The 224170-nt window shown below is 59.7% G+C and carries 202 protein-coding genes and 11 pseudogenes (1 of these 213 cut by a window edge); 121 read left to right on the top strand and 92 right to left on the bottom strand.

The window, feature by feature from the left end; translation table 11 throughout:
* On the bottom strand, positions 1-1056 hold the 5' portion of the coding sequence (xseA, locus tag ACEPAJ_RS16795) for an exodeoxyribonuclease VII large subunit (protein WP_425918072.1). 324 nt of this gene lie to the left of the window's left edge; only the first 1056 of its 1380 coding nucleotides appear in the window; it begins with the start codon at positions 1054-1056; its stop codon lies off the left edge, out of view.
* Between the two features lie 115 nt (positions 1057-1171).
* Here xseA and ACEPAJ_RS16790 point away from each other — a divergent pair, with 115 nt between their 5' ends.
* The 6 genes from ACEPAJ_RS16790 to ACEPAJ_RS16765 all read left to right on the top strand — a co-directional run bounded on the left by ACEPAJ_RS16790 (position 1172) and on the right by ACEPAJ_RS16765 (position 7403).
* Positions 1172-1723: a sugar ABC transporter ATPase gene (locus ACEPAJ_RS16790; RefSeq protein ID WP_425916349.1), complete on the top strand. Its 552-nt coding sequence runs from the start codon at positions 1172-1174 to the stop codon at positions 1721-1723.
* 117 nt (positions 1724-1840) lie between these two features.
* Entirely contained in the window at positions 1841-3310 is a 1470-nt protein-coding gene (gene guaB, locus ACEPAJ_RS16785; protein WP_425916347.1) for an IMP dehydrogenase, read from the top strand.
* Between the two features lie 92 nt (positions 3311-3402).
* The gene (guaA, locus tag ACEPAJ_RS16780; RefSeq protein WP_425916345.1) at positions 3403-4983 is read left to right on the top strand and encodes a glutamine-hydrolyzing GMP synthase; all 1581 of its coding nucleotides are present in this window, start codon (positions 3403-3405) and stop codon (positions 4981-4983) included.
* Between the two features lie 299 nt (positions 4984-5282).
* On the top strand, positions 5283-6539 hold the full coding sequence (locus ACEPAJ_RS16775) for a tyrosine-type recombinase/integrase (protein WP_425916343.1): 1257 nt from the start codon (positions 5283-5285) through the stop codon (positions 6537-6539).
* 59 nt (positions 6540-6598) lie between these two features.
* Positions 6599-6874, top strand: a complete 276-nt coding sequence (locus ACEPAJ_RS16770; protein WP_425916341.1) for a hypothetical protein — start codon at positions 6599-6601, stop codon at positions 6872-6874.
* A 4-nt stretch (positions 6875-6878) separates the two neighbouring features.
* Positions 6879-7403 (top strand): helix-turn-helix transcriptional regulator, encoded by a 525-nt coding sequence (locus ACEPAJ_RS16765; RefSeq protein ID WP_425916339.1) that lies wholly within the window; start codon positions 6879-6881, stop codon positions 7401-7403.
* A 14-nt stretch (positions 7404-7417) separates the two neighbouring features.
* On the opposite strand, the gene ACEPAJ_RS16760 is transcribed toward ACEPAJ_RS16765, so the two are convergent.
* Positions 7418-7789: a helix-turn-helix transcriptional regulator gene (locus ACEPAJ_RS16760; RefSeq protein WP_425916337.1), complete on the bottom strand. Its 372-nt coding sequence runs from the start codon at positions 7787-7789 to the stop codon at positions 7418-7420.
* Between the two features lie 517 nt (positions 7790-8306).
* Here ACEPAJ_RS16760 and ACEPAJ_RS16755 point away from each other — a divergent pair.
* The gene (locus ACEPAJ_RS16755; protein WP_153376404.1) at positions 8307-9335 is read left to right on the top strand and encodes an IS30-like element ISPa59 family transposase; all 1029 of its coding nucleotides are present in this window, start codon (positions 8307-8309) and stop codon (positions 9333-9335) included.
* 102 nt (positions 9336-9437) lie between these two features.
* Here the strand turns inward: ACEPAJ_RS16755 and ACEPAJ_RS16750 are convergent, their stop codons facing one another.
* From ACEPAJ_RS16750 to ACEPAJ_RS16740, 3 genes are all read right to left on the bottom strand, one after another.
* On the bottom strand, positions 9438-11969 hold the full coding sequence (locus tag ACEPAJ_RS16750; protein ID WP_425916335.1) for a DEAD/DEAH box helicase: 2532 nt from the start codon (positions 11967-11969) through the stop codon (positions 9438-9440).
* Between the two features lies 1 nt (position 11970).
* The gene (locus tag ACEPAJ_RS16745) at positions 11971-12861 is read right to left on the bottom strand and encodes a HamA C-terminal domain-containing protein (RefSeq protein ID WP_425916333.1); all 891 of its coding nucleotides are present in this window, start codon (positions 12859-12861) and stop codon (positions 11971-11973) included.
* A gap of 71 nt (positions 12862-12932) precedes the next feature.
* Positions 12933-14020, bottom strand: a protein-coding gene (locus tag ACEPAJ_RS16740) for an IS3 family transposase (RefSeq protein ID WP_425916331.1) whose coding sequence is annotated in 2 segments (ribosomal slippage) — positions 12933-13768 and positions 13768-14020 — 1089 coding nt in all. Because the reading frame shifts where the segments join, the coding sequence is not laid out codon by codon here.
* 657 nt (positions 14021-14677) lie between these two features.
* Here ACEPAJ_RS16740 and ACEPAJ_RS16735 point away from each other — a divergent pair.
* Positions 14678-16273 carry a DUF6119 family protein gene (locus ACEPAJ_RS16735; RefSeq protein ID WP_425916329.1) on the top strand — a complete coding sequence of 532 codons (1596 nt, stop codon included), beginning with the start codon at positions 14678-14680 and terminating at the stop codon, positions 16271-16273.
* Positions 16274-16615: 342 nt separating this feature from the next.
* On the opposite strand, the gene ACEPAJ_RS16730 is transcribed toward ACEPAJ_RS16735, so the two are convergent.
* Positions 16616-17212, bottom strand: coding sequence for a hypothetical protein (locus ACEPAJ_RS16730; protein ID WP_425916327.1), 597 nt, complete (start codon positions 17210-17212; stop codon positions 16616-16618).
* 618 nt (positions 17213-17830) lie between these two features.
* Between ACEPAJ_RS16730 and radC the strand changes: the two genes are divergently transcribed.
* Together radC and ACEPAJ_RS16720 are read left to right on the top strand one after the other, a co-directional pair.
* Positions 17831-18340, top strand: coding sequence for a RadC family protein (radC, locus tag ACEPAJ_RS16725; RefSeq protein ID WP_425916325.1), 510 nt, complete (start codon positions 17831-17833; stop codon positions 18338-18340).
* 436 nt (positions 18341-18776) lie between these two features.
* A complete protein-coding gene (locus ACEPAJ_RS16720; protein ID WP_425916323.1) occupies positions 18777-19001 on the top strand; it encodes a hypothetical protein in 225 nt (74 codons plus the stop codon).
* 56 nt (positions 19002-19057) lie between these two features.
* Here the strand turns inward: ACEPAJ_RS16720 and ACEPAJ_RS16715 are convergent, their stop codons facing one another.
* On the bottom strand, positions 19058-20335 hold the full coding sequence (locus tag ACEPAJ_RS16715; protein ID WP_425916321.1) for a DUF5623 domain-containing protein: 1278 nt from the start codon (positions 20333-20335) through the stop codon (positions 19058-19060).
* A 658-nt stretch (positions 20336-20993) separates the two neighbouring features.
* On the opposite strand from ACEPAJ_RS16715, the gene ACEPAJ_RS16710 reads away from it, so the two are divergent.
* The gene (locus ACEPAJ_RS16710; protein WP_425916319.1) at positions 20994-21296 is read left to right on the top strand and encodes a DUF736 domain-containing protein; all 303 of its coding nucleotides are present in this window, start codon (positions 20994-20996) and stop codon (positions 21294-21296) included.
* Positions 21297-21341: 45 nt separating this feature from the next.
* Here ACEPAJ_RS16710 and ACEPAJ_RS16705 read toward each other — a convergent pair whose 3' ends face one another.
* Positions 21342-21632: a helix-turn-helix domain-containing protein gene (locus ACEPAJ_RS16705; RefSeq protein ID WP_425916317.1), complete on the bottom strand. Its 291-nt coding sequence runs from the start codon at positions 21630-21632 to the stop codon at positions 21342-21344.
* A 317-nt stretch (positions 21633-21949) separates the two neighbouring features.
* On the opposite strand from ACEPAJ_RS16705, the gene ACEPAJ_RS16700 reads away from it, so the two are divergent.
* From ACEPAJ_RS16700 to ACEPAJ_RS16655, 10 genes are all read left to right on the top strand, one after another.
* Positions 21950-22300, top strand: coding sequence for a DUF2958 domain-containing protein (locus ACEPAJ_RS16700; RefSeq protein WP_425916315.1), 351 nt, complete (start codon positions 21950-21952; stop codon positions 22298-22300).
* Between the two features lie 340 nt (positions 22301-22640).
* Positions 22641-23426 carry a DUF2285 domain-containing protein gene (locus tag ACEPAJ_RS16695; protein WP_425916313.1) on the top strand — a complete coding sequence of 262 codons (786 nt, stop codon included), beginning with the start codon at positions 22641-22643 and terminating at the stop codon, positions 23424-23426.
* 99 nt (positions 23427-23525) lie between these two features.
* Positions 23526-23807 carry a helix-turn-helix transcriptional regulator gene (locus tag ACEPAJ_RS16690; RefSeq protein ID WP_425918070.1) on the top strand — a complete coding sequence of 94 codons (282 nt, stop codon included), beginning with the start codon at positions 23526-23528 and terminating at the stop codon, positions 23805-23807.
* A 26-nt stretch (positions 23808-23833) separates the two neighbouring features.
* A complete protein-coding gene (locus ACEPAJ_RS16685; RefSeq protein WP_425916311.1) occupies positions 23834-24667 on the top strand; it encodes a replication initiator protein A in 834 nt (277 codons plus the stop codon).
* A gap of 241 nt (positions 24668-24908) precedes the next feature.
* The gene (gene parA, locus ACEPAJ_RS16680) at positions 24909-25547 is read left to right on the top strand and encodes a ParA family partition ATPase (protein WP_425916309.1); all 639 of its coding nucleotides are present in this window, start codon (positions 24909-24911) and stop codon (positions 25545-25547) included.
* A complete protein-coding gene (locus ACEPAJ_RS16675; protein WP_425916307.1) occupies positions 25544-25795 on the top strand; it encodes a chromosome partitioning protein ParB in 252 nt (83 codons plus the stop codon). Before parA ends, ACEPAJ_RS16675 begins: the two co-directional genes overlap by 4 nt.
* Positions 25792-26325, top strand: a complete 534-nt coding sequence (locus ACEPAJ_RS16670) for a DUF2840 domain-containing protein (RefSeq protein ID WP_425916305.1) — start codon at positions 25792-25794, stop codon at positions 26323-26325. The genes ACEPAJ_RS16675 and ACEPAJ_RS16670 overlap by 4 nt, the downstream gene beginning before the upstream one ends.
* Positions 26322-26885, top strand: coding sequence for a S26 family signal peptidase (locus ACEPAJ_RS16665; RefSeq protein ID WP_425916303.1), 564 nt, complete (start codon positions 26322-26324; stop codon positions 26883-26885). Before ACEPAJ_RS16670 ends, ACEPAJ_RS16665 begins: the two co-directional genes overlap by 4 nt.
* A gap of 417 nt (positions 26886-27302) precedes the next feature.
* The gene (locus tag ACEPAJ_RS16660; RefSeq protein WP_425916301.1) at positions 27303-29273 is read left to right on the top strand and encodes a DUF3363 domain-containing protein; all 1971 of its coding nucleotides are present in this window, start codon (positions 27303-27305) and stop codon (positions 29271-29273) included.
* A gap of 225 nt (positions 29274-29498) precedes the next feature.
* On the top strand, positions 29499-30506 hold the full coding sequence (locus ACEPAJ_RS16655) for an AraC family transcriptional regulator (RefSeq protein ID WP_425916299.1): 1008 nt from the start codon (positions 29499-29501) through the stop codon (positions 30504-30506).
* Between the two features lie 44 nt (positions 30507-30550).
* Here the strand turns inward: ACEPAJ_RS16655 and ACEPAJ_RS16650 are convergent, their stop codons facing one another.
* The 6 genes and pseudogenes from ACEPAJ_RS16650 to ACEPAJ_RS16625 all read right to left on the bottom strand — a co-directional run bounded on the left by ACEPAJ_RS16650 (position 30551) and on the right by ACEPAJ_RS16625 (position 39692).
* A complete protein-coding gene (locus ACEPAJ_RS16650) occupies positions 30551-32131 on the bottom strand; it encodes a GMC family oxidoreductase (protein ID WP_425916297.1) in 1581 nt (526 codons plus the stop codon).
* A gap of 180 nt (positions 32132-32311) precedes the next feature.
* Positions 32312-32500 (bottom strand): annotated as a pseudogene (locus ACEPAJ_RS16645) (response regulator transcription factor); the annotation flags it as partial.
* 111 nt (positions 32501-32611) lie between these two features.
* A pseudogene (locus ACEPAJ_RS16640) lies at positions 32612-33622 on the bottom strand (helix-turn-helix transcriptional regulator); the annotation flags it as partial.
* A 1342-nt stretch (positions 33623-34964) separates the two neighbouring features.
* Entirely contained in the window at positions 34965-36338 is a 1374-nt protein-coding gene (locus ACEPAJ_RS16635) for a DUF1329 domain-containing protein (RefSeq protein ID WP_425916295.1), read from the bottom strand.
* 30 nt (positions 36339-36368) lie between these two features.
* Positions 36369-38273: a DUF1302 domain-containing protein gene (locus ACEPAJ_RS16630; protein ID WP_425916293.1), complete on the bottom strand. Its 1905-nt coding sequence runs from the start codon at positions 38271-38273 to the stop codon at positions 36369-36371.
* Positions 38274-38657: 384 nt separating this feature from the next.
* Positions 38658-39692, bottom strand: a complete 1035-nt coding sequence (locus tag ACEPAJ_RS16625) for an AraC family transcriptional regulator (protein ID WP_425916291.1) — start codon at positions 39690-39692, stop codon at positions 38658-38660.
* Between the two features lie 149 nt (positions 39693-39841).
* Here ACEPAJ_RS16625 and ACEPAJ_RS16620 point away from each other — a divergent pair, with 149 nt between their 5' ends.
* The 19 genes and pseudogenes from ACEPAJ_RS16620 to ACEPAJ_RS16530 all read left to right on the top strand — a co-directional run bounded on the left by ACEPAJ_RS16620 (position 39842) and on the right by ACEPAJ_RS16530 (position 57106).
* Positions 39842-40876 (top strand): 2Fe-2S iron-sulfur cluster-binding protein, encoded by a 1035-nt coding sequence (locus tag ACEPAJ_RS16620; protein ID WP_425916289.1) that lies wholly within the window; start codon positions 39842-39844, stop codon positions 40874-40876.
* Positions 40827-42071 (top strand): alkane 1-monooxygenase, encoded by a 1245-nt coding sequence (locus ACEPAJ_RS16615; protein WP_425916287.1) that lies wholly within the window; start codon positions 40827-40829, stop codon positions 42069-42071. The genes ACEPAJ_RS16620 and ACEPAJ_RS16615 overlap by 50 nt, the downstream gene beginning before the upstream one ends.
* 157 nt (positions 42072-42228) lie before the next feature.
* Positions 42229-42417, top strand: coding sequence for a hypothetical protein (locus ACEPAJ_RS16610; protein WP_425916286.1), 189 nt, complete (start codon positions 42229-42231; stop codon positions 42415-42417).
* 34 nt (positions 42418-42451) lie between these two features.
* Positions 42452-43377 (top strand): annotated as a pseudogene (locus ACEPAJ_RS16605) (IS5 family transposase).
* Between the two features lie 196 nt (positions 43378-43573).
* A complete protein-coding gene (locus tag ACEPAJ_RS16600) occupies positions 43574-44470 on the top strand; it encodes a LysR family transcriptional regulator (protein ID WP_425916284.1) in 897 nt (298 codons plus the stop codon).
* Positions 44471-44513: 43 nt separating this feature from the next.
* Entirely contained in the window at positions 44514-44777 is a 264-nt protein-coding gene (locus tag ACEPAJ_RS16595) for an EexN family lipoprotein (protein ID WP_425916282.1), read from the top strand.
* A 218-nt stretch (positions 44778-44995) separates the two neighbouring features.
* Positions 44996-46993, top strand: coding sequence for a conjugal transfer protein TraG (locus ACEPAJ_RS16590; RefSeq protein WP_425916280.1), 1998 nt, complete (start codon positions 44996-44998; stop codon positions 46991-46993).
* On the top strand, positions 46990-47451 hold the full coding sequence (locus tag ACEPAJ_RS16585) for a CopG family transcriptional regulator (protein ID WP_425916278.1): 462 nt from the start codon (positions 46990-46992) through the stop codon (positions 47449-47451). Before ACEPAJ_RS16590 ends, ACEPAJ_RS16585 begins: the two co-directional genes overlap by 4 nt.
* On the top strand, positions 47448-48476 hold the full coding sequence (trbB, locus tag ACEPAJ_RS16580; RefSeq protein ID WP_425916276.1) for a P-type conjugative transfer ATPase TrbB: 1029 nt from the start codon (positions 47448-47450) through the stop codon (positions 48474-48476). The genes ACEPAJ_RS16585 and trbB overlap by 4 nt, the downstream gene beginning before the upstream one ends.
* On the top strand, positions 48473-48856 hold the full coding sequence (locus ACEPAJ_RS16575; RefSeq protein ID WP_425916274.1) for a TrbC/VirB2 family protein: 384 nt from the start codon (positions 48473-48475) through the stop codon (positions 48854-48856). The genes trbB and ACEPAJ_RS16575 overlap by 4 nt, the downstream gene beginning before the upstream one ends.
* Positions 48853-49122 carry a VirB3 family type IV secretion system protein gene (locus tag ACEPAJ_RS16570; protein WP_425916272.1) on the top strand — a complete coding sequence of 90 codons (270 nt, stop codon included), beginning with the start codon at positions 48853-48855 and terminating at the stop codon, positions 49120-49122. Before ACEPAJ_RS16575 ends, ACEPAJ_RS16570 begins: the two co-directional genes overlap by 4 nt.
* 15 nt (positions 49123-49137) lie before the next feature.
* On the top strand, positions 49138-51588 hold the full coding sequence (gene trbE, locus ACEPAJ_RS16565; RefSeq protein WP_425916270.1) for a conjugal transfer protein TrbE: 2451 nt from the start codon (positions 49138-49140) through the stop codon (positions 51586-51588).
* Entirely contained in the window at positions 51585-52322 is a 738-nt protein-coding gene (gene trbJ / locus ACEPAJ_RS16560) for a P-type conjugative transfer protein TrbJ (RefSeq protein WP_425916268.1), read from the top strand. Before trbE ends, trbJ begins: the two co-directional genes overlap by 4 nt.
* A gap of 11 nt (positions 52323-52333) precedes the next feature.
* Positions 52334-52651, top strand: a complete 318-nt coding sequence (locus tag ACEPAJ_RS16555; protein WP_425916266.1) for a hypothetical protein — start codon at positions 52334-52336, stop codon at positions 52649-52651.
* Entirely contained in the window at positions 52648-53883 is a 1236-nt protein-coding gene (trbL, locus tag ACEPAJ_RS16550) for a P-type conjugative transfer protein TrbL (protein ID WP_425916264.1), read from the top strand. The genes ACEPAJ_RS16555 and trbL overlap by 4 nt, the downstream gene beginning before the upstream one ends.
* A 13-nt stretch (positions 53884-53896) precedes the next feature.
* Entirely contained in the window at positions 53897-54601 is a 705-nt protein-coding gene (gene trbF / locus ACEPAJ_RS16545; protein WP_425916262.1) for a conjugal transfer protein TrbF, read from the top strand.
* Complete coding sequence (trbG, locus tag ACEPAJ_RS16540; RefSeq protein WP_425916260.1) at positions 54598-55584, top strand: P-type conjugative transfer protein TrbG; 987 nt, start codon at positions 54598-54600, stop codon at positions 55582-55584. The genes trbF and trbG overlap by 4 nt, the downstream gene beginning before the upstream one ends.
* A 2-nt stretch (positions 55585-55586) precedes the next feature.
* A complete protein-coding gene (locus ACEPAJ_RS16535; RefSeq protein ID WP_425916258.1) occupies positions 55587-56864 on the top strand; it encodes a TrbI/VirB10 family protein in 1278 nt (425 codons plus the stop codon).
* Entirely contained in the window at positions 56861-57106 is a 246-nt protein-coding gene (locus ACEPAJ_RS16530) for a DUF2274 domain-containing protein (protein ID WP_425916256.1), read from the top strand. The genes ACEPAJ_RS16535 and ACEPAJ_RS16530 overlap by 4 nt, the downstream gene beginning before the upstream one ends.
* Before the next feature lie 268 nt (positions 57107-57374).
* Here the strand turns inward: ACEPAJ_RS16530 and ACEPAJ_RS16525 are convergent, their stop codons facing one another.
* Positions 57375-58235, bottom strand: coding sequence for a hypothetical protein (locus ACEPAJ_RS16525; RefSeq protein WP_425916254.1), 861 nt, complete (start codon positions 58233-58235; stop codon positions 57375-57377).
* A gap of 10 nt (positions 58236-58245) precedes the next feature.
* Entirely contained in the window at positions 58246-58656 is a 411-nt protein-coding gene (locus ACEPAJ_RS16520) for a hypothetical protein (protein ID WP_425916252.1), read from the bottom strand.
* A gap of 662 nt (positions 58657-59318) precedes the next feature.
* Between ACEPAJ_RS16520 and ACEPAJ_RS16515 the strand changes: the two genes are divergently transcribed.
* Positions 59319-60686 (top strand): multicopper oxidase family protein, encoded by a 1368-nt coding sequence (locus tag ACEPAJ_RS16515; protein ID WP_425916250.1) that lies wholly within the window; start codon positions 59319-59321, stop codon positions 60684-60686.
* A complete protein-coding gene (gene tadA, locus ACEPAJ_RS16510; RefSeq protein ID WP_425916248.1) occupies positions 60686-61168 on the top strand; it encodes a tRNA adenosine(34) deaminase TadA in 483 nt (160 codons plus the stop codon). Before ACEPAJ_RS16515 ends, tadA begins: the two co-directional genes overlap by 1 nt.
* Here the strand turns inward: tadA and mltF are convergent.
* A complete protein-coding gene (mltF, locus tag ACEPAJ_RS16505) occupies positions 61165-62625 on the bottom strand; it encodes a membrane-bound lytic murein transglycosylase MltF (RefSeq protein ID WP_425916246.1) in 1461 nt (486 codons plus the stop codon). The two genes, tadA and mltF, sit on opposite strands and share 4 nt — an antisense overlap.
* 223 nt (positions 62626-62848) lie before the next feature.
* Here mltF and purL point away from each other — a divergent pair, with 223 nt between their 5' ends.
* From purL to ACEPAJ_RS16490, 3 genes are all read left to right on the top strand, one after another.
* Positions 62849-66745, top strand: a complete 3897-nt coding sequence (gene purL / locus ACEPAJ_RS16500) for a phosphoribosylformylglycinamidine synthase (RefSeq protein WP_425916244.1) — start codon at positions 62849-62851, stop codon at positions 66743-66745.
* An 18-nt stretch (positions 66746-66763) separates the two neighbouring features.
* Entirely contained in the window at positions 66764-67060 is a 297-nt protein-coding gene (locus ACEPAJ_RS16495; RefSeq protein ID WP_425916243.1) for a CDGSH iron-sulfur domain-containing protein, read from the top strand.
* Positions 67061-67176: 116 nt separating this feature from the next.
* Positions 67177-67494: an NGG1p interacting factor NIF3 gene (locus ACEPAJ_RS16490; protein ID WP_425916241.1), complete on the top strand. Its 318-nt coding sequence runs from the start codon at positions 67177-67179 to the stop codon at positions 67492-67494.
* A 43-nt stretch (positions 67495-67537) separates the two neighbouring features.
* On the opposite strand, the gene ACEPAJ_RS16485 is transcribed toward ACEPAJ_RS16490, so the two are convergent.
* On the bottom strand, positions 67538-68041 hold the full coding sequence (locus ACEPAJ_RS16485) for a L,D-transpeptidase family protein (RefSeq protein ID WP_425916239.1): 504 nt from the start codon (positions 68039-68041) through the stop codon (positions 67538-67540).
* A gap of 15 nt (positions 68042-68056) precedes the next feature.
* On the bottom strand, positions 68057-68614 hold the full coding sequence (locus ACEPAJ_RS16480) for an NUDIX hydrolase (protein WP_425916237.1): 558 nt from the start codon (positions 68612-68614) through the stop codon (positions 68057-68059).
* A gap of 171 nt (positions 68615-68785) precedes the next feature.
* Here ACEPAJ_RS16480 and ACEPAJ_RS16475 point away from each other — a divergent pair, with 171 nt between their 5' ends.
* The 5 genes from ACEPAJ_RS16475 to ACEPAJ_RS16455 are packed head-to-tail and all read left to right on the top strand — an operon-like array spanning position 68786 to position 72078.
* Positions 68786-69391, top strand: a complete 606-nt coding sequence (locus ACEPAJ_RS16475) for a CoA pyrophosphatase (protein WP_322950580.1) — start codon at positions 68786-68788, stop codon at positions 69389-69391.
* Positions 69392-69412: 21 nt separating this feature from the next.
* Entirely contained in the window at positions 69413-69937 is a 525-nt protein-coding gene (locus ACEPAJ_RS16470; RefSeq protein ID WP_425916235.1) for a gamma carbonic anhydrase family protein, read from the top strand.
* Positions 69937-70125 carry a DUF1289 domain-containing protein gene (locus ACEPAJ_RS16465; protein ID WP_425916233.1) on the top strand — a complete coding sequence of 63 codons (189 nt, stop codon included), beginning with the start codon at positions 69937-69939 and terminating at the stop codon, positions 70123-70125. Before ACEPAJ_RS16470 ends, ACEPAJ_RS16465 begins: the two co-directional genes overlap by 1 nt.
* Positions 70126-70159: 34 nt before the next feature.
* The gene (gene purT, locus ACEPAJ_RS16460) at positions 70160-71341 is read left to right on the top strand and encodes a formate-dependent phosphoribosylglycinamide formyltransferase (RefSeq protein WP_425916231.1); all 1182 of its coding nucleotides are present in this window, start codon (positions 70160-70162) and stop codon (positions 71339-71341) included.
* Positions 71338-72078 (top strand): SGNH/GDSL hydrolase family protein, encoded by a 741-nt coding sequence (locus tag ACEPAJ_RS16455; protein ID WP_425916229.1) that lies wholly within the window; start codon positions 71338-71340, stop codon positions 72076-72078. Before purT ends, ACEPAJ_RS16455 begins: the two co-directional genes overlap by 4 nt.
* Here the strand turns inward: ACEPAJ_RS16455 and ACEPAJ_RS16450 are convergent.
* Both ACEPAJ_RS16450 and ACEPAJ_RS16445 read right to left on the bottom strand, forming a co-directional pair.
* Positions 72044-73333 (bottom strand): HlyC/CorC family transporter, encoded by a 1290-nt coding sequence (locus ACEPAJ_RS16450; protein ID WP_425916227.1) that lies wholly within the window; start codon positions 73331-73333, stop codon positions 72044-72046. The genes ACEPAJ_RS16455 and ACEPAJ_RS16450 overlap by 35 nt on opposite strands.
* Before the next feature lie 10 nt (positions 73334-73343).
* Complete coding sequence (locus ACEPAJ_RS16445; RefSeq protein ID WP_425916225.1) at positions 73344-74144, bottom strand: cytochrome C assembly family protein; 801 nt, start codon at positions 74142-74144, stop codon at positions 73344-73346.
* Positions 74145-74300: 156 nt separating this feature from the next.
* On the opposite strand from ACEPAJ_RS16445, the gene ffh reads away from it, so the two are divergent.
* The 6 genes from ffh to ACEPAJ_RS16415 all read left to right on the top strand — a co-directional run bounded on the left by ffh (position 74301) and on the right by ACEPAJ_RS16415 (position 78441).
* Entirely contained in the window at positions 74301-75674 is a 1374-nt protein-coding gene (gene ffh, locus ACEPAJ_RS16440; RefSeq protein ID WP_425916223.1) for a signal recognition particle protein, read from the top strand.
* Positions 75675-75924: 250 nt separating this feature from the next.
* Positions 75925-76176, top strand: a complete 252-nt coding sequence (gene rpsP, locus ACEPAJ_RS16435) for a 30S ribosomal protein S16 (protein ID WP_425916221.1) — start codon at positions 75925-75927, stop codon at positions 76174-76176.
* A gap of 5 nt (positions 76177-76181) precedes the next feature.
* Positions 76182-76718 carry a ribosome maturation factor RimM gene (rimM, locus tag ACEPAJ_RS16430; RefSeq protein WP_425916219.1) on the top strand — a complete coding sequence of 179 codons (537 nt, stop codon included), beginning with the start codon at positions 76182-76184 and terminating at the stop codon, positions 76716-76718.
* A 5-nt stretch (positions 76719-76723) separates the two neighbouring features.
* The gene (gene trmD, locus ACEPAJ_RS16425) at positions 76724-77476 is read left to right on the top strand and encodes a tRNA (guanosine(37)-N1)-methyltransferase TrmD (RefSeq protein ID WP_322950587.1); all 753 of its coding nucleotides are present in this window, start codon (positions 76724-76726) and stop codon (positions 77474-77476) included.
* 40 nt (positions 77477-77516) lie between these two features.
* Positions 77517-77867, top strand: a complete 351-nt coding sequence (gene rplS, locus ACEPAJ_RS16420) for a 50S ribosomal protein L19 (protein WP_090239267.1) — start codon at positions 77517-77519, stop codon at positions 77865-77867.
* Positions 77868-78036: 169 nt separating this feature from the next.
* Entirely contained in the window at positions 78037-78441 is a 405-nt protein-coding gene (locus ACEPAJ_RS16415) for an acyl-CoA thioesterase (RefSeq protein ID WP_339906705.1), read from the top strand.
* Positions 78442-78557: 116 nt separating this feature from the next.
* Here the strand turns inward: ACEPAJ_RS16415 and ACEPAJ_RS16410 are convergent, their stop codons facing one another.
* Entirely contained in the window at positions 78558-80369 is a 1812-nt protein-coding gene (locus tag ACEPAJ_RS16410; protein ID WP_425916216.1) for a cation:proton antiporter, read from the bottom strand.
* A gap of 82 nt (positions 80370-80451) precedes the next feature.
* Between ACEPAJ_RS16410 and xerD the strand changes: the two genes are divergently transcribed.
* The 4 genes from xerD (at position 80452) to thrC (ending at position 85060) form a co-directional block, all read left to right on the top strand.
* Positions 80452-81348: a site-specific tyrosine recombinase XerD gene (xerD, locus tag ACEPAJ_RS16405; RefSeq protein ID WP_425916214.1), complete on the top strand. Its 897-nt coding sequence runs from the start codon at positions 80452-80454 to the stop codon at positions 81346-81348.
* 93 nt (positions 81349-81441) lie between these two features.
* A complete protein-coding gene (gene dsbC / locus ACEPAJ_RS16400; protein ID WP_425916212.1) occupies positions 81442-82167 on the top strand; it encodes a bifunctional protein-disulfide isomerase/oxidoreductase DsbC in 726 nt (241 codons plus the stop codon).
* 111 nt (positions 82168-82278) lie between these two features.
* On the top strand, positions 82279-83583 hold the full coding sequence (locus ACEPAJ_RS16395) for a homoserine dehydrogenase (protein ID WP_425916210.1): 1305 nt from the start codon (positions 82279-82281) through the stop codon (positions 83581-83583).
* Positions 83584-83650: 67 nt separating this feature from the next.
* A complete protein-coding gene (gene thrC / locus ACEPAJ_RS16390; protein WP_425916208.1) occupies positions 83651-85060 on the top strand; it encodes a threonine synthase in 1410 nt (469 codons plus the stop codon).
* A gap of 67 nt (positions 85061-85127) precedes the next feature.
* Here thrC and ACEPAJ_RS16385 read toward each other — a convergent pair whose 3' ends face one another.
* Together ACEPAJ_RS16385 and ACEPAJ_RS16380 are read right to left on the bottom strand one after the other, a co-directional pair.
* The gene (locus ACEPAJ_RS16385; RefSeq protein WP_425916206.1) at positions 85128-85766 is read right to left on the bottom strand and encodes a 2'-5' RNA ligase family protein; all 639 of its coding nucleotides are present in this window, start codon (positions 85764-85766) and stop codon (positions 85128-85130) included.
* Positions 85767-85770: 4 nt separating this feature from the next.
* Positions 85771-86967 carry a CaiB/BaiF CoA transferase family protein gene (locus tag ACEPAJ_RS16380; RefSeq protein ID WP_425916204.1) on the bottom strand — a complete coding sequence of 399 codons (1197 nt, stop codon included), beginning with the start codon at positions 86965-86967 and terminating at the stop codon, positions 85771-85773.
* Between the two features lie 178 nt (positions 86968-87145).
* On the opposite strand from ACEPAJ_RS16380, the gene gtfA reads away from it, so the two are divergent.
* The 3 genes from gtfA to recJ all read left to right on the top strand — a co-directional run bounded on the left by gtfA (position 87146) and on the right by recJ (position 91036).
* Positions 87146-88588: a sucrose phosphorylase gene (gtfA, locus tag ACEPAJ_RS16375; protein ID WP_425916202.1), complete on the top strand. Its 1443-nt coding sequence runs from the start codon at positions 87146-87148 to the stop codon at positions 88586-88588.
* Positions 88589-88661: 73 nt separating this feature from the next.
* Complete coding sequence (locus tag ACEPAJ_RS16370) at positions 88662-89201, top strand: YaeQ family protein (protein WP_274086921.1); 540 nt, start codon at positions 88662-88664, stop codon at positions 89199-89201.
* A gap of 122 nt (positions 89202-89323) precedes the next feature.
* A complete protein-coding gene (gene recJ, locus ACEPAJ_RS16365) occupies positions 89324-91036 on the top strand; it encodes a single-stranded-DNA-specific exonuclease RecJ (protein WP_425916199.1) in 1713 nt (570 codons plus the stop codon).
* 6 nt (positions 91037-91042) lie between these two features.
* Here recJ and ACEPAJ_RS16360 read toward each other — a convergent pair whose 3' ends face one another.
* Positions 91043-91714: a transglutaminase-like cysteine peptidase gene (locus ACEPAJ_RS16360; RefSeq protein WP_425916197.1), complete on the bottom strand. Its 672-nt coding sequence runs from the start codon at positions 91712-91714 to the stop codon at positions 91043-91045.
* 278 nt (positions 91715-91992) lie between these two features.
* On the opposite strand from ACEPAJ_RS16360, the gene ACEPAJ_RS16355 reads away from it, so the two are divergent.
* Complete coding sequence (locus ACEPAJ_RS16355) at positions 91993-92742, top strand: tellurite resistance TerB family protein (protein ID WP_425916195.1); 750 nt, start codon at positions 91993-91995, stop codon at positions 92740-92742.
* 41 nt (positions 92743-92783) lie between these two features.
* Here ACEPAJ_RS16355 and ACEPAJ_RS16350 read toward each other — a convergent pair whose 3' ends face one another.
* From ACEPAJ_RS16350 to ACEPAJ_RS16315, 8 genes are all read right to left on the bottom strand, one after another.
* Positions 92784-93260, bottom strand: a complete 477-nt coding sequence (locus tag ACEPAJ_RS16350; protein ID WP_425916193.1) for an ester cyclase — start codon at positions 93258-93260, stop codon at positions 92784-92786.
* A gap of 114 nt (positions 93261-93374) precedes the next feature.
* Positions 93375-94799, bottom strand: coding sequence for a gamma-aminobutyraldehyde dehydrogenase (locus tag ACEPAJ_RS16345; RefSeq protein WP_425916191.1), 1425 nt, complete (start codon positions 94797-94799; stop codon positions 93375-93377).
* 148 nt (positions 94800-94947) lie between these two features.
* On the bottom strand, positions 94948-95772 hold the full coding sequence (locus ACEPAJ_RS16340; RefSeq protein WP_425916189.1) for an ABC transporter permease: 825 nt from the start codon (positions 95770-95772) through the stop codon (positions 94948-94950).
* Positions 95762-96706, bottom strand: coding sequence for an ABC transporter permease (locus ACEPAJ_RS16335; protein ID WP_425916187.1), 945 nt, complete (start codon positions 96704-96706; stop codon positions 95762-95764). Before ACEPAJ_RS16335 ends, ACEPAJ_RS16340 begins: the two co-directional genes overlap by 11 nt.
* 1 nt (position 96707) lies before the next feature.
* Entirely contained in the window at positions 96708-97736 is a 1029-nt protein-coding gene (locus ACEPAJ_RS16330) for an ABC transporter ATP-binding protein (protein WP_425916185.1), read from the bottom strand.
* A 354-nt stretch (positions 97737-98090) separates the two neighbouring features.
* Positions 98091-99242 (bottom strand): putative ABC transporter substrate-binding protein YdcS, encoded by a 1152-nt coding sequence (gene ydcS / locus ACEPAJ_RS16325; RefSeq protein ID WP_425916183.1) that lies wholly within the window; start codon positions 99240-99242, stop codon positions 98091-98093.
* A 77-nt stretch (positions 99243-99319) separates the two neighbouring features.
* Entirely contained in the window at positions 99320-100774 is a 1455-nt protein-coding gene (locus ACEPAJ_RS16320; RefSeq protein ID WP_425916182.1) for a gamma-aminobutyraldehyde dehydrogenase, read from the bottom strand.
* A gap of 135 nt (positions 100775-100909) precedes the next feature.
* A complete protein-coding gene (locus ACEPAJ_RS16315) occupies positions 100910-101821 on the bottom strand; it encodes a LysR family transcriptional regulator (protein WP_425916180.1) in 912 nt (303 codons plus the stop codon).
* A gap of 164 nt (positions 101822-101985) precedes the next feature.
* On the opposite strand from ACEPAJ_RS16315, the gene ACEPAJ_RS16310 reads away from it, so the two are divergent.
* The 15 genes and pseudogenes from ACEPAJ_RS16310 (at position 101986) to ACEPAJ_RS16240 (ending at position 118452) form a co-directional block, all read left to right on the top strand.
* Positions 101986-102780 (top strand): hypothetical protein, encoded by a 795-nt coding sequence (locus tag ACEPAJ_RS16310; protein ID WP_425916178.1) that lies wholly within the window; start codon positions 101986-101988, stop codon positions 102778-102780.
* Positions 102781-103068: 288 nt separating this feature from the next.
* On the top strand, positions 103069-104703 hold the full coding sequence (locus tag ACEPAJ_RS16305) for a methyl-accepting chemotaxis protein (RefSeq protein WP_425916176.1): 1635 nt from the start codon (positions 103069-103071) through the stop codon (positions 104701-104703).
* A 2-nt stretch (positions 104704-104705) separates the two neighbouring features.
* Complete coding sequence (locus tag ACEPAJ_RS16300) at positions 104706-105209, top strand: chemotaxis protein CheW (RefSeq protein ID WP_425916174.1); 504 nt, start codon at positions 104706-104708, stop codon at positions 105207-105209.
* Positions 105206-106447 carry a CheR family methyltransferase gene (locus ACEPAJ_RS16295; RefSeq protein ID WP_425916172.1) on the top strand — a complete coding sequence of 414 codons (1242 nt, stop codon included), beginning with the start codon at positions 105206-105208 and terminating at the stop codon, positions 106445-106447. Before ACEPAJ_RS16300 ends, ACEPAJ_RS16295 begins: the two co-directional genes overlap by 4 nt.
* Positions 106437-107105 (top strand): chemotaxis protein CheW, encoded by a 669-nt coding sequence (locus tag ACEPAJ_RS16290; protein ID WP_425916170.1) that lies wholly within the window; start codon positions 106437-106439, stop codon positions 107103-107105. Before ACEPAJ_RS16295 ends, ACEPAJ_RS16290 begins: the two co-directional genes overlap by 11 nt.
* Positions 107102-109353, top strand: a pseudogene (locus ACEPAJ_RS16285) (hybrid sensor histidine kinase/response regulator). Before ACEPAJ_RS16290 ends, ACEPAJ_RS16285 begins: the two are co-directional and overlap by 4 nt.
* Complete coding sequence (locus tag ACEPAJ_RS16280; protein ID WP_425916168.1) at positions 109350-110354, top strand: chemotaxis response regulator protein-glutamate methylesterase; 1005 nt, start codon at positions 109350-109352, stop codon at positions 110352-110354. The pseudogene ACEPAJ_RS16285 and the gene ACEPAJ_RS16280 overlap by 4 nt, the downstream one beginning before the upstream one ends.
* 77 nt (positions 110355-110431) lie before the next feature.
* Positions 110432-111453, top strand: a pseudogene (locus ACEPAJ_RS16275) (diguanylate cyclase domain-containing protein).
* Between the two features lie 211 nt (positions 111454-111664).
* Positions 111665-112760 (top strand): peptide chain release factor 2 gene (gene prfB / locus ACEPAJ_RS16270; protein WP_322949510.1). Its coding sequence is split into 2 segments (ribosomal slippage): positions 111665-111736 and positions 111738-112760, totalling 1095 coding nucleotides; the frame shifts between segments, so codons are not numbered across the junction.
* Between the two features lie 102 nt (positions 112761-112862).
* Entirely contained in the window at positions 112863-114380 is a 1518-nt protein-coding gene (gene lysS, locus ACEPAJ_RS16265) for a lysine--tRNA ligase (protein ID WP_425916166.1), read from the top strand.
* A gap of 113 nt (positions 114381-114493) precedes the next feature.
* Complete coding sequence (locus tag ACEPAJ_RS16260; protein WP_425916164.1) at positions 114494-115207, top strand: TetR/AcrR family transcriptional regulator; 714 nt, start codon at positions 114494-114496, stop codon at positions 115205-115207.
* Positions 115208-115238: 31 nt separating this feature from the next.
* Positions 115239-115790, top strand: a complete 552-nt coding sequence (locus tag ACEPAJ_RS16255; protein ID WP_425916162.1) for a hypothetical protein — start codon at positions 115239-115241, stop codon at positions 115788-115790.
* A 92-nt stretch (positions 115791-115882) separates the two neighbouring features.
* Entirely contained in the window at positions 115883-117178 is a 1296-nt protein-coding gene (locus ACEPAJ_RS16250) for a flavohemoglobin expression-modulating QEGLA motif protein (RefSeq protein WP_425916160.1), read from the top strand.
* A gap of 128 nt (positions 117179-117306) precedes the next feature.
* Complete coding sequence (locus tag ACEPAJ_RS16245; RefSeq protein WP_425916158.1) at positions 117307-118053, top strand: TIGR00266 family protein; 747 nt, start codon at positions 117307-117309, stop codon at positions 118051-118053.
* A 93-nt stretch (positions 118054-118146) separates the two neighbouring features.
* Positions 118147-118452 (top strand): hypothetical protein, encoded by a 306-nt coding sequence (locus ACEPAJ_RS16240; RefSeq protein WP_274086896.1) that lies wholly within the window; start codon positions 118147-118149, stop codon positions 118450-118452.
* Between the two features lie 3 nt (positions 118453-118455).
* On the opposite strand, the gene ACEPAJ_RS16235 is transcribed toward ACEPAJ_RS16240, so the two are convergent.
* Positions 118456-118797, bottom strand: coding sequence for a pilin assembly protein (locus tag ACEPAJ_RS16235; RefSeq protein WP_425916156.1), 342 nt, complete (start codon positions 118795-118797; stop codon positions 118456-118458).
* Positions 118798-118954: 157 nt separating this feature from the next.
* Between ACEPAJ_RS16235 and ppc the strand changes: the two genes are divergently transcribed.
* The 6 genes from ppc to ACEPAJ_RS16205 all read left to right on the top strand — a co-directional run bounded on the left by ppc (position 118955) and on the right by ACEPAJ_RS16205 (position 125523).
* The gene (gene ppc / locus ACEPAJ_RS16230; RefSeq protein WP_425916154.1) at positions 118955-121591 is read left to right on the top strand and encodes a phosphoenolpyruvate carboxylase; all 2637 of its coding nucleotides are present in this window, start codon (positions 118955-118957) and stop codon (positions 121589-121591) included.
* Positions 121592-121837: 246 nt separating this feature from the next.
* The gene (gene adk / locus ACEPAJ_RS16225; RefSeq protein ID WP_274086893.1) at positions 121838-122485 is read left to right on the top strand and encodes an adenylate kinase; all 648 of its coding nucleotides are present in this window, start codon (positions 121838-121840) and stop codon (positions 122483-122485) included.
* Positions 122486-122681: 196 nt separating this feature from the next.
* The gene (gene tsaB / locus ACEPAJ_RS16220; protein ID WP_425916152.1) at positions 122682-123362 is read left to right on the top strand and encodes a tRNA (adenosine(37)-N6)-threonylcarbamoyltransferase complex dimerization subunit type 1 TsaB; all 681 of its coding nucleotides are present in this window, start codon (positions 122682-122684) and stop codon (positions 123360-123362) included.
* A gap of 143 nt (positions 123363-123505) precedes the next feature.
* Positions 123506-123847: a hypothetical protein gene (locus ACEPAJ_RS16215; protein WP_425916150.1), complete on the top strand. Its 342-nt coding sequence runs from the start codon at positions 123506-123508 to the stop codon at positions 123845-123847.
* A gap of 1 nt (position 123848) precedes the next feature.
* Positions 123849-124709: a DUF72 domain-containing protein gene (locus ACEPAJ_RS16210; protein ID WP_425918068.1), complete on the top strand. Its 861-nt coding sequence runs from the start codon at positions 123849-123851 to the stop codon at positions 124707-124709.
* A 121-nt stretch (positions 124710-124830) separates the two neighbouring features.
* Entirely contained in the window at positions 124831-125523 is a 693-nt protein-coding gene (locus tag ACEPAJ_RS16205) for an extensin family protein (RefSeq protein ID WP_425916148.1), read from the top strand.
* Positions 125524-125833: 310 nt separating this feature from the next.
* Here ACEPAJ_RS16205 and ACEPAJ_RS16200 read toward each other — a convergent pair whose 3' ends face one another.
* Entirely contained in the window at positions 125834-126598 is a 765-nt protein-coding gene (locus tag ACEPAJ_RS16200) for a hypothetical protein (RefSeq protein WP_425916146.1), read from the bottom strand.
* Positions 126599-126704: 106 nt separating this feature from the next.
* On the opposite strand from ACEPAJ_RS16200, the gene ACEPAJ_RS16195 reads away from it, so the two are divergent.
* Positions 126705-127493, top strand: coding sequence for a class I SAM-dependent methyltransferase (locus ACEPAJ_RS16195; protein WP_425916144.1), 789 nt, complete (start codon positions 126705-126707; stop codon positions 127491-127493).
* Positions 127494-127517: 24 nt separating this feature from the next.
* Here the strand turns inward: ACEPAJ_RS16195 and ACEPAJ_RS16190 are convergent, their stop codons facing one another.
* The gene (locus ACEPAJ_RS16190) at positions 127518-128156 is read right to left on the bottom strand and encodes a TetR/AcrR family transcriptional regulator (RefSeq protein WP_425916142.1); all 639 of its coding nucleotides are present in this window, start codon (positions 128154-128156) and stop codon (positions 127518-127520) included.
* A gap of 90 nt (positions 128157-128246) precedes the next feature.
* Here ACEPAJ_RS16190 and ACEPAJ_RS16185 point away from each other — a divergent pair, with 90 nt between their 5' ends.
* The 3 genes from ACEPAJ_RS16185 (at position 128247) to ACEPAJ_RS16175 (ending at position 134248) form a co-directional block, all read left to right on the top strand.
* Positions 128247-129350 carry an efflux RND transporter periplasmic adaptor subunit gene (locus ACEPAJ_RS16185; RefSeq protein WP_425916140.1) on the top strand — a complete coding sequence of 368 codons (1104 nt, stop codon included), beginning with the start codon at positions 128247-128249 and terminating at the stop codon, positions 129348-129350.
* Positions 129351-129355: 5 nt separating this feature from the next.
* The gene (locus tag ACEPAJ_RS16180; protein ID WP_425916138.1) at positions 129356-132436 is read left to right on the top strand and encodes an efflux RND transporter permease subunit; all 3081 of its coding nucleotides are present in this window, start codon (positions 129356-129358) and stop codon (positions 132434-132436) included.
* Between the two features lie 372 nt (positions 132437-132808).
* Positions 132809-134248, top strand: a complete 1440-nt coding sequence (locus tag ACEPAJ_RS16175) for a sodium:solute symporter family protein (RefSeq protein WP_425916136.1) — start codon at positions 132809-132811, stop codon at positions 134246-134248.
* 323 nt (positions 134249-134571) lie between these two features.
* Here the strand turns inward: ACEPAJ_RS16175 and ACEPAJ_RS16170 are convergent, their stop codons facing one another.
* A complete protein-coding gene (locus tag ACEPAJ_RS16170) occupies positions 134572-135249 on the bottom strand; it encodes a DUF4197 domain-containing protein (RefSeq protein WP_425916134.1) in 678 nt (225 codons plus the stop codon).
* A gap of 347 nt (positions 135250-135596) precedes the next feature.
* Between ACEPAJ_RS16170 and ACEPAJ_RS16165 the strand changes: the two are divergent.
* Together ACEPAJ_RS16165 and ACEPAJ_RS16160 are read left to right on the top strand one after the other, a co-directional pair.
* Positions 135597-136487, top strand: a pseudogene (locus tag ACEPAJ_RS16165) (cache domain-containing protein); the annotation flags it as partial.
* Complete coding sequence (locus tag ACEPAJ_RS16160) at positions 136473-137603, top strand: methyl-accepting chemotaxis protein (RefSeq protein ID WP_425918066.1); 1131 nt, start codon at positions 136473-136475, stop codon at positions 137601-137603. The pseudogene ACEPAJ_RS16165 and the gene ACEPAJ_RS16160, both read left to right, overlap by 15 nt.
* Before the next feature lie 90 nt (positions 137604-137693).
* On the opposite strand, the gene ACEPAJ_RS16155 is transcribed toward ACEPAJ_RS16160, so the two are convergent.
* Both ACEPAJ_RS16155 and plsB read right to left on the bottom strand, forming a co-directional pair.
* A complete protein-coding gene (locus ACEPAJ_RS16155) occupies positions 137694-137909 on the bottom strand; it encodes a hypothetical protein (RefSeq protein ID WP_425916132.1) in 216 nt (71 codons plus the stop codon).
* A gap of 147 nt (positions 137910-138056) precedes the next feature.
* Entirely contained in the window at positions 138057-140540 is a 2484-nt protein-coding gene (gene plsB / locus ACEPAJ_RS16150) for a glycerol-3-phosphate 1-O-acyltransferase PlsB (protein WP_425916130.1), read from the bottom strand.
* A gap of 283 nt (positions 140541-140823) precedes the next feature.
* Here plsB and ACEPAJ_RS16145 point away from each other — a divergent pair, with 283 nt between their 5' ends.
* On the top strand, positions 140824-142140 hold the full coding sequence (locus ACEPAJ_RS16145) for an OprO/OprP family phosphate-selective porin (protein ID WP_274086879.1): 1317 nt from the start codon (positions 140824-140826) through the stop codon (positions 142138-142140).
* 561 nt (positions 142141-142701) lie between these two features.
* Positions 142702-143829: a GNAT family N-acetyltransferase gene (locus tag ACEPAJ_RS16140; RefSeq protein WP_425916128.1), complete on the top strand. Its 1128-nt coding sequence runs from the start codon at positions 142702-142704 to the stop codon at positions 143827-143829.
* 24 nt (positions 143830-143853) lie between these two features.
* On the opposite strand, the gene ACEPAJ_RS16135 is transcribed toward ACEPAJ_RS16140, so the two are convergent.
* Genes ACEPAJ_RS16135 through ACEPAJ_RS16125 form a run of 3 tightly spaced genes read right to left on the bottom strand, consistent with a single transcriptional unit; the run spans position 143854 to position 146166 of the window.
* On the bottom strand, positions 143854-144408 hold the full coding sequence (locus ACEPAJ_RS16135; protein ID WP_425916126.1) for a peptidylprolyl isomerase: 555 nt from the start codon (positions 144406-144408) through the stop codon (positions 143854-143856).
* Positions 144402-145226 (bottom strand): alpha/beta fold hydrolase, encoded by an 825-nt coding sequence (locus tag ACEPAJ_RS16130; protein WP_425916124.1) that lies wholly within the window; start codon positions 145224-145226, stop codon positions 144402-144404. Before ACEPAJ_RS16130 ends, ACEPAJ_RS16135 begins: the two co-directional genes overlap by 7 nt.
* 13 nt (positions 145227-145239) lie before the next feature.
* On the bottom strand, positions 145240-146166 hold the full coding sequence (locus tag ACEPAJ_RS16125) for a LysR family transcriptional regulator (RefSeq protein WP_425916122.1): 927 nt from the start codon (positions 146164-146166) through the stop codon (positions 145240-145242).
* An 89-nt stretch (positions 146167-146255) separates the two neighbouring features.
* Here ACEPAJ_RS16125 and ACEPAJ_RS16120 point away from each other — a divergent pair, with 89 nt between their 5' ends.
* The 3 genes from ACEPAJ_RS16120 to rarD all read left to right on the top strand — a co-directional run bounded on the left by ACEPAJ_RS16120 (position 146256) and on the right by rarD (position 148513).
* The gene (locus ACEPAJ_RS16120) at positions 146256-146570 is read left to right on the top strand and encodes a 3-phosphoglycerate kinase (RefSeq protein WP_274086874.1); all 315 of its coding nucleotides are present in this window, start codon (positions 146256-146258) and stop codon (positions 146568-146570) included.
* A gap of 187 nt (positions 146571-146757) precedes the next feature.
* A complete protein-coding gene (locus tag ACEPAJ_RS16115) occupies positions 146758-147357 on the top strand; it encodes an FMN-dependent NADH-azoreductase (RefSeq protein WP_274086873.1) in 600 nt (199 codons plus the stop codon).
* 247 nt (positions 147358-147604) lie between these two features.
* Positions 147605-148513: an EamA family transporter RarD gene (gene rarD, locus ACEPAJ_RS16110; protein ID WP_274086872.1), complete on the top strand. Its 909-nt coding sequence runs from the start codon at positions 147605-147607 to the stop codon at positions 148511-148513.
* A gap of 6 nt (positions 148514-148519) precedes the next feature.
* Here the strand turns inward: rarD and ACEPAJ_RS16105 are convergent.
* Positions 148520-148866, bottom strand: a pseudogene (locus ACEPAJ_RS16105) (anti-virulence regulator CigR family protein).
* Between the two features lie 245 nt (positions 148867-149111).
* On the opposite strand from ACEPAJ_RS16105, the gene ACEPAJ_RS16100 reads away from it, so the two are divergent.
* The 3 genes and pseudogenes from ACEPAJ_RS16100 to ACEPAJ_RS16090 all read left to right on the top strand — a co-directional run.
* Positions 149112-150464 carry a DEAD/DEAH box helicase gene (locus ACEPAJ_RS16100; protein ID WP_425916119.1) on the top strand — a complete coding sequence of 451 codons (1353 nt, stop codon included), beginning with the start codon at positions 149112-149114 and terminating at the stop codon, positions 150462-150464.
* A gap of 4 nt (positions 150465-150468) precedes the next feature.
* A pseudogene (locus tag ACEPAJ_RS16095) lies at positions 150469-150573 on the top strand (hypothetical protein); the annotation flags it as partial.
* A gap of 120 nt (positions 150574-150693) precedes the next feature.
* Positions 150694-150936, top strand: a pseudogene (locus ACEPAJ_RS16090) (DUF1294 domain-containing protein); the annotation flags it as partial.
* Between the two features lie 90 nt (positions 150937-151026).
* Here the strand turns inward: ACEPAJ_RS16090 and ACEPAJ_RS16085 are convergent.
* The gene (locus tag ACEPAJ_RS16085; RefSeq protein WP_425916117.1) at positions 151027-152007 is read right to left on the bottom strand and encodes a zinc-dependent alcohol dehydrogenase family protein; all 981 of its coding nucleotides are present in this window, start codon (positions 152005-152007) and stop codon (positions 151027-151029) included.
* 159 nt (positions 152008-152166) lie between these two features.
* On the opposite strand from ACEPAJ_RS16085, the gene ACEPAJ_RS16080 reads away from it, so the two are divergent.
* Positions 152167-152889, top strand: a complete 723-nt coding sequence (locus ACEPAJ_RS16080) for a substrate-binding periplasmic protein (RefSeq protein ID WP_425916115.1) — start codon at positions 152167-152169, stop codon at positions 152887-152889.
* Positions 152890-152922: 33 nt separating this feature from the next.
* Here the strand turns inward: ACEPAJ_RS16080 and ACEPAJ_RS16075 are convergent, their stop codons facing one another.
* Both ACEPAJ_RS16075 and ACEPAJ_RS16070 read right to left on the bottom strand, forming a co-directional pair.
* On the bottom strand, positions 152923-155145 hold the full coding sequence (locus tag ACEPAJ_RS16075) for an LTA synthase family protein (RefSeq protein ID WP_425916113.1): 2223 nt from the start codon (positions 155143-155145) through the stop codon (positions 152923-152925).
* Positions 155146-155363: 218 nt separating this feature from the next.
* Positions 155364-155552 (bottom strand): hypothetical protein, encoded by a 189-nt coding sequence (locus ACEPAJ_RS16070; protein WP_274086866.1) that lies wholly within the window; start codon positions 155550-155552, stop codon positions 155364-155366.
* A 334-nt stretch (positions 155553-155886) separates the two neighbouring features.
* On the opposite strand from ACEPAJ_RS16070, the gene ACEPAJ_RS16065 reads away from it, so the two are divergent.
* Together ACEPAJ_RS16065 and cynR are read left to right on the top strand one after the other, a co-directional pair.
* Entirely contained in the window at positions 155887-156729 is an 843-nt protein-coding gene (locus ACEPAJ_RS16065; protein WP_425916111.1) for a CvfB family protein, read from the top strand.
* Between the two features lie 279 nt (positions 156730-157008).
* Positions 157009-157920, top strand: a complete 912-nt coding sequence (gene cynR, locus ACEPAJ_RS16060) for a transcriptional regulator CynR (RefSeq protein WP_425916109.1) — start codon at positions 157009-157011, stop codon at positions 157918-157920.
* Positions 157921-158012: 92 nt separating this feature from the next.
* On the opposite strand, the gene ACEPAJ_RS16055 is transcribed toward cynR, so the two are convergent.
* The 4 genes and pseudogenes from ACEPAJ_RS16055 to ACEPAJ_RS16040 form a co-directional block, all read right to left on the bottom strand.
* Positions 158013-158672: a carbonic anhydrase gene (locus tag ACEPAJ_RS16055; RefSeq protein WP_425916107.1), complete on the bottom strand. Its 660-nt coding sequence runs from the start codon at positions 158670-158672 to the stop codon at positions 158013-158015.
* Between the two features lie 35 nt (positions 158673-158707).
* Positions 158708-158959 (bottom strand): DUF2790 domain-containing protein, encoded by a 252-nt coding sequence (locus tag ACEPAJ_RS16050; RefSeq protein WP_425916105.1) that lies wholly within the window; start codon positions 158957-158959, stop codon positions 158708-158710.
* A gap of 94 nt (positions 158960-159053) precedes the next feature.
* Positions 159054-159520, bottom strand: a pseudogene (gene cynS, locus ACEPAJ_RS16045) (cyanase).
* Positions 159521-159748: 228 nt separating this feature from the next.
* Positions 159749-160303 (bottom strand): thermonuclease family protein, encoded by a 555-nt coding sequence (locus ACEPAJ_RS16040; protein WP_425916103.1) that lies wholly within the window; start codon positions 160301-160303, stop codon positions 159749-159751.
* A 267-nt stretch (positions 160304-160570) separates the two neighbouring features.
* On the opposite strand from ACEPAJ_RS16040, the gene ACEPAJ_RS16035 reads away from it, so the two are divergent.
* Entirely contained in the window at positions 160571-160906 is a 336-nt protein-coding gene (locus ACEPAJ_RS16035; protein WP_425916101.1) for a hypothetical protein, read from the top strand.
* Positions 160907-160978: 72 nt separating this feature from the next.
* Here ACEPAJ_RS16035 and ACEPAJ_RS16030 read toward each other — a convergent pair whose 3' ends face one another.
* The 6 genes from ACEPAJ_RS16030 to ACEPAJ_RS16005 all read right to left on the bottom strand — a co-directional run bounded on the left by ACEPAJ_RS16030 (position 160979) and on the right by ACEPAJ_RS16005 (position 164575).
* Complete coding sequence (locus ACEPAJ_RS16030; protein ID WP_425916099.1) at positions 160979-161344, bottom strand: abscisic acid-deficient protein Aba4 family protein; 366 nt, start codon at positions 161342-161344, stop codon at positions 160979-160981.
* A 122-nt stretch (positions 161345-161466) separates the two neighbouring features.
* Complete coding sequence (msrA, locus tag ACEPAJ_RS16025) at positions 161467-162135, bottom strand: peptide-methionine (S)-S-oxide reductase MsrA (RefSeq protein WP_425916097.1); 669 nt, start codon at positions 162133-162135, stop codon at positions 161467-161469.
* Positions 162136-162137: 2 nt separating this feature from the next.
* The gene (msrB, locus tag ACEPAJ_RS16020) at positions 162138-162653 is read right to left on the bottom strand and encodes a peptide-methionine (R)-S-oxide reductase MsrB (RefSeq protein ID WP_425916095.1); all 516 of its coding nucleotides are present in this window, start codon (positions 162651-162653) and stop codon (positions 162138-162140) included.
* A 119-nt stretch (positions 162654-162772) separates the two neighbouring features.
* The gene (locus ACEPAJ_RS16015) at positions 162773-163810 is read right to left on the bottom strand and encodes a GGDEF domain-containing protein (RefSeq protein ID WP_425916093.1); all 1038 of its coding nucleotides are present in this window, start codon (positions 163808-163810) and stop codon (positions 162773-162775) included.
* Between the two features lie 136 nt (positions 163811-163946).
* Positions 163947-164372, bottom strand: coding sequence for a GNAT family N-acetyltransferase (locus tag ACEPAJ_RS16010; protein WP_425916091.1), 426 nt, complete (start codon positions 164370-164372; stop codon positions 163947-163949).
* Positions 164373-164443: 71 nt separating this feature from the next.
* Positions 164444-164575, bottom strand: a complete 132-nt coding sequence (locus ACEPAJ_RS16005) for a hypothetical protein (RefSeq protein WP_425918153.1) — start codon at positions 164573-164575, stop codon at positions 164444-164446.
* Positions 164576-164883: 308 nt separating this feature from the next.
* Here ACEPAJ_RS16005 and ACEPAJ_RS16000 point away from each other — a divergent pair, with 308 nt between their 5' ends.
* Positions 164884-166200, top strand: a complete 1317-nt coding sequence (locus ACEPAJ_RS16000) for a phospholipase (RefSeq protein ID WP_425916089.1) — start codon at positions 164884-164886, stop codon at positions 166198-166200.
* Here the strand turns inward: ACEPAJ_RS16000 and ACEPAJ_RS15995 are convergent.
* From ACEPAJ_RS15995 to ACEPAJ_RS15965, 7 genes are all read right to left on the bottom strand, one after another.
* Positions 166175-167062, bottom strand: coding sequence for a hypothetical protein (locus ACEPAJ_RS15995; protein ID WP_425916087.1), 888 nt, complete (start codon positions 167060-167062; stop codon positions 166175-166177). The two genes, ACEPAJ_RS16000 and ACEPAJ_RS15995, sit on opposite strands and share 26 nt — an antisense overlap.
* A gap of 103 nt (positions 167063-167165) precedes the next feature.
* Positions 167166-168905, bottom strand: coding sequence for an N-acyl-D-amino-acid deacylase family protein (locus ACEPAJ_RS15990; RefSeq protein WP_425916085.1), 1740 nt, complete (start codon positions 168903-168905; stop codon positions 167166-167168).
* Positions 168906-169033: 128 nt separating this feature from the next.
* Entirely contained in the window at positions 169034-169360 is a 327-nt protein-coding gene (locus ACEPAJ_RS15985) for a DUF2025 family protein (RefSeq protein WP_274086847.1), read from the bottom strand.
* Positions 169361-169524: 164 nt separating this feature from the next.
* Positions 169525-170145, bottom strand: coding sequence for a hypothetical protein (locus tag ACEPAJ_RS15980; protein ID WP_425916083.1), 621 nt, complete (start codon positions 170143-170145; stop codon positions 169525-169527).
* Between the two features lie 190 nt (positions 170146-170335).
* On the bottom strand, positions 170336-171037 hold the full coding sequence (locus ACEPAJ_RS15975; protein WP_425916081.1) for a YebC/PmpR family DNA-binding transcriptional regulator: 702 nt from the start codon (positions 171035-171037) through the stop codon (positions 170336-170338).
* Positions 171038-171235: 198 nt separating this feature from the next.
* The gene (locus ACEPAJ_RS15970; protein WP_425916080.1) at positions 171236-172537 is read right to left on the bottom strand and encodes a Glu/Leu/Phe/Val family dehydrogenase; all 1302 of its coding nucleotides are present in this window, start codon (positions 172535-172537) and stop codon (positions 171236-171238) included.
* 100 nt (positions 172538-172637) lie between these two features.
* Positions 172638-173948, bottom strand: coding sequence for an MFS transporter (locus ACEPAJ_RS15965; protein WP_425916079.1), 1311 nt, complete (start codon positions 173946-173948; stop codon positions 172638-172640).
* Positions 173949-174237: 289 nt separating this feature from the next.
* On the opposite strand from ACEPAJ_RS15965, the gene ACEPAJ_RS15960 reads away from it, so the two are divergent.
* Entirely contained in the window at positions 174238-175122 is an 885-nt protein-coding gene (locus ACEPAJ_RS15960) for an EamA family transporter (RefSeq protein WP_425916078.1), read from the top strand.
* A gap of 5 nt (positions 175123-175127) precedes the next feature.
* On the opposite strand, the gene ACEPAJ_RS15955 is transcribed toward ACEPAJ_RS15960, so the two are convergent.
* The 3 genes from ACEPAJ_RS15955 to sstT form a co-directional block, all read right to left on the bottom strand.
* A complete protein-coding gene (locus tag ACEPAJ_RS15955; protein ID WP_425916076.1) occupies positions 175128-175373 on the bottom strand; it encodes a hypothetical protein in 246 nt (81 codons plus the stop codon).
* Between the two features lie 153 nt (positions 175374-175526).
* Positions 175527-175808 (bottom strand): peptidylprolyl isomerase, encoded by a 282-nt coding sequence (locus ACEPAJ_RS15950; protein WP_274086841.1) that lies wholly within the window; start codon positions 175806-175808, stop codon positions 175527-175529.
* 147 nt (positions 175809-175955) lie between these two features.
* Entirely contained in the window at positions 175956-177176 is a 1221-nt protein-coding gene (gene sstT, locus ACEPAJ_RS15945; protein WP_425916073.1) for a serine/threonine transporter SstT, read from the bottom strand.
* Between the two features lie 272 nt (positions 177177-177448).
* Between sstT and ACEPAJ_RS15940 the strand changes: the two genes are divergently transcribed.
* A complete protein-coding gene (locus ACEPAJ_RS15940; protein WP_425916071.1) occupies positions 177449-178111 on the top strand; it encodes a YceH family protein in 663 nt (220 codons plus the stop codon).
* Positions 178112-178157: 46 nt separating this feature from the next.
* On the opposite strand, the gene ACEPAJ_RS15935 is transcribed toward ACEPAJ_RS15940, so the two are convergent.
* Positions 178158-178688: a phage infection protein gene (locus tag ACEPAJ_RS15935; protein WP_425916069.1), complete on the bottom strand. Its 531-nt coding sequence runs from the start codon at positions 178686-178688 to the stop codon at positions 178158-178160.
* 448 nt (positions 178689-179136) lie between these two features.
* On the opposite strand from ACEPAJ_RS15935, the gene ACEPAJ_RS15930 reads away from it, so the two are divergent.
* The 4 genes from ACEPAJ_RS15930 to ACEPAJ_RS15915 are packed head-to-tail and all read left to right on the top strand — an operon-like array spanning position 179137 to position 183040.
* Positions 179137-180378 (top strand): glutamine synthetase family protein, encoded by a 1242-nt coding sequence (locus tag ACEPAJ_RS15930; protein WP_425918064.1) that lies wholly within the window; start codon positions 179137-179139, stop codon positions 180376-180378.
* 54 nt (positions 180379-180432) lie between these two features.
* Positions 180433-181743 (top strand): MFS transporter, encoded by a 1311-nt coding sequence (locus ACEPAJ_RS15925; RefSeq protein ID WP_425916067.1) that lies wholly within the window; start codon positions 180433-180435, stop codon positions 181741-181743.
* Positions 181740-182432: a TIGR04283 family arsenosugar biosynthesis glycosyltransferase gene (locus tag ACEPAJ_RS15920; protein WP_425916065.1), complete on the top strand. Its 693-nt coding sequence runs from the start codon at positions 181740-181742 to the stop codon at positions 182430-182432. The genes ACEPAJ_RS15925 and ACEPAJ_RS15920 overlap by 4 nt, the downstream gene beginning before the upstream one ends.
* Positions 182429-183040, top strand: a complete 612-nt coding sequence (locus tag ACEPAJ_RS15915; protein ID WP_425916063.1) for a TIGR04282 family arsenosugar biosynthesis glycosyltransferase — start codon at positions 182429-182431, stop codon at positions 183038-183040. The genes ACEPAJ_RS15920 and ACEPAJ_RS15915 overlap by 4 nt, the downstream gene beginning before the upstream one ends.
* A gap of 5 nt (positions 183041-183045) precedes the next feature.
* Here ACEPAJ_RS15915 and ACEPAJ_RS15910 read toward each other — a convergent pair whose 3' ends face one another.
* From ACEPAJ_RS15910 to flgA, 4 genes are all read right to left on the bottom strand, one after another.
* Positions 183046-183795 carry a flagellar brake protein gene (locus ACEPAJ_RS15910; protein ID WP_425916061.1) on the bottom strand — a complete coding sequence of 250 codons (750 nt, stop codon included), beginning with the start codon at positions 183793-183795 and terminating at the stop codon, positions 183046-183048.
* Between the two features lie 81 nt (positions 183796-183876).
* Entirely contained in the window at positions 183877-184344 is a 468-nt protein-coding gene (locus ACEPAJ_RS15905; RefSeq protein ID WP_425916059.1) for a flagella synthesis protein FlgN, read from the bottom strand.
* Positions 184345-184429: 85 nt separating this feature from the next.
* Entirely contained in the window at positions 184430-184771 is a 342-nt protein-coding gene (flgM, locus tag ACEPAJ_RS15900; protein WP_425916057.1) for a flagellar biosynthesis anti-sigma factor FlgM, read from the bottom strand.
* 156 nt (positions 184772-184927) lie between these two features.
* Positions 184928-185686, bottom strand: a complete 759-nt coding sequence (gene flgA / locus ACEPAJ_RS15895) for a flagellar basal body P-ring formation chaperone FlgA (RefSeq protein WP_425916055.1) — start codon at positions 185684-185686, stop codon at positions 184928-184930.
* A gap of 72 nt (positions 185687-185758) precedes the next feature.
* On the opposite strand from flgA, the gene ACEPAJ_RS15890 reads away from it, so the two are divergent.
* Both ACEPAJ_RS15890 and cheR read left to right on the top strand, forming a co-directional pair.
* Entirely contained in the window at positions 185759-186691 is a 933-nt protein-coding gene (locus tag ACEPAJ_RS15890) for a chemotaxis protein CheV (RefSeq protein WP_274086830.1), read from the top strand.
* A gap of 44 nt (positions 186692-186735) precedes the next feature.
* The gene (gene cheR / locus ACEPAJ_RS15885) at positions 186736-187563 is read left to right on the top strand and encodes a protein-glutamate O-methyltransferase CheR (RefSeq protein WP_425916053.1); all 828 of its coding nucleotides are present in this window, start codon (positions 186736-186738) and stop codon (positions 187561-187563) included.
* Between the two features lie 254 nt (positions 187564-187817).
* Here cheR and ACEPAJ_RS15880 read toward each other — a convergent pair whose 3' ends face one another.
* Entirely contained in the window at positions 187818-190901 is a 3084-nt protein-coding gene (locus ACEPAJ_RS15880; protein WP_425916051.1) for a transglycosylase domain-containing protein, read from the bottom strand.
* A gap of 302 nt (positions 190902-191203) precedes the next feature.
* Between ACEPAJ_RS15880 and ACEPAJ_RS15875 the strand changes: the two genes are divergently transcribed.
* Positions 191204-191890: a class I SAM-dependent methyltransferase gene (locus ACEPAJ_RS15875; RefSeq protein WP_425916049.1), complete on the top strand. Its 687-nt coding sequence runs from the start codon at positions 191204-191206 to the stop codon at positions 191888-191890.
* 30 nt (positions 191891-191920) lie between these two features.
* Here the strand turns inward: ACEPAJ_RS15875 and ACEPAJ_RS15870 are convergent, their stop codons facing one another.
* The 6 genes from ACEPAJ_RS15870 to metR all read right to left on the bottom strand — a co-directional run bounded on the left by ACEPAJ_RS15870 (position 191921) and on the right by metR (position 199404).
* On the bottom strand, positions 191921-192250 hold the full coding sequence (locus ACEPAJ_RS15870) for a DHCW motif cupin fold protein (RefSeq protein ID WP_425916047.1): 330 nt from the start codon (positions 192248-192250) through the stop codon (positions 191921-191923).
* Positions 192251-192328: 78 nt separating this feature from the next.
* The gene (locus tag ACEPAJ_RS15865; RefSeq protein WP_425916045.1) at positions 192329-195475 is read right to left on the bottom strand and encodes an efflux RND transporter permease subunit; all 3147 of its coding nucleotides are present in this window, start codon (positions 195473-195475) and stop codon (positions 192329-192331) included.
* Between the two features lies 1 nt (position 195476).
* Entirely contained in the window at positions 195477-196559 is a 1083-nt protein-coding gene (locus tag ACEPAJ_RS15860; protein WP_425916043.1) for an efflux RND transporter periplasmic adaptor subunit, read from the bottom strand.
* A 6-nt stretch (positions 196560-196565) separates the two neighbouring features.
* Positions 196566-197222: a TetR/AcrR family transcriptional regulator gene (locus ACEPAJ_RS15855; RefSeq protein ID WP_425916041.1), complete on the bottom strand. Its 657-nt coding sequence runs from the start codon at positions 197220-197222 to the stop codon at positions 196566-196568.
* A gap of 96 nt (positions 197223-197318) precedes the next feature.
* Positions 197319-198239: a bestrophin family protein gene (locus tag ACEPAJ_RS15850; RefSeq protein ID WP_425916039.1), complete on the bottom strand. Its 921-nt coding sequence runs from the start codon at positions 198237-198239 to the stop codon at positions 197319-197321.
* A 247-nt stretch (positions 198240-198486) separates the two neighbouring features.
* A complete protein-coding gene (gene metR / locus ACEPAJ_RS15845) occupies positions 198487-199404 on the bottom strand; it encodes a transcriptional regulator MetR (RefSeq protein WP_425916037.1) in 918 nt (305 codons plus the stop codon).
* Between the two features lie 193 nt (positions 199405-199597).
* Between metR and metE the strand changes: the two genes are divergently transcribed.
* Positions 199598-201901: a 5-methyltetrahydropteroyltriglutamate--homocysteine S-methyltransferase gene (metE, locus tag ACEPAJ_RS15840; protein ID WP_425916035.1), complete on the top strand. Its 2304-nt coding sequence runs from the start codon at positions 199598-199600 to the stop codon at positions 201899-201901.
* Positions 201902-202046: 145 nt separating this feature from the next.
* Positions 202047-203036 (top strand): alpha/beta fold hydrolase, encoded by a 990-nt coding sequence (locus ACEPAJ_RS15835; protein WP_425916033.1) that lies wholly within the window; start codon positions 202047-202049, stop codon positions 203034-203036.
* Positions 203037-203049: 13 nt separating this feature from the next.
* On the opposite strand, the gene ACEPAJ_RS15830 is transcribed toward ACEPAJ_RS15835, so the two are convergent.
* The 4 genes from ACEPAJ_RS15830 to ACEPAJ_RS15815 all read right to left on the bottom strand — a co-directional run bounded on the left by ACEPAJ_RS15830 (position 203050) and on the right by ACEPAJ_RS15815 (position 205945).
* The gene (locus ACEPAJ_RS15830; protein ID WP_425916031.1) at positions 203050-203556 is read right to left on the bottom strand and encodes a DUF1993 domain-containing protein; all 507 of its coding nucleotides are present in this window, start codon (positions 203554-203556) and stop codon (positions 203050-203052) included.
* Positions 203557-203714: 158 nt separating this feature from the next.
* Complete coding sequence (locus tag ACEPAJ_RS15825; protein WP_425916029.1) at positions 203715-204185, bottom strand: MaoC family dehydratase; 471 nt, start codon at positions 204183-204185, stop codon at positions 203715-203717.
* Positions 204182-205144, bottom strand: a complete 963-nt coding sequence (locus tag ACEPAJ_RS15820; RefSeq protein WP_425916027.1) for a lysophospholipase — start codon at positions 205142-205144, stop codon at positions 204182-204184. Before ACEPAJ_RS15820 ends, ACEPAJ_RS15825 begins: the two co-directional genes overlap by 4 nt.
* A gap of 72 nt (positions 205145-205216) precedes the next feature.
* Positions 205217-205945, bottom strand: coding sequence for a substrate-binding periplasmic protein (locus tag ACEPAJ_RS15815; protein ID WP_274086816.1), 729 nt, complete (start codon positions 205943-205945; stop codon positions 205217-205219).
* 185 nt (positions 205946-206130) lie between these two features.
* Here ACEPAJ_RS15815 and fadD2 point away from each other — a divergent pair, with 185 nt between their 5' ends.
* From fadD2 to ACEPAJ_RS15795, 4 genes and pseudogenes are all read left to right on the top strand, one after another.
* On the top strand, positions 206131-207819 hold the full coding sequence (gene fadD2, locus ACEPAJ_RS15810; RefSeq protein ID WP_425916025.1) for a long-chain-fatty-acid--CoA ligase FadD2: 1689 nt from the start codon (positions 206131-206133) through the stop codon (positions 207817-207819).
* 382 nt (positions 207820-208201) lie between these two features.
* Entirely contained in the window at positions 208202-209884 is a 1683-nt protein-coding gene (gene fadD1 / locus ACEPAJ_RS15805; protein ID WP_425916023.1) for a long-chain-fatty-acid--CoA ligase FadD1, read from the top strand.
* Between the two features lie 171 nt (positions 209885-210055).
* Positions 210056-210883, top strand: a pseudogene (locus ACEPAJ_RS15800) (cache domain-containing protein); the annotation flags it as partial.
* 102 nt (positions 210884-210985) lie between these two features.
* Entirely contained in the window at positions 210986-211741 is a 756-nt protein-coding gene (locus ACEPAJ_RS15795) for a methyl-accepting chemotaxis protein (protein WP_411912032.1), read from the top strand.
* Between the two features lie 111 nt (positions 211742-211852).
* Here ACEPAJ_RS15795 and ACEPAJ_RS15790 read toward each other — a convergent pair whose 3' ends face one another.
* The 4 genes from ACEPAJ_RS15790 to ACEPAJ_RS15775 form a co-directional block, all read right to left on the bottom strand.
* On the bottom strand, positions 211853-212227 hold the full coding sequence (locus tag ACEPAJ_RS15790) for a hypothetical protein (protein ID WP_274086994.1): 375 nt from the start codon (positions 212225-212227) through the stop codon (positions 211853-211855).
* Positions 212228-212229: 2 nt separating this feature from the next.
* Positions 212230-213036, bottom strand: a complete 807-nt coding sequence (locus ACEPAJ_RS15785) for a putative RNA methyltransferase (protein ID WP_425916021.1) — start codon at positions 213034-213036, stop codon at positions 212230-212232.
* Complete coding sequence (dapE, locus tag ACEPAJ_RS15780) at positions 213033-214187, bottom strand: succinyl-diaminopimelate desuccinylase (protein ID WP_425916019.1); 1155 nt, start codon at positions 214185-214187, stop codon at positions 213033-213035. The genes ACEPAJ_RS15785 and dapE overlap by 4 nt, the downstream gene beginning before the upstream one ends.
* A 167-nt stretch (positions 214188-214354) precedes the next feature.
* The gene (locus tag ACEPAJ_RS15775; RefSeq protein ID WP_425916017.1) at positions 214355-216955 is read right to left on the bottom strand and encodes a glycosyltransferase; all 2601 of its coding nucleotides are present in this window, start codon (positions 216953-216955) and stop codon (positions 214355-214357) included.
* Positions 216956-217206: 251 nt separating this feature from the next.
* Between ACEPAJ_RS15775 and tcdA the strand changes: the two genes are divergently transcribed.
* Both tcdA and ACEPAJ_RS15765 read left to right on the top strand, forming a co-directional pair.
* Positions 217207-218016, top strand: coding sequence for a tRNA cyclic N6-threonylcarbamoyladenosine(37) synthase TcdA (gene tcdA / locus ACEPAJ_RS15770; protein ID WP_425916015.1), 810 nt, complete (start codon positions 217207-217209; stop codon positions 218014-218016).
* A gap of 85 nt (positions 218017-218101) precedes the next feature.
* Positions 218102-218905 carry a substrate-binding periplasmic protein gene (locus tag ACEPAJ_RS15765; RefSeq protein WP_425916013.1) on the top strand — a complete coding sequence of 268 codons (804 nt, stop codon included), beginning with the start codon at positions 218102-218104 and terminating at the stop codon, positions 218903-218905.
* Here ACEPAJ_RS15765 and ACEPAJ_RS15760 read toward each other — a convergent pair.
* The 6 genes from ACEPAJ_RS15760 to ACEPAJ_RS15735 form a co-directional block, all read right to left on the bottom strand.
* Positions 218902-219315, bottom strand: a complete 414-nt coding sequence (locus ACEPAJ_RS15760) for a SufE family protein (protein WP_425916011.1) — start codon at positions 219313-219315, stop codon at positions 218902-218904. The two genes, ACEPAJ_RS15765 and ACEPAJ_RS15760, sit on opposite strands and share 4 nt — an antisense overlap.
* A complete protein-coding gene (locus tag ACEPAJ_RS15755) occupies positions 219312-220517 on the bottom strand; it encodes an aminotransferase class V-fold PLP-dependent enzyme (RefSeq protein ID WP_425916009.1) in 1206 nt (401 codons plus the stop codon). Before ACEPAJ_RS15755 ends, ACEPAJ_RS15760 begins: the two co-directional genes overlap by 4 nt.
* Before the next feature lie 82 nt (positions 220518-220599).
* Complete coding sequence (gene dapD / locus ACEPAJ_RS15750) at positions 220600-221634, bottom strand: 2,3,4,5-tetrahydropyridine-2,6-dicarboxylate N-succinyltransferase (protein WP_425916007.1); 1035 nt, start codon at positions 221632-221634, stop codon at positions 220600-220602.
* A 38-nt stretch (positions 221635-221672) separates the two neighbouring features.
* Entirely contained in the window at positions 221673-222020 is a 348-nt protein-coding gene (locus ACEPAJ_RS15745; protein ID WP_425916005.1) for an ArsC family reductase, read from the bottom strand.
* A gap of 67 nt (positions 222021-222087) precedes the next feature.
* Entirely contained in the window at positions 222088-223197 is a 1110-nt protein-coding gene (locus ACEPAJ_RS15740) for a phage integrase Arm DNA-binding domain-containing protein (RefSeq protein WP_425916003.1), read from the bottom strand.
* Positions 223178-223420, bottom strand: a complete 243-nt coding sequence (locus ACEPAJ_RS15735) for an excisionase (protein ID WP_425916001.1) — start codon at positions 223418-223420, stop codon at positions 223178-223180. The genes ACEPAJ_RS15740 and ACEPAJ_RS15735 overlap by 20 nt, the downstream gene beginning before the upstream one ends.
* Positions 223421-224170 lie beyond the last annotated feature (750 nt).

Genomic DNA, 224170 nt, shown 5'->3' with positions numbered 1-224170 from the left:
GAGTAGCCGGGTTTGCACATGGCTCAGGCGCTCACGCCGGCTCTTCAATTGCCGCTCAAAGGCTCGGCTGAGGCGCATCTCCAGGTCATCCACGCGCTGGGCGTGCTGACGCAGGCGCTCACCGGGATGGCGCAGGCGCCGCTGCAAACCGTCTAGGCGCATGCGTTCGCGCTCCAGTCGGTGTTGCATGCGCAGGATGAGGCGGCGCTTGAGATTATGCAGGCGCTGCACCAGTTCGCTGCTGTCGGGGGCCAGTAACTCGGCGGCGGCCGAGGGCGTTGGTGCGCGCACGTCGGCGACAAAATCCGCGATAGACACATCAGTCTCGTGGCCCACGGCGCTGACGATGGGCGTGACGCAGGCAGCAATGGCGCGGGCAACCGGCTCTTCGTTAAAGCACCAGAGGTCTTCCAGCGAGCCGCCACCACGGGCCAGGATCAGTGCATCAAAGCCTTTTTTATCGGCGATGCCGAGGGCGCGAACAATCTGCGCGGTGGCTTCACGGCCTTGCACAGCAGTCGGGATCAGGGTCAGTTCGACCTGCGGTGCGCGGCGGCGGAATACGCTGATGATGTCGCGGATCACTGCGCCGGTCGGCGAGCTGATAATGCCGATGCGTTTCGGGTGGGCTGGCAGGGCGACTTTATGCTCGGCTGCGAACAAGCCTTCGGCGCTGAGTTTTTCCTTCAGCGCCTCGAACGCCAGGCGCAGTGCACCGTCGCCGGCAGGCTCTACGGCGTCGAGAATCAGTTGGTAGTCGCCACGGCCTTCAAACAGCGAGACCTTGCCGCGTACTTTAACGGCCAAACCGTCACGCAGCGCCTGGCGCACTTTGGCGGCGTTCTGTCGAAACAGCGCACAGCGCACCTGGGCCTGGCTATCTTTAAGGGTGAAGTAGATATGCCCGGACGCCGGCTTGGCCAGGTTGGAGATTTCACCTTCCACCCAGATACCGCCGAATACATCTTCCAGCAGCAGGCGTGCACGGTTGTTCAGTTGGCTGACGCTGAGCACCTCGCGGTCGAGGTTCAGGCGTTGGAAGGGGTCTTTGATCATGGCCGGCATGATAAAGGCTTTGCCCTGGCTGGCCATAGCGGATTGACCTTGACCGTTACGGTCAGCCGATTAAGCTGCGCGCCCTAAGTCTTCTTACAGGTTAAACGAGCCTTTTATGAGTGAGCAGCAAGCCATTATCGTGCCGCAGATTTCCAGCTTTCCCGGCCATGAGGCGCGGGCGCGGTTGATTGTGCGTTGGCTGGTCAAGCAGAACATCATCGAAGAGCAGCTAAGCACCTGCGGGCGCACCTTCAAGCATATGGGCTACGGCATTGCCGAGGGCGCGCGGCGTGTCGTCGAGCGTCCCGAGTTGTTGCCGTTCGGCCAGGCCGTGCATGGCCTGGAGATCATCTACAAGCGCTGCATCTATACGCCGACGGCGGGCTTTCTTGAAGAGGCGGGCTGTGCGCAGTGCCGCAAGGAAGTGGGCGAGGCGTTGTTCGATAGCCTGGATGAGTGGATGCCGGGGCATACGGATAACTTCAGCTGCCCGCGCTGTGGTCATGAAGATGACATCAACGGCTTTTTATTCCTGCAGCCCTGCGGCTTTTCCAATCTCGGCTTTATTTTTAACAACTGGGCGGATGCCGGCTTTAAAGCCAGTTTTCTCGACGAGTTCGCTGCGCGGCTGGGCTATCCGGTGTCGTTGGTGCGGGTTGATTTGTAGGGTGCGGCCCTCCGTGCTCGAAGATTCGAGTGGGTTTACTAATACTTTGCGTTGAGTGCAGGGGGGCGTCTGAGTATAATGGCGCGCTTCCAATTTTCCCGTCCGGGAGCCCCCGCCATGCTGCGTATCAGTCAAGAAGCTCTTACCTTCGACGACGTTCTACTTATTCCAGGTTATTCCGAAGTTCTGCCGAAGGATGTCAGCCTTAAAACGCGCCTGACCCGTGGAATTGAACTGAATATTCCCTTGCTCTCTGCTGCTATGGATACCGTCACTGAAGCCCGTCTGGCGATTGCCATGGCTCAGGAAGGCGGCATCGGCATCATTCACAAGAACATGACCCCCGAGCAGCAGGCGTTCGAAGTGCGCAAGGTCAAGCGTTACGAGTCCGGTGTGGTCAAGGACCCGATCACCATCGAGGCCGACGCGACTGTGGGTGATCTGTTCGACCTGACTCGGCAGAACAACATCTCCGGCGTACCGGTGCTGCACCACGGTGATCTGGTCGGCATCGTCACCAGCCGTGATGTGCGCTTCGAAACCAACATGACCGCCAAAGTGCGCGATGTAATGACCTCGAAAGAGCGTCTGGTGACGGTGAAAGAGGGTGAAGACACTCAGACCGTACGCAAGCTGCTGCACAAACACCGCATTGAGCGCGTGCTGATTGTCGATGACCAATTCCGCCTCAAGGGCATGATGACCGTCAACGACATCGAGAAAGCCAAGGCTTACCCGCTGGCCAGCAAGGACGACCAAGGCCGTCTGCGCGTTGGCGCGGCGGTCGGCACTGGCGCCGATACCGAAGATCGCGTCACTGCGCTGGTGCATGCCGGTGTTGACGTGATCATCGTTGATACGGCCCATGGCCACTCCAAAGGCGTTATCGATCGTGTGCGTTGGGTCAAGCAGACCTTCCCTGAAGTCCAGGTGATCGGTGGCAACATTGCCACGGGTGATGCGGCCAAGGCGCTGGCCGAAGCCGGCGCGGATGCAGTCAAGGTCGGTATCGGCCCGGGCTCGATCTGCACCACGCGGATTGTCGCAGGTGTCGGTGTGCCGCAAATCTCCGCCGTTGCCAACGTCGCTGCCGCATTGGCTGGTACCGGTGTACCGCTGATTGCCGATGGTGGCATTCGCTTCTCCGGTGACCTGTCGAAAGCCATCGTTGCCGGTGCATCCTGCGTGATGATTGGTTCGATGCTCGCCGGCACTGAAGAAGCGCCTGGTGAAATCGAACTGTTCCAGGGGCGCTCCTACAAGGCCTATCGCGGCATGGGTTCGCTGGGCGCAATGGCGCAGGCACAGGGCTCCTCGGATCGTTACTTCCAGGACTCATCTGCGGGTGCCGAGAAGCTGGTGCCGGAAGGTATCGAAGGTCGCGTGGCTTACAAGGGCGCCATGGGCGCTATCGTCCATCAGTTGATGGGCGGCCTGCGTGCCTCGATGGGCTATACCGGTTGCGCGACCATCGAAGAGATGCGCAGCAAACCTGAGTTCGTGCGCATCACCGGCGCCGGCATGGCCGAGTCCCATGTACACGATGTGCAGATCACCAAAGAAGCCCCGAACTATCGCGTGGGCTGATTACTGATCAGTTGATTTAAAGCACGGGGCTGTCGCTGTTGTTTTACAGGGCAGCCCCGAGTCATTTGTGAATTCCGCTACGAGAGACGGCCATGGCTCATCAAGATATCCACGCGCACCGCATCCTGATTCTGGATTTCGGCTCCCAGTACACCCAGCTGATCGCCCGTCGCGTACGCGAGATCGGCGTGTATTGCGAGTTGCACCCGTTCGACATGAGCGACGATGACATCCGCGCCTTCGCTCCGCGCGGGGTCATCCTCGCCGGTGGTCCGGAGTCGGTGCATGAGGCCAACAGCCCGCGCTGCCCTCAGGCCGTGTTTGACCTCGGCGTACCGGTCTTCGGTATCTGCTACGGCATGCAGACCATGGCCGAGCAGCTGGGTGGCAAGGTTGAAGGTTCCGAGTTGCGCGAATTCGGTTACGCCCGCGTTGACGTGGTCGGCAAGAGCCGCCTGCTCGATGGCATCGAAGACCATGTCGACGCTGACGGCTTGTTCGGCCTCGACGTGTGGATGAGCCACGGTGACAAAGTTACCAAGCTGCCAAAGGATTTCCACATCCTGGCCAGCACCCCGAGCTGCCCGATTGCTGGCATGTTCAACGATGCCCTTGGCTATTACGGCGTGCAGTTCCACCCGGAAGTGACCCATACCAAGCAGGGCGGTCGCATCCTCTCGCGCTTTATCCTCGACATCTGCCAGTGCGAAGCGCTGTGGACCCCGTCGAAGATCGCTGAAGACGCCATCGCTAACGTGCGTGCGCAGGTTGGCAGTGCCAACGTACTGCTCGGTTTGTCCGGTGGTGTCGATTCGTCGGTGGTGGCGGCATTGCTGCACAAGGCGATTGGCGATCAGCTGACCTGTGTATTTGTCGACAACGGCCTGCTGCGTCTGCACGAAGGTGAGCAAGTGATGGCCATGTTCGCTGAGAACATGGGCGTCAAGGTGATCCGTGCCAACGCTGAAGAGCAGTTCTTGAACAACCTGGCCGGCGAGTCCGACCCGGAGAAGAAGCGCAAGATCATTGGTCGTACCTTTATTGATGTTTTCGATGCCCAGTCCAACAAACTGGACAACATCAAGTTCCTCGCCCAGGGCACCATCTACCCGGACGTGATCGAGTCGGCTGGCGCGAAGAGCGGCAAGGCTCACGTGATCAAGTCGCACCACAACGTCGGTGGCCTGCCAGAGGAAATGAACCTCAAGCTGGTCGAGCCGCTGCGCGAACTGTTCAAGGATGAAGTGCGTCGTCTGGGTCTTGAGCTCGGCCTGCCGTACGACATGGTTTACCGTCACCCATTCCCCGGCCCAGGCCTGGGCGTGCGCATCCTGGGTGAAGTGAAGAAGGAATACGCCGACCTGCTGCGTCGCGCCGACCACATCTTTATCGAAGAGCTGCGCAAGGCCGACTGGTATCACAAGGTCAGCCAAGCGTTCGTGGTGTTCCAGCCGGTTAAGTCGGTTGGTGTGGTCGGTGATGGCCGTCGTTACGCCTGGGTCGTGGCCCTGCGTGCGGTGGAAACCATCGACTTTATGACCGCGCGTTGGGCGCACCTGCCTTACGAGCTGCTGGAAACCGTGAGCGGGCGCATCATCAACGAGATCGAAGGCATCTCCCGCGTCACCTATGACGTGTCGAGCAAACCGCCAGCGACTATCGAGTGGGAGTGAAATCAAGTCCTTCGGGACTATCGGTACCTATCGATAAATTGTCGCAACGTATTGATTTAAAATGAAATACGTCGCGGCACCTATCGATGACTATCGCCGGGCAGCAGAACGGATTGGCGGTAGCGGTGACGGTAGGAGCTGGAGGTCGGATTAAGACCCTCCCGTTTACTATCGAGACTAAATCGGTCTTTGACGGTAAATCTCTCCTTAGGAAAGCATGCGCCATGCGGCTTTCCCGGCATCAGCAGGTCTCCTGACCCTTGACGGTAAAAGCCGTCATGAACAGGAGGAAAACCTCGATGCTAACTGACACCGCACTGCGCAGCCTCAAGCCCAAAGCCAAGCCCTACAAGGCTTCCGACCGCGATGGCATGTACGTGACGGTATCGCCTACCGGTACCGTCACCTTTCGCTACGATTACCGTCTCAATGGACGCCGGGAAACGCTAACCATTGGGCGGTATGGCCCTGCGGGCATTTCGTTGGCCATGGCTCGCGAAAAACTGCTCGATGCCAAGCGCATGGTTGCCCTGGGGAGCTCACCTTCCCTGGAGAAGCAGAGGGCCAAGCGACGGCTGACGGCCGCCAAGACGTTCGGCGAGGTGCTGAAGAGCTGGCTAGCCGATGCACGTATGGCCGACAGTACGCGGGCAATGCGCAAAAGCATCATCGATCGCGACATCCTGCCGCTCTTCGAGAACCGTCTTCTGACCGAAATCACCCCTGACGATCTGCGGGCACTCTGTACCAAGGTGAAGGCGCGCGGTGCACCGGCCACGGCTGTCCACATTCGAGACATCGTGAAGCAGGTGTATGCGTTCGCGATCCTGCATGGGGAGAAAGTCGACAATCCGGCCAACGATGTAAAGGCTGCTTCGATTGCCACCTTTGTGCCGAAGGATCGAGCGCTTACCCCGACTGAGATACGGCTGGCCTTCCACCAGTTAGAGTCCATCGCGGCTTACCCCACTATCCGGCTGGCCTTGCGACTGGTGCTGCTGACCCTGGTGCGCAAGAGCGAACTGATTGAGGCGACCTGGGATGAGGTGGACTTTGAGAACGCCACCTGGACGATCTCGAAGCAGCGGATGAAGGGGCGAAACCCGCACGTGGTTTACCTATCACGCCAGTCACTGGACATCTTTGTGGCGCTGCACACGTGTGCAGCGGGCTCCAAATTCGTGCTGCCATCGCGCTATGAAATTTACCGTTGTATGTCGCACGCAACGTTGAACCGGATTACTCAGCTCATCGCTTCGCGCGCAAAGGCGGCTGGGCTGCCGCTGGAGCCGTTCACGGTTCACGATCTGCGTCGGACAGGCTCCACGCTGCTTAATGAAGTGGGTTTCAATGGTGATTGGATAGAGAAGTGCCTGGCGCACGAGGATGGGCGTTCCTCGCGCTCGGTCTACAACAAGGCTGAGTATTCCGAGCAGCGGCGCCACATGCTGCAGGAGTGGGCGGACATGATTGACGCCTGGATCGATGGTCGGAGCCATGTACCAAAACTGCAGCCGGACAATGTGACCGTACCGGTGTTAAGTGCCGCAGTTTAAGGAAGTGCATGGTTGTCAGTTGACAACCATGCTGGTCATGTCAATACTGGAGATCACTGATGGCCCGTCCCTCTCATCCGAAGAAAGAAGTCGAGGAAGCACTGAGGCACGCAGAAGAGCAGGGCTGGCGCGTAGAAGTAGGTGGCAGCCATGCCTGGGGGCGGATCTACTGCCCGTATAACGATGAGGAATGTCGCTGCGGCGAGTTCTGCATCACCAGCGTATGGAGCACGCCGAAGAGCCCTGTCAATCACGCACGCGCCTTGGGGCGTGTCGTGGACAACTGCACCACGCACCGTAAGCAGCAAGAAGCCGCTGGCGGGGCCGAGGAGTAACACGATGGAATATACCTTTACTCTGAAGTACCAACTTGCCGACGATGAACGTGATTCTGATGCGCTGGTCGAGCGCCTAGGCGAGGCCGGTTGCGATGATGCTTTGGTCGGCATCGGCCAGCCGGGGAGGTTGGCGCTGGAGTTCACCCGCGAAGCGGAGAGCGCAGATGCGGCTGTGCGCAGTGCACTGGCCGACGTGCGCAGTGCGGTACCGTCGGCCAAGCTGATCGAGGTGGCTCCGGATTTGGTCGGTCTGACCGACGTGGCCGAAATGGTCGGCGTGTCGCGGCAAAACATGCGCAAGCTAATGCTGGCCCACCCAAGTAGCTTCCCGGCACCAGTGCATGAGGGCAGTGCGTCGATTTGGCACCTGGCGGACGTATTGGTCTGGCTGCAGGCCAAGGGCAGCTACTCGTTGGCTAGGGACGTTCTGGAGGTGGCGGGTGTGGCCTTGCAGGTCAACCTGGCCAAGGAAAGTCGGCGTCTATCGCGCTCGACTTCCGATGAGCTGGAAGCTCTTGTTGGATGAGGTCGTTGCTGGCCTCATTCCTGCTCTGAACCCGTCCGAACAGGGCGGGTTTTTCGTAGGTGGACATCTGGCTTGCTGGCATTGATGCGAGGGGCCTGCTTGCGCTCCTCAATCCAGGTCTCTATCTCAGCCAGGTCCCATACCACGCAACGCGGCGTCAGGTTGAAGCGCCGGGGGAATTCGCCACGACGCTCCATCTCGTAGATGGTTGTCTCGGACAGGGGGACGATCTGCTGCAGCTCATGCCGCCGAATGGTGCGCCGGAAGGGTAGGGAGCTGCACTTCGGAAACTGCGGCAGTGCCTCGTAGGCTTCTGTGCCAGGCATCGGCAGAGGCTGGCTGGTCTCGGAGATTGAAGCGCTGGATGTGGGCGATGGATGTTCCATCTTGGACTCCATGAGTCTGGCTGGATGGAAACACTGTGAGGTTCAGTGGCTATCGAGACAACTTGCTGCAGCGTAGTGGAGCGAAAGTGCGCAATTGCACCTATTTGGCCATCCAATCGCATTGGTGTTGATCGGTTCAGTAGGCGGTAGAGATGCACTGGTAGATATCGGCGCTCCCAATGGACGTCGGCTCGTTTGTTCAAGATGAGCCTGAACTCGCTTTAGTGAAAGGCTGCTTCCGCCCCCATAGGTTCTATAATGGGGGCGACCAATACGACCAGCCAGTTCGATGACCGATAGACGACCGTTATTTTGAAACTAAGCAAGATTTGTTCGGTCAATCCGGTATCATAGATATATCTTCCTACATGGTTCCCTATCATAACTGATATCTGTTTGATGGCTGGATACTTGAAAGTGCGTGAAAGCTTTCCCGATATCAGATCGTTTATTTTAAGTGATGGCGGCGGCAAAAACTGAGTGCAACACCTGACCTTTCCGGTACGGTGCTGCCCCTATGTCTTATTCCGAACTCAGCGTTGAAGAACGCGCCACCATTCAAATCAGCCGTGCCCAAGGGTTCAGCCTGCGCAAGATTGCTTGCTTGATCACCCGATCCCCTTCGACCATCAGCCGGGAGCTGCGCCGCAATCGAGATGTCTGTGGTGGCTACTCGGCCCGCATGGCCCAGCAGCAGATGCAGGCCCGCCGCCAAGGCTGTCGACCGAAACGAAAGCTGTTGCCGGGTGGTGAGCGCTTTCAGTTGGTGGCCCATATGCTGCGCGAGCGTTTGTCTCCCGAGCAGATTGCCGGCAAGCTGCGCAGCATGAACATTCCCAGCCTCAGAGATGCATACGTCTGTCGCGAGACGATCTATAACGCCATCTATGCCTTGCCGGTCGGCGAGCTGCGTAAGGAGCTGATCATCTGCCTGCGCCAAAGTAAGACGACGCGCCGGCCGCGCTCTGGCGGCGTGGATCGGCGTGGCCAGATCCCCGAGATGGTCAGCATCCATGTGCGCCCACCGGAGATCGAAGACCGACTGATGCCAGGGCATTGGGAAGGCGATCTGATCAAGGGCAAGGCCAACGCCTCGTCTGTAGGCACGCTGGTAGAGCGCACCAGTGGCTACCTGATGCTGGTAAAGATGAACGACGCGACGGCGACCTCGGCGATGGAAGGCTTCAGTGCAGCGCTCAATGGCATGCCGCTGGCGATGCGCAAGAGCATGACCTACGACCAGGGCCGAGAAATGGCGCGGCATGCTGAAATCACCCAGCAGACCGGGGTGGCGATTTACTTCTGCGATCCGCATAGCCCTTGGCAACGCGGCAGCAACGAAAACATCAATGGCCTGATCCGCCAGTACCTGCCCAAGGGCACGGACTTGTCGGTACACAGCCAAGAAGAACTCGACGCTATTGCACTGCAACTGAACATGCGACCGCGTAAGCGCTTCGACTTCAAGTGCCCCATCGAAGTTATGGGTGAGGTGATGCAGAAGGCCATGGCTATGCGGCATGATGCTCCAGCTTCAATTCAATGACCGTGTTGCACTCAGCTCCTGCAACCGCCGATTGTATTGTTAGATATTTAATTTAGAAGCGCATGGTGCTATTTGTTGTGCTACGCCATAGAAAATATAAAATCATCCTGATGCCATTGAGCGGATATCGGTGTAGTAGATACTTGAGCGGGAAATAGTTTCAAGTAGCTTATGAAAATTGACACCCTGTATTTTCCCTCCGGAAACAGAAAGGACAGAGCTATAGCGCCTTTTTAGGAAAACCGCGGTATGTCTTGAAAGTCCCATGACTTGCATGGCAGCAATATCTTTATCGTTTGTTCCGAATTCTATGAACTGAGCCCAGTTTGCACCCGCATCGTCCCCGTATATTTCTTGCAGACACTGGTAGTAATGGCCGAAATAGTTTTCAAAAACAAATCTGAGATCGTGTTCTATATTGGAGATGAGATTGTTGACGACAGCGCTTATGTGTTCTGGTTTTTTTACGTCGAGTTGAATCGTTTCCCGTTTATACCAAATGGTCTGTTGGGTGGCGAGTGTGTTAGAGATTAGGGTGCTGAGTGACTCGCCCATTATCCAGCGGTGAATCAGTCGTCTGAAGTATACGATGCTGCCGCGCTTAAACTTTTTCTCGTTAACCTCGAAGTCATAAATATCGAAGATAAGGTGGAGCTTCTTACCTATTTCATCCATTGTCGGCCATTGAGATAGCTTCAGCGATCCCCTGATTGCTTTGAGCTTTTTGAAAGCGGAATTCTGGGTGTCGAGATCAATGTATTGATTGCTCCTCGCAATATGGATTGGTATTTTTATATCTGCAACAGATTCGGCTGCTAATTTAGCTGATCGGCCATCAGTTTCGTCTTTGTAGAGATTGTACAGGGAAGTCTCGTAGCCAGAATTACTTCGAATGCTGTCGATTCTAAGGATGTCGGAAATTTTAAATGATAAAGAGGAGCTGGGGGTGCTTCCGTCGATGGAGGCAAGTACATTATCGATTTCTTTTTTGTTTTTTGGCAATACAGTTGGGGTTAGTGTGATTTCTCTACTTTTTTCATTAAGTATGTTTAGAGTGTTCCACTGGTCATCTTCATCTTTGATGCAAACAATATTTCCCGAAAATTCTTTAGCCAAGCGCCCCGCTCGCCCTGCAAGGTTCCAGAAATCAATGGGTTCAAGATTTGGAGTGCCTTTTTTGCTAGACATAACAAATATGGTTTTAGCAGGTAAATTTACACCTTCCAGTAATGTTGGCGTGCAAAATAAGTAGCGGATTTCTCCGTCCCTGAAGAGCGATTCGATAAGGCTTCTGATTGCTTGAGGCAACCCTCCAAAATGGAATGCAATTCCCAACTCCAGCATGCTTGCTAACTCATAGTCAGGGTGAATGTATTCCCTGACTTGTTGGGCAGCCTCTTTGATTACTTGTGAAACGGCTGGGCTCTTTTCTTTCGTAAGAAATTTATTAAAGGATCTTGCACGAGCCAGTGTCTTTTCTACAGAACCGCCGTAGATTATTTTAGGCGAGTTTCCGCCTACTCGGAAAAACAAATCATTGGCGGTTCGATACCGGTTAAGCAAAATAGCAGGAAGGGAAGACTTTATGCCTTGATGGTATTGAAAGATGTTACGGTCGAGCAGGTTGACGAAATATAGATGCTGACTGGTAGCACCTTCCTTTGTCTTGAATACATTTTTCTTATTCCGCCCAAATAGCTCTAAAAAACTTTCAGGGTTAGATACGTTTGGGGATGAGAAATAAATGTGCAGGCCTTTGTTTCTTTCAATTGCCTGTTCTATTGCTTGATAAGTTATGATGCTTCTGTGGTCTTTTTTAGACGACAGCTTTTGTGCTTCATCAACAAATAGGTATCCGAAAGCATAACTTTGTGAGCTGTTAATCAGGCTTAATAGACGCTCGGGTGTAAGGATGAAGACAAAATTTTGATCGGGATCGCTATTGAGTTCTGACAGTGCATAGGAACTTGTGGCTACTTGAAAGTCGTTGTTTTTTAGGTCGCTGCCTAGTTTTTCTTTTATGTCGCTAAAGACTTGAGCGATGAGCGCGCGGGTGGGTACTAAGACGACAATATCTGATTTTGGGGTGTTCGCAATCATCTTTCTTATCATTTCTAGAATGACAAAAGATTTACCCATTGACGTCGGTGCTGCGAAACTAAAATTTTTGCTTTCGGTTAATTTGGAGAAAAGCTCAAACTGCTTGTCGGTAAAGAATGTCTCGGTCCCCTGGACTTTTTGAGCCGATTTCTTTACGTGCAACTCAATTCGTCTATCTATGGGAAGGGCACTATCAAGCTCTTTTTGCTTTCGTAGAAGACCTAAACTTGGCCACAACCCAAGCTTGTTGACTATCGCATTCGCATAGGCCTTGCTACGAGCGCCGCGAGTGTTCACCTCGTAAACATTCCCAACGATTCTATAGGCTAAATTTCGATCAGACTCGCCTTTTGATGATGACAATATGTCAGCGAAGCGTAGCAGGTGGGTGAGTTCCTTTGCCGCCAGCGGTGTAGCATCTTGGTCAAAGGTGAAGGTGTCTTTCGCGAGCTGAGCTTTATAAAAAAGTCTCTGGAAATAGCTGCTCTCATGTACGTCAGCTACAAGTCTATCTATTAGAGGTTCTGCTTCCATACTAGGCCTCGACTATCCGCTTGAGCAACAGCTTTCTGGTTTCGTCTATTTCTGTGAAGGGAACTATATAAATGTAAAAGTTATAGCCATGCAGTTCATGCCGGTCGATTGCATTGAGCACATTTTCAAAGACATCCAGCGCTTGTTGTTTTACCCGTTCGTACAGCAATTCTCTGTACTCTCGGTTAGGTAATTTTTTTTCCTCGTTGCTGACGGCCACTTCATACCCAATGAATGCACCAAATGAGTAGTCGGTGCTCATATCATCATCCGCCTCAGTGGGGAGGAGGATTTTTTTGAGAACCAAGTACTCGTCCTGAGTAACGGAGGTCTTGATCAGTTGGGAGTCGATTAGAGTGGTTTCGAAGGCAAGCTTGCCCTCTGCAAATTTTTTGATCGACCGGAACGCATCGGATACGCCGTCGAGGAGATGCTTGCGCATCTTAGATTCGCCGAAAACGATTTTATGTTCGTTGTCGGAAAGGCTTAGAAGATGTACTCCATCGGCACCTTTGACGTAGTCGTTGGCCGAGGTTTTTATCTCCAATTTGGACAGGAGTTTCGGCGCCTGTAAATGTGACTCTAGAAATGAGTAAAGTAGTATTTCTCCTAACTCACCATCATTTTGTACGTAATCACGCAACTTACTCTTTGCTTCCACAAACGCTTTGCCACCATAGCTCCCTTCGTACTCGCTAAGTCGTGAGTTTGATAGAGCGTAGGTGATAATAATGTCGTAGAGTTCATTGACTAAATTTTCATAGACAAAATTATTGCTTCTGATGTCTAAGATGAATACGTCTAAGACGCTGATACCTTGGCTACATTGCTTTTTCCCCAAATGTTTAAACATTTTGAGAAATTTTGGACTTACTTTTACGCCCAAAGTCATGCCTAAATCCTTTTTACACCCTGCCGCGATGTGGTAATCCCCCCATTTTTAGTACTTGCCAGAAGTAGAGGTCAGGCCACGAGAGCCAACTTCTGTTTGGGGGTGATGCCTCCCAGGGCCATATTTGGCCGTTCGTGATTGTATGTCCAGACCCATCGAGTGGCGTGCTCTTGCACCTCGGCGATGGATTCGAACAGGTAATGCCCAAGCCAGTCGTAACGCACCGTGCGGTTGTAGCGCTCGACGTAGGCATTCTGCTGGGGATTCCCGGGCTGGATATGTTCCAGACGGATGCCATGCTTTTCTGCCCACAGCACGAGCTTGCTGCTGATGTATTCCGGCCCGTTGTCGCTGCGAATGGCCCGTGGTTTGCCACGCCACTCGATGACCTGATCCAGTGCGCGCACCACACGTTCCGCCGGCAGAGACAAGTCGATATCCATGGCCAGGGCTTCACGGTTGAAGTCGTCGATCAGGTTGAACAGGCGGAAGCTGCGACCATCGGCCAACTGATCATGCATGAAGTCCATCGACCAGCAGTGATTGATCGCTTCCGGCACCGCCAGTGGCTCGGGCTTCTCACGCACGATGCGCTTGCGCGGCTTGATTCGTAGGTTCAGCTCCAGCTCCCGATAGATCCGGTACACCCGCTTGTGATTCCAGCGGTGACCTTTCACGTTGCGCAGGTACAGGAAGCACAGACCGAAACCCCAGTTGCGCTGGCTGTGCGTAAGCCGGATCAGATGATCGGCGATCTCGGCATTCTCCGAGGACAACCGCGGTTGGTAGCGATAGCAGGTGACGCTGACCTCGAAGGCCAGACACGCCTGCTTGATACTGATCCGGCCCGAGCGAACTGCACGCTGCGCCATCTCTCGCCGCCGAGATGGCTTCACCACTTTTTTGCCATCGCCTCCTGAATGATCTCGGCCTTCAGGCGCTCTTCGGCATACATCTTCTTGAGACGGCGGTTCTCCTCCTCCAGCTCACGCAGCCGGGCCATTAACGAGGCGTCCATGCCGCCGAACTTGGCGCGCCACTTGTAAAAGGTCGCCGAGCTGATGCCATGCTCGCGGCACAGCTCCGGAACTGGGCTGCCGGCTTCGGCCTGCTTGAGGATGGCGATGATCTGGCTGTCCGAAAAACGCGATGTCTTCACGCAAAATTTCCTTGATCCGATTAGGAGAAAATTCTACTTCTGACGAGCACTGATTTCAGGGGGATTACCATGTGGTTGAGGAGGGGGATGCCACATCTGCATTCTCAAGGTTTCCAGCGCGTCCTGGGAGGCAGCCGACCAGGGAGTGGGCCAGAACTCCTTTAGACCTCCATGCCTTTGTGATGAGGGTACCTGAATGGTGTTGCTTTGCCACTACTCAGTCAGCACGCTTTTGGCAGATCGTTGTCGGCACTGACAGTCTGCAATAGGGCGATTCTGTTGAAAAAGTCGCTTCGCGATTTCTGCCCACAAATGAGCGTTGCCGACGTTGAAATCTGAATCGTTTGGAAGGCGGAGTTACCTTGGTTTTTACGCAGTGGCGCCCAAGCGCGCGCTTCTTGAGCTCTGAAAAGGCGACGGCCACCGAGACCGACTTTTTCAACAGAATCGGGCAGCCGCGGATGGTCACGAAGGACTGCAATCAATCCGTAGTGGACATTCTTAGGACAAAAATAGGCCCAGCCACGCTTGTTGAAGCTGGTGGGATTCAGTAATCGATCGCCGAAACCGACTAAACCTCGTTCCAATCGGGTTGCGCTCGCCGTTGTTGAGTGGCACTTTGATGCCATTCACCCTCGGAGCCCAAATGGATTGGCCATGCATAACACTTACAACATATATAAGGTCAAGCACACCAAGCTCGCTCAACTAAAAGAAAAACTGAATGCTGTTGGACTCCGGGAGCAGAAAACTCGCAGCTCGAATGACTATTCGATGACCTTTTATTTTTCCGATAAGGTAAAGGGGAATGACATTTGGTGGTGGGAAACTTACCGAGACTTCTTTAACGACGATGTTGTCAAGCCTACCAATACCTTCCATTTCGGGATGCTGCTGTGTCACCACACTGACAAGCCTGAACATATCTATGCTGTCAGCCTCGGAAAGGCTCATTTCTATCTTTCCAAGTTCATTCAGCATGATTTCGGTATAGACCTGGCTGTGCGTATGGCGGATGAGAACACTATTCTGCTCAAGAAAAGCCGATATTTTACGGGTACCAAGAGGCAGGACGTATCCTCCTACCAGCGATTCCAACCCAATGGGTACGAGCCTGGTGAGTCGGTCGATCACCTCAAGCTCAGAGCATCGGACAGGGATTTGTGGGGTGAACGGAATATAATTTTTGCTGACTCGATTCAGATGGATATGGATCGAAATCCACTTGACCTCGCCGAGATTTTCGATCGCCTAGAGGCAAGCATGGGGGGCGAGGAAATCATTCGGCTTCCGAAGCTGGAACCTGTCACTGATGAACTGCGTGTGGAGCTTGATAAGCTACTATTAACGTTTATCAAAACCCGGCAAGGCAACGTTAAAGTCGAAGAGTTCCATGTGTATGGTGTAGCAATTTGCTTCAGTTTTCACGATTACGACTATCGCCTCTCTGCCAAGAAATCCGGCAAAACCGGTGCGTATCGCAAGAATATTGGCAACTCTCTGACCGTCGATGAGGTCAGCGATTTCCTCATTGAACACAATGATATTGACGACATCAATGCCGTAAGTGTGCAGTTCAAGAGCGGTGATCATGGCGTGTTCACTCAGGCGCTCAAAGAGATTCTAGATCTGCCCATCGCCTATGACGGTTACCATTACTTCTTGAGGAATGGTGACTGGTATAAATTCAACCAGACCTTCATGGACTACCTAAAACATTCACTTGATACGATTGATACCGTCCTGAAGGAGCCGCTCGATGAGGCAGATTACATCCGCTGGCGCGATGAGAAGCAACTTAAGATCGATGCCAACGAGCCTGTTGATGACAAGCTTACCTACCGCGAAAGCTACTTCAATAAAAAACAGTGCACTGACCATGGTTATGTTTTGCTTGATCGACAACTCACGCAGCTACAGTCAATGGAAAGGGGCAAGAGGCAGTATCGCGTTGAGGTGGCAGATCTCTTCAAAGATAAGGAAATAATCTCGGTCAAGATCTCGGAGACCAGCTCAGAGTTGATCTACAACATAGAGCAGTCACGAGATGCAGTTGAACTCATCAGGCGAGATGAGATTGAGTTTGATCAAGAGTTCACTGCGGCAGCCTTGTGGTTTGTGTTTGAAGACGAGATTCAGAGGATTACCGAGTTCAACTCGATTCAATTTCTTCTCGCCATCGAGTCTTGGCAAAAATTGGTAAGAAGTTTGGGGCTCACGCCAAGAATCTACATCTCCAAACACAATAAGTGAGTTTGCATTTGTCGGCCTTCAGCGGATGACTGCACCTGCCAGAAGGCCAGCTGCGTCGGAGCCGGCCCCACCGTATGTTATCGCTAGCTGTCTAAGTGCTCACCACTACTGACTCGATGATTTCCTGTCGCATTTCATTTCAGGCAAGGACCACTTTTGGCCGGAAGCATTACGGCAGTTCATCTGCTGTAGCTGAACCGGCATCTTTAGTCGGCTTAGGGCTGCTTACGGCTATAGATGTCTTCGGGTTATTACAAAATTAAGGGCGACTCAGAAGGCTATGGCTCGCTAGCCTTGGGTGAGGGGTTTCAGCGGCTCCGAAGAGAGCCGCTGAAGTTTTATTTAATTTTCTTCGAGGTTGTTTGCATAGATATCACCCATTGCCTCGTACTTTTCTTTGATGACATCAATGGGTGGATTTTTTGCCACAAGGTGCTTCTTGTTGAACAACGCCGGGAAAAACTCTCTGGCTAAGTCTGGTGGCACTATTGCGGTCGAAACCCAAAAATGCTGCCAGGCTATAAGCTCTCTTTCTGTTTCGATAGCAAAAACGGGAGAGGGCTGAAGCTTGCGGAGTTTTCGTGCTTGCTCCCGGCCGTCAATTGGGCGAGGCACGCGAACCTCATTGCCTTTCTTATCCCAGCCTATCCAATAGCTGTAATGACCAACTCCGCCACCAGGCAGGATAGTCAGTTTCACGTAAGCTTTGTTGCGGAGCGGCAAGCGCACTTGGCAAACCCGCTGTATCAGACGCATTGTACTTTTTTGAAGGCGGTCTTTTGCGGGCTCGTTCTTCAAAGTGTCGAGCAGATGGTTCCAGTTTTGGTAGCCCAAGTGCTTTGCTTTGAGCTCCAGCTGACGACAGCGGGAAAGGTCGTCGGGCACGCTGTCCAGCTCCATGGCTCGAACCGCGTTAGTTACACATTCGAAATCGAACATCACAAATTTCCTCGACAAAATGCAGCCATTAAAGCTTTCGCTTTGCTGAGCATGCTGCTTGCCGGGCGGGCCACGAGGGAAATATATGGGCTTCGATTTGAGCTGGTTTTCCTCGAGGCAGCAAGGCGGAGACCAGAACCGTTTACGATCCTAGCAGTGGCTTTATAACGGATCAATATCTCCGTGCTGTCTGTACTTCAGATAGACCTTGCCAATTGGACGAGTGTTCATCCTTCGTCGATGAGCTTTATTCCTTCATTCTGTTTGACTTGAAGTTGCGAGTTTGTGTGCTCGCTATTCGCTAGTGTTTCCCGGCGTTCCGCCGTCGGGCTCGCGGGCTGCGCCCCACGCCTCGTGCCGAGTCGTGGCCATTCGGCTTTGATCCCTGACCCCTCTGGCCCTTGAGGGCCTGCGCGCTCCGCTTGCCAATCCGTGCCTTGAGAAGGGGGATGGGCGGTTTTGCTGTTCCCTTCACCGTATCACGGCGTTCTCGCTGTCAAGGGCTGCCCGCGCGTTGCGCGCTGGCGTCCTGCGGCCGTCGTGGACCCCTGACAGCTTGCGCTGCGCCGTGCTGGTGCCGGTTCCGGGCAATTCCGCCCGAGCAACCGGAGCACGACCATGTCGCAACTTTCCTTTTCCTCGTTCGATTCCATGCTGTTGGTGCGTGACGCGCAGGGGCGCTACCTGCCCGCGTCCGTGGACCAGATCCTGGCGGTGGCACGCCAAGTTATCGACCAGAAATACCAACGCGGGGCGTTGTTCACCGCGCCGGAGCTGGTCAAGGACTTCCTGCGTAACAAGCTGGTTGGATTCGAGCACGAAGTGTTCGCAGCACTGTTCCTCGACAGCCAGCATCGGCTGCTCGAATACGTGGAGTTGTTCCGCGGCACCATCGACCAGGCATCGGTGTATCCGCGAGAAGTGGTGAAAGAGGCGTTGCGGCTCAACGCGGCAGCGGTGATCTTCTCGCACAACCATCCGAGCGGAAATCCAGAGCCAAGCCAGGCAGATAAGGTGCTGACCCAGCGCCTCAAGGAGGCTTTGGCGCTGGTGGAGGTGCGCACGCTGGATCACATCATTGTGGGCGGCGAGGCCACTACGTCATTCGCTGAACAGGGGCTGCTCTGAGCCTCAGGGGGCTTCGGCCCCTTTTTTGCATGCTGCCGAGGTGGGGCTCTGGTCTGGGCATCCCCGGCCAGCGGCCGGTCGCGCTGTCGTGCTGCGCATCGAGCCTCGCTGCGCGAGGCTCGCACCCCTTGGACTTTCATCGTTCCCTCACTGCGTTCCCTCACTGCGTTCGGCGGACGCCTTCGGCCCGGATTCTCGGTCCGGGCCTGCGCGCTTCGCTTGCGTGGGGTCTGCGCCAACGTTGCGGCCGTTGCCTCTCGATCCGCCTTTCCTTGACTTCATCATCTTGTCGCGACTGTAGCGCGCGGCCATGCGCCATCAAGGCGCGCCGGCCGTGTCCTCGGCTGCGCGCCCCCCTGTAGGGTTTCTACTTGACTGGCACTTTGCAATAGCTTTGCTAACGCGCCGATTGGGCGCGTTGACTGGAGCTTGAAGCATGAAAATTCGTATCCGCTGGACCGCGGGGTACCTCGCCGAGTGGGAGCCTGAATACCCAATGAGTAGCCCCCTTCAGCTGATCCACTTCACGGTTCAGTTTGGTCAGGGGCTGTCTTCTGGACAGCCAAGGGGGTGTGAGGTCTGGGAGTACCGGTTGGCAGGTTGCCTGGAGGATGAACCGGCTGTGCCGTGCTATCGGTTCAGCCGGGTGCTGCCGGAGTAGACCGACATAGATGTACCTGGTCAGGGGCTCCCGACCAGGTAGGTCAACGGTGTAGGTTAGGCGACCTGTTTCTGAGCGCGCTTGATTGCATCACGCTCCACAAGATCGAGCACCTTCATAAGATTCCGGCGTGGCCGGCACTCCAAGTAGCCCGAGAGGATCAGCGCACGTGCGTCATTCACACCCTTCAGCAAGTCGTCCAACGTCGCATACTTGGCCCGGTCGGCTCCGTAGTACAGCCTGTCGATCTGATCACTGGCCTTGTTGGAGTGCTCATAGTTCGCCCAGTCATCCAGCGTAGATATCGTGCTGCTGAGCTTATCTAGCACGCGACTTGAGAGATTGGACCAAGAAAAGCCACGGAGAATAAATCCCAGATCCCGGTGTTGCTGAAGCGACATGGCAGTTGCTGGGCGCCACTCAGACGTTTCTCCTGGCCGGCCGCCATAAGGCAGTGCACCTGCGCGCTTTCCGTACGAAGGCTGGGGGCGGGGGCGGTAAGGCTTTCCGCTGGCAATTCGCAGCGGGCTGTGAAAATCAGACCAGTAACTACTGGAGTGGGTGTCCCAGTCGATTTGAGGAAGTGGAGGCAAGCCCTCAACGATCATGGTGACCCGCTGCAGCAGCTCAGGAGAGTCAGAGATCAAGTAAGGGATCGATTCTCCAGGGACGTATAGCCCACCCCAGGCAGGTGCAGTCATTCCAAGCCCGTGTTTGGCGAGCCAGTCACCGCGTTTAGTGCCTTTCTCGCTTGAGCGAGGGTGGTAGGGCTCATCCAGGGCCAACCAGCTTCCTGATGGGGAGATCCAGTTAGACCGGTGATCCTGACCAGGTAGATCCTGCAGGAATTCGATTCGGCGTTTATCAGCGATGTTCCGGATTGGCTTTAGACCGGTTGCTGTGCAGAACTGCAAATCACGCACTGCGTCAGTGATCCGTTTCTGCGCGTGCATATAAGAATGGCCATCCATCATGGCTTGCAGATGGTCCGCACTCTCCAACTGGAAGCCACCAAGCATCCAGTAGCCTCGGGCCTTTAATGTAGGAAGAGTGGCGAGGTTTTCCTCGGGTAGCCTGACAACCGCGGTACAACGCCCGGAGGCCTTTCTATCGTTCTGGTCATGCCAGTAGACAGTCAAGTAGAGCGGCACCAGCTTCAAGGGCGAGGCTCGGTCAGCAAGTTGGCGTTTTGCGTGTGCGTGGTTTTCGAAGCCGGCAATGCGCGCGACAACCTCAAGCGCTTCTTTGTACGCGATGCCACGTTCATTGCGGAGTTTTTTGGCGAAGCGGGAAATGCCGGAGAGGGTGCTCGGCGGGGTGTAGGACTGACTCATTACGACAATCTCCGTCCCTATGGCAGCGTCACCCGTCTCCACTCATAAGGACCGAAGGAAGTCGAATCGGTCAGTTTCTGCAATCGAGACAGTGCCGTTTCCAGCTTGTATTGACGGGTGTCATGCGCCTGTCGAGCACAGAGCTAAGCTATCAGAGTCCTAATCGTGAGCGCAAGCATTGAGAGGTGCTCGCACTGTGCCACATCTCGAAGGATGGGCCACGGACATGCCGATCGGCTTGCTAAGGCGCTTCCAGTCCACGCCTCAAGCTGGTTGCCGCAGGCTGCGGCAAGGGCGTTCTCGCCCGTCGTCGAGGCGCTGACCTTGCTCGCGTCAGGGCGCAAGCCGGTGAAGCCGTCACGCGGGGATGCCGAGTCGGCCCTGTCTCCTTCCGAGGGAGTTCGGCCCGGTGCGTCCTTGGCTTGTCGTGAATCCTGACGGTGGCCCGGCTACGCCTCGGGCTTCATGGTCGCAACCGTTCGGCGCAAACAATTTCCCCTCCGCAGCGCGGATTCCTCGCCTGCAAATTCTGTGCGCCTTCTGGTCCTCCACGCTGTTGCGGCCGTTGCGCGGTGCGGCTAGCCCGTCCCCAGCCGGACGGATCACAACAAGGACGCGATGGGCGCGACCTTGGTTACCCCCGCAAGGAGAAATCATCATGGCCAACATCGGAACCTTCACCGCTCAGAACGACGGCTTCACCGGCACCGTCCGCACACTGACGCTCAAGGTCAAGTTCATCCCCAACGGCAGGAGCAGCGAGAATGCTCCCGACTACCGCATTCAGGCGGCCGGCGGCTACGACATCGGTGCGGCCTGGAAGAGAGTCAGTCAGGCCGAGCGGCCTTACCTGTCCGTGACCCTCGACGATCCTTCGTTCCCTGCGACGATCTACGCCCGGCTGATTGAGGAGGAAGGTACGCATAACCTGATCTGGTCGCGTAGCAAGTCGGTGGCCTGACGGCCACCTCGGTGCCGCCCGTTGCGGTGGGGCACTGTCGCAGGGCTAGGCCCTAGAAGTTGCGAGCTGGCATTCCGCCGCAGCCATCAGCACTGCCGTACTGCAATTGAGCGCGCCGGCGATCTTGAAGATGATCGCCAACGTGGGCATGTGCTCGCCACGCTCGACCTTGCCCATGTGCGAGCGCTCAATGCCGGCCAAGTTCGCCAACGATTCCTGCGCGATGCTACGTTCCATGCGTAGCGCGCGCACCGCCGCGCCGAAGGCTTGCGCCAGCTCGGCATCGAAGGTGGTGGTTCCGGCCGGTCGGCCGGGTTGAACGGATCGCTTCTGCATGGACAGAAGCGTCGGGTCGAGGGAGAATCAAAACCACGTTATCTTTAACTCATTGGTAAGGGTTTCTGTTGCTTTCGTGCTTTTACGGAAACCCGTACTGGCATATTTCATCAGAAGCGCAGAGGCGCCTCCGTGTCTTCCCAGACTTATGTAATACCGATTACACATCTTGGTGTTTTTACGGATTTGCCAGCATGCATCTTCGTGCATTTAAACGAATGCACGAAGACGCATCAGCAGATTGGTGATTCTGTGTGGAAGCACATCCGTGTATCGACGTTTACGCGCAAGGCACGCCCACCTTCTGGCGTGCTGCCATGACCTTGTCGCTTATCACCGAAGTGGAACGCGAGCAGTTGTTGGCGAACGGTCGCGCACGGGCAGCGGGCCAAGCCCTCGATCCGTTACCGGTGGTTCGTCTGTTTACCCCCGACGCACATGCGGTCTGGCTTCTGACTGAACTTGATCCAACCGACGAGGACACGGCTTATGGCCTCTGCGACGTGGGTATCGGCATGCCCGCGCTTGGTGCCGTGAGGCTGTCTGAACTGGCCTCCATCGTCGGGCCCCTCAAGCGCCCGGTCACGCGCGATCTGTACTTCCGAGCGGCACGCACGCTGTCTGAATACATGCGGCTGGCGTACCTCAATGGATCGATCATGGACTGAACGAGCCGCCCATCCGGCACCTGTCATTGAGGGGCGCATTGTGATCGGCTCGATCCGAGTTCAGACCTAACCTGTCTCAATCGGTACTGTTGCAATCAGACGGTGTAAGCCTGACCCAATCGGTCATGATGGCCAGCGCTCAAGGCTGCACGATATGCCTGGCACCACAGCATTGAAGGACGGTGGCGCTGTCGCACTCGGACGATCCGCGCAACGCTTCGGAGTCAATCGGTGTTGATTCTGTCGTTTGACGCCTTTCCATATGATGTCGTGCCGAGGAGACCTTGACCTCGCGTTGCGAGCCCGTGGCGACGAACCCTGTGCAAAGGGAGGTTGCCTCATGGCTGATCGCGACGCCGAGCATTGGTATCCCACCGCGGCCTATCTGTACGTCCTGCACCTGGATGACCTTGCCTTAGCCTGGGAGTACCTGCGCAGGAACCCGGAGTACTGTTGCGACTGGCAGCATCGCCGGTGCCGGCCTGAGGTTGCGCGTCGTTGGGGACTGCGCCTGTTGGAAGACCCAAATCTGGATGCGCGGGATGCAGATCCTGTTTGGTTCCCCGACCCTCTGGAGCTGATACAGCTTTATCCCGATATCGATCCCATGCCCGATGCCGTGGCATTTGATTTCTGGCGCATCCCAGGCAGCAAGTGCCTGATCCATGACGGCAGGCGCCTGCTGCTGACGACGCGCTGGCCGGGTTGCTGCCTTCGGCTGGCCGTTGCTCCCGACCTAGAGGACGGCATGGCTTATGTGCATGCCGTTCGGGCCTGCGCACGCTACTGCGCAATCGCGGCCGGGCTGAACAAGCTGACTGTCGCGGCCGATGCCACGCCGCTTGCGGCGACCCGGTGTCGGCCCGGTCCCGCCGCGCTGCTGGAGCTGCATACCCTTCAGGCGCTCGACGCTACCCTGGCGGGGGCGTCCTTGCGCCGGGTGGCCGAGGGGCTGTTTGGTCGGGCTGCGGTGGAAGGAGGCTGGCACGCCGACGGCGGCCTGCGCTCAAAGGTGCGCCGCTTGGTAGGGCGCGGCCGGACGCTGATGCACGGAGGCTATCGACGCCTGGCAAAGCTCGACGGGCGTGAGGAGGGTCGTTCCGCGCCGCCTGCAAAACGACCCTGAACAGGCCGCCTACCATTTCTGAGACTGCCTCCAACCGGCCGCGCTGATGCGGACGCGCTGTTCTGACTGATGGAGGCTCACCCCATGCGACCCGCTCCCGTGCGACCTGCTGCTGCCCACTTCACGCCCCTACAACCCGCTGCCACTGTCCAGCCGCAGCGCTACTTGACCAATGACGAGGCGGCCGAATACCTGCGCCTGTCGCCGCGTACGCTGGAGAAGCAGCGCGTAATCGGTGGCGGCCCGCGCTTTCGCAAGTTCGGTCGGCGCGTCATGTATGCCGTTGCCGATCTCGATAGTTGGGCCGATCAGCGCAGCTTCGAGGCCACGTCTGATCCCGAATATGCCGAGCAGCACTCGGCCGACAGCCGTGCGCGCTGATCGACGGCTCGCGGGTGGCCATCGCCATGTCCCGCTCTTCGTCGGAGCGCGAACAGCTCGACCTGTTCCGCGCCTTGCCGGGCGACATAGCGCCGCGCGACAGTCAGGACCTAATGGCCTATCCGTTCTTCTCGCTGGCCAAGTCGCGGCGCACGACGCCGATCGACTTCCGCGCCAGCGGCGTCACCGTGCGTGTGGAGGGAGCGCAGGAGTATGGCATCGCCACGATCTGGGATGCCGACATACTGATCTGGGCGGCCAGTCAGATCGTCGAGGCGCGCGACGCGGATTTGCACCCGTCGCGCCTGATGCGCGCCACGCCCTACGAGATCCTGCGCTTCATCGGTCGCGGGGTATCGCTGCGCGACTACCAGCGCCTCAAGGCCGCCCTGGATCGCCTACAGTCGACCACTGTGGCTACCTCCATTCGCGAAGCCACTGGGAGGCGATTGCATCGCTTTTCCTGGATCAACGAATGGAAGGAGCTGGCCGACGCCTGCGGCACGCCGCTGGGCATCGAGCTGATCCTGCCGGACTGGTTCTACGCGGGCGTGATGGACGCCGCCCTGGTGCTGACCATCGACCCTGCGTATTTCCGGCTCACCGGCGGCATCGAGCGCTGGCTGTACCGCTTGGTGCGCAAGCATGGCGGCAAGCAGCCGGACGGCTGGCAGTTCGACTTCCGGCACCTGCATCGCAAGTCAGGCAGCACGGCGAGGCTCGGCGACTTCGCCTGCGATTTGCGCGCCCTAGTAGTGCGACAGTCGCTGCCTGGCTACGTGCTCGGCATCGAGCGGATACCGGAGAGCAGCACGGAGCTGCTGACATTCCGACCCGTGTCGCCCACGGCACGGGGGTAACTGCGGGAAAACCTGTGGACGGGCTCGTGCTATCAGGCGTGCGGGGTATCGTGCTATCGGGCGTGTCCCTATCGTGCTATCAGGCGTACGAAGTCGTCTACAGGGCAGAGACTGCGGGGGTTGCAGCCTCCCTTAACTTCTCTAACTTGAAAGCTCTAACTTTTTGTAGAGGCGCGCCATTCCGGTGGGCAACCGCGAAACGGCACGTCCAGGCCGGCTTTCCAGCAGGGAGCGCCGCGCCATGATCATCGCCTTGCTCAACCAGAAAGGTGGTGTCGGCAAGACCACGCTCGCCACACATATCGCTGGCGAATTAGCGATGCGTGGCCAGCATGTCGTGCTGCTGGACGCCGACCCGCAGGGCTCGGCGCAGGACTGGACGCAGCGGCGCGCCCAGCAGGGCTTGCCACGCTTGTTCGGCACCGTGGGTCTGGCCCGCGAGACGCTGCACCTGGAGGCACCCGATCTGGCGCGTCGCGCCGATCACATGGTCATCGACGGCCCGCCGCGCATCGCTGCCTTGGCGCGCTCCGCACTGTTGGCGACCGATTGCGTGCTGATCCCCGTGCAGCCCAGCCCCTATGACCTGTGGGCCAGCGCCGAAATGATCGCGCTGATTCGTGAGGCGCAGGTGTTTCGGCCGCAGCTAGCGGCGGCCTTCGTCATCAACCGGCGGGTCAGTACCACCATCATTGGTCGCGAGGCGCGCCTGGCATTGGCCGACCAACCGCTGCCGGCACTTCGCACAGAAGTGCGCCAGCGCATCGTCTTCGCCGACAGCGCTGCCTCCGGCCGCCTCGCCCGTGAGACAGCACCGGATAGCGCCGCCGCGCGTGAGATCGCCGTGTTGGTCGACGAACTGCTGCGGTGGACGACATGACCACCGAACGCAGTAAACGTATCGCCATCGGTGCGCGTCCGCCGGCGAACCCACACGCCGAGGCGTGGGTTCGTCAGGGCGACACCTGCGACCTGCAGAAAGGTGATCTTTACACCGCGCGCCTGACCCTCGATATCACGCCCGCCATGCGCGCCCGCATCAAGGTATCGGCGTTCACTCAGTGCGTGACGGTCGCCGATCTGCTGCGTGCGCTACTAGACCGTGAATTCCCGGAGAAAACCCCATGAACGCACAGCCCTCGGCGGCCACGCCTGTACTGCCGCCATTGCTCGCGCTGATGACCGGCCAGACCGACGCAGCACAGCTGACTCGCGTCTCGCTCGCCTACGTGGAACAGCGCATCAAGCTCTACCTACGCTTCGGCGAGCCGGCGCGCACCGACCGGCTGGACCACTGGCGACGTATCGCGGTCTTCCTGCCGGGTGACGTTTTCTGCCGCATCCGCTGGCAGGCCAACGACTACGGCACAATCCGCTGGCAGCTCATGGTGATGCAGGCTTGCACGTCGCTGGACGTGGCGCAGCGCATACCCGGCGTGCAGCCTGGTGCACGGCTACTGCTGCACGTCGAAAGTGAGCCTACCGTGCACGCTGTGCTTACGCAGATCGACGCCATCGAGGCGTTGGGCATCGCGCCGGGTGCCGTTGCGCCCGCGTACTGGCGCACGCTGGGCAACCGACTCGCTGCGCGACTGCCGCTGCCGGCGTACACGGCGGAGCGGCATACCGCCTGGCTGGCGGGGAGGCGGCTGTCATGACCATCAACGACGTCTCGCGTCCTCGCTTGCGCCTGCGCACTGGCCTCGTGATAGCGGGCCTGTCCGCCAGCGGCCTCGCCGCGCTCGCCTGGGCGTCATTCGTGCAGCCCGATGTCCGCGTCGTCTACAACGCTTCGGACAGCGTGCCTATCGGTTGGTACCGCGTCGATCCACCCGGACGCCGAACCGACTCGCTGTTAGTCGGCAGCATCGTGTTAATCCGGCTGCCAGACGCCATCGCCGCGTTTGCCGCGCAGCGTGGCTACCTACCGAGGGGTATCCCGCTGCTCAAACGCGTGGGCGCGGTATCGCCGCAGGAGGTGTGTGTTACTGGCGGGATTGTGCGCATCGACGGTGCGCCTGCGTCCGCCGCGCTGCGCACAGATCGGCTGGGCCGACCATTGCAGAGCTGGCTGGGTTGTCGCCGGCTTCTGCCCGGTGAGTTGTTCCTATTGAGCACGACCAATCAGATGTCGTTCGATAGTCGGTATTTTGGGTCAATTGGCGCATCCGCTGTGGTCGGTGTCGCGCATCCGATCTGGCTGGAGACCGGCCGATGATGAGTGCCGACTTGTTGCACATCACGCCATCCTATGTGTCGTCCTGCTGGCTGTCGCTGTGCCGTTGTGCGTGCAGCGCGGGTGCCTTCGCACCGCGCTTCGCGCAACCTCCGGCGCAGCCGTCTTGCCTCGAATGCGAGCGGCCCGAAGCCGTCACCGCGCTCGCCGGCAGGCGGGTTGCAAATAGTGCAGCGCCGCCGGCCGTCGATACATGCAGCGCACGCGGGAGGCAAAGGCGGAAGGCAAGACAAAAGGGGGCGGCACTTGGCCTTCCCCAACTTCAGTCTGCACGTGGGGTGGGAGCGGCACGGCGCGGCTTCGTCGCCGTGCCGTGTATTGCGCGTAGCGCTCGCTGCTGCAGGCATGCCTGCGTGCTTCGCACGCCAGAACACGCCCTGGCTTACCGAGGGAGCAGCCATGACCGACCGACGCGATGACGATTTCCGCGTGCGCCCCAGCGCGCCGAAGAACCGCGATCAGGGCTTCGTGTCCAAGGTGCTCAAGCAGGTCGGCAAGGCCGGCGGCAAGTCGGCTGTGCGGCGGCCGGCACTGTCCGGTGGCAAGGGGCAACATGCCGGTCAGCGGCCTGGCTCGCGCCTGGGGCGCGGGCATACGGCGGCGCGTTTCGCGGGCACCTCGCTTACGCCACTCTCGCGTCGGGTGACCATCAAGACGCTGCTGGTCAACCAGCGCCAGGCCAGCCCGCAGTCGTTGACCAAACACCTGCGCTACATCGAGCGCGATGGTGCCGGCCGCGATGGGGAGCCGGGTAGGGCTTACGGGCCACAGGCGGACGATGCCGACCTCGGTGCCTTCAGGGAACGCTGCACTGACGATCGACATCATTTCCGCTTCATCGTCGCACCTGAGGACGGTGCCGAGCTGGACGACTTGCGCACCTACGCCCGGCACCTGATGAGCCGCATGGAGGCTGACCTGGGTACGCGGCTGGATTGGGTGGCGGTGGATCACTGGAATACCGACAACCCGCATACCCACATTGTCCTGCGTGGGCGCGACGACACCGGCAAAGACCTCATCATCGCCAGCGACTACATCGCCCATGGCTTCCGTCACCGGGCCGCGGAGCTCGCCACCGAATGGTTGGGGCCGCACACTGAACTGGAGATCCAGCAGACCCTCCAGCGCGAGGTGGAGCAGGAGCGCTGGACGAGCCTGGACCGCACCCTGCGGTGCGAAGCTGGGCGTGATGGACTGCTGCAGATCGAACGCCTCAACGAACCGCGGCTGCAGCGCCAACGCCTGTTGCTGATTGGCCGTCTGCAATGCTTGCAGCGTATGGGCTTGGCCGCCGAGGTCCGGCCCGGCACCTGGAGCGTTCAGGGCGATGCGGAGAAGACCTTGCGTGCGCTGGGCGAGCGGGGTGACATCGTCCGCACCCTGCAGCGCGCTATGAGTGGCCGGTCGCGTGAGCTGGCCGTGTTCGAGCCGGGGGAGGCGGGGCGCGCTGTGATCGGACGGGTGGCCGCCAAGGGACTGGCCGACGAGCTGCGTGACCGGGCTTACCTGGTCATTGATGGGGTCGACGGCAAGGCTCATTACGTTTCACTCAATTCCCGCGATGAACTGGCGAACTACCCCGCAGGATCGGTGGTGGAGGTGCGCGGCTCGGCCGAGATACGCGCGGCCGACCGCAACATCACCGAGCTGGCAAGCGATGGCCTGTACCGCGTCGACCATCATCTGGCAATCGCCCAAGGACAGAAGAACAGTCGAGATCCACAGGACGTCGTTGCGGCCCATGTCCGCCGGCTGGAGGCCCTGCGTCGGGCCGGCATCGTGGAGCGTGTAGCCGACGGGCTATGGAAAGTGCCCGATGACTTGCCCGAGCGCGGTCGCCAGTACGACGCGCAGCGCCTGGGTGGCGTGGCCGTAGAGCTGAAGTCTCATCTGCCCATCGAACGGCAGGCTTGTGTGATCGGCGCTACCTGGCTCGACCAGCAATTGATAGGCGGTGGGCGAGGGTTGGGTGACCTAGGATTCGCTGGCGAGGTGAGGCAGGCCATACAGCAGCGTGCCGATTTCCTAGTCGAACAAGGGCTGGCGGAGAAGCAAGGCCAGCGTGTGATCCTGGCGCGTAACCTTCTAGTGACGCTACGCAGCCGGGAGCTGGCCCAGGCTGCTCGGGACATCGCCACTGAAACGGGATTGGAGCATCTGCTTGTACATGACGGACAGCGGGTGGCCGGCACCTATCGGCGTAGCGTCATGCTCGCCAGTGGACGTTACGCAGTGCTAGATGACGGCAAAGGGTTCAGTCTGGTTCCGTGGAAGCCGGTGATCGAGCAGCGCCTAGGGCAGCAGATTGCCGCAACCGTGGACGGTGGCGGCGTGTCGTGGGAGATCAGTCGGTCGCGGGGTGTCTAGCTAGATATAGAGCTGATTGGTTGAGGGTGTGGATATTTACCGCAGTGGGGGTATTCCATGCATAGGCCGGTGATGTCTATCGAAGCGTGAGCAGTTCATACTCAATGGTGGCGGGTATGCTAGGCGGCTTCTACAAATCTCGTCTCGTAGCCATGACCATTCAGCCAGGTGCATATTTGATGAAAGGGCTGAGGCCGCTTTGATAGTGATTGGACTCCAGTCAACATGACTACTCTTATTCGTACCACTTCATTTTGGGGCTTCAACGAACTGGTGAGCCAGTTGGGCGGCCAGCCCGAGTCCCTGTTGCGGCAGTACCACATTGACCCTCGGCTGCTTGGAGATGAGGAGGCGCGCGTTCCGCTCCGCTCATTCATTGAGGTGCTGGAGCACGCAGCGTCGGTTCTGGACTGCCCCGACTTCGGTTTACGTATGGCCCAGTATCAGGACGTGCATGTACTTGGCCCGATCGCCCTGATCGCGCGCAGTGCTGCAACTGTGGGCCAGGCTCTGGAGGAAATAGTCCGCTTCATCGGTTACCACAGTCCAGGGATTTGTCTTGAGCTAGAAAGCGGCGAGTCACAGACGTCGCGATTGCGCATCGATATCCGTTTTCCGGGTGCTTTACAGCAGCGGCAGCTACAGGAACTGGCCCTCGGGGTTGCCCATAACACTATGAAGCTGCTTTGTGGCTCAAGCTTCAGATCTCTGGCCGTTCTATTCAGCGGCATCAGCCCACTACCCGCTGCCCGTTATCGCCGTTATTTCAACACTAGCGTCTGCAATGGACAGGATTGCAATGCTCTGGTTCTTCACCGTGATCAACTGGAACAGGCCATCGAGCTTCAGGATCCGTTGCTGTACCGCACCTTGGTCCAGTACCTCAGTGCTTATGCGGCGCGACCTCAAGATCTGCGCTCTCAGGTGGAGTTTCTCATCCTGCGCATGCTGCCGACCCAGCGCTGCCGCCTGCCACTGGTGGCCGAACAGCTGGGGTTGCACGAGAGGGTGTTGCAGCGGCGCCTGGCTGAGCAGGGCAGTGGATTCGAGGAGCTGCTGGAGGCAGTGCGCCGGGAGCGTGCCGACTGTTATCTGGCCGAGCGGAACATGCCGATGTCACAGGTCGCCGGCTTGCTCGGTTATAGCGAGCAGAGTGTGTTCAATCGTGCTTGCCGACGTTGGTTCAGCATGGCGCCACGGGCGCGGCGCCGTCAGTTGCTGGAAAGAGAGTAGGCCCAACCCCCGTGCATCGGGGCCTTTCTGTGTTGTCATGCGCCTCAGGCAGACGCTACCCATTCGGCACCGCGCTCTGCGATCATGATTGAGGCTGCGTTGGTGTTGCCACCTACCAAGGTCGGCATGATGGAGGCGTCTATCACTCGCAGGCCCTCAATGCCGTGCACTCGCAGTTGGCTGTCAACGACGGCCAACTCGTCCTGACCCATCTTGCAGGTGCCGATCGGGTGATAGATGGAGTCGGTGCGGCGACGCAGCAATTCAATCAGCTGTTCGTCACTGTGCAGGTGCTGGCTGTACATGTCCTTGAGGCCGAAGCGCGCCATGGGGGCCTGAGCTACTATCTCGCGAGCCATGCGATAGCCCTTGAGCAGCGTCTGCACATCGTCGTCGTGTCCGAGGAAGTTGGGGTCGATGCGCGGTGCTGCGCCTGGGTCCGCGGATGTCAGGCCGACGCTGCCGATGCTTTTGGGCCGCAGCACGCAGACATGACAGCTGAAACCGTGGCCCCAGTGAAGCTTGCGGTTGTGGTCATCGACTGTGCCGATCACCGAGTGCAGCTGGATATCTGGGCGCGCTAAGTCTGGGGCTGTTTTGAGGAAGCCACCCCCTTCGGCACAATTGCTCCCAAATGGGCCTTTTTGGTTGCGCAGATAGTCGATCAGTGCCTTGCCCATCTTCAGACTACCGCTGAGAGATATACCCAGCAGCGAGGTGTCGCGGCTTTTGTAGCAGAGCACGATGTCCGGATGATCCTGCAGGTTCTGGCCGACGCCCGGCAGCTCGTGTTGCACATCGATGCCCAGTGGTTTGAGCTCGGACTCCGGTCCTATGCCAGATAGCATTAACAGATGCGGGCTGCCGAAAGCGCCAGCGGCCAGCAGTACTTCCTTGCGCGCCTTCAGTTGCAGGCGCCGGCCCTTGATCAGAGCTTGCACGCCAACGGCCTGTTTGCCTTGCAGCAGTACGCGCTCGACGTGGGCGCCAGTGAGTACGGTGAGGTTTTCGCGGTGGCGGATCGGTTTGAGGAAGGCTGTGGCAGTGCTCCAGCGGCGACCGTCGCGGATGGTTACGTCGTAGTAGCCGACGCCTTCCTGCTGTGCACCATTGAAGTCTGAGGTGTAGGGGTGGCCAGCCTGAATGGCGGATTCGACGAAAGCTTCGGTAGCGGCATGGCGGTGGGCTCGACCGACGTAAAGCTCGCCTTCGCCGCCATGGAATTCGCTGCTATCGCTGTGGTGCATCTCGCTTTTGCGAAAGTATGGAAGCACATCGGCGAAGGACCAGCCGGGGTTGCCCAGCGCTTGCCAGTCGTCGAAGTCACTGTGGTGGCCGCGGATGTAGATCATTCCGTTAATTGAGCTGCTGCCCCCCAACACCTTGCCGCGTGGCTGATAACCGACGCGGCCGCCCAGGCCAGGCTGCGCCACAGTATCGAAGGCCCAGTTGACGTGACGGGTTGGCAGGATCGCGGCGACGCCCAACGGTGTGTGGATCAGTGGAGAGGTATCTTTCGGCCCTGCCTCCAGCAGGCAAACGTGCGTGTCCGGGTTGGCGCTCAGTCGGTTGGCCAAGACGCAGCCGGCGGAGCCGGCGCCGACGATAATGTAGTCGAATTCCATCTGTGCAAGTCTCGATTGGTGGCGAGGAGAACAGTGGAATTCTTGGTGGTTTTGGGTTGGGGGTTATTGGCTTTTTACGACTATTTTTTGACTTTTTATGACTGTGGTGGCGAGATGATACATCGATCATCGCTTGGGCGCGCTAGGTAATGAGTAGCTCTGGAGATACCAAATCCTGGTTCAGCCCGTCAGGCCAAGCTCTTTGGCGCGTGCCACTGCCTGGGTTCGGCGCGCCACGCCGAGTTTGAAATTTATGTTCTGGGCGTGAGTCTTCACTGTGTGCAGAGAGATGAACAGACTCTCGGCGATCTGCTGGTTGGAACAGCCCTGGGCGATCAGTTTGAGCACGTCCAGCTCGCGTCGGCTTAGTAGGGCGGCGGGGCTGCCGTTACCAGTCCCGTTGCTCTCGGTGGCCCAGCGCATCATCGCCGGATTGCGTTGGGCAAAGGCTCGCTCGACGCTGGCCAACCCCATCTGCCGGGCCAGTGCTAGGGCATCGAGCAGAGCCTGCTTGGCTTGCGCTTGCCTGTTGCTGGCGTGGAGACCCTCGGCCAGGCTGAAGCCGATCTCGCAGGCCAGTGGTCGGCGGCCTTCGTCCATTGCCTGGTTGAGCAGCGCGTGCAGGTTGCTCAGGGCCAGCTCCGGTTGCTCGCCGGCGAGCTGCGCCTGGGTGAGTGCCAAGCGCAGGCGCAGGTTAAGTTCGGGGGCGCCGAATGGTGGCAGTTGGGCTCCCTCTTCCAGCAGGGCGCGCAGGGCCTTTTCGGCCTGGGCATAGCGGCCCTGGCCGAGCCACAGTCGGGCCTTGGTTAGCAGCAGTAAGCCTTGATACAGTTGCACGTTGATGTGGCTGTACTGCATCAGACGCTCGGCATCGGCGATACGGGCGAAGGCGTCGGCAAGATCGCCGTGCAGGGCGCTCAGCTCCGCCAAACCCAGGTGGCCCCAGACGGCGGCCGGGTCTGCACAAGACTGACATTCCCGCAGGCCTGAAGTAAAGGCAGCCTCGGCTTCTTGGTAGCAGCCTCGTTGCAATAGCAGGCCCGCGCGCAGCAGTTGGGTACGGCCGCGCATCGGGCTGATCTCAGTGTCGCCCCTGGCGTCAGACAGCTCGGTATACAAGCGGCTGAGCAAGGTTTCTGCGCGTAGCAGCTCGCCGCGGATTTCCAGCAGCTTGGCGTGCTCCAGTGCCACTAGACTTTCGAAGGCCAAGCTGGCGTGCTCACGGGCCTGCTTGATGGACACGCGGTTGAGCTCTTGGGCCACGTTGAAGCGACCCTCAATAAGTGCTTGATCGATCTGTGCCAGATGGCAAAGAAGGCGCTGCCCCCAAGATCTTTCAGGCAGTTCGGCGACAGCCTCAGCCAGCAGAATGCGAGCTCGCTTGGCATCACCTCTGTGAAATGCCAGTTTGCCGGCCAGAGCCTTCCACTCAGCGATCAGTTCCTGTTGGTGTCGCGCGTCGGGCTGTGGCAGGAATCGCTCTAGCGCCATCAGGTAGTCCGGGACTTCGTCGAGCCGGCCGCTGAGTAGCAGGACCCAGGCGTTGAGCAGGGCCAGGCGCGGGGTGCTGCTGAGCAGGGAGACCGGCAGTTCACTGCGCCACTCCAGCAGCAGGGCAAGGCCGCGGCCTTGGAGCAAGCGATCCTGGGTGTAGCGTTGCATCAGGCTGGCAGCCACTTCTGGCTGATCAGCTTTAAGCGCGTACTCCAGCGCAGGGCGGATTTCCTCGCGGCTGATGTACCACTGGCACGCCTTGCGAAATAAAGCCTTGGTCATACTGCCTGGCAACTGGCTTGCCAGGAAAGAGGCCACCGCTGGCTGTACGCGTAGCCGTCTGCCGCCTTGGTCTGCAGCCTCGATGAAAAGACCCGCTTCGCGCAGTTGCTCCAGCAGTTGGATTCCTTCACCCGCGCCGAGCAGGTGATCGCACATCTCGCGCTCAAAGGTGGGGAACTGGGCCAGAGCGTAGAGGGCTTGCTGCAAATCATCGGGCAGCTCATTCAGCACTTCATGTTTGAGGTAGTCCAGGAGCAACTCGTCGCTACCGTCGGGCGCCAAGGGCTGACCAGGTTTGATGCCATGTAGGCGCACGCGTAGGCCGGCGCACCAGCCTTGGGTTTGCTCCAGTAGCTTCAACTGGGTTGAGCGCGGCCATTGATGGCCTGCGAGCTGCAGTAGCTCGCCTAGTTCGTTTTCGCTGAATGCTAGCTCCTGGCTGCCCAGCTCAAATAGCTCTCCATCCAGTAGCAGTCTGGCTAGCTGCAGTTGCGGTCGGCGCCGGCTGGTGATCCACCATTTCACTTGGGGTGGGGTATTCAGTAGCAGGGTGTTGAGGGTTTGGTCTAGCTCGGAGTCCGGGCTACGCGGATAATCGTCGAGCATCAGCCAGAGTGGCTGCGCCTGCTCTTGGAGGAGGCGCTCAATGGCGGCCTGGGAGACCTCTCCTAAGCCCAGAGCAACCCCCAGACGTTGCACAAAAGACTCGGCACCCAGTGGCTGGCCGCGCAGGTCGAAATGGACTGCGCGAATGTTTTCTGGCTTCAGTCGCACACATTCGCCGAGTAATACGCTCTTACCGCTGCCGGCTGGGGCGCAGAGAAGGCGCAGGTGGCAGTTAGCCTGCAGGAGGGCATCACGCAAGCGTGGACGGGGCAGGTTGATGGAAGGCAACCGGGGTGCGCTAGAAAGAGGTGGCGAGGCCATGAGTTCGCTCGAAAGCCAGTATGAAGTCATTCCATCCTTACAGAGGCTGATGGCAGTGCGCAAATACGTTAGCAATAAAAACGGCCCAAGAGGGCCGTATGAAGTAATGGAACAGCGTTGCGGGGTAACGTCAGCGTACACCTGCCTGGCGTAGCGCTGCTGGGGTATATCTGGAGGCAGTGGCCTTAGCACCGAATTCGAAGCTCTGTTTCGCTTCGTTCTTCAGGCCTAGCACCGAGTATCGACCAGAGGTCAGGTCATACAGTGTTTCGGCGGTATAGCCAGGCACTTGCTTATGGTAGTACTGCTGCATATGCCCCTCTCCTACGCGCCATAGGCTGCCTCGGCCATCGTAGTGATCTACTAACGCCAGCTGCCAGCTATCTTCATCGAAGTACATGTGACGGGTTGCATAAATATGGCGCTCGCCTGGTTTGACCTTGGCTACGACTTCCCACACCCGATGCAACTCGTAGCGAGTGAGATCCTGGTTAATATGTCCTGCCTGGAGGATGTCTTTGTACTTCAGGCTCGGCGAATCCAGTTTGTAGCTGTTGTAGGGGATGTACATCTCCTTCTTGCCGACGAGCTCCCAGCTATAGCGATCCGGAGCACCATTGAACATGTCGTAGTTGTCCGTAGTGGACAAACCATCGGAAGCAGTTTGAGGGCTGTCGTAGGCCACTTGAGGTGCGCGCCGCACGCGCCGCTGGCCGGAGTTGTATAGCCAGGCCATACGAGGCTCTTTGACTTGGTCGATGGTCTCATGCACCAGAAGCACATTGCCGGCCTGACGTGCCGGGGCGGTCACAACCTGGATGAAGTAGAACAGGATGTTTTCGGCCTTCTGTTTGTCCAGATCTGGCAGGTTGCTGGGGTAAGACACTTCGTCGGCGAAGTGAACCATGTCGAAGGTGCCGTTGACTTGTGGCTGTACAAGCGTCATGTAACGCTTGATGTTACCGCCGCGGTAACGGGTGGTATGGTTCCAGATCACCTCAACACCGCTTTGTGGGATTGGGAAGGCGTAATAGCGACTGTCACTGAAACCCTTGAGGCCGTTGCCGCCATCGATGCCTTCGGTATTCAGCGCGCTGGTCTTGATCGCCGCGTAGATGCTGTCTGGCAGGGCCGCGCTACGGTGGCTCGGGTATACCGGGATCTTGTAGGTGTCGGGGTAGCGCTTGAACATCGCTAACTGTCCGGCGGACAGTTTGTCTTTGTACTGGTCGGCGTTGGCCGCGGTTATGGTGAACAGCGGTCGCTCGCTGGCGAAGGGATCGGAGAGGAAGCCTTTGGCGTCTACCGTGCCGGCGTTGGTCGGCAGGCCGCCGGTCCAATGGGGAATACTGCCGTCGGCGTTCCCGGCCTTCTCTGCGCCGATTGGGGTCAGGCTGGTGCCCAGTTTGGCCGCTTCGTCCGGGGACACCTTCGCCATCACGCTGGTGGCAAAGAGAGATAGCGCCAGGACACCGGTTTGCATAAGGGATTTGGTTGTGATCATCGTTTTATCCATTGTTATTCCGCTCTGTGCTTAGAAGCTCATGCCGAAGCTGAGCGCCAGGAAATCGCGGTCAACCGAGGTGTTGTAGTCACCGCCGAAGAAATCCGTATAGGACAGGCTGGCGCTGTAGGTGCTCCGGTAGTCAGCATCCAGAGCCAGACTGATGGCTTTGGCCCCCTCAGTGAACAGGCCGTTGGGGCCATTGCCGTCGACGTCATGCGAGAAGGCCACGCTCGGCTTGAGGTTCACTCCGGCGAACACGTCGTTGTAGTCCCAGATGGCGCGAGTGCGGTAACCCCAAGCCGTGCTGGTGACGAAGCCGTCATCGTTGCAATGCGTGCTGGCATTGGCCAAAGCCGGTGTGCCGGCGAAGGTTCCTGCGTTGATCGCAGTGCAACTCGGCAGCCCCCCGGTCAAGTAACCCGGCAATTCGCCTGGACCAAACACCGCGTCGCGGCCATACCGCGCCTCGGAGGTTTTTTCCAGACCGCCGACATGTACCACACCGACTTCGCCGATTAGGGTCACGCGCGCGGCTCCCATCACCTGATCGAGGAAGTGGACAAAGGTGGTTTGGAACTGGGTGATTTCCTTGCGGTTGTAACCATGAATGGTACTGCCGGGAATCGAGGTAGGGTCGCCGCCCAGTAGTGAGTACTGACTGAACGAGGGATCGAATTGCGCCAGGCCGCGAACCGGTGCGAAGGTCACATCGGTGGAGTTGAGCTGTACCGGAGCATTTGGTCGGTAGCTGATCTCGCCAGACCATGCGGTGCCGGTAGGCAGACTGGTGGCGAAGCTCAGGCCATACAGGCGGATGTCTTCTGGATACTCCATGAAGTACTGGCTGCCGCCGGCCACATTGGCGATGGCTATTCCTGGCACGCCACCTGGAACCCCGGGGACATTGCCCAGCACCGCGTTGAGGGACTCCAGATACTCAGCCTGACCTGCTGCTTTGGTACTGTAGAACGGCGTGCGGCTGTGATAGTTCATGGCATAAGCGCCGAACTCGGTATCCAGCGGCTCGAAGGTATAACGCAGCGCCAGACCCCATTGCCCATCGTCGCGTGCGTCGCGATCACCGGCGCGTGGCACGATTACGCCTTCCGATGTTGCTTGGTAACCGAGCGCATTGCCGAAGGGGGCCAATGCTGGTGTCAGAACATTCAGATTGCCGTCGCAACCATCGGCCACATTGTCGAACTGAGCGAAGAAGGTTCCGCAGTTGTCGACGACAGTCTGATCCCACTCCAACTGGTAGAAGACCTCGGCGGACAGGTTCTCGGTCAGGCTCTGCGAGACATAGAACATGTTTACCGGAATCAGGCCTTCCTTGATCTCCGCACCCGGTCGGCGGAAGGCCGCCGCGTCGATTGGGTTGATCGAGTTGATCGAGTTGAGGATGAAGGTGCTCTCGCCCCAGCTCACAACCTGCTTACCTAAGCGTACGGAACCAGGTTGCTCGCCGATGAAGTAATTGTGGTAGACGAAGGCGTCGAGAAACTGTGCGCCGGACGCCTGAGCGGCCTCCTTGCGGTTGTGGTCGTCGATATCCTTGAATAGGCGCTGCTCATCCTTCAGTTCGAAGTCGTACCAATACTTGCCACGGATGAAGACACCGCTATCACCGTATCTCAGTTCGAGATCGTGGATGCCCTTGAAGATTTTGGAGAAGGTTTCGCCCTTTTTGAAGTTCAGACGGCCGTCGTCGGATGCCTGCAACAATCCCTTGCCGCCGTTGTGGCCGCCGATCAGCTCTGGATCGGCACCGCGCATCGACCAACTGGCTCCGACGGAAAGCGAGGAATCGAACTGGCCCTCAATCTCGCCAATGTTGAAGGTTACTGCTTGTACTCCGCTTGAGAGACCCAGTGCGATTGCTGCCGCTAGTGCATGCGGTCGAAAACACGCGCGCCTTGTTATTGTAATCATGCGCTACCCCTGTGTGTGGTGGTTGATCGCCGGCAAAGGTAATCAATCGTCACGGGGCGGGTAACGGATGAAAGAGTGATCCTTAGGCTCATACTTTGTAATGAGTCTGTGGGCTTGTTGCGGTTTTTAAGGGTCCAGAACTACAGGCGGCCATAGGCTCTGTAGCTTGTCACGCGCGCGCGCGTGTGGATTGGTAGCAGTGGGTAGGTGCTGCTGGATTAGCTTCTCTCGGAGTATGAGAGTCCAGCGTTAGCTGCTGTGCGGGTGGCTGACTTGAGGGGCTTGTGGGCCTGGGTTGGCCTCTGATGGGCTCAGGATAATGGGGTGTCGTCCATGTTTTAGCATAGGTTGCGAGTGTCTGCCGGGGTGGGTGTAGTCCGTCGTTTATTCTGTTGCTTTACCTGCTGTGCTGGGTAGGTGCCTGAGATAATGAGAGGGAGGCGTGCCTGTCCACCGTTTGAAGGCTCTACGGAAGTTTGCGAGATCTGTGTAGCCCAATGTATAGGCGATCTCCCCCATCGTTAAATGGCCAGCTTTGAGATGTTCAACCGCCAGTGTATGGCGTACCTCCTCGAGGATCTCTTTGAAGGACGTGCCCTCTTCAAGTAGTCGGCGATGGAGGGTGCGTGGAGTTAGGTGGAACAGCCGTGCGGTCACGTTCAGGCTTGGGAAGCCGTGTTGTTTCTCCAGCATTATCCTTCGCACGCCTGCGCTTGTTGATGTTTTGGCTGCCAGTTTTCCCAGTTCTTGCTGACAGATTTTTTCGGCCTCTCGGAAGGCTGCCGGGTCGGCCATTTTGAGAGGTTGTTCAAGTAACTCGGTGTCCAGAATGAAGCCAGCCCAGCTCTGTCCATAGGCTACTTCGCAACCGAACATGTCGATTGCCAGGTTGGCGTAAGTTGGCTCTGGGAAGGGAAAACTGGCCAGTCGAGGCCGAGCGCAACCCAAGGTGATTGCGTCGAAAATGTTCTTTACCGCCAGCATGACTGCTTCAAGCAGCATTCGCTCGCAGGCACCCAGAGTGAAGTTTGCACGGAAGCGGAGGTGCTCTAGCTGGGTTGCCTCGTCGTGCTCGTGTTCAAGGTCAAACAGGGTGGTGCGTAACGCTAGATAGCGCTGTACCAATTGAATGGCCTGGCTAAGCGATTCGCTCTGCTGCGCAGCGAAACCGAGAATTCCATGGGTGTTGATAACCAGCCGCTCGCCCAGTAACAAACCGAGCGCGGGTTCGTCGGTCAGTATCAAGGCATCTTCAGTTAGTTGGCGGAACACGTCGAAGCTGGGTTGGAAGCTAGCTTCGTTTATCTGGCTCAGGGTCAGTTGGCTGCGTGCTAGCCAATCTTCTGGATTTACGCCAAAGACCCGAACCAGCTCGGCGATTTGCCGTAAGTACTGCACAGGCAAGACGAAGTTGAGCATAGCTATCCCTCCTCGCGATAATTCAGTACTGCGTAAATTGTCAATAAATGACCCGTCTTTGTCAATGCGGAACCTCTTGCTCGCCCCAGGTCGTCGCTAGGATGTAAGCGTCCGCAGTTCCTACTCCAACAATGATTCCCGGAGGGCACATGTTTTCATTTTTCGCCAAGCGCAAGGCTTCAGCAGCGCTTATCAATGGTATCGGGGTAGATGTAAGGCCAGGTGAAACCCTGCTGCATGCAGCTCTGCGCCAAGGCATTGATTTCCCCCATAGCTGCCGTGTGGGCGGTTGCGCCAGTTGCAAGTGCAAGCTGATAGCGGGTCAGGTGAAGGAATTGACTGAAACCGGCTACATCCTCAGTGACGAGGAGCTGGATGCCGGCTACATCCTGGCCTGCCAGAGCGTTCCCAAGGGTGAGGTGAGCATTGAGGTGGATCTTACGGCCTCTCAAGCCCGGCGACGTGTCTGGGGTAAGGTGGTGGCGCAAGACAGGCTCACGCACGACATCACTCGGCTGGTTATTCAGCTAGAGGAGAGCCTGCCTTACAAGGCGGGGCAGTACGCGGATCTATGTCTCGACGCTCTGCCGCAGTATGCCCGTAGTTTTTCTTTTGCGAGTAGGCCGCAGCCTGATGGCAAGGTGTCCTTCTTCATCCGCAGGGTGCAAGGCGGCCGTGTAACAAGCGTAATCAACGATCAGTTGCTGCTTGGGCAGGGTGCGATGGTTGAGGGGCCTGTGGGTGACTTCTATTTGCGCCCGAGCACTGCACCTCTGCTGTTGGTGGCAGGTGGTAGTGGGCTGGCGCCAATCCTGGCTCTTCTCGAAGAGGCTCTTGCCTTAGGGGCTCAGCGCTCGGTCACTTTGCTGTTCGGTGCTCGCGAAGAGCGTGACCTATATGCGCTTGAGGAAATTAGTGCTCTGGCTGCCCAGTGGCATGCTTCGTTCCGCTTCGTACCGGTTCTCTCTGGCGAAACAAGTGACTCCAGCTGGCAAGGTGCCAGAGGGCTCGTCACTGAACTCATCCCCACGTTTCTGGAGGTTGGTGCTCACGCCTACTTATGTGGCCCTCCCGTGATGATCGATAGCGCGGTGTTGATGTTGCGTGGTTCTGCGGTGGCCCATGAGCACATCCATGCCGATCGCTTCACCACTCATCATGACCCGCTGGCGGCTACTGCCTGATATTCCTTTAACAACAAGAGAGACGACTATGAACGCGCTGCATTACCTGAAGTACTTTCTCTTTCATATGGTTGGCTTAGTGTCTGCCGCCGCTATCTTGGCCGGTGGTGCTTGGATAACAATCGGTCTGATGGCCGTGGTGTTCTTTTACGTCATTGGCGATGCCATTGCAGGGGATGACACCAGCACGCCTAATTTCAAACACCCCGTAATCCTGACTGTTCAGTTGTGGCTGGCTCTACCGTTATTGGCGCTTATTATTTTTTCGGCGGTATGGAGCGTTAGCAGTGGCGACTTCATGGGCTTCGGTGCGGCCCTAAGTCGCTTAACCGGCTACGACCTTATCGCTGCCCGTGACGCCACCTTCGCCGGCCATTACGTGTCTACGTGGGCTCTGGCGTGGCTGATGATCGGTATGACCGGCACTATTCCTGCGCATGAATTAACTCATCGCACTTGGGATCCTGTCTCGATGCTGATTGGTCGCTGGTTGCTGGCGTTTAGCTTCGACACAGTGTTTTCGATTGAGCACGTTTACGGCCATCACCGCTACGTCTCGACCATCGAGGACCCGGCTACAGCCCCGCGTGGTCGTAATGTTTACTGGCATGTTGTGACTTCGACTATTAAGGGCAATATCAGCGCTTGGGCAATCGAGAGCAAACGCTTAATGCGTAAAGGGCAGAGTCGCTTCGGTTGGCACAATGCGGTTATTCGTGGTCACTTGATGAGTATTGTTTTGGTCGCTATTGCCTATGCCATTGGGGGTGTGGGCGCAGCACTATTCTTTATCGCCTGTGCGCTCGCGGGTAAAGCGTTGCTGGAGATTGTCAACTATATGGAGCACTACGGCATGGTGCGCAACCCGGCCACACCTGTGCAGCCGCGCCATTCTTGGAATACAAACAAACGCATCAGCTCTTGGGCCATGTTTAACTTGACCCGCCATTCCCATCACCATGCTCAAGGCGAAGTTCCTTATCAAGATCTCAGGCCGTTTCCGGATGCGCCGATGATGGTGGGTGGCTATCTAACCACTATCATCGCTGCCATGATTCCGCCGCTGTGGCATAAACTGATGACTCCGAAGGTTTTGGCTTGGGATCGAGACTATGCAAGTGCAGAAGAACGTGTGCTGGCTCGTGAGGCAAATAAGCGAAGTGGCGTTCAAGAGCTAATGGCGGCAAATAAATAGAGCCATATATCTAGAATAAGCATAGTTGTAAGGTATGAGTGAGTCCCGAAGCCTTTGGGACTCACTCCTTACATTCTCCAGTCTGGATTTAAAGCTACACAGATTTGATGGTTTTCTAGTGCTGCTCAGGATGCTCGTCTGAGGCTGTCGGTTTCTCATGGAAATATACCGTTTGATGATTCATATCAGAACGAAAATAAATGAAGGGCTAATGGGGGTTGTTGGTAAGGCTCCATTTGGTTTGCTTGCGGTATTTATTGGGTTTTCCTTTGCCAATATTGCAATGGCAAAGGTTTCTGTAGATGAGGCTGCTAAGGAAACCCTGAAGAAGACTTTCCGTTTCTGATGAAATAAGCCGCACCAGTTGCCCGAGTTTCCCGATGAAGCAGATGACCTTCGCCGACGCCGAGTACGCCGGCAAGCGCAAGCAGACCCGCAAGGAGCTGTTCCTGATCGAGATGGATCAGGTGGTGCCGTGGTAAGGCTTGATCACTTTGATTGAGCCTTACTACCCCAAGGATGAAGGCACCCGTTCGGCCTATCCGTTGATGGTCATACGGCTTGTGCATCTGTTGCAGAACTGGTTCGGCTACAGCGATCCGGCGATGTAGGACGTGCTGTACGAGACCACCATCCTTAACTTCCGTCGCCTGCTGGAGAAGCACGAGTTGGCGGCTGGGATTCTGGGCGTGATCAATGGTTACCTATGTGACCGTGGTCTGTCATTGCGCCAGGGCACCATCGTCGATGCACGCTGATCCACGCGCCGAGTTCGACCAAGAGCCAGGACGGTAAGCGTGACCCGGAAATGCATCAGACGAAGAAGGGTAACGAGTATTACTGCGGAGCCAAAGTGCACATTGGTGCCGACGATGAATCGGGCCTAGTGCACAGCGTAGTGGTCACAGCGGCCGATGTCGAGGATATCACCCAGGTCGACAAGCTACTGCATGGTGAGGAAAACGTGATGTGTGCCGATGCCTGTTATACCGGGGTCGGAAAACGCCTCGAGCATGCAGGCCGCCAGGTCATCTGGCAGGTTGCAGCCCGCCGCAGTAGCTACAAGAAACATGGCAAGCGCAGCGCCTTGTACAAAGCGATCCGCAAGATCGAGAAAGCCAAGGCGCAGATGCGCGCCAAGGTCGAACATCCATTTCGAGTAATCAAGCGTCAGTTCGGTTACACCAAGGTGCGCTTCCGCGGCCTGGCCAAGAATACGGCGCAGATGGTCACATTATTCGCCCTGTCGAACCTGTGGATGGCGCGCCGACATTTGCTGACGAATTCAGGAGAGGTGCGCCTGTAATGCGGGAAATGGCTGCTGCGAGGTGCTGCGGCAGCCGTAAAGCATGAAGTAAGCGACGAGTCTGATCATATTTTGACCAGCCTTCGTTTTTGAAATCGCTGATGGCGAAGTGGCCCGGAAGTGTCGGGCTACTTTAGACCATCCCTAGCCGTATGGATACACGGCCTGATTACGCGCCGAAAGAGAGGATGGTTCAATGGAACTTCGACATCTTCGCTGCTTCCTTGCTGTTGCTGAGGAGCTGCACTTCGCACGTGCTGCTGAGCGGTTGCATATCGAACAATCGCCTCTATCTCGTGCAATCAAGGAGCTTGAAGAGGAGTTGGGCACACAGCTTTTCCTGCGAACTACGCGCAGTACAAGGCTCACGCATGCTGGGCGACAGTTTCTGGAGCATGTGCCGCGCGTATTCACTTCACTTCAACAGGCGAGGGACAGTGTGAAGGCGGCTGCCAATGGGTTTCGCGGTCAGCTCCGGATGGCTCTCTCGGACGGGATCTCGCCGTCGCGCTTCTCCTCTTTCCTTGCGCTCTGCCGGCAAGAAGAGCCGGAAGTCGAGATTCGGCTGTTTGAAGTGTCGTTGGCTCAGCAGATCAAGGGGCTGCACGACGATCTGTATGACGCCGGGTTTGCTCAGTCGGATGAGGTCGGGGATGGCATCGTTGCTACTCCGGCTTGGAGTGATCCTTTGATAGTGGCAGTGCCGGAGCGCCATCCCATCCTGTCCTACAAGCGAATTCCGTTGGAAGAGCTGCTGCGTTATCCGCTGGTGCTGTGTGATCCACAGGCCTGCGAGGGGCATGCGCGCCAAGTCGAGCGTTTCTTGCGCCAAGCCGGAACGGAACCGCTGGTCGCGGAACAGGTGGCTTCCTGCGACCTGATGATGGCGCTCGTGGCTGCGGGGTTCGCCCTAGGATTGGCGGGAGAGTCGAATATCGCAGCTTGCCGAGAATCGGGGGTGGTCGGTCGACCTCTGGCGGGGTGTTGTCCGGTACTTACCACTTATTTGTTGCGCTCGACACGCGAACCATCGGTGACGTTGGCTCGTTTTATCGAACGGGTACAAACCATCGAGTCATCGGAGAACGTCTAGTCCATACCACCCAGTCAGACCGGTAACGTGGAGGAGTCGAGCTATGAAGAAGGTCATACCGTTTCTATGTGTACTGGCACTCACAGCCTGCGACCAGCCCGGACCACCGGCACCGTCGGGGTTGCACTCGGTTGACGAACTCGCGGCCGATCCAGAGCGGCTGAAAGAGCTCCGCCAGCAGTGCAAGCTCGATCGCGCCAGGCTGGGTGACGAGCTGTGCAATCGTGTCGCCGAAGCTACGCGAAAACGCTTCTATGGCGATGGGGAAGTGCCCTATACGCCACCTCAAGAACCGCCTAAGTTCTGATCTTGGGCGATCCGCGAGAACCGTCCACTTGTTCGCCCGGCACGACGAAATACGCTCGTTCGTGCTGTGGTTTCTCGCCATTCGCTCTTGTATGAATTGATGCGCTCCAGTCCAACTTTGTCCCGATAAAGGTCTTTGACCGGCACTGCCCCGGCACCGAATCTCGACCACGCAGCCAGCTTTTTGCTGCTTTCACGGGAGAAATCGGGAGCCGGGCAATGCAAGGGACGAACGTGCTGTTCGGGCAGATCGCCGCCGTATTCGGCATCGTGATTGCCGGCGTGTGGAGCGCCACACAATGGACAGCCGCTGCCCTGGGCTATCAGGCACGCCTGGGCTCGCAGTGGTTTGACTGCTTTGGCATGCCGGTTTATCACCCCTGGCGGTTGTTCGAGTGGTGGTTCTTCTTCGGCGCTTATGCACCGCAGGTTTTCGATATTGGCGGGGCCATTGCTGGCGCAAGCGGCATGGTCGCCGTGGGCGTTGCCATAACCATGTCGGTCTGGCGCGCACGCCAATCGCGTCTGGTCACGACCTATGGCTCGGCGCGCTGGGCCGAGGCCGACGATATCCACAAGGCGGGACTGGACCGGCCCGCGGGTGTCTTCCTCGGGCTGCATGACGACCAGTACCTGCGCCACGAAGGGCCGGAGCATGTACTAGCCTTCGCGCCGACTCGTTCCGGCAAGGGCGTCGGCCTGGTGGTCCCCACGCTGCTGAGCTGGCCAGCCTCGGCGGTCATCCACGACATCAAGGGCGAGAACTGGAACCTAACTGCCGGTTGGCGCTCGCGTTTTTCCCACTGCCTGCTGTTCAATCCCACCGATCCGCATTCGGCTGCCTATAACCCGCTGCTGGAGGTACGCCGTGGGGCGCATGAGGTGCGCGATGTGCAGAATATCGCGGACATCCTGGTGGACCCGGAAGGCGCGCTGGAGCGCCGCAACCATTGGGAGAAGACCTCGCACGCGCTGCTGGTCGGCGCCATCCTGCACGTGCTCTACGCGGGCGAGGACAAGACGTTACGCGGCGTCGCCAACTTTCTGAGCGACCCTGAGTGTCCATTCGAGGTGGCGCTGCACCGAATGATGACGACGCGGCATCTCGGTGACGGGACGCATCCGGTGGTCGCGTCCGCCGCCCGCGAAGTGCTCAACAAGAGCGACAACGAGCGCTCGGGGGTGTTGAGCACCGCCATGTCGTTCTTAGGCTTGTACCGCGACCCGACGGTGGCCGAGGTCACCTCGCGCTGCGACTGGCGCATCGCCGACCTGATCGCCGCCGCGCATCCAGTGTCGCTGTACCTGGTGGTGCCGCCTTCGGACATCAGCCGCACCAAGCCACTGATCCGCCTGATTCTTAACCAGATCGGCCGGCGCCTGACCGAATCGCTCGACGGCAGCGACGGCGTGGAGCGCCGCCACAAACTGCTGTTGATGCTCGACGAATTCCCCGCGTTGGGGCGGCTGGACTTCTTCGAGTCGGCCCTGGCGTTCATGGCGGGCTACGGCCTGCGTGCGTTCTTGATCTCGCAGTCGCTTAATCAGATCGACAAGGCCTACGGGCAGAACCATTCCATCCTCGACAACTGCCATGTGCGAGTGACCTTCGCCACCAACGACGAGCGCACGGCCAAGCGTATTTCCGAGACGCTGGGTACCGCGACGGAACTGCGTGCGCAGCGCAACTACGCGGGTCATCGGCTCGCGCCGTGGCTGGGGCATCTGATGGTGTCGCGTCAGGAAACCGCTCGGCCGCTACTGACGCCAGGGGAGGTGATGCAGCTACCACCCGACGAGGCCGTGGTGATGGTGTCGAGCGTTGCGCCGATCAGGGCCCGAAAGCTGCGCTACTACAGCGATGCCAACTTCAAGCGGCGCGTGCTGCCGCCGCCGACTCTCGCAGCCGGACGTTACGCCGATGCACCGCCGGTGCGTGCAGATGATTGGAGCGGTCTGGCTGTTCTCGTAGCGCCGATGACTGCGGGGCTCAGCTTTGACTCGGCGGCCATCTCCGCTGACGAAGGCGGCCCGCGCCGCCAGCCCGAATTATCCGAGACCGTCACCTACAGCCCCGAGCAAGAGTGGGCATACAGCGACTTGGCGTTGCTCGATGACGATGACCTGCAGCCCGTTCTCCCTCGCCAGTTCGACCCTGCCATGCAGCGTGTCGCCCGGCAGGCTGCTCTCGACCCCGACGACGGAATCCAGTTATGAGCCAGTACCGCCTCAATCTGTTCATCCAGCCCGAACATGCCCGCCGCTTGGACGAGCTGGCCGCCAAGAAGGGCGTATCCAAGTCCTCTATCGTCGCGGCGGCCCTGGCTTCCTGGCTGTCGGCGGATGCAGGCGACCAGCGCGAGGCGGCCATTGGCAAGCGACTGGATCGCCTGTCGCGGCAGTTCGAGCGTCTGGAGCGCGACCAGGCCATCGAGATCGAGACGTTGGCGCTGTTCGTCCGCTACTTCCTGACCGTCAGCCCCCCGGTGCCTGAGGCACATCAAGAAGCGGCCAAGGCCCAAGGCAAGGCGCGCTTCGAACAGTTCGTCGAGCAGCTCGGTCGCCACTTGCTGCGCGGGCGCAGCCTGGTACGCGACGTAGTGGAGGAACTGCATCCGGACAATCTGCGCATGGATGAAACCGCGTTGGGCGAAGCGCGGGAGCGTGTTTCATGAGCTCCGTGCCGCAGCCTTTCAGTGCGACCTCGTTGGATCGGCGCATCCGCATGCTGCGCACGGCGATGGGGCCGATTATCGCTGCCGCGCTCGAAGATCCGGACGTGGTGGAGATCATGCTTAACCCCGACCGCACGCTGTGGGTGGATCGCCTGTCGTCGGGGCGTGCGCCGCTGGGTGCGGAGCTGTCCGAGGCGGACGGAGAACGCATCATTCGTCTAGTCGCCGCACATGTTGGCGCGGAGGTGCATCGTGGCCAGCCGCTGCTGAGTGCCGAGCTGCCGGAAACCGGTGAGCGCTTCGAGGGCATTCTGCCGCCGGCGGCACCTGGCCCGGCCTTCGCCTTGCGCAAGCGCGCCGTGGGTGTCATTCCATTGGAGCGTTACGTGGCCGACGGGATGATGACCGCTATGCAGGCTGGGTTCTTGCGCGGCGCAGTGCGCGAGCGGCAGAACATTCTGATTGCCGGCGGCACTAGCACCGGCAAGACCACGCTTGCCAATGCCTTGCTCGCCGAGATCGCGGTGACCGGCGACCGCGTGCTGGTACTCGAAGACACCATCGAACTGCAATGCGCCGCACGCGACCACGTGCCGCTGCGCACTCGCGCGGGCGTGGTCACCATGCGTGAGCTAGTGCGCGCCACGATGCGGCTGCGCCCTGACCGCGTGGTTGTTGGCGAAGTGCGCGGTGGCGAGGCACTGGATCTCATCAAGGTGTGGGGCACCGGCCATCCGGGCGGGATCGCCACCATCCATGCCGGCTCAGCCTTAGGCGCGCTGTTGCGCCTAGAGCAGTTGGTGCTCGAAGTGGCCGTGAATCCGCCGCGCGCGTTGATCGCCGAGGCGGTCAACGTGGTGATCTTCATCGCCGGCCGCGGCCGCCTGCGCCGTATCGAGAGCATCGCCCGCGTTGTCGGCTTCGACGACGCGGGCTATCGCCTGGCGGATGTGTTGGGAGAGCCGCTTGCCGATCAACTCACGCCATTTTTCCTGTCCTCGACCACGCCTGGAGAACTGCCATGACGCCAACACGCGCCCCTGTTTCCCGCTTTTACGCAATTCCGGCTTCGTGCCGCGTGCGCCTGTGCCATCTGGCTGGGGCTGTGCGGCGAGACCTGTTGCTGGCCTTCGTCATGCTGATGACAGCAGGCACGGCGAGGGCGGCCGGTTCCTCGATGCCCTGGGAGGGTCCGCTCGAATCCATTCTCGAGTCGATCCAGGGGCCAGTCGCGCGCATCGTGGCCGTCATTATCATCATCTCCACGGGCCTTACGCTGGCGTTCGGCGACACGTCAGGCGGCTTTCGCAAGCTGATCCAGATTGTCTTCGGGCTGAGCATCGCCTTCGCGGCCTCCTCATTCTTCCTGTCGTTCTTCAGTTTTTCTGGAGGGGCGGTCGTATGAGCGCGGGAATCGACCTGCCGGGCTTTGAGGTGCCGCTGCACCGCTCGCTGACCGAGCCGATTCTGCTCGGTGGTGCGCCGCGCACCGTGGCCATCGCCAACGGCACGTTGGCCGCCGCTGTTGGGCTTGGCCTGCAACTCTGGCTTCCGGGCCTGGTGCTGTGGCTGGTCGGCCATGCGCTGGCGGTATGGGGCGCGCGCCTCGATCCGCAATTCATGCAGGTATTTGCCAGACACCTCAAACACAAACCGCTGCTGGACGTGTGAAAGGAGATTGCTGCGATGTTGCATCTTGCCGAATACCGCCAGCGACCGGCCTTACTCGCCGACTGGCTACCGTGGGCCGGTTTGGTCGCGCCCGGTGTCGTATTGAACAAGGACGGTTCGTTCCAGCGCACGGTGCGCTTCCGTGGTCCCGACCTCGATAGCGCGACGCAAGGCGAGTTGGTGGCCATCACTGCACGGCTGAACAACGCGTTGCGTCGACTCGGCGCTGGCTGGGCGTTGTTCATTGAGGCTGAGCGTCGGGCGGCGGCGGGTTATCCGCACTCGGACTTTCCCGAGCCGCTGTCCTGGTTGGTGGACGAGGAACGGCGTGCGGCATTCGAGGAGTCCGGCAACCACTTCGAGAGTGGCTACCACCTCACGCTGCAATACCTGCCGCCAGAAGAGTCACACGCTCGCGCGGCGAAGCTGCTCTATGAGAATGCTTCGACGGTCGGTGTGGACTGGCGCGAGCGCCTCACGGCCTTCACCGCCGAGAGCGAGCGAATTTTCGATCTGCTCGATGGCGTGCTGCCGGAGATCGATTGGCTCGGCGACGGCGAAACGCTGAGCTACCTGCATGCGACCGTTTCGACTAGGCACTATGGCATTGAGGTTCCAGAAGTGCCGTTCCACCTCGACACGCTGCTGGCTGACATGCCACTGCTCGGTGGTCTGGCACCGATGTTGGGCAATGCGCACTTGCGCGTAGTCACGGTGCGCGGTTTCCCGACCTCAACCTGGCCGGGAATTCTGGACGACCTCAACCGGTTGGGCTTCGCCTACCGCTGGAGCACGCGTTTCCTGTGCCTGGACAAGGCCGAGGCGGAAAAGGAGCTCGGTCGCCTGCGCCGCCAGTGGTTCGCCAAGCGCAAGAGCGTCCTGGCGTTGCTGCGTGAAACTCTGTTCCAGCAGGAAAGCCCGCTGGTTGATACCGATGCCAGCAACAAGGCGGCCGATGCGGATGCCGCTCTGCAGGCGCTGGGCAGTGACCAGGTCGCCTTCGGCTTCGTTACGGCGACCGTAACGGTGCTTGATGTCGACGCCGACAGAGCTGACGAGAAGTTGCGCGGGGTGGAGCGCGTTATTCAGGGCCGGGGTTTCGTGACTATTCCGGAAACCCTCAATTCGGTGGAAGCGTGGCTGTCCTCGGTGCCGGGCAACACCTACGCCAACGTGCGCCAGCCCATCGTCTCGACGCTGAACCTCGCGCACTTGATGCCTGTGTCGGCTGTATGGGCCGGGCCGGAGAAAAATGCCCATCTCGACGGGCCGCCACTGATCGTCACCCGTACCGAGGGTGCAACGCCGTTCCGGCTGGTGACGCACCTCGGCGACGTTGGCCATACCCTGGTCGTCGGCCCGACTGGTATGGGCAAGTCCGTCCTGCTCGCCACACTGGTGCTGCAGTTTCGTCGCTACCCCGGCTCTCGGATCTTCGCCTTCGACATGGGCGGCTCGATGCGGGCGACGGTGCTCGGCTTGGGCGGTGAACATTACGACCTAGGCGCCGATGGCGCGATTGCCTTCCAGCCGCTCGCGCTCATCGACCAGGAGGGCTATCGCAGCTGGGCGGCCGAGTGGGTCGAAGGGCGCCTGTTGCACGAGGGCTTGGCCGTTGGCCCCGACGAGAGGGCCGCGATCTGGTCCGCGCTCGGCAGCCTCGCTGGCGCACCGGCCGAGCAGCGCACACTCACCGGCCTATCGGTGTTGCTGCAATCGAACGTGCTGCGCCAGGCGCTGGCACCCTATGTGCTTGGCGGGGCGCACGGCAAGTTGCTCGACTCTGACCTCGACTATCTGGGCCTGGCCGATGTGCAGTGCTTCGAGATGGAGGAGCTGATGCACAGCAAGGCGGCGGTGCTGGCCGTGCTGGGCTACCTGTTCGCGCGCTTGGAGGAGCGCTTCGACGGCGCGCCGACGCTGTTGATCCTCGACGAGTCCTGGCTGTTCCTCGACGACCCGGCGTTCGCCGCGCGCATTCGCCAGTGGCTCAAGACGCTGCGCAAGAAGAATGTCAGCGTGATCTTCGCCACGCAGTCGCTCGCCGACATCAAGGATTCGACCATCGCCCCGGCGATCATCGAAAGCTGCGCGAGCCGCATCTTCCTGCCCAACCCGCAGGCCAGCGAGCCGCAAATCCGCGCGATCTACGAGAGCTTTGGGCTCAGCGGGCGGCAGATTGAGATCGTTACCACCGCGCAGCCCAAGCGCGATTACTACTACCAGTCCCGTGCGGGCAACCGCCTGTTCGATCTCGACTTGGGCCCCATCGCGCTCGCGTTCACGGGTGTCTCGACGCCCCAAGATCAGCGCGCCATCGACGGCGTGTTGGGCGATGCCGGTGTGCCGGGCTTCGCCGCTGCCTGGCTGCGCCATCGCGGCCTCGACTGGGCGGCCGAGCTGCTGCCGTCTTCGCCCTGTGTCGTGTCGTCCCGCGCGGTTCAACTTCAGGAGGTTTCGCCATGAAAGCCCATGCGCTGTCCTTATTCCTCGCCATCCAGATGTCCGCAGCGTTACTGGTGGTGCAGCCTGCGGCTGCATTAACCGTGATCGATCCGGCGAACCTCGTGCAGAACACCCTGACGGCGATCCGCACGCTGGAGCAGATCAACAACCAGGTGCAGCAACTGCAGAACGAGGCGCAGATGCTCAGCAACCAGGCGCGCAACCTGGCTAGCCTCGACTTCAGTGTCGTCAACCAGCTTCGCGCGTCGCTGGCCAGGAGCGAGCAACTGATCGCCGAGGCGCAAGGGCTTGCCTATGACGTGCAGAACCTCGACAGCGAGTTTGCACGCCTGTACCCGGCGGAGTACGCCGCCACCGTCAGCGGCGACCAGATGTACCGCGATGCCCGCGAGCGCTGGGCGCACACACTCGATGGCCTGCACACCGCGATGCGCATGCAGGCGCAGGTGTCGCGAAACCTGAGCGAGGATGAAAGTGCGCTGACTGACCTGGTGGGCCAGAGTCAGTCGGCCACCGGCGCGCTGCAGGCCATGCAGGCGACCAACCAGTTGCTGGCCCTGCAGGCCAAGCAGTCCATCCAGGCGCAGCAGCTCCAGCTCACCCAGGACCGTGCGGCGTCGCTGGAGCTGGCGCGACAGGCGGCGGCCAGCGAGCGCGCCCGCGAAGTACGGCGGCGCTTCTTGGGCGAGGGCACGCCGTATACGCCGCAGTCTGTCCAGTTCTACGGGAACTGACGGAGGCCGCCATGCGCTATGTCCTCGTGTTGTCGGTTGTGCTGCTGGCGGGCTGCGACCAGCCGTCCAGCGAAGGCCTGGCCGCAGATCCTGTGCGGCTCAAGGCGCTGCGCAGCCAGTGCGCGGCGGATTGGAAGGGCATGGGCGAGGGTGACTGCAGGGCGGCCGCCGAGGCGTACCGGCGCCGTTTCTTCGACGGTCAGAGCGGCCCGGATGAATACCTCACTGCTGAGGAACTGCCGTCGATTCCACCGACTTTCGACAGCCCCGTCCACGATGAGGCCGGGCGCGCTACGTCGGCTGCCTTTGCCTCGGAGACCACGCCATGAATGACGTAACGATCATCGACCGGTTCCTCGACACGTTTTCGCGCTACATCGACTCAGGTTTCGGGCTGCTGCAAGGCGAGGTCGCTTTCCTCACCGCCACGCTGATCGCCATCGACATGACGTTCGCCGGGCTCTACTGGGCGCTTGGCCATGCCACCGGCCAGGGTGAAGACGTGATGGCGAAGCTTATCCGCAAGGTGCTCTACGTCGGTGCTTTCGCTTACATCATCGGTAACTTTAATTGGCTGGCCAGCATCGTCTTTCGCTCCTTTGCTGGGCTAGGTCTGACGGCGACCGGTGCGCTCAGCATGCAGACGTTTCTGCAGCCGGGACGGTTGGCGAAAACCGGCATCGACGCCGGCGCACCGATCTTGGCGCAGATCGGCGAGATGACCGGCTTCCCCGAGGTGTTCGTCAACCTCGATCCCATCGTTATTTTGTTCCTGGCCTACCTGGTGGTCATCGTCTGCTTCTTCGTGCTGGCGATACAGCTGTTCATCACCCTGATCGAGTTCAAGCTGACCACGCTCGCGGGGTTCGTACTGGTGCCATTCGCGTTGTGGAACAAGACCGCGTTCCTTGCCGAAAAGGTGTTGGGCAACGTGGTGTCCTCCGGCGTCAAGGTGCTGGTGCTAGCGGTGATCGTGGGCATCGGCACGGGGTTGTTTGCCGAATTTCAGGTACACCCCAACGAGCCGTCTATCGACCACGCGCTAGTGCTCATGCTGGCGTCGCTGGCGTTGCTTGCTCTGGGCATCTTCGGGCCGGGCATTGCCACAGGGCTGATTTCCGGTGGCCCTCAGCTGGGGGCGGGGGCGATGGCCGGTGCCGCGCTCGGTGCTGCGGGCATGGCGGTCGCCGCTGGCGCTGCCGCAACCGGCGTGGGTGCTGCGGTCGCCGCTGGAGCACGCATGGCGCCGGCCGCGAAACTAGCTGCCGGGGTGCGCTCGCTCAAGGGCCAGTTTGCCGGAGGAGGAGGAGGAGGAGGAGGAGGAGGAGGAGGAGGAGGAGGAGGAGGAGGAGGAGGAGGAGCTTCCTCAGGAGGCGGCGAGGCCGCCTCAGGCAACGCGTCCCCCGTTGCCGCGGATGTCAAGGCACAACCTGCATGGGCCAAGCGCCTGCAGCGACGCCAGCAGATCAGCCATGCCGCCACCACTGTCGCGCACACGTTGCGCGGTGGCGATGGCGGCGGTTCGGGCAGTGGCCCGAACTTGCGGGATTCGGACTCATAAAGGAGGACTAGTCATGCGTTTCAACCGTTCACGGGTGCGCTACGCCGAGACGCCACAACCCGCCACCCCTTACCAGGCCGCTGCGCAGGCGTGGGACGAGCGCATCGGCTCGGCCCGCGTGCAGGCGAGAAACTGGCGCCTTATGGCCTTTGGCTGCCTGGCGCTTGCATTACTGATGGCGGGAGGCCTGGTCTGGCGTTCGGCGCAGTCCATCGTCACGCCCTATGTGGTGGAGGTGGACAGATCTGGCCAGGTACGCGCGGTCGGCGAGGCAGCCATACCTTACCGGCCGGCTGATGCGCAGGTTGCCTATCACCTGGCGCGCTTCGTCACGCTAGTGCGTTCGCTGTCCATCGACCCGATCGTGGTGCGGCAGAACTGGTTTGATGCCTACGACTACACCACTGATCGCGGTGCGGTCGTGCTCAACGACTACGCACGTATCAACGACCCGTTCGCCCGCGTCGGCAAGGAATCGGTGACGGTGCAGGTCAGCAGCGTCGTACGAGCCAGCGAAGCCTCTTTCAACGTGCGTTGGACGGAGCAGCGCTTCGTCAACGGCTCGCCCGCTGGCACCGAGCGCTGGAACGCGGTGATTTCCACTGTCTTGCAAACCCCGCGTACCGAACAGCGTCTGCGTAAGAACCCCTTAGGCATCTACGTCAACGGGCTGTCGTGGAGTCGCGAGCTCGATGCGTCCGAAGGAGCTAGGCCATGAACCTGTCTTTTCGCATATCCGCGCTTCCCCTGGTCTTGCTGGCCTTGGCCGGCTGTAGCAGCCAGGGCAAGCCACCACCGCGTATTTCGCTCGACGAGCCGGTGCAGGCGCAGCCGCTGCCCGAGCAACCTAAGCCGGTGGAAGTGGTGGAGGTGCCCAAGGTGCTGCCGATGCCGGCACAGATGAAGCCGCTGCCAGATGTAGTCGGTCCTGCGCCGGAGCCGGCTGACGAGAAAGTGAGGGTGTCGCGCGCCAACCAGGAGGCGAGGGTGGTGCCTACGCGCGAGGGCTACATCAATGCAATCCAAGTCTGGCCCTACAGTGACGGCGCGCTTTACCAAGTCTATGCCGCGCCTGAGCGAGTGACCGTGATCGCGCTGCAGGCCGGTGAAGAACTGGTGACGGTGGCCGCTGGCGACACGGTGCGCTGGATCGTCGGCGACACCTCCAGTGGTTCTGGCGACGCGCTACGCGTCAACGTGCTGGTCAAACCGATTCGCTCAGATATGAAGACTAACTTGGTCATCACCACCAGTCGGCGCACTTATCTCATTGAGCTGACCTCGACGGAGAAAGCCTGGATGGCCTCGGTGTCCTGGGATTATCCGAAGGATCGTATGTTGGCCTTGCAGCGCCAGGCACAGGCCGCGCAGGCGAGCGCGCCGATCGATAGCGGCCTGTCGCTGGAGAAGATCCGCTTTCGCTACGCGATCAGCGGTAGCAATCCATCGTGGCAGCCATTACGCGCCTTCGATGATGGCGAGAAGGTCTACATCCAGTTTCCCGCCGGCATCGCACAGGGCGAGCTACCACCGATGTTCGTGATCGGTGCGCAAGGCGATGGGCAGTTGGTCAACTACCGCTTCCGTTCGCCGTACTACATCGTGGATCGGCTATTCGGTGCGGCCGAGTTGCGCCTGGGCGGCGACAAGGGCGATGTTGTGCGTATCGAACGCACGGACGGCGTGGCGCGAGGGCACTGAGCATGAGCCAGGACGATACCCCCGATCTTGTCGCGCCGCAGGCGGACAAAGTCCCGCCCGAAACGGTAGCGCTGCGCGCCCAGCCACACCCTGTCACGCGATTGAACCGGCGCACCCTGGCAGCGCTTGCCGGTGGGCTCTCCGTCGCGGTGTTGGGTGCCACCATCTGGTCCTTGCAGCCACCGAAGCCTCGAGGAGGGAGCGATTCGACGGAGCTATATAATGTCGACCGTGTTTCTCGCTCCGAAGGGCTCGACCGGTTGCCCTCTGACTACTCCAAGCTGCCGCCGCCTCCACCTGAGCTGGGACCGCCGCTGCCGGGCGATCTTGGCCCGGCCATCGTGCAGTCGCAGCGATCGGCGGCCCCCAACTACACGGCACCTGGTCACGACCCGGCCGAGGCCGAGCGTCTGGCGCGGCTGAAGGAAGCCGAAGAAGCGGCCGCTTCATCGGTGTTTTTTCGCACGGGCAGCCAGCGCCCGGCCGTGGCTGCACCTGCACAGCCTGCCGCGGATGCAGCAACACTGGGGGGCTTCGATCCGCTGGCCGCCGGTCCTGCGTCGACGGCCGCACAGCCTGCTGACCCGACCGCCGTGCAGAATCGGCAGGAGCAGAAAGAGGTGTTCCTGCAAACAGGCTCCTCGGAAACCCGAAATTCCGGGAGCCTGCAGTTGCCGGCGTCGCCGTACCAGGTCATGGCTGGCACGGTGATCGCCGGCGCGCTGGTAACGGGTATCAAGTCGGATCTTCCGGGCGACGTGATTGGCACGGTGACGGAGCCGGTCTACGACACTGCGACCGGCAAGCACCTTTTGATTCCGCAGAGCTCGCGCATTCTCGGTCGCTACAACAGCCAGGTCAGCTACGGGCAGAGCCGTGTGCAGGTGGTGTGGAACCGCATCATATTGCCGGACACATCCTCACTGAAGCTGGACAACCTCGTGGGCACCGACCCAGCCGGTTACTCCGGCCTGGAGGACGGCGTCGATTGGCATTGGGATCGCGTCTTCGCTGGCGCGGCTCTGACAACGTTGCTGGGTATCGGCGCCGAGCTGGCCGCGCCGGAGAACCGCCAGGATGGCGATCGCATCATCATCGCCGGCCGTGATGGCCTGCAGGACAGCGTGAACCAGGTTGGACAGGAGATGACCCGGCGCAACATGAATATCCAGCCCACCTTGACCGGGCGACCCGGTCTGCCGGTACGCATCATCGTCAACCGGGATCTGGTACTCCGGTCCTACCAACCGCTGTTCTTCAATCAGGGAACTTCACGATGAGCACTACGCGTAAGCTGCGGCTGGGGCCGTTGCCCAAGACGGAGAGCATCAAACTAACCTTTGCGTGCCCGGCCAATCTGAAGGCTGACCTCGACCGCTATGCCGCGGCGCATGCGCAGACCTATGGTGAGACAGTCGATGCCATGACACTGATCCCACATATGTTGGAGGCGTTTATGGCTGGAGATCGTGGCTTTAAACGAGGCTCATCTGCCCTAGATGGGCGGATTCTGGAGGGGTAGGCAGGGGGCACACATGCGTTGAATCTGTGTTAAGCTTGCTCAAAGCCTTCGTTCCGGGCCGTTCTGCTTCGCTTCCAACTGAATTGTTTGGGGCGAATTCAGAGGTAACTGATGGATGGTATAGCGGGAAATATCCGGAAACTTCGGTTTCCAGTGAGTACTCCCTTATACTGCCGCAGCGGGTGGGAATTAGCGAAAGGCACGTAAATAGCGGGAACGCGTAGTGCGTATCCCGCTTTTATTTTGTCTGCTGTTTAGGTGGGCTTGTTCAAGCATGGAAGTCATTGCTAAACATATTGATATGGCTTTTGTTGCGAGTGTGGACAATCTCATTGTGGCAGTTAGGTAACTGGCAGGTAATCTGCTCTTTCGTGTCGGAATCTCCTACCGTCACGTTGAAATGCCTGTCTTGTTCCAGAGGCCAGCCTAACCGGAAACTCCCATTCATACGGCAGGCTCCGGTGTGAGGAACTCTCGTCTCATAACGAGAATGTCGCTCATGTCCATATTTGAAGTAGCGTTCCGCGTCATCTTTGAAGTACACGTGTGGGTAGTTTGAGCGTCGTTTAGGACCTCGGCGCTGCAATAGATCGTTTAGGCGTGGAATGATTTCGTTCTGAAATGTCTTGTCTAGCGAGCGTGCGCGACATACCTCAATAAATGCTCTTAACTCCTGAGCATTGAAGTTTCTGATCGGAAGGCTAGCTGCCTGATACTTTGTTGCATTGCTCGTCAATTCAACCAGCAGTCCATAGTTTCCTATTAGTAATCTGAAATGTCCAATTAGAAAGTTCTGAACATTCTCCACATAGGGTATGGCAGGAATTGATGCGGAAAATACTGCGTTCTGTATTCCGCTAAGTAAGTAGCTTAGTGGTTCTTCATGTAGCACGATTATGCCATCGACGTTTGGGGGGGCGGGCTCAAGCTCGTAGGTGCCGCCGTACTCAATAAAATCATTGAGTGTCGTAGTGCCCGCGCGGTCTGGATCATACGTGCGCGGTAGCAGCACGGTCCGATCTGCTATCGCCGGAGGCATGCGGTCTTTGTTCAGAAGTTGCGGGCCCTGATCCTCAAATAATTTTAATGCTCGCTTGTGTCGGGCGATCAGAATAACCAGTACCGCCATCCGAAGCCTCTCACTTTGTTTCCAGAAGTTTTATCACTAGGGTTGCAGGGAGCGAAACGTGGCGGAGTTCGTCCGGCGTCAGTGCACCTAGTACGCGTGCGAATCCTTCGATGTCCTGTCGTGAAAGAGTGCTTATTGTCTTTTCATCAGTTGTAACGGGAAATTCGAAATCGACCCCGGGTGGAACGATGCCTAGCTTGGCGCGCTGGGTAGGGTGTTCCACCAAACGGTAGCCTCCCAATCCTTGGCTCGTTTTGATAAAGCTTTTTAGGCTTACCGTTCCGAGAATGGGTTTGTAGTCTGCCTGTAGATGCGTTGAAAGCAATTTAGGTAGCTGACTCAGTAATGTTGGGGCCTTGTGAGTGTCCCAATGCTTCTGAGCAATGCCTTGTAGGGCAGCGATTAAGTCTTCGTTCGTCATGGTAGTTCCAGTGCATCCGGGCACCGTACTCACTGCGGTGGTTCGGCCTTTCGGATAGTTCATATGACTTGGCGAGAGGGATGATCTAAACGTTGAGATGATACGGTAGTGCTGGCTTTCCAACCAGAAGAAGAGCTTCGTTGCTGGTGCCGCAAAAGGTATGGCTGCTCATTCATGAGGGGGTTTTGCTGTGGCTGCCTACCCTATATTAGGAGGTCTCGGCGTGTTGGCTGCTGTCGTCAAGTCGGTGTCGAGCCGTCAGGCCTCGCGTCGGGGGCTGCGGAGGGATAAAGTGATAGCTGATTAATCATGGTGTCGCTAACGTCGTCGCCCCGCAAATCGTTCCATCTCCCGCGTCAGCAAAAGCTCTGCGCGGGCGACGGTAAAAACGACGGTAAAGCCCCGTGTTGATCAGCGCTAATCCCTTTAACCATGCGGGTCTGTGCGACCTGTTGATGATCGAGTGGGAATGATCCTGCGAGTGAGTTGAAACGCCACAAAGGCAGCGCGAGCTGCCTTTGTTGTTTCTGTGGGTGTGGCAATCGCGCGCGACGCGAGGCTCGCCTTGCTGTGGGTGTAAATGAGAAGATATTGCAACTAGCTGCCTGAAATGCATCGGGCGGCCTACTGCTCCGGAGTGGATCCGGATCACGGGAGCGAATATGGCGTTTACTCGCAGGCAGGTTCTGGCCGGCCTCAGTGCGTTGGGCGTCGCCGGATTTGGCGTCGGTGGCGTGCGTTACTGGCTGGGGCGTGCAGAAAACCAGGCGAGCCATGATTACGAGCTGATCGCTGCGCCGCTGGATGTTGAGCTAGTGCCTGGGCACATCACCCCGGCCTGGGGCTATGCCGGGCAAGTGCCGGGGCTGGAGATCCGCGCCCGCCAGGGTGACTGGTTGCGGGTACGGTTTATCAATCATCTGGACGAGCCGACCACCATTCACTGGCATGGCATTCGTCTGCCGCTGGAAATGGATGGTGTGCCCTATGTCTCGCAATTACCGGTGCTGCCGGGCGAGTATTTTGATTACCGCTTCAAGACCGAAGATGCCGGCAATTTCTGGTACCACCCGCACCTGAGCAGCGCCGAGCAGCTTGGTCGCGGCTTGGTCGGCCCGTTGATTGTCGAGGAGCGCGAGCCCACCGGCTTTGCCCATGAGCGCACCCTGAGCCTGAAAACCTGGCATGTCGATGAGCAGGGCGCCTTCACTGCATTCAGCGTGCCGCGCGAGGCAGCGCGTGAGGGGACGCGTGGTCGGCTCACCACAATCAATGGCAAACCCGTTCCCGTGCTTGAGTTGCCTGCTGGGCAGGTGGTGCGGCTGCGGGTGTTGAATCTGGACAGCACGGTGACGTACCGGCTCAACCTGCCGGGCGCCGAGGCGCGCTTGTATGCGTTGGATGGCCACCCGATTGAACCGCGGCCTTTGGGTAAGGAATATTGGTTAGGGCCGGGTATGCGTATTGACCTGGCGGTGCGTGTGCCAGAGGCGGGTGTGGAGTTGTCGCTGCGCAATGGTCCGCTGCGCTTGGCGACGCTGAAAAGCGTGGTCAGTGTTGAGGCTGTCGGCGCGTGGCCAGCGCCGCTGCCGGCTAATCCGGTGGCTGAGCCGGACCTTGAGCGCGCTGAGGTGCTGCGGTTTAACTTTGAGTGGTCGGCGCGCTTGGTCAGTGAGGGTGACAAGGGTCCGGCCAAGTACTGGCAGATCAACGGTCAGGCCTGGGATATCAACGACAAGACTTGTGCCGATCGACCGATAGCCAGCCTGAAGAAAGATGGCCACTACATCTTCGAGCTGCGCAATATGGCGCAGTACCTGCACCCCATTCACTTGCACGGGCTGGCATTCAAGGTGATCTCGTCCAACCGCAAGAAGATCATTCCGTATTTCACCGACACCTATCTGCTGGGCAAGAATGAAGTGGCGCGTATCGCATTTGTCGCTGATAACCCGGGAATCTGGATGTTCCATTGCCATGTGATTGACCACATGGAAACCGGCCTGATGGCCGCGATTGAGGTGGCCTGATGCGCCGTCCGTTGATTGTTGACCGCAGCCAGGACGCGCACTTTATGCGTGAGGCGCTGGCGCTGGCCGCCGAAGGTGCTGCGTTGGGCGAGGTGCCGGTCGGTGCGGTGCTGGTGCAGGGCGGGGTGATTGTCGGGCGCGGTTTTAATTGCCCGATTTCCACCCATGACCCGAGTGCGCATGCCGAAATGGTGGCGGTTCGCGCTGCCGCGCAGGCCGTGGATAACTACCGGCTGCCGGGCAGTACGCTGTATGTGACGCTGGAGCCGTGCAGCATGTGCGCAGGCTTGATTGTGCATGCGCGGGTGCAGCGTGTGGTGTTTGGCGCAACTGAGCCCAAGGCGGGTGTGGCGTTGAGCCGGGGCGAGTTCTTTAATCAGGCGTTTCTCAACCACCGGGTGTTGGTTGAAGGTGGGGTGTTGGCGGAGGAGTGCGGGGCGGTGCTCAGTACCTTCTTCAAGGCGCGGCGCGAGCAGCGTTAGAGCGGCGGCGTCTGCTGAATGGGCTGGCTTTTATCGATGCCGGGTACGTGTTGGTTGCTTTCGGCGATTTGCGAGCCTTCCAGCTGTGGCTGGGTTACCCAGGTGAGGATGTCGTAGTAACGGCGAATGTTGCGCACAAAATGCACCGGCTCGCCGCCGCGGGCATAGCCGTAGCGAGTCTTGCTGTACCACTGCTTCTGCGCCAGGCGCGGCAGAATTTTCTGCACATCCAGCCACTTATTCGGGTCGAGGCCTTCGGCTTCGGTGAGCTTGCGGGCGTCTTCCAGGTGCCCGCCGCCGACGTTGTACGAGGCCAGGGCAAACCAGGTGCGGTCGGGTTCTAGAATGCTTTCGGGCAGCTGGTTCTTCACGTGCACAATATATTTGGCGCCGCCTTGAATGCTTTGCTTGGGGTCCAGGCGATCCGAAACGCCCATGGCCTGGGCGGTGCGCAACGTCAGCATCATCAGTCCGCGTACGCCGGTTTTCGAGGTTGCGGTAGGTTGCCAGAGTGATTCCTGATAACCCATGGCAGCGAGCAAGCGCCAGTCCACTTGATTGGTCTTGGCGGCTTCGCGAAAGTATTTTTCGTAACGAGGCAGGCGCTGCTGCAGGTGTTTGGCGAAGGTGTAGGCGCCGACATAGCCGAGTACATCAACGTGGCCGTAGTAGCGGTCCTTCAGGCGCTTTAGGCTGCCATTCTTGTGCGAGCGCATGATGAAGACATTGATTTCATCGAGCAGGCTATTGTCCAGGCCGGGTGCAGTGGCCCATGCCAGGTTCTGCGAGTCTCCAAAGTCAAAGGCCACGCGCACGTTGGAGAAGTAGACCTGGTTCATGGCCAGCTCATTGGAGTCGACCAGGGTCAGATCGATTTGCCCCTCATCAACCATACGCAGTAGGTCGACGACTTCAATGGCGGCGGATTCTTCGTAGGTCAGCTCAGGCAGTTGCAGTTTGAGCGCTGCTAGCTGTTCGGCATGGCTACTGCCTTTAAGTACCAGGATGCGCTTGCCGACTAAGTCGCTGGGGCGAGTCGGGCGTTGCTCGCCGTTACGGTAGATCACCTGCGGCGTGACTTCGAGGTAGGGCAAGGAGAAACGTGCATGCTGTTGCCGTCCGTCGCTTTCTACCAAGCCAGCGGCGGCCAGAACCGGGCCATTAGGTTTGTTCAGGCTGGCAAACAGGTCATCAAGGTTGTCGGCGGTTTCGATTTTTAGCTCAACGCCCAGGTCGTCGGCAAAGCGTTTTACCAGCTCGTATTCAAAGCCGGTTTCGCCGTTACGGTCCTGGAAGTAGGTGGCCGGGCTGTTACGGGTGATCACCCGCAGTACACCCTCCGCCTGAACGCGCTCGAGTGTGCTGGGTTCTTCAGCACAGCCGCCGAGCAGCAGGAGGATTCCGATCACCGACAGCCAGCAGGCGCGGCGCACACGGAACGCAGAATGGGCAAACATTGGCGCAGTATACGCAAAGCATGGGTCGCGCCATATATCGACAGCAGAAGGCTTCTCTGCTAGCAAAATTGTGCGTGTGGTGAGTTGCCAGTCGGGCATTTCAGCGGGTGCCTGGCTTTGTCATGCGGCGCTAACAGAGGCCGGCCTTCGCGGGTGCCGTTGGCGACGCTTTAGGCTAGAATGCACGGCCTCAAAGTACACCCCTTCCCAGAGGCTGTCCCCGATGTTGATCCTGCGCGGCGCTCCCGCCCTTTCTGCTTTCCGTCACGGCAAATTGCTTGAACAACTGACCAGTAAGGTTCCTGCGGTCACCGGTCTGTATGCCGAGTTCGCGCACTTCGCCGAAGTGTCCGGTGTTCTGAGTGCCGACGAAGAGCAGGTATTGGCCCGTTTGCTGAAATATGGCCCGAGTGTGCCGGTGCAGGAGCCAACTGGCCGCCTGTTCCTGGCCATTCCGCGCTTTGGCACCATTTCGCCCTGGTCGAGCAAGGCCAGCGACATCGCTCGCAACTGTGGTCTGGCGAAGATCCAGCGCATTGAGCGCGGCCTGGCGTACTACGTCAGCGGCGAGCTGAATGCCGCCGAGGCGCAGCTGGTGGCTGATCTGCTGCATGACCGCATGACTCAGTTGGTGCTGGATAACCTCGAAGGTGCTAGCGCACTGTTCAGTCATGCTCAGCCCAAGCCGCTGACAGCGGTGGACATTCTCGGTGGCGGTCGCGCTGCGCTGGAGCTGGCCAACGTCGAGCTGGGCCTGGCCCTGGCCGAAGACGAAATTGATTACCTGGTGACTAGCTTCAACGGGCTGGGGCGCAACCCGCACGACATCGAACTGATGATGTTCGCCCAGGCTAACTCTGAGCATTGCCGCCACAAAATCTTCAACGCCAGCTGGGATATTGATGGCCAGAGCCAGGAAAAATCCCTGTTCGGCATGATCAAGAACACCTACCAGATGCACAGCGAAGGTGTGTTGTCGGCTTATAAAGACAACGCCTCGGTGATCGTCGGCAACGTTGCCGGGCGCTTCTATCCGGACCCAGAAACCCGTCAGTACGGCGCGGTGCAGGAGCCGGTGCATATTCTGATGAAGGTGGAAACTCACAACCACCCGACGGCGATTGCGCCGTTCCCAGGGGCTGCCACTGGTTCCGGTGGCGAGATCCGTGACGAAGGTGCCACCGGCCGCGGCGCCAAGCCGAAGGCGGGGCTCACCGGCTTCACCGTGTCCAACCTGCAAATTCCGGGTTTCGAGCAGCCGTGGGAAGTGCCGTACGGCAAGCCTGAGCGCATCGTTACCGCGCTGGACATCATGATTGAAGGCCCGCTGGGGGGCGCGGCGTTCAACAACGAATTTGGTCGTCCGGCGCTGACCGGCTACTTCCGCACTTTCGAGCAGGCGATCCAGACCCCGCGCGGTGAAGAAGTACGCGGTTACCACAAGCCAATCATGCTCGCGGGCGGCATGGGTAACATCCGCGCCGAACACGTGCAGAAAGGCGAGATCACCGTTGGCGCCAAGCTGATCGTGCTCGGTGGCCCAGCCATGTTGATCGGCCTGGGCGGCGGCGCGGCCTCGTCGATGGCCACCGGCACCAGTTCGGCCGACCTGGATTTCGCCTCGGTGCAGCGCGAAAACCCGGAAATGGAGCGTCGCTGTCAGGAAGTCATCGACCGTTGCTGGCAGTTGGGCGAGAACAACCCGATTGCCTTTATCCACGACGTTGGTGCGGGCGGTTTGTCCAACGCCTTCCCTGAATTGGTTAACGATGGCGGGCGTGGCGGCCGTTTCGAACTGCGCAACGTACCGAATGATGAGCCGGGCATGGCGCCGCATGAGATTTGGAGTAACGAATCTCAGGAACGCTACGTGATGGCGGTGGATGCTGCCAATTTCGAGCGCTTCAAAGCCATCTGTGAGCGTGAGCGCTGCCCGTTTGCCGTAGTCGGGGAGGCCACTGAAGAAGCTCACCTGACCGTGACTGACAGCCACTTTGGCAACAATGCCGTGGACATGCCGCTTAACGTGCTGCTGGGCAAAGCCCCGCGTATGCACCGCTCGGCCACGCGTGAAAATGAGCTGGGTGATGACTTTGATGCCAGCACCCTGGCGATTGATGAAGCGGTCACCCGCGTTCTGCATCACCCGGCTGTGGCCAGCAAGAGCTTCCTGATCACCATCGGCGACCGCACCATTACCGGTCTGGTGGCGCGTGATCAGATGGTTGGCCCTTGGCAGGTACCGGTGGCTGACTGCGCCGTTACTGCCACCAGCTTTGATGTGTACACCGGTGAGGCCATGGCCATGGGTGAACGCACCCCGCTGGCGCTGCTGGATGCGGCTGCATCCGGGCGTATGGCGATTGGTGAAACCCTGACCAACCTGGCGGCTTCGCGCATTAATGCCATCAGCGACATCAAATTGTCTGCCAACTGGATGTCAGCCGCGGGCCATCCGGGTGAAGACGCGCGCCTGTACGACACCGTTAAAGCGGTGGGTATGGAGCTGTGCCCGGAGCTGGGTATCACCATTCCGGTGGGCAAAGACTCGATGTCGATGAAGACCCAGTGGACGGACGCGGGTGCTGATAAGAGCGTGACCTCGCCGCTGTCCTTGGTGGTGACCGGCTTTGCGCCGGTCAGCGATATTCGCAAAACCCTGACTCCGCAACTGCGTATGGATAAGGGCGAAACTGATCTGATCCTGATCGACCTCGGTCGTGGGCAGAACCGTCTGGGCGCGTCGATCCTCACCCAGGTCTACAGCAAGCTCGGCAGCCAGGCCCCGGATGTCGACGACGCCGAAGACCTCAAGGCTTTCTTTGCAGTGATCCAGGGCTTGAACGCCGACGGTCACATCCTGGCTTACCACGACCGTTCTGACGGTGGTTTGCTGGTTACTGCCCTGGAAATGGCGTTTGCCGGTCATTGCGGCCTCAACCTGTACCTCGATGCATTGGCTGCCGAAAGTGCTGAGCTGGCGGCTGTGCTGTTCAACGAAGAGTTGGGCGCAGTGATTCAGGTGCACCAGGACGCTACGCCGGAGGTGCTGGCACAGTTCAGTGCGGCGGGGTTGGGTGACTGCGTGGCGGTGATCGGTCAGCCGGTCAACAGTGATGACGTGGCGATCAACTTTAGTGGTCAGCCGGTCTTCGCTGGCCAGCGCCATCTGCTGCAGCGTCAGTGGGCGCAGACCAGCTATCAGATCCAGCGTTTGCGCGATAACGTTGAGTGCGCTGACCAAGAGTTTGATGGCTTGCTGGAGGAAGATAACCCCGGTCTGTCGGTCAAGCTTGGCTTTGATGTCAATCAGGACATCAGCGCGCCGTATATCCGCAAGGGTGTGCGTCCGCAGATCGCTGTACTGCGTGAGCAGGGCGTTAACGGTCAGGTGGAAATGGCGGCCGCCTTCGATCGCGCCGGCTTCAATGCGATTGATGTGCACATGAGCGACATCCTCAGCGGTCGCGTTAGCCTGGACGCCTTCAAGGGCCTGGTTGCCTGCGGTGGCTTCTCCTACGGCGACGTACTCGGCGCCGGCGAAGGCTGGGCTAAGTCAGTATTGTTCAATAGCCGGGCGCGTGATGGCTTCCAGGCCTTCTTCGAGCGCAAGGACAGCTTCGCCTTGGGCGTGTGTAACGGTTGCCAGATGATGAGCAACTTGCACGAGCTGATCCCGGGCAGCGAGTTCTGGCCGCACTTCGTGCGCAACCGTTCGGAGCAGTTCGAAGCGCGTGTGGCGATGGTGCAGGTGCAAGAGTCAGCATCGATCTTCTTGCAGGGCATGGCCGGTTCGCGCATGCCAATCGCCATTGCTCACGGTGAAGGCCATGCCGAGTTTGAAAGCGAGGAAGCCCTGCTCGAAGCCGACCTGTCCGGCTGTGTGGCCATGCGCTTTATCGACAACCACGGCAAGGTCACTGAAACCTACCCGGCCAACCCTAACGGTTCGCCGCGCGGGATTACCGGCCTGACCAGTCGCGACGGTCGTGTGACCATCATGATGCCGCACCCGGAGCGCGTCTTCCGCGCCGTACAGAACTCCTGGAAACCGGATGACTGGCAGGAAGATGCGGGCTGGCTGCGCATGTTCCGCAACGCGCGTGTGTGGGTGGATTGATCCACATGGCGCAGGCTTATGTTGAGTAAGCCTGCGCCCGTTTTACCTGAGGTGCGCCAGGTTAAACCTGGCGATACCTTGCAGCTGTGCCGCTGTGGGCGTTCGTCCCAGCTTCCTGATTGTGTTTGCGCCTGCTCTGAAAGGCTTGAACTGCTGCCTGAGCGCGAGCAGTTCCTGCTGCTTTGCCGTTGCGGTTTGTCGCACCGTCTACCCTATTGTGATGGCAGTCATCATCCGCCGGTAAGGGTCTTAAAGACCGTTGGTGGCGATTTTGGCGTGGGGTTTAGCTGCGTGGCGCCTTGCTGTTTGCGCTGATGTGTTGAGGCGCAGCTGCTTTTACGGCCGTAGGCTACGCCTACTTAGTCAGTAAAAAGCTCATGCGCAGTGGCCTTGTTGTCACGCTGTTATAAGCCTTTGCGGGGGAGCCGCTAATGTACAAGCTGTGCTTTTATGTGCCTGAAACGCACCTGGAATACGTTAAAAATGCGGTGTTTAGCGCCGGTGGCGGACGTATTGGTCATTATGATCAATGCTGCTGGCAAATCTTGGGGCAGGGCCAGTTTCGTGCGCTGGAAGGTAGTCAGCCGTTTCTCGGCCAGTTGGGACGGGTCGAGCAGGTCATGGAGTGGAAGGTCGAGATGGTGGTGGCTGACGAGCTGATCCATGCGGCGGTCAAGGCCATGAAGCAGCAGCATCCTTACGAAACTCCGGCCTTTGAGGTGTGGCGGCTGTCTGATATTCAGTTCTAAGGCGTAAAAAAGGCACCGCGAAGGGGCCTTTTTTATCTGGTGATCAGGGCCTGATTTCGATCAGTGTGCCGTCCTTAACCAGGCTCCAGATTTCGCGCATATCGGTGTTCTTCATGGCAATGCAGCCTTCGGTCCAGTCCAGGGTGTGGAAGAACCATTCGGGGTATTCCTCATCCAGCGGCGTGCCGTGGATCATGATCATGCCGCCGGCCGATATGCCCTTGGCGCGGGCTTGCGCCTGGTCGCGCGCGTTAGGGTAGGAGATGTGCATGGAGAGGTTGTATTTGTCGCTGGTCTTACGCCAGTCGATCCAATAAAAACCCTCTGGAGTGCGCATGTCGCCTTCGTATTGTTTGGCGCCTTCAGGCTTTTTGCCCAATGACATGCGGTAGGACTTGAGGGTGTCGCCACGGCTGATCAGGTGCAGCGTGCGTTCGGATTTAACCACCAAGACCTTGTCGATGATCTTGCCGTTAAGTGTCGGGGTGGTGCTGGCTTGGCCAGTCAGGGCAGCGGTCAGGCAGAGTAGGGCGAACAACCAGCGCATCGTATTTTCCATGGATCAAAGGGCTTTCTTGTAATGTGCGCGCAAGGCTTCAAGCGGCTCGTTGCGGACCGGGTAGTGCTGCGCAAGACGGTCAGCGAAGTAGCATTCTAAGGTACGCCCGATGGTCGGGAAAGCCAGCTCTGACCAGGGGATGTCCTGCTCATGGAAAAGCTCAACTTCAAGGCTTTCTTCGCCGGGGGCAAAGTCCAGGTCGACCAACTCTGCGCGAAACAACATATACACCTGGTTGATGTGCGGCAGGTCAAACAGGGTGTAAAGGCTGAGGCTGCGCACCCGGGCGCAGGCTTCTTCATGGGTTTCGCGTGCGGCGGCTTGCTCGAGGGTTTCGCCGTTTTCCATAAAGCCGGCCGGCAGGGTCCAGTAGCCCCGTCGTGGTTCGATCGCGCGCCGGCACAGCAGCACTTGTTCGCCCCATACCGGCAGGCACCCGGCGATGATTCGCGGGTTTTGATAGTGCACCATCTGGCATTGCGCGCAGACGTGGCGCAAGCGGTTGTCACCCTGCGGGATGTGGTAACTGATCGACCCGCCACAGTTGCTACAGAACTTCATGCCAGATCCTCGTTGCGTATGGGCTATCTTGGCGTGCGCAGCGGGTGCTCGGCAAGCGTTTGAAGGCAGGCTTATCGAGCGCCTGAATGATGGCAGTCGGCGGCGTGGGGCTTGGGCCATGCGCTGCTTTCGTGCCATCATCGGCGGCAGAATAAAACACCGAGAATCCCCATGCTGGAAGAGTTGCTCCTTCGCATGCGTGGCTATAGCCCGCAGGATATGCCGATCGACACACGCTACCCTGAGGCTGCAGTGCTGGTGCCCATCACCCGCAGTGACGAGCCGGAAGTGGTGCTGACGTTGCGCGCCAGCGGCCTGTCCACCCACGGTGGCGAAGTGGCCTTTCCTGGCGGGCGGCGTGATCCGGAAGATGCGGATTTGGTGCAGACTGCTTTGCGCGAAGCTGAGGAAGAAATTGGCCTGCCGCCAGGGCTGGTCGAGATCATTGGGCCGCTCAGTACCTTGGTCTCGCGTCATGGCATTCAGGTCACGCCTTATGTCGGCCTGGTGCCGGATTTTGTCGAGTACAAGCCCAATGATGGCGAGATTGCCGCCGTGTTTGCCGTGCCGCTGGCATTCTTTCGTGATGACCCACGGGAAACCACTCACCGTATCGATTACCTCGGGCGCAGTTGGTATGTGCCAAGTTACCGCTACGGCGAATATAAAATCTGGGGGCTTACGGCGATCATGTTGATCGAGTTGGTCAACCTGGTGTTCGACGATGTGCATATCGATATGCGCCAGCCGCCTGAGCACTTCATCAAGCTCACATGACTGTGGGATGAGGAATAACGCATGAAATACCGTTTGGGCCAGTCCCATGTAGACACCCATGCCGACAGCTGGGTTGCGCCTAATGCCACCCTGGTCGGCAAGGTCAAACTTGAGCCGGGCGCAAGCGTGTGGTTCAACGCCGTGTTACGCGGTGACAACGAGCTGATTCATATCGGTGAGAACAGCAACGTGCAAGATGGCACGGTGATGCACACCGATATGGGCTTCCCGCTGAATATTGGCACTGGCGTGACCATTGGCCATAACGCCATGTTGCATGGCTGCACAGTGGGCGATTACAGCCTGGTCGGCATCAATGCTGTGGTGCTCAATGGCGCGAAAATCGGTAAGTACTGCATCATCGGCGCCAACAGCCTGATCGGTGAGGGCAAGGAAATTCCTGATGGTTCGCTGGTCATGGGGTCGCCGGGCAAAGTGGTGCGTGAGCTGACCGAGGCGCAAAAGAAAATGCTTGAAGCCAGCGCCGCCCATTACGTGCACAACGCTCAGCGTTACGCCCGCGACTTGTCAGAGCAGGACGACTGATGGAGCAGGAACGTCCGGTTGCTTCACCCTGCGTGCATGTCTGTGCGCTGGATGACCAAGACTTATGTATCGGCTGTCAGCGCTCAGTCGCCGAAATTACCCGCTGGGGCCTAATGGATAATGCTGAGCGCCGCCAAGTGCTGCTGCATTGCCATGAGCGCGCCCAGGCCCAGGGCATCTTGTTGTAATACCGCCTTCTATTTGTTTGTTTGAGGAATTTCCATGCCCCGTATCGGAACCCCTTTGTCGCCGAGTGCGACCCGTGTGCTGTTGTGCGGCTCTGGTGAGCTGGGTAAGGAAGTGGCGATTGAGCTGCAGCGCTTGGGCGTTGAAGTGATTGCCGTGGATCGTTACGCCAATGCGCCAGCTATGCAGGTAGCGCACCGCAGCCATGTGATCGACATGCTCGACGGTAACGCGTTGCGTGCGGTTATCGAATTGGAGCAGCCGCACTACATCGTGCCGGAAATTGAAGCCATTGCCACCGCAACGCTGGTTGAGCTGGAGAACGAAGGCTTCACCGTGATTCCGAGTGCCCGCGCCGCCCAGCTGACCATGAATCGCGAAGGCATTCGCCGTCTGGCCGCCGAAGAGCTGGGCTTGCCGACCTCGCCTTATCAGTTTGCCGACTCTTTCGAGCAGTGCCAGGCAGCGGTTGCGGCTATTGGCTTTCCCTGCCTGATCAAGCCGATCATGAGTTCCTCCGGCAAGGGTCAGTCGGTACTGAAGAGTATTGATGACCTGCAGTCGGCCTGGGATTACGCCCAGGCGGGTGGGCGCGCTGGTAAGGGGCGGGTGATTGTCGAAGGCTTTATCGATTTTGATTATGAAATCGCGCTACTCACTGTGCGCCACAGTGGCGGCACCACGTTCTGCGCGCCTGTCGGCCACCGTCAGGTCAAGGGTGATTACCAGGAATCCTGGCAGCCACAACCGATGAGCGCCAAGGCGCAGGCTGAGGCCGAGCGCATTGCTCTGGCGGTCACCGGCTCACTGGGTGGTCGCGGGTTGTTCGGTGTTGAATTGTTCGTCAAAGGTGATCAGGTGTGGTTCTGCGAAATTTCGCCGCGCCCGCACGACACCGGTTTGGTTACGCTGATTTCTCAGGACCTGTCCGAGTTCGCCCTGCATGCGCGGGCCATTCTCGGCTTGCCAATCCCAGCGATTCGCCAGTTTGGCCCGTCGGCGTCTGCGGTGGTCTTGGTTGAGGGTGAGTCGCAGCAGGTCAGTTTCGGTAATTTGGCAGCCGCTCTTGCTGAGCCAGATACCGCCCTGCGCTTGTTCGGCAAGCCAGAAGTCAGCGGTCAGCGGCGCATGGGTGTGGCGTTGGCGCGTGATGAGTCATTGTCGGCGGCGCGGGCCAAGGCCACGCGTGCGGCGCAGGCGGTTCAGGTCGAGCTGTGAGCGCTTGGCGCGCCGGTGCATGGTGGCTAGGTTTTACGCTGCTGGCACCGGTGGCGCTGCCGTTGGCGGTGTATACGCGGCGTAAAGCGCTGCGTTTACCGCCGGCTGCCGGGTTGTTGTGCGGTGTGGCGGGCCAGGCGTTGCCGGGCGAGCCGTTGCGCCTGCTGGTGCTGGGCGAGTCGACTGTTGTCGGCGTAGGGGTTGATCAGCTGCAGGCGGCGTTAGTCGGGCAGCTGGCTGCAGCGTTGGCGGCGCGTGAAGGCCGGCCGGTGGCCTGGCGGGCTTGTGGCGAGAACGGTATTACTGCCGCGCAAGCGCGTGAGTGCTTATTGCCGCAAGTGCTGGATCAGCCCTTTGATCTGGCACTGTTGGTGTTCGGCGTTAACGACACCACGCATTTGACCTCGTTGGCGCGTTGGGCGGCGGCGCTCGGCAGCATGGCTGAGGCGTTGGCTGCGCGCGGAGCCGCGGTGGCGTTTAGTAGCGTGCCGCCGCTGCAGCATTTTACTGCGTTGCCCTGGCTGTTGCGGCGCTTGCTTGGTCTGCGCGCAGGCTTGCTGGATACGCGCTTACGTCAGTTGGCGGTGAGCGTGGGCGCGGGCCATCACACGGTTGACCTGGAATTTTCGGCCGAGTACCTGGCGCGTGATGGTTATCACCCGTCAGGCCTGGGCTATCGCGTGTGGGCGCAGGGGTTGGCCGTCAGTCTTGCGCCGGCGGCTCGCTGTGCACCTTAGGCTTGGCCTGCCAGGCGCGTACACTTTTTACCCGGTTGTCTGAGGACTGCAGGATCTCCAGGCGGTACGGGCCAATCTTCAGGCATACGGCGCTGTCGGGGATGCTTTCCAGGGCTTCGGTTACTAGGCCGTTGAGGGTCTTGGGGCCGTCGCAAGGGAGGTGCCAGTCCAACGCCTTGTTGATTTCGCGGATATAGGCGGCGCCATCAATCACCTGAGTGCCGTCTTCCTGGGGGTGAATATCCGGGCTGCGCAGGGTGTCTTGATTGCTGAAGTCGCCAACGATTTCTTCGAGGATGTCTTCCAGGGTGACAATGCCGATCACGTCGCCATATTCATCGACGACGATGCCAATCCGACGTTTCTGCTTCTGGAAGTTGATTAGCTGAGTCGACAGTGGTGTGCCTTCCGGCACGAAATACGGTTCGTTGCAGGCTGCCAGTAGCGCCTCTTTGCTCAGCTCATTGTGCGACAGTAGGCGGGCAATCTGGCGCATGTGCACGATGCCTTCGATCTGATTGATGTCTGTACGAAACACCGGCAGGCGCGTGTGCGTGGTGTTGGTCAGCAGGCTGATGATGCTTTCGAGGTCGTCATCAAGGTTGATGCCGGTGACTTCGTTGCGCGGGATCATGATGTCATCCACCGTCACCCGCTCAAGGTCAAGGATGCCGAGCAGCATGTTCTGGCGGTTTTTCGGCATGCCTACGGCGGATTCGCGCACCACGCTGCGCAGCTCCTCGGTAGACAGGCTGTCACTGGCGCGCAGTGAAGGGTCGACGCCAAGCAGACGCAGCAGGCCGTTACTGATTGTGCTGGTTGTCCAGACCACCGGGTAAAGCAGGCGTTGCAGCAGCTGCAGCACGCGGCTGGCGGGAAAAGCCACCAGCTCTGGGCGCAGTGCGGCCAATGTTTTGGGGGTGATTTCACCAAAAATCAGCACCACGATGGTCAGGCCGGCAGTGGCAATCGCGATCCCGGCTTCGCCCCACATGTCGACGGCCAATACCGTGGCGATGGAGGCGGCGAGAATATTGACCACATTGTTGCCAACCAGAATGGTGCCGAGTAGGCGATCTGGGCGGCTGAGTAGGGCAGTCACGCGCTTGGCACCTTTATGCCCTTCCTTGGCCATGTGCTTGAGGCGATAGCGATTGAGGCTGAGCATGCCGGTCTCCGAACTGGAGAAGAATGCCGAGCAAAGAATCAAAAAAATCAGCAGCCCAAGCAGGTAGCTGGATTGTAGGTCGTCCACGGAAGGGGTCTCAGATGTGCAGGATAAATTCGCGAACCAGCTTGCTGCCAAAATAGGCCAGCATCAGCAGGCAGAAGCCCGCCAGGGTCCAGCGAATGGCTTTATGGCCACGCCAGCCGAGTTGGTGGCGGCCCCACAGGAGTACGGCAAAGACCACCCAGGCAAAGCACGAGAGGATGGTTTTGTGTACCAGGTGCTGAGCAAACAGGTCGCTGATAAACAGTGCGCCAGACAGCAGCGAGAGTGACAGTAACGCCCAGCCAGCCCAGAGGAAGCTGAACAGCAGGCTTTCCATGGTTTGCAGCGGAGGGAAGTTCTTGATCAGCCCGGAGGGGTGTTTGTGCTTGAGTTGGTGGTCCTGCAAGAGCAGCAGCAGAGACTGGAATACCGCAATGGTGAGCATGCCGTAAGCAGTAATCGACAAGAGGATGTGGGCGATTATGCCCGGCGCTTCATTGATGGACTGGGTGGTGCCGGTGGGCATGAACTGGGCGAGCAAGACGGTGACCACTCCCAGTGGGAATAGCAGCAGTAGCAGGTTTTCCACCGGTATACGCGCGCAGGCCAACAGGGTCAGCAGAATAACGGCGGCGGCAATCAGGCTGGCGGCCTTAAAGAAGTCCAGCGACAAGCCGCTGGTATCGAACATCTGCAGGAACAGGCTGCTGCCGTGCAGAAGCAACGCCAACGTACCGAGTGCAATCAGCAGGCGCTTGTTGGATGTGCTGCGCTGTTGCAGGCGCAGGCCTTGGTAGAGTGCGGCGCCTGCGTAGAGGCAGGCAGCAGCGAGGCTGGGTAGCAGTGGGTGCATAAATCCTTGTCAAGCAAACCCGAAAGGCGGCCAGTGTGGCATACATCCTGTGCGCCACGAAAGCGTCTGGCGGTGTCGGTGCTCTGCAGTCTTCGCTATAATCCGCGACCTGTTGCAAGCCCACCCTCGGCTCGCTTGAGCCTGAAAGGAACGCGCATGTTCGAAAATCTGACTGACCGCCTCTCGCAGACCCTGCGAAATGTCACTGGCAAAGCCAAGCTGAGCGAAGACAACATCAAGGACACCCTGCGTGAAGTGCGCATGGCTTTGCTTGAGGCTGACGTTGCCTTGCCAGTGGTTAAGGACTTCGTCAATAAGGTCAAAGATCGCGCGGTCGGCACCGAAGTGTCGAAAAGCCTGACCCCAGGTCAAGCGTTCGTGAAGATCGTGCGTGCGGAGCTCGAAGAGCTGATGGGCGCCGCCAACGAAGACCTAGCGCTCAATGCGGTGCCGCCTGCTGTCGTGCTGATGGCGGGTCTGCAGGGTGCGGGTAAGACCACCACGGTCGGTAAGTTGGCGCGCTTCCTTAAAGAGCGCAAGAAAAAGACCGTGCTGGTGGTGTCGGCGGACGTGTATCGCCCGGCGGCGATCAAACAGCTCGAAACCCTGGCTCACGATGTTGGCGTAACGTTCTTCCCTTCCGATCTCAGCCAGAAGCCGGTGGATATCGCCGAAGCGGCGATCAAAGAAGCCAAGCTCAAGTTTATTGATGTGGTGATCGTCGATACCGCCGGTCGTCTGGCCATTGATGCCGAGATGATGGCGGAGATCCAGGCGCTGCACGCGGCGATTAATCCGGTCGAAACCCTGTTCGTGGTCGATGCCATGACCGGTCAGGACGCCGCCAATACCGCCAAAGCCTTCAACGATGCGCTGCCGTTAACCGGTGTGGTACTGACCAAGGTCGACGGTGACGCCCGTGGCGGTGCCGCGTTGTCCGTGCGGCACATCACCGGTAAGCCGATCAAGTTTATCGGTATGGGTGAGAAAACCGAGGCGCTAGAGCCTTTCCATCCGGACCGTATCGCTTCGCGCATTCTCGGTATGGGCGATGTGCTCAGTTTGATCGAGCAGGCTGAGCAGACCCTGGATCGCGAAAAAGCCGACAAGCTCACCAAGAAGCTGAAGAAGGGTAAGGGCTTCGATCTTGAAGACTTCCGTGATCAGCTGCAGCAAATGAAGAATATGGGCGGCCTGGGTGGCTTGATGGACAAGCTGCCACAGATGGGCGGCGTCAATCTGGCGCAAATGGGTAATGCCCAGGGCGCGGCTGAGAAACAGTTCAAGCAAATGGAGGCGATCATCAACTCGATGACGCCTCAAGAGCGCCGTGATCCTGATGTGATCAGTGGTTCGCGCAAGCGCCGCATTGCCATGGGCTCTGGTACGCAGGTGCAGGACATCGGCCGCTTGATCAAGCAGCACAAGCAAATGCAGAAGATGATGAAGAAATTCACTGCCAAAGGCGGTATGGCCAAGATGATGCGTGGCATGGGCGGGATGATGCCAGGCGGCATGCCGAAAATGTAACGAATCCGCGTCGGCAGCGATGTCGGCGCAGTCCCTGCTGAAGGCGGGGATTTACAGTAAACCCGCCTTTTGCGGGAGCTGGCTGGCCGGTTTGGATAGCGGCCTCTGGCAAATCTTGATTACACAAGCCTATGCGCCTGAAAAAGCCATTTGCAAAAGTCCGGATATTCCTTAGAATATGCGGCCTTTCGGGCACCTATGCCCGCTGTGCATTTAGATTTGCAGCACCGACTACAGGAACTATGTTCACATGCTAACAATTCGTCTTGCCCTTGGCGGCTCCAAAAAGCGCCCGTTCTACAAGATTAACGTTACCGATAGCCGTAACCCACGTGACGGCGCACACAAAGAAGAGATCGGTTTCTTCAACCCTATCGCTCGTGGTCAGGAAGTTCGCCTGTCCGTGAAGCAAGATCGCCTGGCCCATTGGTTGAGCGTTGGTGCGCAACCTTCTGAGCGTGTTGCCCAGTTGTTGAAGGACGCTGCTAAGGCTGCGGCCTGAGCAATATGAGCGCGACGCCTGCTTCTACCGATGATTTGATTGTTATCGGCAAGATTTACTCTGTACATGGCGTTCGCGGTGAAGTGAAGGTGTATTCCTTTACGGATCCTGTTGCAAACCTGTTGGAGTACAAGTCCTGGACGCTTAGGCGCGAAGGCAGTGTCAAACAGGTCGAGCTGGTCAGCGGACGCGGGAATGATAAATTCCTGGTCGCGAAGCTCAAGGGTCTTGATGATCGTGAAGAAGCGCGTCTTCTCTCCGGTTATGAGATCTGTGTGCCGCGCAACCTGTTCCCTGAGTTAACGGCCGGTGAGTACTACTGGTACCAGTTGGAAGGTCTCAAGGTTATCGATCAGGCAGGGCAATTGCTCGGCAAGGTGGATCACTTGTTAGAAACCGGTGCCAACGATGTGATGGTGGTTAAACCCTGCACCGACAGCCTGGATGGTCGCGAGCGCCTGTTGCCCTATACCGAGCAATGCGTGCTGTCGATTGACTTGAGCGCTGGCGAAATGCGGGTCGACTGGGATGCGGACTTTTAAGCCTGATGCCTAATCTGCGCGTTGAAGTCATTACGCTGTTCCCGGAAATGTTTACCGCTATCAGCGATTACGGCATTACCAGCCGCGCGGTGAAACAGGGGTTGTTGCAACTGACCTGTTGGAACCCGCGAAGCTACACCACTGACCGTCACCACACTGTGGATGATCGGCCCTTTGGCGGTGGCCCTGGCATGGTGATGAAGATCAAGCCGCTTGAGGATGCTTTGCTCGATGCCAAGCACGCCGCAGGTGAAAAAGCGAAGGTGATTTATCTCTCGCCGCAAGGTCGCCAGCTGACGCAGTCAGCAGTACGCGAACTGGCAAACGTTGAGGCGTTAATCCTCATCGCAGGTCGCTACGAAGGCATTGATGAGCGCTTTATTGAGGCGCATGTCGATGAAGAATGGTCGATTGGGGACTACGTCCTATCCGGCGGTGAGCTGCCGGCCATGGTGCTGATCGATGCGGTAACGCGCCTTTTGCCTGGTGCACTGGGTCATGCAAGTTCGGCCGAGGAGGACTCCTTTACGGATGGTCTACTCGACTGCCCGCACTACACTCGCCCGGAGGTGTATGCGGATAAACGTGTTCCTGATGTATTGCTGAGTGGCAATCATGAGCACATCCGGCGTTGGCGTTTGCAGCAGTCCCTTGGTCGGACGCACGAACGCCGCGCTGATCTTCTGGAAAGCCGCTCGCTTTCTGGAGAAGAGAAGAAGCTGCTGGAGGAATACGTCCGCCAGCGGGACGATAGTTAATGTATCGATGACCGGCCAAGGCCAGTCTTAGGAGCGCAGCATGACCAACAAGATTATTCAGCAGATCGAAGCTGAGCAGATGGGCAAAGTAATCCCTCCTTTTGCGCCGGGCGACACCATTGTCGTTCAGGTAAAAGTAAAGGAAGGCGATCGTCAGCGTCTGCAGGCGTTTGAAGGCGTTGTTATCGCCAAGCGTAACCGTGGTCTGAACAGTGCTTTCACTGTTCGTAAGATCTCTAACGGTGTTGGTGTAGAGCGTACTTTCCAGACTTACAGCCCACTGGTTGAAAGCCTGGCTGTTAAGCGTCGCGGTGACGTGCGTAAAGCCAAGCTTTACTACCTCCGTGACCTGTCCGGTAAAGCAGCGCGCATCAAGGAAAAACTGGGCTAAGTCTCAGCTTTCCAAAAAAAGCAGCCTTCGGGCTGCTTTTTTCGTTTATTGCGCTGCTGTGCGGTGAGTCGTACAGGCGGGGTGTCCGCTGTTGCGTGATACCCGCGCAATGCCTGAGCGGTCTCGCCGTGCAGTGGCGGCGCATTGGGTTTGATCAGGTAGTCGTGGCATGAGTCCAAGAGAGCAAGAAATACAGCGGCGTACAGCGCTGTCGGAAACACGCGTAACCAAGGCGGTGTTTCCGCCGACGACTAATCATCACAACACCCTGTTTGGCGGTACGGCATTGGCCTGGATGGATGAGGTGTCGTTTATCGCAGCTACGCGTTTTTGCCGCTTGCCGTTGGTGACGGTTTCGTCAGATCGGATCGACTTTAAACATGCGATTCCAGCGGGCTCAATAGTCGAGCTGATTGGCCGGGTCATTGCGGTGGGTAACACCAGCCTGAAGGTTGAGGTTGAGGTGTTTGTCGAGAGCATGAGCAGCGATGCCCGCGAGCGAGCAATCACCGGTGTGTTCAGTTTTGTGGCAATTGACGAGCAGAAGAAGCCCGTGCCGGTATTGGTGCTTTAGCACCTTAGGCCGCTCACTCGCGCTATGCCGATTGGCTTTCCAGCGCGCTTAGCGGTGGCGGTGTTTAGGCGCTGAGGTTCTCGCAAGCCTCAGCGTCTACCTGAGTGGCGACTCGCCTACCGGGAAGCCTCTTGTTCCTCATTAATCAGTGCAACCAGAGTCCAATCCGGCCCGGGCACGATCTCAAGGGGATGGGTGGCGACATGTATCCAACCGCTGGGGTCGCAAGCAAGCAGGATTACGGCTCGCTCGCCATGCAGGTTTTGGTAGGCCGGCCAATCAAAGGTGCTGGTAAGGGTCGTGGTGCGCACCTCGGCGCCTTTGCTCAGGCGGCTGGCGAACTGCGGAAAGCTCAGTGCCTGGCTGCCAAGTGGGCGGCCGCGCACAGCATCGCGGCTGCGGTGTTTATCGCTGCGCCGACTTTCTGTGCCGCTGGGCAATGTAAAGCGGCGATTCGCGGCAAAGTCGTGGCGAAAGTGCATGCAAGCCAGCGCGTTTAGTTCGCTGGAGGGCGACAGTGCCAGCAGGTGGCCGAGGCCGACTAAATCCAGGTGGGCTTCGGCATGCTGCGAGGTGGGGTTGCCAAAGTAAGTGGGGAGCTTCTTCATGCGCGCCGTACTGATGTTCTCCCAGCTGGAGTCGCACAGCAGCACGCGGTTGCCGAGGGTTTGAAGCGCTGTGGCGATTGCGCGGGCTACCGGGTTGGCGCCAACGATCAGAAAACCGCTTGGCGCCGGTTCTGCGACTTTTAGCAGCTTGGCCAGCGGCCGTGCCGTGGCGCTTTGCAGCACAACCGTACCGATGATCACCGCAAAGGTCAGTGGCACCAGCAGTTCTGCGCCTTCGTAGCCCAGCTCGCCGAGGCGGATGGCGAAGATGGCCGAGACAGCTGCGGCGACAATACCGCGTGGCGAAATCCAGGCCAGCAGTGCGCGCTCGCGCCAGTTAAGGCTGGAACCGAAGGTCGACAGCGCGACATTCAGCGGTCGCGCGACAAATTGAATGATCAGCAGCAATACCAATACCGCGGGGCCGAGGGCGAGCAGGGCGTTCAGGTCGAGTCGTGCGGCCAGTAGAATGAATAAGCCGGAAATCAGCAGGACGCTGAGGTTCTCCTTGAAGTGCAGGATATGCCGCACGTCGACGCCCTTCATATTGGCCAGCCACATGCCCATCAGGGTCACCGCGAGCAGGCCAGACTCATGCATGACTTCGTTGGCGGCGATGAATGCACCGAGTACCGTGGCTAAAACCGCCAGGTTATGCAGGTAGTTCGGCAGCCACTGGCGCTTTAAGACGGTGCCGAGCGCCCAGCCGGCAGCAATCCCGAACAGGCTGCCGCAGGCGATAACGCCGGCGAAGGTGCCCAAGCCGCTGTGCCAGCCATTGCCTTCGCTGCTGGTGATAATAAAGCTGTAGACCACAACGGCGAGCAGTGCGCCAATTGGGTCGATCACGATGCCTTCCCAGCGCAGGATGTTGGCAATCGAGGCTTTGGGGCGCACGACGCGCAGCATCGGTACGATCACGGTTGGCCCCGTAACCAGGGTCAGGGTGCCGAACAGCAGGGCCATCTCCCAGCTAAAGCCAAGCAGGTAATGTGTGCTGGTGGCGATCACGGCCCAGGTGGCCAGTGCGCCGATCGTCACCATGCGCCGGACCACGCTGCCAATCTCGCGCCACTCCGATAAATGCAGGGTCAGGCTACCCTCGAACAAAATCAGCGCGACTGCCATCGATACCAGTGGGAACAGCAAGTCGCCGAACAGGGCTTGTGGGTCAAGCCAGCCGAATATCGGGCCGGCCAGGATGCCGGCGATCAGCAGAAATAAAATGGCGGGTAGGCGTAAACGCCATGCCAGCCATTGGCAGGCGAGGGCGCTGGCGCCGATGGCGGCGAAGGCCATGAGCATATGTTGTTCGTTCATCAAGGATCCTTACGAATGGATACCTGGCCCTGCGTGGCCAAGCTGTGAAAGACTAACTCTCTTTCTGTCGTAATAGTTCTACATGCCAGCCATCGACCACCCGCTGATTGACCGTTTTGTAGAGTCCCTATGGCTGGAAAAGGGGCTGTCGGCGCATACCCGCTCGGCTTACCGCAGTGATCTGGCGCTGTTTCATGGCTGGTTACAGGCGCGTGACGTGCTGCTGGCGGATGTCGGGCGTGAGCTGATTCTCGATCACCTGGCCTGGCGCTTAAATGAAGGTTACAAAGCGCGCTCTACCGCTCGGCTGTTATCGGGGTTGCGCGGCTTCTACCGGTTCCTTGTCCGTGAGCAGTTGATCGGGCGCGATCCGACCCTGCAGGTGGATATGCCGCAGCTGGGGCGGCCGCTGCCCAAGTCGTTGTCCGAGGCAGATGTTGAGGCTTTATTGGCGGCGCCAGAGCTGGACGACCCCATCGGTCTGCGTGATCGCGCCATGCTGGAAGTGCTGTACGCCTGCGGCCTGCGCGTCAGTGAGTTGATTGGCTTGAGTCTGGAGCAGGTCAATCTGCGCCAGGGCGTGCTGCGGGTGTTTGGTAAGGGCAGTAAGGAGCGCCTGGTGCCGCTGGGTGAAGAGGCGATTGTCTGGATTGAGCGGTATAGCAAGGAGGCGCGGCCGTTTCTGCTGGATGGCAAGCCCAGTGATGTGCTGTTTCCCAGCTTGCGTGGCGAGCAAATGACGCGGCAAACCTTCTGGCACCGCATCAAGCACCAGGCCAAAGTGGCTGGGATTGCCAAGAGCCTGTCGCCTCATACCCTGCGCCATGCATTTGCCACGCATTTACTCAACCATGGCGCGGATCTGCGCGTGGTGCAGATGCTCTTGGGGCATAGCGATTTGTCGACCACACAGATTTACACCCACGTCGCCCGTGCGCGCTTGCAGGAGTTGCATGCGCAGCACCATCCGCGTGGCTGAACGCGCCGTCTGGCCTGCTGTGGTCGGTCTGTGTGGGCTTCTATGGTAGGCTGCGCGCATCCCTCGTTAGATGGTTTTTTGCCAGGAGTTTGTATGCGTTTTAACCGCATTGTTGTGGCGTTGGCTCTGGGGCTGATCAGCGGCGTGGGCGTTGCTGCCGACGCCGATCAGGCCATCCGCAATAGCCTCAAGGCTATCGATCCGGCCCTGCCAATTGAAGCCATTGCCGAAAGCCCTATGCCTGGTGTTTATCAGGTCGAGCTGGCCGGTGGTCGGCAGTTGTACACCAGTGCAGACGGCCAGTTCCTGCTGCAGGGGTATCTGTTTCAGGTCAAAGACGGCAAGCCGGTGAACCTGACTGAAGCAGCCGAGAGCCGTGGTGTGGTCAAGCTGATGGAGGCCATTCCCGCGTCAGAAATGGTGGTGTTCGCGCCCAAGCAGCCGAAAACCCATATCACCGTATTCACCGATACCGATTGTGGCTATTGCCAGAAACTGCACAGCGAAGTGCCTGAGCTGAATCGTTTGGGTATTGAGGTGCGTTACCTGGCCTTCCCGCGCCAGGGGCTGCAAAGCGCAGCGGCCAAAGAGTTGTCGAATGTCTGGTGTGCCAAAGACCGCCAGGCGGCCATGAACCGAGCGAAAAACCGTCAGGGCGTGGATGATGCGCAATGCGACAGCCCGATTGCCAAGCAATACGCGCTGGGGCAAATGATCGGGGTCAGTGGTACGCCGGCCATCGTCTTGGCCAATGGCAAGATCATTCCCGGCTACCAGCCAGCGCCGCAGTTGGCGAAAATCGCCCTCGAGTCCAAGTGATCTGAGCCTTGTCGCGGATTGACTAATAAACAGCCGCTTCGTATGGTGCGGCTCTTTTTCTAAGACCGGGCTTGCTCCGGTCGTTTTACGCATGCAGATGGGGAGTTCAGTGTGAAACCGGTGAAAGTAGGCATCTGTGGGCTAGGTACCGTCGGTGGCGGTACCTTGAATGTACTCAAGCGTAATGCCGAGGAAATTACCCGGCGCGCAGGGCGCGGTATCGAAGTCGCCCAGATCGCCATTCGTTCACCCAAGCCGCAGTACGATACGACCGGTATTAGCATGACCAGCGATGTATTCGAGCTGGTGAACAACCCCGAGATTGATATCGTTATCGAGCTGATTGGCGGTTACACGCTGGCCAAGGAGCTGGTGCTCAAGGCCATCGATAACGGCAAGCATGTGGTCACCGCCAACAAGGCGCTGATCGCCGTGCATGGCAATGAGATCTTCGCCCGGGCCCGCGAGAAGGGCGTAATCGTCGCCTTCGAAGCGGCTGTGGCTGGCGGTATTCCGGTGATCAAAGCGATCCGCGAAGGCCTGGCGGCTAACCGCATTAACTGGGTTGCCGGGATCATCAACGGCACCGGTAACTTTATCCTCAGCGAAATGCGTGAAAAGGGCCGTACCTTCCCGGACGTGCTGGCTGAAGCACAGGCTTTGGGTTACGCCGAAGCTGATCCAACCTTCGATGTTGAAGGCATCGATGCGGCGCATAAGCTGACCATTCTCGCCTCGATTGCCTTTGGTATACCGCTGCAGTTCGATAAAGCCTACACCGAAGGCATCACCCAACTGACCACTGCGGACGTGAACTACGCCGAGGCGCTGGGCTACCGCATCAAGCACCTGGGTATGGCGCGCCGTACCGAGGCTGGTATCGAGTTGCGCGTGCACCCGACACTGATTCCGGCTGACCGCCTGATTGCCAACGTCAATGGCGTGATGAATGCCGTGATGGTCAATGGCGATGCGGTAGGCAGCACCCTGTATTACGGTGCTGGCGCCGGCATGGAGCCGACGGCTTCATCGGTCATCGCCGATCTGGTTGATGTGGTTCGCGCGCTGACAGCTGATCCGACCAACCGCGTACCGCACTTGGCGTTCCAGCCCGACTCGCTGTCCGATCACCCGATTCTGCCGATCGAAGCAAGTGAAAGCGCCTATTACCTGCGCATTCAGGCCAAGGATCATCCGGGCGTATTGGCCCAGGTGGCGAGCATCCTGTCGGCACGCGGGATCAATATCGAGTCGATCATGCAGAAGGAAGCCGAGGAGCAGGACGGCCTGGTACCGATGATTCTGGTCACCCATCGTGTGGTCGAAGCACAAATCAACGAGGCGATCAGTGCCCTTGAGGCGCTTGAAGATGTGGTCGGCAGTGTTGTGCGTATCCGCGTCGAGCAGTTGAACTAATCCGCCTCTGGCCGCAGGTGCAGCAGGCAGCTGCGGCTCTTAAAGATTCAACCGAAGGTTTGTCCCTATGCGCTATATCAGTACCCGTGGCCAGGCACCGGCCCTGAATTTCGAAGACGTGCTGCTGGCTGGTCTGGCCAGCGACGGCGGCCTCTATGTGCCGGAAAACCTGCCGCGCTTCACTCAGGAAGAAATCGCTTCCTGGGCTGGCCTGCCTTATCACGAGCTGGCCTTCCGGGTGATGCGCCCGTTCGTCACCGGCAGCATTCCGGATGCCGATTTCAAGAAAATTCTCGAAGAGACCTACGGCGTGTTCGCGCATGCCTCAGTGGCGCCGCTGCGTCAGCTGAACGGCAACGAGTGGGTGCTGGAGTTGTTCCACGGCCCAACGCTGGCCTTTAAGGACTTCGCCCTGCAGCTGCTCGGTCGCTTGCTCGACTACGTACTGGCCAAGCGCAACGAGCGCGTTGTGATCATGGGCGCTACGTCGGGGGATACCGGCTCGGCGGCGATCGAAGGCTGCAAGGCCTGCGATAACGTCGACATCTTCATCATGCACCCGCACAACCGTGTGTCCGAGGTGCAGCGCCGGCAGATGACGACCATCTTCGGTGAAAACATCCATAACATCGCCATCGAAGGCAACTTCGATGACTGCCAGGAAATGGTCAAGGACAGCTTCGCCGACCAGAGCTTCCTCAAGGGCACCCGCTTGGTTGCGGTCAACTCGATCAACTGGGCGCGGATCATGGCCCAGATCGTTTACTACTTCCACGCGGCCCTGCAGTTGGGTGGCCCGGCGCGTTCTATCGCGTTCTCGGTGCCGACCGGCAACTTCGGCGACATCTTCGCCGGTTACCTGGCGCGCAACATGGGCCTGCCAATCAGCCAGCTGATTGTCGCCACCAACCGCAACGACATCCTGCACCGCTTTATGAGCGGCAATCAGTATGTGAAGGACACCCTGCACCCGACGCTGTCGCCGTCCATGGACATCATGGTGTCGTCGAACTTCGAACGCTTGCTGTTCGACCTGCACGGCCGTAACGGTGCGGCGATTGCTGAGTTGATGGCTAACTTCAAGAAGGGCGGTGGCTTCAGCGTCGATCAAGACCGTTGGACCGAAGCGCGCAAACTGTTTGACTCCCTGGCCGTGGATGACGCACAGACGTGCGAGACCATCACCGAGGTGTTTAACCAGTGCGGCGAACTGCTTGATCCACACACCGCGATTGGCGTGCGTGCGGCCCGTGAGTGCCGCCGCAGCTTGGCCACGCCGATGGTGATCCTGGGTACGGCGCATCCGGTCAAATTCCCCGAAGCCGTGGAAAAAGCCGGCGTCGGCCAGGCGCCTGAGCTACCTGCGCATTTGGCCGATCTGTTCGAGCGCGATGAGCGCTGCACGGTACTGGCCAATGACCTGAAGACGGTGCAGAACTTCGTGGCGCAGCACGGCAATCGCGGCAAGCCGTTGTAAGCCTGTAGTGAGTTGAAAAGCCGGCCCCCGCCAAGGGGCCGGCTTTTTTATGCCGCTAGGTTTAGCCTCAGCCGCCAAGGCGAAGGCTGTGCTGGATGCGCAGCGGGCTGAATAGCTCGCGCGCACGGTAGTGGCCGTACTGCACAGTATTAACCTTGAGCGGGCGTAGGCTGGGTTCGCTCAGCGCATCTAGGCGTTGACGAATCAATGCGGCATCAGCGCTGCGCCGATACAGGCCCAGGGTGATATGGGCGTGGTAGGGGCTTTGGCGAACTTCACAGGCGTGCTCGCCGAGGCATTCGCGCCATGCCAGTAATTGCCCTGTTGGGTCGTCGACCGGGAGAAAGGCCGCGCTGGCAAAACTGTCGGGTTGGCCAATCGACACGTTCAAGGCGTGCCGAGGGTGCCGGCCCAGTGCTTTGAGTTGTCGCTGTAACTGCGACTTGCTGAAGTCGTCGGCACGCCGCTGCACACCACTGGCAAAGCCGCAGACAAACAGGGTGATATGCGCCTGACGCCGGCCTGGCGGGTGTAGCAAGTCGGCCAGCTGCTGCTGGAGCATGGCGATACGTGCGAGCAGTGCGGGGCACTGCACCGGCACTGTCCACACGCCATAGCGGCTGCGGCCTTGATGCCACTCGGGGTAGTCACGCAGCTCGGTAACCACGCTCCGCGGTGGGCTGTTGATCGGGTCAGAGAACAGCACGGGGTTAAATGGCCCCGAGGGTTTTCAGCTCGGCGATCTGCGCATTGCTGTAGCCGAGGGCGTTGAGCACGGCCTGGTTATGTTCGCCCAGCTCTGGGCCGACCCATTCGACGCCGCCAGGCGTTTCAGATAGTTTGGGCACGATACCTGGCATCTTGAAGGGCTTGCCGTCGGGCAGCTTGGCCGACAGGAGCATCTCGCGGGCGAGAAATTGCGGGTCGTGGAACATGTCTTCGGCGCTGAAGATGCGGCTGGCCGGCACCTCGGCCTCCTTCAGGGTCGCCAGCACCTGCTCCAGCGGCAGTGAGCCGACCCAGCGGTCGATCACGCCATACAGCTCATCGCGGCGCGCATCACGGCCGTCATTGCTGGCCAGGTCTGGCGCTGCGACGAGATCGTCGCGACCGATGGCCTGCATAAAGCGCTTGAAGATCGCATCACCGTTGGCGCCAATCTGGATGTGTTTGCCGTCGCTGCTGGTGTGGATCGAGGAGGGCGTAATGCCGGGCATGATGTTGCCCGTGCGTTCGCGGATAAAACCGAACACATCGAACTCAGGAATCATCGACTCCATCATGGCGAAGATCGCCTCATACAGCGCCACGTCCACCACTTGGCCGCCGCCGCCGTTGACCTCGCGGTGGCGCAGCGCCATCAACGCACCGATTACACCCCACAGCGCGGCAATCGAGTCACCAATTGAAATGCCGGTGCGCACGGGCGGGCGATCCTCAAAGCCGGTGATGTAACGCAGGCCGCCCATGGATTCACCCACCGCGCCGAAACCCGGCTGATCCTTCATTGGGCCTGTTTGACCAAAGCCAGAGAGGCGCACCATCACCAGTCTGGGGTTGAGGGCGTGCAGCACCTTCCAGCCCAGGCCGAGTTTTTCCAGCACGCCGGGGCGGAAGTTTTCGATCAGAATATCGGCTTCGCTGAGCAGCTTCTTCAACACGTCACGCCCTGCCTCGTGCTTGAGGTTAAGGGTGATCGATTGCTTGTTACGCGCCTGCACAAACCACCACAAGGAGGTGCCCTCATACAGCTTGCGCCACTTGCGCAGCGGGTCGCCGCCATCGGGTGATTCGACCTTAATCACGTCGGCACCGAATTCGGCGCAGATGCGTGAGGCAAACGGGCCGGCGATCAGGGTGCCAAGCTCAATGACTTTCAGGCCAGCTAAGGGTTTGTTCGGGCTCATGGTGGTTCCAGGGCAAAAAAGCAGGGCTAAGCCTATGCGATTGTGTGGCTACAGGGAAAATATGCACAGGGTATGTCGAGGGCGGCTTCGCACTGGCCATGACCGCGATGTCTCGCTAAGGTCAGTCACAGCCCTGCTGCAAGCCGCAGGCAGTTGTTCTGGCAAATGAGGAGCGAGCATGGCATTGCGCAACGCGATTCAGTTGATCACCTATCCAGATCGCTTGGGTGGCAATCTTGGCAGTCTCTACACGCTGCTCGACCGACACCTGGCTGATGCCGTCGCTGGCGTGCATTTGCTGCCGATGTATCCGTCCAATGCGGACGGTGGTTTTTCACCGTTGACCCATATGGAAGTCGACCCAAGCTACGGCGACTGGGCGGATGTCGAGCGTATCTCGGCGCGTTTTGATCTGTGTGTTGACCTGGTGATCAGCCATATTTCCGATGAGTCACCCGAGTTTCTCGATTTTGTTGCCCATGGCCAGGACTCGCCCTACGCCGACTTGTTTGTGCAGGTCGATAAGCTGGGCGAGATCAGCCTGGAAGACCTGGCCAAGATTCATATCCGTAAAGAGAAAGAGCCGTTTCGTGATGTGCGCCTGGCCAATGGTGAGGCGTGTCGGGTGTGGTGCACCTTCACCGAGCGGCAGATCGACCTCAACTACGAATCCCCGCTGACCTACCAACTGATGGAGCAGTACATGGCCTTTCTCGCCGCGCGCGGGGTCAAACTGTTCCGCCTGGATGCGTTCGGTTACACCACCAAGAAGATTGGCAGCAGCTGTTTTTTGGTCGAGCCGGATGTCTATCGCATCCTCGACTGGTTCCGTGAAACCGGCGAGAAGTACGGCGCGGAGATGCTGCCCGAGGTGCATGACCACATCAGCTACCAGTACGCCATCTCGCGTCGGCATATGCGCCCCTATGCATTTGCCTTGCCGCCGCTGGTGCTGCATGCCTTTCTCAGCGGCCAAAGCCGGTACCTGAAACAGTGGCTGCGCATGTGTCCGCGCAATCAGATCACCGTGCTCGATACCCATGACGGCATCTGCATCCCGGATGTGGAAAGCATGCTGCCGGAGCCGGAAATTCGTTTTCTGGTTGATGAAGTATCGACCCGTAGCGCTGACCCGATCATGCGTCGCTCGGCGGTCAGCGTGCACAGTGTGGGGGCGATTTATCAGCTGACCTGCACCTTCTATGAGGCCCTGCTGCGCAATGACGATGCCTACATTGCCGCGCGAGCGATTCAGTTCTTCACCCCGGGTATTCCGCAGGTTTACTACGTCGGCTTGCTGGCCGGCTGTAATGATTTTGAACTGTGTACCGCAACCGGCGAGGCGCGTGACGTCAATCGGCACTATTACAGCTTGGCGGAGGCCGAAGAGGCGCTACAGCAGCCGCTGGTAGAGCGCTTGTTGCCGCTGATGCGCCTGCGCAATAGTCATCCTGCCTTTGATGGGCGGTTTGAGTTGAACCAGTCCGGTGAAAGCAGCGTGGCCATGGCCTGGCGCCATGGCGAGCATTACTGCCGCTTGTATGTCGACCTGAGCACGTGCCAGGCGATTATTGATTACCGTGATCCTGAGGGCGGCAGCGAGCGGCAAATGCGCTGTTGAGTCGGTGTGCTCTGCGGGCGAGGGGCGTTTCGGGTTAGACTTGCGCTCTTTTCGCCCAGTAAGAAGCCCCACCATGGCCCTGCCGTCTACCACCTACAAAATCGAGCTGAACCTCACCGACATGGACCGCAGCGTCTATGAAAACCTGCGTTTCACTGTGGCCAAGCATCCTTCGGAAACCGAAGAACGCCTGGCCGCGCGCCTGGTTGCGTATGCCTTGTTCTATCACGAGCATTTGGCGTTCGGTCGCGGCCTGTCGGATGTCGATGAGCCGGCGCTGTGGGAAAAGAGCCTGGATGATCGCGTGCTGCACTGGATCGAAGTCGGCCAGCCGGACAGCGAGCGCATGACGTGGTGCTCGCGGCGTACCGAGAAATTCAGCCTGGTGGCCTACGGCAACCTGCGCGTCTGGCAGACCAAAGAACTCGATCCAGTGCGTACCCTGAAGAACATCAACGTGGTGGCACTGGACCAGGAAGCCTTGGCCAAGCTGGCGCTGGATATGCCGCGTTCGCTGAACTGGAGCGTGATGATCAGCGACGGCGAGCTATTCGTTACCGATGAGCGCGGCCAGCATGAGCTGCCCATTGAGTGGTTGATCGGCGAGCGCTAAATCTTGCCTTTGTAGGATGGGTATCGTTGCGCGCAACCTGCGCGGCCGGCCCATCCTACGGCTCTAGGCGTGCCACTTAAACGCTTGTGTATGCCCTGCTTTTTGTTTGTACCGGAATCCTGATGCGTATCGAAGCCCGCCCGCTACCCGCCGTATTGCCTGACCTGGGCGCCTTGCCGCCACTGCTGACCCGCCTGTATGCCGCCCGTGGCGTGCAATCGGCTGCCGAGCTGGATAAGGGCCTGGCGCGGCTGATTCCTTATCAGCAGCTCAAGGGCATGGACGCGGCAGTCGATTTGTTGGTGCAGGGCCTGCAACAAGGTCAACGCATGCTGATCGTCGGTGACTTCGATGCCGATGGTGCCACCGCCAGCACAGTCGGCGTGCTCGGTTTGCGCATGCTCGGCGCGGCGCATGTCGATTATCTGGTGCCTAATCGCTTTGAATACGGCTATGGCCTGACCCCGGAAATTGTTGCGGTGGCGCTTGAGCGCCAGCCGCAGTTACTGATCACCGTGGATAACGGTATTTCCAGCGTTGAGGGTGTAGCGGCGGCCAAGGCTGCTGGCTTGACCGTGCTGGTAACCGATCACCACTTGCCCGGTGCCGAGTTGCCGGCAGCGGATGCCATCGTCAATCCCAACCAGCCGGGCTGTGAGTTCCCCAGCAAGGCGTTGGCTGGGGTTGGGGTGATGTTCTATGTGTTGCTGGCGCTGCGCGCGCGCTTGCGCGAGATGGGTTGGTTTACCGTGCAGCGGCCTGAGCCGAATCTCGGTGAGTTACTGGACCTGGTTTCCCTCGGGAGCGTTGCTGACGTGGTGCCGCTGGATGCCAACAACCGCATTCTGGTGCATCAGGGCTTGGCGCGGATTCGCGCCGGTCGGGCGCGGCCGGGCTTGCGCGCCATTCTTGAAGTGGCCGGTCGTGATCATCGGCGCATCACCTCCACCGATCTCGGCTTTATCCTTGGGCCACGGCTGAATGCGGCGGGGCGGCTGGATGACATGGCGCTGGGCATCGAGTGCCTGCTCTGCGAAGACGAAGCCCTGGCCCGCGATATGGCGGTGCAGCTGGATCAGCTTAATCAGGATCGTAAGGCGATTGAGCAGGGCATGCAGCGCGAGGCCTTGGCCCAGCTCAAGGACCTGCCGCTAGAAGATATGCCGTTCGGCCTGTGCCTGTTCGAGGCCGATTGGCACCAAGGTGTAATCGGTATCCTCGCCTCGCGGATGAAAGAGCGTTATCACCGTCCTACCATCGCCTTTGCCGATGCTGGCGACGGTGTACTGAAAGGCTCGGCGCGGTCGGTGCCGGGGTTTCATATCCGTGATGCGCTGGATGCGGTGGCCGCTAAGCATCCGCAGCTGATCAGTAAGTTCGGTGGGCATGCCATGGCGGCGGGGCTGTCACTGCCCGAAGCCAATTTCGCAGCTTTTGCCGCGGCTTTCGATGCGGAGGTGCGTCGCCAGCTCTGTGAAGACGATCTGACCGGTCGCCTGTTGTCTGACGGTGCGCTGTCTATCGAAGAGTTTCATCTGCCGCTGGCCAAAGAGCTGCGCAATGCCGGGCCTTGGGGGCAGCATTTTCCTGAACCGCTGTTTCATGGCGTGTTTCAGCTGGTGCAGCAGCGCGTTGTTGGCGAGCGGCACCTCAAAGTGGTGCTGAAAAGCGAATGCGGCAGTGTGCAGCTCGACGGTATCGCCTTTGGTGTGGACCGCGAAATCTGGCCGAATCCGACCGTGCGCTGGGTCGAGTTGGCCTACAAGCTGGATGTAAATGAGTTCCGTGGGCAGGAATCGGTGCAACTGCTGATCGCCCATATCAGCCCGCGTTAATTGGCTCTAGCTCTGCGGTGAGCGTGCGGCCGAACCATCGGCCAGCGCACGCTCACTCAGCTCATTCCAACGCGCAAGAAACTCCGATGGCTGGCTGGCGCGCTGCGGCGACTTGGCCAGAAAAACGCCGTGGTTATTGAAGGAATACACCGGCAGCAGATCGTCACGCTCACTGGCCGGGCGAATGCGTGGGTCAAGGTTGTCGAGAATCAGCGGTTGTTCGCTGGCGCTGGGGTAATAGGCCAGCACCATATGCGCCTGGTTCTGCTTGAGCGCTTTGACGAACGTCAGGCGAAGCTTCTCGCTGGGTACGCCCATGCGCACCAGGCTGAAGTATTTGGCGATGGCGAAATCTTCGCAGTCACCTTTGCCTAGGCTCAGTGTCTGCGCTGGCGTGGCCCAGTAGTCCTCGGTTCCCCACGCCTGCTGATCACTGACAAAGCTCACTGAGCGATTGATGAAGTGATTGACCCGCTCCAACTGGGCGCGTTCGTCATCGCCGGCGGAGTTATCGAGCAGGTTGAGCCAGCTGGCCAGGCGCGCATCGCTGAGCGCCGCCGCCAGGGCACTGTGCTGAGTGTTCGGTGCATCGGCGACCAGCACTGGGCTGAATAGCCAGCAACTGGCGAGCAGGCTGCGGAGTAAACGGTGGGTATAGCGGTTGACGCATGGCTGCATGGAGCAGTTCTCCGGCGTCGGCTCTTGATAGCCTTTTGCCGTTGCGGGTCTTTGTGTTCGCCATCCTATCGGCGCCAAATATAGATCGACCATCCGCATAGTGTGATGGTGACCACTATTTGACATATTTTGTGCCGGCTAACCGACGAATAGCCGTTTTTCCTGAGGCTTAAACCCGCTGGCAATCTTTCGAAGCACTCTGGTGTTAGGTGGTGGTAAACCTGCCTCACTAGAATCTGTCTGTGTGCTTGCACAACCATTTTTAGGGAGAGCGCTTGATGATTACCCGTGGCTTGCTTGATCAGTTGTTGAAGTCCGGCCAGGACCTGATGCAGCAGAAATCCGCTGGCAGCTCCGCAGGTGGATCGGCCGGTGGCTTGGGGGGCGCGCTGGGCGGTTTGCTTGGCGGCGCCGGTAAAGGCGGCCAGGGCGGTGATCTGGGAACTCTGCTCAAAGGGGCGGGTGGTGGTGCGTTGGCGGCAGGTGCGCTGGGCTTGCTGCTGGGCAACAAGAGTGCGCGCAAGATGGGCGGCAAAGCGCTGACCTATGGCGGCCTGGCCGCATTGGGCGTCGTCGCCTACAAGGCTTACAACAACTGGCAGGCACAGCAGGCCAATGCGCCGCAGGTCGAACCGCAAACCCTCGACCGTCTGCCCGCGCCGCAGGCTGAATTGCACAGCCAGGCCATCCTCAAGGCGCTGGTGGGGGCGGCCAAAGCCGATGGCCATGTCGACGCCCGCGAGCGGCAGTTGATCGAGGGCGAGTTGGTCAAACTCACCAGTGATGCCGAGCTGCAACACTGGTTGCAGGCCGAACTGAACAAGCCGCTGGACCCCGCCGAAATCGCCCGTGCGGCCAGTACCCCGGAAATGGCCGCAGAAATGTATGTCGCCAGCGTGCTAATGGTCGATGAAGAGCACTTTATGGAGCGTGCTTATCTGGAAGAGCTGGCCCGTCAACTCAAGCTGGATCCGGCGCTCAAAACCGAGCTTGAGGCGCAGGTGCGTCAGGAGCTGCACGCGGGTTAGAGCACTGCAGCGTTTCTAGCCTGCAGTGCACGCGCCCGGGTTTACCAGCCGAGTTGTTTATTGAAACCCAGCGCGTCGTAGTAATCGCCCTGATAGGCAATCTTGCCGCCTTTGATGCGGATAAAGCTTACGCCTTCAAATGAAAGTGGCTTGCCGGTGGCTGGGGTTTCCGCACTCCAGGCACCGCTGTTGGTGCCGCTGAATTTCCACTGGAAGGCAATGCCATCAGCACTGACGATGGGCGCACTGGTCATCTGCCATTGCAGATCTGGCACGGCGCCGACGAACACCTTGATCACGTTGTCGCGGGCGGCGGCTTTGCCGTTCTGCGGCGTGCCGACGGTGGCGTCGAAATACACCGCGTCTTCAGCGAGAAAGGTCGCAGCCTTGTCGGCATCGTGGGCGTTCCAGGCAGCCATATAGCCATCGACGATAGCCTTGGCATCATCTGCCGCCTGGGCCAGACCGGCGCAGGCGAACAGGGCGAGGAAGCTGATAGTGCGGAGTGCGATTTTCATTGTTGTTGCTCCAGCTCGTTGTGGGAATTCGTAGGGTGGATGTCGTTTTTTACATCCACCCTGAGCGCGGCGTGGTGGATCGGTGAAGCGCGATCCACCCTACGAAGAGCTACGTCAGTGCTTGAACATGACGTGACGGATCGCGGTGTAATCCTCTAGCCCATACATGGACATGTCCTTGCCGTACCCGGACAGTTTCACCCCGCCATGGGGCATTTCGCTGACCAGCATGAAGTGCGTATTAACCCAGGTGCAGCCGTACTGCAGGCGCGCGGACATGCGGTGCGCGCGGCCCACGTCGCTGGTCCACAACGAGGAGGCCAGGCCGTAGTCTGAGTCGTTGGCCCAGGCCAGCACCTGCGCTTCATCGTCGAACTGGGTGACCGAAACCACCGGGCCGAATACTTCGCGGCGGACGATTTCGTCGTCCTGTAGAGCACCCGCCAGTACCGTCGGCTCGAAGAAGAAACCAGGGCCCTCGACCGTGTTGCCGCCCGTCACCACCTTGATGTGCGGGACCGCCTTGGCGCGATCGACGAAGCCGATGACGCGGTCGCGGTGAGCGGAAGTGATCAGCGGGCCTAGTTCGGTGCTTTCGTCGTCCTGTAGGCCGTACTTGATACTGCTCACGGCTTCACCGAGCTTGGCCACGAACTGCTCGTAGATGCCTTTTTGCGCATAGATACGGCAGGCAGCGGTGCAGTCCTGGCCGGCGTTGTAGAAACCGAAGGTGCGAATACCTTCCACCGCAGCATCGATATCAGCGTCATCGAAGATGATTACTGGCGCTTTACCGCCCAGCTCCATGTGCATGCGCTTCACGCTGTCGGCGGTGCTGCTGATGATGGCTGAGCCAGTAGGGATTGAGCCCGTCAACGAGACCATGCGCACTTTCGGGTGGGCTGTCAGTGGTGCGCCGACGCTTGGGCCGCGACCGAAAACGATGTTGACGACCCCAGCCGGGAAGATATCAGCGAGGAATTCAGCCAGTTTCAGCGCAGTCATTGGTGTCTGCTCGGATGGCTTGAGTACCACGGTGTTGCCGGCCGCCAAGGCTGGGCCGAGTTTCCAGGCGGCCATCATCAGCGGGTAGTTCCATGGCGCGATGGAGGCGATTACACCAATCGGATCACGGCGGATCATCGAGGTGTGGCCCGGCAGGTACTCACCGGCAGCGGAGCCACTCATGCAACGGCTGGCACCGGCGAAGAAACGGAATACGTCAGCGACGGCAGGCAGCTCGTCATTCAATGCAGCGCTGTAGGGTTTGCCGCAGTTGTTGGATTCCAGGCGGGCGAGTTCTGCGGCGTGGGCGTCGATCTTGTCGGCCAGTTGCAGCAGCAGGCTCGAACGATCTTTGGGGGCGGTTTGTGACCAGCTGTCGAAGGCCGCATCGGCAGCGCGAACGGCGGCATCGACCTGGGCCGGACTGGCTTCAGCGATTTCCACCAGGGTGGTGCCGAGGGACGGGTTGAGCACGGCCTGGGCAGGGCCTTCGCCAGCGACCAGTTGGCCATTGATCAGCAGTTTGGTTTGCATCGCTTAAACCTCGCTATCGGGTTCTTATGAATGTTCTTGTCGGGTGGATCGGGGCGCGCAGCTGTCGCTTTTTACATCCACCATGGGTATCTCTGCGGGCAGTGGTGGATCGATAAAGCGCGATCCACCCTGCGGTCTACCTCCATCTCTACTTGCCGCTGCCGGCTACGCCTTCACCGCCTTTGGTCAGGTAGTAGGCGCCGAGGATTGGCAGCATGGTGGCCAGCATCACTAGCATCGCCACCACGTTGGTTACCGGCACATCGCGCGGGCGAGCCAACTGGTTGAGCAGCCATAGCGGCAGGGTGCGTTCATGGCCTGCGGTAAAGGTGGTGACGATGATTTCGTCAAACGACAGGGCAAACGCCAGCATGCCGCCCGCCAGTAAGGCTGAACCGAGGTTGGGCAGGACGATGTAGCGGAAGGTCTGCCAGCCGTCGGCGCCCAGGTCCATGCTTGCCTCGATCAGGCTGTGGCTGGTGCGGCGGAAACGGGCGATGACGTTGTTGTAGACGATCACTACGCAGAAGGTGGCATGGCCAATCACAATGGTCAGGAAGCCTGGCTCGATGCCGAAGCGCTTGAACGCCGCCAGCAGCGCCAGGCCAGTGATGATGCCGGGCAGGGCGATGGGCAGGATCAGCAGCATGGAGATGCTTTCTTTGCCGAAGAAGTCGCGGCGGTACAGTGCGGCGGCGGCCAGAGTGCCGAGGATCATGGCGACCACGGTCGCCAGGGCGGCGATCTGCGCGGACAGTTTGATCGCTTCCAACACGTCTGGGCGCGCCAGGGCCACGCTGAACCAGTGCAAGGTGAAACCCTGCGGCGGAAAGCTGAAGCCCGAGCTTTCGGTGTTAAAGGCATACATGAAGATGATCAGAATCGGGAAGTGGAGAAATACCAGCCCGCCCCAGGCAGCCAGTTTCAGCCCCCAGGAAGCCTGCTCCCCGTGTTTTTCGGCGTTAGAGCGCATCGAAGGCCCCCAGACGTTTGACGATGGACAGGTAGACAGCGATCAGCACGATCGGCACCAAAGTAAATGCGGCGGCCATCGGCATGTTGCCGATCGAGCCCTGTTGCGCATACACCATGTTGCCGATGAAGAAGCCGGGTGGGCCCACCAGCTGCGGCACGATGAAGTCACCTAGGGTCAGGCTGAAGGTGAAGATCGAACCGGCGGCGATACCTGGGATCGACAGCGGCAGAATCACCTGCATAAAGGTCTGCCGAGGTTTGGCACCAAGGTCGGCCGAGGCTTGCAGCAAGGAGGGCGGCAGACGCTCCAGGGAGGCCTGGATGGGCAGGATCATAAATGGCAGCCAGATATAGACAAACACCAGGAAACGCCCCAGGTGTGACGTGGATAGGGTATTGCCACCCACCCCGGGGATGCCGAGGATCAGCTCCAGCAGTGGTTGCAGATGCAGCGCCTGGATAAACCACATGGCCACGCCGCCTTTGGCCAGCAGCAGGGTCCAGGCATAGGCCTTGATGATGTAGCTGGCCCACATCGGCAGCATCACGGCGATGTAGAAAAACGCCTTGGTCTTACCTGTGGTGTAGCGCGCCATGTAGTAGGCAATAGGGAAGGCCACCAGGCCGCTGGCAATCGACACCGCCACCGCCATGCTGACGGTGCGCAGGATGATGTCGAAGTTGGCCGCCTGGAACAGGGCGGCGAAGTTGGCCAGCGTGAGGTCCGGGGTGACCGTCATGCTGAAATCGTCGAAGGTGTAGAAGCCTTGCCACAGCAGGGTCAGCAGCGAGCCCAGGTAAACGGCGCCGAACCACAGCAGCGGCGGAATCAGCAGCAGCGACAGGTACAGCGTTGGCTTGCGGTAGAGCAGGTCAGACAGGCGCCGCAGCGGGCCGCCTGGGTTATCGAGGTCAAGGCTCTGGCTGCTCATGTCACATCTCCTCGCGCAGGCCGACCATGGCTCCACGCGCCCAGCGCGCACTCACCCGCTGGCCCTGCTGTACCGGAGCGTCGCCAAGTTGCCATTGATTGTTGGCCTGGCTGACGGAGAAGTTCTGACCGTTCTCCAGCTGGATCTCGAAGCGCGTTGAGGCCCCCTGGTACTGGATGTCGTGCAGCTGGCCGCTGACCTCGACCTCGTCGCTGCCCAGTGCTTCGCCGTTTGCCAGGCGGGTGTGTTCCGGACGAATCGATACGGGCAGCGGCGAGCCGTTTAGTTGCATGGCCAACTCGCCTTTGAGTACGTTGGAGGTGCCGACAAACTCGGCTACGAACGGCGTGGCCGGTTTCATGTAGAGGTTGCGCGGCGTGTCGACCTGCTCGATACGCCCCTTGTTGAATACTGCCACGCGGTCCGACATGGACAGCGCTTCACTCTGGTCGTGGGTGACGAAGATGAAGGTGATGCCCAGTTGCCGCTGCAGCTTTTTCAGCTCGCTCTGCATTTGCTCGCGTAGTTTGAGGTCCAGCGCGCCCAGCGGCTCGTCGAGCAGCAGCACCCTCGGGCGGTTGACCAGGGCGCGGGCCAGGGCCACACGCTGACGTTGGCCGCCGGACAGCTGTACCGGTTTACGCCCGCCAAAGCTGCCGAGGGCAACCATGCCAAGGGCTTCTTCGGCGCGGGCCAGGCGCTCGGATTTGCCGACGCCTTTGACCTTGAGGCCGTAGGCGACGTTTTCCAGCACGTTCATGTGCGGAAAAAGGGCGTAATCCTGGAACACCGTGTTGACGTCACGGCGGTAGGGCGCAAGGCCCACTGCCTCAACGCCGTGAATACGAATGGAGCCAGCGCTGGGCTGCTCAAAGCCGGCGATCAGGCGCAGGCAGGTGGTTTTGCCCGAACCGGAAGGGCCGAGCATGGAGAAGAATTCGCCATCCTGGATGTCGATGGACACCCGGTCGACGGCTTTGACGTCGCCGAACGCGCGGGACACATCTGTAAATTGCACTGCAAGGGTCATTTCACTAACTCCAGGATAAAAGCCACCCACCACCGTCTCTCCCGTTTGGGTTTGCCGACACAAGACGGGCTAGTCGGTGGTGGATGTACAACGGTTAACCGCTGCGGACTTGCCGCAGCGTAGGGTGGATGGCGTTCTATCCATCCACCAGCGGTGTTGGTTGGTGGACGAAAAGAGCGTCGTCCACCTCGTAAGTGTCTCGCTCGGTGCCACAGAGCAGCGCCGAGCGAGCGGTTCTTGGGCTAGGCGTCCCGCAGCCGTAGGGTGGATGGCGCTGTATCCATCCACCGTGGTGCCGGTTGGCGGACGAAAAAGGCGTCGTCCACCCTACGAATCCACCGAACCGAGAGCCACTTAGCGGCCACCCATGATGGCGATGTAGTCCTGGGTCCAGCGGCTATAGGGCACGTACTTGCCGCCCTCGGACTGCGGAGTTTTCCAGAAGGCAATCTTCTCGAAGTTGTCGAAGCCGTTGACCTTGCAGCCTTCGGCGCCGAGCAGTTCGTTGTCCTTGCAGGCAGCGGGTACCGCTGGCAATGAGCCGAACCAGGACGCAACGTCCCCCTGGACCTTGGGCTGTAGCGACCAGTCCATCCATTTGTAGGCACAGACGGGGTGCTTAGCCTCAGCGTGCAGCATGGTGGTATCGGCCCAGCCGGTGGCGCCTTCAACGGGCACGGTGGAGGCAATCGGCTGTGTTTCCAGTTGCAGGGCGTTGACTTGATACGGCCATGAACCAGAGGCCATGACGCCTTCGTTCTTGAAGTCGCTCATTTGCACAGTCGCATCGTGCCAGTAGCGGTGAATCAGCGGTTGCTGGGCGCGCAGTACATCCAGCACGGCGGCGTACTGGGCTTCGGTGAGCTGATACGGATCGTTGATGCCTAACTCGGGTTTGCTGGCCTTCAGATACAGCGCGGCATCGGCGATATAGATCGGGCCGTCATAAGCCTGTACACGGCCTTTGTTACTTTTCCCGTCTGGCAGGTTCTGTTCCTTGAACACCACAGACCAGCTGGTTGGTGCGGTCTTGAATACGTCGCTGTTGTACATCAGCACATTCGGGCCCCACTGGTAGGGGGTGCCGTAGTGCTGACCGGCCACGGTATGCCAAGGTGCATCCTTGAGGCGTTCGTCAACGTTGACCCAGCTCGGGATCAGGGCGGTGTTGATCGGTTGTACCCGTTTACCTGCGACCAGGCGCAGCGAAGCATCGCCGGAAGCTGTGACCAGGTCATAGCCACCCTTGGCCATCAGGCTGACCATCTCGTCGGAGGTGGCGGCGGTTTTAACGTTGACCTTGCAGCCACTGTCGGCCTCGAACTGGGTGACCCAGTCATAGCCTTTGTCGGTTTCACCGCGTTCGATATAGCCGGGCCAGGCAATGATGTCGACTTGGCCTTCGGCTGCGCCGAGGACTTTCAATGGTTCGGCGGCCTGTGCGGCACTGATGGCCAATAGGGCGGTTGTAAGTGCGCTAAGCACTGCGGTTTTGTGCGCGGACATCGGAATTCCCTCTTCTTTTGGGCTGTTATTAGGGCAGTGAATGTCTGTCGGCAAGACCGCTGCCGAACGGGTGAAAGTCAGTCTAGTTGTTGTCCGTGGCGTGCCATGATGTGGCGCACCACGCTGTAATCCTGCAGTGAGTCGCTGGATAGATCCTTGCCATAGCCGGAGCGCTTAAGCCCGCCGTGCGGCATCTCGCTGGCCAGCATGAAGTGCGTGTTGATCCAGGTGCAGCCGTATTGCAGGCGTGCGGCAACCTGCATGGCCTTGTCCAGGTTCTGCGTCCATACCGAGCTGGCCAGGCCGTATTCGGAGTCGTTGGCCCAGTCCACTGCTTGGCTCAACTGATCGAAGCGGGTAACGGTGACCACCGGGCCGAATACCTCGCGTTGAACAATCTCGTCGCCCTGCTTGCAGCCGGCGAGCAAGGTTGGCTGATAGTAGAAACCGGGGCCGGAGTGCACGGCTGCGCCGGTAACGCGCTCGATATGTGGTTGGCCGAGCGCTCGCTCAACAAAGCTGGCCACACGATCGCGCTGGCGTGCACTGATCAGCGGGCCGATCTCGTTGTCGCTGTCTTTCTTGCGGGCGAAGCCGATGCTCGCCACCGCGTCACCCAGTTCGGCCACCAAGCGGTCATGAATGCCTGCCTGGGCGTAGATGCGGCAGGCCGCGGTGCAGTCTTGGCCGGCGTTGTAGTAGCCATGGGTACGGATACCCTCAACCACTTCCTCTATATCAGCGTCATTGCAGACGATCACCGGTGCCTTGCCGCCCAACTCCAAGTGTGTGCGCTTTAGCGTACGTGCGGCGCTCTGCAGGATCTTCTGTCCGGTGACGATATCGCCGGTCAGCGACACCATGCGCACCCGTGGGTGGCCGACCAGCTGACTGCCGACGCCTTCGCCACCACCGCAAATAATGTTCAGCACCCCCGGCGGGAGGATCTGTGCGAGTGCCGGGGCCAAGGCCAGAATCGACAGCGGGGTGTGTTCGGACGGTTTGAAAATCAGCGTATTGCCGGCCGCCAAGGCTGGGGCGATCTTCCAGGCGGCCATCATCAGCGGGTAGTTCCACGGTGCGATGGAGGCGACCACGCCAACCGGATCACGGCGCACCATGCTGGTGTGGCCGGGCACGTACTCACCCGCCAGCTGCCCTTGCTGGCAGCGCACGGCACCTGCGAAGAAGCGGAATACGTCGGCGGTTGCGGGAATATCGTCTTGGCGAGCTAGGTGTAGCGGTTTGCCGCAGTTCAGCGACTCCAGACGAGCAAGCTGTTCTGCGTTCTGTTCGATGGCGTCGGCGATGGCCAGCAAGACGGTGGCGCGTTGTGCTGGCGTGGTGCGTGACCAGCTCGCAAAGGCACTATGGGCGGCCTGTACGGCGGCTTCCACCTGCTCCAGCGAGGCCTCAGTTATAGAGGTGAGTACGTCGCCGCTGGCGGGGTTGATGATGGCTTCGGCCAAACCTTCCCCAGCGACCAACTGGCCGTCGATCAGCAATGCGCTGTACAGGGTTGGCTCGGACATTTTCGGATTTCTTTTTTTAGTTTCTACCTGCATAACGGCTCCAGTTCTTGCCCGGAGCGCCTGCGTCCATATGCAGCTGAGACTAGAGTCCGGTACAGAGGTCGACAAATTCTTAATATTGAAAGCAGCGTTCGATTAAATCGAAACCTTGCGGCTGTGCGGTTGTTCACGTGCCACGGAGAGAAATGGGTCAACTAGCGCGGGCCGCGCGGTACCTCGGCGCCAAGCCAGGCCAACGTCCATTGGCTCGCTCAGGTCAGCCAGCGGCAAGGCCTCGATGATGTCGCCTTCCAGTGACCAGGGACGGTAGGTCATGTCCGGCTGAATCGACAGGCCAAGGCCGGCCGCCACCAGGCTGCGCACCGCTTCCACTGAGGCGGTGCGCAGGGTGACGTTCGGCGTCATGCCGGCGCGGCTCCACAGGCGTTGGGTGTGCAGCCCCATTTCATCGGCGTTGAGCTGAATCAGTGGTTCGCTGGCCACATCCGCCAGGCTGATGCTGTCACGCTCCAGTAACGGATGACGTGCCGGCAGCCATAGCCGATGCGGCGAGTGGGTCAGTACCTCCGTCTGCAGCGCGTGGCGGTCCTCCAGGTTGGAGAGGATCAGTACGCCAACATCGATCTCGCCGCTGACCAACAGGTGCTCGATATACGGACGCTCGTCCTCGACCACGCGGGTTTGCACGTTGGGAAAGGCGCGCTGAAAACGGGTGATCAGGTCGGCCAGGTAGTACCCGGCCACCAGGCTGGTTACGCCAATGGTCAGGCTGCCCGCGACCTGATCGGTACTCTGTTGCAAGCTGCGCTTGGCGTTGTCCACGGTGGCCAGAATCAAGTGTGCCTGGCGTAGGAATTGGTGGCCCTGGTGGGTCAGGCTCATGCCTTTGGCGTGGCGGTTGAACAGACTGACGCCTATTTCTTCCTCCAGCTGCTGGATCGCTAAGGTCAGGGTCGATTGTGAAATGAACACCGCCTGGGCGGCGGCGGAGATCGAGCCGGTCTCGGCGACGGCAATGAAATGGCGGATCTGGCGTAGGGTCATCATGCGGCGGTGGCTCGCGGCGAGAGGTGTGTCTGGGGTTGTGATTTATCGAACGAAGACTGGTGTATTCTTTTATAACGAATGCGTGTGGTTGCCTAGGGGAGTGTTGGCCGTGTTGAGGCCACGTCCCTATACTCGACGCCCTCCATGTTGTGGATGAGTAATCAATGCGTCGTTTGTATAAGAGCTGCCTGCTTTTGTTGGGTTTGCTGGGTATCAGTCAGTTATTGCAGGCTGCACCTGATGCGGCGCTGACGCAGGTGCAGCTGGCGCAGGTGCAGGTGTTTCGCGCTAGCACTGATCTGTTTGTGCATCGTGGTGAAGGTGGCCATGCCGGGCTGGAGACTAAGGTGCAGGCTGACCTGGGTAGATTGCGTGCAAGCCTGGATACTCTGCAGGCGCAGCCCTTGACCGACTCCGCGCGTTTGGCGGTGGAGCAACTGCAGTCGCCATTGGCCGCCTTTATTGCGCTGGTCGAGCAAACGCTGGCGTATAGCCCTGGTGAACCTGATCTGCCGTGGGCGTTCAACTTCCAGTACAGCAAGGCCCAGCGTGAGTTGCTGGTGGCGCTTGAGGCACTCGAGCAACAGCTGCTCAAAGGTCTGGCGCAGCCACTACCGCCGGCGGATCTGCGTTTGCAAAGCCTGCCAGCCAAGGTGCAATACCTGGCGGCGCGCTACACCGCGCGTGCCTATGTGGGCGGTATCGAGACCTTGCCCGAACAACAGCAGCATTATCTGAATCAGGATATCGATGTGCTGGCCAAGCAGGTCGATGGCGAGCTCACCAGCCTGGCCCCTGAACTGACGGAGGCGCAGCAGCAGCGTTTACAGCGTGCGTTGACGCGCTGGAAGTTTATCTACGCACGCCTGGTTGGCTACAGCGACAATCTGGTACCGCTGGTCGTCGAGCGGCATGCCGCCGAGCTGGCTGACCAGTTGCTGCGTCTGCGGGCTCAATAATTATTAGCCTGGATCTACGCGCTGTTCGTGCTGAGGTCACGCCGTTGGCTTGAGCCCGGCGCATCAGCTGTTTTAGTAACCCATCAAGCCAGGCAGCGTCGGTGCCAGGCTCTTTGCTCTGGCGGCAGCGCGGCTCAGTTGTTTGCAGGGCGCGGGCTGATGGGCATTGCCTCTGTCTGTCCTGCTGTTTCAGCGCTTGCCGCTGGCAATGGCAGTCTCTAGAGTCCTTGTATCTTTGCGCGATCAGCCTATGGCTGGCCGCGTGCGTTTAACCGAGTGGGGAATATTGTGAAGAACTGGACTGTCCGGCAACGCATCATCGCGAGCTTTTCTGTGGTGGTCGTTATCCTTCTGCTGCTGTCTGCCACAGCCTATTACCGCTTGGCGACAGTCGAGCAGGCCGCGATCAAGGTGAGTACATCGGCTGCGCCGGGTATGCAGTTGGTCGGCTTGGCGCGGCTGGCCTGGGCTGATCATCTGTTGGAAAGCCAGCGCCTGCTGATCGTTGGTCAGGAGGGGGCGGCTGATCTGAGTCTGAGTGCCGCCGAGCGTAAAACCTTCGAAGAGCTGTTGCAGCGCCTGGAGACAACCTGGGGGGATTACCAGAACACCATCAGCAGTGAGGCGGAACGTGTTGAAGCGCAGCATTTCGTGCTCAAACGTGATCAGTACCTGACGCTGCACGCTCAATTCCTTGAGCTGATTGCTGCCGGGCGTGCCGCGGAGGCTTCGCAGTTGGGTCGTGAGCAGCTGTTGCCGGCCTGGTCAGAGGCTCGCGCGGTATTGAGCCAATTATTCGAATTGAACCGGCAATATGCAGAGCAGGCGGTGCAGCAGATTGTTACGGATATTGGCGTGACCAAATTGAGTCTGGTGCTGGCCATTCTGATTGCTCTCGGCGTGGCGGCCATCAGTTCAGTGAGCCTGCAGCGGGCGATTAGCCGGCCCATCATTGCCGTGGTGGACACCTTCAAGAAGCTCGGTTCCGGTGATCTTTCGGCGCGTTTGGATATGGGCCGGCGAGATGAGTTCAATGCCATTGAGGAGGGTTTCAACAGCATGGCCCATGAGCTCAACAGCTTGGTGGCCCAGGCGCAGCGCTCGGCGGTGCAGATGACCACGTCAATCACCGAGATCGCGGCTACGTCCAGGCAGCAGCAAGCCACTGCCACTGAAACCGCAGCCACCACCACGGAAATCGGCGCCACCTCGCGGGAAATTGCCGCGACCTCGCGCGATCTGGTGCGCACCATGAGTGAGGTGTCCGGTACTGCCGAACACACCTCGGTGCTGGCCGGTTCGGGTCAGTTAGGCCTGGCCCGCATGGAAGATGTGATGCGCCATGTGGTGGGGGCTGCTGAGGTGGTGAATGCCAAGCTGGCGATCCTCAACGAGAAGGCGGGCAACATCAATCATGTGGTGACCACCATCGTCAAAGTGGCTGATCAGACCAATCTACTGTCCTTGAACGCCGCGATCGAAGCCGAGAAAGCGGGCGAATACGGCCGTGGATTTGCCGTGGTGGCCACGCAGGTTCGTCGCCTGGCCGATCAAACGGCAGTTGCTACCTATGACATTGAACAAATGGTGCGTGAGATCCAGTCAGCGGTGTCGGCGGGTGTCATGGGCATGGATAAGTTCTCCGAAGAGGTGCGCCGAGGTAATAGCGAAATGGCCCAGGTCGGTGATCAGCTGACGCAGATTATTCATCAGGTGCAGGCGTTAGCACCGCGGGTGCAGATGGTTGACGAGGGCATGCAGGCCCAGGCGACGGGGGCCGAGCAGATTAATCAGGCGCTGGTGCAGTTGAGCGAAGCCAGTGGCCAGACGGTTGATTCGCTGCGCCAGGCCGGTGCCGCGATTGATGAGCTGAACCAGGTAGCCGGTAGCCTGCGTAGCGGCGTCAGCCGATTCAAGGTCTGAGTATGCCGAGCCCGAATGCCGGCCAGGCGTCTTCCACGCGTGAGGCGGGCGAGCTTTATCTGTTGTTCAGCCTGGATCAGGACCGCTATGCGCTCAATGTGCACGAGGTGGTTGAAGTGTTGCCTTTGCGTCGCTTGAAGGCTTTTCCGCAGGCACCTGCCTGGGTTGCGGGTGGCTTTGAATACCGTGGCGTGTTGGTGCCGGTGATCGACTTGCTGGTGCGTGCCTGTGGGCGGCCTGCCGCGGCACTGGCCAGTACTCGGTTGGTGTTGGTGCATTACCGTCCAGCCAATCGCGTGCTGGGGCTGATTCTGGAGAAAGCCACCGATACCTTACGCTTACCCAACAGCGCTTTCCGTGACGCCGGCCTGGGCCCTGGTGACGCGCACTATCTGGGCGCCGTGCAGGCGTCTGCACAAGGACTGGTGCAGCGCATCGAGGTCGCTGGGCTGCTGCCGGCGGATGTCTGTGCCTTGCTGTTCCCCGGTGGGGGCGCGGCATCATGATTGCTCAGGTGGAGCACCTGCTGAAGCGGCTGATCGGCCTGGAGGCTGAGTCGGTTGGGCGGTTGGTGATCGAGCGTGCGATTCGCCAGCGTATGCAGGCGCAGGGTATTTCTGCGCAGGCTGATTATTGGCTGCACGTGAATCGCTCAACGACCGAGCAGCAGGCGCTGGTTGAGGCCGTGGTCGTGCCGGAAACCTGGTTTTTTCGCTACCCAGAGTCTTTTGCCGCATTGGTGGAACTGGCGCTCAAGCGTAAGGCAGCGCTATGTGGCAGTCGCCCGCTGCGCCTGCTCAGCCTGCCGTGCTCCAGTGGCGAGGAACCCTACTCGATTGTGATGGCGCTGCTGGATGCAGGCTTCGCCCCCGCTTCGTTTCAGGTCGAAGCGCTGGATGTCAGTGCCCGGGTACTGGAGCTGGCGCGACTGGGGCACTACGGTCGCAATTCGTTTCGTGGCCAGGATTTGAGTTTTTGTGAGCGTTATTTCGACGCCACTGACAGCGGTTTTCAGTTGCAGGCGCGTGTGCGCGACAGGGTCAAACTGCGCTGTGGCAACTTGATGGATAGCCACGTGCTGGGCGGCGAAGCGCCTTTCGACTTTATCTTCTGCCGCAACCTGCTGATTTATTTTGATCGCCCTACGCAGCATGCGGTGCTCGATGGGTTGCAGCGCTTATTGCACGACGGTGGCACCTTCTTTGTCGGTCCTGCGGAGGCCAGCTTGCTCACCCAGCGCGGGATGCAGGCGTTGAAAGTGCCGCTGACCTTTGCCTTTCAGCGTGTGGTGGAGGCACCTGCATTCAGGGCGCCGAAGCAATGGGTCGCGCCAGCCCCTGTTCGCCCTGTACGGCCTATGCCGGCTTCTCGTGTGCGTGTTGAGCGGCCCGCGGTGCCTACTGCGCCGCTCGATGAGGCGTCCAGTGCGTTGGCCCGAATTGTGGCACTGGCCGATGCTGGGCGCGGTGCTGAGGCCCTTCAGGGCTGTGAGCGTTATCTACTTGAGCATGGCCCCAGTGCCGATACGTTCTACTGGATGGGCCTGCTCAATGACATGGCCGACCAGGGCGATGTTGCCCAAGGTTACTACCGCAAAGCGCTTTACCTGGAGCCTGAACATGTGGAGAGCCTGGTGCACTTGGCGGCGCTGTTGGCGGCGCGAGGTGACCATGGCGGTGCTAAGCGGTTGCAGCAGCGGGTCAACCGAGCGAGCCTATCTGGAGTGAAGCGCGATGAGCGATAACCTGATACTGGCGCAGAGCGCCGCACGTATCGATGACTGCTGGAACCGCATTGGCATTCGGGGCGATAAAAGCTGTGAGCGCTTGGATGAACACGTGCACTGCCGCAATTGTGAGGTGCACGCTGCCGCTGCGATCCACCTGCTTGAGCGCTACGCGTCCATGCAAGACGATGTTGAGCCGGAGGTCGATGAGCCGCTGGTCGAGCGTTGTTCGCTGCTGCTGTTCCGGGTTGCCGAGGAATGGCTGGCGATCGCCACGCGTAGTTTGGTCGAGGTGGTGGCGCAGCTGCCGGTTCATTCATTACCCCATCAGCGTTCACGCAGCTTGCTGGGGGTCGCCAATGTGCGCGGTACGTTGGTGGCCTGCCTGTCGCTGGCTGAGCTATTGGGTATCCCTGCGGGTACTAGTCAGGCTTCTGGCCAGCGCGTCATTGCCCGCATGCTGATCCTGACCGGGCAGGGCGGGCCCGTGGTGGTGCCGGTGGACGAAGTGGACGGGATTCATGCGATTGCGCGGCACACGGTGCAGCCTGCTGTGCGTGATGGTGGGCTGGCGGTCAGTCAGTTTTCCAGCGGGGTGTTTCAGTGGCAGGGGCGCAGTATTACCCAGCTTGATGATGAGTTGCTGCGTCAGGCCATGAGCAGGAGTTTCGCATGACGCCCGATCAGATGAGGGATGCTTCGCTGCTTGAACTCTACCGCATGGAGGCGGACGCCCAAGCGCAGGTGCTGGATGCCGGTTTGTTGGTGCTTGAGCGTGAGCCTAATCATGCCGGGCAACTGGAAGCCTGTATGCGTGCAGCGCATTCGCTCAAGGGCGCGGCGCGAATCGTTGGGTTGGATGACGGCGTTAAAGTGGCTCACGCCATGGAGGACTTGCTGGTGGCCGCTCAGGAAGGCCTGTTGCGGTTGCTGCCCGAGCAGATCGACGGGCTGCTGCAGGGCACCGATCTATTGCGCCGGGTCGGTGCACAGGATGCGGCTGATGCCCCCTCGACCGAACGGATTGAGCAACTGGTGACCTTGCTCGAGCGTCAGCTGGCGACGGCGGTGCCGGCTCTGGGGCGCACAACTGCAGCAGAGCCAGTGTTGCAGCAAGCCACTGTGGCCTCGCAGGTGACGGCGCATGAACCTGCAGATGAGTTGCCTGATGAAGGGCGCGGACGAGTTTTACGGGTCTCGGCCGAGCGTCTCGATCACTTGTTGGACATGTCGGGTAAAGCCCTGGTCGAGTTTCAGCGGATTCAACCGCTGGCGGACTCCTTGCAACGGCTTAAGCGCCAGCAATCAGCGGTTCGGCGTGCCCTGGACGGATTGCGAGACTTAACCCTGAACAGTTCTCTAGAACCGCAGGCACAGGCCTTGCTGGATGATTCCAGGGCGCAATTGGCTGAATGCCAGCAATTACTGCAGACGCATTTCGAGGCTTTTGATGAGTTTGCCTGGGAGGGTGGCCTGCGCAGCCGCTCACTCTACGATGCCGCACTGTCCTCACGCATGCGCCCGCTGGCCGATGTGCTGGTCGGGCGCGCGCGGATGGTACGTGACCTCGGGCGTTCACTCGGTAAGCAGGTGCGCCTGGACATTGAAGGGGACGCCACGCAAGTTGATCGCGACGTACTTGAACGATTGGATGCACCCTTAACCCACCTGCTGCGTAACGCCCTTGACCATGGCATCGAACTCCCCGAGTTGCGTGTACGCAAGGGTAAAGCCGAGGAAGGGCGACTGCTGCTTCGGGCCCGTCACCGTGCCGGCATGCTGGTGCTGGAACTCAGTGATGACGGCGCTGGCGTCGATGTGGAGCGCCTGCGTGAGGTGGTCGTCACGCGTAAATTTGCCAGTGCCGAGACCGCCGCCAAGCTGAGCGAGGACGAGCTGCTGGCGTTTCTGTTCTTGCCGGGTTCAGCCTGCGTGAGCAGGTCAGTGAAATGTCTGGCCGAGGTGTGGGGCTGGACGCGGTGCAACACGCGTTGCGTCAACTGCGTGGCAGTGTGCGCCTCGAGGCTCGCCGTGGTGAGGGCAGTACCTTCATCCTGCAGGTGCCGCTGGCGCTGTCTGTGGTGCGCAGTCTGGTGGTGGACATTGCCGGTGAAGCCTATGCCTTCCCCTTGGCGCACATCGAACACATGCTGCGGGTGAACGTCGAGGATGTCGTGCAGCTGGAGGGGCGTCAGCACTTTTGGCACGGCGATCGCCATGTCAGCCTGATCGCGGCCAGCCAGTTATTGCAACGCCCGGAGGGGCGCTGCGAAGAGGCGGGTATTGCGCTGGTGCTGATACGTGAGCGTGACAACCTTTACGGCATTGCCGTGGATCGTTTTATTGGCGAGCGCACCCTGGTGGTCATGCCACTTGATGCGCGGCTGGGCAAGGTTCGCGATGTGTCGGCCGGCGCCTTGCTGGATGACGGCACGCCGGTGCTGATTCTCGACGTTGAAGACTTATTCAGCTCAATTGGCAAGCTCCTGGGTAGCGGTCATCTGGAACGGGTCGATCGGCGCAGCCAGGGTGTTCAGGAAGCCGCCCGCAAACGTGTACTGGTGGTCGACGACTCACTGACGGTGCGCGAGCTTGAGCGCAAGCTGTTGCTCAGTCGAGGCTACGACGTGGCGGTTGCCGTGGACGGCATGGATGGTTGGAATGCGCTGCGCGACGAACGCTTTGATTTGTTGATTACCGATATCGACATGCCGCGCATGGACGGTATCGAGCTGGTGACCTTGTTGCGTCGCGATAGCCGCCTGCGCACGTTGCCAGTGATGGTGGTGTCTTATAAGGATCGTGAGGAGGATCGTCGCCGAGGGTTGGATGCCGGCGCGGATTACTACCTGGCCAAAGCCAGTTTTCATGATGAGGCGCTACTTGATGCGGTGCAGGTACTGATAGGTGAGGCGCAGGGATGAGAATCGGAATAGTCAACGATATGCCGCTGGCCGTGGAGGCGTTGCGTCGCGCGCTGGTGCGGGCTCCGGAGCATCAGGTGGTCTGGGTGGCGGGCAGTGGTGCAGAGGCTGTGCAGCGCTGTCGTGAAGACACCCCGGACTTGCTGTTGATGGACTTGCTGATGCCTGAAATGGATGGCGTTGAAGCCACCCGGCAGATCATGGCCGAAACGCCCTGCGCCATCTTGATCGTCACCTCAGATGTCGAGCGTCATGTCAGCCGGGTGTTCGAGGCGATGGGCTATGGCGCGCTGGATGTGGTGGCCACGCCCGTGTTGGGTGAGGCTGCGTTGCCGGATGCCGCCATGCTGCTGCGCAAAATCCACAATCTGGGGTTGCTCTTGGGGCAAAAAAATGTGCGCAAAGCAGTTCCGCTGGCCCCGCGTGAGAGCAGCAGTTGTCGTCAGCGCTTGGTGGTTATTGGGGCGTCGGCTGGCGGGCCGGCCTCCTTGGTTGAGTTGCTCAAGCAACTGCCCGCAGGGTTTCCCGCTGCCATCGTGCTGGTGCAGCACGTGGACGAGACCTTCGCTGCCGGTATGGCGCAATGGCTGGCCAGTGAGTCGCCGCTGCCGGTCCGTTTAGCCCGCGCAGGCGACGTACCGCAGCCTGGGACAGTGTTGCTGGCGGGCAGTAATGATCATCTGGTGTTGCAGCGTAATGGCGAGTTGACCTACAGCGCCGAGCCCAGCGCGCATATTTATCGGCCGTCGATCGATGTGTTTTTTGACAGTGTGGTCGCCAACTGGAAGGGCGACTCCGTCGGCGTGCTGCTCACCGGTATGGGCCGCGATGGTGCCCAGGGGTTGCTGAATATGCGCCAGCGCGGGTTTCTGACCATTGCGCAGGACCAGGCCAGTTGTGCGGTGTACGGCATGCCCAAAGCAGCGGCGCAGCTTGATGCCGCATCAGAAATATTACCGCTGACCGAGATTGGTCGGCGTCTCGTGGCGCTGTTTGATTAACGGCTGGAGAAGCTTAAGTGTTGTTGGATGTTGCAGGGTCTATAACGATAGAGGGCATTGAGCCTGGGGAACGTGGTATGCAGGATTTTACTCAGTTTAACGGTGCTCAGGAGGATGCGCCGATATCGACTCCGTTGATGGTCTTACTGGTTGATGATCAGGCGATGATTGGTGAGGCTGTGCGCAGAGCGTTAGCGAATGAGGCGAATATTGCATTCCACTTTTGTTCGGATCCTTTGCTGGCCGTCAGTTTGGCGGAGCAGATAAAACCAACGGTTATCTTGCAAGATCTGGTCATGCCCGGGGTCGATGGTCTCGAGTTGCTGGCCCAGTACCGTAGCCGCCGGGCACTGCAGGATGTGCCGATTATCGTGCTGTCGACCAAGGAAGATCCCAAGATCAAGAGCCTGGCATTTTCTCGCGGGGCCAATGATTACCTGGTCAAACTGCCTGACGTGATTGAGTTGGTGGCGCGTATTCGTTACCACTCACGCTCCTACTTAGCCTTGCAGCAGCGTGATGAGGCCTTTCGTGCGTTGCGTGAAAGCCAGCAGCAATTGCTCGAAGCCAATCTGGTGCTGCAGCGCTTGATGAGGTCAGACGGGTTGACCGGCCTGGCCAACCGTCGGCATTTTGATGATTGCCTGAGCAGTGAGTGGTCACGTGCGTTGCGTGAGCAAAGCGAGGTGTCGCTGCTGATGATCGATGTCGACTACTTCAAAGCCTTTAATGACCGCTTTGGTCATGTGGAAGGTGATGAAGCCTTGCGTAAAGTCGCGACCTGCATGAGTGAGATGTGCAGCCGCTCTTCAGACCTGGCGGCGCGTTATGGGGGGAAGAGTTCGCCATGATCCTGCCGGGTACCTCGCGTGGCGGCGCACGCTTGCTGGCCGAGAAGGTCCGCCTTTGCGTGCAGGCCTTGGCGATTCCCCATGAACAGCCTGGCCAAGACTCCATTGTCAGCATCAGCCTGGGCGTTGCCACACTCACCCCGCAGATGGGCATGGCCGCGACCGATTTGGTCGAGTTGGCCGACCGTGGGTTGTACCTGGCCAAGCAGAATGGGCGTAACCAAGTCGGCGTGGCCGAGCGAGATTGAGCTATAACGCGCAGGGGCGGCGTGACGGCCAGCCTCCCTGGCGTGTTACGCGCAGGCTGCAAGCTGGCTATTGACTGCGCTATACTCGCCGGCTTTTCTAAAACTTCGGGGCCACGGTCAGGTCGCCGCGTCCGCTGAGCAGCCGTGATGCTTGCTCGTCGGGCCGCACAAGGCCGCTGTACACCTCAATCGCCTGCGAGTGCTGAACGCCATGGAAATTAACCCGATCCTCAACAGTATCAAAGACTTGTCCGAGCGCACCCAAACCATTCGGGGGTATCTTTGACTACGATCACAAACATGATCGCCTGGTCGAAGTAAACCGCGAGCTCGAAGACCCCAACGTCTGGAACAACCCTGAGTACGCGCAAAATCTAGGCCGCGAGCGTGCCTCGCTGGCATTGATCGTCGACACCTTGGATGACCTCAACAGCAGCCTGGCTGATTCGCGCGACCTGCTGGAAATGGCCGCCGAAGAAGACGACCAAGCGGCCGCCGATGATGTCGCAGCCGAGGTCGAGCGCCTGCGCGATATCCTCGAAAAGCTTGAGTTCCGCCGCATGTTCAGTGGCGAGATGGACGCTAACAACGCCTACCTGGACATCCAGGCCGGTTCCGGCGGTACTGAGGCTCAGGACTGGGCCAACATGCTGCTGCGCATGTACCTGCGCTGGGCCGACAAGCGCGGTTTCGAAGCCATCATCATGGAACTGTCTGCCGGCGAAGTCGCCGGGATCAAAGGTGCGACCCTGCACATCAAGGGCGAGTACGCCTATGGTTGGCTACGCACTGAGATCGGCGTGCACCGCTTGGTACGCAAGAGTCCATTTGACTCGGGTAACCGCCGCCACACCTCGTTTACCGCGGTGTTCGTCTCGCCGGAAATCGATGACAACATTGAAATCGATATCAACCCGGCAGATCTGCGCACCGACACCTACCGCTCCTCGGGCGCGGGCGGTCAGCACGTTAACACCACTGATTCGGCGGTGCGTATCACCCACGTACCGACCAACACCGTGGTCAGCTGCCAGAACGAGCGCTCCCAGCACGCCAACCGTGACACGGCGATGAAAATGCTGCGGGCTAAGCTCTACGAGCTGGAGATGCAGAAACGCCGCGAAGCCTCCCAGGCGCTGGAAGACACCAAGTCGGATATCGGCTGGGGTCATCAGATTCGCTCTTATGTGCTCGATGCCTCGCGGATCAAGGATCTGCGCACCAACGTCGAGCGCAGCGACTGCGACAAAGTGCTCGACGGCGACATCGATGAATACCTGGTGGCGAGCCTGAAACAAGGGCTCTAACCGCCGACTGATGGTTTTAGGCAGGTTGGGTTGTGTTACGCGCAGCCCAATCACCCGCCGGGCCCGTGCCCAACCAACGATTTACAGGACAGACGAACGACCATGAGCGACCAACAACTCGACCCCCAAGGCCTTTCTCACGAAGACCAGCAACAGGAAGAAAACAAGCTGATTGCCCTGCGCAAAGAAAAGCTTGCTGCCATCCGTGCGCAGGGCAACGCCTTCCCGAATGACTTCCGCCGCGAGAACTACTGCGCCGACCTGCAGAAACAGTACGCAGAGAAGACCAAGGAAGAGCTGGCCGAGGCCGCGATTCCAGTCAAGGTTGCCGGGCGCATCATGCTCAATCGTGGCTCGTTTATGGTGCTGCAGGACATGACCGGGCGCATTCAGGTCTACGTCAACCGCAAGACCCTGTCCGAAGAAACCCTGGCCGCAGTGAAAACCTGGGACATGGGCGACATCATTTCTGCCGTGGGCACCCTGGCCCGTTCCGGCAAGGGCGACCTGTATGTCGAAATGACGGAGGTGCGCCTGCTGACCAAGTCACTGCGCCCGCTGCCCGATAAGCACCATGGTCTCACCGACACCGAGCAGCGCTATCGCCAGCGCTATGTTGACCTGATCGTCAACGAAGACGTACGCCAAACCTTCCGCGTGCGTTCGCAAGTGATTGCGCACATCCGCAGCTTCCTGATGCAGCGCGATTTCCTCGAAGTGGAAACGCCAATGCTGCAGACCATCCCAGGCGGCGCCGCGGCCAAGCCGTTTGAGACGCACCACAATGCGCTGGACATGGAAATGTTCCTGCGTATCGCGCCTGAGCTGTACCTCAAGCGTCTGGTGGTCGGTGGTTTTGAGAAGGTCTTCGAGATCAACCGTAACTTCCGTAACGAAGGCGTCTCGACCCGGCATAACCCCGAGTTCACCATGCTCGAGTTCTACCAGGCTTACGCCGACTACGAAGACAACATGGATTTGACCGAGGAGTTGTTCCGCGAACTGGCGCAACTGGTCCTCGGCAGCACCGACGTGCCCTACGGCGACAAGGTGTTCCACTTCGGTGAGCCGTTTGTGCGCCTGTCGGTGTTCGACTCCATCCTTAAGTACAACCCTGAGCTGACTGCTGATGATCTCAACAACCTCGACAAGGCGCGTGAGATTGCTAAAAAAGCCGGCGCCAAGGTGCTGGGTTTTGAAGGCCTGGGCAAACTGCAGGTGATGATTTTCGAAGAGCTGGTCGAGCACAAGCTGGAGCAGCCGCACTTCATTACCCAGTACCCGTTCGAAGTGTCGCCGCTGGCGCGTCGTAACGATGACAACCCCAACGTCACCGACCGCTTCGAGTTGTTTATCGGCGGCCGTGAAATCGCCAACGCCTACTCCGAGCTCAACGATGCGGAAGACCAGGCCGAGCGCTTTATGGCGCAGGTGGCGGACAAAGACGCCGGCGACGATGAAGCGATGCATTACGATGCCGACTTCGTCCGCGCCCTGGAATACGGCATGCCGCCGACCGCCGGTGAAGGTATCGGGATCGACCGCCTGGTGATGTTGTTAACCAACTCACCGTCGATTCGCGACGTGATCCTCTTCCCGCATATGCGTCCGCAAGCCTGATGTTTAAAAAGCCGCCCACGGGCGGCTTTTTATTGTCTGCCAGTGGACTATCTTTGCGATTAGCTGACTAAGTTAAACGTCGCTTTGAATAACTGACAGAGGATTGTCCCGCTGTGACAGCCACCCCCACCCAAGAAAACGCCACGCTGGTGGCCAACGCCGTCGCTGACAGCGTCCAATACCAAGGACGTAAAGCCAGTCGCCAGGGCAGTGAGCAGCGCCGCCAGGCGATTCTCGACGCTGCCATGCGCATTATCGTGCGTGATGGCGTGCGCGCTGTGCGTCATCGCGCGGTGGCCGCCGAGGCGGGGGTGCCGCTCTCAGCGACCACCTATTACTTCAAAGACATCAACGACCTGATCAGCGATACCTTTACCCAGTTTGTCGAGCGCAGCGCGGCGCATATGGGGCAGTTTTGGCAGAGTACCGAGGGCTTGTTGCGTGAGCAGGTCAGCCGCCTGGACGGCAGCGCCGAGGCGCGTCGACGGTTGGCCAATGAAATCGCCCGGTTGGCTGTGGAATATGTACGTCAACAGTTGCTCACGCGCCGTGAACACCTGCTAGCCGAGCAGGCTTTTCAGCAGGAGGCCTTGCTCAACCCGCGCTTACACGGGCTGATGCGTGCCCACCGGCAGATTTTGCTTCAGGGCGTGACGCATTTCTTCGAGGTGCTGGGCTCGGAGCAGGCGGAGCAGGATGCCAAGCTGTTGACGGCGATTATCGTCCGCATGGAATATCAGGGCCTGCTCGATGGTGCCGCGCATCTAGACAGTGAAGAGATGTTGGCCATGCTTAAGCGTTATATGCATTTGGTGCTGGGCCTCTAAATCCTGCCAATCCGTTCACAAGGAGAGTTCAATGATCGCCTGGCGCGCGCTGCTTGCCGTGTCCTTCCTATTACTGGGTGGGTGCCTGGTTACCTTTAAAGACCCCATTCCCGCCCATGAAGCCGCCCCAATACCCCTGCTTGGCGAGTGGTCGCGCAAGAATGAATGGGGCGAGCAACAGTATTTGCAGATCACCCGCGCCGGCTCCAATGTTTACAAGGCGCGGACCTATGTCGACAGCCTGGATAACCTTGAAAGCACTGAGGAATATGGCTTTACCGTGGCTCATCACGGGCGGCGTTGGTACCTGTCGGCGGGGTTGCCAAAAAGTTTGGGGGCGAATTTCGCCATCGCCGGTTTTGAGCTGACCGGCGACAACGAGCTGGTGATCTACAACCTCGATGTGGACCGCATTCTTCAGGAGCTGGAGCTGGGCGTTTTACAGGGCGAAGTGGTGGAGGCCGCTGAAAGCGACGGTGTGCTTATCAGCAGCCCGCTGGAGCAGGTATTCGGCTACCTCGATGATCAGGCTAACTCGGATGTATTTGTCGAAGTCGCGCGCTATCAGCGTGCAGGTGATTAGCGCCGCGACATGAGTAATCGGTCGCTGCCACAGAGACTGGCATTGCCCGATATCTCATGGTTGAAGTGACATTAGTGAGTAATAGGGAACGCATGAACAGTCATACCGGGTTGGACGATTATCAGTTGATTGTGCGCGCACTGTCCGACCGTTTGGTCGAGGCGCAAACGCCAATTCGAGTGCTGGACGCGGTGAAATGGGACGACTCGATTCGCAGTGAATTTCTCAAGCACAAGGGCAAGAAGCTGCCCGTTATCGACCGTGCTTATTACGCGAATCGGCCGTTGCCCTTTGATGCAGCCGCGAAGAAGCTGGAGTTTCAGAATATCGAGCGCGACATCACTCGCCAGCTCGGCCAGTTCAATCCGGTGGGCAAAATCATGCGGCGCATGTGCCGCGAGTACCGCATGGTCATCCGCATGCTCGAAGCGCGGGGTACCGAAGATTTTGGCCTGATCAGCCAGGAACTCTACGGCGCTGCCTCGGACGCCTTTCATGCTGGCGACCCAACCCTGGCCGATCTTGGTCTGATGTTTTCCGACTTTCTCAACAACATCGACAAGCGCGGCGACCTTAAGGACGAGGCCAAGACGCTGACGGCCAAAGAGGCCGTCAACCTGCTGCAACAGCGCCTGAATAAGGTGTTTGGTGAGGCCGAAGATACCATTCGGGTCTTCGAGTCTGACGGTATTCTTGCCGATGCCGCGGCGGGTGCGGACTACATCAAGATCCGCGCCGACGCGATGTTCAACGAGCGTGACGTTAAGGCCCTGGAAGTGCACGAAGGCCTGGTACATGTGGCGACCACCCTGAATGGCTTGAGCCAGCCGGTGTGCACCTTTTTGGCTAAGGGTCCGCCATCATCGACCGTGACTCAGGAAGGCTTGGCGATCCTTATGGAGGTGATTGCCTTTGCCTCTTACCCAACCCGTTTGCGCAAACTGACCAACCGCACCCGCGCCATTCATATGGCCGAAGAGGGCGCGGACTTTCTGCAGGTTTTCGACTTTTACCGCGAGCAGGGTTTCAGCCAGGAGGAAAGCTACAGCAATGCCAGTCGGGTGTTTCGTGGCTCAACGCCAACAGGGCTGCCGTTCACCAAGGACCTGTCCTACCTGAAGGGCTTTATCATGGTTTACAACTACATCCAGTTGGCCGTGCGTAAAGGCAAGTTGGAGCAGATTCCGCTGCTGTTTTGCGGCAAAACCACCCTGGAAGACATGCGCTCTTTGCGTCAGTTGGTCGATGAAGGGCTGGTTGTCGCGCCCAAGTACCTGCCGCCGCAGTTCAGCGACCTCAACTCGCTATCAGCCTGGATGTGCTTCTCCAACTTCCTCAACCACCTAAGTTTGGATCGGATCGAAGCCGACTACGCCAACATTCTCTAGGCGCTACTGCACTCGGTTATGCGGCGTTGCGCCTGACCCTTCGCTCGTGAAGCTCCTAGCCCTCTAATAGACGATCCGTAGCCCGGATGAAATCCGGGTTGCTCTTCTCGCATTAACAGGAGCTGCGCATGCCCAGCCATCAACTTGACTACGAAATCCTCGGTGCCTCCGCGCAGAGTGTGGAGATCATTCTTGATCCCGGTGAAACGGTGATCGCCGAAGCCGGTGTGATGAATTACATGACCGACGGCGTGCGTTTTGAAACGCGCATGGGCGATGGTTCAACCAGCGGTGTGCTGGGCAAGCTGTGGGGCATGGGCAAGCGCATGCTGACGGGCGAATCGCTGTTTATGACGCACTTTTCCAATGCCGGTAAAGCGCCCGCGCGGGTGGCGTTTGCCGCACCGTATCCAGGCACCGTGGTGCCGATTCAGTTGGCCGAGCATGGCGGCACGCTGATCTGCCAGAAAGACGCTTTTCTCTGTGCGGCCTACGGTACGGCGGTTGGTATCAGCTTTAACAAACGCCTGGGGGCCGGTTTCTTCGGCGGTGAGGGGTTTATTCTGCAGAAGCTTGAGGGTGACGGCCTGGCCTTTGTCCACGCCGGCGGCACGGTGATCCGCAAGCAGCTGAACAACGAGACGTTACGCCTGGACACCGGTTGCCTGGTGGCCTTTACCGCCGGTATCGATTACGACATCGCCCTGGCCGGTGGGCTGAAAAGCATGCTGTTTGGCGGAGAAGGCATTCTCCTGGCCACGCTCAAAGGCACGGGAACGGTGTGGGTGCAGAGCCTGCCGTTCTCGCGGTTAGCCGAGCGCATTTATGAAGCGACCTTCAAGGCCCGCGAGGAAGTCCGGGCGGGCGGCAAGTAATGCGGCAATCTGGGGCTTTGCAGGCGGGTGGCTTTGTTGCAAGCTGCGCCGCCTGATGCATCGCCCGCCCAATTGTTAATCCGAGAGCCTGTTATGAGTGAAGTCAATCCCATCCCGCTTATCCTTACCGCTATCGGCAGCATCTGCGCCACTGTGGCTGTGCTCGGTTTTTACGGCTATTTGCACGTTGCCAAGCCGGAAGATGCGCTGCTGCTGTCTGAGTTCACCATGCTCAAGACCGTGCCGGGTGAGGATTATAAAGTCTCGCTCAAGCCCGCCAGCCAGGTTGCCCAGTGCATCGACGGCGTGCTGGTAATGTTTGACCTTGAGCAGAAAGGCCTGAGCGGTGTGCTGGTTGATCAGCGCAAGCAGGCCGTGCGTTGCACTGACGGCCAGTAACGCCTAATCCGCAGGTTTTTTCTGTTCGCTAAGGCGCTGCAGATGGCGGCGTGACAGAGCGAGGAAGCGCGGCGTGAGGCCGATGTCTTCATACAGCGGGTCGCCCAGCTCGTCGGTGGCCACCACCTTGCTGCCCTTGACGTAGGGCAGACTGGCCTCCAGTTCGTCCAGCGCTGCGCCAAGCAGCTCCCCCAGCAGTTCTTCTACGTGGTGTTTGGGGTACATCTCTTGCAGCGCCGCCAGGCGCGCAGCGGCTTCCAGGTCGAGATGGATTTGATAGGGGGTGGCGCTCAGTCGACCCTGGGCGTTTTCCTGCCAGTGCTGCACCAGCTCGCGAATCTTCATGATGGCCTCGTGTCCGTTCGGTGCCCGGCGTGTGTTGCCCAGGCTTGCCCTGTTAAGACTAGTGCGTGCGCTGATAAGTGCGCTCAGGCGCGTCGCGCACTTGTAAGAAGTTGGCGCGCTGGGCACTCTGCAAGGAGGATCAGCGGAGGCAATAGTCATGGCAGAAATCGATGCGCGTTTGCGCGAAGACGTCCACCAGCTCGGCGAACTGCTGGGTGACACCATCCGGGTGCAGCATGGGGCGGCTTTTCTCGACAAAATTGAACGTATCCGCAAAGGCGCTAAAGCCTCTCGTCGAGGCTCTAAGGACGGTGCGGAGCAACTCAGTGCAACCCTGAATCAGCTGGCGGACGACGAGTTGCTACCGGTGGCGCGGGCGTTTAACCAGTTCCTCAATCTGGCCAATATTGCTGAGCAGTACCACCGTGTGCGCCGCCGTGCGCCGGGTGAAACGCAGCCCTTTGAAGACAATATTCTCGCCGAGCTGCTGCAGCGTCTGGCCAGCCATGGCCATAAGGGCGAGGCGCTGGCGCGCCAATTCGGTCGGCTGGATATCGAGCTGGTACTGACCGCGCACCCCACTGAAGTGGCGCGCCGTACGCTGATTCAAAAGTACGACGCCATGGCCGAACAGCTGGCGGCTGGCGACCATAGCGACCTCTCGGCGGCCGAACGCGAGCAGGTCAAGCAACGCCTGCAACGGCTGATTGCCGAGGCCTGGCACACCGAGGAAATCCGCCGCAGCCGGCCAAGTCCGGTGGACGAGGCCAAGTGGGGCTTTGCGGTGATTGAGCACTCGCTCTGGCATGCCATCCCCAATGTGCTGCGCAAGGCGGATAAGGTGCTGCACGGTGCGACTGGGTTGCACCTGGCGTTGGATGCAGCGCCTATTCGCTTCGCCTCCTGGATGGGCGGTGATCGCGATGGCAACCCCAATGTCACCGCCAGCGTGACCCGTGAGGTCTTGCTGTTGGCGCGCTGGATGGCCGCCGATTTGTACCTGCGTGATATCGATCAACTGGCCGCCGAGCTGTCCATGCAACAGGCCAGTCCGGCTTTGCTGGCGCAGGTGGGGGAGAGCGCCGAGCCTTATCGCAGCCTGCTCAAGCAGCTGCGCGAGCGTCTGCGTGCCACCCGCAGTTGGGCGCAGGCGGCGTTGCATGAAGACTTGCCAGCACCCAGTGCCGTGCTGCAGAACAACCGCGAACTGTTCGAGCCTTTACAGTGCTGTTACCAGTCTCTGCATGACTGCGGCATGGGTGTGATTGCCGATGGTCCGCTGCTCGACTGCCTGCGCCGTGCGGCCACCTTTGGCTTGTTTTTAGGGCGTTTGGACGTGCGTCAGGATGCCAGTCGACACGCTGCCGCCATGACTGAAATTACCGACTACCTGGGCTTGGGGCGATACGCTGAGTGGGATGAAGAGGCGCGCCTAGAGTTTCTGCAACAAGAGCTGGATAACCGTCGGCCGCTGCTGCCGGGGCACTTCAAACCGAGTGGCGAAACCGCGGAAGTGCTGGCCACCTGCCGCGAAGTGGCTCGCGCGCCCGCAGCTTCTCTGGGTTCCTACGTGATCTCCATGGCTGGCGCAGCCTCCGATGTATTGGCGGTGCAACTGCTGCTTAAAGAGGCCGGGTTGCAGCGGCCTATGCGCGTGGTGCCCCTGTTTGAAACCCTGGCCGATTTGGACAACGCCGGTCCGGTGATCAGCCGTCTGCTGGCCTTGCAGGGCTATCGCGCGCGTTTGCACGGGCCACAAGAAGTGATGATTGGTTATTCCGATTCGGCCAAGGATGCAGGGACGACCGCCGCCGCCTGGGCGCAGTACCGTGCCCAGGAAACCCTGGTGCAGGTGTGCCGCGAGCAGGACGTCGAGTTGCTGTTATTCCATGGTCGCGGTGGCACGGTGGGGCGTGGCGGTGGCCCGGCCCATGCGGCGATTTTGTCGCAACCACCGGGATCGGTGGCGGGCCGCCTCCGCACCACCGAGCAGGGGGAAATGATTCGTTTCAAATTTGGCCTGCCGGATATCGCCGAGCAGAACCTCAACCTGTACCTGGCGGCGGTATTGGAAGCCACCTTGCTACCACCACCCAGCCCAGAGCCAGCGTGGCGTGAGCTGATGGACAAGCTGGCCAGCGATGGCGTCAGTGCGTACCGCGCAGTCGTGCGCGAGGACCCGCAATTCGTCGATTACTTTCGTCAGGCCACACCGGAGCAGGAACTCGGTCGTTTGCCCTTGGGCAGCCGCCCGGCCAAGCGGCGCGAGGGCGGGGTGGAAAGTCTGCGGGCGATTCCGTGGATTTTCGCCTGGACGCAAACACGTCTGATGTTGCCCGCCTGGTTGGGTTGGGAAGCGGCTCTGGACAACGCTTTACAGCGCGGTGAAGGCGAACTGCTGGGGCAGATGCGTGCGGGCTGGCCATTCTTCCGCACCCGTATCGATATGCTGGAGATGGTGCTGGCCAAAGCTGATGAATCCATCGCCCAGCTGTATGACGAGCGTTTAGTCGAGCCCGCCTTGCAACCTTTGGGCGCACATTTACGCGGCCTATTGTCGCAGGCGGTGGCCGCCGTGCTCGGGCTTACGGGGCAGTCCCAGCTCTTGGCGCACAGTCCGGAAACCCTGGAGTCGATCAGTGTGCGCAATACCTATCTGGACCCGCTGCATCTACTCCAAGCGGAGCTGTTGGCCCGCGCGCGGCAGCGTGATAATCAGGCTGGCAGCCCTCTGGAGCAGGCATTATTGGTCAGCGTGGCGGGGATTGCAGCAGGTTTGCGTAACACCGGTTAGCGCATTCCAAGGGGGTATTGGGGTGTTCGGTGGCGTGCCTCTGGCGCGTTGCCGGCAGCGTTAACTGGCTGAGGCGGTCGCAGGCGTATCCGACTTTCGGCGGCTTGTGCGCTACCGGTGCGCTGTGTATCTTGAGCGGCCTTTTGGCACTATGGCCCTTGTTGGCAGCGCTGCCTGAACCATTCTGAGATTGGCCCCACGAGGCGAGTCCGAGCGATTTCTACTTAAATTTTGAGGAGCACATCGATGCGCGTAATTTTGCTGGGTGCGCCCGGTGCCGGTAAAGGCACCCAAGCGGGTTTCATCACCAAGAAATTTGGTATTCCGCAAATTTCCACCGGTGACATGTTGCGTGCAGCGGTCAAGGCTGGCACTGAGCTGGGCCTAGTTGCCAAGAGCGTAATGGACAGCGGTGGTCTGGTTTCCGATGACTTGATCATCAACTTGGTCAAAGAACGTATCGCTCAAGCCGACTGTGCCAATGGTTTCCTCTTCGATGGCTTCCCGCGCACCATTCCCCAGGCTGAAGCCTTGAAGGAAGCGGGCGTGGTTATCGACAACGTGCTCGAAATTGCTGTCGATGATGAAGAAATCGTCGGTCGTATCGCCGGTCGTCGCGTGCACCCCGCATCGGGCCGCGTATACCACACCGAGCACAATCCGCCCAAAGTCGCCGGTATTGACGACGAAACGGGTGACGAGCTAATCCAGCGCGAAGATGACAAGGAAGAAACCGTGCGTCATCGCTTGTCGATCTATCACTCGCAGACCAAGCCGTTGGTGGACTTCTACCAAAAGCTGGCCGCCGTTGACGGCACACCGAAGTACAGTGCCATTGCTGGCGTTGGTTCGGTTGACGAGATCACCGCGAAGGTACTTGCTGCACTTAGCTAAGTATGTGCCGTAAGCAGAAAACGCCCCGCCTTTGCGGGGCGTTTTCGTTTGTGGATATAAAGCCGGTGGGCGTCGGTGGCGGGGCGCAGGGCTGGGTGAGTGAGTGCCAGTCTGTCGCCCGGCAGGTCGAGGTGCTGGCAAAAAACACGCTAAACCGTTTTAATGCCCGCCCATTTGTTGACCTGCCTGAATCACGATGACCACTCTGCTGGCCCTGGATACTGCCACCGAAGCCTGCTCCGTTGCTTTACTGCATAACGGTGAGGTGCTCAGCCACTATGAAGTGATTCCGCGCATGCATGCCCAATGCTTGTTGCCGATGATCAAGCAGCTATTGGCCGATGCTGGCGTGTCACTGTCGGCACTGGATGCGATTGCCTTCGGCCGCGGCCCGGGTGCGTTTACCGGCGTGCGGATTGCCGTTGGGGTGGTGCAGGGGTTGGCCTTCGCCCTGGATCGCCCGGTATTGCCAGTGTCCAACCTGGCCGTGCTGGCCCAGCGCAGCCTGCGTGAGCATGGCGCACAGCAGGTCGCTGCTGCCATTGATGCACGCATGGATGAGGTTTACTGGGGCTGCTATCGCGCGGAGCAGGGCGAGATGCGCTTGCTCGGTGTTGAGGCGGTATTGCCGCCAGAGCGTGCCAGCCTACCCGCAGATGTTTCGGGTGACTGGTTTGCCGCCGGCACGGGCTGGGGCACCTTTGCTGCGCGTATTCCGGTGGCGGTCAGCGGGCAGGACGCCAGCATGCTGCCGCATGCCTTAGACCTGCTTAGCCTGGCGCGCTTTGCTTGGGCGCGTGGTGAAGCGGTTATCGCCGACCTGGCGCAGCCGGTTTACCTGCGCGATAAGGTGGCCACGCCCAAGGCGCCGGTCTGAACGGCCATAAATTGAGGGCATTGGTGCACCTGCCGTCGCTTACCTGTGAGCATTCACCGCGGCTAATTGCCAAACGCCCACGTGGGGGGCTAGATTGCTCTCACCTGTATCCATTGTTAGCTAGGCAGTCCGAGCAGTAATCAATGCGTATCGACGGTTTTACCTCCTCTTATTCGCCAGACCGCAGTTCCCGCCCGGGCTCTGCGGTTACGCCGTTTCGCGAAGCGCAGCGCGAAATCGAGGCCCGTCGTGAGCAACCGGCATCGCCGGCGAGCACCCAGGGTTTTGAACAAGTCGCTCAGGCACGCAAGGTCGAAGCGAGCAACTCCAGCAGCAGCAACCTTCCGGCTCGCCTGCAAGACCAGCTGTATCAGCCCCCACTGAACAATCGCGCGGCCCAGGCTCTGGCCAGCTATAGCTCAACCGCCAGCTTTGTCGGCGAGGCGGATGCTCAGCAGGTTATGGGGCTCGACCTCTACGCTTAATATGTTGCCTTACTACCTCGGTTGTCCGTCATGGAGCGAACCCGCCTGGCGCGGTTCTTTGTACCCGGACGGCAGTCGCAGCGCTGACTTCTTGCCCTTGTATGCCCAGGTATTCAATGCGGTTGAAGGCAACACCACCTTCTATGCATCACCTTCTGTAGAAACAGTGGCTCGCTGGGCTGAGCGGATGCCCGCGCACCTGCGCTTTTGCGCCAAGTTGCCGCGAGATATCAGCCATGCTGGCGATTTGCGCGAACAGCTGAGTACAGCCGAGGATTTTCGTCGGCTGCTGGCGCCGCTGGGTCAGCGGGTTGCGCCATTCTGGCTGCAGTTGCCGGCGAGTTTCGGTCCGCAGCGCTTGGCGGAACTGGTCGGCTTTATCGACCCCTGGCTGGGCGGGGAGCTGGCTGTTGAGGTGCGTCATCCGGCCTTCTTTGCCAAGGGTGAAGAGGAACGCAGCCTTAACCGCCTGCTGCATGAGCGCGGCATCGAGCGTGTGTGTTTGGATTCGCGTGCGCTGTTCAGTTGTGTCTCCAGCGCGCCGGCGGTGCTGCATGCGCAAGCCAAAAAGCCGCGCCTGCCGCTGCGGCCTACCGCCTTCAGTCAGTCACCTCAGTTGCGCTTTATTGGTCATCCTGAATTGTCGGCCAACGATCCGTTTATGGCGCCTTGGCTGGATAAAGTGGCGGACTGGATCAACGAGGGCCGCACGCCCTATGTCTTCCTGCACACCTCGGACAATCGCCTGGCCCCGCAGCTGGCGCAGCGTTTTCATCAACAGTTGATGCAGCGCCTGCCGGGTTTGCCGGCCTTGCCACAGGTGCAGGTCGAGGGGCAGGTCGAGCAGTTAGGCCTGATCTGAGGGCCTATTCACGCTCCGTTGTCCGTCCCCGGTGCTTTGATCCTCCGGAGGCTGTTCTGCGTAGCACCTTGTATGGCTCTCGCTGGCGAGGTCGTGAGCAGGTTCTGCTAGGCTGCGTGGCATGAGTTTCTTTCGCGTATTTCTGCTGTTCTGTGTATTGCTTGCCGGCCTGCTGCTGGCTATCTGGCGTGGCTGGCTGGATGTGCCGCCGCGGTGGAACCCTTGGGCGGTACTGGATATCCGCGATACACCAAATTTGCTGACCAGCTTCAAACTCTGGCGGCTGCAGGATGATCCCGCGCTGTGTCTACAAGCCTTAAGCAGCTCATCGATGCGCTTCACCCCGCAGGCCGATAGCATCCCGGATGCGGCCTGCCGGCTGACTAATACCTTGCGTGTACACAGCTCTGGGGTGAATTTCAGCAGCAGTTTTATCGCCAGTTGCCCGCTGGCGGCGGCCTTTGCCTTGTTCGAGCAGCATGACCTGCAGCCCGCTGCTCAAGCGGTGTTTGGCCAGCGGGTGGCGCATGTTGAGCATGTGGGCAGCTTCGCCTGCCGCACCATTGCCGGTAGTCAGCGACGCAGCCAGCATGCCTCGGCCAATGCGCTGGATATCATCGGCTTTCGTTTGGCCGATGGTCGGCGCATCAGTGTTTTGCAGGACTGGCCCAAGCAGGGCCAAAACGCCGAGTTTCTGCGTCAGGTGCAGCGGGCCGCTTGTACACGCTTCAACACCACCCTGGGACCTGAGTACAACGCCGCTCACCGTGATCACTTTCATGTGGATATGGGGCTGTGGCGAATGTGCCGCTGAGAATCAGGTTCGGATCTCCTGCGCGTCGGCAATCCTGCGTTAAAAACAGGCTCCAGCTAGCGACATCTGCACCTGGGTTTTGCAAGGCTATGTACCCACTATCTGTTGCAGGCCGATTTTGTAGGGTGGGTTAGCGGCGCTGGGAACGGTTATGGGCTGCCACGAAACGTAACCCACCATTGCAGTTTGTCGGCAGACTGCAATGGTGGGTTACGGCGCGTTGAGAATCGATGATATTTGTCTGAGACACGCTCGCGCCTAACCCACCCTACGTATTACTACAGCTGCTCCTCATGGCTGCCGCGTTGACTTAACGCTGCGCCAACAACAGATCGGCGGCCTGACCACTGCGCCCGTCAGCGAATTCGAAACGCCCGAGCTGGGCAATTTCGTCGTAGGCGCCGAGGGCGATCTTCACGTCGCGTGCTTGCAGGTCGATGGTGCTGACGCCTGCTTGGCTGAGCGATTGGCTGGATTGTCGGCCCTGACTATCAAAACGCAGCAGGCTCAGGCGTTCGAAGATCGCATCTTGGGCGTCGATGCGGCCGTCGCCGTTGTCATCGTATTTGCGCAGTTCGGCAAAGCCGTTAGCAGCGCCATTCTGGTCGCCAAACAGCTCGCGGCCATCGTCAATGCGGCCATTGCCATTGCGGTCGAGTGCCAGTAGCGCGTCATCACCTGTAGGCACGCTGATTTGTTCAAGCTGGCCATCGGCATCCAGGTCGAAGCTGACTGTGCGGCTCAGGCCGCTGGTGCTAAAGCCATTGCCAGCCAGGTCCAGGGCCAATGGGTCGGTTCGCTGTGGCTCGGCGTTGATGCTGACGTTCAATTCCAGCTCGCGCTGGCTGGCCAATGCCTGAAAATCACTGGCCTGGACCGTTACGCTCGGTGGCGCTTCGGGTGGTTCGGGCGAGCTCGGCGGTAGTTCATCGGTCACTTCGTCCGGCAGCAGGGTGCGCCGCAGAATCTGGTAATTCAGCGAGGCGCGCTTGCCATCCTCCAGCGTTTCGCTGATCGAGCTGGTGTTGGCGGCCGACGGTGCGGCGCTGCGTGGGGCAGAAATCACATCGAACATGGCGAACTCGGTGCGGCTGGATGCTGCCGGGTCTGGCAAAATGCCGCTTAGGCATGTTGTCGGCCGCTGCGGCGGTCAATTGAGTGATTTTTGAGCACATTTTCTGATGAGTGATGAGCGGCTAATAGCCAGAATTCGTATGCAGGCCCTGGCGCCCCATTTGCAGGCCGCGGCCGAACAGTGGGCGCAGCGCCTGGGCTTGCCGCTGGAGGGCGACAGTGAGTTTGCCCTGCAGCTGGGCGACGGCGGCTTGCAACTGGTGGAGCTGGGGCCGCAGGCGCCAGGCCCGGTCAAGGTGGACTTTGTCGAGGGCGCGGTGGCGCACCGGCGATTATTCGGGGGTGGCAGTGGGCAGATGATTGCCAAGGCTGTCGGTGTGCAGGCCGGCGTGCGTCCGCGGGTGCTAGATGCCACGGCAGGCCTGGGGCGTGATGCCTTTGTGCTGGCCAGCTTAGGCTGTGAGATGACCTTGATCGAACGTCAGCCGTTGATCGCCGCGTTGCTGGAAGATGGCTTGGCGCGGGCGGCGTTGGACCGTGAGGTCGCGCCGATTGCCGCGCAGATGCGCCTCCTCAATGGTAATGCCATCGAGCTGATGCGTGCCTGGCAAGGCGAGCCGCCACAGGTGATCTACCTCGATCCGATGTTCCCGCACCGCGACAAGAGCGCGCTGGTGAAAAAAGAGATGCGCCTGTTCCGCCCCTTTGTCGGTGATGACCTGGATGCGCCGGCGTTGCTGGACGCAGCGCTGAGCCTGGCCAGTCACCGGGTGGTGGTCAAACGCCCGCGCAAGGCGCCGCTGATTGAGGGGGCCAAGCCCGGTTATGCCCTGGAAGGTAAATCCAGCCGCTATGACATCTACCCGAAGAAGAAGCTGCAAGCGGCTAGCGAGTAAGCGGACCGCCGTGCGCGTTTTTCGCTACTCGACGCGGAACGCGCGCAGGAATACTTCGACCGCATCGCGCACATAGGCTTCGGCTTCGGCGCCTTGTAGAGCTTCGCCGCAGCCGATCAGCAGGCGGAAGTTGGCGCCGCCCTTGATCAGGCAGAAGAACTGATCGGCTGCGCTCAACGGATCAGCCACCCGCAGCTTGCCGCTCTGGTCGGCCTGGCGCAGCAGTTCTGCCATGCCGTGCAGCACCCGTTGGGGGCCGGCCTCATAAAACATCTTCGAGAGTTTTGAGTCCTGCGCGGCACGGCTCACCATTACCCGGTGCAGTTCCAGCGACTCACGGCTGTTGATCAGCTCACTAAAACCACGAGCGATGTTCAGCAGTAGCTGCTCCACGGGCACGTCATCGCTGAGTTCGAACAGCAGCGTTGGCAACTGCTCCTCGCATTTGGACTTCACCGCCTCGGCAAACAACTTCTCCTTATCGGTGAAGTGGCTGTAAACCGTGAGCTTGGAAACGCCGGCTTCGGCGGCAATCGCATCCATGCTGCTGCCGTCATAGCCATTGCTCAGAAAGAGGGTCTTCGCCGCTTCCAGAATGGCTTTGCGTTTGGCCAAATCTTTCGGTCGGCCAGGGCCGCTGTAGGGCAACATTTTGTTTGGCATAGGTCGGTTTTAATACTGGACTAGTGAGTTTGCTATTTTTACTATACCCGCCAGTATAAATATTCAAAAGCCTCTGAAAGGTTAATCATCATGTTTCGTCATGCCCTGTCTGTTGCTGTGCCTGCCAGTCTTATCGTGTTGCTTGCTGCCTGCGGCAATGGTGAACCTGCGGCGGTCGCCATCCGCCCGGCCATGGTGGTGCAGCCACAGTTGGCCGGTGAGCTGATGGATGCCTACCCCGGTGAGGTGCGCGCACGTTTGGAGCCTGAGCTGGCCTTTCGCATTGGCGGTAAGGTGAGCAAGCGGCTGGTCGATGTCGGCGCGCAGGTTAAGAAGGACCAGGCGCTGGCCGAGCTGGACCCACAGGATGTGCGCCTGCAGTTGGAGGCGAGCCGTGCTCAGTTGGCGGCGGCCGAGGCTAATCTGCAGTTGGTGCGGGCCGAGCGTGATCGTTACAAAACCCTGTTGGCGCGTAACCTGGTCAGCCGCTCGCAATATGACAATGCGGAAAACACCTACCGTGCTGGCGAAGCACGGTTGAAGCAGGTGCGTGCCGAGTTCAACGTGGCCAACAACCAGGCCGGCTATGCCGTGCTGCGCGCGCCCCTGGATGGCGTGATCGCGCGGCGTATGGTTGAGGTCGGGCAGGTGGTCGCCGCCGGGCAAACGGTGCTCACCTTGGCGGCTGACGGCGAGCGTGAAGTATTGATCAACCTGCCGGAGCAAGCCTTCGAGCGCTTTAAGGTCGGCCAGGTGGTGGCGGTCGAATTGTGGTCGCAGCCAGACCAACGCTTCCCTGGGCGTATCCGTGAAATGTCGCCCTCGGCTGACCCGCAGTCGCGCACCTTCGCCGCCCGTGTGGCCTTTACCGAGGGCAAGGTGCCGGCCGAGTTAGGCCAGAGCGCCCGCGTGTTTATCGCCCACAACGGTGAAGTGCCGCTGGCTGTGCCGCTGTCGGCGCTGACCGCCGAGAAAGGTCAGCCCTACGTCTGGGTGGTCGACCCCAAGGACTCCACCCTCAAACGCACCAACGTGCGCATCGGTGCTTATGGTGAGAAAACCGTGCCGATCCTCGAAGGGTTGCAGGCCAGCGACTGGGTCGTGGCGGCCGGTGGCCAGGTGTTGCGCGAAGGTCAGCAGGTGCGCCCGGTTGACCGTGATAACCGTATTGTTCAACTGACGGCCAAGGAGTAATCCCGATGGATTTCAACCTGTCCGCCTGGGCGCTGCGTAACCGCCAGATCGTGCTGTATCTCATGCTGCTGTTGGCTGTGGTCGGCGCGCTTTCCTACACCAAGCTCGGTCAGAGTGAAGACCCGCCCTTTACCTTCAAGGCCATGGTAGTGCGCACCAACTGGCCAGGGGCGAGCGCCGAAGAGGTGGCCCAACAGGTCACCGAGCGCATTGAAAAGAAGCTGATGGAGACCGGCGAGTACGACAAGATCATCTCGTTCTCGCGTCCCGGCGAGTCCCAGGTGACCTTCGTGGCCCGTGATTCCATGCACTCGGTGGATATTCCCGATCTGTTCTATCAGGTGCGCAAGAAGGTTGGTGATATCCGCCATACCCTGCCGCAAGGCATTCAAGGGCCGTTCTACAACGACGAATTCGGCACCACCTTTGGCAATATCTATGCGCTGACCGGTGAAGGCTTCGACTACGCCGTGCTCAAGGACTATGCCGACCGCATCCAGCTGCAATTGCAGCGGGTCAAGGATGTCGGCAAGGTCGACCTGCTCGGGTTGCAGGATGAGAAGGTGTGGATCGAGCTGTCCAACACCAAGCTGGCGACCCTCGGCTTGCCGCTGGCTGCCGTGCAGCAGGCGCTGGAAGAGCAGAACACCGTGGCGGCGGCTGGCTTCTTTGAAACCAGCACCGACCGCGTGCAATTACGCGTTACCGGGCGTTTCGAGTCGGTTGATGAAATTCGCAACTTCCCCATCCGCGTGGCCGATCGCACCTTCCGTATCTCCGATGTCGCCGAGGTCAAGCGCGGTTTCAATGATCCCCCCGCGCCGCGTATGCGCTTTATGGGTGAGGACGCCATTGGTCTGGCAGTTTCGATGAAAGCCGGCGGCGACATTCTGGTTCTCGGTGAAGCGCTGGAGGGTGAGTTCGCCCGCCTGCAGGAAACCCTGCCGGCCGGCATGCAACTGAGCAAGGTGTCGGACCAGCCGGCGGCGGTAAAAACCGGGGTGGGTGAGTTTGTTCGGGTACTCACCGAAGCGGTGATCATCGTGCTGCTGGTGAGCTTCTTCTCCCTCGGCCTGCGCACCGGCCTGGTAGTGGCGTTGTCGATTCCGCTGGTGCTGGCGATGACCTTTGCCGCCATGTACTACCTCGGCATTGGCCTGCACAAGATTTCCCTCGGCGCGCTGGTGCTGGCGCTGGGCCTGATGGTGGATGACGCGATCATTGCCGTGGAGATGATGGCGATCAAAATGGAGCAGGGCTTTGATCGCATCAAAGCGGCCAGTTTTGCCTGGACCAGCACCGCCTTCCCAATGCTCACCGGCACATTGATCACCGCCGCGGGCTTCCTGCCGATTGCCACCGCGCAGTCCGGCACTGGCGAGTACACCCGCTCGATTTTCCAGGTGGTGACCATTGCCCTATTGGTGTCGTGGGTCGCCGCCGTGGTGTTTGTGCCGTACCTGGGCGCCAAGCTGTTGCCCGATTTGGCCAAGCTGCACGCTGCCAAGCACGGCGGCAGCGCAGAGGGTCACGACCCTTACGGCACGCCGTTCTACCAGCGCGTACGTAAGGCGGTGGAGTGGTGCGTACGCCGGCGTAAAACGGTGATCATGCTGACTATTGCGCTGTTCGTTGGCTCGATCCTGCTGTTCCGTTTTGTGCCACAGCAGTTCTTCCCGGCGTCCGGTCGTCTGGAGTTGATGGTTGACCTCAAACTCAGCGAAGGCTCGTCCCTGGCGGCGACCGAAGAGCAGGCCAAGCGGTTCGAAGCGCTGCTCAAAGGGCATGAAGGTATTGATAACTACGTGGCCTATGTCGGCACTGGCTCACCGCGCTTCTACCTGCCGCTGGATCAACAACTGCCTGCGGCCAGCTTTGCCCAGTTCGTCGTGTTGGCCAAAAGCATCGAAGACCGTGAGGCCATTCGTAGCTGGCTGATTGATGTGCTACACGAGCAGTTCCCGACCCTGCGCACGCGTATCTCGCGCCTGGAAAACGGCCCCCCCGTGGGCTATCCGGTGCAGTTCCGGGTATCCGGCGAGCATATTGATGAGGTGCGCCAGCTGGCGCGTCAGGTGGCCGGTAAAGTGCGTGAGAACCCCCATGTGGCCAACGTGCACCTGGATTGGGAAGAGCCGAGCAAGGTGGTGCGCCTGAATATCGACCAAGAGCGTGCCCGCGCCCTTGGAGTGAGCACAGCCGACCTGTCGCGCTTCCTGCAAAGCTCGCTCACAGGCTCGCCTGTCAGCCAATACCGTGAAGGTAATGAGCTGATCGAAATCCTCCTGCGTGGCACTCCGAGCGAACGCCAGGAGCTGAGCCTGCTGCCGAGCCTGGCCGTGCCGACCGACAATGGCCGCAGCGTGCCACTGTCGCAGGTCGCCACCCTGGAATATGGCTTTGAAGAGGGCATAATCTGGCACCGCAACCGCTTGCCGACGGTCACCGTACGGGCCGACGTGTATGGCAAGGAACAGCCGGCCAGCCTGGTTAAGCAGATCCTGCCGACCCTCGAACCGGTACGCGCGCAATTGCCCGACGGCTACGGGCTGGATGTGGGCGGCACGGTGGAGGACTCCAGCCGTGGGCAGAAGTCGGTTAACGCCGGCGTACCGCTGTTTATCGTGGTGGTGGTGACCCTGCTGATGCTGCAGCTGAAGAGCTTCTCGCGTTCGGCCATGGTCTTTCTCACCGCACCCCTGGGCTTGATTGGCGTGACGTTATTCCTGCTGATCTTCCGTCAGCCGTTCGGCTTCGTCGCCATGCTCGGCACCATCGCCCTGTCGGGGATGATCATGCGTAACTCGGTGATTTTGGTCGACCAGATCGAGCAGGATATCGCCGCCGGCATGGACCGCTGGCACGCGATTATCGAAGCCACCGTGCGGCGTTTCCGGCCTATCGTGCTGACTGCCCTGGCAGCGGTGCTGGCGATGATTCCGCTGTCGCGCAGCGTGTTCTTCGGGCCGATGGCCGTGGCCATCATGGGCGGCCTGATCGTTGCGACGGCGCTGACCTTGTTGTTCCTGCCAGCGTTGTATGCCGCCTGGTTCCGGGTTAAGGAAGTGGAGCGTCAGCCAGGCTGAGCCGGCGTTTGAGCATAAAAAAGCCAGGCCTCAGTGCCTGGTTTTTTTATGCCTGCTTAACTGAACCCTGGAGGCGATGCTGCTCGGTGGCTGTTAAAAATATGCAACTGTTGCTCGCCAGAGCCATGCATTTTCTGTAGCGATTACAGTCTTTTATCCCGTCTTCGCTTCACTGGCTTGGGCTTTTTTTCTTACGCTTTGTCGTTTTTATTTGACATATTTTGTGTTTTTGCCAGACTGCGCGACCTCGGTGGGTGCGTGCAATTACCCATCGGCAGTGGTCATAACAAAAACCTGTAGCTCACCGTTCTGACCTGCGCAGCTTGCGCGGGCTATGCATGCGGTGGACTGACGTCTGTGGAACGGGAAAACATGCTGATTTGGTTCGTTGCACTCTATCTACTGGTGACTGTCGCCATCGGTTTCTACGCTTCCACTCGGGTACACAACACCCGCGATTTCGCCTCCGGTGGTCGTAGCATGGGCTTCCCCATCGTCGCCGCCATGGTGTTCGCCACCTGGTTTGGCTCCGAGGCCGTGCTGGGCATCCCCGCCACCTTCCTCGAAGAAGGCTTTGCCGGCATCGTCGAAGACCCATTCGGCTCCTTTGGTTGCCTGTTCCTGGTCGGCCTGATCATCGCCCGGCCGTTGTACCGGATGAACCTGCTGACCATCGGCGATTACTTCAAGAAGCGCTTCGGCCCGCAGGTCGAGCTGATCATCAGCCTGGTCATCGTCATGTCCTACCTGGGCTGGATCGCCGCGCAACTGATCGCCCTCGGCCTGGTGTTCAACGTCATCTCCGACGGCAGCATCAGCACCACTCAGGGCATGTTCCTCGGCACCTTTATCGTGCTGCTGTACACCCTGTTCGGCGGCATGTGGTCGATTGCCCTGACCGACTTCTTCCAGATGATCATCATCGTCGTCGGCCTGATTTACCTGGTCTGGCTGTTCAGCGATATGGCTGGTGGTGCCGATCTGGTGATCAGCAAAGCCGCCAGCGAAGGCAAATTCACCTTTATGCACGCCTTCGAGCCCAAGGATATCGTCGCCTTTATCGGCGCCGCGGTGACCATGATGCTCGGCTCCATCCCCCAGCAGGACGTGTACCAGCGGGTGATGTCGGCCAAGAGCGAGAACATTGCCGCGCGCGCCTCGATGACCGGCGCGGTGTTCTACCTGGGCTTCTGCATGCTGCCGATCTTCCTGGTGTACGCCGCCTCGATGATCGACCCAGCGCTGGTCGAGAAGTGGCTGGCCGAAGATTCGCAGATGATTCTGCCGCTGCTGATCCTCGACAAAACGCCGCTGTTCGCCCAGATCATGTTCTTCGGCGCGCTGCTCTCGGCAATCATGTCCACCGCCTCCGGCACCCTGTTGGCACCGTCGGTGACCCTGACTGAGAACGTGCTCAAGCGCTTCTTGCCGGTGCTTACCGACAAGCAGTTCTTGCTGCTCATGCGCTGCACCATCTTTGTGTGCGCGGTGGCGACCCTGAGCTTTGCCCTGTACTCGGATGCGAGCATCTACGAGATGGTCGGCAACGCCTACAAGGTGACCTTGGTGGCGGCTGTGGTGCCATTGTTCGCCGGGTTGTTCTGGAAGCGCGCCACCACCCAAGGCGCGCTGGTGGCCATTGCCTTTGGTTTGGTGTCGTGGATCTACCTGGAGCTGACCTGGAGCGAAGCCGCGTTCTGGCCACCGCAGCTGGCGGGCCTGCTGTTTAGCCTGGCCGGTATGCTGATCGGGACGCTGCTGCCGCAGTGGAGTCGTGATCAGAATGACGTGCTGGTGGCACAGGCCGAATAAGCATGCCACTTGGCCGACAAAGCCCCGCTGATTGGCGGGGTTTTGTTTTTGCGCCTGGCAACGGTTGTGAGCACTGCCTGTCTGTAGGAGGGGCTTTAGCCGCGAGTTTTACTGTTGCGGATTGAGTATGGCTAGCTGCCTAGGATGGGTGGTGTGCAGCGATCTCCAACTATTCATTAACCGCATGGATATCGCGCTGCTCAATCCATCCTACGGGGCTTCCTCAATCCTGTAGGAGCGGCCTTGGCCGCGATGCTTGTGCGTTGCCATGACGAAAAAGCCAGACCCTAAGGCCTGACTTTTTCACATCCATCCAATCCGTTTTACAACGCCCCAAACACCTTCTTCGCCAGGCTGGTCGCTGCGCCCGCCGGGTTTTGGCGGATGCTGGCTTCCTGCTCGGCGATCATCGCAAACAGGCCGTCCAGCGCCTGCTCGGTTACGTAGTTCTCGATATTCGCGCTTTTCGCGTCGATCACGCCGAAGCTCGCGGCTTGGCCGGCGAAGCTGTTGTATTGCTTGGCCAGGCCGACCTGGTCGGTGGCTTGCTTGACTATGGGCAGGAACTTGGCGCGGATCTGCTCGCGGCTGGTTTTGTTCAGGTACTGGGTGGCCGAGTCTTCCGGGCCGCTAAGGATGCTTTTGGCGTCCTGCACGGTCATCTTCTTCACCGAGTCCACCAGCAGCGCCTGAGCTTGCGGCACTGCAGCCTCAGCGGCTTTGTTCATGCTCGCTTCAAGCTGATCAACCTGCGCGCCCATGCCCATCATTTTCATGGTTTTTGCGGCTTTGCCGAGGTTGCCCGGCAGTTCGATGCGCACGTCTGGGTTGTTGCTGAAACCGCCCGGTTTGCCCAGTTGCTGTACGGCTACTTTGGCGCCTTGGGTGAGGGCGTCTTTAAGGCCGCCGCTGGCGTCGCTTTGCGTGAGATCGGCGAGGGAAATGGCGAAGACGCTGCTGGATAGGGCGAGGCCGGCGGCCAGGGAAATCAAACGAAGCATGGTGGGCATCCTTGTGCGAGGGGGAAGGCAGTAGCTGGAGCTTAACGGACTGGCGCGCGCAGGCAAATCGGCGTCTGTGCACGCCTGGCGGCAGGCGCAGAGCCTGACCAGTCTTTAGTCACGGCGATAGGCAACGACTTAAGCGCAGAACGTTCATGTACGGTTAACCGCCACGACCCTGGGCTTATTCATCTATAACTCATTGCACACGTCTGAGGTATTCAGCGTCTGCGCATGCACGCAAATTGCATATGTGCAGTACCTGATCTTGCTGGTGGAACTAGGAGCGGTTCGTAAGCAGTTCTGGTAGTCCCTCTTGAGCGTCCTTTCCAAGCAGGAGTAATGGTATGGCTTTTGTCCCCGTTCGGTTGTCGCAGCGTTTGACCCTGGGTTGCATCGTTCTTTTGATTCTTACCGCCCTGGCGGTGTTTGCCGTGATGGCCCTGCGTGGTCAGCCGCGCGTGGTGGCGGCCAGTGGTGAACTGATCGAGCAGACCGGTAGCGCCATCGTGCGTCAGCTGGCGTTGCAGTTAGCGCGCATTGAAGGTGTAACGACTAGCCTGGCGCACTTGGCCGAAGTGCTGCCGCGTGAAGAGCCGCTGTACCTCAATAGCTTGCCCAACCTGATCGACAGCCAGGGTGACCGAGCGATCGCCGGTGGCGGTGTGTGGCCGGAGCCGAATGCATTTGCCGTTGGCGTGGAGCGTCGTAGTTTTTTCTGGGCGCGCAGCGCGGATGGTCGCCTGGCCTATTCAGATGATTACAACGCCGCCGATGGCCCCGGTTACCACAACGATGCCTGGTATACCGGTGCGCGCAGCAGCAAGGCTGGCCAGTGCTTGTGGTCGGAGGCCTATCAGGATGCTGTAACCGGCGTGCCAATGGTCACCTGCAGCGTGCCCTATCAGCTGGCGGGACGCTTCGCTGGAGTTGCTACCCTCGACCTGCTGCTGGACGATCTGGCGCGTTTTCTCACCGAGCAGGGTAAGGTCACCGATGGTTATGCTTTTGCCCTCGATCAGGCGGGCAATGTGCTGCATTTTCCAGGTATGACTGGGGCGAAGGGCAGTGCGATGGTTAAATTTACCGACCTGGCGCAGCAGCACGGTTGGCTCAAACCGGTGCAGGAGGCGCTGGCTGGCAGCAGTTCAGGGGCGATTCGTAACCTTGATTTGGACGACGATGAACAGCTCAAACAGGCCAGCCGCGTCAGCCTGTTTGTGATGCCTGACACCGGCTGGGTAATTGGCCTGGTCACCCCACAGGAACGGGTTACCGGCTTGGCGCGGGCGCTGACCTGGGAGATTCTGCTGTTCCTTTTGCCGCTGCTGGCGGTGTTGCTTGCGCTGGCTTGGTTGGCTGGGCGCAAGCTGATCGGCCAACTGGAAGAAACCACTGCGCAGATCGACTCCCTGGGCCGTGGCTCGGCCAGCCGTGATGTCGAGTTGAGTGTGGAACGCGAGGATGAAATCGGCGCGCTGCGCCATGCGGTCAATCGCTATGCCGGGCAGTTGCGCACCATGCTCCAGCGGATCGCCGAAGAAGCCGACCATTTGCAAGCCGAGGCCGCGCAGTTGGGTGGGCTGAGCAGCACCCTGGCCGGGCGCGCCGAGCAGCAGCGACAGGAGAACACCCAGTTGGCAGCAGCGATCACAGAGATGTCGTCGAGTGCCCAGGAAGTGGCGCAGAACACCAACGACTGCGCCAATACTGCGCAAAGTTCACTGCTGGTGGTGCAGCAGGGGCAGCAGAAAGTCGCCTCCAATAGCTCGGCAATTCAAGCGCTGTCGGCGGAAATGGCCGATGCAGCGATGGTGATCAGCCGGCTGGAGAAAGACAGCCAGCAGGTCGGTGCGGTGTTGGATGTGATCAAGGCGATATCCGAACAGACCAACCTGCTAGCGCTGAATGCCGCCATCGAAGCCGCACGAGCCGGTGAGCAGGGCCGTGGCTTTGCTGTGGTGGCCGATGAGGTGCGCACCTTGGCAGGCAGAACTCAGGCTTCGGCGAATGAGATCAGTACCATGATCAGTGCTTTGCAGCAGGCTTCACGTCAGGCAGTGCAGGCCATGCAAGCGGGCGAGGCGCGTACTGAGCATGCGGTAGTGGAGGCTGAAGGCGCAGCGTCGGCGCTGTCTAGCTCGGTGCAGAGTTTCGATGACATCTCTCAACGCGCTCAGCAGATCGCCGTGGCGGCGCAGCAGCAAAGCCATGTGACTCAGGAGATCAATGAGCTGGCGGTGCGCATTCACAGCATCAGCGAAGAAAACGCCCGTGATGCCCAGGCCCTGGATGAAGTCAGCAGTGCCATGCAGGCGCTGTCGTCGCGGTTGACCGGTTTAAGTCGGGGGTAGGACTTTGCTATTCAGCATATAGCCCAAATGCAACCCACGCATGGACGTTCAGGAGCAAGGTGCCCCAGATTTTATCCGGGGCTCACATTGCTAAGTGTTTAACCGCTGCAACTCACGGCGCACCATCTGTGCATAAGCGGCGGGTTTGAGGGTATAGAGTTCGGCGGCTACCCAGCTGAGCCAGCGTGCGCCGAGTTCGGCCTTGGCGGCCAACAGGCGCTGGGCTTCGGCTTCGGCGCGCGATTGATTGGCTTGGTGAAACGCCGCGCGCGACGGCTTGCTGGTTTTATCGTTGTCTGGGTTCATGGGTACGGCCGGCTGCGGTCGATCTTGGAGTATCTACAAGGCCTGTGACCTCGCAGGGTGGATGGATAAAACGTCATCCACCCTGCGTCATTTCGTTAGGTCACAGGCAGGACAAGTCTGCCGCGTGTCCTGCGTGCGAAAGTGGCTTTACACCGGCTCGGCCACATCCTCGTTGCGATCCATGGCCACCTGACGAATCGACAAGCGAATCTCTGCTGGCAGCACGCGCTTGGCCGCGCCTTCGGCCAGTTCGCTGAGCAGCGGGTGATGGCTGAGTTTGCCGGCTTCGTCTTGGCGCAGCACACCTTGGTCGAGCAGGCTCTGGATAAAGTGGCGGAACAGGCTCTTGTCGAAGAACTCCGGAGCGTTGAGGCCGTGTAGGATCGACAGGCGTTGGGCCATGACAGTGCAGAGGTCTTCCAGCTCTTCGGCGCTAATGACGTTCTGCCCGGCATTCAGCAGCAGGGCGGTGGCCATATAGAAGCGCTGCAGGGTCTGCACGATGGCGCGGGCCAGCAGGGTCAGCAGCACGAACTCACGCGAGCTGGGCGCTGGGCGCACATAGGTGTCGCCATCCAGGGTCAGCAGCCCTTGTTCGACAAAGGCGGCCAGCCATTGGTCGACCACGGCGTCCAGCTCATCCAGCTCCCAGCGGATAAACAGTTCCGATTGCAGATAAGGGTAGAGCGCCTTGGTAAATCGCAGGATCTGCTCGCGGCTCATCCGCGCACTGCTCTGGAAGAAGCTCGCCAGCAACGCCGGCAGGGCGAAGATGTGCAGCACGTTGTTGCGGTAGTAGGTCATCAGAACGGCGTTGTGCTCGTCCAGATAGAGGATCTTGCCCAGGGGGTCGGTTTGCTCAGCCAGCAGGTCCATGCCCTGTACGTATTCGATCAACGCTTGGCCGTTGCCGTCGGGCAGGGTGGTGTGCGGCGAGTAGGGCACTGTGCGCAGCAGGGCTAAATACAGGTCGAGCACCCGCGCCAGGGCACGCTCGTCCAGCGCCAGCTTGCTGGTAGACAGTAACGCCAGGGCGACCAGGTTGACCGGGTTGATCGCGGCGGCCTCGTTGAGGTGCTGGGCCACACGTTCGCCGAGGCTGTTGGTGGCCTCATTGAGCCAGGCCGGGCGGTATTGGGTGCCGTAATCCTGCTCGCGCCAGTCGGGCTGCTCACTGTCGAGGAATTCGGCCAGTTTGATTGGCTCGCCAAAGTTGACCCAAACATGGCCAAAGCGCTGCTTGAGCGCGCCGATGACCTTGAAGATGTCAAAGATCGACTCCTTCTTCTTGCTCGCGCCGCGCAGCTCACCCAGGTAGGTGCGGCCTTCCAGCACGCGCTCGTAGCCGATATACACCGGCACAAACACCACTGGCAGGCGGTTGCTGCGCAGGAAGCTGCGCATGGTGATGGCCAGCATGCCGGTTTTGGGTTGCAGCATGCGCCCGGTACGTGAACGCCCGCCTTCAACGAAGTACTCCACCGGGAAGCCCTTGCTGAACAGGGTGTGCAGGTATTCGTTGAACACTGCGGTGTACAGCGGGTTGCCCTTGAACGTGCGGCGCATAAAGAACGCGCCACCACGGCGTAGCAGGCTACCGATCACGGGCATATTGAGGTTGATGCCAGCAGCGATGTGCGGCGGGGTCAGGCCGTTTTTAAACAACAGATAAGACAGCAGCAGGTAGTCGATGTGGCTGCGGTGGCAGGGCACATAGATCACTTCATGGCCCTGGGCGACGTCTTGCACCCCTTCAATGTGGTTGACCTTGATGCCGTCATAGATCTTGTTCCAGAACCAGCTCAGCACCACTTCGAGAAAGCGAATGGCGGTGTAGGTGTAATCCGAGGCGATCTCGTTGCCATAGCGCAGGGCCTGGCTTTCAGCCTTCTCCAGGCTGATGCCTTCACGCTCGGCTTCTTCGATGATTGCCTGGCGTACCTGGGGGCCATGCACCAGGCCTTTAACTAGATTGCGCCGGTGTGAAACGTCCGGGCCGATCACGGCGGCCTTCTGGTTTCGGAAGTGCACCCGCAGGATGCGTTGCACCATGCGCAGGGTGCGCTCGTGGCCTTTGTCCTGCTCGACCAGCTCACGCATATGGATCGGCGTGGAGAACTGCACGCGAGTCTTGCGGCCGAGAATCAGGATGCTGACCAGGCGGCGCAGACGACCGGTGACGGCCCAGCTGTCAGCGAACAGCAGCTTCCACGGGCTAGTTTCACGGTCGGGCGACTGACCCCAGAACACGCTTACGGGAATGATCTGCGCATCGTCCACCGCATGCTGGCTCAGCGCGCTGACCAGGCGTTGTAGGGTCGGTGAGATACCGCGCTTGTCCTGACGGCCGAGCCAGTCGGGCTCCGGCGTTAGATAGAAGAACGCTGCTGGCTCTTCCAGATTCCCCACCGTGACCGGCAGGATTGGGCGCGGCAGGCCAGCCTTGCGGCACTCCGTATCGACCACGGCCAGATCACTCAGCGACGGCTGCTGCAGCACGTAGAACACCGGCTTACTGCGGTCGAGCTTAAGGGTAAAGGCCGACTGGTTGATGGTTTCCGAGCGCACCCAGAGGTACAGCACACGGCGCAAGGTGCCAAAAACGAGACGGCGGAACGGGGATCGGGTCATACGGAGTCTGCAGGCTTTGGAAAACGAGCATTTGCTCGGGGCACGTAGTGTGACGGATCAGTTGGCCGGCGGCAAAAGTCTTCTACGGCTGTGGTGCTTGCTGCGGCCAACCTGGGAGTGAATCAGCTTATTTACAAACGAAGTAAAAAGTTCCGCTGTAATCAAATATTTATATATCAGCAACGGCCCTGAAATATCCCGCCGCCAAGATTCCCTCCAGCACGAACGAGCCCCCAGCGCTCGGGTGTTTTCAACACTTAAAATCCATTTAGAGGAATCTTCGATGATCCGTAAGCACAGCTTTCGTGGAGTCATGGCCGGCTTCGCAACCAGCGCTCTGGCCCTGGCCGTTTCCGCCCAGGCTTTCGCTGGCACCGTCACCACTGACGGCGCCGACATCGTGGTCAAGACCAAGGGTGGTCTGGAAGTAGGCACCACCGACAAGGCATTTTCCTTCAAAATCGGCGGCCGTATCCAGGCGGATGCGGACAGCTTCGATGGTTTTTACACCAAGAATGGCAACCGTGCCGATGAGTCTTATCTGCGTCGTGCACGCCTTGAAATCTCCGGTGTGGCATACACCGACTGGAGTTATACCTTCGCCCGTAACTTTGGTGACACTGGCACCAAAGACAACTGGAATGAAGCGTCCATCTCCTATGATGGCTGGAAGCCTGTTCAAATTTCGGTCGGTCGCATCAATCCAACTTTCGGTTTGGAAGAGGCTGTCAGCTCCAAGTGGATCACTGCCATCGAGCGTTCGGCCATCTACGACCTCGCGCCTTGGCTGAACAGCCATGAAGATGGCGAAGGCATTCGACTGCGTAGCACTTTCGCCGATATGTTCCATGCCGAGGTCGGAGGTTATCGTCAAGACGGCAACCAGGACGAAGATGGCCAGAACAACACCACTTTCGTCGCGCGCGGTGTATTTGCCCCGATCGTCCAGGATAAGCAGGTTCTGCACTTCGGCCTGAACTACGCGACCCGTGAAGTAGAAGCGGGTTTCAGTGACTCGATCAAGTCGCGGTTATCGGTTCGCGGCACTAGCGAAGATACCATTAACGGCAACCGTGGCACCTTCGGTGGCGCTAAGCTGGATGGCACCGATCAGGCATGGGGCGCGGAAGCGGCCTATATGATGGGGCCGTTCTCCATCCAGGGTGAGTACCTGACTCGCACCGCCGATGGCGATGCGGTGGCCAATGGCAACGACAACGATCTGGAAGCCAGTGGCTACAACGTGCAAGTGGCCTACACCCTGACTGGCGAATCGCGCAGTTACAAGCTTGATGGTGGCAAGTTCGACAAAATCAAACCCAGCGACAAGAAGCTGGGTGCCTGGGAAGTGTTCTACCGCTACGACGACATCACGGTTGATGAGAGTGCTATTGCGCCCTCCAACGCCGGCTTGCTTGGCCTGACTTTCGACACCGCTGAAGCCAGCGCCCAGACTCACACTGTCGGTGTGAACTGGTATGTCAACGAAGCGGTGAAGATCTCCGCCAACTACCTGAATACCAGCGTCGACGATATTGTAAACGCCAATGGCGATGATGACGGCGATGCCATCAGCCTCCGCGCGCAATACGTGTTCTAAGGCAATAGCGTTTAACCGCTGCTCCTATCCTTGAGCCCCGCCTAGTGCGGGGTTTTTTTGGCTATGTACCAGTGATGTGTTGAATCGCCCCGGATGGCGCAGCGGTGCAAGGCAGCGCGGTATTATGTAGGGTGGGTTAGGCGCAAACCGGGATCAGGCAAACTGCATCAACTCCCAACGGGCCGTAACCCACCATGGCGGTCTACCGACAAACCGCAATGGTGGGTTACGCGGCGCTTGGGTCGTGTGGATATACCCATAAGCAGTCTCAGCGCCGCTAACCCACCCTACAAAAGCGGTCTGCAACACGGCTTTGGGACAGAGCCTTTTTTTTCGTCTGCGCTTTTGTGTCGGGAAGCATCTGCTGGGCATCTGCGCTCAGTTGTCACCGAGGGCATGGTTGAGCGGTACAACCGGACGGAGGATTGCCGGGCGTCCGGGCCGGCGGAGTAACTGCAGGTGAGTCGCCCCAGGTTTTCAACGGCCCGTCAGTAAAACCATGGCAGCGCCAAGGCAAACGGCTATATATAGTGCAGCCTTGCCTGACGCGCCGAGCTGCTGATGTTGCTGAACCAACTGAACTCCATCCATGAAATTGCCGCCAGCCAGTGGGATGCTCTGCTCACTGACGCGCAGCCATTCTTGCGTCATGCCTTTCTCTCTGCACTGGAAGACAGTGGCAGTGTGGGCGGGCGTACCGGCTGGCAACCTGCCCATGCCGTGTTGCTCGATGCGCAAGGCGGGCTGCAGGCGGCCATGCCGGGTTATGTGAAGAGCCATTCCTATGGTGAGTACGTGTTCGATCATGGCTGGGCCGATGCCTGCCACCGTGCGGGTATCGACTATTACCCCAAGCTGCTCGGCGCGATTCCCTTCTCGCCAGTGACCGGTCAGCGCCTGCTGGGCGCGCCGTTAGCTGCAGGGCTATTGCTCGACGAGCTAAGCGCCAGCCTGGAACAGCAGGGCCTGTCGAGTCTGCATATCAACTTCACCAGCGCGGCCGAAAATGCCCTGCTGCAGGGCCGTGACGGCTGGTTGCAGCGCTTGGGTTGTCAGTTCCACTGGCGTAATCGGGATTATCGGGATTTTCAGGACTTTCTCGACGCGCTCAGCTCGCGCAAGCGTAAGCAGATGCGTAAGGAACGTGAGCAGGTGGCGGGGCAGGGTATTGAGTTTGACTGGCGCGAGGGCCATCAGCTCAGTGAGCTGGAGTGGGATTTTGTCTACCTGTGCTACGCCAATACTTACCGCGTGCGCGGCCAGTCGCCTTACCTGACGCGCGCGTTCTTTAGCCTAGTGGCCGAGCGCATGCCCGCGATGATCCGTGTGGTGCTCGCACACCAAGCCGGCAGGCCGGTGGCCATGGCCTTTAGTCTGGTCGGCGGCGATAGCCTATATGGGCGTTACTGGGGCTGTTTGGCCGAGTTTGACCGGCTGCATTTCGAGACTTGTTTCTACCAGGGGATGGACTACGCCATTGGCAATGGTCTGCAGCGTTTCGATGCCGGCGCCCAGGGTGAGCACAAGCTTATTCGCGGTTTCGAACCGCAGATTACCCATTCCTGGCATTACCTTTGTCACTCCGGCTTGCGCACGGCCGTGGCGAACTTCCTTACTGAAGAACAACTGGGCGTGCGCGACTATGCCGAACAGGCGCGCACGCTGTTGCCGTATCGCACGGCTGAGTAGCGCACTACCCAGCCGACGGCGCTGTTAGAGGCGCTTGGCTTCAGTGATCAGCACCGGCTCGCGCGGCACATTCTGATGGCCGCCACGGTTGGCGGTCGGTACCTGGGCGATCTTGTCGACCACATCCATGCCACGGGTCACTTTGCCGAACACCGCGTAACCGAAATCACGCGAGCCGTTATCGAGGAAGGCGTTGTCCTTGTGGTTGATAAAGAACTGGCTGGTGGCGGAGTCACGTACCTGAGTACGGGCCATGGCCAGGGTGCCGCGCACGTTGTGCAGGCCGTTGTCGGCTTCGTTCTTGATCGGTGCCTGGGTGTCTTTCTGCTGCATGCTGGCATCGAAGCCGCCGCCCTGCACCATAAAGCCAGGGATTACCCGGTGGAACTGGGTGCCGGCGTAGTAACCGCTGTCGACATAGCTGAGGAAGTTGGCGGTGCTGACTGGCGCCTTCTCAGCGTTCAGTTCGATTTCGATCTCGCCGAGGCTGGTGGTTAACAGCACCTTGGGGTTTTCCGCAGCCAGCAGGCTGCCGGCAAACAACACAGAGCAGGCGGCGAGGGTGAGTTTTTTCAACATGCGTTTGAGTCCTTATTGGCAGTGGGTGCAGCCTGTTCGACTTCAGCAAGGAAGGCTAACAAACTGCTGTTGAAGTGTTCGGGTTGGTCCAGCGGTGTGGCGTGACGTGAATCTTCGATCACCAGCAGGCGCGCATTGGGCAGCTCGTCGACGTAAGCCTGCTTCTGCGCCACCGGTGTGTAATCGCGGTCAGCCGTAATCACCAGGGTCGGACAGCTGATCCGGCTCAGGCGTTCCCGCACGCCCCAGCCGATGATCGCATCGAGGCTGGCCAGGTAGGCGCGCTTGTCGTTCTGCGGCCAGCGCTGGAGGATTTTCTGCCGCAGCTCGGCTTGCTCGGGTTTGGGGAACAGCAGTTTGCCCAGGGCTTTGGCGATGGTGTCGAGGCTGAGCAGGCGCGACAGGCTCCAGCGCTTGGCGATCTCGATGTAGTCGCGTGGGCGTTTCGCCTTCACTTCCGGGCCGCTGTTGACGATGCACAGGCTCTTGAGTAATTCGGGGTGATCCACGCCGAGCTGAAAACCGATCATGCCGCCCATGGAGATGCCCACCAGATGCACCTGCGGCAATTGCAGGTGCTCGATTAGCGCAGCCACATCCTCGGCAAAACCTTGGATGCTGTAGCGCTCGCGGGGTTTGTCCGAGCGGCCATGGCCACGCACATCGAGGGCGATGACCCGGTAGTGACGGGCCAGTTCGGGGATCTGGTATTCCCAATCGCGGGTGCTCGAACCGAGGCCGTGGACCAGCAGCACCGGTGCACCGCGGCCGTATTCCTCGTAATGCAGTTGGCAACCGTCGTTATCGAAATAAGACATCTACAGGTTCCTCTCAAGCAGAGGGCAGGGGCGCCGCAAAGGCGGCGCTCAACGGTATGGCATCGAAGCGCTGGATCAGCTCGACAAGAATTTGCGAAGCCGGGCCCAGGGTGTTGTCTTTATTTGAGTAGAGATAGAAGTGTGGGTTGCGGCTACCGCCCTGGTCCAGCGGCAGGGGTTTGAGTTGGCCGTCCTTGAGCTCGCGTTCGATCAGGTGACGCGGCAGCCAGGCAAAGCCCAGACCGTTGCTGACAAAGGTGGCAGCGGTGGCCAGGCTGCCGACTGTCCAGCGCTGCTCGGCGCCAAGCCAGCCTACATCGCGCGGTTGCTGCCGCCCGGAGTCGCGGATCACCACCTGCATTTGGGTTTCCAGGTCCTGGAAGGTCAGCTTGCGCTGTAGGCGATGCAGCGCGTGGTCAGGGTGGGCGACGGCGACAAATTCCACCGTGCTCATCTCGGCCCCGAGGAAGCCGGGAATGCTCAGTGCACTGATGGCCAGGTCGGCCGTGCCTTCCTTGATCACCTCTTCGACGCCGGACAGCACTTCCTCGCGCAGGCGCACGCGGCAACCCCGGCTTTGCGGCATAAAAGCGGTCAGCGCTCGCACTAGGCGCGCACTGGGGTAGGCGGCATCAACCACCAGGCGCACTTCCGCTTCCCAGCCCTGCTCCATATGGTGGGCCAGGTCTTCCAGCTGGCTGGCCTGTTTAACCAGTTGCCGCGAGCGGCGCAGCAGCACATCGCCGGCCTCGGTGAGTACAGCCTTGCGCCCGTCTATGCGTAGCAGGGGCACCCCGAGCTGTTCTTGCATCCGCGCCACGGTGTAGCTGACTGAGGATTGTGAGCGGTGTAATACATCGGCCGCCTGGGCAAAACCGCCATGGTCAACCACGGCCTGCAAAGTGCGCCACTGGTCGAGGGTTACGCGGGGGGCTTTCATATTCAGTTCCTGTACGCGCTCAAGTTCTAGGGTGCAAATACTGACTCAATCAACCTAAACTGACAGTCTTTTGCCGGAGGACTGCCCTGATGAAAAAGCTCTGTTGCGCGCTGCTGGCCTGCTTGCCGCTGACTGTGATGGCCTACCCGATCGAGGTGGAGAAGCAGCTCAACGGTGCCGAAATATCGGTCAGCACCCAGGAAATCGATCACAACATGGGGGCCTTGCAGCTGTACAACTACGGCCGTAGCGACGCCAAGTGCACGGCGGTATTTCGCAGCGGTCCTGAGGCGCCGCGTACCCGTAAGGTCAACCTGTCCGCCGGTGAAAGCAGCAACCTAACGGTGAAGTCCACCCGCAGCATCATCAAACTACGCGTCAAACTGACCTGCGAGTTGTCTTAAAGCCCTTACGCAGCCGGCAGCGCTTATAGCCGGCGCAGGCCAATAGTCAGCCCAGAGACTAAGCGTGGGTCGGCTATAAATCAAATTATTAGATTGGTTGGTGCAGGTTTTTGCGCTTTTTAATCGGTTCCTATGTCCATATTCTTTGCCCATCGACGTTCAATAACCCTTCGGTGGAGCACACTACATGGCAACTATTCAGGTAATCGAAAGCAGCGCCCGTCAACAAGGCTCGGTTTCGCGTCAGCTGACTGAGCAATTTATCGCCACTTGGCAAGCCGCTCACCCCGCAGACCAGATCAAGGTGCGTGACCTTGCTGTGGATCAGGTGCCGCACCTGGATGCCAACCTACTGGGCGGCTGGATGACCCCGGTAGAGCAACAAAGCGAAGCCGAACAGGCCGCTCTGGCACTGTCCAATCAGCTGACCGACGAAGTGCTGGCCGCTGATGTGCTGGTGCTGGCCGCGCCGATGTACAACTTCGCCATTCCCAGCACCCTGAAAGCTTGGCTCGACCACGTGCTGCGCGCCGGGGTTACCTTCAAATACACGGAAACCGGCCCGCAGGGCTTGCTGAGCGGCAAGCGCGCCTTTGTCCTGACCGCGCGTGGCGGCATCTACGCCGGTAGCACCCAGGATCATCAAGAGCCGTACTTGCGCCAGGCACTGGCTTTTATCGGTATCCACGATGTCACTTTTATCAACGCCGAAGGCCTCAACCTGGGCGGCGACTTTTTGGAAAAAGGCGTGAGCCAGGCCAAGGCACAACTGGCTCAGGCCATCTGACACTTCCCGCTGCATTCAGCTCTCCTGGCGTCTGGTGCTCCTAGACGTCTCTCTCCCCGCGCGGCGAATGCTGTGCGGGGTTTTTTATGGCCCGCGTTTCACCCGCGAGCCGTGATGGCATGAGGCGCAACCGGCTTGCCGAGCTTTTTTAGGCGCGAGCGGGTAAGGTCGCGGCCGTGCTGCTTGGCCGCTGTGGTCTTAACTTCAGCTAGGCAAGCGTTTGGATCTGAATGAGTAGGGTGATGTGATGCAACTGTCTGGGCGCGGTGTGGCGCTGTCGATTATCGCCTCGGTGTTGTTTGCCTTGGTGCCTGGCTATGTGCAGCTGTTGGCTCCGCTTGATGGCTTGCAAGTGTTTGCCCAGCGGGTGCTCTGGTCGTTACCGGCAGTGTTGCTGCTGGTGACCGTGTCGCGGCAATGGCCGCTGCTGCTGGCGGCCTTCGCTCGCCTGCGGCGTGAACCGTTGCTGTTGGCCAGCCTGCCTGTGGCTGCACTGCTGATGGGGATCCAGTGGGCGCTGTTTGTCTGGGCGCCGCTGTCCGGGCGCATGCTGGAGGTGTCGCTGGGGTACTTCCTCCTACCGCTGGCCATGGTGCTGGCCGGCCGGGTGTTCTACGGCGAGCGGCTGCGGCCGTTGCAGCGCTTGGCGGTGTTCTGCGCGTTGCTTGGCGTCGCCCATGAGCTGTGGCTGACCCAGGCGTTTTCCTGGGTGGTGATGGTTACGGTGCTGGGCTATCCGCCGTATTTCATGCTGCGCCGCTGGATGCGCCTGGATGCCTTGTCCGGGTTCGTGCTGGAAATGCTGTTTATGGCCCCGGTGGCGATCTACATGGTTGTGCAGTGGGGGCCACCACTGCTGTTTAGCCAAGCCCCGCAGCTGTGGTGGCTGCTGCCTGGCCTGGGGTTGCTCAGCGCGCTGGCGTTTGCCGCGATGATGGCGGCCAGTCGGCTGCTACCGATGGGGCTATTCGGCATCCTCAGCTATGTCGAACCGGTACTGCTGTTTCTGGTGGCGTTGCTGTTTCTCGGTGAGCAATTTGATGCGGCCCAATGGCTCACTTATTTGCCGATCTGGTTGGCGGTGTTGCTGGTGGGTTGGGATAGCGCGCGCCTGTTGATCAAACAACGGCGCAGCGCATCGTTTGCCGAGCAGTAATGTGGCTCAGTCCAGCACGTTGCGCAGCACTTCGTAAATGATGCCCGTAGCAATGGCTACCAGCACCACGTCAGTGCCGGTTTGCTTCCACTCATAGCCGTCATAGCGCGGCAGTTGGCCAAGTAGCCGGCTGTCGAAGTTTTTCGCAATGCCAGGTGGCAGTGGTTTGCCCCGTGCGAGGTTCTTGGCGATGCCTGGCGGTAAGGCGCGGGTTGCGCCGATCAGGTTGCGGTTCTCGCCCAGCACGATGCGTACCCGGCCGATATCAATCGACGGGCCGTTGAGGTCAACGCGGATGTCGCTGTTCTGGCCGCCCCCTGTTTGCCAGGGTGATCATGTTTGGGCGCCGCCATAGCGCTTTGCGCAGTGAGTGTGAATGCCAGGGTTGCGCTGATTAACAAGGCTTGTCGCAGGTTACGCATGATGAACTCCAAGGCCCACGAAGGCGGGTTTTATGGTCAATTTGAACAGCTGGTTTAGGCTTGGTTCAGGGGCAACGGTCGCTTTATTGCACTGAATATGCAAAGTCACTCGGCCGCAAGGCCGGAAAGCGGTAGGCTATGCGGCTGATTTTTTGTTTTTCGTCGAGGTTACCCCCGTGTTTTCCCAATTCGCCCTGCATGAACGCCTGCTTAAAGCCGTGGCTGCGCTGAACTTTGTCGAGCCCACCCCGGTGCAGCTGGCGGCCATTCCGCTGGCGCTACAAGGAAAAGACCTGCGGGTAATCGCGCAAACCGGCAGCGGCAAGACCGCCGCCTTCGTTTTGCCGATGCTTAATCGCCTGCTCGGCGATGGCGCCTCTTCGCCGCGTATGAGTGTACGCGCGATGATCCTGCTGCCGACCCGCGAGTTGGCCCAGCAGACGCTCAAAGAAGTTGAGCGCTTTGCGCAGTTCACCTTCCTCAAAGCCGGCCTGATTACCGGGGGGGAAGACTTCAAGGTACAGGCCGCGATGTTGCGCCGTGTGGATATCCTGATCGGTACGCCGGGTCGTCTGATTGAACACGCCAACGCCGGCAACTTGCTGCTTGATGAAGTTGAAGTGCTGGTGCTCGACGAAGCTGATCGCATGCTCGACATGGGCTTCAGCGAAGACGTGCAGCGCTTGTCTGAGCTGTGCAATGCCGAACGCCAGACCCTGCTGTTCTCTGCCACCAGTGGCGGTGCCGGGTTGCGTGAGGTGGTTGGCAAGGTGCTGAAAGAGCCTGAGCATTTGCAGGTCAACAAGGTTAACCAGCTCAATGAAGGCACCCGTCAGCAGATCATCACCGCCGACCACAACCATCATAAAGAGCGTTTGGTCGACTGGTTGCTGGCCAACGAGACCTACGAGAAGGCGATCATCTTCACCAATACCCGGGTTCAGGCTGACCGTTTGTACGGCAAGCTGGTGGCCAAGGATTACAAGGCATTTGTGCTTCACGGCGAGAAAGACCAGAAGGATCGCAAGCTGGCCATCGACCGTCTCAAGCAAGGCGCGGTGAAGATTCTGGTGGCCACCGATGTGGCGGCGCGCGGCCTGGATGTTGACGGCCTGGACCTGGTGATCAACTTCGATATGCCGCGCTCCGGCGACGAGTACGTGCACCGCATCGGTCGTACCGGCCGCGCGGGCGCTGAAGGTCTGGCGATCTCGCTGATCTGCCACAACGACTGGGCGCTGATGTCGAGCATCGAGCGCTACCTCAAGCAGCGCTTCGAACGCCGTAACATCAAAGACATCAAGGGCATCTACCAGGGGCCGAAAAACCTCAAGGCATCTGGCAAGGCTGTTGGCCCGAAGAAGAAAAAGATCGACCCGAAAACCGGCAAGAAGATTGTTGCGAAAAAGCCTGCCGCCAAGGCGCCGAGCAAGCGCAACACCATCAATAAACCCAAGGCCGATGCGCCCGTGCTGGTTAGCCAGGACGGTTTGGCGCCGCTGAAGCGCCGTACGCCAACGGCTGAGTAACGCCGTGGCGCGCTGGCTGTGTTGGCTTGCTGCGCTGTTTATTACCGCGCAGGCGCAGGGTGCGGTGCACAAATGTTTGCAGGCTGATGGTGTGGTGCTTTACACCGACCAGCCCTGCAGCATTGCGCAGAGCAACCTGGCCCTGAGCGTCAGCGACTACGCCAGCTATCCACCTTGGCTGCAGGCGGTTGCACCGCTCTGGCATGAGCGGCTGCAGCCGCTGTTGCTGGGGGGCGATCTGTTGCCGCTGCTGGCGGCGGTCTACGGGCTGATGAGCCTGATCTGCTTTTTTGCCTACTACCGCGACAAACAGTTCGCTATCAAGGGCCAGCAGCGCACGCCCGAGGCGCGTCTGCACCTGTATGAAGTGCTGGGTGGCTGGCCTGGCGGGTTGTTGGCGCAGCGCCTGATTCGTCACAAGAACCCCAAGACGAGTTATCAGCTGGTGTTCTGGCTGATCGTCGCGCTGCACCTGGCCCTTGCTGGGCTGGTGCTGTGGCTGATCAATGGGGCGGCCATAGGCTAAGCGACGGCGGATTGCCCGCCGTCGTTTGGCTGAGGCTTACTTCGGTACGATCAGCACCTTGCCCTCGCGCTCACCGCTGGCAGCCGCTGCCACGGCTTGTTTGATCTCACTGACGTCATAGGTCGCGGCAACGCGGGTGTGCAGTTTGCCGCTGGCAATCAGCTGCACCAGTTCGCCAAACACCTTCATCTGCTCGGCCTGGCTGGCATTCTGGAACCATTTAGCCAGCCAGAAGCCGCGCAGGCTGACATCCCGGAATACAAAGGACGACGGCGACACCTGGCACGGCTGGCGGCTCATCATGCCGTAGTTAACCAGTACGCCGCCGTCACACAGGCTGGCCGCTAAATGGTCAGTGGCCTCACCGCCTACCGCATCGATACCCAGACCGATGGCTGCGCCGTCGGTGGCCGCGCGTACGCGCTTGGCCAGGTCCGGCCCATCGACCAGCACCACGTCACCGCCTTCGGCTTCAACGCCTGCGACTGCGGATTCGCGGCGCACCACGTTGACGGTCTTGAACCCGCGCAACTTGGCCAGTTGAATCAGGTAACTGCCGACGCCCGAGTTGGCAGCGTTCTGGATCACCCAATCGCCGGGCTTGAGATCGACGAACTGGCTGAGTAGCAAAGAGGCGGTGGGCGGATTGACCGTGAGCATCGCCAGTTGCTGTGGGTCGGCCTCCGGTAAGGGAATGAGTTTGTTGGCGGGGGCATTCAAATGGCTGACCCACGTGCCGCATCCCACTGGGAGCAGGACCATCTGGCCGACTTTCAGGTTGCTGACCTCAGCGCCCAGCGTCTCGACCCGCCCGACACCCTCATTGCCACCGATTGCCGGTAGCGGCGGCAACATGCCGTATTCGCCAGTAAGGGTGAGGACGTCGGAAGGGTTGATTGGGGCGGCCAGTACTTTGATCCGCACCTGGCCTGCGCCGGGCTCTGGCAGTTGCAGCTCAACGGCGGCGATCACCTCGTGAGGTTGCGGGCCGCGTTGTTGATATTCGGCTTTTAGCATAAAGGCTCTCCAGTGTGGATGGGCTGACGTGGGTGGCAAGAGTCTAGCCCTGTAAGGGCTCCTGGCGACTAATCCGGATTAATCGATTTCAGTGATAGAAAGGTGCAGCGCCAGGACATAGCCAGCTATGCTGGGGGCTGGTTTAGGTTGGGTATCGCCATGAAGTGGATGTGGTTATTTTGTTTGCTGGCATACAACCTGCCGGCTTCGGCGCAAAGCCTGCGTATAGGGTTTGGGACGCATAAACCGCCCTATATCTTCGAGAACCAACCCCGCGGCCTGGAATACGACATTGTCATGGCTGCCGTGCAACGCGGCGGCTTGGAGCCTGAGGCGCACTACGCGCCGATGGAGCGCCTGAACCGGATGCTGAGCAAGGGCCAGATTGACGTCATGGCCACCACCAACGAGCTCAGCGGCGGCGCTATTTTTTATTCCGAGGCTTATATCCGCTATCAGAATGTCGCCGTGGCTTTGCGTTCGAGAAAGCTGAATATTCAGCGCATCAGTGACCTTGTCGGGTACTCGGTGAACGCCTTTCAGCGGGCGCGCTTTCTGCTCGGCAGTGAGTACCAGGCCATGGCTGAAGCCAATCCGCTTTACCGTGAAGAAGCGTTTCAGATTGCCCGCAATCGTATGCTCTTCAGCGGGCGGGTTGATGTGGTGGTGACGGATATGCGCATCCTGCGCTATTTCAACCATGAGGTGAGAGGCCAGGTTGATGTGACCCAGGCGCTGAGTATTTATCCGATTTTTGCGCCCACCGATTACAAGCTGGGTTGCCAGCAGCAGGCCCATTGCGAGCGCTTTAATCAGGGCTTGGCGCTGCTTAAACAAAGCGGCGAATATGCGGAAATTGAGCGCCGCTACGCGATGTACTGACGGCAGCTGATGCGCCGTCAGTGCTCGAGTCGCTTAGGGCGTGGGAACGATCTCGTCCAACACTTCCTGGGCGGCCAGTAGTTTCGTCTCGGGCTCAAACGGTGTGCTGCTGACGCTGAAATCGACGATTTCGATGGCGCCCTGGCCTTGGCCGGTCAGGTGGAAAGAAAACGCCTTGCGCGCTGCCGGGTTGTCAAACGTGAAGCTGACCTCGATGGGCTTGTCGCGGGTCAGCAGCGGCAGCTCGGGTATCGGCAACGCTACATCGCGGTCGTACTCCTTAGTTTTCAAGTGCAGTGTGGCACCCGGCGTGGCCATGCTCAGTGCGCGGATTTTAAGGGTCACCGTGGTCTGTGTGTCTTTACCCAGGGTCAGGTACTGCGCGCCCACCAAGTTGTCGGTCCAGTCATTGCTGGCGTCGGGCGTGAGCGTGATCGGCTGAGTGTTGGCGAACTGGTAGCGCTGTTCGGCCTGGCCGCTACTCAGTGATTGATCGAGCAAGCCTGCACGTTGGCTAATCAAACGCGCCGGCTTACCGCTGAAGCGACCCAGGTAGCGTGCACTGTCGGCAATAAAGCCAGGGCTTGCGTAGCGCCGGCAAACGCTCTGGAAGTCGCATTCGGTCAATGTGCCCTGGCCGTCATGCTGGCGCAGCAAACCGTTGGTGTAAGAGATGATTTCGCGGCCAGTGCGGTAGTCACGCAACAGCGAGCGCCCAGCAATGTTGCTCGGCACGGGAAAGGCGAAGTAGTCGAGCACCGAGGCAGTCAGGTCGACATGGCCGTATACGCCTTGCTTGAGTGCGGGCAGCTGAGTGTGTTCGGGGGCCAACAACAGGTTAAAGCCCCAGGCTGAGGCCAAGCGCACGTCGCCCAAACCATGGGACTCATCCGAGGTGATGATCACCAGGGTGTCTTTCAGCACACCTTGTTTTTCCAGTGCCGTGAGGAAGTCAGCGACGGCGTCGTCCAGGTAGGCAATCGCCGCTAATTTGCTATTGGGCTGGCGGTCCAGATAGGCCTGCGGGGCAGAGTAGGGTTGGTGGGTGCCCACGGTCAGCAGGGTCAACATCCAGGGTTGCTGCTTTTTACGCAACTGCTGCACGTAACCCAGGGCGCCTTCGAAGTAAGCCTTGTCGTCCATGCCCCACGGGAAGTCGATATAGGGCTTGTTCTTGAACCAGTCGCGGCCGTGGGTCTGGTCGAAGCCCATCTGCGGCATGATCTGGTCTTTGGCCATAAAACGCAGCCCGGCGCCCTGCAGGAAATGCGTGCTGAGGCCGCGCTCGCGCAGCTGCGCGGGGAGGCACTGCTCGCTGCGTTCGGGGTTGTTGAGCAGTTCGACGCCTTTCGGGGTGCCGGTGTCGAGTTTGTTGTAATCGCCACAGAGCATGGCGTAAAGGCCGCGGATGGTCTGGTGGCCGTGCAGCACATAATCGGTGGTGAGCATGCCGCGCTCGGCCCATTGGCTCAGGCGCGGCATCGGGTCTTGTGCATAGTGGCTGCCGATGGCCTGGCGACTGGCCTGTATATAGGCGCCGGTCACGCCTTCCAGGGTGATGATCAGCACATTACGGGCGCTGCCGGCCTGTTTGAGCAGGGGCGTGCCATTCAGGTCGAGTTGGTTAAGGCCGCTGATGTCGGGTGGGCTGCTCGGCTCATCCGCCGCCAGCCAGTCGGCCAAATATTGCTGGCCGTTACTGCCGCTTTCCGCCAGCAGCTTGTGCGGCAGGTTGAACTGCAGCCATTGATCCGCCTCGCTGGGTTTGAATTGCTGGCAGGCGCCGTGCACGGCAAACAGTGACAGCGGCAACAGCAGCCAGGCGCGCGCAAGCGGTGCGCTGCGGCGTGGCGTCTGCAAGCGGCGCAGGCCTAGATAAAGTGCCACCAGCACAGCCATGGCTATGGCCAGTTGCGGCTGGCTCAAACCGGCGCCCTGGGTTGAATGGCTGACGAACTGTGGGTCGGCCAGGTAGTGCAAATCGGCAGGTCCTGGCATGCGCCCCACTGCGCTGACCAACTCGGCGTTGCCCAGGGTGAAAATGCACCAGATCACCAGCAGGGGGACGCTCAGCAGCCAGGCGCGTTGGTGCAGGGCGATCAGCAATACGCTGCCAATGGCTAAATCAGACAGGTAGCCATACGCGTGTGACCAACCCAGCGCGTAGCGGCTGACTAATGGCAGGGCAAGCAGTAATAAACCGAGGGTAAACAGGGTGCTGGAAGGGTGTCGCAGCCAATTGCAGGTAACGCGCACGGGTACTCCTGGGGCGATTGCCATCGTTCAGCAACGGCAATGCCGAATCAGCCGCAACATGCGGGCTGACATGATTCTGAAACAAGGCTGTGCTAAGCGCCAGAGCGCGGCGCGCAAATAGGTAAAACAGCCGTGTGTTTGGGGGAGGGGGAAGTGATGATTTATGCACTGGCCAGCGCCTTGTCATTGCGAGCAAAGCGCTGCATGGCCAGAGAGTGTTACTTTTTGCCGATGGTGATCTGCTTGCTGGTGCCGTACACCTGGCCGCTGACGCCTTTGGCAATTTGCTGGATTTCCCCGCCGGACTTCAGGAACGCTTCGATCTGTGTATCGATCGAGGCGCTGGTTTCCACGGCTGGCGCCGGCTTGGGTTTGCTGTTAGATGCTTTTACGCGCATGACGGCCATTAACCTATTTAAAAATTAATTTGGCCGCACATTGTACTCGAAATGCTTGACAATTGCTTGGTAAATAAATCTCAAATGCGCGGGTGTGTTGCGCTATAACGACATTAAAACGACATTAATAGTCTGCATCGTTTTTGAATATGCCAATAAGTGATTGTTTTAATGAGCATCGGTAATTAATACCGGGCGTTCACATAGGGCCTTGTTGGCGCCTGGCCCACTGGTCGGATTGCCTCGCAAGGCAGCTAGGCGAACGTGCGGCGATCTCCAGTAGGTCGAGAAATTCAGGGGCGACTCGGCTAGAATGCCGGCCTGGTAATGAGGGTAGAGCATCATGGCGGTAATTGGACGGATGAATAGTTTGCAGGTCGTGAAGCACACCGACTTCGGCCTGTATCTGGATGGCGGCGCGGATGGCGAAATTCTATTGCCCAAGCGCTATATTCCGAGCGACACCCCAAGTGAAGTAGAAGACTGGTTGAACGTCTTTATCTACTTGGACAGTGAAGACAAATTGATTGCCACCACTGAAAAGCCAAAAGTGCAGGTGGGTGGATTTGCCAGTTTAAAAGTTGTGGATATAAATCGAGTGGGCTTATTCCTTAATTGGGGTTTGCCAAAAGATTTATTGCTGCCGCACTCCGAAGAAAAGCGGCCGCTGCAGGTCGGCGATTACTGCGTGGTGCACGTATTCCTCGACAAGCGCAGCAAGCGCATCACCGCCACGGCACGCCTGGATCGTTATCTGGATAACGTGCCGGCGAATTACACGGCCGGTGAAGAAGTTGACTTGCTGGTGGTCGAACCCACGGATATGGGCTTCAAGGCGATCATCAATAGCAAGCACTGGGGCCTGATCCACAAGAATGAGCTGTTCAAATTTATGCGCAGCGGCATGCAGGAAAAGGGCTTTATCAAGGAAGTGCGTGCCGACGGCAAAATCAGCCTGAGCTTGCAGCCGGTGGGTCAGGAAGCGGCCAGCAGCCTGGGCGAACAAATATTGAGCAAGCTGCGCGAACATGAAGGTGTGCTGAAGGTGAATGACAAAAGCTCGCCTGAAGAAATTGCTGGGCTGTTTCGGGTCAGCAAAGGCAACTTCAAGAAAGCCATCGGTGGCTTGTACAAGCAGGGTCGCATCGTGATCCACGAAGACCGTATTGAACTGTCCGGCGAGTGAATACCCGTTGCGCCGCCATTCAGTCGAGCCTGCCGCATAACCCCGTTGTGAGGGTAATGTGCATGTAACGCGAAGCTCGCAGGTTCGGCCTCTATCCCCGCGCCAGTAAAATCAAGGCCAGCAGCGATGCTGGCTTTTTTATTGCGCACGTTTTAACTGATTCTCCGCCTGTTCGGTGCTGGGCTCGTCAGCCTGTGGCGCCGGACTGCTGGCTTAGCCATAGGCTTATGGGCTGGCATACAATGCGATGCATGTTTTTTGCCTATAGGTGGTGATGCAATGCTCTTACGGCATCTGCGGTATTTGTTGGCGGTTGCTGACCACGGTGGCTTCACGCGCGCGGCAGAGGTGTTACACGTTTCCCAGCCGACTTTGTCGCAACAAATTCGCCAACTGGAAGAGACGCTCGGCGTCAGCCTGTTCGACCGAACTTCGCGCACGGTCAAACCCACTGATGCGGGGCTGGCCTATATCGAATCCGCCCGCCGGGTGCTGGTGGAGTTGGCAGCGGGGAAGCGGGCGCTGCATGACGTTAAAGATTTGTCCCGTGGCTCGCTCAGGCTGGCCATGACCCCGACCTTCATGGCCTACCTGGTCGGGCCGCTGATCCGCGATTACATCGCGCTGTATCCGAATATCCATTTGCAGATATTCGAGTTGTCGATGGACGACATCGAAACGGGGTTGGCCAATGATTCGCTGGATATCGCGATTGCATTTGATCAAGTCAGGAGCGCTGACATCGAGTCGATCCCGGCCTTTATAGAAACCTTGGGGCTGATGGTTGGGCGTGATCACCCGCTCTATGATGCCCGGGCCACGCTGACTGCCGATCAACTGGCGCAGCTGGAGTTTGCCTTGCTGACCCCCGATTTTGTGACCCGCACCTGTATTGATGAGTTCTTCGCGACTGAGCGGATCACGCCCAAGGTAGTCATTGAGGTCAACTCGGTGAATACCCTGCTTGAGGTTATTCGGCACACCGCCGTTGCCACGATTTTGCCGGAAGCCATTGCTACGCAGGACCGCGCGTTGCGCAAGCTTGCGTTAGTGGCCGAGGCCCCCCAGCGCGGGGCCGCGCTGCTGCGGCGTAAAAACAACTACCACAGCGCTGCATCAGACGCCTTTACCAACCTAATGCTGGGGGCCGTGCAGGCGCAGAGAGTGCCCGTCACGCCTGAGCGGGAATAGCGTGCCAAGCCGTTCGCGAAACAGGTAAGCGGCCGTGCGACAGCCGCTGCAGTTGGTCACTGGCGTAAAAAGCTTTTAACAGGCAACAAGTCTCAGGCAGCAACGGCTGAGCGAGCATGCACGGCGCAGGTCGCCGGGTAGTCGGCCAATGCCTTGAAGGAGCGGTTGTCGTTGTCCAGTGCGTCGATTGAGCCGCTTTCAATGTCGTAGACCCAGCCATGCAGGTTCAACACACCTTTTTCTTGGGCCAGGCGCACGCTCGGGTGGGTTTGGATGTTCGCCAGTTGGGCGATGACATTTTCCCGCACCATTGAGCTGACTTTGGCCGCGTCATTGGCATGCACACGCGACTCGTTGATGACCTTCGCCGACTCGGCATGCTGCAACCAGCCGCTTACAGCGGGCAGGTGGTCCATGCATTTGCACGTGGCGACCGCAGTCATAGCGCCGCAATCAGAGTGGCCGCAAATAACGATATCGGTCACCCCTAACACCGCGACGGCGTATTCGACTGTCGCCGACACACCACCGGGATGCGGGCTGTAGGACGGCACGATATTGCCAGCGTTACGAATCACGAACAGTTCGCCAGGTTCTTGTTGCGTCAGCAGTTCCGGCACCACGCGGCTATCGGAGCAGGTGATAAACAAGGTGCCTGGATGCTGCGTGGTTGCCAGGTGTTTGAACAGGTCGGAGCGCTGTGGGAACGCTTCGCTCTGAAACTTCAGAAATCCGTCAATAAGCGCTTGCATAGGATGTTCCTGTAAAAAACTGCTGGATTGTTGGGCTATGAGTCGCTGCAGCCGGTGCCATACAGGCGGTATTGCAGAACATGGACGTCACCCTGTGAGTCGCGGTAGGTCATTTCGGCTGGCGCCGGCCCGCAGGTGTCGGCAGCCGAAGTCATGCGTATCACCTTGGCGATGTCTAAGTGCATGCCGTATGTGTAGGCAACGGCTGGCGCTGGCGTGACTGGTTCTTCGGCGTAAGCCGACAGTGAGGCGGCCAGCGACAGGCCTAAAAGTAGGATTTTGTTCATGAGCCATCCTCCGCATAAATGGGTGGCAGTGGGAATCAAGTCAATTTTGGGATCGGGCCCGCAGGGGGCGGGCCGATTCAGGGACGCGGCGAGGTTAGAACGGGCGCAGAGGCAGGAATTTGCCATCTAGCGTGATCACTGCGCGGGAACCGCCTTCGGGGTCCTCGACCTTCTTCATGTCCAGCTTGAAGTTGATCGCGCTGATGATGCCGTCGCCAAACTGCTCATGCACCAGGGCTTTCAGCGTGGTGCCGTAGATCTGGATCATTTCGTAAAAGCGGTAGATGGTCGGGTCGGTTGGAATACCCGAGAGGCTGCCGCGCAGGGGATGATTTGCAGGCTGGCGACTGTGTCGGCATCCAGTTCAAGCTTGTCGCCAATCACTTTAGCCGCGCTTTCCGGCAGCGGATGTTGGCCGAGCAGGGCGGCGGTTACATAAGCCAACCCAAGCCCGGTGCCGTCAGCCAGGTCCTGCCAGGAGAGGTTTTTGCGCGCCTTGGCATCCAGCACTTCGGTGGTCAGGGCAAGGCTTGGGTCGTTGTAAGCGTGCGACTGTTGCATGGTGTAGCTCCTATCGGGGTTGCTTGGTGTGAAGCAATGATCGGCCGACAGATACATAGCGTCCAAGACTGATGTGCAATGCTTTGTATAAGTATTACCTATAGATTAAGGCGCAGGTGAGCGGTAGCGCTGAAGCGCAACTCAGGCTGTAGATGCCATGGGGCGCAGGGCCAAATTGGTGGGTGGGGGCGAGGTGATGGTTGTTGTGGCGGGCCGGTTGCCTGGGCCTTAGTCGCTGCCAAACTGCGAAAACGACGCCGGTCGGCTGTGCTTGGTTTTTGGTGGTACTGAAATCCTACCGGCGTAACGCCAATCCCAAGGGGCGACTATGGACTCAGCTGGAAGCCGCCAAAGGCCTTTGCCCATTTTTCTGGCCAAGGTTTCGGCATCTTTCAGCCTGTGGTCCTTCAGCTGCCGGGTATAGGCCCAGGCTGCGCCTTGTTCGACCAAGGTATAATTCACGTCTACGCCGCCGACGAAAGCGCGCGCCAGCGTTCTGCCGTAGCGATCCACTTCTTGCACATGCAGGAGAAGCTGTTTTTCCAACACCAGATCAGACAGCGCCTGCTTGGCTTCAGCGCCATAGGGCTGCTTTCTTTCCGGTGCGTCAATTTCCGCAAGGCGCACTCGCAGCCTTTTGTTATCAGTGCTCAGACAGCTAAAGGTGTCGCCTTCGCTAATGGTCATCACCCGGCAGATCAACTGCTCAGCAAGCGCCAGGCCCGGCAGGCAGGCGAGAAGGAGTAGAGCGATACGGATAGTCATCTGGTTGGCGATGCTCACGCGAATGCATAGCCGTTGATAGTAATAAATGCCTGCCGGATTAAGCGGGACGGGTATCGCGAAATAGCGCTGTGGGGTGTGCGAAGTGCTGATCCTGCGTTGGACGCTGGGGGGCTTGTGCTTTCCAGCAAACCGAGGATTATTGCTCATTATTTGAGCAATTAAGCCGCGGGCGGATGCTCTGTCTGGATCAATGGTCGGAACCGCAGGCGGGCTGGTGTTACCAAACCTTCAGGTTCGTTTCGCGCCCATGGCGCAGAGGTAGTAATGACGATGCGCAGATATGTGCTCAGTTTGGTGGCTTTGCTGATGGTGACTTCGCTGTATGCCGAGCCGCAAGCGCCGCAGACACTGCGGGTCATTCCGAAAACCTATATCAGCCCTGGTGCCAGCGGCAGCATTGGCAGCTCTCAAACCATAGAAAATCACAACCTTTATGGTGGGCAGCGGTTACCCGAAGGGCTGCAGCGCCATGAGCAGCGCTACGGCAGTCAATCGCTAGAAAACCGTGGCACGATCAAGCAAACGATTGAGTACCCCAATGGTTACCGCATACAGCAGTACCCGGGCCAGAGCACGCACTCGGAAGAACGCAGCCGCTAACTCAGGCCGCTAGAGCCAAGCTCCAGCGCAGCGCTAAAAAGGCCAGCAAACCCAGCGGCCCAAACATCAGCGTCAGCACATAGCAGGGCAGCAGAGCCCAGTGGCTGATGCCCGCGATGGCCCTTCGTGGCGGATATACAGGCCCACCATCAGATCGAACGCCAGAATATGCACCCACGCCGCCAATGCAGCTGTGGGTTGGCGCAGCAATGAGAGCACGCCAGCCAGGCTGAAGAAGCCTGGTTTGCCACTGCCAGGTTCGGGGCGCTGGCGCATGGCGAAAAACAGCAGCCAGCTGTAGAGGAGGGCCAGCACGACCACGCTGAGCCCCAGTACCAGTTCATCGGTATAGGGCCAGGCTGGCAGGCAGACCAGCATCAGCCAACCGCCCAGGGCGATCAGTGAGGTGAGTTTGAACAAAGGTTTTAACTGGGCCATGGTTGTGCTCACTGGGCAACGTGTGAACTCAACCATAGCGGATGCGGCGATTGCCGCCTCTAGGTATCAGCGGCTGAATACAACGTCATCAGTTGGCGCGAGGGCCAACTGATGCGCATGGCTTACGGCTTCTTGCCCCAGAGTTGCTCCAGGCGTTGGTCGCGGCCGCAACCGTTGCGGTAGTAGGTATAGCGCAGCGGATTACGCTGGTAGTAGTCCTGGTGATAATCCTCGGCGGGGTAGAAGGTTCCTGCGGGGAGGATTTCTGTGACCACCGGCGCCGGTAAGCGCCCGGATTTATCCAGGGCGGCTTTGGAGGCTTCAGCCAACTGCTGTTCTTCGGCCGTGCTGTAGAAGATTGCGCTGCGGTACTGCGAGCCGCGGTCGCAGAACTGTGCGTTGGCGGTGATCGGGTCGATGGTCGGCCAGAAGGCCTCCAGCAGTTGCGCATAGCTGGTTTTACTTGGGTCAAAGCGCACGCGCACGGCTTCAATATGCCCGCTATTGCCGGCTGAAACCTGCTCATAAGTGGGGTTGTCGACATGCCCGCCGATATAGCCGGAGGTGGTTTCAATCACGCCAGGTACTTTGTCGAAGTCCGATTCGGTGCACCAGAAGCAGCCGCCGGCAAAGATCGCTACCCCCGGGTTTTCCACCGTTGTTGTGTTGGCTTGCATGGGTGCTTGGGGGGCCTGCGCCGCGGTGGGTTCACAGGCGGCCAGCAGGCCACCCAGAACAAGCACAGCGCTGGCGAGCAAACGGCTGCGCCAGTGGGACGTAATGTGGGTCATGTTTAGCTCCGCAGTTCGGGTAGGGGCTCGTCTTTGGCAACAAAGCGCAGGGCTACGCCGTTATTGCACCAGCGTTCGCCACGAGGCTTGGGACCGTCATCAAACACATGGCCCTGGTGGCCGCCGCAACGCGCGCAGTGGTATTCAGTGCGTGGGAAAAACAGCTTGAAGTCGCGTTTTTGGCCCATGTGCCCGGCAATCGGCTGGGTGAAGCTGGGCCAGCCGGTGCCGCTTTCATATTTGTCTTGGCTGGCGAACAGCGGCAGGTAACAGGCGGCGCAGATATAGGTGCCGTCGCGTTTTTCCTGATTCAGCGGGCTGCTGCCAGGGGCTTCCGTGTCTTCCTCGAACAACACGGCATATGCCTCGGGCGTTAGCAGGTCGCGCCAGGCGCTGTGCGGCTTGTCCAGTGGCGTGATGGTGCTGGCAATGGCTTGCGCCAGGCTGAGCGGGGCGTGGCTGAGCAGGGGCAGGGCTGGCATCAGGGCGATCGCCTTGAGCAGGGAGCGTCTCTTCATGGCAGTGCTCTCAAGTGGGTGTGGCCAATAGACCGACACAACGCCGAGTTGTTACAGCGTTGTGGGTCAGGTCGGATAATTTTCCAGCTGCAGAGTGTAAGCGAAGATATACCGCAGGATTAGACGATGGGCTGGGGGCTTGCTGTATTGACGCCGTCATTGATGACGATGCAGTTACGTCCGGCGCTCTTGGCTTCATACAGGCGTTGGTCTGCGCGCTGCAGCATGTCTTCCCAATGCTCATCGCGGCGCATCATCGCACCGCCAACCGACATGGTCACGGGGCCGCCCGGCCCACGCAGGTGTAGGCGAACGTGCTGCTGAAGATTTTGGGCCGCGGCCAATAGGCCGTCGCTGTCGGTATTGGGTAGTAGCAGGAGAAATTCCTCGCCGCCGAAGCGGAACAGGCGATCCTCCTTGCGTGAGGCACTTTTGATCAGCTCGACAAAGTCGATCAGCACCTGATCACCGGCCTGATGGCCATAGTTGTCGTTGACCCGTTTGAAATGGTCCAGGTCCATGGTCAAAACGCCATAGCTGTTGCCGTGACGCCGATTTAAGGACGCTGCGATCTTCAGCTCCTCGTTCATCGCCCGGCGGTTACGTGCGCCGGTTAGCGGGTCATGAATGGCCAGTTGCTGCAACTGATCGCGCTGGCTGCTGGTGCGATAGGCAAAGACGAAGCTGAGGATGCTGGCCATCATGCTGGTGACCAGAAACGACACCATCTGGTAGTCGCTTTCAAACACCGCGCCAGGCGTTAGCTGGCCGTAACCCACCAGCGTCATGAGCATCAGAATGGTGGCCACTAAGGCTTTGCCAGGTGACACCATAAAGAAGTTGAACAAGATCAGCGGATAGATCCAAAACAGGCCGTTAACGCCCAGGTTGATGGCGATCAGGGTTGCCGCAACGGAGAAGATGCTGGCCAGGTAGATACCCGGTTTGACGGTGTCGCTGGTGCGCCAGGCATAAAGCACTGCGAGCACCGTAGAGGTGACAATTACCGTATCGGCGGTGCCCACCAGGTAGTTGCCAGTGGCAAGCCGGTATACGGCATAGGGGCTAATGCCGATGACGCCAAAAAGGCCCATCAGCGTAATGATGGACAACTGAAAGTCGTTACGCAGGCGTCTGAATAACCGCGATGTGCGCATAGGGAAAGACCCTGTTGTCGTTGTTATGGGCTAAGCATGCAGAGCTTGGCCTGGCGATAGCAATAGTAAAGTTGAGCAAAGTGCCAGTATGGATGCCATCAAGCGGATAGCGCTTGGCTAACCGGGCAACCGCACGTTAAACCTTGTGCGGCTGGGTTTGCCCAGGGGCGCGGGAGAACGCTTGCAAGCTTTTGCTGCGCTGATAACGGCTTAGGCGCTCAGCCAATGGCTGGGGCAGATCGGTGCAAGGGGTAAAACCCTGGCGACGATAGAAATCGTGCAGCTGCGGGTGGCAGAAAAGCCAGACCGGCGTGGTGCAGTGTGCGAGAGCCGCTTCGATCAACTGACTTGCGATGCCTTGTTCGCGCATCGGCGAGGCCACCAGCAGGCTGGTCAGCCAGTGACCGTGTGCGACGCTTTGCAGGCACAGCGCTGCCATGATGTCCGGGTTTTCGGCGACCCAAATCTGTGCGCCTGACGTGGCGCGCATGGCTGAGCGTTGGCTGCGGTAGAACTTGTCGGCAAGTGGCTTGAGTGGGGTGGGGAGTTGGCGGTAATGCATAACGGCTTAGCGGTTGTAGGGGTTATTGGAATGCCTGAGTGCAAGCGCGATGCCTGCCTCAGGTCGTTAACTCAGACGTTAGCCGCGTGGCTTCCGAGCAGGGTTTTTGCACCTTGCTTGTCTTTTTTATCCATGCGTTTTTCGCTGGCTGTTTTCAGCGGCTTTTTTTTCGCTTGTTTCTTTGAATCCATACCTTTGCTCATGATCTTCACCTCTGACAATGTCGTGGTTGAATAGTCTGGAGCGGGCCATCTCGTCGCGCTAAGGCGAGGCTGGTGTTTTGAGTCTACGCCGATGGTGGCCGAATAGCTGGGGCGTTATCCGGCCCTGGCTTATATGTGTGGGTTCGACTGGTTAACACTTCACCTGCAAAGTCAGCGGCTGGCGGTGACAGCCTGAGTTTGCCGCCGCAGCCTGATAAGTGAATGGGCTGACTTGATACGACAGTGCCAGGTAGCGGTCCAGGCGTTAGGCTGTGGCTCTTTGCCTTGCTACCTGCGTCGGAGTCACCTTGAAGCCATTGTTGCTGTTGCTATCTGCCTGCTGCTTGGCCTGTCAGCCGTTAAGCGCTCTGGCTTGGTCCAATCACTCGCTCGGCAGTCAGTTGGCATTGCAGGCACTGCCGGAGTTGCAGCGCACGCTGAATTACGAGCCATTGCAGGCGTTTCTCGATGATCAGGCGCCGGCCATTGAGCAGTTGCTGGATGAACAGGAAGCCTTTGCCCACACGCACTTCCCTGATTACCCAACGCGACCCGATGCTTTGCGCTTTAGCGCCCTTGCGACGGCCGACAGGCGCAGCGCGTTCCTGCATGCGTTGCGGGTTAATCCACAGATTCGCCTAGCCGGCTTTGTCCAGCAATTGCCGGGGCAGGCCGATGATGGCCGAGCGCGCCTGCCTGCCGAGCAGGTGCTGGTGTTTCGCAAGATCGGCCCCTGGAGCCATTGGCGTTATCTAGCCTTGCAGCCGGGCGAAGCGGTGAGTGCCGTGCAGGTGCTCAGCAGTGCGGCTGATGAGCCGGACTATGGCCACGACATCAACCTGTTCAGCGACAACCCAGGCAAAGTCGGCGGGCAGTACAACTTTGGCGAGCAGCCGTTTGGTGATGCGCGCTTTGAGTACTCCTCCCAAGCCCCTTTCCATATCGGTTATTACCACGAGCCGGCGCTGGTGTTTCAGGCGGCGCCCTACCTGCGGCGTACCCTGCCGCATTGGCGTATCTACCAATACGCCGGCCTGGCGAGGCTGGCTCTGGAAAGCGGGCATGATTACTGGGGCTATCGTTTTCTCGGCTGGGCGCTGCACTACATGCAGGACCTGACCCAGCCCTACCACGCCAAGACCGTGCCGGGCTTCACCACGCCCGAACTGATGCTGATTGCCCTCAAAGGCGCTTTGGGTTATCCCGACGATCGCCTGGCAGCCATTGCTCGTGTGACGGACCGGCATACGGCTCTCGAGGAATACCAACTTCAACGTATGCAGCAGCTGATGGCGGAGCAGGCCGCCGCGCCACTGTTACAGGCCTATACACAGGCGCCGCCAGGCAGTTACCCCGCTTACTCCGCGGACTACGCGCAGCAGGTGGTGGCCGCTGAGTCGTACGCCAGCGCCGATGCCTTGGATGAAGTGATTGGCCAGTGGCTGGCACGCAAGCCGGTTGCTGCTCCAGGTTTCAGTGGGGGCAATCAGTTGGCTCAGGTTGCCGTCGACCCGCTGTTGGAGCAATTGCTGCAGGCGCTGTTTAAACGTTTCGGCGCACACACCCGCGCGGTTGTGCAGGCCACTCTGGCTCAACCGTCTAGCCCTCCGGCGGCGCGGGAGTGAACCACAGCTCGCGTCGCTGCAAGGGCGTGGCACTGGGCAAAAAAGGGTTTTGCAGCTCGATGACCTGACGCTGGTGCAGTTGCGCGCGCTTCAGGTCAGCCGCGAAATGCTCTTGGAACAGGCGCTCGAATGAACCATCGGCAATCGCCCTCTCCAAGCCGAGCTGCAAGGTTTGCGCTAGCTCTGGGCGTTGGCGCGAGACGAAAAAATACATCGCGGCGGGGTAGTGCAGCAGCACATGACTGTCGGCAACCAACTGCTTGCTGCGGGGATGTTTAAGCTCATCCCAAATTTCGATCACCGAGCGCGGAAAGTAATCGAAGCGTTGCGCATGGAGCATGCGAAACAGGCTGCCGTAATTGGCTGAAATGTTGACTGGCAAGCCATTGCTGCGAAGAATGTCAGTGTCCGGCCAATCGTGCCCTTGACCGGCGGAAAACGGGTGCAGGTCGTTGAGTGAGCGTACATCCTTGAGCAGCTCGGCGCGGCTGCTGGGCAACAGAGCAATACGCCAGCCATACAAGCCTTTATCCAGCGGAATGCGCACGGGCAGCAGGCGTTGTTCGCGCTCACGGCTGGTCATGCTCCAGACCACATCGAGGCGTTCGTTGAGCTCCAGGTTAACCAGTGCGCGCTCTTGCTCCATGCTGTAGTACGAGGGCTCTAAGCGTAGAGAGCTGCCGGCTTTTTCCAGTGCCAGTTGCAGTTGAGCCAGCTCATATGAGGAGCGAAATTCATCACCCTCGGTACGCCGGGGGTAGTGAATAACACCCGCTTCATCGGCGTATAGCGGGGGCAGTAGGCTGAGCAGCAGCAGGCCTAGAAGCCAGCGCCAGAAGGCCTTTGCAGGCATGTTGTGCATTATTATTGGCGTCCTTTCAGCATATAGGGTGGGCGGCCCACCGGTCTGTGCGGCGCACAGTATGCCAGCCTGTAGGACTATCGCTAGGCTTCAGTTGAAGGCTTTAGCGACTGCGTAAAAACTGCCCATAACCGCGTTTTTGTCCGAGCTCGCGGGCACATTCGCCCTGCTGAAAGGCGATGCGCCCGTTGATCAGCACCGCATCCACTGCCGCGCCACGGTTGACCATGCGTTGCAAACCGCCGAAGGCTTCCATGGGCGCCTCCTGGTAGCTGGCCAGGGATTCATCCAGTGCGCTTGGGTCGATAACCACCAAGTCAGCCCGTGCGCCTTCGTAGAGCCTGCCTGCATCAATGTCGAACCATTCGCCGAGCTCGCCGGTCAGGCGCCAGATCGCGGTTTCGATCGGCATCACCGGCTGGCCGCGCAGTTCGGCATCGCGCACCAGCTTGAGCAGGCGCACCCCGAAGTTGTAAAAGGCCATGTTGCGGATATGCGCGCCGGAGTCGGCAAAGCCGATCAGCGTGCTCGGTTCGCACACCAGTTTCGCCACCACCTCAGGGCGGTGGTTGGCGATCAGGGTACGCCAGCGCAGGCGCGGGCCGTGGGCGACGAGCAGGTCGAGAAACAGGTCGGCGGGGTGTTCATTGCGGGCTTTGGCCAATTCGCCAACGCTTTTGCCGACCACGCTGGCGTCTGGGCAGTCGACGATCCACGCGTCATCAAAGTCGCGGTGCCAGACTCGTGGGCCGAACTTCTTCTCCACATCCTGGCGAAAGCGTCGGCGGTAATCCGGGTCCTGGAACAGCTGGCTGCGCAGGTCGTGGCTGGCTAGGTGCAGCGCGGCCTGACCGGCGGGGAATTCCTCGAAGACCACGAACTCCATGCCGTCGGCGTAGGTTTCAAACGGCACCGGCAGGGTCTGCCAGCGAAAGTCGGCGTGGGTCAGGCGGTTGATCCAGCGGGTCAGTGGGCCGAGTACCGGTGCCAGCCAAAGGTCGGCTTTGACGTCCATCAGGGTAATCAGGGTGGTTTTCAGCGGCTTGCGCCACCCGCCGCCGATGCTGGCCCAGAGAAAGGCTAGGACATTTAGTTTAGTCACCAGATTCGGCGCGCCCTGATGAATGCGCCCGCGCCGCCGCAGGATCTTGTTCAGCCGTGCGTATTCGGCCCAAGGCGCATACACCGAGGGCAGGGATTTGGAGCGCTGGCGGTCGCCGTCGAGCTTGTCCCAGGGGTTGGTCATGCTCGACAGGCCGAGTAGGCCGGCGTCCAGCGCCTCTTCCAACAGGCGCTCCATTTGCTGCAGTTCGCGTTCACTGGGGCGCACCTTGGCGTCGACGGCGCGTTCCAGGCCCATTACGGCAACGCGCAGGTCTGAGTGGCCGAGGAAGGAGCAGATATTCGGCCCCAGTGGGTGTTGATCGAGAAAGGCGGCGAATTCGCTGGCGCTGTTCCACGTCTTGCGTGCTTGCAGCAACGGCAGCACATGTTCGCGCGGCACCGACTCGACGCGGGTGAACAGGTCGGAGCAGTCTTCCGGGCTGGACAGCACCATGCTGATCGAGCAGCTGCCAATCATCACCGTGGTCACGCCATGGCGCACCGATTCCTGCAGCGCAGGCGCCGCCACCAGCTCCGCGTCGTAATGAGTGTGCATGTCGATAAAACCGGGCGTGACCCAGCGGTTGCTGGCGTCGATAACCTGGGCGCAGCCGCTTTCATCCAGGGCGCTTGCGCTGATGCGCAGCAGTTTGCCGTCGGCGATGCCGAGGTGGCGCAACACCCCTGGCGTGCCGCTGCCATCGAAAAACAGCGCATTCTTGATCAGCACATCGAACATCGGCAGGCTCCTGGGTGAATAACATCATCCAGGCGAGCTTAGTCTGCCGAGCGCCGCGACTGTGAGGGTGTAAGTGAACAACCAACGGCTTATTCGGCCATGGTGCTGTGCGGCGCGTTATCCGGCGTTTAAGCGCTAAGGCGCCGCCGCTCGGCGCTGATCTCGGGTAGGTCCGCACGGCGCACGTAAACACGCAGCGGCTCGCTGATGGCCAGGCGATCATCGATGTTTTGTTCCAGCAGCAGTTGCAGACGTGCACGGTCGAGGTTCATGAGTTCGCCGTCAAAGGCGCGCCAGACGAATTCGCAGGTGGGGGTGATGCTCTGTTCGAGTACGTCGAGGCCGAAGGAGTCTTCAGAAAAACGTACGATGTAGCGCCCGGTCTTGGCATTGAAACCGACAAAACCCTGCAGTTGGTCAGCCGCCGCGCAAATGTGGGTAGAGGTGATGCTCATGGAGGCCTCGTCGATGGCAGTTGGAGGGCGAACCCTCAGAAAGTCATCGGCATAGGCTAAAGCGCCAGGGGCAGAGCATCTTGCTCAGGGTCAATGGATGGGCTTGACGGTTAAGCAGCGCTTATCGTGATACGGCGAGCGTGTGTCGCTCGCCGGTTGCTTACTCAGTCTTTGCGAGGGCTGGAGAATGCACTGACGGTGCCGAATGGCGAGCTGTGCATGCCCACCTTGACCGCCATCAGGGGGGAGTTGTTCACCCATACGTCGTCGATCACGATGGTCTGACCGAGGTCATCGTTATCGGCCGCCACGAGCAGGTAATAGGTGCCGTCTTCTGTGGCTTCACCGTCCCAGCTCAGGCTGATCTGCCCGACTGCTGCTGTGGCGTGCGAGGGTTTGTCGGCAATCACGGCGCCGTAGGCATCCAGCAGCATGGCGCGCGGTTTCAAGGCGAACTTGCTCACGCCGAGGCAGGGCTTGTTGCACAGTGAGCGCACGTTAAGGGTGTAGCGTTCACCCTTCTTCAGCTGCAGGGAAAAGATCCGGTAGTTGGAGATCGAGCTGCCGAAGTCCATGCGCGGTTCATCGGCGCTAATCGGCCACTGCGGGGCCAGCAGGCCGGGGTTTAGCGGCAGCGGGATGGCTTTGCTGTTATGGATGGCCTCCAGGGTGCTTTTGGCCATTGGGCTGGTGCCCGCCACAACGTCTTGCTGGTAGACCGTCTGCGAGTTGCTGGCGCAGGCGCCGAGCAATAGGCACGCAGCCAGAGTGAGAAACTTGTGCACGGTAAAACTCCTGTGGGGCAACGTCCTTGTGTACACGCTGGGCGCTGGTGGCGCGGCGGCCGGCGATTCTACTCGCTTTGTGGTGCGATGGGGCGGTGAATCTGCCCGGTTACTGAGCTGCGCACACGCATTGGCGCCGTTCATAGGCTCGCTGGGCGTCCTGCCCGGCGAGCCTGAGGCAAACGGTGAGTTAGCCGGAAAGCCCGACATAGACGTTCTGTACGTCATCATGGGCATCGAGCGCTTCAAGAAATGTTTCGACTTCTTCGAGCTGTTCGGCCGTCAGGCTGCTGACCGGGTTTTTCGGGATATAGCCGAGCTTGGCCGCGTTGACGCTAAAGCCGTGTTCCGGCAAGCCGCGGCATACAGCGTCGAGGTCAGTCGGCTCGGTGATAAACAGCGTGCCGCCTTCATCCGCCGGCTCGAAGTCTTGTGCACCGGCTTCAATCGCCGCTAGTTCGGCATCGGCGTCGCCTTCTGGCGAGGCTTCGATCATGCCGACGTGGTCGAAATCCCAGGTCACCGAGCCGGAGGCGCCCATCTGGCCCTTGCGGAACAACACGCGTACTTCCGCTACGGTGCGGTTGATGTTGTCAGTCAGGCACTCGATGATCACCGGCACCTGGTGCGGGGCGAAGCCCTCATAAGTGGCCGCGTGATAGGTCACGGTATCGCCCAGCAGGCCGGCGCCTTTCTTGATCGCCCGGTCGAGGGTTTCCTTGGGCATCGAGGCTTTTTTCGCCTGGTGAATAGCCAAGCGCAACTTGGGGTTCAGGTCCGGATCAGCGCCGTTACGCGCGGCGATCATGATCTCTTTGACCAGCCGGCCGAAGATCTTGCCTCTGGCGTTGGCAGCGGCTTCTTTAGGTTTGGCTTTCCATTGTGCGCCCATGGGTGCTCTCTCGGTCTGTACAGTCGGATGAGTCGTGTGTCTGCGCAGGAAGTGGGCGGCCAGACGAATTGTTTGGCCGCCCGCCCGCCGGCAGGCTGGCTCAGGTCAGCTGCGGATTTTAGTCGGTCTGCGAGTCGCTGGCACCCCCTCAATGCAGCATGGGGGCATCGAGGGTAGGTGCTCAGGCGACTAGGGGGCTCAGTCGCTGCGTGCGTTGAAGTAGGTGCGCGTGCCCTGATTGCTCATGGCGTCGGCGATGCGCTCGACGCCCTGCAGGTAGGCGGCCGTACGCAGGCTCACCTGCTCTGCTTCGGCGCGGGCGAAGCAGGCCTCGGCGGCTTTGCCGATGCGTTCATCCAGGCGCTGCTCAACGGTTTCCTCGCTCCAGTAGTCACCCGTGCGGTTCTGTACCCATTCCAAGTGGCTGACGATCACTCCACCGGCATTGACCAGCACATCGGGCAAAATCACTACGCCGGCATCTGCCAGCAGTTGGTCGGCCTTGCGGGTCACCGGCCCATTGGCGATTTCGAGGATGACTTTGGCCTTGATCCGCTCGGCATTGTCGTCATCAATCGCATCCTCGAGTGCGGCCAGCACCAGTACGTCGACATCCAGCTCAAGCAGCTCCTCATGGCTGATACGCTCGGCCTTGCTTTGCTCGCACACCGATTCGTCGCAATAGACCATGTCTTTGAGTTCGCGGGTTTGATTCTTGTGCTCCCAGATGGGCTGAGGGTCCAGGCCTGCTTTGTCATAGATCGCGCCCTTGGAGTCGGAAAGGGCGACGATGCGATAGCCCGCTTGATGAGCCAGGCGCGCGAAGTGGTAACCGGCGTTGCCGAAACCCTGCACGGCGATGCGCAGTTGTTGTGGGGACTTATCTTCGCGTGAGGCCCACAGTTGCAACACCTGCAAGGCGCCACGTCCGGTGGCGGCAACGCGGCCCGCCGAGCCGCCGAGGCCGATGGGTTTACCCGTGATCACGGCAGGCACCTGGCGGCGCTCGATCTGTGCGTATTCGTCGGCCATCCAGCCCATTACCGTGGCGTTGCTGTTGACGTCGGGCGCGGGGATGTCACGGTCAGGCCCGATCAGGTCATGGATGGCGCGGATATAACCCCGCGACAGGCGTTCCAGCTCCAGCCTGGACAGGCGCTTGGGATCGACGCAGATGCCGCCCTTGGCGCCGCCAAACGGGAGGTCGACCACCGCGCATTTGATGGTCATCCAAAAACTCAGGTCGGTCACCTCGGCGGCCGAGACCTTAGGGTGCAAGCGCACGCCGCCCTTGGTGGGGCCGCGGGTGTCGTCATATTGCACGCGCCAGCCCTGAAAGACCTCCAGGGTGCCGTCGTCCATACGCACCGGGATGCTGACCTGGGCGCTGAATTTGGCGCACGCGAGGCGCTGGCGCACATCCTCGGCTACGTTCAGGTGCTCGAAGATGCGCTCGATAAAGCTCTGGGCGTCTGCTTCGATCTCGGGTCGTGTGCTCATGGCGAACTTCCTCGGCTGGTTTGAATGTCTCGCTAGGGGCGCTTAATGAGTGGTCTGCGCGCGGTTGATGCAATTAATTAGGGCGCTGCACGCGTGGCTGTTATTCCACTTCCGGCAGGACGGTGGCCATCACGGCGCCAAGGGCGCCAAGCACTGATAGCAACAGGATAATTTGGCTGATTGTCATGACGGTACCCAGGGCTCCGGCGAAACCGAGCAGCAGCAGAATCAGGCCGATCAACGTATTGCTCACGGCCACATAGTCAGTGCGGCGGTTGCCTTGCGCCAAGTCGACCAGGTAAGTCTTACGGCCGATGCGTACGCCTTGGTGGGCAATGCTCAGGCCAAAGTAGAGTGCCGGCAGCATCCAGCCAATCGCCAGCCAGGCCGGTTGCAAGCTGTCGAGAAGGTAGACCAGTAGGCCGAGGCCCGCGCTCAGCCCTGCCGCGAGGATCATCACCCGGCGGCTAGAAAAGTCGGCAAAGCGTCCCCACAGTGGCGCGGAGATCAGGCTGGCGGCGCCGCTGGCGAGCATGAACAGGCCCAGCGTACTGGCGGCCGAACCGAGTTTCTGCTGGGCCAGCACCACGTAATATGGCGCGCTCAGGGCCGAACACAGCATCAGCGCACGGGTTATGACGAAGCGCCGGAAGGGACGATCGCTGCGCAGAATAGCGAGGCGTTTCAGCGCCTCGACTACGGCATTGCCACCGCCCTCGACGGCCCCCGGCTGCTCGCTGATGCGCGCGTAAATTGCCGCGGCGATCAGCCACAACAGGCCGGCGCCGGCCAGCAGCAGGCCATAGGCTTGCGGCGGCAGTTGAGCCGTGCTGCTGAACAACAGCAGCAGGGCCAAGGCAACGGTGACCAGTCCGGCGGCGCTGGCCGACCAGCCGTTGACCTGGCCACGTCGGGTTTTCGGGATGGTCTTGCCGAGTACATCTTTCGAGGCCACCGAACTCAAACCGCGAGCCAGGCTGAAGAGCACCAGCAGGCCAATGATCGCCCAGCCGGCCACCACGCCGTCCAGCGTCCACGCCACCAGGCCTATGGCACCGATAGCGGCAGCTTGCACCAGGCTGCCAAGGACCCAGACCCATTTACGCACGGCCACCGCGCGGATGTAGCTGGCGATAAACAGCTGCGGGATCAGCGAGCCGGACTCGCGGATTGGCACCAGGAAGCCGATCAGGTAAAGCGGCGCTTGCAGGGCCTCCATCACCCAGGGCAGTACCACCTTCGGGTTGGCCAGGGCGTCACCCAGTTTGCTGAAAAAGTGGCTGAGGATCATCAGCAAGAAGTTGCCCGGCACCACGCGGCAGGCCTGCTCATCGATTTCGCTGCAGACCCGCGCATCCTCCTCATTGACCAGCTGGTTATAGATGTTTGCGCTGAGACGGTTGCTGTCCATCGTCACTCCTCGCGAAAGTGGCGCCAGCGTGGCGCCGCCCACCGGCATGATGCCATCCCTGGGCAGACTGCGGTCCCTATAGGCAGATGCTTTGGCCAGCCGAGGGGCTCAAGGCGGCGGCAGAAAAACGCGCCAAGCGAGGGGTGGGGCGCGTTATGCGTGCAGTGACATTGAAGAATCCATTTCTTCATCTATCAGCGACTGTGTGCCTGGATTCAGCTGTAACTGTAGTGGGGGGCGGGCAGTCGCTGCTGGTTTAATGACCCTTTGCCTGTCAGGAGGCCGCGTTATGTTACCCAAGGATCTACTGCTGGCCCTGGTGGTTATCATCGTCTGGGGCATGAATTTCGTGGTGATCAAGATCGGCCTGGATGACATGCCGCCTATGCTGCTGGGGGCGCTGCGTTTTTTGCTGGCGGCATTTCCTGCGGTGTTGTTTATCAAGCGTCCGCAGATTCCGCTGCGCTGGTTGCTTGCCTATGGGTTGACCATCTCGCTGGGGCAGTTCGCGTTTCTATTCTCTGCCATGTCGGTCGGCATGCCGGCCGGCTTAGCGTCGTTAGTGCTGCAGTCACAGGCCTTCTTTACCCTGCTGTTCGCCGTGATGTTCCTCGGTGAACGCTTTCGCCTGACCAATCTGTTTGGTTTGTTGGTGGCTGCCGGCGGTTTGTTGCTGATTGGTTTGCAGGGCAATGGGCTGATGACACTGGCCGGTTTCCTGCTGACCCTGTGCGCCGCCGCGATGTGGGCGCTGGGCAATATCGTCACGCGCAAGCTGGGCAAGGTGAATCTGGTGGGGTTGGTGGTGTGGGGCAGCCTGGTGCCGCCACTGCCATTCTTTGCACTGTCTTGGCTGCTGGAAGGGCCGGCGGTAATCGAAACAGCACTGCGCGCTATCAATCTGGATACGCTGCTGGTGTTGGCCTACCTGGCATTCGGCGCGACCATCCTTGGCTACGGCCTTTGGAGCCGCTTGCTGTCGCGCTATCCGGCCAGCCAGGTGGCGCCGTTTTCCCTGCTGGTGCCGGTGGTGGGGATTACCTCAGCGGCCGTGTTGCTCGATGAGCACCTGAGCACCCTGCAGCTCTTAGGCGCGCTGCTGGTCATGCTCGGCTTGCTGCTGAATGTGTTTGGCGGCTGGCTGCAGGGGCGCTTACGCGCGCGACTGGGGTAGGGCGTTTAACGCTTGCCCATGGAGCGACGGGTGCCGCTGGGGGCTGCGCCGATCTTCTTTTCATGGGCGGATTTATTACCCTTCTGGTGCCAGGGTTGGTCATCGGCTTTACCGGATGCAGCCTTGGCGGCGCTAAACAGTGAGGCGAAGCCACGGGCTTTTGCTGGGGCTGCAGCTGTATCGCTGGGCGGCACGGCGTTGTCGGCAGCCTGAACGGCGAGAGTGGGTTCAGCTGCTGGGGAGTGAGTCATGGCAATGTCCGCGGGTGCGAGAGGAAAAGGCCGGCGAGTATACCTGGCTATGCCCCACGGCTTGCGACTGTTGATCAGCGGTATGGCGCCTGGCTGGCGCTGCGCGAAAACAGGCAGCTCGCTGGGCCTGGGCAGCCCAGCGAGTAGGCAGGATTAGTCCTGGCGGCTGGTCACTTCCAGCAGGTGATAACCGAACTGGGTTTTCACCGGGCCTTGCACCACGTTGACTGGGGCGCTGAATACTACGGTGTCGAATTCTTTAACCATCTGGCCTGGGCCAAACGAGCCAAGGTCGCCGCCGCTGCGGCTGGATGGGCAGCTGGAGTTGTCTTTGGCAACTTGGGCGAAGTCAGCACCGCCTTCGATTGCGGCTTTCAGTTCGTTGCACTTGTCTTCGCTGGCAACCAGGATGTGACGGGCAGTGGCGCGGGCCATGGGGGTTACTCCTAATAAAGAAGCGGCAAAGCCTACCGCAAACATTGCGCTATTCAAACGTTGTCGCGGCGTCGTTTATCGGCTGGCCAATAAAAAAGGCTTACCCGCGGGGGTAAGCCTTTTCCTGTACAGCGTTGTGACGCGTGTTTAGCTGCGTAGCTGATCAGCCATGCAGCCTGCCGCAGTAAACAGTACGTCAGTGGAGGAGTTCAGTGCCGTTTCCGCCGCGTCCTGCACGATGCCGATGATAAAGCCGACGGCCACCACCTGCATGGCCACATCGTTGGGAATGCCGAACAGGCTGCACGCCAGGGGGATCAGCAGCAGTGAACCGCCGGCAACACCCGACGCGCCACAGGCGCTGATGGAGGCGAGCAAGCTCAGCAGCAATGCCGTCGGCAGGTCAACGACGATGCCCAGGGTGTTAACGGCGGCCAGGGTCAGCACGGTAATGGTGATAGCTGCACCTGCCATGTTGATGGTCGCGCCCAGCGGGATCGAGACTGAGTAAGTTTCTTTATGCAGGCCCAGGCGCTCACACAGCTGCAGGTTTACCGGGATGTTGGCGGCCGAGCTGCGGGTAAAGAATGCCGTCAGGCCGCTTTCACGCAGGCAGGTCAGTACCAGAGGGTAAGGGTTGCGACGGGTCTTGAAGTAGACAATCGCCGGGTTGCTGACCAAGGCCACAAACAGCATGCAGCCCACCAGTACCAGCAGCAGGTGCAGGTAGTCGAGCAGGGCCGACATACCGGACTCAGCCAGGGTGGCCGCCACCAGGCCGAAGACCCCGAGTGGCGCAAGGCGAATCACCAATTTAACAATGCTGGTCACCCCATTGGAGAGGTCGGCGAGCATCTGCTTGCTGGTTGGGCTGGCATGCCGGAAGGCAAAGCCCAGGGCGATGGCCCAGGCCAGGATGCCAATAAAGTTACCCTTCAGCAGCGCGTTGATCGGATTGTCCACCACGTTCAGCAGCAGGGTCTTCAGCACTTCGCTGATGCCGCCGGGTGGCGACAACTCGGCGCTGTTACTGACCAGGGTCAGGCTTGAAGGAAAGGCATAGCTGGCGGCCACCGCAATCAGCGCAGCGCTGAAAGTGCCGATCAGGTACAGCATCAGAATGGGCTTGATGTGGGTTTGTTGGCCGTGTTGATGGTTGGCAATCGACGCCGCTACCAGCACGAACACCAGTACGGGGGCCACGGCTTTCAGCGCCGATACGAAGACGGTGCCAAGCAGGCTGACACTGGCCGCCGCATCAGGCAGGAACAGCGCAAGGGCGATACCCGCCAGCAAACCTATGGCAATTTGCAGCACCAGACTAGTGCGGTTGAGCAGGAGTAAAAGTGGGTGTTGAGCAGGGGACATTACGGGCATCTCTACTGGGCGGGCGGGCCTGCGATCTCTTCTATTGCCGACAGAGCTGGTAATCCCGGGCGGCTGGATGCATGGCGCGCAGTGCGCGTTACGAGGTTTTTCGCGGGGATAAAACAGGACCCCGCTGAAAAATAGCGCGCGACTTTAGCACAGCCGCCGTGGTTTACCTGCAGCGATGCATTGGCAGCCGCCCGGTGGCAGCTCTCTATCAACCAGCAGTCAGGCGGGCTAGGCTAGGGCTCCTTCAAGGTGCTGAGGTTTCTATGTCTGATGAATCTGTGGGTGAAGCGGCGATGCCCAGCTTGACCCTTGCCGAGGCGCGGGTCTTGGGTTGTTTAATTGAAAAGCAGTTAACCACTCCGGAAGCCTATCCCCTGACACTGAATGCCCTGGTGCTGGCCTGCAACCAGAAAACCAGCCGTGAGCCGGTGCTGAATCTAACTGCCGGGCAGGTCGGACAAGCGTTGCGCAGCCTGGAAGGGCGAGGAATGGCGCGCCTGGTGATGGGCAGCCGGGCGGATCGCTGGGAGCACCGCGTCGACAAGGCGCTGGAACTGGTAGCCGCTCAAGTGGTGTTGCTCGGCCTGCTCCTATTGCGTGGCCCGCAGACCCTTAATGAGTTGCTGACGCGCACCAGTCGTATGCATGATTTTGAGGATGTCGAGCAGGTGCAGCATCACCTTGAGCGCCTGATCAGCCGTGAGCTGGCATGCCTGCTGCCGCGTCAATCCGGGCAGCGTGAAGAGCGTTATATGCATGTGCTGGGCGATCCTGCTGATTTGCAGGCAGCGCTTGCGGCCAAGGTCAATGAGCCAGGTAGGGCGTCGAGTAGCTCGTCGCAGGATGGTCGAATCGAAGCGCTGGAGGCGCGAGTCGCGGAGCTGGAGCAACGGTTGGCACAGTTAGAGGCTGCCTTAAACGCCTAAAGCACCTCGTGGGTGCTTTAGGCGTGGGTGTGTAACCGGGGTTGGCTTAGCTTGTACGCTTTAACTGCTGCTGACGCTCGCTCAGGCGCTCAGCACCGCCTTCTGCCAGGCGCAGGCGGTCCATCTGGCGCTCATGTACCCGGTCAGCACCACCTTCGGCAACACGCAGGCGATCCTGCTGACGGTCACGTGTGCGCTCAGCGCCGCCCTCTGCCAGGCGCAGGCGATCCATCTGACGCTCATGTGCGCGGTCAGCACCACCTTCGGCAACACGCAGGCGATCCTGCTGATGCTCACGGGTGCGTTCAGCACCGCCTTCCGCCAGGCGCAGGCGATCCATCTGACGCTCATGTAGGCGGTCAGCGCCACCTTCGGCAACTCGCAGGGGGTCCTGCTGATGCTCACGGGTGCGCTCGGCGCCACCCTCGGTCTGTAGGTTGGCGCCAAAGCCCATCAGGGTTTTCACGTTGCTGTCCTGCATTTCACCCAGCAGTGGTTGCGGGTTGTTCTGCGGTAAAGCAACGGCATGGACGGACAGGCTGGCCAGGATTACGGCAGTGAGAATGTGCTTTTTCATGTTCAAGCTCCTCGTGAGAGCGGAGTGGTAAGTGAGTAGGGAGCTAATGATACGGATGAAAATTTGATGAAGAAGTGCAGGCCGTTCATGGTAATCATCGACATGATTGATAGTTGGTGTAAGTCTATTTAAATCAAGTGCTTATCTTGTTTTTAAAGGCTTGATTAGCGCTTTGAGTTTTGGGGTTGTGCGGTGGTTAATATCGATTTCATCGATTGTTTTGTGCGCCACAAGCCCCGGCGCCAGGCAGTCAATATGGCTTTGCTTGAAATATCGAACGACTGGTACGTATTTTGTACGCCCTGCCGTCTGGCGATGGCTTCTTGCATTAATAAGGACAACAGCAAATGAGTACCCCGAGCGCGCCGCCCTACCTGAACTGTTGCGTGGTGTTGATGAGGTTGAGTGCGTGACGCCTGATCTGAATGGTGTGCCGCGCGGCAAGGTGATGACGGTGGAGGGTTTTTTACAGGGGCGGCGCCTGCAGTTGGCTCGCGGGGTGTTGCTGCAGTGCATCATGGGCGGGTATCCGGCTGCGCGTTTCTACGGCAGTGATGATGGCGATCTGGCCTTGAATGCCGAGCCCACGCAGATTCACAGGCTGCCTTGGAGCGAAACGCCTCGGGCGTTGGCCATCTGCAATGCTGATGAGTTGGACGGGCGCAGCTCAGGCTTGTCGACCCGTGGGCTGCTCAAGCAGGTGATTGCACGCTATGCCAGCCATGGTTGGCAGCCGGTGGTGGCCACCGAGTTGGAGTTTTTTGTGTTTGCCCGCAATGCCGATCCGCTGCAGCCGTTTCAACCGCCGCTCGGGCTGGATGGTCGGCGCGAGGACGGTGGTTCGGCATTTAGCGTCAGCTCCAATAACGGTCTGCGGCCGTTTTTCCATGAGGTTTATCAGTGCATGGCGGCCCTGGGCTTGCCGCGCGATACCGTTATGCATGAGATGGGTGTCAGTCAGTTCGAGATCAACCTGCTGCACGGCGATCCGCTGCTGCTTGCTGATCAGACCTTCCTGTTTAAACACTTGCTCAAGGAAGTCGCGCTCAAGCATGGACTGAATGTGGTGTGCATGGCCAAGCCACTGGCGCATACACCGGGCAGCTCCATGCACATTCACCAGAGCGTGGTGGAGCAGGGCAGTGGGCAGAATATTTTCAGTGCAGCTGACGGCCAGGCGACGCCGGCGTTCTATCAGTTCATTGGTGGCCAGCAAGCGGCCATGGCTGACTTCACCCTGTTGTTTGCACCGCATGTAAATTCCTATCAGCGCCTTTGCCACCCTTATGCCTCGCCGAACAATGCCTGTTGGTCAGAGGATAATCGCGCTGCTGGGCTGCGTATTCCGGCCAGTGCGCCCATCGCCCGGAGAGTGGAAAACCGCTTGCCGGGTGCCGATGCCAACCCCTATCTGGCGCTTGCCGCCAGCCTGGCGGCCGGGCTTTATGGTATCGAACAACAGCTGCAACCCAGTGCGCAGATTCAAGGCGAGTTCGAGGTGCCAGATAATTTAACGCTACCCTGTACCATGCATGCTGCAATTGAGCGTCTCAAACGCAGTGAGTTGGCGCTGGCGTTATTCGGTAAAGAGTTCATCGATGGCTACATCGCCAGCAAGACCTTGGAGCTCACCAGTTTCTTTGATGAAATCACCCCGTGGGAGCGCCGTGTCTTGGCCGCTCACGCCTAGCAACTGGCCGCCGAACATCGCTCGGCGGCGCTATATGGAGTTACCTACCGCCTCATGACTTTGATCCTGAAATCATTCAGTTCGCTGTATTTCGCCACCTTATTGATGCTGTTGGGCTCAGGTTTGTTGAGTACCTACTTGGCGTTGCGTCTGGCGCAAACGGCAGATGGTTTATGGGTCGGGGCGCTGATGGCGGCTAACTACCTGGGCTTGGTGCTGGGTGGCAAACTGGGGCACCGATTGATCGCGCGGGTTGGTCATATTCGTGCCTATGTCGCTTGTGCGGGCGTGGTGACCGCCGCGGTACTGGGGCACGGCCTCAGTGACTGGCTTCCCAGCTGGTTGCTGCTGCGGGTGCTGGTCGGTCTGGGCATGATGTGTCAGTACATGGTGATCGAGAGCTGGCTCAATGAGCAGGCCGAAAACAGTCAGCGCGGCCAGGTGTTTGCCGGCTATATGGGGGCTTCCTACCTCGGCCTTATCCTCGGTCAGCTGGTGCTGGTCGTGCACCCGACACTCGGCCTCGAGCTGCTGATGTTGGTGGCGTTGTGCTTCGCCCTGTGCCTGGTGCCGGTGGCCCTGACCCGCAAATTACACCCCGCGCCTTTGCATCCGGCGCCGCTGGAAATGCGCTTTTTTATCGACCGCGTGCCCTTGTCGCTGACCGCCATCGTGGTTGCGGGGTTGTTGATTGGCGCTTTCTACGGCCTGGCGCCGCTGTATGGCACGCGCATGGGCTTATCCACTGAGCAGATTGGTCTGTTTATGGGCAGCTGCATCATCGCCGGCCTGGTGGTTCAGTGGCCGTTGGGTTGGCTGTCCGACCGCCGTGACCGGGTTTATCTGATTCGTGCATGCGCCGCGTTGCTGGTCGTGGCGGCGTTGCCGTTGGCGCTTATGCCGCAGGTGGGTCTGGTGCTTTTATTTGTGGGCGGTTTTGTCGTGTCGGCGCTGCAGTTCAGCCTCTATCCGCTGGCGGTAGCGCTGGCGAATGACCACGTTGAGGCCGAACGGCGGGTGTCCCTTACGGCCATGCTGTTGGTGACTTTTGGTATCGGGGCCAGTATCGGGCCGTTGCTGGCAGGCGTGCTGATGCGCTTTCTTGGGGCCAACATGCTGTATGCCTTCGTCAGCGTATGTGCCTTGATTCTGGTGCTGTGCGTAAGGCCTGCGAAGGTCACTAACTTGCACCAGGTTGACGATGCGCCGCTGCATCACATCCCGATGCCGGACAGCACCACCAGTTCGCCGTTGACGGCGGCGCTCGATCCGCGCGTAGATGAACACGTGGTGCAAGAGCAGATGCACGACCACAGCGCGGCGCAGGACGCCGAGCCTCAAGCTGAGCCGGCTGAGCGCGCATGACCACGTTGCTTAGTGTGGTAATCCCTGTGCGCAATGAGGCCCAGGCGCTGCCGGCTTTGCTCGACGATCTGGCAGCGCTGCGCGCTGCCGGCGCCGAAATAATTGTGGTCGACGCGGGCAGCAGTGATGGCACCTGTGAGTTGGCGCGCGGGCGGGTTGACCGGTTGCTCAGCACAGCCCCCGGCCGTGCGTTGCAGATGAATGCCGGCGCGCTTGCCGCTCAGGGTGACTACCTGTGGTTTGTGCATGCCGATACACGGGTCAGTGCCGCGTCAGTCAAACGGTTGCAGGAAGTACTTCACGAGCGGCCGCTGTGGGGGCGTTTTGATGTGCGACTGTCCGGGTCCGGCCTGGCGTTGTGGGTGATCGGCTGGATGATCAGTTTGCGTTCACGTCTCACCGGTGTCGCCTCGGGCGATCAGGGGATTTTTGTTGAGCGGGCACGCTTCGAGGCGTTGGGAGGTTATGCGCAGATCCCGCTGATGGAGGATTTGCAGCTGTGCCGCCGCTTGAAGGAGCAGGCCAGGCCACGTTGTTTGCATCCGCCCTTATCGACGTCCAGCCGGCGCTGGGAACAGCACGGAATCTGGCGTACCGTATTGTTGATGTGGTGCCTGCGTCTGGCCTATTACTGCGGTGTTAGCCCAGAAAAACTGGCTCGACAGTACCGCCGAGGATCAATCCTATGAACCTGTCGATCTCATTGCACATGCTGGCGCGCGCGCCAGTCGCGGGACGCGTGAAGACGCGCATGATTCCAGCGTTGGGAGCTCAGGGTGCCTGTGACTTGCAACAGCTGTTGCTGGAGCGCGCCTTGCAGTTACCTGCTCATGGCTTTAGCGAGCGCTTTTTGTGGTTGGATGATTTGCCCAGCGCAGCGCTGCAAACGCTGGCGCAACGCCTTGGTTGGACCTTGGTCGAGCAGCCGGCTGGTGATTTGGGTGAGCGCATGCGGCGCATTGCCACCTTGGGGTTGGCGGAGAGTGATGCGGTGATCCTGATCGGCAATGACTGTCCCGCGCTCGATGGCGATTATCTGCAGCAAGCCTGCAGTGCGTTGCAGCAGCAGCCTGTAGTGATTGGTCCGGCCGAAGATGGCGGTTATGTGCTGCTGGGGTTGCGCAGTATGCACGCCACCTTGTTCTGTGACATGCCGTGGGGGACCGAGCGGGTCTTCAATATGACGCTGCAGAGCTTGCAGCAGCTGGATTGGCATCCGGCGCTGCTGCCTACGTTGTGGGACGTGGACCGGCCCGAGGATCTGTCGCGCCTGGCCGCGCTGAATATCTCCCTCTAGCTGCGCTAGAACAGCCCGTCGCTTTCGAAGCGGCGCGCTTCGCGCTGTAACTGGTAGACGAACCGCTCGACTAACCGCTGCTCCTGGCCACCGATGCGATGAAAGCGTGCGCCAATGAAGGTGGTGTCCATCTTCTCGTCATACAGCACATGCCGCACCTCAAGGGGGGTGGTCATGGCGCCGAACGAAAATTTTGCAGTAAAGCGTTCATACACCTGGCCGGCTTGCAGATTGCTGCCAAGGCTGCCGGGAAAGCGCAGCTTGCAGCCGGTTGCCGATACATCCAGTAACTCGCCAGCTAGCGTGGTGCGCAGTTTGTCGCCGGCCAGCTCTACCTTGATCGATTCGCTCTGCTTGAGCGGTGCACGAAAGGCACCACGGCGTTGGTGGTAGGTCATTTCAGGTGGCATTGGGCTGAAATAACAGCGCGCCCCTTGATGCTCGGTAATGCGCACGTTCTGCTCGCATTGCCAGGCCACGCGAACACCTTCGTGGAAAGCTTCCACAGAGAAGGCTTCGCCATTGACTAAATAGCGCTCACCGTCGCTTGGCATCAATTCATCAAGAATCAGCAGGTTTTTGTCGCGATCAACCTCGATCACATAGCTCTGGAAGCGTTGGTTGCGTTCGTGGAAGGTGATGATCAGTGGGTCATTGGCTTGTTGCAGTTGGCGCAGGTTGGCAACTATTTCCACCGGTGCCTTGAGCACCTTGGGTGGCTGCGGGCCATCTTCCTGGCTAAAAGGGCTGGACACGGTCCATGACTCTCCGGGCAAATGCTATGGCACTCACACACTGGCGGTATGACAGTATGTTCTTTGGGCCTTTTATAGGTTTCAAGCTTGGCTGAGCGGGCGCTGCTGCGCGATTCTAGCGGCACCGCCACGGCTGTCATAGAGGCTAGGTGTTTCGTTACCGCGCAATATACCCAGCATGCTTTGGGCCGAGGCCTGGCTGGAGCGAATCAGTCGACCATTGCGCAGGTTAGCGGTTTGGCAGCGTTCGAGTAGGGCGCTGAGCTGATCGCCGCGCTCCAGCAACAGTTCGCCATGACTGGATTGGGCGGCAAGTGCCTGTAAACCTTCACGGTCAGGGCTGAGGTTGAGGCTGACGAGCAGTTGGCTGCGTTCCTTGCCGTGCTGGTCGAGCAGCGTCAGCAACGGCAGCTTGTCTGTCAGTATGCTCTGCAGGCGGGGGAGGTCGCGATCGTTAAGGGCTTGGAATTCGGTGTCGATTAATTCAAGCAACTGCTCGGCGGTGCCGATATCGGTGGTGAACAGTTCAAGCAGGCTGGTGTCTTGCATTGCGGGCTCTTCGGGGTAATAGACGCTTCAGTGCGTAGCATGAAGTGTCTATTGGGCGACCAATTACCCCAGCATAGCCCGGAGACTAACGCTGGGATTCGAAATTAAGCAGTTTGCTGGCGACGCGCTGGTTATCGACCTGGTAGCTGCCGTCTTCAATCGCCTGTTTCAATTTGGCGACGCGTTCGTTATTGACGCTCGGCTGATCGCGCAGCTTTTCGCTGACTTGCTGCAGTTGCTGGGCCTCGCGGCTCAGCTGGACAGACTCACCGCTCTTGTCAGCGGGTTTCGCTTGTTCGGCGCTGGCTACGTTGCCAGGTTGTTTGGTGCCGATGGCTTGGTTCTGACCGCCTGCTTGTGCACTGCCCGCCCGCCCTGAATTGGCTGGTGTTGCGGCATTGTTGAGCCGGTTGATATCAATGACCATGATGCAAAACCTCGAACAGTATGTGGACGCTTGCCTGGTTGTCGGCATTGCCTAGGAAAACTTTAGGGCAAAAAAGTGTGCGTCAGCTAACAGTCTAAACACAGTGCGGATAATCGTCAGCTCACTGTGCACACAAAGCTAAAACAAGCAGCTTGCCTACATCGCCACCTCAACCTGCCCAGGCCCCACTACGCGGGCCCTGATCACACGATTAGAACGTTGGTTACGCACCCTGATCTGCCGGCCAACCGTACCGTCCGACAAGGCTTCACCCGGCATGCGCACGCTGATGCCTGCGCTGCGAGCGCTGATAACCACCTGGTCACCTTTGCGTATGGCCTCGGCAATTTGCACATGAATCGGCGCGAGCACTTGGTCCGGCAGCAGTGGACGCGTCAATTTCTTGCCGAGAGCCTGCTCGAGTGCAGTGAGATAACCCTGATTCAACAGACCGACATCCCGCTCGGCCAGCACAATATCCATATCAGTCAGCAAACTGTCGCGTTTGAGCGGGCGATTAACAATCACCACTTCGCGGTACAGGCGCACTTGCCCGGGGACAAACACGGTCCACGGCGCATTACTGTCGCAGCGCACGCGCAGCGTCACCCGGCCAATCGGTTCGGCAGGGCTTTCCAGTGTGGTGGTCAACGGCTGTGCGCACAGTGGGAGGCGCAAGCGGGGGTCGAGCCGGTTAATTTGAATCTCATGGCGGCCGGCAATGTTGCCACGTTTTAAATAATCACTCACCGCTTGCTCAAGAAACGCTTCGCCAGCGCCGATAAGTTGTTCAGGTAGCGTGGCGCTGGCCGCGGCCAATGCGCTATAGCCGAGTACCAGCAAAGCGGGTACAACTGCCAGCCAGTGACGGTGCTTTGGCAATGGGCGTCGGTTAGTTGTCGTTTGAATGTTCATATGGGTTGGGTAGCAAGGCGCGTGCCGCCTGCTACGCTGACAGCAAATTGTTACTCAAAGAGGAGTTTGGGTATGGCCGGTGTGATGGATTCGGTTAACCAGCGAACTCAGTTGGTTGGGCAGAATCGCTTGGAGTTGTTGCTGTTCCGTCTGAACGGCAACCAGTTGTATGGGATTAACGTGTTCAAGGTGAAGGAGGTGCTGCAGTGCCCCAAGCTCACCATCATGCCGAGATCGAGCCCCGTTGTTCGGGGTGTAGCCAGTATCCGGGGCGGCACTATCCCTATTCTTGATTTGTCTATGGCGACCGGTAGTGCGCCGCTGGCCAATATCGACAATAGTTTTGTCATCATCACGGAATACAACACCAAGGTTCAGGGCTTTCTGGTTCACTCGGTTGAGCGCATCGTCAACATGAACTGGGAGTCGATTCATCCGCCACCCAAGGGCACTGGGCGCGATCACTACCTGACGGCCGTTACCCATTTGGACGACAAGATGGTTGAGATTATCGACGTCGAGAAAATTCTCGCCGAGGTAGCGCCAACATCAGAAGTCATCTCCGAAGGCGTATTGGACGCTCAGACACAGGCGCGTGCGGTTACCAAACGCGTGCTGACCTGCGACGACTCATCGGTGGCGCGCAAACAGGTAACCCGTTGTCTGGAAACCGTGGGCGTCGAGGTTGTTGCGCTCAATGACGGTCGTCAGGCGTTGGAATATCTGAAGGCGATGGTTGAAGAAGGCAAAAATCCTGCAGAAGAATTTTTGATGCTGATTTCCGACATCGAGATGCCGGAAATGGATGGCTACACGCTGACGGCGGAGATCCGCGCTGATCCGCGTATGCAAAAGCTGCACATCATCCTGCATACTTCGTTATCAGGTGTGTTTAACCAAGCTATGGTGAAGAAGGTGGGCGCGGATGATTTCCTCGCCAAGTTTCGCCCGGATGACTTGGCAGCACGGGTAGCTGACCGCATCAATATTGCGGCAGGGGACTGAGGGCCAGGCCCTCAGTTAAATATATGTTCGTCGAGGCTTCTTGAGTGTCTACAGGTAATTTGGATTTCGAGCAGTTCCGGACGTTCTTGGAAAAAGCCTGCGGCATTCTGCTGGGTACTAATAAGCAGTATCTGGTTTCCAGTCGGCTCAACAAGTTGATGGAACAGAACAACATTAAGACCCTGGGTGAGTTGGTGCAGCGCATGCAGAACCAGCCGCGCAGCGGTTTGCGCGAACAGGTGGTTGATGCCATGACCACCAACGAAACCCTTTGGTTTCGCGATACATACCCTTTCGAGGTGCTGAAGAACCGCGTGCTACCGGAGATGATCAAGGCCAGCCCAGGTCAACGTCTGCGCATCTGGTCGGCGGCCTGTTCTTCCGGTCAGGAACCGTATTCGCTGTCGATGACCATCGACGAGTTTGAGAAGACCAATATCGGTCAACTCAAGGGTGGTGTGCAGATTGTTGCCACCGACCTTTCGCCAACCATGTTGATCAACTGTAAATCTGGTGAGTACGACAGCTTAGCGATGGGGCGCGGTCTCTCCCAAGAGCGTCTGCAGCGTTATTTCGACCCTAAAGGGCCGGGCCGCTGGGTGGTCAAACCGGCCATTCGTAGTCGAATCGAGTTTCGTGCGATTAACCTGTTGGACAGTTACGCCAGCCTGGGTAAGTTCGATGTGGTGTTCTGCCGTAACGTGTTGATCTATTTTTCGGCCGAGGTTAAGAAGGACATCCTCACCCGCATTCATGCGATGTTGAAGCCGGGTGGTTATTTGTTCCTCGGCGCTTCTGAGGCGCTCAACGGGCTGCCGAGCCACTATCAGATGGTGCAATGCAGTCCTGGGATCATTTACCAGGCGAAATAATCGCCAGCAGGGTTCAGCAAAAAGGGAGGCCAATGGCCTCCCGTTTTTATTTAGATATGTACTCTCGGGTTTCGCTCAAGCTCTAGCGAGCTACAGACTTGCAAGGCGAAAGCAGGCGAGGAAGCGGAGTGTACTTTTGTACATGAGCATTACTCGCTTCGCTCGCCCTTCGGGTCGCGCTAAAGCGCGTTAGCCGCAAGCGGCTTGCTGAGCCTGTTTTTAACGCAGCAGGGCCGATGTGCAGCAGATCGTTATTACAAGGTGCTGGCCTTGGCTGCGGGTATGGGCGCTAGGCATTGGCTGTAGGCGCCCGATTCAAGGTAAGGCAACAGTATCGGGGCCATGCCTTTGAGTACTTGCACCGGCAACGCTGAGGTGAAGCGGAAATTTTCCGCGGCGCGGCCGGGGACGAATGCGGTCAGGGTGCCGTAGTGACGTGGGCCCAGATAGAAGACAAAGGTGGCCGTGCGATTGATCGCCCGCGAACTGAGCACACGCCCACCGGCGCCGACGGTTTCGATACGGTTATCACCGGTTCCCGTTTTTCCGCCGACCTTGAGCGATTGGCCGTTGGCTTGGGTAAAACTGCCGAGCAGGCGGCGTGCGGTACCGGCTTCTACCACGTCGGCGAGCGCGCTGCGCAATGCCGCTGCGACTTCCGAAGCCATGACCCGCTTGCCTGCGTTGTGATTGCGCACCAGCAACGTGTCGTAAGGCGTATCAGCCGCGAAATGCAGGCTGTCGATGCGCGCGGTAGGCTGGCGAATGCCGTCGTTCTGGATAATCCCGACCAGTTCGGCCAGCGCTGCAGGGCGGTCACCGGAGCTGCCGATGGCGGTGGCCAGTGATGGCACCAGATGGGCAAAAGGGTAGCCAAGGTTTTGCCAGCGCCGATGAATATCCAGAAACGCCTCGACCTCAAGCATGATGCGAATGCGGCTGTCGCGGGCACTTTTGTGGCGGCTGCGAAATAGCCAGCCATAGACCTCTTGACGCTCATCGCGGCTCGCCGCCACAGCCTCGTTGAAGGTAGCTTGCGGTTGCTCGATCAGGTAGCCCAGTAGCCACAGTTCGAGGGGATGAACGCGAGCGATATAGCCCTGGTCTGGCAGGCTGTAAGCGCCTGGCCCGTAACGTTTATACAGTTCGCTGATGCGCGTATTAGTGAGCTTTTCCTTGGGTAGGTTGTGGTTTAGGAAAGCGGCGAAAGTGGCTTCGTCTGCGTGCGGCATCAGGTAGCGGTGCACGGCCGCGAGCCGAGCCGAGGAGTGGCGCAGGCCATTGAGGAAGGTTTCCAGGCGCAGTTGTTCAGGTTGCCCCTGATACTTACGCCAGAACCGCAGCAGAAAGGTTCGACCCTCACGGTCGGCGAAGTCTTGCAGATAGGCCTGGCGACGCGGGTCCTTGTCGTCTTTGAGCAATTCAGCACTGTTGTGCGGGCCTTGGTAGGTGGTGTAACGCACCAAGTCACGCATCAAGCGGATAAACGGCAGGTTCAGCGACTCGCGCAGGGCTTGGCGCATGCTTGCGATACGTGCGTTATCTTCACGGCGGAAATTCGTGAAGGTATGGAGGCCGCCTCCGGTGAAAAACCGTTCGTGGGGGCTGGCGGAGTATTTACGCTCCAGCGCGGCGTCAAGCATGGCGGCCAGGCTGGCGTTGGGGTTGCCCAGCAGGTAGGCGATGGCCCAGCGGGTCAGGTTGTCCTGGGCGTTGACTGCGCGTAATTCGCTGGCGCTCTGCTCCGCGTGACGCTGGTGCAGTTCGGCGATGATTTCCAGGTAGGTGGCCAGCACCCTGAGTTTGGCGGTAGAACCGAGCTCCAGCTTGCTGCCTTCGTTGATGTCGAATGGCTGATCGGTGCTGTCGGTCTGCACGCGCACCACGCTGCCGTTATGGGTGCGTTCGAGTAGGGTAAAGCTGTAGCGCACATCGGCGGTTTTTTCTGGCGAGAGCAGGCGCTCGCCGAACAGGCCGATTTGCCCGGCAAACACCGGGTCAGCCAATTGCTGCAGGTAGTGGCTGGCAGCTTGTTGCAGCGGGTTATTGAGGGTGCTGGTGACACTCAGGTCGAGGCGGTCTAGGTCATAAAGCGGCATGTTAAGCATGGCCGACAGGCGCGAACGTGCGACGCTGATGCCCTTGTTGCCGTCCACTGGCTGTAAGTTGGGTTCTAAAGCCCAGTCTCGATAAGTCAGGGGCTGGCGCAGGGCGGCATCGCGCAGCGCGGCGTCGATCAGGCCGCCACCGGCGAGCAAACGGATATGGCTGTCGGTCAGTTCGCCCAGGTCCTTACGGCCCTGCGCCAGGTAATAAGATGGGCGGCGCTGGGCAATCATTAAGGCCAGTACCTGACGCAAGGCCAGGCCGCGCTCGGCCAGGCTGGCATCCGCTGAGCGTGCTGGATCAAGCAGCAGGTTGACCCGCGCAAAGTCCGCGCCGAACCAGATGCGCAGCCCATCCGCTAACCCGTGCACCTCGCCGTGCCCTGGGGCGGCGGCGAGCGGCACGCTGTTGAGGTAGTCGCGCACAATATTTTCCCGCGCGGCCAGCGTCTGCGGGCCGCTCTGGTAGGCGCGCACGCTGGCAGAAAGCATCTGCCGCAGCTTCTCCGTGGCCGACGCGGTCAGGCCGTCCGGGGAGTGGCGGTACTTCTCCAGCTGGGTCGCCAGGGTGCTGCCGCCTGCCGATTGATCTTGCATATCCAGCAGCTTGCCGACCTGGGAGGCGGCGGCCATGACAAACCGCGGCCAGTCCACCGCCGGGTTGGCCAGGGGCTGGTTGGGGGCGAGTAGTTTGCGGTTTTCGATAAACAGCAGGCTGTTAGCCACCAGTGCCGGGATAGCGCTGAAACTTGGGTAGCGCTGCTGTGGATAACGGAATGCATAGAACGGCGTGCCGCTGCAGTCATTGATCTGCAGGCCGCTCTGGATTTTTTCCGGATAGGGCACGAACAGGCCACGCTGGGCATAGTCGAGCAGGGCGGGGGAGAACTGCGCCTGCTGCTGCACGATAAAGTCGCGTTGGCCAAGACGCTCCAACATCAAGGGCAAATAGGTGTAGCCCTGGCGCTTATCGAACGGGCCTTCTTTGGGGTAAATGATCGATGGGCTGGGGCCAGGTTGGACCCGGTAACTGAGGGTTTGCGCGTAGCGACTGATTTCCTGGGCCTGAAAGCGTGAGGTGCGCACTTCCTCTACGAGCAGCAGACCTGCGGCAATACACAGCAGCATAAGCAGCAGCCAGAAGGTGATCTTCAGCTTACGGCTGCGCTTGCGAGGGCTGGGTGGCTCGCCAGCCGGCAGGGTGGTGATGTCGAGTTTCCAGGGTGCGCCCATATTCATTTGGCCTGATGCAGTCATCCAGGAGGTTGGCGGGGTGCTAAATAACCTCAGCGGGCTTGAGCGCTGAGGTCTTCTCAGCTGGCCACTGTCTGCAGTTTAGTCGTTGCTGCAGTGGTCATTAGGGCAGGGGTTGGCAGGCATAGGCATTTGCGCTGACTTTTATGCATGGGCGCTGTGGTTCACTGACCAGCGGCAATACACATATGCCGCAATACGCGCAGGATCGCCCCTGGCGCTGCGCATTGCTGGCAGATGGCTAGAATCGGGCGAGTGACGTAACAGGCGGCGAGTGAGTTATGCAGCGCGACCATCGGGAGCAACTTAACCTCAGCTGGCAGGCTAATGCCGATGCCTGGACGGCGGCAGTGCGTGAGCAGCGCATCGAGAGCCGTCGTTTGGTCAGCGATGCGGCGATCATTCAGGCGATTCTGGCCCTGGCGCCTAAGCGTGTGCTGGATCTGGGCTGCGGCGAGGGTTGGTTGTGCCGTGGGCTGGTTGAGCATGGCATCGAGGCCGTTGGTGTGGATGCGTCTGCGCCCTTGATCGCGGTGGCGCAACAGGCAGCGGCTGGTGCATCGCAGTACCGTGTTTGCGGTTATGCCGAGCTGGAGCGCCAGGCTGCAGTGCTGGGGCAGTTCGACCTGCTGGTGTGTAATTTCGCCCTGCTGGAAGAACCCCTGGCGCCCACCTTGAATGCCCTGCATGGCTTGCTGGCGGCGGATGGACGCTTGTTGATCCAGACCCTACACCCCTGGCGTGCCTGCAATGATGCCGGCTACCGCGACGGTTGGCGGGTGGAAACCTTTGCCGGCTTTGGCGAGGGGTTTGCCCAGCCCATGCCCTGGTTTTTCCGTACCTTGGAGTCTTGGCTGGCGTTATTCAACGAGACGGGCTGGCGCCTGCAGTGGTTGCAGGAGCCCTTGCATTCGGAGAGTGAACAGCCGGTGTCGCTGTTGCTGCTGCTGAGTTCTGAGCGCCACTGAGTTAAACCCAGCCGGTTAGCCGGCGCGGCGTCAGTCGACGATAAACAAGCGTGCGCCCGTCTCGGTGGAGGAACGATGGGCTTCGGCCTGGTCGGCGACCTGATAGCTCATGCCGGCGGTCATCACAAAGCGTCGACCATCTTCCAACTTGGTGTGCAACTCACCCTCCAGGCACAGCAGGATGTGGCCCTTCTGGCACCAATGATCAGCCAGATAGCCTGCGCTGTACTCGACCATGCGCACGCGCAACGTGCCAAACACCTGCGTGCGCCAGTAGGCCATGCCGCGTTCGCCGGCATGTTCGCTGCGCTCGATCTGGCTCCAGTCGGTGATGCCGAAGGGAATATCGCTGATGTTCACGGTGAGTCCTTTTCTAAAATGGCTTTGGCGTCAGTCTCGGCCCAGGTCGTGATCGAGCCTGGGCGCCTATGTCTTCCGCTACGGCGTGCGTTGCAGCTCAGCCTTGCCCGTATTACTGGCCAGCAGATGCTCGGGGAGGTCGAGCAAGTCGTCGTCGAAGGTTTCCAGGGGCGGTGGTCGCCGCTCGAAGCGTGAGCCGAGCACCAACAGGCAGGGCGTCAGCAGCAGGGTCAGCACGGTGGCGAAGCTCAGGCCGCCGGCAATCGCGCTGGACAGCTGGGTCCACCACTGGGTCGATGGCGCGCCAATGCCCAAACTCGGGGTGAGCAGGTCGACGTTGACCCCGATCACCATGGGGATCAGCCCCAGTACCGTGGTCACCGCGGTGAGCAACACCGGGCGCAAACGCAGGCTGCCGGTTTCCAGCGCCGCGGCACGCGGCTCCAGGCCCTGACGGCGCAGCTGGTTATAGGTGTCGATCAGAATAATGTTGTTGTTCACCACGATGCCGGCCAGGGCGATCAGCCCCATGCCGACCATAACGATGCCGAACGACTGACCATTGACCAGCAAGCCCATCAATACGCCTGCGGTCGACAGGACGATGGCCGAGAGCACCAACAGCGCCTGATAGATGCTGTTGAACTGGGTCACCAGGATGATAAACATCAGGAAGATCGCCACCGCAAAGGCGGTGCCGAGGAAGGTGGCGGCCTGTTTCTGGTCCGCACCTTCACCGGCGACCTTCAGCTGCACGTCGGCGGGTGGTGTGCCCATGGCTTGTTCGAGCGCGCTTTGGCGTTCGGCCAGTTGCGCGCCTTCGGCCAAGTCCGCTTGCAGAGTGATGGTGCGGTTGCCGTCGACCCGGCGCAGGGTGCCGACTTTCGGTGCTTGCTCCAATGATACGAAGTTACTCAGCGGGATTTGCCCGGCTGGTGTGTTCAGCGTCAGGCGGCCCAGCTGGTCGAGGGAGCGCCAGTTGGCGGGCAGGCGCACGCGGATATCCACTTCGTCGGTGGCATCCTCTGGGCGATAAGTCGCCAGCTTAAGACCGTTGGTGACCATCTGCACGGCATTGCCCACGCTCAGCACATCGGCGCCGAAGCGTGCGGCGGCTTCGCGGTCGACCTTGATCCGCCACTCGATGCCCGGCAGTGCGCGGTCATCCTCAATATCCTTGAAACCGCCAATTTTTTGCATGGTGTCGCGCAGCCGGTCGATATACAGGTCGGCCTGCTGAAAATCATGGGAGCTGATTTGCAGCTTGAGCGGTTTGCCGCTGCTCGGGCCTTCTTCCTGTTTACGGAACTCCAGAATGATCCCCGGGATGTCGGCGGTGCGCGTGCGCATGTCTTCGAGAATCTGGCTGGCCGAGCGACGCTCATGCCACTCGACGAACTGGAACTGCAGCGTGCCGATAACATCGGCGCCCAACTTGCCGTCTGGCTGTGCCAGCGAGCGTGCATACAGGGCTTTGACTTCCCCCATGCCGAGCAGGCGCTGTTCCACTTTTTGTAGCAGGGTGTCCTTTTCCTGCACCGACAAATCGCCCCGTGCACGCAACCAGATCTGCGCGCTTTCGGGTTCGGTTTCGGGAAAAAACTCCACGCCATGGTTAAAGCGGCCATAGGCGGTGTAGATCAACGCAATCAGTGCCAGCATGCCCAGCAGTGTCAGACCGGGGCGTTTTAGCAAGGTGCCCAGTAGCCGGCGATAGCCCTTGGCGCTGCGGCTCGGCTCGCTGGGTTTTGGCAGCGGCTGACCACCAGTGACCGCGCCGAGCACCGGCAGGAACACCAGGGCCATGGCCAGTGACGCGAGCAGGCACACGATCACCGTCGCGGGCAGGTATTTCATAAATTGGCCAACCACCCCTGGCCAGAACAGCAGCGGCAGAAACACCACCAGGGTGGTGGCGGTGGAGGCGATTACCGGCCAGGCCATCCGCGTGGCGGCATTGGCCCAGGCCTGGCGCGGGGTTTGCCCCTGGTGCAGGTAACGGTCAGCCAGCTCAGACACCACGATGGCGCCGTCTACCAGCATGCCTGCGACCAGAATCAAGCTGAACAGCACAACGATATTCAGGGTGAAGCCGAGCGCCCAGATCAGCAGGATGCCGGTGAGAAAGGCCCCCGGAATCGTCAGCCCAACCAGCAACGCTGAGCGCATGCCCATGCTCGCCATCACCAGAATCAGCACCAGAACAATGGCGGTCATCACGTTGTTGAGCAGGTCGCCAAGCAAGGATTTCACTTGTTGCGACTGGTCCATGATGTAGCTGACTTTGAGGTCTTGCGGCAGCAGCGGTTGGGCCTTAACCATCAGTGCCTTGACCTGCTCGATGGTGGCGATGATGTTGGCGCCGCTGCGTTTGGACACCTCCAGCACCACCGCGGGTTGCCCGTTGATCCGCGCATAGCCGGTGGGGTCTTTGAAGGTGCGGTGAATGGTGGCGACATCGCCGAAGGTCACCACGCTGTTACCCACCACCTTGATCGGCATGGACAGCACGTCTTCGAGGTCTTCAATCACCCCGGGCACCTTCAAGCTCATGCGTCCTGCGCCGGTGTCCAGGCTGCCGGCCGCGACCAGGCGGTTATTGCGGCTGATTAGGTTGAACAGCTCGTTGTAGTCGATGCCGTAGCTGTCGAGCACTTGTGGGTCGACGACGATTTCCAGCAGGTCTTCGCGGTCGCCGCCAATTTCTACCGACAGCACTTCGGCAATGCCTTCGACGTTCTCTTTCAGGCGCCGGGCGATATACACCAGCTCGGTTTCGGCAATCGGCCCGGACAGGCCAATCGACAGCACGGGGAACAGCGCCACGTTAACTTCATTGACTGTGGGTTCTTCGGCTTCTTCTGGCAGTTTGCTGCGGGCGGTATCGACCTTCTCGCGGACGTCGGCGAGGGCCAGCTTGGCATCGAAGCCGGCATCGAACTCCAGGGTTACCGAAGCTTGCCCTTCATTGGCCATGGAGCGCATTTCCTTGATCCCTTCAAGGCTGCGCAATTCCTGCTCCAGTGGGCGCACCAACAGGCGTTCGGCGTCTTCTGGGCTGATGCCTTCGAGGGTGACCGAGACATAGATGATCGGAATGCTGACATCTGGGTTGGCTTCTTTGGGGATCGCTACATAGGCGGCCAGACCGCCCAGCATCAGGAACAACAGCAACAACAGGCTGGTGCGGCTGCGATCCAGCGCTGCGGCGATCAGGCTGTGCATATCAGTTGCTCCCTTTGGCCAACTGGCTGATTACCTGCTGGCCGGGTTCGACAAAACCCTGGCCGAGGGTGATCAGCGCGACCTTGTTGGGTAAGCCGCTGACCCAGGCGCCCTGGTTGTCGACACTGATCAGCTGCACCGGGGTGAACACCACCTGTTGCTGCTCGTTGACCCATTTGACCCCGTGGCGGCCGGCTTTATCCAGGCTCAACAACGCCGGAGAAATACGCTGGGCCAGGGACTCGCCCGTTTGGATATGCAGGGTTGCGCTGGCCCCGGCTAAACGCAGCGCCTTGGCATTGTCGACCTTGACCTCGATACGAAAGCTGCGCGAGTCGGGGTCGGCGGCGGCCGCGATAAAGTGCAGCTCACCCTGCAGTTCGCGGCCATCGAGCAGTTCAATTTTCACCGGCTGGCCGAGCGTCAGTTGGGTCACTTCCTGCTGGGCGATCTGCGCGCTGACTTTAAGCAAGCTGATGTCGACCAGGGTCAGCAGGCTTTGCCCCGGCTGGACGAAATCCCCCAGCTCGACCATGCGCTGCTCATACATACCGGCAAAGGGCGCGGTGATCTGCGTATGGCTCAGCTGAATACGCGCCAGGTCCAACTCGGCGCGGGCCTTGGCCAGCTCACTTTGCAGGCGGATCAGCTCGTTGGTGGAAATCATATTGCGTTCACGCAGGCGCGCTGCGGCCTTGGCATCCGCCTCGCGCTGGCGCACATCGGCTTCACCTTTGGCCAGCTGGGCAGGGCGGTTGTCCGTGGACAGGCTGAGTAGTAGTTGGCCTTGCTTGACCGGGCTGCCTTTGTCCTGATCCAGGCGAATCACCGTACCGCTGATTTGCGAGCGCAACTCGACGCGGCGCCAGGCTTCGACCTGCCCCTGCACCACATGCTGGCGCTGCATCGTGCTGGCTTGCAGCCACTGCACTTCAACTTTGGCCAGACCTGGCTCTTGCACGGGGGCATCGGCGCTAGCGGTTTCCTGGGTTTTCAACAGCGCGCCGCTGAGTAACCACAGCACAAGCACTACGCTGACGGCAATCGCGATCAACCCGGGGCGTTTAGACAGCTGACTGAGCATGGGCGGTTACTCGTGACGAGAGGGTTGGGTAAGCAATTCAGCCGCCTGCGTGCGCAGGCCGGCAATGATGAAGTCGGTCACGCGGGCGAAGTAGTCATCCAGGGCAATAGGCTCGGCCCAATGGGCGAAGCCGCCCGAGGCAATGCGCGTCATAACACCGCTGACGCAGGCTTCGACGCCCCAGAGCAGGTTCTGCGTGTCGGCTTGGCTGAGTGTCTGGTTGTCCAGGGTGGCGCTGAGCAAGTCGGCGAAGAACAGCTGATACTCGCATTCCAGGTCGAGAAACTGCTGGCGGAACGGGGCTTCCAGGCGCTCCTGGAATTCCGGGCGGTCGCAGTGCAAACACAGCTGCGTTTCTATCGGGTTGGCCAGCATTTGTTCAAAGGCGCGCCGGATCACTTTACGCATTGCATCATGGGCTGAGCTGGCGGCCTGCAGGGCGCGCAGTTCGTGCAGGTTTATCTGGTTGAGGTCGAGCACCAAGCGTGCATACAGCGCTTCTTTGCTGGGGAAGTGTTTGTACACCGTGCCCTTACCGATACCCGCGGCAGTCGCGACTTCGGCAATAGTGACGCGATCCCAGGGCTGCTCGGCAAAGAGCCGGCGGGCGGCATCGAGTATGGCGCTTTCGCGTTGTTCGAAGAGTTGATCTTGGTAGCGCATGGCGACTCTTTTGCAGGTCGTGACTGGCGGTCATCCTATGACTGTCGGTCACGACCTGCAAGCGAGTCGTTGTAACAAGCGTTGCGCGGGTGCTTGTTACTGCAAAATATAGCCTTGTGGGTACAGCGGTTCGGGCAGCGCATCGCCAAGGTTTTCCAGCAAGTCGATCTCTATGCCGCGGACCATGCTGCTCAGGGGTAAGTCGTTGTCCGACAAGCCGAAGGGCTCCTCCAGCTCGTCACCCAGCGCATCCAGGCCGAAGAAGGTGTAGGCAATAATCGTCACCAGCACCGGCGTGAGCAGCTCCAGTGAGCCGACTAAGCCAAACGGCAGCAGCATGCAGAACAACCAGGCCGTGCGGTGCAGCAGCAAGGTGTAGGCGAACGGCGTTGGCGTGCTTTTGATCCGTTCACAAATGGCCTGGCTGGACGCCAAGGTATCTAAGCGCTGCTCCAGGCCGCGATAGAGCACGTCGCTGAGACGTTGTTCGCGTACGCACAGGGCCAGATCCTGATTGATCCAGTTGAGCAGGGTGTCTGGCACGTTGCGCCGTTGCCGCAGTGCCGTCAGTTCATCCGGGCTGACCCAGGTCGCACAGGCCGCCGCCGCATCCTGGCCGCGTAGATGGGCGGCCAGTGCATGGGCGAAGGCAATGCAGCGTTCGATGGTCAGGCGACGCAGCTGCGCATTGTCGTCACCGGGTAACAGGGCCTGGCATTCGCGGGCCAGGCCGCGGGCTTGAATAATCAGCTCACCCCACTGCTTGCGCGCTTCCCACCAGCGCTCATAACAGGCGCTGTTACGAAAGCCGAGAAAGACCGAGAGTGCCAGCCCTAACAGCGAAAAGGGTGGCGCACTGACATGGCTGAGCCACTGCATCCAGCCGCACTCATAGAGCCCCACCACCACGCAGGACAGCAGCGTAATGCTCAGCAGTTTGGAGGCGATATTCGGGAAGACTGAACCACGGCGAATGAAGAACAGGTGCAGCGCATTGGGGCGCGGGCGAACGATCATGACGGAAGTGCATCCAGGGATCGGAGGGGGCTTGAGCGGCGCGAATTATGCGCCGCTGCCCAGCCGCTGCCTAGGGCATTGATGCCTGCCGCTTGGCTTTTTTATCGCGCTCTTTATTGCGTGTTTAAAGCGTTGTTCCTGGGCGGTTAAGTTGTGCGCGGGGGATGGGGTGAGCAACGCGATAGCCATCACACAAGCGCTGGGTTACAGCGCTGCGCGGCTAACCCATCCTGCGTTGGCTACGGGCTTAGCGCGCCACGCTGACGCCTTCCAGGTTAGCGAAGGAGGTGTCCTTGGCGGTCAGCAGGAAATCGCGCATAAACGGCGCGTCGAGCATGTCGGTGCGGATGCCGGCATACAGGGTGGCGAACAGGCCTTTGTCGCCCAGGCGCTTGGCGGTGACGTAGCCGCGCGAGCTGTATTCATGCAGCGCCCAGTTGGGCAAACCACAGACGCCACGGCCGCTGGCCACCAGTTGCATCATCATCACCGTCAGCTCCGAGGTGCGCACTTGCGCGGGCTCGACATCCGCCGGCTCCAGAAAGCGGGTAAAGATGTCCAGGCGGTCGCGTTCCACCGGGTAGGTGATCAGGGTTTCGCTGGCCAGGTCTTCCGGCTTGATGCAGGGTTTGTTGGCCAACGCATGCTGGTTGGCCACGGCCAGCATGGCCTCATAGGTGAACAGCGGCACATAGGTGATACCGGCCAATTCCAGCGGGTCAGAGGTCACCACTAGGTCCAGATCGCCGCGCGCCAAGGCTGGCAGCGGGGCAAAGGAGAAGCCCGAGGCCAGGTCCAACTCTACCTCTGGCCAGGCATCGCGGAACTGGTCGATGGTTGGCATCAGCCACTGGAAGCAGCTGTGGCATTCAATGGCCATGTGCAGGCGCCCGGCCGTGCCGCCCGCCAGGCGCGCCAAGTCGCGCTCGGCGCCGCGCAGCAGCGGCAATACCGTGTCGGACAGTTGCAGCAAGCGCAGGCCAGCACTGGTAAAGCGCACCGGCTTGGTCTTGCGCACAAACAGCTGCATACCCAGGCGCTCTTCCAATTCCTTGAACTGATGGGACAGGGCCGATTGAGTCAGGTGCAGGCGCTCGGCGGCGTCCACCAGGCTTTCGCTTTCGCGCAGGGCGTGCAGGGTTTTCAGGTGGCGCAGTTCGAGCATGGAGGCCTCGGGGCAGGGGGATGACGCTTCACCCGTCCACTCTTGAGGTGTGTTCAATGAGGGGGAGATGAAAACAACGTCAGTCACCCTACATGAATAAAACTGTAGATCAAGGCGAATAGATTGAGTTTGTTTCACTATCCTCGCTTGCCGACAATACTCCCCATCTTGTTTACCTATGGAGCGTTTCAACATGGCCCTGTCCCATTCCCTTGGTTTTCCGCGCATCGGCCGCGACCGTGAGCTGAAAAAAGCCCTGGAAGCCTACTGGAAAGGCGAGCTGGATGAAGCGGGCTTGCAGGCCGTTGGCCGTGAGCTACGCGCCGCCCATTGGCAGGTGCAAAAGGATGCTGGCATCGACCTGCTGCCGGTCGGCGACTTTGCCTGGTACGACCACGTGCTGACCCACTCGCTGACCTTCGGCGTGATCCCCGAGCGTTTTCGCCCGGCAGACGGCAAGCCGACTCTGGATACCCTGTTTGCTATGGCGCGGGGTGCCGTTGCCAATAAGAGCGACAACAGTTGCTGTGCAGGGGCCCACGCCCAAGAGATGACCAAGTGGTTTGATACCAACTACCACTACCTGGTCCCCGAATTCACGGCCGATCAGCAGTTCCAACTGAGCTGGACGCAACTGTTTGATGAAGTCGAGGAAGCGCATGCGCAGGGCCACACCATCAAGCCGGTGCTGATCGGCCCACTGACTTACCTCTGGCTGGGCAAGGCCAAGGGGAGCGAGTTTGACCGCCTCGACCTGCTGGAGCGCCTGCTACCGGTTTACGGCGAAATCCTTCAGCGCCTGGCCTCTCAGGGTGTGGAATGGGTGCAGATCGACGAGCCGATTCTCGCGCTAGACCTGCCGCAAGAGTGGAAGAATGCTTTTGAGCGTGGCTACAACATTCTCCAACGCGAACCGGGCAAGAAGCTGATCGCCACGTACTTCGGCGGCCTGGAAGATAACCTTGGCCTGGCCGCCAGCCTGCCGGTGGATGGTCTGCATATCGACCTGGTGCGTGCCCCCGAACAGTTCCCGACCATTCTCGACCGGCTGCCGGCCTACAAGGTGCTATCGCTGGGCGTGGTCAACGGGCGTAACGTCTGGCGCACTGATCTGCAGGCGGTGTTGGAGATTCTGCAGCAGGCTCAGGAGCGCTTGGGTGAGCGCCTGTGGGTGGCGCCGAGCTGCTCGCTGCTGCACAGCCCGGTCGATCTGAACCGTGAAGACACGCTCGATGATGAGCTGAAAAGCTGGCTGGCCTTCGCCGTGCAGAAGTGCGAGGAAGTCGCGCTGCTGACGACGGCCCTGAATGACCCGCAGAACGCCGAGGTGCAGATCGCACTGGCACTCAGTAATGCCGTGCAGGCCAGCCGCGCGCAATCGCCGCGCATCCATAAACCCGCGGTGCAGGCCCGCCTGGCGGCGATTACTGCCGCCGACAGCCAGCGCCAATCGCCATTTGCCACGCGTATCGAGCAGCAGCGTGCGCGTCTGCAGTTGCCAGCGTTCCCTACCACGACCATTGGTTCGTTCCCACAAACCGCAGCCATCCGTCTGGCGCGCCAAGCATTTAAGGCAGGCAAGCTGTCGGCCGCTGAATACACCGAGGCCATGCACAGCGAGATTCGCCATGCCGTCGAAGTCCAGGAAAACCTCGGCCTGGATGTGCTGGTGCATGGGGAGGCCGAGCGTAATGACATGGTCGAGTACTTCGCCGAGCAACTCGACGGCTATGCCTTTACCCGCTTCGGCTGGGTGCAGAGCTACGGCTCGCGCTGTGTCAAACCGGCAGTCATCTATGGAGACTTGAGCCGGCCCAAGGCCATGACGGTGGCGTGGATTGGCTACGCGCAAACCCTCACTAAGAAAGTGATGAAGGGCATGCTGACCGGCCCGGTGACCATGCTGATGTGGTCTTTTGCGCGTGACGATATTTCCCGCGAACAGCAGGCGCGCCAGTTGGCCCTGGCGATTCGTGATGAGGTGGTGGACCTGGAAACGGCCGGCATCAAGATCATCCAGATCGATGAAGCGGCGTTCCGTGAAGGCCTGCCGCTGCGTCAGGCGCAGTGGCAGGGTTACTTGAACTGGGCCACTGAAGCCTTCCGCCTGTGCGCCTCGGGTGTGCGCGACGAAACGCAGATCCACACCCATATGTGCTACAGCGAGTTCAACGATGTGATCGAGGCCATCGCCGCCATGGACGCCGACGTGATCACCATCGAAACCTCGCGCTCAGATATGGAGCTGTTGGAGGCCTTTGAGCGTTTCGACTACCCCAATGATATCGGCCCGGGCGTATACGACATCCACTCGCCGCGAGTGCCGGATACAGCCGAGATGGCCAACTTGTTGCGTAAGGCCGCCCAGCGTATTCCCGTTGAGCGCTTGTGGGTCAACCCGGACTGCGGCCTGAAAACCCGCGCCTGGCCGGAGACTGAAGCGGCGCTGGTGAACATGGTTGCGGCGGCCCGTCAGCTGCGTACTGAGCTGGCCTAAGACGGCATAAAGACGAACGGCGTGTTGCCGTTCGTCCGCCATCATCAAACTGTCACGGTTGTGTGGCAGCGCGCTTGTACAACTATCACCACACTCGCGTCTTAATGGGGGGCTGCGTTTCGCTGTCCTGCGATGTGGTGACGTTATGCGTGTACTTATTTTTCTCGCCGCACTGCTCTGCGGCGTGCCTGTTTTAGCCGCTCAACGTTGTGATGTTCAGGTGCCGACCGAAATGGCCGACGTCGGCGAAGTGCGCCTGGCGTACCAGAGCATCGGGCGCAGCAGTGATCCGGCGTTGCTGTTGGTGATGGGGCTGGGTGGACAGCTGATTCACTGGCCCGATGAGGTGGTCGTGCGCCTGTGCCAGCAAGGCTTTCGCGTGGTGCGCTTCGATAATCGCGATGTGGGTTTGAGCGCGTGGACGCATGCGGCGCCGTCTATCAACCTGACCTATGAAGCCCTGCGCTATCGCGTGGGTTTATCCGTGTCGGCCCCTTATGGGCTGCGTGATATGGCCAAAGATGCCCTGGGGTTAATGGATACCTTGAGCGTGCGGCAGTTTCATGTGCTGGGCGCGAGCATGGGCGGGATGATTGCCCAGCATATGGCCGACCTTGCGCCTGAGCGGGTGCAGAGCCTGACCCTGATCATGACCAGTTCGGGTGCCCAGGGCTTGCCGGCGCCGAGTAGCGCGCTACTGGCGTTGCTGGCTAAGCGTGAGGCGCCTAATCGCGCTGTGGCGCTGGAGCAGCAGGCCGATCTGCTGGCCGCCTTGGGCAGCCCAACGGTCACTGATGACCGCGAACAGCTGGTGCAACAAGCGGAGCTGGCCTACGACCGTGCCTTCAACCCGCAAGGCGTGGAGCGCCAATTGCTGGCGATCCTGGCTGAGCCGAGCCGGGTTGACCTGCTCAATCGTCTTCGCGTACCGACCCTGGTGGTGCATGGCACCGCCGACCCACTGCTGCCGGTGATGCACGGCGTACATGTGGCGGCGCATATCAAGGGCAGTGAGTTGAAGTTGATTCCGGGCCTGGCCCATCGCTTTCAGGAAGCCTTCAAAGAACCGCTGCTGGCCGCAGTGTTGCCGCACCTGCAGGCCCATCGCGGCGATGGGCAGTGGGCGCGGCTTTAACTTACCGGGCTACTTAGCGGGTGCCGAGGAAGTCGCGCTTACCAATGGCCACGCCGTTGTGGCGCAGGATGGCGTAGGCGGTGGTGAGGTGGAAATAGAAGTTCGGCAGCACGTGGTCAAGCAGGAAAGCCTGGCCTTGGAAATGGGTTTCCTTGTCGCGGCGCTTGAGGGTCACGGTGCGTGCCTCGCTGCCGTCGATCTGCTCGGCGCTAAGGCTTTGCAGGAAGGTCAGGGTATTGGCGATGCGCGCTTGCAGTTCGGCAAAGCTGGTTTCGTCATCGGCATGGCTCGGTGAGTCAACTTCAGCCAGCAGCGCTGCGCCGCCTTTGGCACCGTCGCATGCGATCTGCACCTGGCGGCTCAGTGGGAACATATCAGGGGCCAGGCGCGCATTGAGAAATACGCTCTGTTCGATCTTCTTTTCGTCAGCGTGGGCAGCGGCGATGCCGAGGATGGTCGACAGGTTGGTGAGCTGGCGGGTAAAGACTGGGATGGATGCGTGGTACATGGACAGGGACATGGAAATCTCCAGAGGCGCCGAAACGGATTGCCCGGGCGCGATTGTGTAGAAAGGGGAGTGCACCGCCACAGTCGGTGGCGGTGACTTGGGCTAACAAGCTTAGAACCTGCTCACGATCTTGCCGCAGATGCGACGCGCAGCAGATCTGAGGCAAGTTCTTAGCCGATGGTGATCGGCGGCAGCTGGGTCAGTTCGACGGTCTGCGCTTTGCGCGGTGCGAGGATTTCCGCTTCACCGTCTACCACCATTTCATCGTTTTGGTTGAACACGCGGGTGGCCACGCGCACGCGGAATTTCGGCAGTTTTTCCAGAATTTCCAGGCGCACGGTGAGGGTGTCGCCGAGCTTCACTGGCGCGGTAAAGCGCATGCTTTGGCCGATATAGATGGTGCCCGGGCCAGGCAACTCACAGGCCACTGCAGCGCTGATCAACGCACCGCTGAACATGCCGTGGGCGATGCGCTCTTTGAACATGGTGGTGGCGGCGTATTCGGCATCCAGGTGCACTGGGTTGTGGTCGCCAGAGACTTCGGCAAACAGCTGAATATCGCGTTCAGTGACAGTCTTGCTGTAGTTGGCCGTTTGACCGACTTCGAGGGCGTCGTAGGGCGTGTTGCTGCTTTGGCTCATGGAAGACTCGCTTGGCTCTGTGGGTGGCGCTGGCGCGGTTGGCTAAGGGCCTGGTGCAACCAGTTGATGATGTAGGCCGTGACGTCGTCGCGGTTGCTCTCGTTGAGCAGTTCGTGGCGGGCATCCGGATAGATTTTGACCTGTACCTGCGCGTTGCCGGCGGCGAGCAGGGCATTGCCTAGGTCTTGTTGACGGTGGCCGTCGCTAACGGGGTCACAAGCACCGCCGATTACCAGCAGCGGCAGGCTGTTGTCGATCTGCGCGAGGCTGCGCAGCGGCGTGATCTGTTGCAGGCCGCCGAGCAGGTCGACCCACAGCTGATTGCTGCAGCGAAAGCCGCACAGCGGGTCATTGATGTACTTGTCGACTTCCAGCGGGTCGCGGCTCAGCCAGTCGAAGGGTGTGCGGTTGGGCTTGAAGGCCTTGTTGAACGAGCCGAACGAGACGAATTCAAGCAGCGCGCTGTAGCCCAGCGGGCCTTGCCGCCAGCGTTCGAAACGCGCGAGCAACTGGCCGGCGCGGTACAGCGCCACGGGCTGGTAGTTGGAGCCGGAGAGAATCGCCCCCTGCAAGCTACAGCTATGGTGCATCAGGTAGGCCTGGCTGATGTAACTGCCCATGCTGTGGCCAAGGAGGAAAATCGGCGTCTGCGGATGGCTCTGGCGCATATGGTGATTGAGGTTGGCCAAGTCGTTGACCACCAGATGCCAGCCATTGCTGTCGGCATAGTGGCCGAGCACGCCATGCTCTGCCGTCTTGCCATGTCCACGTTGGTCGTGCGCGTACAGCTCGAAACCCTCTGCCACCAGTGCTTCAGCCAGGCGTGCATAGCGCCCGCTGTGTTCGGCCATGCCATGGGCCACCATCACCAATGCCTTGGGCGGTTGTTCGCTGTACCAGCGGTTTACGTAGAGGGGCGCGGCATCGGTGCTGCTGAGCCAGAACGCTTGGTGGAGCATGGCGAATCCCTTAAGCCTGCAGAGGCTGGGCATTGTGCACCCAGTAAGGCGTGGCGCAAAGTCCGTGCGGGTTTAGCGATTGTGCTCGCGCAAAATTTGCATGTACTCGCCACTGCTGTGCAGGTCGCGCAGGCCTTGCTCAAACACCTTGCTCCAGTCGGGCTCGCCGGCCTTGGGCTGGATAAATCCGACCAGCAGGGGAATCCGTTCCACCACGTTGCCGTGCCAGCGCAGTGTGCCGCGCAGCTGTTCATCGTTATTGATCAGGTGATTACCAACGATGTGTTCGAGCAGCACCATGTTGAAGCGTCGGGCCTTGAGTTTGCGTAGGTTGCTGATGTCGTTAACGGCCTCTTCAAGGTGCAACCCCGCGTCGAGCACATGCTGCGGGTAAGCATAACCGCGCACAATGCCTAAGGTTTGCCCACGCAGTTGCTTTAAGTCAGTGAATTGCAGCGGATAGTCGCTGCGGATAAATAGCCCCAGCTCGCTGTAAAAGAGTGGCCGCGAGGCTTGCAGCCCGTCCGCTGTAATGTCGCTGGGCCATAAGGCCATTGCGCCCTGATGGCTACGGTTTTGTAATGCCCTGCGAACGCGCAGCCACGGCATGAAATCAATCTGTACTGAGTAACCACGCACGGCAAAGGCACGGCGGGTCAGGGCGACGATGCTGCCGCCATCGGGCAGGTGTTCAGAGCTGTAGGGCGGGTACTCCAAGGTGGCCATGCGCAGCTGTGATTCGGCCTGCGCAGGCTGCGCGAGCAGAATCAGTAAGGCCAGCATGGGCAGAATCAAAGGCATGGCGAATTTTTATGGTTATGACCTGAACGGTTATACGTGGCGGCCCAGGATAGTTCCACAGGGAGCGGCAAGATTCAGTGCGTCAATGACGCTGCCAGGCTATTTGCCTGTATGGCGTTAACTGTTAAGTTCCAGCCAACTCCGCAGCGCGGATCAGACCATCTCAGGGCAAGAGGATAAAAATAATGCAGCCTGATTTCTGGAGCGACAAACGCCCGGCCGGCGTCCCCAATGACATCGATTTGGGGGCTTATAAGTCGGTTATCGAGGTGTTCGAGCGCTCGTGCAAGAAGTTCGCCGACCGGTCCGCTTTCAGCAACATGGGGGTGACACTGACCTATGCCGAGTTGGACCGGCTCTCGGCGGCTTTTGCCGCTTACCTGCAAAAGCACACTGACCTGCAGCCGGGTGACCGTATCGCCGTGCAGATGCCCAACGTGCTGCAGTATCCGATTGCCGTGTTCGGCGCGATGCGTGCCGGGCTGATTGTGGTCAACACCAACCCGCTCTACACCGCCCGCGAGATGCGCCACCAGTTCAAGGATGCCGGCGTGCGCGCGCTGGTGTACCTGAACATGTTCGGCAAGCTGGTGCAGGACGTGCTGCCCGATACCGAGATCGATTACCTGATCGAAGCCAAAATGGGCGACATGCTGCCGAGCTTAAAGGGCTGGCTGGTCAACACCGTGGTGAAGAAGGTCAAGAAGATGGTCCCTGACTACCACCTGCCGCAGGCGGTGGCGTTCAAGGATGCGCTCAAGCAGGGCCAAGGCCATGCGCTGAAACCGGTCAAGGTTGGCCAAGACGATATCGCGGTGCTGCAATACACCGGCGGCACCACAGGCGTGGCCAAGGGCGCGATGCTCACCCACGGCAACCTGGTGGCCAATATGCTGCAGGTGGATGCCTGCCTGTCGCAGCTCGGCGATGATGGCAGCCCGCTGATGAAGCAGGGCCAGGAAATCATGATCGCGCCGCTGCCGCTCTATCATATCTATGCCTTCACCGCGAACTGCATGTGCATGATGGTCAACGGTAATCACAACGTGCTGATCACCAACCCGCGGGATATCTCAGGTTTCGTCAAAGAGCTGGGTAAGTGGCAGTTCTCGGCGCTGCTGGGGCTCAACACCTTGTTCGTCGCGTTGATGGATCACCCGGAATTCAAGAACCTTGATTTCTCCCATTTCAAACTGACCAACTCCGGTGGTACCGCACTGGTCAAAGCCACGGCCGAGCGCTGGCAGGCGGTGACCGGCTGCCCGGTCACCGAAGGCTATGGCCTGACCGAAACCTCCCCGGTGGCCAGCACCAATGCCTACGGTGACAAAGTGCGCCTGGGCACTGTTGGCATTCCGGTACCGGGTACGGCGTTCAAGGTAATCGACGACGATGGCGTCGAGCAGCCCCTGGGCGAGCGCGGCGAGCTGTGCATTAAAGGCCCGCAGGTGATGAAGGGCTATTGGAATCGTGAAGAAGCCACTGCCGAGGTGCTGGATGCCGAGGGTTGGTTTAAGAGCGGTGATGTGGCGGTGATCGATCCGGACGGCTTCGTGCGCATCGTCGACCGTAAGAAGGACATGATCATCGTCTCGGGCTTTAACGTGTACCCCAACGAGATCGAGGATGTGGTCATGGCCCATCCACAAGTGGTCAGCTGTGCGGCTATCGGCGTGCCGGACGAGAAATCCGGAGAAGCGGTCAAACTGTTCGTGGTGGCCCGCGACAGCAGTCTCAGCGCCGATGCGCTCAAGGCTTACTGCAAGGAAAACTTCACCGGCTACAAGGTGCCCAAGCAGATTGTCTTCCGTGATTCGTTGCCAATGACCCCCGTGGGCAAAATCCTCCGTCGCGAACTGCGCGATATCGCCTAACAAGTGTTTTCTGCTGGCCCTCAGAACAGCGTTCGCCAGTTCTGAGGCGCTGGCGAAAAACCTAGTAATACCTCTGCAAAGCCTATAGCTCGCCGGTTCTGGCGACATTAATAAAATGACCAGTCTCCAGTATTTAGTCATTTTAGTGACTGATGCGGCACTTATTGGTGCTGGTCGCTGTTTGGCAAAGCTGCTACCCTCGGCCGGCTTTTTTTGTGATCCGCCATCTATTGCGACCCACCTTTTAGGCCGTCGCGGCGCGCCGTGAAAAAATGCTCCCGGCAGTTCTTTTGCCGTTTAAATGACTAAAAACACGCGAATCTACAATAAACAGCCGTCTATGCGCGGTGAAGATCAAGCTGTTGCTGAGGAGTGGGCTTCCATGAACGAAAACTTTTGGAAGGATAAGTATCCCGTTGGGATTGCTGCCGAAATCAATCCTGACCAGTACCCGAATATCCAGGCGGTACTGAAAGAGTCCTGCCAGCGTTTCGCCGACAAGCCCGCTTTCAGCAATATGGGTAAAACCATTACCTATGGCGAGTTGTACGAGTTGTCCGGCATCTTTGCCGCCTACTTACAGCAAAACACCGATTTGCAGCCCGGCGACCGTATCGCCGTGCAACTGCCCAACGTGCTGCAGTACCCGGTTGTAGTGTTTGGTGCCTTGCGCGCCGGCCTGGTGGTGGTCAACACCAACCCGCTGTACACCGCGCGTGAGCTGGAGCACCAGTTCAACGACTCCGGCGCCAAGGCGCTGGTCAGCCTGGCCAACATGGCCCATCTGGTTGAGCAAGTGCTGCCAAAAACCGGGATCAAGACGGTCATCATCACTGAAGTGGGCGACATGCTATCGCCGCTCAAGCGCCTGCTGGTCAACAGCGTGGTCAAGCACGTGAAGAAGATGGTGCCGGCCTACAACCTGCCGCGCGCGGTCAAGTTCACTGCAGCCATGGCCAAGGGCCGCGGTCAGACGTCCACAGACGCCGCGCCGAACAATGGCGAAATTGCGGTGCTGCAATATACCGGCGGCACCACCGGCGTGGCCAAGGGCGCGATGCTGACCCACCGCAACCTGATCGCCAACATGCTCCAGGTTAAAGCGCTGATGGGCGCGGAAATGAGCGAAGGTAGCGAAGTGCTGATCGCGCCATTGCCGCTGTACCACATCTACGCCTTCACCTTCCATTGCATGGCGATGATGCTGATTGGTGGGCACAACGTGCTGATCACCAACCCGCGTGACTTGCCGGCTATGACCAAGGACCTGGCCAAGTACAAGTTCACCGGGTTTGTCGGCCTCAATACTCTGTTTGTTGCACTGTGTAACAACGAGGACTTCCGCAAGCTGGATTTCTCCACCCTGAAAGCCACCTTCTCCGGCGGCATGGCCCTGCAATTGGCCACTGCCGAGCGCTGGAAGCAGGTGACCGGTTGCTCGATCTGCGAAGGTTTTGGCATGACCGAAACCAGCCCGGTGGCCTCGGTTAACCCGTTCAGCAATATTCAGATTGGCACCATCGGCATTCCGGTGCCGTCGACTCTCTGCAAGGTGGTCGACGATGAAGGCGTTGAGCAGCCGCTGGGCTCGATCGGTGAGCTGTGCGTCAAAGGCCCACAGGTGATGAAGGGCTACTGGCAGCGCCAGGAAGCCACCGACGAAGTCCTTGATGCCGATGGCTGGCTGAAGACCGGCGACATCGCGGTGATTCAGGACGACGGTTATATGCGCATCGTCGACCGCAAGAAGGACATGATTCTGGTGTCCGGCTTCAACGTCTACCCGAATGAGCTGGAAGACGTACTGGCCACCTTGCCGGGCGTGCTGCAATGCGCGGCCATCGGTGTTCCGGACGAGAAATCGGGTGAGGCGATCAAGATCTTCGTGGTGGTCAAGCCGGGTGAAACCCTGACCAAAGAGCAGGTCATGGAGCACATGCGCGCCAATGTCACCGGTTACAAGGTGCCCAAGGCCGTCGAGTTCCGCGACATACTGCCGACCACCAACGTCGGCAAGATCCTGCGCCGCGAACTGCGTGACGAAGAACTGAAGAAAATGCAGTAACCACGCCTGCGTTTCACCATAAAAGACCCCGATATTCGGGGTCTTTTTGTATGTGCTGAAAAACCTGCTCAATTATTCCCGGCAGCGGTCGCTATATAGCTGTAAGTAATAGTCGATACGGTAAAGCGCTGAGCCGCTGCCGTTGTCCGTCCTTCCAAGAGGTAGTTGGTGATGCTTTCAACGTTGCGCGTACGCTCCAAACTGTTGTTGCTTGCACTCGGTCCGATTTTTCTACTGGCGATTCTGCTCAGCGCCGTAGCTGTGCATCAATTGCAAAGCCTTGCCGACCAGCAGGAAAGCAAAACCCGTGAAAGCTTGATCAAGGATCGTCAAGCCGAGCTTAAGCAATATGTCGAGCTAGCCAAGAATATGCTGGCACCGCTGTATCAGGCTTCGGCGGAAGGCGATATGGCGGCGCGCGCTGAGGCCGTGAAGGTTCTTGAGCGCTTGTCTTACGGTGATGACGGCTACTTCTGGGGCTACGACGAGCAGATCGTGCGTGTACTGCAAGGCAATACCGGCAAGCAGGTCGGCGAAAGCTTCAATGATTTCCGCGACCCCAATGGCGTCTATGCCATTCGCGAGCTGGTGCGTGCCGGTATAGATGGCAGCCATTACGTGAACTACAGCTTTGTGCTGGGTGGCAGTACTGAGCTGGTGCCGAAGGTGGGGTACTCCGAGCACCTGCCGAAGTGGAAGATGGTGTTCGGTACGTCGCTGAACCTCGACGGTGTCGAGCGTGATGTGCAAGTGGCGCGTGCTGAGTTCCAAAAGAGCATCGACCGCTTGCTGCTGATCATGATCGGTTCGGCCCTGGGCTTATTGGTGGTGATTGCGATCCTCGCCATGGGCCTCAGCCAGTCGTTGCTGCGTCCACTGCTGCTGATTAAGCGCAACCTCGATGACATGGCTGCCGGCGACGGTGACCTGACCCATCGCCTACCGATTACCAGCCAGGATGAAATGGGCGAGTTGGCCGGCTCCTTCAACCGGTTCGTGGAGAAAATTCATGGTCTGGTGCAGCAGGTCGCCGGCACGACAACCCAGCTCAGTGGCCTAGTCGGCGCAGTAGCCAGCCAGGCGCAGCGTTCGGAGCAGGCGATGGAAGGCCAGCGGCATGAAACGGACCAGGTCGCCACGGCGATTAATGAAATGTCTGCGGCGGCCCACGAAGTGGCCATGAGCGCCCAGCGTGCGGCCGAAGCCGCTCAGGAAACCGATCAGCAAGGCCAGTCCGCCAAACATGTGGTGGAATTGAATATCAAGCAGATCCATGAGCTGAGTGTGGAAATGCACAGCAGTGGTGAGTCGCTGGAAAGCCTGCAAAAAGACGTACAGGGCATCGTCAGCGTACTCGATGTGATCCGCGCCATTGCCGAGCAAACCAACCTGCTGGCGCTGAATGCGGCCATCGAAGCGGCGCGCGCTGGCGAAGCTGGACGTGGTTTCGCGGTGGTTGCCGACGAAGTGCGGGCGCTGGCGAGCCGCACCCAGCAAAGCACCGGCGAGATTCAAAGCATGATCGACCGCCTGCAAAACGCCACTGCACGCACGGTGGCCAGCATGCAGCGCGCGGGTGAGAAGGGCGAAAGCACCCGCGAACAGGCCAACCAGGCCGGTACGGCGCTGGACACCATCGCTGGCCTGATCGGCACGATCAACTCGATGAACGCGCAGATCGCCAGTGCAGCTGAAGAGCAGACCGCCGTTGCCGAGGAGATTAACCGCAGCGTGCATCAGATTGCCGGGGCGGTGGATGGCGTTGCCAGCGATGCCGCCGAGGGCGCGCAGACCTCGCGTGAGCTCAATGGCCTGGCCTTGCGCTTGCAAGAATTGGTCGGGCAGTTCCGTATCTAAGCGATTTTGCGCCGTGAGCGCTGTAATGAAGCGCTGAAGAAACCGGACAAGCAGTCAACGCCCGGTTAAAAAAAACCCGCCTAGGCGGGGTTTTGTGTGTCTGTCAGCCGCTCAGTTAGCGGTGCGCCAGGTGATTTCCTCAACCCCGTCGGCGCTGATGCGCATCCAGCGGTCGGCCTGTTCGTCACTTTCCTCTTCCTCCCAGCCGTTGGGCGCGCAGCGCACTTCGACATTCAGGGCGGCGAAAGCCGCTTGCGCGCACGTAAGGTCGTCGGCCCAGGGGGTGGCGTCGCTTTCCAGGAACAGGCTGTGCCATTTGCCCACAGCCTTGGGCAACCAGGTGACCGGTACATCACCGGCCATGCATTTGTAGGTTTGACCTTTCTGCTGCCAGGGTGTGCAGCTGCCCAGTGCGTTACTCAACCACTCACCAATGGCGTTGTGGTCGGCGTCTTTCAGGTAAATCTCGATATCCGGTTGGCGCATGGTCATAGCTTCTCGATCCAGTCGTAGCGGATGGCAACGGTCACTGCACAGGGTTCGGCAATGACCGCGGCGCGGCGTTCGGCGCTGGCGCGCCAGCCGTGTGGGGTCATGGCCAGCAGGTCGGCGCGGGCTTCGCTGCTATCCAGTTGTAGATTAAATGTCAGGGTTTCGCTGTGCGCCAGGCGCATGCCTTCGGGGATCAGCTCCAGGTGCTTCTGATCATCATAGTCACGCACCTCGTCATACAGTTTCTGCCGCAGTTCCATCAGGTGTTCGCGGGTTGGCCCCATACGCAGCAGGCCACCACCGGGCGCCAGCAGGCGTTTGGCTTCCTGCCAGTCGAGCGGGCTGAATACGCTAGCCAGCAGCTGACAGCTGGCATCAGCCAATGGCACGCGGGCCATGCTCGCCACCAGCCAACTTAGCTGCGGGGCGCGCTTGCAGCCGCGCTTGATTGCCTCGCGGGAGATATCCAGGGCATAGCCATCGGCGTGTGGCAGGGCATCGGCGATTTGCGCGGTGTAGTAACCCTCGCCACAGCCAATATCCAGCCAGCGGTTCGGGTTATAGCGCGCCGCCAGTTCGGCCAGGCGCTTGGCCAGGGGCGCGTAATGGCCACCATCGAGAAAGCGCCGGCGCGCCTCAACCATGGCGGCATTGTCGCCCGGGTCGCGGCTGTTTTTGTGCTGCACCGGCAACAGGTTCAGGTAACCCTGGCGTGCACGGTCGAAGCGGTGGTTGGCCGGGCAGGCCACACCGTTGTCTACGGCGCTCAGCGCGCCTTGGCAGATAGGGCAGGTCAGGCTCATGCGAGCAGGTTCACCAGGGTCTGATAATAAATTTCGGTGAGCACATCCAGGTCACTGGCCAATACGCGCTCGTCGACCTGGTGAATGGTGGCGTTGACCGGGCCGAGTTCGACCACCTGGGTGCCGAGGGTGGCAATAAAGCGGCCGTCGGAGGTGCCGCCGCTGGTCGACGGCTTGGTGTCACGGCCGGTTACCGCTTTGATGCTGGCGGCAACGCCGTCAAGTAGGGCGCCAGGTTCGGTGAGAAATGGCATGCCCGACAGCGCCCAGTCGAGGTGATAGTCCAGGCCGTGCTTGGTGAGAATCGCGTCGACCCGTTGCTGCAAGCCTTCAACTGTGGATTCGGTGGAGAAGCGGAAGTTGAACACCGCTTTCAGTTCACCGGGGATCACGTTGGTCGCGCCCGTGCCGGCATTCAGGTTGGAGACCTGGAAGCTGGTCGGCGGGAAGAACGCATTGCCTTCGTCCCAGTGTTCGGTGGCCAGTTCGGCCAGCGCCGGTGCGGCCAGGTGAATCGGATTTTTGGCCAGGTGCGGGTAGGCCACGTGGCCTTGCTTGCCGCGCACAGTAAGGGTGCAGCCAAGCGAGCCGCGACGACCGTTTTTCACCACGTCACCGACCAAGGTGGTGCTCGATGGCTCACCGACGATGCACCAGTCCAGGCGCTCGTTACGTGCACGCAGGCGTTCGACCACAGCCTTGGTCCCGTGGTGTGCGGGGCCTTCTTCGTCGCTGGTGATCAGAAAGGCGATACGGCCTTTGTGGTCCGGGTGTTCGGCGACAAAGCGCTCAACGGCAATGATCATCGACGCCAAGCTGCCTTTCATGTCCGCCGCGCCACGGCCGCAGAGCATGCCGTCTTCGTCGATCAGGGCATCGAATGGCTGGTGCTGCCAGCTCTGAATGGGGCCGGTTGGTACCACGTCGGTATGACCGGCAAAACACAGCACGGGACCGTCGTGGCTGCCGTGGGTGGCCCAGAAGTTGTCCACTTCCTCGATCCGCATGGGTTCGATGGTGAAGCCACAAGCCGCTAAGCGGCGCGTCATCTGTTCCTGGCAGCCTTCATCGAGCGGCGTAACGGATGGGCGGCGGATCAGCTCGCAGGCAAGCTCCAGCGTCGGGGAGAGGGGCGTGGCGTTGGCGGTCATTGCGGCTCCAAGGCGGCGTCAAGCGGAAAGGCCGCCATCTTAAAGCAAAACGGCGGCCATTGGCCGCCGTCTGGCATTCCAGACACGTAGGGTGGGTCGCGCTTCATCGATCCACCGAGCGCACTCATGGTGGATGTACAAAGCGACATCCACCCTACGGACTGCGGCTACTCAGTTGCTGCGGGCTGGGCTGGCTGTGCGCTTGGCTGAGGCGCGGGCCATGACGACAGCAGGGCCATGATAAGTGCCGCCAGGTAAGGCAGTGACTGCACCAAGAGCATGGCTACCCAGAACTTCACATCAGCGCTGGGCAAGCCCTGGACAACGCTAATACCCAGCGCTGCACCCCATAGCAGCAGCATGATGAACACTTCTTCGCGGGCCTCGACCAGGGCCACCAGAATGCCATGGTTGTTGGCCATCTTCGGGGTGCGGAAGAACGGGATGGTTTTGGTAAAGGTGCCGTACAGCACCGCCTTGGCGATGGTGTGCGACAGCGCCAACCCAGCGATGGCTGCCTGGAATGAGCGCACCAGGTCCACGCCCATGGCCTTGCGATAGAGGAACATGATTTTGCCGAACTTGAAGAAGAACAGTGCCAGCGGCGGGATAGCGAAGATCATCAAAGGCGGGTCGACCCGTTGCGGCACGATGATCATCGCCGCCGACCAGAGCAACGCACCGGCGGTGAAGAAGATATTCAGGCCGTCCGCCACCCACGGCAGCCAGCCGGCGACGAAGTGATAGCGCTGGCCGGGCTTGAGCTGGGAGCCTTTACCGAGGAACAGGCTGCGCGCGTGGCCTTTCATGATCTGGATGGCGCCATAGGCCCAACGGAAGCGCTGTTTTTTGTAGTCGATAAAGGTGTCTGGCATCAGCCCGCGGCCGAAGCTCTGGTGGGCATAGGCGGCGCTATAGCCTTTCTCAAACACGCGCAGGCCCAGCTCGGCGTCTTCACAGATGGTCCAGTCGGCCCACTTCAGCTCGTCCATCACGGTACGGCGGATCATGGTCATGGTGCCGTGCTGGATGATTGCGTCGCGGTCGTTGCGGGTGACCATGCCGATATGGAAGAAGCCTTTGTATTCGGCGTAGCAGAGCTTTTTGAAGATGTTCTCGTTGCCGTCGCGGTAATCCTGCGGCGACTGCACCACGGCAATTTTTGGGTCGCTGAAGTGCGGCACCATAAATTTCAGCCAGTTTTTATCGACGCAGTAATCGGCGTCGATAACCGCCACCACGTCGGCATCCGGCGCCGTATGCGGCAGGATGTAGTTCAGCGCGCCGCCCTTGAAACCGGCAATCGGTGCCACATGGAAGAAGCGGAAACGCGGGCCCAGTACTTTGCAGTAGGCCTCTACAGGCTCCCACACGGCGGGGTCCTTGGTGTTGTTGTCGATGATGATGACTTCGTAATCCGGGTAATCCAGCGCCGCGAGGGCGTCGAGGGTCTGTTTGACCATCTCCGGCGGCTCGTTGTAGCAGGGCACGTGGATCGACACCTTGGGCCGGTAGGCGCTGTCGCTGTCCACTGGCTGGAAGGGGCGTCGGCGCGCACGGGTCCAGGCGGTTTCAGCCAGCTCATGGGCCTCGGTGAGCAGCACAATAAACACGCCGAAGGCACCGATACCCAGCAGCAGGCCGACCAGGGTGCTGAACCAGGTGCTGTACTGCTGGCTGTAGTCGTAGCCGATCCACACCAGGGCGGAGCCGCCGGCAAACGCGACAAAGGTCAGGAAGGTGCGGCCGCGCTGGCGCAGGGCGCTGCCGTCAATCAGCATCAGGGCCAGGCTGAGCAGCGCCAGTACCACCGAGCCGATGGCCAGCAGGCGCCATTGAGGGATGGCCACCACCGGGCCTTCGAAGGCGAACTTGGGCTGACGTTCGAGGTTGTACACGCCCCAGTAGGCGCCCACCGAGCCTTCATCGCTGGCCTTCCACGGCTGGTCGAAGGCTTCGATGACGAAGTAGTTGTAACCCTTGGCATTCAGCGCATTAACCAGGGTGCGCAGGTAGATGGCCTGATCGGCTTGTGAGGCGTCAGCGCCACCGCGCATGCGGCCGTTACTCGGCCAGCCGACTTCCGAGAGCAGCAAGGGTTTTTTCGGGAAGAGTTTTTTCAGGTCCTTGGCGCGTTCGAGGACGAAGTCGGTGGCGTCCTCCATAGGCACGAACTCCCAGTAAGGCAGCACGTGGGCGGCGATCAGGTCAGTGTGCTCCGCCAGTTCGGGGTATTCCTGCCAGATGTGCCACTGCTCGGAGGTGGTCACAGGCACCTTGACCGCCGCGCGCACGCGGTCGATGTAGGCAATCAATTCTTCTGCTGTGACTTCTTTGCGAAACAGCGCCTCGTTACCGACCACCACGCGTACCACGCTGCGTGAGTCGTTGGCAATGTCGATGGCCTTGCTGATTTCCCGCTCATTACGCGCCAGGTCGGGGCTGATCCAGATGCCCAGGGTCACGCGCAGGCCGAATTCTTCCGCCAGCTGGGGGATGTCGCCCAACGGGCCGTCGACCGAGTAGGTGCGGATGTTGTCGGTCTGGCTGCTAAGCAGCTCCAGGTCTTCACGCATCTGCGTATCGCTGGGGTAGGTGTCTTTCTGTGGGTTTTGCCCGGCGCGGAAGGGCGAGAAAGAAAAACCGGAGACCTGTTCCGGCCAATCAGGGGCCGTTACCGGGCGGTTGTACAGCGCCCAGATACCCGTAAACAAGGCGGCAATCGCCAGGAACATGACCAGGTTCAGTCCAAACTTACGCGAAGGCATAGTGAGCAGGTCCAGCGAAAGGGCGATGAGAAATCGACGAGCGTCGGGTGGCGCATGCTACGCCGCCGCCATAGGGCTGTATAGCCCGCCTCGTGGGACTATTAATGGGACGGTAGAGGGGCGCTAAGGTTCCTCTTACGGCCAAATGAGGCGGCTGCTTTTCGGCTAGGCATGGGCTGCGCCAAACAGCGCTTGGGCACAGGCCACAGGCTACCTATAATGCGCGCCGCAGCTGGGAGTGAGTGATAAAAATGCCTGTTGATGAACAACGCTTTGGCGGAATTGCCCGTTTATATGGCCAGCAAGGGGCTGAGCGGCTGGCGGCTGCCCATGTCGCCGTGGTCGGTATTGGTGGCGTCGGCTCTTGGGCCGCTGAAGCCTTGGCCCGCTCCGGGGTGGGTGAGATTTCCCTGTTTGATCTGGATGACGTGTGTGTGAGCAACAGCAATCGTCAGCTGCATGCACTCGACAGCACGGTTGGCCAACCCAAGGTCGAGGTGATGGCGGCGCGCATTCGTGGGATCAACCCGGCGTGCGTGGTGCACGCGGTGGCGGATTTTGTCACCCGCGAGACCATGGCCGAGTACATCACCCCGCAACTCGATGCAGTGATCGATTGCATCGACAGCGTTAATGCCAAAGCGGCGCTGATCGCCTGGTGCAAGCGCCGTAAGATCCAGGTCATCACCACGGGCGGGGCGGGTGGGCAGATCGACCCGACGCAGATTCAGGTCGGTGACCTGAATAAGACCTGGAACGACCCGCTGGCCTCCAAAGTGCGTTCCACCCTGCGTCGCGACTATGGCTTCTCGCGCACCCCTGGACGCAACTACAGCGTGCCGTGCGTCTACTCCAGCGAACAGCTGCGCTATCCCAAGCCTGATGGCACGGTGTGTCAGTACAAGGCTTTTGTCGGTGATGGGGTCAAGCTCGACTGTGCCGGTGGTTTTGGTGCGGTGATGATGGTTACGGCAACCTTTGGCATGGTCGCTGCCGCGCGCATCGTCGACAAACTGGTGGCCGGTACGCGCCGCCCCGCAGAGCGGCCGCCCACGGCCTAAGTGCTGCCGGTTGCGCGGTAAGATGACCTGCTTTGATCGAACCTCAGCAGGGACATGCTGGCGGTTATCTGTTGAGGTGTTTGTGTTGTCCCTGTTGCATCGTGCGCTAAACCGTCCCCTGCGTTATCTGCTGCCGCTTGCGCTCCTGCTGAGGGGCCTGGATGTCAGTGCTCAACCGGTTGTGCGTGTTGGTACCGGCGACTGGGCGCCTTATGTTGACCAGCAGCGCGAGGATGGTGGTGCGCTGGCACGCTTAATCCGTGAGGTTTTCAATGCGGCAGGCTACCAGGTCGAGTTCGTTTACCACCCCTGGGAGCGCAACCTGTTAATGCTGCAGCAGGGCAGCCTGGATGCGGTGATGCCCTATTCCTGCTCAGCGCAGCGACAACGCATCAGCGCCTGCAGTGACCCTCTGGTGCAGGGCGAATTTGTACTGTTCCAGCGCAGCGAGCAGCCGCTGGATTGGGCGACTGTCGAAGACCTCAAGGCGCTGTGCATCGCCACCACACTTGGTTACTCCTATGGCCCGCAGTTTGATGCGGCCCTGCAGGCTGGGGAGTTGCGCGTGCAGCAGGGTGGCAAAGAAGGCACCGGTTTACGTTTGCTGAGCCTGGGCCGTGTGGACGCCTTTGTGCAGGACCGTGCGGTGGGTTATGCCATGTTGCGCCGCATGTTCTCACCGGCTGAGCGTGCGGCTATCAGCCATCACCCGCGTATTCTCAATCGCGAGTCGCTGCACCTGCTGTTTCGCAAGAACGAAGCCCAGGCCGATGAATTGCGTGCGGTGTTCAATGCCGGTTTGCGTCAGCTGGCCGTGAGGGGTGAGGTGCAGCGATTGCAGGAGCATTTAAATTCGCTCGACCTTGCTGCGGGTCAGAACGCACTTTAAGCGTCGCTTGCCAGTAACTGCTGCATGCGTGTGAGCACGGCCTGTAAGCCATTGCTGCGAGAGGGTGAGAGGTTGCGCGCCAGGCCGAGTTGGGCAAACCAGTCGGGCAGGTCCAGCTGCTGCATCTCCGTCAGGGTCAAACCGTTGACCCGTACCAGCAACAAGGCGAGCAGCCCGCGCAGCAAGCGTGCATCGCTGTAAGCGCGAAATTGCCGGTATTGCCCTGTTGTCTCGATCAGCAGCCAGACCTGACTTTCACAGCCGCTGACCCGATTGTCTTCACAGCGTTCGCTGTCGCTGAGTGGCGCCAGCTGCTCGCCCCACTGCATCAGCAAGCGTGCCCGTTGTTCCCAGCCCTGGCAGGCGCTGAAGGCCTCCAGTGCGGCTTGGGCGCTGGTGGGCAGGCTCATTGCAACAGCTCCAGGGCTTGGTCCAGTGCGGTGAAAAGGCGCTGTAGATCAGCCGTATCGTTATACAGCCCGAGGGATACGCGAAGCGCGCCGCTCAGGCCGAGACCTTGCAGCAAGGGCATGGCGCAGTGATGGCCGGCGCGCACGGCAATGCCTTGTTCGCTCAGCAGGTGGGCGAGGTCGGCATGGTGCACCCCCTCGACCACGAAACTGGCCAGGGCGACGTTCGGCGTGCCGAGCAGGCGTAGCCCCTGGCGCTGCTGCAGGCCGCTGAGCAGCTCGGCGTGTAAGGCGGCTTCATGGGCACCAACGGCATCGGCATCGAGGCTGCTCAGATAATCCAGGCTGGCACCGAGGGCAATCACCGAGGCAATCGGTGGCGTACCAGCCTCAAAGCCCAGTGGTGCGGGGCGGAAGCTGGCGTTGCGGTAGTCGGTGTGCAACAACATCTCCCCGCCAAACTGCCAGTGCGCCAGTTGTTCTAAGGCGTGCGTGCGGCCGTAAAGCAGGCCGACTCCGTCCGGGCCATAGAGCTTGTGGCTAGAGCAGACGTAGAAGTCGCAGCCCAGCGCCTGCACATCATGGCAGCCGTGCACCACGCCTTGGCTGCCGTCCACTACGGTCAGCGCGCCTTGCGCCTGTGCCAGTGCCAGCAGTGATTCAAGTGGCTGCCAACTGCCGAGTACATTGGACAGCTGGCTGACTGCGAGCAAGCGAGTGCGCGGGCCGATCAGCTGCGCGGCTTGCGCCAGGTCGATCAGGCCGAGGCTATCCAGCGGCAGCACCACCAGCTTAAGTTCACGGCGCCGAGCCAGCTGTTGCCAGGGCAGTAGGTTGGCGTGATGTTCCAGGGCGCTGATGACGATCTCATCGCCCGGCTGAAACTGCTGTTCCAGGCCATAAGCCAGCAGGTTGAAGGCTTCGGTGGCGCTGCGGGTGAAGATGATTTGCTGCGCGTCGGCGGCATTCAGCCAGCGTGCAACCTGCTCGCGGGTGGCCTCGAAGGCGCGGGTGGCGCGTTCTCCGGGCACATGCTGGGCACGATGCACGTTGGCGGCACCGCCGGCGTAATAGCCGAGCAGGGCATTGAGCATGGCCTGGGGTTTTTGTGCGGTGGCGGCGCTGTCCAGGTAGGTCTGGCCCTCGGCCTCAAGGGCCAAAATGCCAGGGAAGTCAGCGCGCCAGGGGGAGTTCAGTGACATTGGCTTCGGCATCCAGGAGCTGTCTGCTGAGTATAAATAAACAGGCCGGGCATTAGCCCGGCCTGTGGCAACTGCGCTGCGCTTAGTTGTGAGCGTGCAGGGCTTCATTCAGCTCGATCGCTGACTTGTGGGTTTTGCACTCCACGGCGCCAGTTTGCGAGTTGCGGCGGAACAGCAGGTCCGGCTGGCCGGCCAGTTCGCGGGCTTTAAGCACCTTGACCAGCTTGTTGTCGGCATCCAGCAGCGCCACCTTGGTGCCGGCAGTGATGTACAGGCCGGATTCCACGGTGTTGCGGTCGCCCAATGGAATGCCGATACCGGCATTGGCACCGATCAGGCAGCCTTCACCGACGGAGATGACGATGTTGCCGCCACCGGACAGGGTGCCCATGGTCGAGCAGCCGCCGCCCAAGTCCGAACCCTTGCCGACGAAGACACCCGCGGACACGCGGCCTTCGATCATGCCTGGGCCTGCAGTGCCGGCGTTGAAGTTAACAAAGCCTTCGTGCATCACGGTGGTGCCTTCGCCCACGTAGGCGCCCAGGCGAATACGCGCGCTGTCGGCGATACGCACACCCGCCGGCACCACGTAGTCGGTCATTTTCGGGAACTTGTCCACCGAGAAGACTTCGAGCAAATAGCCCTTCAAGCGTGCTTCAAGCTGGCGTTCAGCCAGCTCAGCCAGATCGACTGCGCCTTGGCTGGTCCATGCGACGTTTGGCAGCAGCGGGAAAATACCGGTCAGGTTCAAGCCATGTGGCTTGACCAGGCGATGCGACAGCAGGTGCAGCTTGAGATAAGCCTCAGGCGTGCTGGTCAGCGCAGTATCTTCAGCTAGCAGGGTGGCGACTAACGGCTTCTGGCTTTCGGCCAGGCGGGTGAGCAGGGCGGCTTGCGTCGGGTCTACATTTTTCAACGCTTCGGCCAGGTCGCCGGCTTGAGCGGTAGTGATGCTGATGGCCTGGTTGCCGCCGGTATAACCCAGTAGTTCTTCGACTTTGCTAACCAGCTCGCTGGCTGGGTTGAGCAGTGGCTGAGCGTAGAAGACTTCCAGCCAGTTGCTCTGACGGTTCTGGGTGCCAACGCCGAAGGCCAGGCTAAAGAGGGTGGTGCTCATTTTATTTTCCTTACCGCAAATTCATGTGGGCCGAGTGGTCAACCCAGTTCGGCGGCATAGCGGTCGGCCTTGAAGCCGACCAGGGTCTTGTTGCCGAGATCCAGCACGGGGCGTTTGATCATCGACGGTTGGGCGAGCATCAGTTCGATCGCCTTGTCCTGGTCGAGGTTGCTTTTCTGCACCTCGTCCAGCTTGCGGAAGGTGGTGCCTGCGCGATTTAGGACGATTTCCCAACCATGCTCGTTGCACCACTTTTCCAGGTTGCCGCGGTCGATGCCGCAGGTTTTGTAATCATGAAAGGCATAGCTTACCCCGTGCTCGTCGAGCCAGGTGCGGGCTTTCTTCATGGTGTCGCAGGCTTTGATGCCGTATAGGCTGTAAGTCATTGATTTATAAGGGGCTGTGTTGGCTCTCCAAAACCTCCCCAAATCCTCCCCAAAATTCCGGCGCGCATTATGCCACGTCGATCCACTCGGCCCCGCGCGCATCACGGTACAGGTCGGTCATTTTCGCGTGACGATGACCGAGCAAAGCCTGCGGGTCGCGACCTTCTGCGGCGTGCAGCCTTGCAGCCAGCGAGCGCATTTCATGGAAGGTCGGCGGGTGGTCGCCAAGATCAAGCCCGAGCTTGGTAGCGGCTCGATCCCGGGCCGCGGCAAACTCCTTGCTCAGCGTGTCCAAAACAAGGCTTTGCCCTGCCTTGGCACGACTGATGGTGCGTGCGTGGTGGATCAGGTGCTTGGACACTACCATATCGCGACAGCTTTTAATCACCGCGCCCAGCTCAAGCCCTGTCGACTCAAGCCGCAAGCCGGTACTAATGCGCAGGCGCGCGCCGGTCTTTGACTGGATCACATGCAGGTGATCGTCGCGCACATCCTTGAACAACATCCCCGCCACATCCTCCCGCCGCTGCCCCGTAAGTACAGCCAGCTCCATGGCCCGCTTTAGCCATGACTGCTTGGCCTCCGCATAGGTCGCCTTCCACAGATCCAGGGTCAGGCGCTTCCGCTTGATCTTCACGCGCGCCGCCTTGGTTGCATCTACTGGATTGCTATCCGTCCAGCCAACCGCCATCGCCTCGACGAAAACGTCGCGCAGCAGTGAGCGCATCGCCCTGGACATTTGCCCCTTGCCACCTTTGGCCACGCCCGCCAAGTAGCCCGCCACGTCCATTGTGGTGATCGTCCGTATTGGCTTGCCGCCCAGCGCAACGTCAAGCCGGTTAATCCGCATGCGTGCGTTGCGCACGCTGGCCGGTGATAGCTCGCGCGCCTGATAAATCTCCCGGTACTCGACCAGCCAGGCCGAGAACAGAAGGCCGGCAGGCTCTGGCTGCTCAGTGATCCGCTGCGCCAGTGATACCGGCGCAGCGTTCAACGCATGGTTGGCGGCCACCGCTTCACGAATGGCGGCCTCCTTATCGGTGCCCATGCCAAAGCATCGGCCAGACACTGGGTCGCGGTACTGGTAGTACGTCACGCCATTGCGCTTATCCAGCTTGCGGTACAGGTTCAGGCCGGCAAGGTCTTTGCTGCCTGGATCACGCGGCCTTGGAGACATTGCGGGCGGCCTCTATTCGGTTGAGTAGGCTTGAGCCTCGCGGGATAGGCTGAGGCTTTGGTGGCTCGTGGTAGCGGGCGTCAATCTCAACATAGTAGCTGCGCCCATGCTTTACCGGGGCGGGCTGGATTGAGCCCTCTCTGGCCCACTTGCGCAGGGTGTTGGTGCTGGGCGGCGTTTTGAAGTTCTCGGCCGCCCACTCTTCAAGGGTTGCAAGACTCATTGGATACCTCTCTACCCCTGCCGGGGAGGGTGGAAGGGGTTAGTTGGTTTTAGGCGGGGCAGGTGTAGGCAGCCGGTCAAGCCCGGCCCACCCAGCTCGCGCCGAGACCTTGTCTGCGTACCCGTTCGGCCCTGTGGCGCCGCAATTCATGCACTCGACATAGTGCCCGCGCCTTGCGTGCACACTCCCTCTGATCGCCCTTACCATCCTTGTGTCGCCCTGACCGCAGAAGGGGCACGCTAAGTCCTCCCTTATCGCGCGCTCAAAGAGGTCTTTTGCCTTGGCATCAGACTGCATTGACTGCTGCTCGACCAGCACGTCAAGGGCGACCACAGCTGCATCCCAAACACTTGCTAGGTTGTTCTGTGCACACATTTCATTAAACGATCTGATGGCATTATTAGTGGACTCGGGCGCCCACGGTCTCACTGAAAAGGCGTGAGCGGTCTTGACCAGCTCGCCGCCAAGGGCCGCCCCGATTGCAAGGAATGCGGACTCATCTGGTACGTCTATTATTTTTTTTGAGCGAATATCAGTTATCTCAGACACAGGAATACCTCTCCACCGACTCGCGCCGGCACAGTTAAAGATGGGGTTTAAGTTTCAGGCTAGGCCAGGTGGCTAATGCCTTTTTGTGTGGCGCGGTGAACGGCCAGGCAGATTGCGCCAGAGCTGACGCCGAGGGCTCGGCCGATCCGGCGCCAGGGCATTGGCTTGGGCAGGTGGCGCATTTCGTAGGCCCATACGAGC

Origin of the sequence: Pseudomonas sp. GWSMS-1, assembly GCF_049847425.1 — a bacterium.
Lineage (GTDB): Bacteria > Pseudomonadota > Gammaproteobacteria > Pseudomonadales > Pseudomonadaceae > Aquipseudomonas.
The sequence above is the reverse complement of the archived record's forward strand: the minus strand, read 5'-3'. Positions and strand labels throughout refer to the sequence as shown.

What these genes read in the sequence shown, in the direction of transcription:
- ACEPAJ_RS16700 (WP_425916315.1), top strand. Translation starts at nt 21,950, where the DNA reads ATGACCTTGTCGCTTATCACCGAAGTGGAACGCGAGCAGTTGTTGGCG.
- ACEPAJ_RS16760 (WP_425916337.1), bottom strand. Translation starts at nt 7,789, where the DNA reads ATGGAACATCCATCGCCCACATCCAGCGCTTCAATCTCCGAGACCAGC.
- ACEPAJ_RS16635 (WP_425916295.1), bottom strand. Translation starts at nt 36,338, where the DNA reads ATGATCACAACCAAATCCCTTATGCAAACCGGTGTCCTGGCGCTATCT.
- ACEPAJ_RS16145 (WP_274086879.1), top strand. Translation starts at nt 140,824, where the DNA reads ATGATCCGTAAGCACAGCTTTCGTGGAGTCATGGCCGGCTTCGCAACC.
- ACEPAJ_RS15975 (WP_425916081.1), bottom strand. Translation starts at nt 171,037, where the DNA reads ATGGGCGCACAATGGAAAGCCAAACCTAAAGAAGCCGCTGCCAACGCC.
- ACEPAJ_RS16030 (WP_425916099.1), bottom strand. Translation starts at nt 161,344, where the DNA reads ATGGCCCAGTTAAAACCTTTGTTCAAACTCACCTCACTGATCGCCCTG.
- ACEPAJ_RS15860 (WP_425916043.1), bottom strand. Translation starts at nt 196,559, where the DNA reads ATGCTCAGTCAGCTGTCTAAACGCCCCGGGTTGATCGCGATTGCCGTC.
- ACEPAJ_RS16470 (WP_425916235.1), top strand. Translation starts at nt 69,413, where the DNA reads ATGAAATACCGTTTGGGCCAGTCCCATGTAGACACCCATGCCGACAGC.
- ACEPAJ_RS16650 (WP_425916297.1), bottom strand. Translation starts at nt 32,131, where the DNA reads ATGGAATTCGACTACATTATCGTCGGCGCCGGCTCCGCCGGCTGCGTC.
- ACEPAJ_RS16290 (WP_425916170.1), top strand. Translation starts at nt 106,437, where the DNA reads ATGAGCGATAACCTGATACTGGCGCAGAGCGCCGCACGTATCGATGAC.
- ACEPAJ_RS15740 (WP_425916003.1), bottom strand. Translation starts at nt 223,197, where the DNA reads ATGTCTCCAAGGCCGCGTGATCCAGGCAGCAAAGACCTTGCCGGCCTG.
- trbF (WP_425916262.1), top strand. Translation starts at nt 53,897, where the DNA reads ATGCGTTTCAACCGTTCACGGGTGCGCTACGCCGAGACGCCACAACCC.
- ACEPAJ_RS16315 (WP_425916180.1), bottom strand. Translation starts at nt 101,821, where the DNA reads ATGATGACCCTACGCCAGATCCGCCATTTCATTGCCGTCGCCGAGACC.
- ACEPAJ_RS16705 (WP_425916317.1), bottom strand. Translation starts at nt 21,632, where the DNA reads ATGCAGAAGCGATCCGTTCAACCCGGCCGACCGGCCGGAACCACCACC.
- ACEPAJ_RS16530 (WP_425916256.1), top strand. Translation starts at nt 56,861, where the DNA reads ATGAGCACTACGCGTAAGCTGCGGCTGGGGCCGTTGCCCAAGACGGAG.
- flgA (WP_425916055.1), bottom strand. Translation starts at nt 185,686, where the DNA reads ATGAACATTCAAACGACAACTAACCGACGCCCATTGCCAAAGCACCGT.
- ACEPAJ_RS16350 (WP_425916193.1), bottom strand. Translation starts at nt 93,260, where the DNA reads ATGAAAATCGCACTCCGCACTATCAGCTTCCTCGCCCTGTTCGCCTGC.
- gtfA (WP_425916202.1), top strand. Translation starts at nt 87,146, where the DNA reads ATGGCATTGCGCAACGCGATTCAGTTGATCACCTATCCAGATCGCTTG.
- ACEPAJ_RS16410 (WP_425916216.1), bottom strand. Translation starts at nt 80,369, where the DNA reads ATGAACGAACAACATATGCTCATGGCCTTCGCCGCCATCGGCGCCAGC.
- ACEPAJ_RS16585 (WP_425916278.1), top strand. Translation starts at nt 46,990, where the DNA reads ATGAGCCAGTACCGCCTCAATCTGTTCATCCAGCCCGAACATGCCCGC.
- ACEPAJ_RS15990 (WP_425916085.1), bottom strand. Translation starts at nt 168,905, where the DNA reads ATGTTCGATGTGCTGATCAAGAATGCGCTGTTTTTCGATGGCAGCGGC.
- ACEPAJ_RS16655 (WP_425916299.1), top strand. Translation starts at nt 29,499, where the DNA reads ATGACTACTCTTATTCGTACCACTTCATTTTGGGGCTTCAACGAACTG.
- trbB (WP_425916276.1), top strand. Translation starts at nt 47,448, where the DNA reads ATGAGCTCCGTGCCGCAGCCTTTCAGTGCGACCTCGTTGGATCGGCGC.
- ACEPAJ_RS16610 (WP_425916286.1), top strand. Translation starts at nt 42,229, where the DNA reads ATGGAAATATACCGTTTGATGATTCATATCAGAACGAAAATAAATGAA.
- ACEPAJ_RS16750 (WP_425916335.1), bottom strand. Translation starts at nt 11,969, where the DNA reads ATGGAAGCAGAACCTCTAATAGATAGACTTGTAGCTGACGTACATGAG.
- ACEPAJ_RS16745 (WP_425916333.1), bottom strand. Translation starts at nt 12,861, where the DNA reads ATGACTTTGGGCGTAAAAGTAAGTCCAAAATTTCTCAAAATGTTTAAA.
- ACEPAJ_RS16180 (WP_425916138.1), top strand. Translation starts at nt 129,356, where the DNA reads ATGGATTTCAACCTGTCCGCCTGGGCGCTGCGTAACCGCCAGATCGTG.
- ACEPAJ_RS16575 (WP_425916274.1), top strand. Translation starts at nt 48,473, where the DNA reads ATGACGCCAACACGCGCCCCTGTTTCCCGCTTTTACGCAATTCCGGCT.
- ACEPAJ_RS16355 (WP_425916195.1), top strand. Translation starts at nt 91,993, where the DNA reads ATGATTACCCGTGGCTTGCTTGATCAGTTGTTGAAGTCCGGCCAGGAC.
- ACEPAJ_RS16015 (WP_425916093.1), bottom strand. Translation starts at nt 163,810, where the DNA reads ATGCGCACATCGCGGTTATTCAGACGCCTGCGTAACGACTTTCAGTTG.
- ACEPAJ_RS16675 (WP_425916307.1), top strand. Translation starts at nt 25,544, where the DNA reads ATGACCACCGAACGCAGTAAACGTATCGCCATCGGTGCGCGTCCGCCG.
- parA (WP_425916309.1), top strand. Translation starts at nt 24,909, where the DNA reads ATGATCATCGCCTTGCTCAACCAGAAAGGTGGTGTCGGCAAGACCACG.
- ACEPAJ_RS16050 (WP_425916105.1), bottom strand. Translation starts at nt 158,959, where the DNA reads ATGAACAAAATCCTACTTTTAGGCCTGTCGCTGGCCGCCTCACTGTCG.
- ACEPAJ_RS15815 (WP_274086816.1), bottom strand. Translation starts at nt 205,945, where the DNA reads ATGCCTTTGATTCTGCCCATGCTGGCCTTACTGATTCTGCTCGCGCAG.
- ACEPAJ_RS15735 (WP_425916001.1), bottom strand. Translation starts at nt 223,420, where the DNA reads ATGAGTCTTGCAACCCTTGAAGAGTGGGCGGCCGAGAACTTCAAAACG.
- ACEPAJ_RS15960 (WP_425916078.1), top strand. Translation starts at nt 174,238, where the DNA reads ATGTTACCCAAGGATCTACTGCTGGCCCTGGTGGTTATCATCGTCTGG.
- metR (WP_425916037.1), bottom strand. Translation starts at nt 199,404, where the DNA reads ATGCTCGAACTGCGCCACCTGAAAACCCTGCACGCCCTGCGCGAAAGC.
- msrA (WP_425916097.1), bottom strand. Translation starts at nt 162,135, where the DNA reads ATGACCCACATTACGTCCCACTGGCGCAGCCGTTTGCTCGCCAGCGCT.
- ACEPAJ_RS15930 (WP_425918064.1), top strand. Translation starts at nt 179,137, where the DNA reads ATGACGGTGGAGGGTTTTTTACAGGGGCGGCGCCTGCAGTTGGCTCGC.
- trmD (WP_322950587.1), top strand. Translation starts at nt 76,724, where the DNA reads ATGCCTAATCTGCGCGTTGAAGTCATTACGCTGTTCCCGGAAATGTTT.
- ffh (WP_425916223.1), top strand. Translation starts at nt 74,301, where the DNA reads ATGTTCGAAAATCTGACTGACCGCCTCTCGCAGACCCTGCGAAATGTC.
- ACEPAJ_RS16535 (WP_425916258.1), top strand. Translation starts at nt 55,587, where the DNA reads ATGAGCCAGGACGATACCCCCGATCTTGTCGCGCCGCAGGCGGACAAA.
- tcdA (WP_425916015.1), top strand. Translation starts at nt 217,207, where the DNA reads ATGCCTGTTGATGAACAACGCTTTGGCGGAATTGCCCGTTTATATGGC.
- ACEPAJ_RS16235 (WP_425916156.1), bottom strand. Translation starts at nt 118,797, where the DNA reads ATGAAGATTCGCGAGCTGGTGCAGCACTGGCAGGAAAACGCCCAGGGT.
- ACEPAJ_RS16065 (WP_425916111.1), top strand. Translation starts at nt 155,887, where the DNA reads ATGGCGGTAATTGGACGGATGAATAGTTTGCAGGTCGTGAAGCACACC.
- ACEPAJ_RS16490 (WP_425916241.1), top strand. Translation starts at nt 67,177, where the DNA reads ATGTACAAGCTGTGCTTTTATGTGCCTGAAACGCACCTGGAATACGTT.
- ACEPAJ_RS16465 (WP_425916233.1), top strand. Translation starts at nt 69,937, where the DNA reads ATGGAGCAGGAACGTCCGGTTGCTTCACCCTGCGTGCATGTCTGTGCG.
- ACEPAJ_RS16085 (WP_425916117.1), bottom strand. Translation starts at nt 152,007, where the DNA reads ATGCTAAAAGCCGAATATCAACAACGCGGCCCGCAACCTCACGAGGTG.
- trbE (WP_425916270.1), top strand. Translation starts at nt 49,138, where the DNA reads ATGTTGCATCTTGCCGAATACCGCCAGCGACCGGCCTTACTCGCCGAC.
- trbL (WP_425916264.1), top strand. Translation starts at nt 52,648, where the DNA reads ATGAATGACGTAACGATCATCGACCGGTTCCTCGACACGTTTTCGCGC.
- trbG (WP_425916260.1), top strand. Translation starts at nt 54,598, where the DNA reads ATGAACCTGTCTTTTCGCATATCCGCGCTTCCCCTGGTCTTGCTGGCC.
- ACEPAJ_RS16160 (WP_425918066.1), top strand. Translation starts at nt 136,473, where the DNA reads ATGCCTGACACCGGCTGGGTAATTGGCCTGGTCACCCCACAGGAACGG.
- ACEPAJ_RS16485 (WP_425916239.1), bottom strand. Translation starts at nt 68,041, where the DNA reads ATGCGCTGGTTGTTCGCCCTACTCTGCCTGACCGCTGCCCTGACTGGC.
- ACEPAJ_RS16555 (WP_425916266.1), top strand. Translation starts at nt 52,334, where the DNA reads ATGCGCTATGTCCTCGTGTTGTCGGTTGTGCTGCTGGCGGGCTGCGAC.
- ACEPAJ_RS15795 (WP_411912032.1), top strand. Translation starts at nt 210,986, where the DNA reads ATGGAAGGCCAGCGGCATGAAACGGACCAGGTCGCCACGGCGATTAAT.
- ACEPAJ_RS16620 (WP_425916289.1), top strand. Translation starts at nt 39,842, where the DNA reads ATGTTTTCATTTTTCGCCAAGCGCAAGGCTTCAGCAGCGCTTATCAAT.
- ACEPAJ_RS16615 (WP_425916287.1), top strand. Translation starts at nt 40,827, where the DNA reads ATGCCGATCGCTTCACCACTCATCATGACCCGCTGGCGGCTACTGCCT.
- ACEPAJ_RS16215 (WP_425916150.1), top strand. Translation starts at nt 123,506, where the DNA reads ATGCGTATCGACGGTTTTACCTCCTCTTATTCGCCAGACCGCAGTTCC.
- ACEPAJ_RS16480 (WP_425916237.1), bottom strand. Translation starts at nt 68,614, where the DNA reads ATGAAGTTCTGTAGCAACTGTGGCGGGTCGATCAGTTACCACATCCCG.
- ACEPAJ_RS15915 (WP_425916063.1), top strand. Translation starts at nt 182,429, where the DNA reads ATGAACCTGTCGATCTCATTGCACATGCTGGCGCGCGCGCCAGTCGCG.
- ACEPAJ_RS15940 (WP_425916071.1), top strand. Translation starts at nt 177,449, where the DNA reads ATGTCTGATGAATCTGTGGGTGAAGCGGCGATGCCCAGCTTGACCCTT.
- ACEPAJ_RS15970 (WP_425916080.1), bottom strand. Translation starts at nt 172,537, where the DNA reads ATGAGCACACGACCCGAGATCGAAGCAGACGCCCAGAGCTTTATCGAG.
- ACEPAJ_RS16590 (WP_425916280.1), top strand. Translation starts at nt 44,996, where the DNA reads ATGCAAGGGACGAACGTGCTGTTCGGGCAGATCGCCGCCGTATTCGGC.
- ACEPAJ_RS16495 (WP_425916243.1), top strand. Translation starts at nt 66,764, where the DNA reads ATGTTGAGTAAGCCTGCGCCCGTTTTACCTGAGGTGCGCCAGGTTAAA.
- dsbC (WP_425916212.1), top strand. Translation starts at nt 81,442, where the DNA reads ATGCGTTTTAACCGCATTGTTGTGGCGTTGGCTCTGGGGCTGATCAGC.
- ACEPAJ_RS16205 (WP_425916148.1), top strand. Translation starts at nt 124,831, where the DNA reads ATGAGTTTCTTTCGCGTATTTCTGCTGTTCTGTGTATTGCTTGCCGGC.
- ACEPAJ_RS16380 (WP_425916204.1), bottom strand. Translation starts at nt 86,967, where the DNA reads ATGAGCCCGAACAAACCCTTAGCTGGCCTGAAAGTCATTGAGCTTGGC.
- ACEPAJ_RS15880 (WP_425916051.1), bottom strand. Translation starts at nt 190,901, where the DNA reads ATGGGCGCACCCTGGAAACTCGACATCACCACCCTGCCGGCTGGCGAG.
- mltF (WP_425916246.1), bottom strand. Translation starts at nt 62,625, where the DNA reads ATGTTTGCCCATTCTGCGTTCCGTGTGCGCCGCGCCTGCTGGCTGTCG.
- ACEPAJ_RS16320 (WP_425916182.1), bottom strand. Translation starts at nt 100,774, where the DNA reads ATGTCCGAGCCAACCCTGTACAGCGCATTGCTGATCGACGGCCAGTTG.
- ACEPAJ_RS16755 (WP_153376404.1), top strand. Translation starts at nt 8,307, where the DNA reads ATGTCTTATTCCGAACTCAGCGTTGAAGAACGCGCCACCATTCAAATC.
- ACEPAJ_RS16120 (WP_274086874.1), top strand. Translation starts at nt 146,256, where the DNA reads ATGAAAAAGCTCTGTTGCGCGCTGCTGGCCTGCTTGCCGCTGACTGTG.
- ACEPAJ_RS16770 (WP_425916341.1), top strand. Translation starts at nt 6,599, where the DNA reads ATGGCCCGTCCCTCTCATCCGAAGAAAGAAGTCGAGGAAGCACTGAGG.
- fadD1 (WP_425916023.1), top strand. Translation starts at nt 208,202, where the DNA reads ATGAACGAAAACTTTTGGAAGGATAAGTATCCCGTTGGGATTGCTGCC.
- ACEPAJ_RS16245 (WP_425916158.1), top strand. Translation starts at nt 117,307, where the DNA reads ATGCCCAGCCATCAACTTGACTACGAAATCCTCGGTGCCTCCGCGCAG.
- ACEPAJ_RS16155 (WP_425916132.1), bottom strand. Translation starts at nt 137,909, where the DNA reads ATGAACCCAGACAACGATAAAACCAGCAAGCCGTCGCGCGCGGCGTTT.
- ACEPAJ_RS16170 (WP_425916134.1), bottom strand. Translation starts at nt 135,249, where the DNA reads ATGCTTCGTTTGATTTCCCTGGCCGCCGGCCTCGCCCTATCCAGCAGC.
- ACEPAJ_RS16125 (WP_425916122.1), bottom strand. Translation starts at nt 146,166, where the DNA reads ATGAAAGCCCCCCGCGTAACCCTCGACCAGTGGCGCACTTTGCAGGCC.
- ACEPAJ_RS15790 (WP_274086994.1), bottom strand. Translation starts at nt 212,227, where the DNA reads ATGCGCCAACCGGATATCGAGATTTACCTGAAAGACGCCGACCACAAC.
- rarD (WP_274086872.1), top strand. Translation starts at nt 147,605, where the DNA reads ATGCAACTGTCTGGGCGCGGTGTGGCGCTGTCGATTATCGCCTCGGTG.
- ACEPAJ_RS15825 (WP_425916029.1), bottom strand. Translation starts at nt 204,185, where the DNA reads ATGAGCCAAAGCAGCAACACGCCCTACGACGCCCTCGAAGTCGGTCAA.
- rpsP (WP_425916221.1), top strand. Translation starts at nt 75,925, where the DNA reads ATGCTAACAATTCGTCTTGCCCTTGGCGGCTCCAAAAAGCGCCCGTTC.
- ACEPAJ_RS16005 (WP_425918153.1), bottom strand. Translation starts at nt 164,575, where the DNA reads ATGAGCAAAGGTATGGATTCAAAGAAACAAGCGAAAAAAAAGCCGCTG.
- trbJ (WP_425916268.1), top strand. Translation starts at nt 51,585, where the DNA reads ATGAAAGCCCATGCGCTGTCCTTATTCCTCGCCATCCAGATGTCCGCA.
- ACEPAJ_RS16670 (WP_425916305.1), top strand. Translation starts at nt 25,792, where the DNA reads ATGAACGCACAGCCCTCGGCGGCCACGCCTGTACTGCCGCCATTGCTC.
- ACEPAJ_RS16345 (WP_425916191.1), bottom strand. Translation starts at nt 94,799, where the DNA reads ATGCAAACCAAACTGCTGATCAATGGCCAACTGGTCGCTGGCGAAGGC.
- ACEPAJ_RS15830 (WP_425916031.1), bottom strand. Translation starts at nt 203,556, where the DNA reads ATGTCCCTGTCCATGTACCACGCATCCATCCCAGTCTTTACCCGCCAG.
- ACEPAJ_RS16185 (WP_425916140.1), top strand. Translation starts at nt 128,247, where the DNA reads ATGTTTCGTCATGCCCTGTCTGTTGCTGTGCCTGCCAGTCTTATCGTG.
- ACEPAJ_RS16715 (WP_425916321.1), bottom strand. Translation starts at nt 20,335, where the DNA reads ATGAGTCAGTCCTACACCCCGCCGAGCACCCTCTCCGGCATTTCCCGC.
- ACEPAJ_RS16335 (WP_425916187.1), bottom strand. Translation starts at nt 96,706, where the DNA reads ATGAGCAGCCAGAGCCTTGACCTCGATAACCCAGGCGGCCCGCTGCGG.
- ACEPAJ_RS16600 (WP_425916284.1), top strand. Translation starts at nt 43,574, where the DNA reads ATGGAACTTCGACATCTTCGCTGCTTCCTTGCTGTTGCTGAGGAGCTG.
- ACEPAJ_RS16710 (WP_425916319.1), top strand. Translation starts at nt 20,994, where the DNA reads ATGGCCAACATCGGAACCTTCACCGCTCAGAACGACGGCTTCACCGGC.
- ACEPAJ_RS16665 (WP_425916303.1), top strand. Translation starts at nt 26,322, where the DNA reads ATGACCATCAACGACGTCTCGCGTCCTCGCTTGCGCCTGCGCACTGGC.
- ACEPAJ_RS15985 (WP_274086847.1), bottom strand. Translation starts at nt 169,360, where the DNA reads ATGAGCATCACCTCTACCCACATTTGCGCGGCGGCTGACCAACTGCAG.
- ACEPAJ_RS16735 (WP_425916329.1), top strand. Translation starts at nt 14,678, where the DNA reads ATGCATAACACTTACAACATATATAAGGTCAAGCACACCAAGCTCGCT.
- ACEPAJ_RS16195 (WP_425916144.1), top strand. Translation starts at nt 126,705, where the DNA reads ATGAGTGATGAGCGGCTAATAGCCAGAATTCGTATGCAGGCCCTGGCG.
- msrB (WP_425916095.1), bottom strand. Translation starts at nt 162,653, where the DNA reads ATGAAGAGACGCTCCCTGCTCAAGGCGATCGCCCTGATGCCAGCCCTG.
- ACEPAJ_RS15935 (WP_425916069.1), bottom strand. Translation starts at nt 178,688, where the DNA reads ATGAAAAAGCACATTCTCACTGCCGTAATCCTGGCCAGCCTGTCCGTC.
- ACEPAJ_RS16330 (WP_425916185.1), bottom strand. Translation starts at nt 97,736, where the DNA reads ATGACCCTTGCAGTGCAATTTACAGATGTGTCCCGCGCGTTCGGCGAC.
- ACEPAJ_RS16070 (WP_274086866.1), bottom strand. Translation starts at nt 155,552, where the DNA reads ATGGCCGTCATGCGCGTAAAAGCATCTAACAGCAAACCCAAGCCGGCG.
- ydcS (WP_425916183.1), bottom strand. Translation starts at nt 99,242, where the DNA reads ATGTCCGCGCACAAAACCGCAGTGCTTAGCGCACTTACAACCGCCCTA.
- ACEPAJ_RS16240 (WP_274086896.1), top strand. Translation starts at nt 118,147, where the DNA reads ATGAGTGAAGTCAATCCCATCCCGCTTATCCTTACCGCTATCGGCAGC.
- ACEPAJ_RS15995 (WP_425916087.1), bottom strand. Translation starts at nt 167,062, where the DNA reads ATGCACAACATGCCTGCAAAGGCCTTCTGGCGCTGGCTTCTAGGCCTG.
- ACEPAJ_RS15820 (WP_425916027.1), bottom strand. Translation starts at nt 205,144, where the DNA reads ATGCTCCACCAAGCGTTCTGGCTCAGCAGCACCGATGCCGCGCCCCTC.
- thrC (WP_425916208.1), top strand. Translation starts at nt 83,651, where the DNA reads ATGCGCTATATCAGTACCCGTGGCCAGGCACCGGCCCTGAATTTCGAA.
- ACEPAJ_RS16625 (WP_425916291.1), bottom strand. Translation starts at nt 39,692, where the DNA reads ATGCTCAACTTCGTCTTGCCTGTGCAGTACTTACGGCAAATCGCCGAG.
- ACEPAJ_RS15850 (WP_425916039.1), bottom strand. Translation starts at nt 198,239, where the DNA reads ATGATCGTTCGCCCGCGCCCCAATGCGCTGCACCTGTTCTTCATTCGC.
- ACEPAJ_RS15835 (WP_425916033.1), top strand. Translation starts at nt 202,047, where the DNA reads ATGCGTGTACTTATTTTTCTCGCCGCACTGCTCTGCGGCGTGCCTGTT.
- ACEPAJ_RS16595 (WP_425916282.1), top strand. Translation starts at nt 44,514, where the DNA reads ATGAAGAAGGTCATACCGTTTCTATGTGTACTGGCACTCACAGCCTGC.
- ACEPAJ_RS15875 (WP_425916049.1), top strand. Translation starts at nt 191,204, where the DNA reads ATGCAGCGCGACCATCGGGAGCAACTTAACCTCAGCTGGCAGGCTAAT.
- ACEPAJ_RS16515 (WP_425916250.1), top strand. Translation starts at nt 59,319, where the DNA reads ATGGCGTTTACTCGCAGGCAGGTTCTGGCCGGCCTCAGTGCGTTGGGC.
- tadA (WP_425916248.1), top strand. Translation starts at nt 60,686, where the DNA reads ATGCGCCGTCCGTTGATTGTTGACCGCAGCCAGGACGCGCACTTTATG.
- ACEPAJ_RS16570 (WP_425916272.1), top strand. Translation starts at nt 48,853, where the DNA reads ATGAGCGCGGGAATCGACCTGCCGGGCTTTGAGGTGCCGCTGCACCGC.
- ACEPAJ_RS16115 (WP_274086873.1), top strand. Translation starts at nt 146,758, where the DNA reads ATGGCAACTATTCAGGTAATCGAAAGCAGCGCCCGTCAACAAGGCTCG.
- recJ (WP_425916199.1), top strand. Translation starts at nt 89,324, where the DNA reads ATGCGTATCGAAGCCCGCCCGCTACCCGCCGTATTGCCTGACCTGGGC.
- ACEPAJ_RS16055 (WP_425916107.1), bottom strand. Translation starts at nt 158,672, where the DNA reads ATGCAAGCGCTTATTGACGGATTTCTGAAGTTTCAGAGCGAAGCGTTC.
- ACEPAJ_RS16695 (WP_425916313.1), top strand. Translation starts at nt 22,641, where the DNA reads ATGGCTGATCGCGACGCCGAGCATTGGTATCCCACCGCGGCCTATCTG.
- cynR (WP_425916109.1), top strand. Translation starts at nt 157,009, where the DNA reads ATGCTCTTACGGCATCTGCGGTATTTGTTGGCGGTTGCTGACCACGGT.
- ACEPAJ_RS15965 (WP_425916079.1), bottom strand. Translation starts at nt 173,948, where the DNA reads ATGGACAGCAACCGTCTCAGCGCAAACATCTATAACCAGCTGGTCAAT.
- flgM (WP_425916057.1), bottom strand. Translation starts at nt 184,771, where the DNA reads ATGGTCATTGATATCAACCGGCTCAACAATGCCGCAACACCAGCCAAT.
- ACEPAJ_RS16280 (WP_425916168.1), top strand. Translation starts at nt 109,350, where the DNA reads ATGAGAATCGGAATAGTCAACGATATGCCGCTGGCCGTGGAGGCGTTG.
- ACEPAJ_RS15760 (WP_425916011.1), bottom strand. Translation starts at nt 219,315, where the DNA reads ATGAGCCTGCCCACCAGCGCCCAAGCCGCACTGGAGGCCTTCAGCGCC.
- guaB (WP_425916347.1), top strand. Translation starts at nt 1,841, where the DNA reads ATGCTGCGTATCAGTCAAGAAGCTCTTACCTTCGACGACGTTCTACTT.
- plsB (WP_425916130.1), bottom strand. Translation starts at nt 140,540, where the DNA reads ATGACCCGATCCCCGTTCCGCCGTCTCGTTTTTGGCACCTTGCGCCGT.
- ACEPAJ_RS15920 (WP_425916065.1), top strand. Translation starts at nt 181,740, where the DNA reads ATGACCACGTTGCTTAGTGTGGTAATCCCTGTGCGCAATGAGGCCCAG.
- ACEPAJ_RS16720 (WP_425916323.1), top strand. Translation starts at nt 18,777, where the DNA reads ATGAAAATTCGTATCCGCTGGACCGCGGGGTACCTCGCCGAGTGGGAG.
- ACEPAJ_RS16520 (WP_425916252.1), bottom strand. Translation starts at nt 58,656, where the DNA reads ATGACGAACGAAGACTTAATCGCTGCCCTACAAGGCATTGCTCAGAAG.
- ACEPAJ_RS16080 (WP_425916115.1), top strand. Translation starts at nt 152,167, where the DNA reads ATGAAGTGGATGTGGTTATTTTGTTTGCTGGCATACAACCTGCCGGCT.
- ACEPAJ_RS15955 (WP_425916076.1), bottom strand. Translation starts at nt 175,373, where the DNA reads ATGACTCACTCCCCAGCAGCTGAACCCACTCTCGCCGTTCAGGCTGCC.
- ACEPAJ_RS16730 (WP_425916327.1), bottom strand. Translation starts at nt 17,212, where the DNA reads ATGTTCGATTTCGAATGTGTAACTAACGCGGTTCGAGCCATGGAGCTG.
- ACEPAJ_RS16360 (WP_425916197.1), bottom strand. Translation starts at nt 91,714, where the DNA reads ATGCAGCCATGCGTCAACCGCTATACCCACCGTTTACTCCGCAGCCTG.
- ACEPAJ_RS16255 (WP_425916162.1), top strand. Translation starts at nt 115,239, where the DNA reads ATGATCGCCTGGCGCGCGCTGCTTGCCGTGTCCTTCCTATTACTGGGT.
- ACEPAJ_RS16035 (WP_425916101.1), top strand. Translation starts at nt 160,571, where the DNA reads ATGACGATGCGCAGATATGTGCTCAGTTTGGTGGCTTTGCTGATGGTG.
- ACEPAJ_RS16475 (WP_322950580.1), top strand. Translation starts at nt 68,786, where the DNA reads ATGCTGGAAGAGTTGCTCCTTCGCATGCGTGGCTATAGCCCGCAGGAT.
- ACEPAJ_RS16310 (WP_425916178.1), top strand. Translation starts at nt 101,986, where the DNA reads ATGCGTCGTTTGTATAAGAGCTGCCTGCTTTTGTTGGGTTTGCTGGGT.
- ACEPAJ_RS15775 (WP_425916017.1), bottom strand. Translation starts at nt 216,955, where the DNA reads ATGCCTTCGCGTAAGTTTGGACTGAACCTGGTCATGTTCCTGGCGATT.
- ACEPAJ_RS16130 (WP_425916124.1), bottom strand. Translation starts at nt 145,226, where the DNA reads ATGTCTTATTTCGATAACGACGGTTGCCAACTGCATTACGAGGAATAC.
- rplS (WP_090239267.1), top strand. Translation starts at nt 77,517, where the DNA reads ATGACCAACAAGATTATTCAGCAGATCGAAGCTGAGCAGATGGGCAAA.
- ACEPAJ_RS16525 (WP_425916254.1), bottom strand. Translation starts at nt 58,235, where the DNA reads ATGGCGGTACTGGTTATTCTGATCGCCCGACACAAGCGAGCATTAAAA.
- ACEPAJ_RS15865 (WP_425916045.1), bottom strand. Translation starts at nt 195,475, where the DNA reads ATGCACAGCCTGATCGCCGCAGCGCTGGATCGCAGCCGCACCAGCCTG.
- fadD2 (WP_425916025.1), top strand. Translation starts at nt 206,131, where the DNA reads ATGCAGCCTGATTTCTGGAGCGACAAACGCCCGGCCGGCGTCCCCAAT.
- ACEPAJ_RS16140 (WP_425916128.1), top strand. Translation starts at nt 142,702, where the DNA reads ATGTTGCTGAACCAACTGAACTCCATCCATGAAATTGCCGCCAGCCAG.
- ACEPAJ_RS16765 (WP_425916339.1), top strand. Translation starts at nt 6,879, where the DNA reads ATGGAATATACCTTTACTCTGAAGTACCAACTTGCCGACGATGAACGT.
- ACEPAJ_RS16445 (WP_425916225.1), bottom strand. Translation starts at nt 74,144, where the DNA reads ATGCACCCACTGCTACCCAGCCTCGCTGCTGCCTGCCTCTACGCAGGC.
- ACEPAJ_RS16775 (WP_425916343.1), top strand. Translation starts at nt 5,283, where the DNA reads ATGCTAACTGACACCGCACTGCGCAGCCTCAAGCCCAAAGCCAAGCCC.
- ACEPAJ_RS15755 (WP_425916009.1), bottom strand. Translation starts at nt 220,517, where the DNA reads ATGTCACTGAACTCCCCCTGGCGCGCTGACTTCCCTGGCATTTTGGCC.
- ACEPAJ_RS16135 (WP_425916126.1), bottom strand. Translation starts at nt 144,408, where the DNA reads ATGTTGAAAAAACTCACCCTCGCCGCCTGCTCTGTGTTGTTTGCCGGC.
- lysS (WP_425916166.1), top strand. Translation starts at nt 112,863, where the DNA reads ATGAGCGACCAACAACTCGACCCCCAAGGCCTTTCTCACGAAGACCAG.
- ACEPAJ_RS15925 (WP_425916067.1), top strand. Translation starts at nt 180,433, where the DNA reads ATGACTTTGATCCTGAAATCATTCAGTTCGCTGTATTTCGCCACCTTA.
- metE (WP_425916035.1), top strand. Translation starts at nt 199,598, where the DNA reads ATGGCCCTGTCCCATTCCCTTGGTTTTCCGCGCATCGGCCGCGACCGT.
- xerD (WP_425916214.1), top strand. Translation starts at nt 80,452, where the DNA reads ATGCCAGCCATCGACCACCCGCTGATTGACCGTTTTGTAGAGTCCCTA.
- ACEPAJ_RS16295 (WP_425916172.1), top strand. Translation starts at nt 105,206, where the DNA reads ATGATTGCTCAGGTGGAGCACCTGCTGAAGCGGCTGATCGGCCTGGAG.
- ACEPAJ_RS16660 (WP_425916301.1), top strand. Translation starts at nt 27,303, where the DNA reads ATGACCGACCGACGCGATGACGATTTCCGCGTGCGCCCCAGCGCGCCG.
- ACEPAJ_RS15855 (WP_425916041.1), bottom strand. Translation starts at nt 197,222, where the DNA reads ATGCGCTACCAAGATCAACTCTTCGAACAACGCGAAAGCGCCATACTC.
- purT (WP_425916231.1), top strand. Translation starts at nt 70,160, where the DNA reads ATGCCCCGTATCGGAACCCCTTTGTCGCCGAGTGCGACCCGTGTGCTG.
- ACEPAJ_RS16370 (WP_274086921.1), top strand. Translation starts at nt 88,662, where the DNA reads ATGGCCCTGCCGTCTACCACCTACAAAATCGAGCTGAACCTCACCGAC.
- ACEPAJ_RS16790 (WP_425916349.1), top strand. Translation starts at nt 1,172, where the DNA reads ATGAGTGAGCAGCAAGCCATTATCGTGCCGCAGATTTCCAGCTTTCCC.
- ACEPAJ_RS16630 (WP_425916293.1), bottom strand. Translation starts at nt 38,273, where the DNA reads ATGATTACAATAACAAGGCGCGCGTGTTTTCGACCGCATGCACTAGCG.
- dapD (WP_425916007.1), bottom strand. Translation starts at nt 221,634, where the DNA reads ATGAGCACCACCCTCTTTAGCCTGGCCTTCGGCGTTGGCACCCAGAAC.
- ACEPAJ_RS15950 (WP_274086841.1), bottom strand. Translation starts at nt 175,808, where the DNA reads ATGGCCCGCGCCACTGCCCGTCACATCCTGGTTGCCAGCGAAGACAAG.
- ACEPAJ_RS15890 (WP_274086830.1), top strand. Translation starts at nt 185,759, where the DNA reads ATGGCCGGTGTGATGGATTCGGTTAACCAGCGAACTCAGTTGGTTGGG.
- sstT (WP_425916073.1), bottom strand. Translation starts at nt 177,176, where the DNA reads ATGTCCCCTGCTCAACACCCACTTTTACTCCTGCTCAACCGCACTAGT.
- ACEPAJ_RS15785 (WP_425916021.1), bottom strand. Translation starts at nt 213,036, where the DNA reads ATGAGCCTGACCTGCCCTATCTGCCAAGGCGCGCTGAGCGCCGTAGAC.
- ACEPAJ_RS16200 (WP_425916146.1), bottom strand. Translation starts at nt 126,598, where the DNA reads ATGTTCGATGTGATTTCTGCCCCACGCAGCGCCGCACCGTCGGCCGCC.
- radC (WP_425916325.1), top strand. Translation starts at nt 17,831, where the DNA reads ATGTCGCAACTTTCCTTTTCCTCGTTCGATTCCATGCTGTTGGTGCGT.
- ACEPAJ_RS16210 (WP_425918068.1), top strand. Translation starts at nt 123,849, where the DNA reads ATGTTGCCTTACTACCTCGGTTGTCCGTCATGGAGCGAACCCGCCTGG.
- ACEPAJ_RS16250 (WP_425916160.1), top strand. Translation starts at nt 115,883, where the DNA reads ATGAACAGTCATACCGGGTTGGACGATTATCAGTTGATTGTGCGCGCA.
- ACEPAJ_RS16010 (WP_425916091.1), bottom strand. Translation starts at nt 164,372, where the DNA reads ATGCATTACCGCCAACTCCCCACCCCACTCAAGCCACTTGCCGACAAG.
- tsaB (WP_425916152.1), top strand. Translation starts at nt 122,682, where the DNA reads ATGACCACTCTGCTGGCCCTGGATACTGCCACCGAAGCCTGCTCCGTT.
- ACEPAJ_RS16300 (WP_425916174.1), top strand. Translation starts at nt 104,706, where the DNA reads ATGCCGAGCCCGAATGCCGGCCAGGCGTCTTCCACGCGTGAGGCGGGC.
- ACEPAJ_RS16340 (WP_425916189.1), bottom strand. Translation starts at nt 95,772, where the DNA reads ATGCGCTCTAACGCCGAAAAACACGGGGAGCAGGCTTCCTGGGGGCTG.
- adk (WP_274086893.1), top strand. Translation starts at nt 121,838, where the DNA reads ATGCGCGTAATTTTGCTGGGTGCGCCCGGTGCCGGTAAAGGCACCCAA.
- rimM (WP_425916219.1), top strand. Translation starts at nt 76,182, where the DNA reads ATGAGCGCGACGCCTGCTTCTACCGATGATTTGATTGTTATCGGCAAG.
- dapE (WP_425916019.1), bottom strand. Translation starts at nt 214,187, where the DNA reads ATGACCGCCAACGCCACGCCCCTCTCCCCGACGCTGGAGCTTGCCTGC.
- ACEPAJ_RS16685 (WP_425916311.1), top strand. Translation starts at nt 23,834, where the DNA reads ATGTCCCGCTCTTCGTCGGAGCGCGAACAGCTCGACCTGTTCCGCGCC.
- ACEPAJ_RS15745 (WP_425916005.1), bottom strand. Translation starts at nt 222,020, where the DNA reads ATGACTTACAGCCTATACGGCATCAAAGCCTGCGACACCATGAAGAAA.
- ppc (WP_425916154.1), top strand. Translation starts at nt 118,955, where the DNA reads ATGGCAGAAATCGATGCGCGTTTGCGCGAAGACGTCCACCAGCTCGGC.
- ACEPAJ_RS15905 (WP_425916059.1), bottom strand. Translation starts at nt 184,344, where the DNA reads ATGCAAGACACCAGCCTGCTTGAACTGTTCACCACCGATATCGGCACC.
- ACEPAJ_RS16415 (WP_339906705.1), top strand. Translation starts at nt 78,037, where the DNA reads ATGAGTCCAAGAGAGCAAGAAATACAGCGGCGTACAGCGCTGTCGGAA.
- guaA (WP_425916345.1), top strand. Translation starts at nt 3,403, where the DNA reads ATGGCTCATCAAGATATCCACGCGCACCGCATCCTGATTCTGGATTTC.
- purL (WP_425916244.1), top strand. Translation starts at nt 62,849, where the DNA reads ATGTTGATCCTGCGCGGCGCTCCCGCCCTTTCTGCTTTCCGTCACGGC.
- ACEPAJ_RS16175 (WP_425916136.1), top strand. Translation starts at nt 132,809, where the DNA reads ATGCTGATTTGGTTCGTTGCACTCTATCTACTGGTGACTGTCGCCATC.
- ACEPAJ_RS16190 (WP_425916142.1), bottom strand. Translation starts at nt 128,156, where the DNA reads ATGCCAAACAAAATGTTGCCCTACAGCGGCCCTGGCCGACCGAAAGAT.